Source organism: Flagellimonas sp. (assembly GCF_965233845.1).
GTDB lineage: Bacteria > Bacteroidota > Bacteroidia > Flavobacteriales > Flavobacteriaceae > Flagellimonas.
In genome coordinates, this window is the sequence record NZ_OZ247584.1 from 3,997,571 (window position 1) to 4,228,256 (window position 230,686).

Genomic DNA, 230,686 nt, shown 5'->3' on the forward strand with positions numbered 1-230,686 from the left:
TGTTGAACAAGGATTGCAGGAGCAATTTCCATTCGTTGGGAAAAGTGCATCCTTTGGGAGAGTAATTTGGAAAACAGTATCATCCATTTGCTCCCAAGGGATTTAATATAATTGGTAAGTCGTTTAATATCTTTTATAGAATCGATATCCGACAAGGTCTCCAAAGTAGCCCATTGGCACGTAATGGAATCAAAATAAGAAAGGGTGTTTTGAAATAAGAACGAGGTCTGCCAGGGAAGGGATTCCAACCCATTGGCGTCAAAATGTTCCCTTGTGATCCCAAAAAGGTAAAATCCACCATCCATTGACGGGCCCAGAACCACCTTCTTTTGTAAAAGTAGCGTTGAGGCTTTTTGTATATGACGCTTTCCAAGGTGTGGGCTGTCGTTTCCAATGGCAATGACATTAAGATAACCTTTATCAAATATGGCCTGAATGGCATTCGCAAAGCGCTGTCCGAAGGAATGTCCGACTTGCTCCTTTTCTGAAAAATGAAAATGGGGAAGATCAGTGGCCTCAATAACCTTTATAACGCGTTGATTGAGGGATTCCAACAAACCGCTGTCCACATGCATTTTTTTTGCGCGAATATCCTCTTCGGCAGAATTGGCGAAGAGCAAAATGGCGGTATGTTTTGTATGTTCTTTGATTAAAACAGCTAATATGTAAGTAAACTTACAACAATCTAGACTTCAATTTAGGTCGAAAAATGGGTTTTCAGTTTACAATTTATACCGCTTTTTCCAAATTTTAACAAACCGACTCCCCAGTCGGTCAACGAAAAAGGCACCTTCGAAAAAGTCTAGATTAAAATCGATGACATTTCGATAAAATGCACAAACCATCCCAATTTGGGTTTCAAACCGACCCGCCAGTCTGTAACTATCCCATAAATTTTCAGGCAAAAACTGGATTTTTCCCATGCGGGCACTAATTTTATAGAGCCTTAAATCGCAATGCAATGAGCAAAACAATTTCCGATGCAAAATCTGTTGGACTTGTGCTATCTGGAGGTGGAATCCGAGGCATGGCCCATATTGGTCTGCTCAAGGCGATGGAAGAAAAGGGCGTTCGGGCCCAGCTAGTTGCAGGTTCAAGCGTGGGTGCCTTAGTGGGAGCGCTCTATGCCAACGGAAATTCCATTGAGGAGATGTTGCAGTTTTTTAAGGAGACTCCTTTGTTCAAATACGATTTTTTTGCCATCAACAAGCCTGGTTTTATAGACACTGAACGTTATTTCAAGATTTTTAAGGGCTATTTTCCAGAAGATTCTTTTGAAGCATTGCGAATTCCATTGTTCGTGGTGGCTACCGACCTCCTTAAAGGAGAAGAAAGGGTTTTTTTTAATGGAGAACTGATTAGGCCCCTGCTGGCGTCGGCGGCCTTGCCGCCAGTTTTTAGTCCAATAGAAATTGAAAAGACCCTTTATGCAGATGGCGGGGTCATGAACAACTTCCCCAAGGAATATGTGGATGATAAGGCGGATTTCATCATTGGCAGTAATGTCTCCATTGCAGATGAAATTGATAAAAGGGCCATCCGAAATTCTATTTTATTGGCGGGAAGGGTCACTGGTTTAATGATTTATGCCTCCAGTCACCGGAAATTGTTGGAATGTGATATCAGTATTGAGCCCAAAGAGCTGGAAGGTATTGGGGTTCTGGACAAAAAAGGGATAGAAAAGGCGTTTAAAATAGGATATGAACATGGGAGCAGAGCCTTGGATTTGGCCCTTACCTTACCTTAAAACCAAGTCAAATTTACACGAACCTGCCTACCAGCAGGCAGGTTTCACGAATTGGACGAATAGAATCTTATTTTAATGGAACGACGCCAATACCCTTGACCCTTGGCTTTTTTGCCCCTTTTATCTACACATCATCATAATCCACCTTCAAAGTGGGCGTCAACGGATGTGCCTGGCAGGTTAGGATCAGCCCTTCGGCAACTTCCCCGTCAGTTAGGATTTGATTTTTCACCATCTCGGCCTTTCCTTCCGTGATACGGGCAATACAGCTGCTGCAAACACCGCCCTGACAGGAATAGGGGGCATCTATTTTTTCTTTTAATACAGCATCGAGTACAAGACTCTTTTTATCCATGGCGAAAGAAAAGGTCTCGTCATCAACGAGTACTTCCACTTGGGTTTTTCCGTCCAAGTTTTCGGCCAAAGTATCTTCAGATTCTGATGCAGTAAATAGCTCAAAGAGAATTTTATCTTCAGAAATACCGTTGTTTTTCAAAGTGTCCGATACCGTATTGATCATCTCCTCTGGGCCACAGAGGTAGAAGGCATCAAAAGCCGTTTTTTTGAACTTGTTTTTTACAACAAAGTTGACTGTTGAGGTTTCAATCCTTCCAAATAGAGCACCTTCTTCTTGGGAACGACTGTACACCTTTTGAATAAAAAACCTATCGGAATATTTTTCATGCAATTCTTCCAAATCCTTTAAATACATGGTTTCTTCCGGAGTCTGGTTCCCAAAGACCAACACAAATGTGCTTTCGGGATGAGACTCCAAAACCGTTTGGGCAATACTCATTATGGGAGTTATTCCACTACCCGCAGCAAAGGCCGCAACATTTCTTGGGGAAGAATTCGGTTCAAACACAAATCGACCCTCCGGCACCATTACCTCCAGTACATCCCCGGCCTTTAATTGCTCATTGGCATAAACGGAAAATGTACCGTTGGGTACTTTCTTTATCCCCACGGTGATTTGGCCAGATGCGGGGGAAGAAGAAATGGAGTAGGCTCGTCGGACCTCGGCCCCGTTCACCTCATGTTTTAGGGTGATATATTGACCAGCGGTAAAGGAAAATGTATCTTTTAGGTCAGAGGTTATTTCAAAAGTAAGTGCAACCGAATTTGGGGTCAATGCTTCAGTCGAAGCTATTTTTAAAGCATGGAATTCGCTCATTGTAATCAATTTTTGTGCAAAACTACGGATTCGGGCTATTCTGTGGGGTCAAATTTGAAAAAAGAGTACGTTTTGTAACAAATGAAAGGAATGGGCTACTAACCAATCGATAAACCTCCAACCATGTTTGAGCACTTCGTAAACCTTCAGTGGAAATCCTTTTTTAGATCCTCTTCGTTTGGAAAAAGTCTGGCGTTGAAAATTGTGATGATTTGTTTTGGGCTTTGTATGATCATCACCGTTGTGTTTATTGGGGTCTTTTTATATCGAATTCTAAGAAACATATTCCCCCAGGAAAATCCCATGTGGATGCTGAGCCAATTTATGGTGTATTGGGTACTGATAGAATTGTTCTTTCGGTACTTTATGCAGAAACTACCCGTAATGGATGTTAAACCATTGTTGTCCTTGCCCATTAAAAAAAGTGCCATTACCCATTACATTTTAGGAAGGTCAGGGATTTCGGCTTATAATTTAATGGCTTTGTTCCTGTTTGTGCCTTATGCCGTAGTGCTGTTGTATCATGACTATCCTATACTTAATGTTGGGCTATGGTTGGTATCTGTTATGGCCTTGGTATTGTGCATCAACTATGTAAATTTTATAGTGAACAAAAGCGATAAGGCCTTAGGCTTTATTGGTGGTCTTATCCTAATGTTATATGGGCTTGATTATTTTCATTTGCTTCCTGTCAGGGAATTTTTTGGCCCAGTGTTCCATGGTCTATACCAATATCCAATTATGGTTTTGGCACCCATTACGCTGGCCGCTTTGGCCTATTGGATCAATTATCGCCATTTAAGAAACAGGATATTTTTGGATGCTTCCCTCAAGACCAAATCCAAGGAAGCGAAGACGTCCAACATGGCATGGACACGCCGCTTTGGGGATATGGGGACTTTTCTGCAATTGGACCTTAAAATGATTTGGCGCAACAAACGCACCAAGGCACAGGTTTTTATATCATTGCTTTTTGTTTTCTATGGATTGATTTTTTATGCTCAGGAAATTTATGCGACCATGGTTCCCATGCACGTGTTTTTGGGCATTTTTATGACAGGCATTTTCCTGACCAATTTTGGCCAATTCATACCAGCATGGGACAGTTCTTATTACGGGATGATGATGTCACAAAATATACCACTGCGAAAGTATTTGGAATCCAAAGCAAGTTTGATATCGGTAAGTGTGGTGGTCATGTTTCTGCTTACTATTCCCTATGTTTATTTTGGATGGAACATTTTGGCTATCAATTTTGCCAGTGCCCTGTACAACTTGGGAATCAATATCCCGGTTATTCTCTACTTTGGGTCCTTCAACAAAAAAAGAATTGAGTTGGATAAAAGTCCGCTTGGCAATATGCAAGGCACCAGTGCCACGCAATTTTTGATAATTCTTCCAGTGCTCGGCTTACCTATTCTATTGTTTACGGGACTGTACTTCCTAATCTCTATGGAGGTTGCCATAGCCACATTGGGTCTGCTCGGGGTTTTGGGATTTGCCTTCAAAAACAGATTACTAGATCGGATAACGGAACAATACAGAATCAAAAAATATGGTATGTTGGCCGGCTTTAAGGAAAAAGGTGGCTAAAGATTGTTAAGTCCCTTGTGGTTTGACACGAACCTGTCTACCGGCAGACAGGTTTCACAAATGACACGAATTGAATTTGATAAAAAGTGGATTGAACTTGATTTTTGAGCTTGAATTTTAATACAGAACTTGATATTTAACACATGATAACCGCAAAAAACCTCACCAAAAAATACGGGTCGCAGCTAGTATTGAATATAGAATCCCTGGATATTCCCAAAGGGCAGAGCTTTGGCTTGGTCGGGAACAATGGAGCTGGGAAGACTACCTTTTTTAGTCTGTTATTGGATTTGATCCAACCCACAACGGGGCATGTGGAAAGCAATGGGATTCAGATCAACACCAGCGAGGATTGGAAGCCGTTCACCTCTGCCTTTATTGATGAATCTTTTTTGATAGGCTATTTGACCCCGGAGGAATACTTCTATTTTATCGGTGACCTACGCGGCAGAAACAAAGCCGATGTGGATAAGCTCTTGGCCTCATTTGAGGACTTTTTCCATGGGGAGATTCTGGGGCAAAAGAAATATCTGCGCGACCTATCCAAAGGAAACCAGAAAAAGGCGGGCATTGTGGCGTCCTTTATTGGCAACCCGGAAGTGGTGATTTTGGACGAGCCCTTTGCCAATTTGGACCCCACAACCCAAATTCGACTCAAAGCTATCATTAAAGAACTGGCGGCAAAAGATGGAGTAACCGTTTTGGTTTCCAGTCATGATCTGGCCCATGTGACAGAAGTCTGTGAGCGCATTGTAGTTTTAAACAAGGGAGAAATTGTAAAGGATATCCAGACCTCTACAGAGACCCTTAAAGAACTGGAAACTTTCTTTGGAGGATAGCTTATTCAACCAGATAGGAAGAGGTTGCCGTGTGTTTAACTTACTGACTTGAATCTAAAAACACATCCCTGATTTCGTAGCACGAAATCTTCCCTTCTCAAGAAGGGAATTCAAATCTAATAATGAAACAAACTTCCCTCTAGAGAGGGGCAGGGGTGTGTCGTTCTCAATACATCCCGAATTTTATTCGGGACACTAGAACTGAGGGTCTCGAAAAAACTGTATCAACTCCAAACCCCCATCCATCAATTCATATGGGGCATCCGTCAATTGGGAGGTGTCTGCTTGGACATCATCATTTTACTTTATGGTTTAACCATAAAAACCCAAATGATGAAAAGAATTGCGCAATGGGCCACTGCGGCCCTATCAATGATTTTAATAGTACTGGCCTGTGGCAAAGATGATGGGCCAAATGCACCAGAGGCCAAAGCTCCGAATATCACTAGCCATACGGAAAGTGGCCCTGTTGGATCTACCCTTATAATAAACGGCACCAACTTTGGCGCTTCCATTGCTGAAAATACAGTGACCTTAAACGGGGTGGCTGTTTCGCTAAGTGATGCCAAAACCACCAAATTAACGGGTGAGGTGCCTGCAAATGCCACTACAGGCAAAATCAAGGTGACCACCGCTGGAGGTTCCGATACCAGCGATAATGATTTTGAGGTGACCATCCCTGATGAAAATACCACCCTATCCCTGAACAAAACCACTTTGACCCTGTATCCGTATGAACATTATATAGAAACCTTGGAGGCCACTACCAATGTGGAAAGCCCTACAATTAGTTGGATGAGTAGTGACACCGATGTAGCTACTGTAGACGAAAATGGAGTGGTAACCCCCTTGACCTTGGGAACCACCACCATCACCGCTTCCCTTAATGGGGTAACTGCGGAATGTGTCATTACCGTGGCGGATGGGCCTGTAAACTCTTTAGAAATTACTCCAAAAGAAATTGAACTATTTAGGGAAGATACCGTAGAATTGGAACTTACCATTGAGGCTGAGGTGGAAAGTACTGGTGCTGCGGTTTGGATCTCGGATAATGAAGACGTAGCAACTGTGGATGAGGAAGGACAGGTAACTGCAATTTCACCTGGGGAAGCAGAAATAACCGTGACTGTCGACAATGCGTCAACAAATCGCTTGATTACTGTTAAACATGATGTTATTGCTTTCGGAGTGGAAAGTGATGGATCAAAAAACAGGGCCGCGGTATGGAAAAATGGTGTTGCAGATTATTTGACCAACGGTGATAACAACGCTGAAATCTTGGCTGGATTTGTGGATCCGGAAACGGGAGATACTTATGCTTGCGGTTATGAAGTTATTGGTTCCAAGACAGTAGCTAAATATTGGAAAAATGGACAAGAAACTAGTTTAACAGAAGGGAATACGGATGCCAAAGCTCATGATATAGCATTACTTAATGGTAATGTAATTACAGTAGGTTATGAAATGAATGATGAAAATGTACAGGTGGCCAAGGTTTGGCAAGATGGGAATGAGCTATATGTTCTTACAGGTGGGAATAACCATGCCGAAGCACTTAGTGTTGCTATTGACAGTGATAATAATATCTATTGCAGTGGTTACGAGAAAAATGGGAACTATAGAGAAGGTAAAGTATGGATGAATGGTAATACGGTTGATACTCAAACCAATGGCAATTATGACATACAGATTTCATCAATTGATATTGAGGATGATGTAATTGCGATGTGCGGACATGAGAATGATGTTAACAATGTTGGCACGGCAAAACTGTGGATTGTTGGACAAGGCCTCGAGCTTACAGAGGGTGATAACAATGCCAGAGCATATGATACGCTTATTCATTTAGAAAACGTTTACGTAACCGGATTTGAATTTCAGGGAACGGCTATTGCCAAGTATTGGAAAAATGTAGAAGAAGAGGTAGAGCTAACTGATGGTGAATATTATGCCATAGCTCATTCAGTGTTTGTTCATGGCAACATTGCATACTTCTCAGGATATGAAAGAAGTGGCACAAACGGAACCATAAATGTGGCAACATATTGGTGGCGAGATGGAGAAGGCGACATTGTAACAGAAGAGCTTACAGATGGCACCTTCAATGCCAGGGCTTACGATATTGTTGTATGGTAGAATCTGTTCCAGCATAGGATGTAAAATAGTTTTTCGAAATTCAGGGATGTGGCAATGGGTTTGTTTAAAATTAAAACACATCCCTAATTTCAACAAGTTGAAATTTTCCCTTCTCAAGAAGGGAGTTCAATCCTGACCACAAAAACAACTCCCCTCTAGATAGGGGCAAGGGGTGTGTAAAAAAACACCCAAATAATCAGTTCGAACCTGCTTTTGTCGGCAGGTTCGAACTGACTTTAAATTTTTATCCTCCCATAACAGAAGGGTCATAGAAAAACTGGGCTTTGGTGATTTGCCCATTTTCCACTTGGTACATACAGAATTCTTCCATGTTTATTCTACCTCCCTGTTTAAAGGTCACATCACTGGTCATAGGCACCACAAAGTGGTTGCCCACTACCACTGGATCACCTACGGTTCCGCCATGGGATTCTTCAATATTGCTGGCCCATTGGGCAAACCCTTGAAGAATATTGTCCAACCCTTCTGTTCTTTCGTTGGGTACACCCGGCATCTCCACGCTCACGGCATCTTTGGAATAAAGGCCGTAAGCTTCCTCATATTTGCCTTCCCTACAAAGGCCCACCAGTTTGTCTGCTACTTCTTGTGTTGTCATTTTGTTTCTGTTTTTATGATTAATAAATAAACTTGTTTTCAATCCAATGCTTGGCTCAGATAGGTATTCAAAGGTTTGATGGCTTCAAAATGGGATAAGACCTCCTCCTGAAGTTTGCTGCTTCCATAAAAGGGCTCCAAAGGAAACTCGGCCATGGCATAGAACTGTTTGTGATAGATCAAATCTGTTTTTTCTGCTATGGGAACTAGACTTTTATCCAAACGCTTCGCTTTTTCACCCTTGAGCTTTCCAAAGTTTTGAGTAAAGGAGCTATCAGAAACAAGCTGTGTCAAAGCTTCGGGATTATCAGCAATAAGCTTCCTAACTTTCTTCAATTCCGGTGGACGTAGCATAAAAAGCCCACCGCCTACATGGATGTTTTCCGCATCAATGCCCAAATAATACCCTGGTAATATAGACTTTTTTCCGTTCGGGGAGAAGCCAGCTTTGAGCAATAAATGATAGGGTGATTTATCCTTGGAAAACCGAACATCCCTGTTGATACGGAACATGGCCTTTTTGGGGTCGGTAAGAATTCTATGGTCCCATTCGGTCAAGGCAGGAATCAATTCTTCCAATAGATGCAAAAAAGGGTTTTTTACATCATTTTCATACCGCTTTTTATTGGCGTGGAACCATTCCTTGTTATTGTTCCTGGCCAAGTCCTTAAAAAAACGTGAATAAGCTTTCGTAATCATGGGTGTTCACTTTTTAGTTGATCAAGGGCCAAAAGGGCGAGATGTTCCCAGTTTTGGTGCTGTTCAAAATCAGCTTCGTACCAACCTTTTAATGGCCCTTTGTTCTTGAAAGGGTTAAATTCCATAAGTTCAACTTCAATTCCTTCCACAGCGGATGGCGAACCTAGCTTGAAAACCATTTTATCTTTCTTCGAGAAAAAGGCAAACACCTTCTTTTTATAATGAATGGCCTGGGAACTCATCATTTTGCCTTCAGTGACATCAGCCTCTTGCAAGCAAAACTTATCCCGTATTTCCAAGAATTTTTCGAACTCCATATCCCAAAGCTACAAAAGAGGCCTATGCAGGTATAAGGGGAAATATGACACTTGTAAGGGTTGATTGTGCCAAGTATTCCCATTACATTTATAGTGTAAAAAAGCTGATAATGAAACATGTAAGCATATTGGTGCCCAAGGGCAATGCCATTTTAAGCAGTGTGGTGGGCCCATTTAAAATATTGATGGCCGCTAATCAGTTCTTGAAAAAAGCCGGGATTCGGGAAGATGATTTTTTTGAACTGCATTTGGTGGGTTTGGATCATGACTATTCATTGTACGAAGGACTTTTTAGTATACACTGCGATAGTACCATAGATGATATTAAAAAGACGGATTTGATTCTTATTCCGGCCTTAAGGCCGGACAAACTGGATGCCGATTTGGATCAGAACAAGGATTTTATTCCATGGGTTTTAAATCAGCGACTCCAGAACAATGCCGAAGTGGCCAGTATGTGCATGGGTGCTTTTTTGTTGGCCCAAACGGGATTGGTGGATGGGAAACAATGCTCAACCCATTGGGCGGGAATGGAAATGTTCAGGAAAATGTTTCCTCAAGTAAACCTGGTCTCAAGCAAAATTGTTACCGATGAAGATGGGATTTACACCAGTGGCGGAGCCTATTCCTTTTTAAACTTGATGCTTCATTTGGTCGAAAAATACTGTGGACGACCTGCAGCTATTTATCTCTCCAAGTTTTTTGAGATTGATATGGATCGGCAGGACCAGAACCAATTTGCGATTTTTCAAGCGCAAAAAGATCACGAGGATGATGCCATAAAAGAAGCTCAGAAGTACATTGAAAATAATGTGAAGAGTAAAATATCTGTGGAACGTTTGGCAGAGAAATATGCAATCAGCAGTCGCAATTTTGTGCGAAGATTTAAAAAGGCTACCCAGAACACCCCATTGGAATACATTCAAAGAGTGAAGATTGAGGCTGCGAAAAGGAGCTTGGAATCTACCCAGCAAAACGTCAATGAGGTGATGTACCAGGTAGGTTATGCGGATCAAAAAGCCTTTCGGACTGTCTTTAAAAAATATGTGGGACTTTCCCCAGTGGCATACAAGTCAAAATACAATAGAAGCAGGACCAATTTTGAAAGCCCCTCTACTTGGTAATCGCTGCTTTTTTTTAAAAGGCAGGGTCGTATTCCAAGCTACACATCCCTGATTTCGCTACTCGAAATCTTTCCCTTCTCTAGAAGGGAGTGTTTTAAAAATATTCAATTTAAATTCCCTGTTGGAGAGGGGTTTTGGGTGCGTACAAAAGCCAAGAAGAAAAATTATTGCATTTTACCGATGAGCCTTATAATAATCTGGATGTTTTTCAGTTAAGGTTAGACACGATTATCGATAATTTTGAAGCTTCAACATATCTTTTTTGGCGCAATTGTCTGCGGAGGATTGCTTTTTAACTCCTGTTCCACAAAAAAGGACAAGTTCCTTAATCGCAATTGGCATGCCCTAAACACCAAATACAACACCCTCTACAACGGCAACATTGCCTTTGAGCAAGGAAGGGAAGAACTCAACGCCAATTACCGTGATGATTACTGGAAAATCCTACCAGTGGAACGCTTGGAGGTGACGGATGAGGTGAAGTTGGACTCTGAAGACAACAACCCCAATTTTATCATTGCCGAGGAGAAGGCCACCAAGGCCATCCAAAAGCACAGCATGGACATTAAGGATGAAGAGCGCAATCCACAAACAGATGAGGCTTTTCTTTTATTGGGCAAGGCCCGATATTTTGACCAACGCTATATTCCGGCTTTGGAATCTTTCAATTACATCCTGAGAAAATATACCGAAAGCGATAAGCTGAACGAAGCCACCATCTGGCGGGAGAAGACCAATATGCGTTTGGATAACCCTGAACTGGCCATCAAGAATCTGGAAAGACTGTTCAAGTTTGAGCGTTTGAAAGACCAAGAACATGCCGATGCCAATGCCGTGATGGCGCAGTGCTATATCAACCTAAAGGCTAAGGACACGGCCATCCAAAAGTTAAAAATAGCCCAGGCCTATACCAAAAAGAACGCGGAAAAAGGAAGGTACCTGTTCATCATAGGCCAACTGTACAACAATTTGGGGTTCAAGGATAGCGCCAACTACGCTTTTGACAAGGTGATTGCCTTGAACAGAAAATCCCCTAGGGTCTATATGATCAATGCCCACCTAAAGAAAATCCAGAACACGGAGATCACAGATACCAATCAGGAAGAATTATGGGAATATCTGACCGAGCTGGAAGAGAATAGGGAAAACCGCCCTTTTTTGGACAAGATCTATCGAGAGATTGCCCAGTTCCATTTGAACACCCAATCGGACAGCTTGGCCATTGTCTATTTCAACAAATCCTTAAGGGCCAATACAGGGGAGCGTAAATTAAATGCGCTCAACTATAAGGATTTGGGGGATTACTATTTTGATCAAGACGCTTACAAAACCTCCGGAGCATACTACGATAGCACGCTGACCAACCTTGTGGTGAACACCAAGGAGCATCGTCGGATCAAGAAGAAGTTGGACAATTTGGAAGATGTGATCAAATACGAGGACATCGTTCAGCATGCTGATAGTGTAATCACTTTGTATGAAATGCCAGAAGCAGAACGCAAGGCTTATTTTGAAGAACTTATTGCAGAACTCAAACGCAAGGATGAGGAAGCGGCCCAAGCAGAACTGGAACGGACAACCGCTGGCTTTGCCACCTTTGCGGAATCCAAGGGAGGACAAGAAAACAAGGGCAAGTTCTACTTTTACAACATTACCAGTTTGGGCTACGGAAAAAACGATTTTAGAACTCGCTGGGGCGATAGGGCCCTGGAGGACGATTGGCGCTGGAGCAATAAAAGCAGAACCTTGGTTTCGGAAGCTACCGGAGAAGTTGTTTCCGCAGATGGTCAGCCCGCTACGGCAATTTCGGAGGAACAAAAATATTCTCTGGATTTTTATTTGAGCCAGATACCCACGGATGAAAAGGTGATCGACAGTCTTTGGGGGGAACGCAATTTTGCCAACTATCAATTGGGATTGATCTATAAGGAAAAATTCAAGGAGAACTTATTGGCTGCGGGAAAACTGGAAAGAGTGCTGGCTTTGAATCCAGAGGAGCGCTTGATCCTTCCGTCCAAATACAATCTGTACAAAATATATGAGGAAACGGGCAGTCCTTTGGCACAGAACATGAAACAGGACATCATCACGAACCATCCTGATACCCGATATGCCGAAATCCTGTTGAATCCGCAAGCGGTTTTGGCCGGGAATACGGATAGTCCGGATGCCAGATACGCCTCACTTTATAAATTATACGAACAACAAGAATATCTTCAGGTAATAACGTTGACCCAGGACTACATCAATAAATTTACGGGGGATCCCATTGTTCCCAAATTTGAAATGTTGAAGGCAAATGCCATTGGTCGCTTGCAGGGATTTGAGTCGTTCAAAGAAGCACTAAATTTTGTGGCACTTACTTATCCCAATAATCCAGAAGGGAAAAAAGCTGAGGCAATGGTTGCCGAACAACTACCCAAATTGGAAACTAAGGAATTTTCTCCTGAAACGGGATCAACTGGGGCTGGGAATTGGAAAGTAGTTTTCCCATTCAAAATAAAGGACAACGAAAAAGCGTTGAAATTAAAGGAACGATTGGAGGCATCCATCAAGGACCTCAATTATAAAAATGTGGTTTCCAAGGATATTTATACGTTGGAAGACCAATTTGTGGTAGTGCACGGGTTTAAGTCAAAGGACTTTGCCTTAGGCTATGCAGAGCTTATAAAAAAGAATAGGGACTACCGCATCTACGATGAGAATTTTGTAGTTTTATCCAACAATTATAAAATCATACAAGTACACAAAAACTTAGCTGCGTACAAAGCGCAGATTTTAACCCCAAAACCCTAGAAAACAATGTTTTCAGACAACAAAAAACCTAGAACTATGAACGAGTTTGGAGGACAACCCAACAGAATTGAAAAGAACACCAAAATTAAGGGTGATATTACTTCAGAGGCCGATTTTCGAATCGATGGTAAACTCGAAGGCAACGTAAAAACTTCCGGAAAAGTGGTTATCGGAAAAGATGGCTACATCAAAGGAAAAGTAGAATGTGTAAATGCCGATATTGAAGGGAAATTCAATGGCGAACTTCAAGTAAATGACCTACTATCCCTTAAGGCATCTGCAATTATAGAAGGAACGGTTAGTGTTTCCAAGTTGGCAGTTGAACCTGGAGCCACATTTAATGCTGCTTGTACCATGGGCAAGGGAGCTTCGGCACCAGCTGCAGCCTCAACACACAAACTGCAGCCCAACAAGACCAATGAACCAGCAAAAGTCTCCTAAAAAAAAGAACAATTTTAAGAATGCCGCAATGCTTTCCGGTATTGCGTTTGAAATGGGAGCCATAATTTTTCTTGCCGTTAAGGGAGGGAAATGGCTGGACGCCCATTACGGGAACGAAAAAAATATTTTCACGGTAATTGCCACTTTATTGGGAGTGGCAATTTCTATTTGGGTAGTTTTGCAACAGTTAAAACGGATAAAATACTAATGCCCAATCTCAATTTGCCCACCAAATTTATTGCACTTCTTCTGTTATTATTGCTCCTGTCCTTCGGAGCACATTTAGGCATTCTGTCACTCAGGGACCTTCCTCTTTTTGACAACCTTATTATGCTTTCGTATGTGGTCAACGCAATTTTGGCCGCCGTAATTTTCCTCTTGCTGTATAAATTCAGGGAGAAGTTGAAGAATCAGATTGGTTTTTTGTTCATGGGCGGAAGCCTGCTCAAGTTTGTTTTTTTCTTCTTGCTTTTTTACCCCACGTATAAGAGTGACGGCGATATGTCCGGCTTGGAGTTTGCCGCATTTTTTGTTCCCTACGCCATCTCACTTTTTTTGGAGACATTTTACACTTCCAAAATGCTCAAAAACCTATAGGATAGACCTTAAAATTATCCCACTCAAGGTGCTCAAAAATAAAAGTTTGAAAGCTTTTTTCTTTTTGTGAGAATGACTTACATTTGCACCGATTTTGAGAGACCGATATTTTGAGCGAAATGCGAAAAACTTTTTTTACGAGATTTCTTCTTATTGCAGCACTATTTTTAGGTCAGTTCACTTTTGCAAGTGAAACCAAAGAAGAAGCCGATGGACACGGCAAGGACCTTAAGACAGAAATTAAGGAATACATCGCCCATCACCTTCAAGATGCCCATGATTTTTCTTTGTTTTCCTATACCAAGGAAAATGGGGAGCACAAATATGTTGGATTTCCATTGCCAGTTATTCTTTGGGATAACGGATTGAAGGTTTTTTCCTCTTCAAAATTCCATCACGGCGAAACTTTGGCCGAAGTTGATGGCAACTATTACAAGCTTTATCACAGCAAGATATATAAAACAGACGCAGAAGGGACCATCCATTATGATGAAGACCACCACGCTACCAATGTAAAACCTTTGGATTTTTCCATTACCAAAAACGTGGTGATGATTATCGTAACGGGCTTGTTGATGTTGTGGTTGTTCTCCAGTTTGGCAAGATCCTATGGCAAGAACAACGGCATTCCCACAGGTGCAGGTCGTTTCTTCGAACCCATAGTCCTATATATTAGGGATGATATTGCAAGACCAAACATTGGGGAAAAAAGATACAGGAAGTACATGCCTTTCTTGTTGACCATCTTTTTCTTTATCTGGTTTTTGAACATTTTTGGATTGACCCCCCTTGGAATTAACGTGACAGGAAACATTGCCATCACGGTTTCTTTGGCCATCATGACGTTTTTGATTACGAATTTCACGGGAACCAAGGATTACTGGATGCACCAGTTTGATCCATTGGGTAAATCCCTGCCTTGGTATGGTAAAATTCCATTGTACATTATTTTGGTTCCCATCGAATTGTTGGGATTGATCATCAAGCCATTCTCATTATTGATTCGTTTGTATGCAAACATGCAGGCAGGTCACATCGTATTGATGAGTTTGATTGGATTGATGTTCATTTTTAAGAGCTGGTTGGGAAGTCCTTTGTCATTTGGACTGGCTTTCGCCATCTCTTTGATTGAAGTATTGGTAGCCTTGCTGCAAGCATATATTTTCACCATGTTGTCCGCGCTGTATTTCGGATTTGCCTCTGAAGAACATGAGCACGACCATGAGCATGAAGCAGAGGTTGCACATTAAAGAATGAGGAAAACTGTCACTTCGAGCGCAGTCGAGAAGTGCTTAAGATTGAATATTTAATTTTTAAACTAGATAGATATGGAAATTCCAGTAATGGTAGGTGCAGGTTTGGTAGTGATCGGTGTAGGTCTTGGTATTGGTAGAATCGGTGGTTCTGCTATGGAGGCTATCGCTCGTCAGCCTGAAGCTTACGGAAAAATCCAAACAGCGATGTTGATTGCAGCAGCGTTGATTGAAGGTATTGGTTTCGCTGCCCTATTCGCAGTATAATCAAACCCACAAAGTAAAGGCTGTAACGGTTGGTTGCAGCTTTTACTTAGTTTAAGAATTCAAAGTATAAAAGCATAGAATAGATTATGGAAAAGTTATTGGAAGAGTTTTCGTTGGGATTGTTTTTCTGGCAGACTTTATTGTTCGGACTGTTGTTGTTCCTACTTTGGAAGTTTGCATGGAAGCCCATTCTTAATGCAATCAATGATCGTGAGGAAGGCATCAAAAATGCCTTGGATGCTGCTGAGGAGGCCAAAAAGGAAATGCAGAACGTTACTGCGGATAGCGAGAAGTTGTTGAAGGAAGCTAGAGCTGAGCGCGAAACCCTTTTGAAGGAGGCACGCGAGATCAAGGACAAAATTGTTGCCGATGCCAAAGAGCAGGCCCAAGTGGAAGGCGACAAAATGATTAAACAAGCCCAAGCAACCATCGAAAGTGAAAAGAAAGCTGCCGTTGCCGACATCAAAGCGCAAGTAGCCAATCTGTCCATTGACATTGCCGAGAAAGTAATCAAGGAAGAACTATCCGACAAGAAGAAGCAAGAAAAGCTTGTTCAGGATATGTTGGGTGACATCGAATTAAATTAATAGTTAAAGGTTAATGGGTTAATAGTTTGTGTTCAATAACAATTAACCGTTAAAAAATAACCAAACAGAATGAGCAATAACAGGGCAGCCGTACGTTACGCAAAAGCAACCTTGGATTTCGCTATCGAAAAGAAAGCGGCCGATGCCGTTGAAAAAGATATGCGAAGCATTGCTGCTACCATCAACGATAATGCCGAGCTTCAGAACCTGTTGGGAAGCCCGGTCATTAAAGGTGAGGCAAAAAAGGAGACGCTAAAAAAGATATTCAAAGGGTCTAACCAAATTACTTTGGGCTTGATCAATACTTTGACCGACAATAAAAGGATTGCTCTGTTGCAAGAGGTGGCCTACAAGTACATCATCCTTCATGAGCAATGGAAAGGTGAGGATGTGGCCTATGTGACCACAGCGGTTCCACTGACGGCAGCTTTGGAAAAAGAGGTGTTGGCTCAAGTGAACAAAATCACTGGAAACAAAGTCACTATAGAAAACAAGGTGGATGAAAACATCTTAGGTGGGTTTGTGTTGCGCATTGGGGATTTACAGTACGATGCCAGCGTGTCCAGTAAATTGAACAGTTTAAAAAGAGAGTTTACAAACAGTCTATAGTCCTTCGCTACGCTACGGACTATAAGCGATTAACAAAATAGAAATAAAAACAAGACGTATAGTATCTAAAGTCTATCGTCTAAAGTCTAATATCTAGTCAAAATGGCAGGAGTAAAAGCCGCTGAAGTATCAGCAATTTTGAAAGAACAATTATCAGGATTTGAGGCATCCGCTTCCTTGGACGAAGTAGGTACCGTATTACAAGTAGGTGACGGTATTGCACGCGTCTATGGACTTTCCAATGCTCAGTATGGTGAGCTTGTGGAGTTTGATGGGGGAATGCAAGGAATTGTATTGAACCTTGAAGAGGATAACGTCGGTGTGGTATTGTTGGGTCCATCCAAAGAAATTTTGGAAGGTGCTACCGTAAAAAGAACACAACGTATCGCATCCATCAATGTGGGTGAAGGAATTGTTGGCCGTGTTGTGGATACCTTGGGTACCCCGATCGATGGTAAAGGGCCTATAGCTGGTGACACTTATGAAATGCCATTGGAGCGTAAAGCCCCTGGGGTAATTTACCGTCAGCCGGTAAACGAGCCATTGCAAACCGGGGTTAAGGCTATCGATGCCATGATTCCGATTGGTAGAGGACAGCGTGAGTTGGTGATCGGTGACCGTCAAACAGGTAAAACCACCGTTTGTATCGATACCATCTTGAATCAAAAAGAATTTTACGATGCCGGTGAGCCTGTATATTGTATCTACGTTGCTGTAGGTCAAAAGGCCTCAACCGTAGCTGCCATTGCAAAGACTTTGGAAGACAAAGGAGCTTTGGCTTATACGACTATCGTAGCAGCTAACGCATCTGATCCTGCCCCAATGCAGGTATATGCACCATTTGCCGGTGCTGCGATTGGGGAATATTTTAGGGATACAGGACGTCCAGCCTTGATCATCTATGATGATTTGTCAAAACAAGCTGTTGCTTATCGTGAGGTTTCCCTTCTTTTGAGAAGACCTCCAGGACGTGAAGCATACCCTGGTGACGTATTTTACTTGCACTCAAGATTGTTGGAGCGTGCTGCAAAAGTGATTGCGGATGATGATATTGCCAAGAACATGAACGATTTGCCAGATGCGCTTAAGCCAATGGTAAAAGGAGGAGGTTCTTTGACTGCACTTCCAATTATTGAAACCCAAGCAGGTGACGTTTCCGCCTATATCCCAACCAACGTAATTTCCATTACGGATGGTCAGATATTCTTGGAGCAGGATTTGTTCAACCAAGGGGTTAGACCAGCGATCAACGTGGGTATCTCTGTATCCCGTGTAGGTGGTTCGGCACAGATCAAGTCCATGAAGAAAGTAGCGGGTACTTTGAAATTGGACCAAGCACAGTTCCGTGAATTGGAAGCTTTTGCCAAGTTCGGTTCTGATTTGGATGCCGCTACCTTGAACGTAATTGAGAAAGGTCGTAGAAACGTGGAAATCTTGAAGCAGGCCCAGAACGATCCATTTACCGTGGAAGATCAGGTGGCCATCATCTTTGCAGGTTCTAAAAACCTATTGAGAGATGTTCCTGTGGACAAGGTAAAAGAGTTTGAAAGAGACTTCATCGAGTTCATGAATGCCAAGCATAGAGATGTATTGGATACCCTTAAGGCTGGTAAATTGACAGATGGGGTTACTGATACTTTGACAGCGGTTTGTAAAGACCTGTCTGGAAAGTATAGTGCATAACAATTGTCATTCCCGCTGTCATCCTGAGCGCAGTCGAAGGAAAGCGGGAATCCATCATAATAAGATTCCGCATCAAGTGCGGAATGACAAATAAAAAGAATGGCAAATCTAAAGGAAATACGAAATAGGATAGCATCGGTAAAGTCGACCATGCAGATTACCAGTGCCATGAAAATGGTATCTGCTGCCAAGTTGAAAAAGGCCCAAGACGCCATTACCGCTATGCGCCCCTATGCAAACAAACTTACCGAATTGCTGCAAAGCCTTAGCGCAAGTTTGGACGGGGATGCCGGAAGCAAATTTGCTGATGCAAGAGCCGTGAACAAAGTATTGGTAGTAGCCATTACATCCAATCGTGGGTTGTGTGGTGCGTTCAATTCCAACATCATCAAACAGACCAATGCATTAATCAATGACACCTATGCTGGAAAACAGGTTGATGTTATTGCCATTGGTAAAAAAGGGAATGATATACTAGGAAAGAATGGGAATGTTGTTGCCAATCATAGCCAAGTTTTTGATGATTTGACCTTTGATAACATTGCCACCATTGCTGAAACTTTGATGAACCACTTCACGGAAGGGGATTATGACAAGATTGAATTGGTCTATAACAAGTTCAAGAATGCTGCGACACAGATTGTGATGACCGAGCAGTTTTTGCCTATTGTCCCTGTAGAAGGAGATAACATAGGTGCTGCCGATTACATCTTTGAGCCTTCAAAGCCTGAAATCGTGGAGCAATTGATTCCAAAGTCGTTAAAGACCCAATTGTACAAAGCGGTCCGTGATTCCTTTGCCAGTGAGCACGGTGCCCGTATGACGGCAATGCACAAGGCAACAGATAACGCCTCCGAACTTAAAGATCAGTTGACGCTTACCTATAACAAAGCAAGACAGGCTGCTATTACCAATGAAATTTTGGAAATTGTTGGTGGTGCGGAAGCATTGAACAATTAGGCGAAACAAAGTGCAGCCAAATAGCTTAAGAGCTGAGGCGTTGAATAACTAAGCTTAAGAAATACTTTCAGAAAAAATGCCGCTTCATTGAAGCGGCATTTTCTATTTCTGTCAGTTCGAGCGCAGTCGAGAACTAATCTTTATAATAACTAACGGATTAATGATTTTCGGCCATTCTGGATTCATGCAAATCAATATAGTACTGGTTAAGCTCATCCGAATCTTTATACTGAACCCGAAGTTCCTCCAATTTTATCTTTAGCTCCTTCACCACTTCCGTATAAGCTGGATCACTGTAAACATTGTTCATCTCCTGTGGATCCTTTTTACGGTCATAGAGCTCCCATTCGTCCACATCATAATAGAAATGGGCCAATTTATAATCTGTGGTGACAATCCCGTAATGACGCATCACCTGATGTTCAGCAGGATATTCATAATAATGGTAATAAACCGCATCCCGTGTCCATTTCTCCTCGTTCGATGTCAAGAGGGGCATTAAACTTTCCCCTTGCATATCATCCGGAATCTCTATTTGTGCTGCCTCCAAAAAGGTTTGTGCAAAATCCAGATTTTGTACCATTTCCTCATTGGTGATTCCCGGCTTTATTTTGTTTGGCCATCGAATCAACAATGGGGTTTTAAAGGATTCATCGTAAATAAATCGCTTGTCAAACCACCCATGTTCTCCCAGATAAAACCCTTGGTCCGAAGTGTAAACCACCAAGGTGTTTTCCGATAGCTCATTTTCATCCAAGTAATCCAGGACGCGCCCCACATTATCATCAACAGAGGAAATACAGGCCAGATAATCCTGCATATAACGTTGGTACTTCCAAATCATCTTTTCCCTATCGCTCATGGAGGGCCAGTTCTCTTCAAAATCCTTGCTTATGGCGTCCAAAAAGGGTTTTAATTGGACTTTTTGCTCTTCCGTGGCACGGTTGTATTGGTTATTAAAGGCGTTCACCAAATCTGGTACTTCTGGAGTCACCTTGCCCATGCTTGCAATGGTTTCTGGCCATACCTTGGTGTCATAGACATACTTCATGTGGGTCAATAGGTTCATTTCCGCAGTTTTTGCTGCTGAACCCCTATTGCTATAATCATCAAAAAGTGTCTCGGGAATCGGAAATTCCTTCCCATAAAATTCCTTGAATTTTTCAGGGGTGGGCCACCAAGGTCTATGGGGGGCCTTATGTAAATACATAAGCATGAACGGCTTGTTGGGGTCTCGTTTTTTATCCAACCAGTTGAGCGTGATGTCCGTTGTGATATCCGTAGCATAACCTGTTATGGTGGTATCCCCATTTTGAGTGATAAAATCAGGATTGATATATTGACCCTGACCCGGAAGAATCATAAAGTCATCCACCCCTTTGGGGTTGTTTCCAAAGTGGAGTTTGCCAAACATAGCAGTTTGATAGCCCGCCTTTTGGAACAACTGGGGAAAAGTCACTTGCGTGGTATCAAAAGGCATTAAATTGTCCACTTTGCCATTGATATGGGTGTGCTTTCCCGTTAAAATTGTGGCTCTGGAAGGAGCGCATATGGAGTTGGTGACACAGGCATTGGTAAAGACAATACCCTCCTTTCCTATTCGATCAATATTGGGGGTTTGGATCAGATGATCACTGTAGGCACTTATGGCCTGATAGGCATGATCATCCGACATGATAAACAGAATGTTGGGCCTTGTTTGATTTTCAGCTTGGGCTTTATTTTTCTTCTCTGCACAGGAGACTAAAAATAGGGTTGAAAAGATGAGGTAAAATGCTTTTGAAAAGGTTTGCATTGGGTTGATTTATTTATACAAGTCAAAAAGGTACAAATTGTTCCGCTAAAGCTATAACCAAAACGATTTGCGTAACTTGTACGCTTCAAAGGAATGATATCATAACAAGGAGTTTCTATTGAACCCACTTAAGCGGCTTTTTAAACAGACTTTTATCTATGGCCTGGCCACCGTTTTGCCCAGGGTGCTTTCCTTCTTCCTTCTTCCCTTGTACACCTCGGTTTTTGAAAACGCGGCAGGTTATGGGCAGTATATCAACATTTATGCTTGGATAGCAATATTCAACGTTTTTTTGGCCTATGGAATGGAAACCGCTTTTTTTCGGTTTTATCACAAACAGGAGGATAAAAAGTCGGTCATTTCCACTTCTTTGATTTCCCTATTATGTTCCTCACTGCTGTTTTTGATTTTGGCTTTGGTTGTCAAGGAGAACTTGGCCAATATCACCAACATCAATGTAGATTACATTAAGTTTACCACTTACATTTTGGTGTTGGATGCCTTGGTAATCATTCCTTTTGCATTGCTAAGAGCTCAGGAAAAACCGATGAAATATGCCATGCTGAAAACCATCAATGTGGCAATAAATCTTGGGTTCAATGTATTTTTCCTTTTGATTCTCCCTGGACTCGGGGAGCAAAATCCAGAAGGGTTTTTGGCGGGAATGTACCATGAGGGATGGGAAATTCAGTATATCTTCATTTCCAACATTATCGCCAGTGGAATAACACTGCTGTTGTTGTTGCCAACCTATTTTAAAACCTCCTACAGCTTCGATTTTTCCATTTGGAAAGGCATGCTCAAATATGCAGGGCCCGTAATGGTAGCGGGAGTTGCTTTTACCATCAATGAGGTATTTGACAAAATTCTATTGACCGAACTTTTGCATCCTGATGTGGCCGAGGCCGAAGTGGGCAAATATGGAGCCTGTTATAAATTGGCCCTGTTCATGACCCTTTTTGGAACTGCATTTAGAATGGGGGTTGAACCCTTCTTTTTCAGCCATGCCAATTCAGAGAAACCCCAAAAAACATATGCGCAGATCACCAATTACTTTGTTATTCTGGGAAGCCTGATATTGCTCACGGTGATTGTGTTTATCGAGCCACTGGGCAAATTGCTGATTCGAAACGCCACCTATTGGGAAGCATTGCGGGTGGTACCCATTATTCTTTTAGCTAGTTTTTGCTTGGGAATCTATCACAACTTATCTGTATGGTATAAGGTTACGGACCAGACCAAGTTTGGCGCTTACATTTCCTCAATTGGAGCTTTGATCACCTTGATCGTTAATTTGGCCTTTATTGATAAAATTGGATATATGGCTTCCGCCCTTGCAACCCTGGCAGCTTATGGAAGCATGATGCTCATGTCTTATTATTTTGGGAGAAAGTATTACCCAGTTCCCTACAACATGAGAAAAATCGTTTTCTACATGTCCGTTTCTTTGACTTTTTCGGCCCTCGCCTTCTATGTTTTTAACCGAAGTTTAATAGCTGGAGGCCTATTACTTTTATTATTTTTGATGTTAGTTTATAAAATGGAAGGAGATAAGTTAAAGACCATATTTTTACAGCGTGAAAGTTAAGATCATCAATAAATCAAACCACCCATTGCCCCATTATGAAACTATAGCTTCGGCTGGTATGGACCTAAGGGCAAACATCGACCAACCCATTATCTTAAAATCCTTGGAAAGGGCCATAATCCCAACGGGTCTTTATATAGAACTGCCTGTTGGCTATGAAGCCCAAGTGCGACCTCGTAGTGGATTGGCAGCCAAAAGAGGAATCACGGTTTTGAATGCCCCGGGTACGGTCGATGCTGACTACAGAGGGGAAGTCGGTGTTATTTTGGCCAACTTGTCTGCTGAGGATTTTACCATTGAGGACGGTGAGCGGGTGGCCCAAATGGTCATTGCCAAACACGAACAGGCCGAATGGATTGAGGTGAAGGAACTTTCTAATACCGATCGGGGTGCTGGCGGTTTTGGAAGCACGGGCTCACAATGATTTCCCGTTCAAGCAAAAATGAATTAGTGAAATTCGTGTCAGCCAACATCAAGGAGAACCCATTTTTTAAGGAGCTTAAATAGGGTTTCCCCTAGAAAAGAATATATAATTAAAAAAAGCTGCTAAAGCAGGCGTAATATGAAGATCATAGTACCAATGGCGGGACGGGGATCTCGCTTAAGACCACATACATTAACCATTCCCAAACCATTGATTCCGGTGGCGGGAAAACCTATTGTACATCGTTTGGTGACGGATATTACTAAGGTGCTTGGTGAACAAATCGAAGAAGTAGCCTTTATCCTGGGAGATCCTGCGTTCTTTGGCGATGATGTGGTTGAGAGCCTAATAGACTTGGCCGAAGAATTGGGCGCAAAAGGATCCATTTATAGGCAAGATGAACCGCTTGGCACAGGACATGCTATTATGAGTGCCAAGGAATCCCTTAGCGGCCCTGCGGTAATTGCTTATGCGGACACTTTAATTCGTGCGGATTTTGATCTGGATAAGTCGGCCGATAGCGTAATATGGGTAAAACAGGTAGAACGCCCGGAAGCATTTGGAGTGGTCAACCTGAATGAGGACAATGAGATTGTTGAGCTGGTGGAAAAGCCAAAGGAATTTGTATCTGATTTAGCGGTCATTGGCATCTACTATTTTAAAGATGTTGGAGTCCTGAAAAATGAGCTTCAATATGTACTTGATAACAACATTGTACATGGCGGAGAATATCAAATCAATGATGGAATCAAACGGATGATGGAGAAGGGCATGAAGTTTGTTCCAGGAAAGGTGGATGAATGGATGGATTGCGGAAACAAAAATGTAACCGTAGAAACGAATCAACGGATGTTGGGCTTTTTGGAAAAGGACGGCGAAAGTTTGATTGCTGATTCAGTAAAACAGGAAAACGCAAATATCATTGAACCCTGTTTCATTGGCGAAAATGTAATACTAAAAGACACAACCGTTGGCCCATACGTTTCAATAGGGGCGGACACTGTGGTAGAGAACTCTACTATTAAAAACAGTTTGATCCAAAGCAACAGTAGGATTTCCAATGCCAATCTGGATAATGCCATGATTGGCAATAATGTGGTTTTTGATGGCAACTTCGAATCCATAAGTATAGGGGACTATTCCGTGTTGATATAAATAGCTGGTATGTATAAGTGATGGACGGATGAAAAAGCACTTTAATTTTTGGACTGTATTGGTCCTGATCCTCGGAACGGGATACACAAACTATGCCCAGGAAGAAGAGAGCGCGGAAGTCTATCTGGAGGAATATACCGACGAATTTCAAGAGACTTTTTTTGAGGCGGTAAAGCAGAAGAGCATCCAAAATTATGATAAGGCCATCAACCTTTTTTTGGAATGCAAGCAGTTGGATGTTTCAAGTGATGTTATTGACTACCAATTGGCCAAAACCTATTTTTTGGACAAGCAATATATCCAAGCCCAAGAATATGCCATTGCAACCCTCCGGGCCAAATCAGGAGATTTTTGGTATTTGGAAAACCTCGTCAACATTATTGAAGCACAAGGGAATTCTTTGGAATCGTTGAAGGAGCGTTTGCCTATGGAAAATTCGAAACTAAAGGAGAACCTGGCATTGATTTATTTCAAAAAGGCTAAATATGGCGAGGCCCAAAAGGTTTTAAAGGAAATGGGCAACTCTAAATTTGCCAATGAGCTTGGATTGAAAATAAAGGATTCCTTAAACAAGAACTCCAAGACAAAACCTGCAGAGGAAAATACTCCACAAGAAGATGATCCAGTGACCCAAAATATTGCTAAAATGGAGGAGCTTTTAGGAATATCGGATTATGATGGGTTGGAAATAGTGGCAGAGGAAGCACTGGAGGCTTATCCGTTGCAGGCTTATTTTCACTATGCCTATGGAGCAGCCCTTAATGGAAAATCGGACACGGCAAAAGCCATAGAAGTGTTGGAAGGAGCTTTGGATTTCTTATTTGATGACGATGCTCTTGCCAATAAAATATATAAGGAACTTTCCAAGGCTTACACCAAAATTGGAAATTCATCCAAGGCAACAGAATATCTTAACAAAATAAAACCCGGATTGTAATGATGGGCATTCAGTTTAATCTAAAAAACCTTTATCCCGCAATTGCGTTGGCCCTGCTAATGGGTTTTACCGCTTGTAAATCCGCCAAGAGTGTAACTGGCGGTGAAGTGGATTCTAGGCTATCTACCAAACGGATTATTGAGAACCATTATGCGAACCAGCTTGAATTCAAAACTCTAAGCGGGCGGGTCAAAATTGATTATTCTGATGGTGAGGATGCCCAAGGCGTCACGGTGAGTCTCCGAATGGAAAAAGATGAGGTGATATGGATCAGCGCTCCATTGGGAATGGTTAAGGCTCATATTACTCCAGAGCGGGTATCTTTCTATAACAAGCTTCAGAACGAATATTTTGATGGGGATTTTAGCTACCTAAGCGATTTGTTGGGGACAGACTTGGACTTTACCAAGGTGCAGAACCTGCTTTTGGGCACAGCGGTTTTAGATATGAGGGATGAAAAATATACTTCCACAATAAATGGGAGCAATTATCAGTTAAAACCTAAGAAGGCCAGGGAATTGTTTAAGATTCTGTTCCAGTTGGAACCTGGAAATTTTAAAATTCATTCCCAGGAAATAGCGCAGCCCGAAAACAATAGACTGCTTACAGCTGAATATACCTATCAGGATATTTCTGGAAGTGTATTGCCCAATGAAATTCATATTGTTGCATTGGAAAATAATGAGAACACAAAAATTGACCTTAGTTTTAGAAACCTGGAATTGAACAGACCCTTGAATTTCCCATATAAAATTCCGAAAGGGTTTGATAAAATTATATTAAAGTAATATGTTCAATAAACTCCCATATTGTATTTATCTATTGCTTTTTACGTTGATATGCGTTGGTTCAATATCAGCCCAGACGAGTGAACAAAAAGCATTGGAGGCCAAAAGAGAGCGACTACAAAAAGAAATCAAGGAAATTAATAGATTACTTTTTGCGGAAAAGAAGGAAAAAGGGAACGTGCTGGATCAAATGGAGGCTTTGGACAATCGAATCAATGTTCGACAGGAGTTGATCCGTGTAACCAACCAGCAGTCCAACTTACTCAATCGACAAATCAATGTGAACATCAGAAGCATTAGCAAGCTTCGGGAAGATTTAAAGATCTTAAAGGAGGATTATGCACAATTGATCCGCAAGACCTATCAAAACAAAGCACAGAACAATCGTTTGATGTTTTTATTGTCGGCAGACAATTTTTTCCAAGCTTTTAAACGACTCCAATATATGGAGCAGTATGCAAAGCACAGAAAAAAGCAAGGAGAGGATATTCAGAAGAAGACAGACCAATTGGCGCAGCTGAACCAAGAATTGGTCGAGCAAAGAAAGTCCAAGGAGCAATTGCTAGCGGAAAACAAAAGAGTAAAAGCAAGTCTGTTTGATGAAATCCAAACGCAAAAAGATCTGTTGCAGAGCATTCGTCAAAACGAGAGCAAGTATACTGCAGCCATTCAGAAGAAGCAACGAGAGGCACGCAAAATTGACCGGGAGATTGAGCGACTTATTAAAAGCGCGATTGCTAGCACGAACCGAAAGGCAGGCTCTTCAAGCTCAAGAACCAAGTTTGTATTGACCCCAGAGGCCAAATTGGTGGCGACAAATTTCTCGGCCAACAAAGGAAAGCTGATTTGGCCGGTGGAAAAAGGGATTAAAAGTCAGGGCTATGGAGTTTACGCCGATCGCTTTTATCCGGGAATAAAACATAGGAACAATGGGGTTACCATTGCAACGGATAAAGGAAGTAAGGCCCGGGCGATTTTTGAAGGAGAGGTTATAGCTATTATTGCTGTGCCAGGAGGCAGTAAAGGGGTATCAGTAAAGCATGGTAATTATATTAGCACCTATTATAATCTCACCAATCTTTACGTGAAAAAAGGGGACAAAGTAACGGCCAAAGACGTTCTTGGAGACGTTTATACCAATCGGTTTGATGGAACCACCAAACTTAAGTTCTATCTTTATCAAGATACAAATCGATTAAATCCAGAAGACTGGATATATCAATTATAGCATGGGAAAAATTACTGATTTACAGGGATCTTTTGAATTACACAATGGGGTCCAAATGCCATATTTTGGTTTAGGCGTATATCTATCCAAGGATGGGGAAGAAGTGTCCAATGCCGTTAAGGTAGCCCTAAACCATGGGTATAGACATGTGGACACGGCCTCCATCTACAACAATGAGGTGGGTGTTGGGTTTGGCATCAAAGAAAGTGATGTGTACAGAAAGGATGTTTTTGTGGTAAGCAAGGTTTGGAACGCTGACCAAGGATACGACTCCACACTAAAGGCATTTGATGCCAGCTTGGAACGGCTTAATATGGATTATTTGGATTTGTATTTAATCCATTGGCCCAAGGGCAAAATCTCCAAGGATACCTGGAGGGCGCTGGAACGTTTGTATAAAGAAAAAAGGGTTAGAGCTATTGGAGTAAGCAATTTTTTGCAGCATCATTTGGAAGAACTTTTAGTTGAGGCGGAGATTGTTCCCATGGTGAACCAAATGGAATTTCACCCCTATTTGGTGCAACAGGATTTGATTGATTTTTGCAAGGACAAGGGCATTCAATATGAAGCATGGTCACCCATGATGCAGGGAAATATTTTTGACCTTCCTGAATTTAAGGACTTGGCAGCCAAGTATAACAAATCAGCGGCTCAGATTGTGCTGCGATGGGATCTTCAGAAAGGGGTGGTCACCATCCCAAAGTCGTCCAAACCGGAACGCATTGTTTCCAATGCAGACCTTTTTGACTTTGAACTGAGCACGGAAGATGTTCAAGTATTGGACAATCTTGACCGTGGCCAGCGCTTTGGGCCAGACCCAGATAATTTTGATTTCTAAACAGAAAAAGAATCGTGTAAGGCTCTAGCAGCACTTGTTAATTTTTGGAATTGTCACTTCGAGCGTAGTTGAGAAGTGCATGAAATTCACAACTCAAAATAGGTCTCGACTGCGCTCGACCTGACAGTATCTAAGAAGTGAATAGAGCCTTCAATTCAGAAGCATCTGAAGGTTTCATTTTGCCTGCTAGAACCAAACTCAACTGCTTTCTTCTCAAGGCGGCCGCAAACCGTTCTTTTTCCTGATCGGTTTCAGGTTCTAAAGGAGGTACTTCGGTAGGAATTCCCGTATCGTCAACCGCAACAAAGGTGTAGATGGCTTCATTGGCCTTGGCGCGTTCCCCCGTAAAACGGTCTTCCATCCATACATCAATAAAAATCTCCATAGAGGTTCTAAAGGCTCTAGAGACTGCGGCCTCCACGGTAACAACGCTTCCTAGCGGAACGGAACGGTTAAAGGCTACATGGTTCACAGAAGCCGTAACCGTAATCCTACGGCTATGTCTTCTGGCAGCTATACTGGCAGCCCGATCCATTCGGGCCAAAAGTTCGCCACCAAACAGATTGTTCAATGGGTTGGTTTCACTGGGCAAAACCATATCGGTCATAACCGTTCTAGATTCACTGGGTTTTTTTGGGCGCATACCTAATTTTTGCGCAAAGATATTGAAGAGAATTAGGGTATTAAAGAAAAGAGACGGGGATTATCGCTCAGATAACAACCAAGCATCTGGAGATTCCGTTCTTTTGATCTTTTTAAGATAGACTAAGGCTTCCTTGGGATCCTCAAAACTGTCATAGGCCACTTGATGAAGCCCAAAGCGATTAACACCCAAATAAAAGGCGTTATAACCCTGTTCTTTTAGCTGAGCCACCTTCTTTTCGGCATTTTGTTCCACACGGAACGCTCCGGCAATAACATGGTGTTTGCCCAACTGCTTTTTGGTTACCTTAATATTTAAAGCTGGAAGTTCAAAGGGCGCACTGTCAAAAAAAGTGGCCTCCTGAATATGCTGTTCCACCTGATTCCGAGCAGCCTCCTGGGTGGCCAATTGGCTTTCCTGCAATTGTTGGTAGGCTCTAAAGGATGTGGTTCCCACTGAAACAGCCAATAGCAGAATGGCTGCATATTTTAACCAAGGTCTAAAAGAGGATTGTTCTCTTTTTTCCGGGGTGATAATAAATGGAATTCGCTCTTCGAGTTCCTCCACTTCTTCTTTAAGGGATTCCCTTTGAATAGGAGTGGCCGCAAACGCGGACAACCCAAAAGAAGAGGTTAGAAAGTTGTTTTTGTTCTCAGGCTGAAACTGCACTTTTTGCTCGTTATTGAGCCATAGTTTTCCAACCCCAAAAAGTTCGATGCCATCTCCTTGGTTCAATCTTTTTTTCCAATCCTCGGCAACGGCTTCCACTTCAGAGAGTATCTCGTCATAGGCTAGACCTTTTACCTCGGCAATATGCGAAACCAAAAGTCCGTCGTTCTTGCTTAACTGCGTATTAAAGGAAACAGACTTGGTGGGAGGAATCAAGGTGTTGGTGGACAAATCCAAGGCTGCAGATTTCCCATGGGCCAAAAAGGCACCAAATTCGGGAACCACCACACAATTATAATTGTACAACAAATTTTCTATGTACGAGTCGATACGCATCGCCACAAATATTGCAAAAAAACCCTGAGGACAAAATATGCCAGATAACTTTTTATTAACATTTGAAAATCTGTACTTTGTGAACAACTTAACCTACTTAATAAATGACTGAGGATGAATTTCTTGCGGCTCTTCGGCTGCAGGCTGTACCAAATATTGGGGATTTAACCGCCAAAAAACTGATTGCCCACTGCGGTAGTCCAACAGCAGTTTTTCAAGATAAGGTGCAACACCTATTAAAGATTGAAGGCATTGGAAAAATGACCCTTAAGGGACTTCATGATTCCAGCTATGCCCATGAAGCAGAAAGTGAGTTTGAATTTGTTTCCCGGGAGAAGTTGGCTTGTTCCTATTTTATGGACACGACCTATCCTGATTATTTGAAACATTGCGCGGACGGGCCACTGCTGCTTTTTCATCGAGGCAACATCGACTTAAAGCACAAGAAAATAATCAGCGTTGTAGGTACAAGAAACATTACCAATTATGGCAGTGCGTTCTGCGAGGCCTTTGTTGAAGAAATTGCTCCTTTGAATCCCATTATTGTAAGTGGTTTTGCCTACGGAGTGGATATCACGATTCAAAAATTGGCATTGAAGCACGGTTTGCAGACCATTGGTTGTTTGGCTCACGGATTGAATCAAATATATCCTAAGGCGCACAAAAAATTTGTTTCCAAAGTTGAGGAAAATGGTGGGTTCCTCACCGAGTTTTGGAGCACGAGCAATCCTGACCGCGAGAACTTTTTAAAACGAAATCGAATTATTGCGGGTATTAGTGAAGCTACGCTCGTAGTGGAATCGGCGGAAAAGGGAGGGAGCTTGGTTACCGCGGATTTAGCCAATGGCTATAACCGGGAAGTTTTTGCAGTTCCAGGACGGTATTCAGACAAGTGCAGTATTGGCTGCAACAATCTTATTAAGCGACAGCAGGCTCATATGCTAACTTCCGCCGCGGAACTGGTTTACCATTTGGGATGGGAGTTGGAAACAGAGGATGCCAAAACTCCTATCCAAAAACAACTTTTTGTGCAACTGGATGAAACCGAAAAGTCCATTTATTCTTATTTGCAATCGAATGGGAAACAGTTGTTGGACTTGGTGGCAGTGGAATGCCAATTGCCCATTTTTAAGGTTTCGTCCACACTCCTGTCCATGGAAATGAAGGGCTTGGTTCGCGCCCTGCCGGGGAAGTTGTTTGAAGCTATCTAAAACGTAACTCTGAGCGAAGCGAGGAGTAACAAATAATCAATTACTATGAACTATCTAGGGTGGCACACATATTATGTATACATTCTGACCAATAAAAACAGAACAGTTCTCTATACTGGGGTGACCAATAATTTGTCCAGGCGTTTATCGGAACACTCGGACAATATCAAACACAATAAAAACACTTTTACAGGACGTTACAAATGCAAGCACTTGCTGTATTATGAAAAATTCACATGGATACATGATGCGATAGCCAGGGAAAAAGAGATTAAAGGTTGGCTACGAATCAAAAAATTGAATTTGATTAAAATGGTAAATCCCAATTTGGAGTTTCTGGAAAACTTATTTCTCTGAAATACATAGCCGCTCCAGAAACAAGGTTAGGGTCAAAAACTACTCCTGTTATGTCATACTGAGCGAAGCGAAGTATCTAATTGCTGCACGTGGGATTCTTCACCCTCATATTGTTCGGCTTCAGAATGACATTGTAACCATCAATACCCAATTTTCCCCCGTACCCGTTCCAAGACTCCATCTGCCACTTTTTTGGCTTTTTCAGCTCCAATGGCCAAAGCCTCATCCACCTCGTTTAAATGGTTCATGTAGTATTCAAACTTTTCCCGGGGTTCGGCAAAGCGTTCCATGATAAGCTCGAAGAGGGCTTGCTTGGCGTGTCCATAACCGTAGTTTCCCGCAAGATAGTTGGCACTCATCTCCTCAATCTGATCGGGTTGCGCCAAGATTTTATATAGGGCAAACACATTGTCGTTGGTGGGATCCTTGGGGTCTTCCATGGGCGTACTGTCCGTAACGATGCCCATAATTTGTTTCCGAAGCTTTTTATCAGGTTGAAATAGATTGATCAGGTTCCCTTTGCTCTTACTCATTTTCTCGCCGTCCGTACCTGGAATGTACATGGTCTCTTCCTGCAACCTTGCTTCTGGAAGCACGAAGGTTTCCCCAAATTGGTGGTGGAACCTAGAGGCTACATCCCGCGTCATTTCCAAATGCTGCAGTTGATCTTTACCAACGGGAACGTATTCTGCATCGTACAGTAATATATCCGCAGCCATGAGCATGGGATACATAAAAAGTCCCGAATTTACATCCTCCAAACGACCCGCTTTGTCCTTGAACGAGTGGGCCAAGGTAAGGCGTTGGTAAGGAAAGAAGCAGCTCAGGTACCAGGCCAGTTCTGTTACCTGGGGAACATCACTTTGTCTGTAGAAAACGGTCTTTTCAATATCCAGACCAAAGGCCAACCAGGTTGCCGCAGTGGCATAGGTGTTGTTTCGCAATTCCTCCCCATTTTTTATTTGGGTAAGGGAATGCATATCCGCAATAAAAAGAAACGATTCATTGTTGGGATCTTGTGCCATTTGAATGGCAGGAACAATCGCCCCTAAAATGTTTCCCAAGTGCGGGGTGCCTGTGCTTTGGATTCCGGTTAAGATTCTGGCCATGCCTTAATTTTGGCCGTAAAAGTAACAATCCGCATGCGATAAAAAAAGCAAGGATAGACCGCTTACCTAAAAAGAGGGTAAAATGTTATTTTTTAAAGAGGCCCGCTACAAAAAGAATCACCACGGCACCAATAACTCCAGTAATCAAGTCGCCCACTAGACCAGAGCCGATCTGGACACCCAGCGTGCCAAAGAGCCAGTTGCCCACAGCACCACCAACAATACCCAGGATAATGTTGATCAAGGCACCAAAACCGCCGCCTTTCATGATTTTTCCCGCCAGCCAACCGGCCGCCGCTCCAACTAAAATGGCATACAAAATTCCCATAATCAAGTTTTTAAGGTTGTTTCCTTAAAGATATTCAAAAATTCTACTTTTGAAATATGGTTCAATTTTTCAGGAACATTGGGCATGTCCTTTACCGAATTTGGTTCTATGTGTTGGTTGCCCTTCCCATCTTTCTCTTTTTCCCATTTTTACTCCTGACCGTCTTTTCCGAAAAGACCTATCCGCAGTTTTTTTGGTTGGCCCGAAACCTATGGGCCAGACCCATTTTATATGGCATGGGCTGTTTCCCAAAGATTGAAAGGGAACAACAAATGGAAAAAGGGAAGAGCTATATGCTCATATCCAACCACACCAGTATGTTGGATATTATGCTGATGTTGGTGGTAAGCAAGAACCCCTTTGTTTTTGTGGGCAAGAAGGAGCTGGTAAAGATTCCCGTTTTCGGATTTTTCTACAAACGCGTTTGCATTATGGTGGATCGAGACAGCATTAGAAGCAGAACTGGAGTATATCTCCGGGCGCAGCGAAGGTTAGATCAAGGACTCAGCATTTGTATTTTTCCCGAGGGCGGTGTGCCAGAGGAACATATTGTTTTGGACGCCTTTAAGGATGGCGCTTTTAAGATGGCCATTGCCCATAAGATTCCTGTGGTTCCCATTACGTTTTACGATAATAAAAAGCGTTTTTCCTTTACTTTCTTTAGTGGGGGGCCAGGGCGGGTCAGGGCCAAAGTACATCCCTTTTTTGAAACGGGGATTTTGGGCGAGGAAGATAAATCCACTTTACGGGAAGAAGTGAGGGAGGTGATATTAAATGAGCTGGTTTAACACACCCCAACTCCTCTCTAGAGGGGAATTTTTTTGTGGTCAGAATTGAATTCCCTTCTTGAGAAGGGAAAATTTCAACTTGTTGAAATCAGGGATGTGTCCAAAATCAGGGATGTTTTTTTTCATGATTGTGGATGTAATCCTCAATTGCACGGAGTACATTATCCATATCCTTTAAAACCTGTTCATCTGAAAAGCGCAATACGCTTATTCCGAGCTTCAACATAACAGATTCCTTGACCTTGTCCTTTTTGAACACCTCAACTAACTGATGGGAATAGCCGTCCACTTCAATACCAAGCATCAGTTCATGGCAAAAGAAATCCAGGATGTAATTGTCTATGGGTTTTTGGCGATGGAAATCATAACCATATAGTTGTTTTCGCTTTAATTTTTGCCATAGGATAATTTCGGCCTTGGTGGAATTGTTCCGTAGCTGACGGGCCAGTTCTTTGAGTTTTGGGTTGTAGGGAATTATTTTTCTTCTAGCCATTTTTACACACCCCTAGCCCCTCTCTAGAGGGGAGTTTAATCTTGATTTTTTTGGCCACCCTCCCTTCTTGAGAAGGGAAAATTTCAACAAGTTGAAATTAGGGTTGTGTTTTTATAGAAAAAGAACCCCAGAAATCAATATTTTCTAGGGCTAACCTTCAAATAATTTATGGTTGATAAATGTGACTAACATCCGTTGTCTTCACCAGCAAAAGTCCAACCTTTTTCGCTCTCCAAGTAAACTTGGGCATTGTAGGCTTCTTCGTCGCAGTGCCCCATCCCGTCCATGCCAAAAGTAATATTACTCGGCACATTTTCTTGATTGGCCCAACCTATAATTGTATTGGCATAGTTTTCTGGGGAAAATCCTGAATGGGACAGCATATGCTTCATGGATTCAACATTTGTAATATCCCAACTTCCCAGATTTTGGTCAAAAAGGACAGCATCCTCAAACATACTTTCCATGGAAGTAACATTGTGAACCTTCCATGAACTTATATCTTGATTAAAAGCACTCGCACCTTGGAATATGTATCTCATATCAGTCACATTACTAATATCCCAGTTACTAATGTCTTTGTTGAATGAGGATGCAAACCTAAACATACCATTAATGTTTTGCACCTTCGTCATATTCCAATTACCAATATCTCCATTAAAAGTAGATTCACTAAACATGTTTGATAGATTTGCAGCTTGAGAGAATTTGGGAATATCGGTTGCATTATACACCATGTCCACATAGTGGAAGGCGTTATTCAAAGATACCCACTCGTTTGTGCCCCATTGTTCAAGGCTCTTAAGTTTATGGGCATAATCCTCAAGCATCGTAAGCCCTGGGAATATCCCATTTATAACCACAGTATAGGTACCGGCGGTAGCATAGTTATGGCTTAAAGAGTAGCTAGCCGCAATATCTTCAATGATTTCAATGGTACCATCCCCCCAATCAATAGTAAAACTATAGGTTAGTTCTTCGTCTGTTCCAATAATAATTTTTTCATTTTCGGTAGTGGTTGTCCATGTAGTGATAAATGAAGATGGCTCCAATGCTAGCGGATGGTCTACAACATTTAGAACATTTATGGTTATCTGTGCTTCATCAGAATCTTCACTATCAGTGACACTAACGGTAATCGTGTGTGATGTGGCCGTTTCAAAGTCTAGGTTTTGTCCTTCGGCCAAACTCAGCTTACCATCTTCAGTAATTTCAAAAAGGCCACTGTCATTTTCAACAATGGAAAAGGTTAAGGAGTCGTTGTCATTGTCTGAGGCAGACAAAGTTGCAATGGTCTGGTCTTCAGGGGCGTCTTCGTCTACATTTATTTCACCAGGATCATTGAAAGTTGGTGGTGAATTCTGTTCTGGCTGTTCAGGGGTGTCGGTTTTGCTGTCATCTATACTACAAGCTAGAACGATTAAAGTTAGGGATAGGGCCAAAGCAGCCCATTGCGCAATTCTTTTCATCATTTTTTAGAATTATGGTTTAGGCCATAAAGTAAAATGATGATGTCCAAGCAGACACCTCCCATTTGATGGATGCCCTATATGAATTGATGAATGGGGGTTTTGGGTTAATACACACCCCAACCCCTCTCAAGAGGGGAATTTTTGGGATTGCCAGTTCAAACCTACTTATTGTCGGCAGACACGATGCTCAGGATGACAGCTCGATGTGACGTGGATATTCTTAACACACCCCTGACCCCTCTCAAGAGGGGAATTTATTCTTATCTATTTTGCAAAGTCCCCCCTTCCAGAGAAATGAAATTAATCATGGGTGTTTTGGAAAACCTTCCCTTCTTGAGAAGGGAAAATTTCAACTTGTTGAAATCAGGGATGTGTCCAAAATCAGGGATGTGCTCAGTGATTATGGGCATAAAGATTTGGTAATGTAAGCGATACAATTGCTTTTTGGCTACTCGTATCCAGATAGTCCTCCTTACTTATCTGATACCCTTTATGGGTATTTAAAAGACGGATTTGATCCAAAAGTTGTGCATTGCGTTCCTGATATTGGAGAGGTGGCTCCAACAGGGTATTTATTTCCTTGTGCTCATGCTGGATTTCCAATAATACCCGATCTTTTGAAAGCTTAAAGACAATGTTCAGATGAACTTTGGTTCGATTACTGGACATCAGGTTTTCGATGGTGTTTTCCAACAAGGTTTGGATAAGTGTTGCGGGAACCATGGCATCCCATTGCGCCACAGGATTCGCCACGGCCAAAGTGAATTCAAATTGATCGTCATATCGCAACTTTTGGAGTTTCAGGTACCAGCCCAGCATTTTTACTTCTTCTTGAAGATTTACAACCTCGTCACCCAAATGTTTGAGGTTAAAGCGGATTAGCCTACTAAAGGTGGACAAATATTCCAAAGCCGATTTTTTGTCCTCGGAAGTCACATAATATTGGATGGCATTAAGCGCGTTGAACACAAAATGGGGATTGAGTTGGGAGTTGAGGGCTTTTAGCTTCAACTCCATCATTTCTTCCTTTATTTTGAGTAGGCTTTCCTGTTTTTCCCGTAACGCCCTGTTCGCACGCACACTTTTGATTTTTATAGCGCAAATGGAAGCTACCGCCGATAACATTTTTAGGTGGTGCTCGGTAAAAAACCCTTCTTCGGGATGTTCGCAATCAATTACCCCATAAATGATATCCTCATTGGAAATGGGCACACAGATTTCGGATAACCGCTGATCGTCATCCACAATATATCGGGAGTCCTCGGAAGTGTTTGGAACAATTTCCGCCTTGCCCGAAACGGCCACTGCACCAGTAATGCCCTCCCCCAAACCTATTTCAACCGGATTGTACAGATTACGATCCTTTGGATTTTTTGGGCCGTAGGCCGCCTTTTGTACCAACAGCTTTTGGTCTTGATCTATCAAATAGACCACACAATCCACAAAACCCAGTTTGGCAATGCAGTTTTTGGCAAGATCCCACAAAATCTCATCCTCATTTTCCTTTCCCAGCCAGGACTTGGAAAAATAGATAAGAATGTCCTCAAATTGGTTAGTTTTCAAGTATAAGGGACTTAGAAGGCAGAGTAAATTAAGGATTTTTTGCCACTGCGACACATTTTACAAACAAGTTCAAGGGAAAAATCTGACGAGCCTCAAATGAAGATATAAAAAAAACACCCCACAGGAATGCAGGGTGCTTCATGATTGTCTAAAGGGACAATCGACCTAACCAACGTCTTTGTGCGGTTCAGCCCAACAGGAAATATAGGTGGCCCCTGTTTTTTTAAAATTTGAAGCTGAAACCACTATAAACTCCAACCGAGAACGGTCTGAAGGAGCCAGAAGTATCGGAAAACGTATTCAACTGATATTTGAAGACCGGTTCCAGATTCAATTGCACTTTAGGCGAAAACTTATAGTTGAACCCAAGCCCAACATTGGTACTAAAATTCATGGAGTTGGCATTGTTGGCTTCACCCACTTCGGTCACTAAACCTTCGGACTCCAACAATACGGAGTTGTCCACCAAGAAAAGGGAACTTACACCACCAATTAGGTCTACTCCAAACTTTTTATCTATAAGACTATAATTCAGCTCCAGGGGAATTTCCAAATAACCCAAATTTTGGATCATCTTTCCATCCAAAACCGCACTGGAACTAAAGTTAACTTCTTCCTTATCCAAACTAAGGGCGCCCTTGTCCCTACTTTCCACAACAATGTTCTCGGATTGTCTGGCATAATCAATATTGTCAATAAGATTAACAGAGGAGCCATCCAAAGAAGAGGAGAAAACCACATCATTGGTGTCGTATCCAAAATTGACACGGTGCACTCCTGTACGCACCTTTAATTTTTTACCCACCTCATAAGCCACAAAAACACCATAGCTTAGATCTACGTTTCCTGATTTGGAATTGGAAGCAAAGGAGGAATGCACTGGAGACCCTTCCCCCGAAGCACTAAAGTAAACAGGCGCAATGGATGGACCAACGGACCATTTGCTGCCTGAGCTTTGGGCGACCACGTCTTCTTCCTGCTCTGCAATGGCATCAAAAATGGATTGTCCTTTATCCGTGGTATCATCCACCTGATTTTGGGCAATGGCTTCTTCTTCCTGGGTTGCATTCTCCAGCAAATTGGCCTTGGATTGCTGCTGATTTGAATCGGTGGTGGCTACAGCTTCTTTTTCAAGTTGAGGTGCCAAATCCAACACATCCTTGCGCTCCTTATTTTGCACTTCTTGACCAACAGGATTACGTTTTTCCGAAGATTCGGTAGCAGCAACATTAGCGTATTCATCGGTTTTTGGTGCATCTTTCCTTAACGGATTCGCATTGGTCGGATTCTGGTTACCAGTCAATGAACTTTCTGCAACTTCCTGCCCGCTCACAAATTGACTTGGATTGGAGCTTACCGAATTGGATTTTCCCTCACTGGTTTCTACAATGGTATTTTGGTTGGAATCCAAGGAAGTGTTTTCCTGAGTGTCCACCAATCCATCTTCTTCAGAAATAGTGGAGGGTTCAACCTTGTCCGTAGCATTGTTTTGTTCATCAAGGATTTCGGTGTTTTCCGTTTCCGAAATGATAATTGGTTCATTGTTGTCACTGTCACCAAATGGATTGATCACATACAACAGGATGGCCAGTACGGCTGCAGCTCCCCCAAGCCGCCACCAAATAGGCACAACCCTTTTCTTCTGTTTCTTTTTGTCCAAAGAGGCTTCAATGGATTTCCAGACTGCATCATCCGGAACCTCCTGAAAGTCTCCCAACTTTTCTTTGAACAATTGCTCTAAATTCTTTTTCCCCATCTAAGCAATGTTTATGTTTTCCTTTTCTATCTTTTCTCTCAAGATCATCTTGGCCCTCGCCAAGTTGCTCTTGGAGGTGCCTGTGGATGTCCCCAACATCTCACTGATCTCTTTATGGCTATAGCCATCCAATACGTACAGGTTAAACGTTAACCTATATTTATTGGGCAGTTCCTGAATGTACCCCAGTAAGGTGGAAAGGCTTATGTCTGTCTGCTCCGTATCTACTTCCACCTCTTCGCCAACATTTTCCGAGACTACATCCAGGTACTGCTCTTTTCTATATTTCTGAAGCACCGTGTTCACAGTGATTCTTTTGATCCACCCTTCAAATGACCCATTGAACTTGTACTGATCGATCTTGTTAAAGATGGTCATAAAGCTGTCGTGCAAATTATCCTCGGCCTCCGTTCGGTTCCGCGAATACTTGAGACACATACCGAAAAGAATACCGGAATATTTCCGGTACAATTCGGCCTGCGCCTGCCTTTTGCCTTTTTTGCAATTATGTATCAGCTCGTTTATATCCAAATGTTGGTCAATTTTGGATTAAGGATGCCCTTAATGTAATGATTACTCCACTACGGGAATGGTAAATTCCAAAAATTCGGAATCATCGTTTTCATCCTGTCCAGTATAAAACCTAAAATGGTACTCCCCGGTATACAACACTTGAAAATCAAATGAAGCATTAACTTCCTGGACTACCTGAGTGCATGCCGTATCATCGGTCAGAACAGAACCAATAACAACCACTTCTCGGTCGGTTTGGGCCGTTCTGGCCACATCAAATCCCTCAAAAAATGTACAGCCGTTAGGTCTTACATAGGTGACCTCAATGCTGTAGGTTTCATTCAGTTCAAAGGATTCGGGGACGTTGGCATCTACAATGGACAAGGTAGTAAAACGAAAGTTTTGACCATCATCCAAATCACAGGCATTGAACAGCCCCGCTGTTCCAATAAGCATGATAAGCATTATTGCCTTTCTCATCATAAAAATTTCCTTTTTTATTCCTAGATGAACAGCAATCATAAGGGTTGCGTAAGATTTGCAACCTTAAATCCAGTTATTTGCTGGGAGTGTTATGCACTTACCAAGGAAATGGCTTCCTTGATCTTGCCCTCAAGCTCCTCGGAAAGCTCTGGATTGTCTTGAAGCAATGCCTTTACGGCATCCCTTCCCTGGCCTAGTTTGGTGTCTCCGTAACTGAACCAGGAACCGCTTTTCTTCACAATTTCATAGGCCACTCCGAGGTCTAGGATTTCCCCAATTTTCGAAATGCCTTCTCCGTACATAATATCAAATTCCGCAGTCCTAAAGGGCGGTGCAACTTTATTCTTCACCACTTTAACACGGGTCTTGTTTCCTTGAACATCCCCATCCGTATTCTTGATCTGGGTAGAGCGACGGATGTCCAAACGAACCGAAGCGTAGAATTTAAGGGCGTTACCCCCTGTAGTGGTTTCGGGATTCCCGAACATGACCCCAATTTTTTCACGTAGCTGGTTGATAAAAATGACCGTACAATTGGTCTTGCTAATGGTAGAGGTCAACTTACGCAAAGCCTGCGACATCAATCTTGCGTGCAACCCCATTTTGGAATCTCCCATTTCCCCTTCAATCTCACTTTTTGGGGTCAGGGCCGCAACAGAATCCACAATAACAATATCTATGGCACCAGAGCGAATTAGGTTGTCCGCAATTTCCAAAGCCTGCTCCCCATGGTCGGGTTGTGAAATGATCAGATTGTCAATATCCACGCCCAATTTTTGGGCATAAAAACGGTCAAAGGCATGTTCAGCATCAATAAAAGCGGCGATGCCCCCATTTTTTTGCGCCTCGGCAATAGCATGAAGTGTTAAGGTAGTTTTACCAGAAGATTCAGGCCCATAAATCTCGATGACTCTACCTCTTGGGTAGCCACCAACGCCCAAAGCAATGTCCAAACCTAGGGATCCAGATGGGATAACATCCACATCCTCGACTACACTATCTCCCAGTTTCATGACAGCTCCTTTGCCATAGGTTTTGTCCAATTTATCCAGGGTTAGTTTTAAGGCTTTTAACTTTGCTTCTTTCTCGTTGCTCATGGTATCAAATTATTTGGAAGGCTAAAAATACCATTTCTTTTGGCACGCAACAACAGCCTCACGCAACCTTTTTGAACAACTGTATCTAAACGGTACTAACTCGTATTATCATAGCGGGCCCAACTAGGGCTCGTTGCCTTTGGCAAAAGGGAAAATTTGCGCTATGAAAAAGGATTAATCGGTTGGGAGGGGTTTCTTTTTAAGAAACCCTTTTTCTTTTTTAGCCCGTTGGATTTTATAACTTTGCCCCACTTTTAGACCATCTATTCTTTAATCTTAACTATTGGTATAGCATGCAACTGTACAATACATTAAGTGCAAAGGAAAGAGAACAACTCATTGAAGAGGCCGGCAAGGATCGGCTCACCATCTCTTTCTACAAATATGCACACATTGGAAATCCACAGATTTTAAGGAACCACTTATTCATTGCTTGGAACGAAATGGATGTTCTGGGCCGAATCTATGTGGCTTATGAAGGGGTAAACGCCCAACTTTCTGTTCCCGCGGAAAATTTTGATGCCTTTAAAACCCATTTGGACAGCATTTCCTTTTTGGAAAATGTCCGGTTGAACATTGCCGTGGAGCAGGACAACAAATCTTTCCTTAAACTCAAAGTGAAGGTACGCAACAAAATTGTGGCAGATGGCTTGAACGATGACACTTTTGATGTCACCAATAAGGGTGTTCATGTTGGGGCTGAAAGATTCAACGAACTTATTGAAGACCCTGATACCGTTTTGGTGGATATGCGCAACCACTACGAAAGCGAGATAGGCCATTTTAAAAATGCCGTAACCCCAGATGTGGACACGTTTCGGGATTCTTTGGACATTATAGAAGAAGATTTAAAGGAACATAAGGAAGACAAGAAATTGGTGATGTACTGCACCGGGGGTATCCGCTGCGAGAAAGCCAGTGCCTATTATAAGCACAAAGGCTTTAAAAATGTATTTCAGTTGGAAGGTGGCATCATTGAATACACCCGCCAGGTAAAAGCCGAAGGTTTGGAAAACAAATTCTTGGGCAAAAACTTTGTGTTTGACCACCGTAGGGGAGAGCGTATTTCCGAAGATGTGATAGCTAACTGCCACCAATGTGGCAAACCCTGCGATACCCATGTAAACTGTGCCAATGAGGCCTGCCATTTGCTCTTTATCCAATGCGAGGACTGCGCTAAGGCCATGGACAATTGCTGCTCCACAGAGTGCCAGGAGGTACATGCTTTACCTTACGAAGAACAAAAACGCTTACGGAAAGGCAAACATGCCAGCAACAAGATTTTTAAAAAGGGCCGTTCGGAAGTATTGAAGTTTAAGAAATAACCTCCCGTCAGTTCGAGTGTCCCGAATTTACTTCGGGATGTATCGAGAATAGCTGTACGATGTCAGTTCGAGCGCAGTCGAGAACCAATTCATAGGTTGATTTTGTAGACATCTCGACTGCGCTCGATGTGACGGCAACTAGAACAACACACCCCAACCCCTCTCGAGAGGGGAACAGTTGCAAACTCCCTTTTTGAGAAGGGAAAGATTTCGGGCAGCGAAATCAGGGAAGTGTTTTTAAGGAAAAATAACCCCAGAATGCACAGCTTTCTGGGGTCTTTAGACAAACTTCAACATTATCTTGGACCAGTCACATTGAGAATCCCTATTTATAGCCCAATCCAGTCCGTTTGGGTCTGTTAACACATCTTGAGCTGCCATCCAGAGCCCCGCCATGACAGGGACGGGCAGGCGGTCGAAGGAGCAGTCGAGAGGTCTCTACCCGTCAGTTCGAGTGTCCTGAATTTATTTTGGGACGTATCTAGAACCACACACCCCAACCCCTCTCTAGAGGGGAACTGCTGCAAACTCCCTTCTTGAGAAGGGAAAGATTTTGCGGAGTGAAATCAGGGAAGTGTTTTTATGGAAAAATAACCTCAGAAAGCACAGCTTTCTGGGGTCTTTTTTAGCCTTAAGATGATTGTTGTGATTTACATATTACACCCATCGTCGTCGATGGTCCATTCTTTGGTGTTAACCAAAAAATTTACGGCTTCCAGGGCTTCAGCGGAACAGCGCTCAAGACCTTGGGCGCCTAAATCAATCCCAATGGGAACACCTTGAAGATTTGACCATCCTATCAGCGTCGCTTCATAATTTTCGTTAGTTAGAGCCGAATTATTAAGCAGGGCGAACATAGTGGCCCCCTGTGCAAGTGCTATTATTTTCCAATCTCCTAAGTTTTGGTTAAAAGAAGATGCTCCGTTAAACATGACAGCCATATTTTCTACTTTGGAAACATCCCAACCACTAATATCTTGATTGAATGTGGACGCTCCATCAAACATAAAAACCATATTGGTTACATTTTCAACAACCCAATTACCAATGTTTCCATTGAAGGAAGAAGCCCCGCTAAACATATTTCCCATAATAGTAATTGTGCTCACATCCCAATTGCTCAAGTCACCGTTAAAAGAAGAGCAACCACGGAACATGGCCCAGAGACTTGTTACATTCTCTAGATCAGGGGCATCTGTGGCGTTATAGACCATATTGGTGCAACCTTCAAAAGCATTTGAAAAACTACTCCATTCAATGGTGCCCCATTGTTCTATACTCTTAACTTTTGTGGCATCGGGGTTGTTGTCCCACAGTATTCTGGAAAACGCCCCATTTTCTACGCCATCTGTGTTTATGGATATGGTGTATGTGTCCGCATACTCATATTGGTGGTCCGGCGGAGAGTCGTTATCATCAATTTCTTCAATAGTGCCATCACCCCAATCCACAATATAAATATAATCGCCTCCTTCGGCCGTACCAATTTCAACATACTCATTGGCCTCGGTGGTCTCCATAGTAAAAACAAAGGAGCTTTTCTCCAATCGGTATGGCGCGTCAATAACATTCTCCACCACAATGGTAATGGTTTCCTGAGAAGTAGCTACATCATCGGTTACTTCAATGTTCACGGTATATTCGGTCTGGGTTTCATAATCCAGCGTCTTGTTGGGAATTAAACTTAGAACCCCATTTTCTGTAATTTCAAACGGGGAGATTTCATCGGTTATGGAAAACGTAATCGGGTCGCCATCCTCGTCATTGGCCTCCACTGTGCCAATTTCAAAAGCATCATCTATGTCCTCCTTAACCGAAAAGCTTTGACCTTCGGTAATGGTCGGCGCTTGGTTTACGTTGGTCACGTTTATAGTGATGGTCCCTGTGGCGGAGTCCGTGTTATCGGTAACGCCAATGGTAAGTGTGTAGGTGTTGGTGGTGTCATAGTCCAAACTTTGGCCTTCGGCCAAACCAAGTTCTCCGTTGCTCTCACCAATAATAAAAGGGCCTGCATTCCCGCTGATGGAATAGGTCAGTGGGTCACCGTCTGGGTCGGAGGCCTTTACCTTGCCCAGATTATCACCAGGTACTTTGGTTTCGGCAACATTAAAGATTTGGTCTGGGTTAATGCTTGGAGCTCCGTTTGGGTTTGGGTCTTTGCCATCGTCCTCGCTACAGGCTAGCAGGGCCAAAGCAAAGATTGTCATAAGCAGTAGGGTTTTCAATTTCATAATTTTTGGGTTTAAAAGTTAAAGACCCAAAAGTGCTTCCTAATTTTTGTTCAGCTCCAACCCAACTAACGGATGCTAGTTTTGAGTTGATGGATGCTGGTTTTGGGTTGACGGATTTTTTGCTGGAAGCACGGAAAATGACCAGCTTTAACCATGGGATTCAGACTACCAATAGTCAATTTTAATTGTAACTATTTTTTAGTTACATATTTTGTTTTACCTTTGCCATGAGCAGAATTGATAAACTAATAGAGCGATTTAAAAATGTTCCAAAAGATTTTACTTGGAGCGAACTGATTAAAATCCTTGCTCACTTTGGATATCACGAGATTAGAAAGAAAGGAAAAACAGGAGGTTCTCGGGTAAAATTTGGCAATAGTGTCAAAGAAATTATCAGCTTGCACAAACCCCATCCCGGAAACATTGTAAAACAATATGTTATAAGGCAAGTGCTGGAAAAACTGAATCTATAGGTATGGGAAGTTTTTTAGAATACAAAAATTATATAGGCTCCGTGGAATTTAGTGCGGAAGATAATGTGCTATATGGCAAGGTTTTGGGCATAAACGATTTGGTAAACTTTGAGGCAACTTCTGTTGATGAACTTAGGGAGTCCTTTAAAGAAGCTGTTAATGATTATTTGACCACCTGCAAGGAAATAGGCAAAGAACCCGATAAATTTTATAAAGGGGTGTTTAATGTGCGTACAGGATCGGACCGGCATAGGGAGCTTGCCCTTATAGCCGGTAAAAGAAACCTAAAGCTAAATGAGGTGGTGAATGTTTCCTTTGAATATTTAATAAAGCACGAGGAGAAAGTATTTGGCGAAGCTCAATAGCAGATGACACAGAAGTAGCATTTCTCCACTGCCCAATTTATGCTATCTTTACCTCAAGATTTTTTATGAACCCTTTTTAGAATGATGCTCCAGCATCGCTCTAAATCAAGATATTAAATATGGGATGTAGCAGTTGTTCAACCGGCAAGGATGGACAACCGCGGGGTTGCAAGAACAACGGTACTTGCGGCACGGATGGTTGTAACAAGCTTACAGTCTTTGACTGGCTTTCCAATATGTCGCTGCCCAATGGTCAAAAACCTTTTGATTGCGTTGAGGTACGATTCAAGAACAGTAGAAAGGAATTCTTTAGAAATGTGGACGGCATTCCACTCTCCATTGGGGATGTGGTGGCCACCCAGGCCAAGTCGGGTCACGATGTGGGGATTGTAACTTTGACCGGGGAGTTGGTCAAAGTACAGATGCGAAGAAAAAAAGTGGCGCTGGACGACAAGACCCTTCCCAAGATTTATAGAAAAGCGTCACAACGCGATGTTGACATCTGGCAAAAAAGCAGAAGCAAGGAGGCCGAAATACAAAAGCGATCCCGTGAGATTGCCATTTCACTTAAACTACAGATGAAATTGAGTGATGTGGAGTTCCAAGGCGATGGTTCCAAAGCTACCTTTTACTATACCGCTGAGGAGCGAGTGGACTTCCGCCAGCTGATTAAGGATATGGCCAAAGCCTTTGGCATTCGGATTGAAATGCGCCAGATTGGGTACCGGCAAGAGGCCCAGCGTTTGGGCGGGATCGGTTCCTGTGGTCGTGAACTTTGTTGTTCCACTTGGCTAACCGATTTTAGATCGGTAAGTACGGCTTCGGCCCGGTACCAACAATTGGCATTGAACCCCCAAAAATTGGCAGGGCAATGTGGGAAGCTCAAATGTTGCCTCAATTACGAATTGGACATGTATCTGGAGGCACTGAAGGATTTCCCATCACAGGACAGCAAGCTTCAGACCAAAAAGGGAGTTGCCTTTTGCCAAAAAGCGGATATCTTTAAGCAGACACTGTGGTTTTCCTATCGAGATGACCCGGCTACCTGGCACGCCTTGGACAAAGACCATGTGTTGGAAATCTTGGAACTGAACAAGAAGAATGAAAAGATTGCTAGCTTGGAGGAATATGCCCAAGACAATGTAAGCGACGAAAAAATGGCCTTTGAAAATGTGGTGGGGCAGGACAGTCTTACGCGTTTTGATCGCCCCAAGCGAAAGAAACGCAACAAGAAAAGAAGAAAAAACAAACCAAAATCTTCTTCCAATGCACAATAAAATTTACTATGCCTTGGTTGTATTCCTAGGCTTGGTATCGTGTAACAGCAATCTGGTATTTTCTGAATTTGAACCCATGTCCAATGGCAAATGGCAAATGGATCAGCTGGTAGATTTCCAGTTTTCAGAATTGGATTCGGAACAGGGCCATAACATGTTCATCAATATAAGAAACGACAACACCTATCCGTTCAGCAACCTCTTTTTGATCACGGAACTGGAGTTTCCCAATGGGCAGACCCAGAAGGATACCTTGGAATACAAAATGGCGGAGCCCACCGGGGAATGGTTGGGCAAAGGATTTGGCAGTATCAAGGAAAACAAGCTTTGGTACAAGGAAAACATCGTTTTTCCAGATTCTGGCGTATATAAATTGAGTGTGGCCCACGCCATGCGTAAAAATGGCGAGGTAGAAGGTCTTCACATTTTGGAGGGCATTACCGATGTAGGTTTGGAAATTGAAAAAAGCACCCAATAAAGCAATGGCAAAAGCTAAACAGAAGAAACAAAAGAGCTTTCTTCCTTTCATTAAATGGTTTTGGATTCTTTTCGGAGTCGGTATTTTCTCAGCGGCACTGATATTTTTATTGGCATCTTGGGGCGTATTTGGCACAATGCCCACCTTTGAACATTTGGAAAACCCAAGCACCAATTTGGCCACTGAAATTATCTCTTCCGATGGGGAAACCCTGGGAAAATTCTATTTGGAGGATAACCGTACAGATGTTGCCTACAATGAACTGCCCCAAAATTTAATAGATGCTTTGATAGCCAGTGAAGATATACGCTACTACAATCATGCGGGAATTGATGCGCGGGGAACATTGAGAGCGTTTGTCTTTTTGGGGAAGCGTGGAGGGGCAAGTACCATAACCCAGCAGTTGGCCAGACAACTTTTTGTGGGGGTCAGTTCACAAAACATTATAGAGCGAATTAAGCAAAAGGCTATGGAGTGGGTAATTGCCACTCGTTTGGAACGAAGTTATACCAAGGAGGAAATCATAAGCATGTATTTGAACATTTATGATTTTGGTAACAATGCGGATGGTATTCGATCCGCGGCAAGAATTTATTTTGGAAAAGAACCCAGCGACCTCAAAATGGAAGAGTCTGCAATGTTGGTCGGCATGCTTCAAAACTCATCGCTTTATAATCCTTTGCGTCGAGAGGAACTCACCAAGAACAAGAGGGACATGGTTTTGGGCCAATTGGCAAAGAATGAATACATCAGTGAAACGGAAAAAGATTCATTACAAGCTTTGGAGATAGATTTGAACTATAATCCCGAATCCCATCGTGAAGGTTTGGCCACCTACTTTAGAATGTATATGCAAAGGAATTGGCTAAAAAAGTGGGTGAATGAAAATCCGAAACCCGATGGTGAGAAATACAATATCTATTTGGATGGGCTAAAAATATATACCACAATTGACTCTCGCATGCAAAAAAATGCCGAGGAGGCTGTGGAGATGCATATGAAGAATCTTCAGGCCGAGTTCTTTCATCAAAATACGCCCAAAAGAAATCCAACGGCACCTTTTTTGGACATTACCAATGGAGCTATAGATACCATTATGCGGAGTGCCATGAGGCGTTCTGACCGTTGGCGTATCATGTCCAGTCAAGGAAAGAGCTCTGAAGAAATTGAAAAATCTTTCCATGAAAAAACGGAAATGAATGTTTTTGATTGGAACAGTGACTCCTATGAGAAAGACACTATAATGACTCCCTTGGATTCCATTCGTTACTACAAAACTTTTCTGAGGACGGCGATGATGTCCATGGAACCTCAGACAGGCCATGTAAAAGCTTGGGTTGGAGGTGTGGATTACAAACATTTTCAATACGATAATGTGATTCAAGGTGCGCGTCAGGCGGGGTCTACATTTAAGCCGTTTGTATATGCAGCTGCTATTGATCAGCTTCGGTATTCGCCTTGCGATTCGCTTCCAGACAATCAGTATTGTATAGAGCCATTGAAGCATGGCAATATGGAGGCGTGGTGTCCCAAAAACTCTGATGGAAAGTACTCAGGGAAAAACAGGACACTTAAAAATGCACTGGCAAACTCGGTGAACACGGTGACGGCACAATTGATAGACCAAGTAGGTCCAGCATCTGTTGTCAATATTGCCAAAAACATGGGCTTGGGCGATAATATTCCAGAGGTGCCATCCATTGCTTTGGGAACCCATGATTTTGGAGTTTATGACATGGTAGGTGCTTATGGAACTTTTGCCAACCAAGGAGTATATGTAAAACCGGTTATGGTTACCCGTATTGAAGACAAAAATGGAACCGTACTATACGAATATGTTCCCGAGACCAAAGATGTGTTGAGCAAGGACGTGGCCTATGCCATGGTAAATTTAATGGAGGGAGTGACCCAGGGAGGTTCTGGTACCAGATTGCGACATACTTTTGCCAAAGAACAGCGGGTTTACCAAGATATTATAACAGGATACCCGTACGAATTGACCAATCCCATTGCCGGAAAAACAGGAACCACGCAAAATCAAAGTGATGGATGGTTTATGGGTATGGTACCCAATTTGGTCACGGGAGTTTGGGTAGGAGGTGATGATCGATCCATTCACTTTAAAAGTCTTACTTACGGTCAGGGGGCTTCCATGGCCTTGCCTATTTGGGCATTGTACATGAAGAAGAACTATGAAAATGAAGAGTTGGGGGTGTCCACGGAAGCTTTTGAGGAGCCCGAAGGGTTGTCCATTAATGTGGACTGTACCAAAGTTCTTGAGGAACTCAAGGAAGAAACGGATACTGAAGACGATTTGGACGAGGATATAGGCTTTTAGGTCAAAGGAAAAAACACTAAAAAAATGAGCTCCATGTGAAGATTCTTCCTTGGGGCTTTTTTTCTGCCACTGGAATCACAACGTTAACGACGTAGATTCTGTGGCATTGTCATTCCTACGACCACGTGCCGCCTGAAGCTTTAGCGGAGGCGCAAAGCGGGAATCCAAATGGAACAAAACATTGATACTTTCTTTTGAAAACAAAACGGTTTCAGGAATTCTTTAATTATCGTAATTTCAACAGCAATAAAATTGGAATTGGATGATCAAGAAAACTGTAGCAACTGTGGAACAAGCCTTGGAAGGGGTAGCAGATGGAATGACCTTTATGTTAGGAGGGTTTGGGCTCTGTGGAATCCCGGAAAATGCCATTGGGCAATTGGTAAGGTTAGGAATTAAGGACATTACCTGTATCTCCAATAACGCAGGGGTTGACGATTTTGGATTGGGACTTTTATTGCAACAGCATCAGATTAAAAAAATGATCTCTTCCTATGTGGGAGAAAATGATGAGTTTGAACGGCAAATGCTGAGCGGGGAACTTGAAGTGGAATTGACTCCCCAAGGCACTTTGGCAGAAAAATGTAGGGCTGCCCAGGCCGGATTCCCGGCATTTTATACCCCAGCGGGTTATGGCACCGAGGTCGCTGAAGGAAAGGAAACTCGTGAATTTGATGGCAAGATGTATGTTTTGGAACCTGCATACAAAGCAGATTTTGCGTTTGTAAAAGCATGGAAAGGGGATGAAGCGGGCAATTTGATTTTCAAGGGGACGGCACGAAACTTTAATCCTTGTATGTGTGGTGCTGCCAAGATAACGGTTGCGGAGGTGGAGGAATTGGTTCCTGCAGGAAGTCTGGACCCCAACACAATTCATATCCCTGGGATTTTTGTACAGCGCATTTTTCAAGGAGCGGAATATGAAAAGCGAATTGAACAAAGAACAACAAGAGAAAGAAATTGATAGATGAGGTTAACTTATACTTGTTCCTCCTGTAAAAGGGTAAATTATTTAAAGAATAGGGCAGAAACCAGACCTGAGCTGCAGAAAAAACTTGGGCGGGACGAAGTTCAAGTGAATTGCGATGGTTGTAGTAAACTTGACAAAAAACATATTAACAGAATTACTGCAGTAATCGACCAAAGAATTACTTTGATAGGATTGATTGTTGGAGGGATTGCAAGTTTTGTTTTGATTTATTATTTCGGGTTAATAGCGGCCATTACCTTATCTTTTCCAATAGTAGTTTGGAGATATGAAAGTGAAAATGCCCACAAGTTTAACTCATACGCTATTAAAAGATAATTATGCTTGATAAAAACGGAATCGCAAAACGGATTGCAAAGGAAGTCAAGGACGGATATTATGTGAACCTAGGCATAGGAATACCCACTTTGGTGGCCAATTTTGTACGGGAAGATATCAGTGTGGAATTTCAGAGCGAAAATGGAGTGTTGGGCATGGGGCCATTCCCGTTTGAGGGCGAAGAGGATGCCGATATTATAAATGCTGGGAAACAGACCATAACCACCCTTCCAGGAGCGTCTTTTTTTGACTCTGCCTTGAGTTTTGGCATGATTAGGGGGCAACATGTGGATTTGACCATTTTGGGAGCTATGGAGGTGGCAGAAAATGGCGATATCGCCAATTGGAAGATTCCGGGCAAGATGGTAAAAGGTATGGGCGGTGCAATGGATTTGGTGGCCTCGGCTGAGAACATCATTGTGGCCATGATGCATACCAATAAGGCTGGAAAATCCAAATTGCTCAAAAGATGTTCGCTTCCACTAACAGGAGTAGGCTGTGTAAAGAAAATTGTTACCAATTTGGCCGTATTGGAGGTGACCCCGGAAGGGTTCAAATTATTGGAAACGGCTCCTGGGGTATCTGTGGAAGAAGTGGTGAACGCTACAGAAGGTAAACTACAGGTAGAAGGGGAGATTCCCGAGATGCAAATATAGTCCCAATACCTATCGGTTTGTTTACCACAATATAGCGTACCTACACAACATTTTTTTTAACTAAAATTTCTTTTGCGGTATTTTGGCAGTGTTGAATATTTTTCCCAAATTAACCACCCTTAAAATCAACACCATGGCACCCAAATTTTTCCGCTCCTCCGTAGAGGACAACGTTCAAGTTTACAGAAACGATTTTTTCACAGGATTTATGTTATTGATCAAGAAGCTTTTTATGCTTTAAGATTCATAAAATGAAAAAATGTAAGGGCCAACAAAATTGTTAGGCTCTTTTTTTATTCCATAATTTAGAGGGATGAATCAACCCTCCAATCATTTAAGTTTTCGGGAATGCACGCTGTCGGATTTGGATGCCTTAATCCAAATATCCAAAGACACTTTTATTGCAGCATTTGAAGCGGAAAATGAACCCGGAGATTTTAGGGAGTATATAGCATCAGCATTTAGCAGGGAACAACTGCAAAGGGAACTGTTGAATATCGACTCCCAATTCTATTTTGTTTTTGAAAACATGGATTTGGTGGGCTACTTCAAAGTGAACAACGGCCAAGCACAAACAGATGTCAAAGACAAAAATTCTCTGGAATTGGAACGGATATATGTCGTTGATGGCCACCAAGGCAAGGGCATAGGGGCATGGATGCTCCAACAAATTATCAATTTGGCCAAGTATAAAGGCATGGGTTATGTTTGGTTAGGGGTTTGGGAACATAACCCGGGAGCCATAAGATTCTACCAGAAACATGGGTTTACCAAGTTTGGCACTCACCCGTATTACATCGGGAACGACAAACAAACAGATTGGTTGCTTCGGTTAATGCTTTAATATGCCATCCAAAAACATAATGTCTCCTTCGGACTGCAATTTCCTTGCTACGGAGTTTTCCAAGGCTGCATGGATGAGTAGGGCCAGCGCCATGGAGTTACCCTCGGTTAAACTGTTGGTTCTATAAACCAAGTCCCTTACAGTGGAAAAACTGATACTGCAACCTGAAGCAATGTTGGCCAGATTGTCCTTGTTCAGGTTTCTTCGCAAAATGGTGGAAAGTTCCTGTCCAATGGGTTTACCAAAATCGGAGCTGGTAAACATTTCTTCATTTTTGATTCGTAGGTCGGAAGATTTGAGCGTGCCCATACATGTAAATTGTTAAGTTAAACTTGTAATAAATGAAATAATTCCCTTTTTCTATATTTGATCGTAAGGGAAGTACAAAGGTGAAGTTGAGAATTACGCATTTTCATGGGTATGCGTAAAAATATTACACAAGATAGTGATTTTATGCACATAATAAAAGAATTAAGACGAAAAAAAGGAATAAGTCAAACAGAATTTGCCCATGCCATTGGTGTTAGCCTACGAACCGTACAGCTCTATGAGAGAAGAGACGCCAATATTCCAAATAAGAATTTAAAGAAAATTGCCCAATTTTTTGAAATGACCATACCCGAACTCGTCATTCATGAGTTCCATGACCCCAACGATACCTATGGAAAAAAGAAACCATACGCCAAACACGGTAGTGTTTTCTATCCTTTGGAACACGGAAAACTATTGGTAATGTCCCCTTTAGTGCTTATGGAGCAGCAAAAGGAATATATTACCCGGGTAAAAACAGGTCTTGTTTCCCAAAATGCCTTCGAAACGGGGTTTGTGATGGACTCCATTGACGATGAACTTCATATGGCTTTTGAAATAACGGGGAATTCCATGTATGACGGAACCATAGATTCCATTCCCAACAAATCCATAGTTCTAGGGGTAGAGGTGGACGTCAAGGAGTTTGCTTTGGAAAACAATGGGCTTTTCAACAAATCGTATGTTTTGGTCTGCAAGGACCGTATTATTTGTAAGCGCATCACCAACTATAATTTTGAAAAAGATGTTTTCCAGTGTAGCAATCTAAACAAGGCTCCCGAGTTCCAGGATTTTGAGCTTTCGGGCAAGGATGTACTCCAAATCTTTCGGATTGCTAGAAGACAGCTATAACTGCTTAAATTCGTTGTAGTATTTCTGCCGCTTGGTCTAGGACATCTTCGGTTTTCCCAAAACAAAACCTCAGGAACCTCTGATCGTAATCTGGACCACAAAATACCGAAATGGGAATGCTGGCCAATTGATATTCCTTAATAAGGCGTTTGGCAAAATCCATGTCTTTCTCATCAGTGATTTTACTATAATCCAACAATTGAAAGTAGGTTCCAGCAGAAGGCACGGCATCAAACCTTGTACCTTGGATGGCATTTAAGAAATGATCTCGCTTCTTTTGATAAAAATTCCCTAGTTCAAGATAATGTTCAGGTGTTTGCAGGTATTCATTCAATGCAATTTGAAGCGCATGGTTTACGGAAAAAACATTGTACTGGTGAACTTTATGGAACTCTTGCATCAAAGCTTTGGGCGCCACACAATATCCAATTTTCCAACCCGTAACATGGAAGGTCTTTCCAAACGAGGAACAAACAATGCTTCGAGAGGCCAAATCTGGAAATTTGGATACACTATGGTGCTGTTCCCCATCAAAGGTGATATGTTCATAGACCTCGTCACTCAGCAAGATTATATTGGTATTCTTAAGGATTTCCTGCAATTGTAGCATATCCGATTGGGACCAAATGGTGCCTGTGGGATTGTGGGGCGTATTAATGATCACCATACGGGTTTTAGGAGAGATGGCCTTTTTAAGTCCATTCCAATCTACCTTAAATGATGGCCCTTCCAATGCAATGGGAACCACAATGCCACCAAATAGTTCAATGCCGGGTTCATAACAGTCATAGGCTGGACGAAGTACAATAACTTCATCCTTGGGCCGAACAAAGGCCGCAATGCTGGTGAAGATGGCCTCGGTTGCCCCTGCGGTAATCGTAATCTCTGTTTCGGGATGGTATGATTTACCGTACAGACTCTCCGTTTTTTCTGAAATGGTTTCCCGTAGCCTTAAAATACCTTGCATGGGGGCGTATTGATTAAAATCGTCTTGGTGAGCCTTGTCTACCAACCGCAGCAATTTGGAATCGGGGGAGAAATTGGGAAACCCCTGGGATAGGTTGATAGCGTTATGTTCCTTGGCCAACTGACCAATAACCGTGAAAATAGTTGTGCCTAAATTGGGCAATTTGGAGTTGATTTTAATCATTCGGTTTGCTTTTTTAGGGATACAATTACCTCATCCAAACAACGATCAAGCTCTTTTTTGATTTCACTTTCCCAAAATCGAAATACGGAGTACCCCATTTCTTCCAAGGCCTCGTTGACCTCTTGATCACGCTGCATGTTTCGCTCTATTTTGGGAATCCAGAACGCTTTGTTTGTTTTGATTTTGAGCTTGCGTTCCTCCCAATTATGACCGTGCCAAAACTCCCCATCAATAAAAATGGCTGTCTTGTACTTTTTAAGCACAATGTCCGGCTTTCCAATCAACTTTTTATAATCTATGCGATAACGGTAGCCTGCGGCCCATAATGCTTTTCTAAAAGCCAGCTCTGGTTTGGTGTTCTTGCCGCGAATCTTGCCCATGATCTTGGAACGTTCCGGGGTGGTATAAAAACCGGACTCCTCATTGAACCGAGGAACTTTAATGCGCTCTTTGGGATAGTTTTTGGGCATGTTTCAAGATAGCAAAAAGGGAAGCTTAAATTTCATTCCGATGGGATTTCTTGTGCGGATTATTTCTTGGAATCCTTCCGTATTTCCAGTTTATAACCAACCCCATGCACATTGATCAGATTGATATGATCTTCGTCCTTGAACTTCTTTCTGAGTTTGGAGATGAAGGTGTCCAAACTTCGACCTACAAACACACCCTTGTTTTCCCAAACTTCCTTGAGTAATTGATCACGACTAACCACTTGGTTGATGTTGTCGGCAAAAATTTTAAGTAAGTCCGTTTCCTTTGCGGTTAACTTAATATCCGCACCATCCTTGACCAATTTGTTCTGATCTGCATAAAAAGCGTAATTGCCAATGAGTATAGAGGTCAATGCATTTTGGGGTTCTATCATTTCCTTTCGCTTTACCAGGAAAAACAGACCTATTCCTAAAGTGCCAAACACCACTAGCGTATACCATGGCGCACTCAATTTGGATTCTTTGAAATCTGTGGGCTTGGAAAAAATGACATGGATGGAATAGCAATTCATAGGGAGGTTTCTGCCCAAACAGGGGACAATGTTCCGCTCTTCACTATTTGAGATCGCATAGCTATAGTTCACTTCATTTTGTTGGCAGTCCACTACTTCCACCAGATAGTCATTGGGCAGGTTCATGGCCTTAAAATTTCGCGCTACCGATGCCACTAAGCTATCCGGAACTATGGGTAACTCCATTTCAAAAGTTAGCTGAAAACTTCGAGACCCATTTTGTATTACCGGCAGGACCAATGAGCTGGAATCCCGGCTTTGCAACAACAAGGTGTTTCCTGTATTCCTAAGTGCAACCTTTACCCGGTTAGAAAAAGTGTCATCTTGATTTTTTGGCTCATTTTTGATCACCGCAAAAGAAAGTGCAAACACGAACAACACGCTATATATATAAAGTACAACTTTCATTTATGGCGGATTTTTGTCAAATTAAAAATTTGCAATTTTTTGCACTTCATTTATATTTTGTTCACCTCTCCTGAGACCCCCAAACCTAGATTTGTCCAAAACAAAACAATGAAAAAAATCATCTTATTAGTTGTGGGCATTGGGTTTAATGCCTTTATGTATGGACAAGGTACCATAAATATTGATACAGAAAAGAGCGTAATCAAATGGTCGGGATCCAAATTGTTCCAGTTCAATGAGCATTATGGTACGGTAGCGTTTTCAAAAGGCACCATTTTTTGGTCAGGCAATATGGTCATGGGAGGCTATTTTGAGGCGGACATGAATTCCATTGTCAATACCGATGGAAATTACAACGATATGCTGGTATCCCATTTAAAAAATGAGGATTTCTTTGATGTGAAAAATCATCCTCTGGCCCAATTAAAGATTGTTGAGGCCTTGTATGTTGAAGAAGACGAAATTGAGGTTGAAGCGCTGTTGACCATAAAGGAGGTTACCCATCCCATAAAGTTTAGAATGAGTGTTGAGGAGCGTGATCAAACCTATGTGTTTAAATCCAAGTTTGCAATTGACAGGACCCGTTGGGGCATTAGTTACGAATCCAAAGGGATTATTGGAAGTGTCAAGGAAAGCATTATTTCAGATGCAATCGCTTTTGAGGTGGTTTTGGTGACCAAACCAGGATGTTAAATGAAAAAACTTTTCTTTTTTCTGTTGTTGTACACCTTGACCCATATCTGTTGTAAGGAGCAGGTTGAGAACAAAGAAACCCTATGGACCATAGCTTGGAGTCCCGACGGGAAATACATTGCAACCGGGGGCAATCAAGAAGTGTTGAAAGTATTTGATGCCAAGACTTTTGAACTGTTGAAAACTTACCCGGTTCCAGGGGTGCAACTAAGTCGCCTAAAGTGGCATCCAAGCAAAAATCTTTTGGCCGTTATTACCCAAGGAAGAACCTTTAAAGCCAAAATACTTGATTTGGACACTGGGAAATGGAGAGAGCTGCAGGATTTGGAATCGAGCTTTAGAGCACTGGACTGGAATCATACGGGAGAACTGCTAGCTGTTTCCGAACTTGAAGATACGGTGTCCGTTTATACCATGCATGGAAGCCGTGTAAGTCGATTTTTGGCCGACTCAAAGGGAGTTGCTGGCTTGGATTGGCATCCTTCAAAAAACATTATGGTCACGGTTGGAACGCAGATAGGAATCTATACCCAACATGGAGATACCATAAATGCTTTTGAGCCAAGAAACGTGGAAACCTTTCTGCTTTGCGTGGAATGGCATAAATCTGGGGATTTCTTCGCGGTTGGTGACTATGGGGATTTGGAAAAGGCCGAGGTCAAATTACTGCAGTTTTGGAACAAGGAAGGCGTTATGCTTAATACAATTGACGGAAGTCCCGGAGAATACCGAAATATTAGATGGAACCCAAATGGAAAAAGATTGGCCAGTGCAAGTGATGCATTGCGGATTTGGTCCCAAGCAGGAGAGCTTATAGCTGAATCGGCGTCGGCAAATGATTATCTATGGGGTGTAGATTGGAGTCCTGATGGAAAGTTCATAGTAACTTCAAGCAGCGAGGGAAAGATTGCTTTATGGGATAAAAATGCCAACCTCCTAAGAGTTATTGATGAATAAAAAACCCAAACTCCTTAAGGAATTTGGGTTTTGGTTTATGAGTATTGGAATTTTATCCTTTTGTTGTAGCAGAAAGATATTCGCGGTTCATACGGGCGATGTTCTCCAAGGAAATGCCTTTGGGGCATTCTACTTCACAGGCTCCTGTATTGGTGCAATTTCCAAAACCTTCCAAGTCCATTTGGCGAACCATGTTCTGTACACGATCAGCGGCCTCCACCTGACCTTGGGGCAATAAGGCAAATTGGGAAACTTTAGCTGAGGTAAACAGCATGGCACTGGCATTTTTACAAGCTGCTACACAGGCTCCGCAACCAATACAGGTTGCGGCATCCATGGCTTTGTCCGCATCTTCCTTGGGAATGGGAATGGCATTGGCATCCACGGTATTCCCAGAGGTGTTTACCGAGATGTAACCACCCGCTTGTTGAATTCTGTCAAAAGCACTACGATCCACAATCAAATCCTTGATTACTGGAAAAGCTTTGGCCCTAAACGGTTCTATGACGATAGTATCCCCATCGTTGAACTTTCGCATGTGCAATTGGCAAGTAGTGATCAATCTATCGGGCCCGTGGGGTTCCCCATTGATTTGTAACGAACAAGTTCCGCAGATACCCTCCCTACAATCGTGATCAAACTCTACAGGTTCCTCACCTTTTGAAACCAGTTCTTCGTTTAGGATATCCAGCATTTCCAAAAAAGACATATCGCCCTCAACGCCATCTAGGGTATAATCCACAATTTGACCCTTAGTTTCGGCATCCTTTTGTCTCCAAATTTTTAGATATAACTTCATAGCTTTTATTTGTAAGAACGTGTCTTTAATTCGATATTTTCGTAAACCAAATCCTCCTTGTGCAACTCTGCATCCTTGGGTTCACCCTTAAACTCCCATGCAGCCACATACTTGAAGTTCTCATCATCACGCAAGGCCTCTCCTTCTTCGGTTTGGTATTCTTCCCTAAAATGACCTCCACAAGATTCTTTTCTATGTAAGGCATCCTTGGCAAAAAGTTCTCCCAATTCCAAAAAGTCGGCAACCCTTCCGGCTTTCTCCAACTCTTGGTTTTTGGAATCGGCTTGACCAGGAATTTTTACATTTTCCCAAAAATCCTTTCGCAATTCGGCTATTTCGCCAATGGCTTCCTCCAATTCTTTTTCGTTTCTGGACATACCACATTTGTTCCACATGATTTTGCCCAACTTTTTATGATAGTAATCCACAGAATGGATTCCAGTCCCTGACATCAATTTTTCCAGACGACCCCTAACTTCGTTTTCGGCAGCTTCAAATTCTGGAGAATCAGTTGAAATGGTTCCTGTACGGATATCATCAGATAAATAGTCACCGATGGTATACGGCAGTACAAAATAACCATCTGCCAAACCTTGCATCAAGGCTGAAGCTCCAAGTCGGTTGGCACCATGGTCACTGAAATTGGCTTCGCCTGCACAGTAACAACCAGGAATGGTGGTCTGTAAATTATAATCCACCCAAAGACCACCCATGGTATAGTGCACCGCAGGGTAGATCATCATTGGGGTCTTATAAGGATTCTCGTCCACAATTTTTTCATACATCTGGAAAAGGTTACCGTACTTGGCTTCTATAATTTCCTCTCCTAGTTGTATAATGGTTTCTTTATCTGGATTTTTAATACCGGAGGTCATGGCTTTTTCCTTACCGTAACGTTCTATGGCGGCGGCAAAATCAAGATAAACAGCTTCGCCGGTTTTGTTTACACCAAACCCAGCATCACATCTTTCCTTGGCGGCTCTGGAAGCCACGTCACGGGGAACCAGATTTCCAAAGGCGGGATATCTACGTTCCAAATAGTAATCGCGTTCTTCCTCGCCCAATTGTGTAGGCTTCAATTTCCCTTCCCTAATGGCAATGGCATCCTCCTTGCGTTTCGGCACCCAAATACGACCATCGTTCCTCAAAGATTCTGACATCAGCGTCAACTTGGATTGATGTTCTCCAGAAACCGGAATACAGGTTGGGTGGATCTGCGTATAACAAGGATTGGCAAAGAAAGCTCCTTTTTTATGGGCTCGCCAAGCTGCCATCACGTTGCTTCCCATGGCATTGGTGGACAAAAAGAAAACATTGCCATAGCCCCCAGTTGCCAAAACTACGGCATGGGCACTATGCCTTTGGATTTCTCCGCTAACCAAATCACGGGCAATAATGCCCCGAGCTTTTCCATCCACTAAAACCAAATCCATCATTTCATGGCGGTTGTACGCTTGGATTTTCCCTCGATTGATTTGTCGGTTCATGGCCGCGTAGGCACCTAAAAGCAATTGCTGTCCGGTCTGTCCCTTGGCATAAAAAGTTCGGGAGACCAAAACCCCGCCAAATGAACGGTTGTCCAAAAGACCGCCATATTCACGGGCAAAGGGCACACCTTGTGCCACACATTGATCTATGATATTGGCAGACTCCTCAGCCAAACGATATACATTGGCTTCCCTGGAACGGTAGTCCCCACCTTTGATGGTGTCGTAAAACAATCGATAAGGGCTATCCCCGTCTCCTTGGTAGTTTTTGGCTGCATTGATACCTCCCTGTGCTGCAATGGAGTGCGCTCTTCTGGGAGAATCCTGGTAGCAAAAAGTCTTCACATTATAACCCAACTCGGCCAATGTGGCTGCCGCGGCTCCACCTGCCAATCCAGTTCCAACCACGATCACGTCAATGTTTCGTTTGTTGGCCGGATTAACAAGATTGATGTCGTTTTTGTGCTTGGTCCATTTATCGGCCAAAGGACCGGATGGAATTTTGGAATCCAATATGCCCATAATTAATGTGTTATTGGGTTAAGGTGATGGTACAGTGCAATGAACACGAACGCTAATGGCACTACCACCGCAAATATTTTTGTAAAAGATTTAATGGCTGGGGTGTATTTGTTGTTCACTCCCATGGATTGGAAGGAGGAAGAAAATCCGTGCCACAGATGCAGACTTAGCAGCACAAATGAAACCACATAAATGATGGTTCTCCAAAAAGGGGCAAACTTTTCAACTGTTTCTGCATAATATCGGGTAGGGTTTTCAGGATTCATTTCGATGTATTTGTAGGTCATTTCATGAACCCAAAAATCGTAGAAGTGCAATCCCAAAAATGCCAAAATAACCAGCCCGGAATAGATCATGTTTCTGGAAACCCAGGGAGCGTTGGCGCTGCCACTATATTTTACATAGCTGATTCCCCTGGCCCTTTTGTTTTGTAATTCAAGACCAAACCCCATCACAAAATGTACAATGACCCCAATGATCAAAATGGGTTGCATGAGGTATTGCACCAGTGGGTTGTATCCCATAAAGTGGGAAGCTTCATTAAAAAAATCGGGGGAGATGACCGATGCTAAATTGATGGTTACGTGCAGTACTAGAAAAATTACCAGAAAGAGACCCGAAAGTGCCATCACTACCTTGCGGGCAATCGAAGATTTTATCAATCCACTCATTAGCGTTGGTTTTAACTACAAATTTACGTCACGATTGAGTTTTTAACAAGCTTTCAACGGCCATAAGTGTCTTATTTAGACCGATTATAACCTATGCTTGGAATGGCTTCAACTTGAAGCATTTAATTGGACCAAAATTCCAACAACTGGGAATTTTAACCGATATTACAATTGATTTATAACCGACCAAAATCCCTTATGGACATTGCCATCTTATCCGTGAGCCTTAATGTACACTCTACCAAGAGGATTGTTGAGGAAGCCCAGAATGCCGGACATTATGTGGAGGTTATTGACCATACCAAATGCTCTGTAAAGTTGGGTGAGGGGAACCCCCAGATTTATCTGGATGAGGAAAATGTGACCAATGAGTTTGATGCCATTATCCCAAGAATTGGAGCCAAGGTTACCCGGCACGGAGTAGCCATTGTAAAACAGTTTGAAATGAACAATGTGTTCAGCACGGCACGTTCCCTGGGGATTACCAGGGCAAGAAACAAGGTGCGCACTCTACAAATTATGGCACGCAAGGGCATACCAATTCCCGAGACGGTCTTTTCCATCAACCCTGATAACATTGAGGAGCAGATCAAATTATTGGGCGGGCCACCGGTAATCATTAAGCTTCAAGAGGGAACCCACGGGATGGGAGTGATTTTGGCCGAAACCAAAAAATCGGCCAAGTCCATTATAGATACACTTTACAAGATGGATACCAGCATTCTTTTGCAACGCTATATTGCCGAGGCCAATGGGGAGGACATCCGAATTATTGTGGTGGGCAACCAGGTGGTGGCCAGCATGAAACGAACCAGTGACTTGGATGATTTCCGATCCAACGTGCATCGAGGGGCCGACACCACGGCTATCAAACCTACCGCCAAGGAGCAATACATAGCTTTGAACGCCACTAAATATTTAGGACTTGGCGTTGCTGGGGTAGATTTAATGCGCTCCAAAAAAGGCCCAGTTTTAATTGAGGTCAATGCCTCTCCCGGTTTGCAAGGCATTGAAGCTGCAACTGGGGTTAATGTGGCCAAGCACATCATTCAATTTGTGGAAAAAAATGGGTATCGAAAGCGAAAATAAAACCATTGCCATCAATGGAGAGCGGGTAGCTCCGGGACAGAATAAATTGATACAGATAGATATTGCCCGATTGCCAACCGGCACCTTGATTCATATTCCCGTGCATGTTTTTAATGCAAAAAAAGCAGGCCCAACGGTTTTGGTACAGGCAGGCTTGCATGGCGATGAAATCAATGGCGTGGAAACGGTCAGAAGAATGCTTCAGAACGATATGTTTGATATCAAGAAAGGAGCTGTAATTGTGGTACCGATTCTAAATATTTTTGGTTTTATACATTTTTCACGGGATGTTCCGGATGGGAAGGACGTGAACAGGAGCTTTCCTGGAAGAAAAACGGGTTCCTTGGCCAGCAGGATTGCCTATACCTATACCTCTGAAATTTTACCCCAAATCGATTATGGAATAGACCTTCATACGGGAGGTGGACAGCGATTCAATTTTCCGCAGATCAGGTATTCCCAAGAAGACATGCAAAGCAAAAAATTGGCGGAGGCTTTCAACGCTCCCTTCTATTTTGCTTCCAGATTGATAGCAGGATCGTTCAGGAAGGCTTCGCTCCAGATGGGAATCCCCACCATAGTGTATGAGGCAGGAGAAAGCATGCGTTTTGATGAAGGGTCAATTGAGCAAGGAATCCTTGGAATTAAAAATGTGTTGAATTCCCTGGGAATGCTCTCCAAAAAAACGGCGTCACGGGAACGGCAGTCTATTGAATTAAATAAAACACGCTGGCTCAGGGCTTCCAGGGCAGGGATGTTTATTCCTCAAAAAAGCAATGGGAGTGCCGTGGTGAAAGGTGAAACCATTGGGATGATCACCGATACGGACGCCAAAAAAAACAAGAAAATAAAAGCGCCCTTTGATGGATATATCTTTTGCATTAACCATCAGGCAGTGGTGAACCAAGGAGATGCCCTATTCCATTTAGGGTGTTAAATGGTTGGCTGTTCGTTTTTAGCCTCAATTTTTGATATGCTCCAATTAATGGCAGTATCCAAATCGGAAAATTGACGAATGTTGTTCCTAAAGAACATCTTTTCCATGATAATACTGGCAAGCCCACTTTTGTTATAGGCAACCACCGAGTAGAGTTCCAGTTGGTTTCTATGTGTATAAAATTTGATCCAATCTGTGGGCACCACAGAGTAATTGTGAATTCGGTTGGAAATATAGGCGATGGGTCTGTCCCGTCCAATCACTTCATAAGCGGCATCGATGACCTTTTGGGCCATGGCCCAGTTAAAGACCACACCTTCCTTGATTTCGGAAATAACAAGCCCATCGAAAAAATAGAATACCCCAAACTCATATTCGCGGATTTCCCGAATATTTTTAAAGAATGCTATTTCTCGAACACGTTGCATACGTTCCAAAAAGGGGTAATCGGTTAAAAAGATTGAAAAAGGTTGGTTGGAAACCATAAAAATAGGAATAATTGGACGCTATCCCTTGTTTTTTGATAGATTTCATCAAAATTTATTGAAGCATAATCTTTTTTTAATGATGAAAACATGCTACGAACACCAATGAAAACCCATAATTTTTTGGCGATCATAAATAGCTCAACCACCATTTTTCCCTATGGGCTGTCTTATAGTTGTTGTACCAACTACAAATGGGATAAAGCGCAATAATGAGCACAACCCAAATAAGATAAACTACCCAGAGATCAAAGCCATATCCCTGTAATTGGGGCTGGAGGGTAATCCAAAGATCGATCACCATATCAGAAAAACTGAAGCCTGTCATCATTGCTGCAATTACAGCCAATGCATGAATTACATAAATATGGACGATGTAAAAAAACATTGGCACCCTGCCAATAACCACCATTTTTTCGGTCCATTTGTTCTGCCAATTTTCTACAAGGGCCAAGAACACCAAAGAGGGACCAAGTGTTATCAGCAAGAAATGCAGGGATGGTGGATATTTGGTAATGTTGAAAAAAGATGCAATGGTGAGTCCAACTGAATCCTGTGTGGCCCAATGATATGAATCCCCATAAATATTGATGGCCCTAAGAGCGAAAAACAGGAGGGTTAACCCCAAACCTATCTGCAGCAATCGGGAAATTCTCAGTTTGGGATCAAAAGAAGGTTTATAAAGTTCGCCCAAATAGTAGCCCAAGGGCATTACAAAGATCCAGGGAATCATGGGATATCCAACGAAGATTTTGATAAATCCCATGTCAACAAGATTAAATACGTGTAAAAAGGACCATAGCCCTGCTGCAAAAGGTGCGGCAGGGGCCACCGAATCCAATAAATTATGCCCAAAAACAGCTACTAAACAGATAACAATGCCCAATTTTTTGGGAAGATGTATGAAGCCCGCCAAAAATATCATACTTATCCCCAGCACCCAGATGACCTGCAGGAGTACTCCTGAATAGTCCAATTTGAACATCCAAGCTAGCTTAATAATGGTAAACTCGGCAATGATCAACCAAATCCCTCTTTTCAAAAGCCAAACGGAAAGTGATTTTTTAGTTCTACGCTGTCCAACAAAAAAAGCAGAAGTTCCGGCCAGAAAGACAAAAACCGGGGCGCAAAAATGGGTCACAAAACGGGTCCAGAATAAGGGCACGTTGGTCTGGGATAAATCCGAAGGATCAAAAAAGTAGGCGTCGGCATGGAAATAATCACGGACATGATCCAAAGCCATGATGACCATTACCAATCCGCGTAACATGTCAATGGACTTAATGCGTTTCCGTCTATCATTCTCCATGATGTGAAAAGTTTAGGTTGATGTATTCGCCAGTGCTAAAGGGTTCAACCAAAAGTGGGGGAAGGATGCAATTGAACCATCAAGAGTTCTAAATTTAAGAAAATCTTTAATTCTTTATAGCTGATTACCAAACCAATACACTTGGAACTATTCCTCAAGTTGATTAGGTGAAGAAAGTCCCACAAACCTGATGGAAACTACTCTATGGAGAATTCAATTTTTTGGGTTTGTCCATTTCCTGAAATTTCCACCATATAGGCCCCTTTAGGGAGGTAGGTTTTTCCATCCTTGGCTTCTTCCAATTTCATTTTGTTTCTTTTAAGGAAGTTGCTTTTCCCTTTTTTGGAGAACGCCAAATCATAGGAAAGGATGTTTAGTCCTTTTTCAGCCTCCATTTCAGTGGAGCTGACTTCTGTGCCATTCACGGTCAATACTCGGGCAACGCAAGAACCCGGAGCGGAACAATAGAAGTTAATGTCCAGGCCTGGTGTTTCCGGTTTGCCCCAAGTGTAGGTAGCGTTGCCCCAACTCTTGGAATGCTTGATGGCATCTACCTCAAAAACGACCAAATTTTTGGAAATAGCTTCCGGGGTCATTTGTTGCAACACTGAAATATCTGCCTTGTAGATACTTCGGCCATGGGTCCCAACCAAAAGATGTTTGGCCTCGGGCTGAATGACCAAATCATGTACGGCCACATTGGGCATTCCATTTTGGAAAAGTTCCCAGGTTTCCCCACGATCGAAGCTGGTGTACAAACCGTTATCCGTACCTGCAAACAGTAGATTTTCATTTTCGGGATCCTCAACCAGCGCATTTACCGGTGATGCAGGAATATTACTTGAAATATTCTTCCAAGACTTTCCATAGTTCTCACTTACATATATATAGGGAGTAAAATCATCCGAGCGATAGCCGTTCAAGGTGGCATAAACCCTTTCCTTTTTGTGTTTGGATGCTGCCACTTCACTTACCCATAAATTTTGCGGAAGGGAACCAGAGATAAGGTCCCAACTTCCACCTCCATTTTTGGAAACCTGGATCAGACCATCATCACTACCAGTGTACAATAGCCCAAATTTGAATGGCGATTCAGATAATGTGGTCAGGGTGCCATAGGCCACATTACCGGGTTTGCCTCCCTGGGTCAAATCGTTGGAAATGGTCTCCCAATCATCTCCTTGATTCAATGAACGATGCAGTTTATTGCTGCCCAGATAGAGGATGTCTTGGTTGTGCTCCGACAACAGGATGGGGGTTTGCCAGTTGAAACGGTACGGAGATTCGCCCAACTCATGTTTAGGCTGAATGTACTTTTGCTTCCCATTCTCCAGGTCCAAACGGTAGTAATTTCCAAACTGATACCCTGTATATACTGTATTGGAGTTTCTATTGTCTATCTGGACCTGCATGCCATCCCCTCCCAGAATGGATTTCCATGGATTGGCACCACTTTGGTGCCATCCCCGATCTTCCTTATTGTTGTGTGCCCCTTTCCAAACCCCATTGTCCTGTAAACCGCCATATACATTATAAGGTTCTTCATGGTCTATATTGATGGCATAGAATTGTCCCACTTTGGGCGAATTGTTTTTTACCCAATTTTCCCCATCGTCATAGCTGATGTTGAGCCCCCCATCATTACCGTTGATCAAGTGCCCTGGTCGTTTTGGGTTGATCCAAAGCGCGTGATGGTCCACATGTACATTTTCCTTGCCAATGGATGTAAAGGTATCCCCTCCATTTTCAGACTTGACCAGAGGCACCCCGGCCAAATAAATATGGTCTTTGTTGTTGGGGTCTATCCTGATTTGCGCAAAGTAGTAACCGTAACTATAGAATAGGTCATCAATATAGTTTGAATTCATTTTTTGCCAGCTGGATCCTGCATTGTCACTGCGATACACTTCCGCACCAATTACAGGGGTATCAAACAACAGCGAATTCGCATTTTCCAAATACTTGGCCAGATCAACAGGCTTCACTGAGCCACTGCGCACCAATTGTTTTACGTTCTGGGCCCGATACTTTTCCTGAAAGCCGTTGGTCTTCAGATATTCGTTCAGTTTTTTATCATCCAAAGCAAGAAAGGCTTCCACATCCATTGTCTTAAAGTCGTCCTTGGTCAACCCATCCTCTTTTTTCTTCTCTCTTTTCTCCCGTCTAAACTGGCTATCATGAACGGCATAAACAGTGTTATCATCAAAAACTGCCAGTCCAATACGGCCAACGCCCTCTCCAGTTGGGAAACCGCTGCCCTCAGTGCTGATCAACGTCCAGTGGTTACCACCATCCACACTTTTGTAAATACCCGAAGCGGAGCCATTTCCAGTAAAATTCCAGGCTTTACGGTCCTTTTCCCAGGCCGCGGCATATTGTATATTGAAGTTGTTGGGTGCAAAGGCCATATCTATAATTCCCGTTGCATTATTTACAAAAAGTGTTTGTGTCCAGGTTTGTCCACCATCTGTGGTTTTATAGATTCCTCTCTCCTTATTTGGTGAATAAAGCCGCCCCGTTACCCCTACAACAACCTCATTTGGATTGTTGGGATTGATCAAGATCCTGCCAATATGGTGCGAATCGTTCAATCCCATATTTTGCCAAGTTTTCCCTTTGTCAGTGGATTTTAAAATGCCAATGCCTGCATAGGAAGAACGGGAGGAATTGTTTTCACCCGTTCCCACCCAAATGGTTCCATTGTTCCAGTCCACAGCAATATCCCCAATATTTTGGGTATTTGAATTATCCATGACTGGGGTGAAAGAAATCCCATTGGTATGGGTGTGCCATAGTCCCCCGGAAGCATAAGCCACATAAAATTCTGTTGGATCATTGGGGTTGACATCCAAATCCACTACCCTACCACTCATCACGGAAGGGCCAATATTTTTTAGGGGAATATTTTTAACCAAGGACGTTTCTGCCATCTTCGTTTTTTGTGCCAAAGCTTCAATTATGGTACCGGCCTCGGTAGGCTTTTGTTGTGCAGGAATCGCTTGAAAAAGAAGGAGCAATAACGGGAGTAGGAATTGTTTCATGAACTAGCTGTTTTGTTTCAATGTGGAAGGTATGAATTTGTCATCGGTATAGCAATTACCTACATTTGGACAAACCTTTTTGAAACATGAAATACCACGCGATCAGCAATCAGCTTTTTTTTAAAAACCGCAAGAAATTTATGGCTCAAATGCAGTCCAAAAGTATTGCTGTGTTCAATTCCAATGACATTTATCCCATTAGTGCGGATAGCACCATGGCCTTTGAACAACACAGGGATATTTTTTATCTAAGTGGGGCTGATCAGGAGGAAACCATGTTGTTGCTTTTCCCAGACGCCATGGATAAAAAACACAGGGAAATCCTGTTTGTTAGGGAAACCAATGAGCATATTGCCGTTTGGGAAGGAGCAAAATTGACCAAGGAACAAGCGACGGAGGTTTCCGGAATTGAAACGGTTTATTGGCTTACCGATTTTGACAAGATCTTTTTTGATTTGATGACGGAAGCAGATACCATTTACTTTAATACCAATGAACACTACAGGCAGGCTGTGATAACGCAAACTAGGGAAGATCGCTTTATCGAAAAGTGTAAAAAGGACTTTCCCGCGCATAGATGGGCGAAGAGCAATCCTATTTTACAGCAAATTAGAGGGGTAAAGGAACCAGAGGAAATTGCGTTGATGCAGCAGGCCTGTGATATCACCGAAAAAGGATTTAGAAGGATATTGGGATTCACCAAACCTGGGGTTTGGGAGTATGAAATGGAAGCAGAGTTTCTCCATGAATTTGTAAAAAATCGCTCCAAAGGCTTTGCCTATACCCCGATCATTGCTTCGGGAAACAATGCCAATGTATTGCACTATATCGAAAACAATCAACAGCTTAAGGACGGGGATTTGATTCTTATGGATTTGGCAGCGGAATATGCAAACTATGCCAGTGACCTTACCCGGACCATCCCGGCAAACGGGAAATACAATGCCCGGCAACGTGCGGTCTATGATGCCGTGCTTCGAGTGAAGAACGAGGCTACAAAAATGCTGGTGCCGGGAACCATTTGGGCCGAATACCACAAAGAAGTGGGCAAGATTATGACCTCGGAGCTTTTGGGCTTAGGACTATTGGACAAGGCGGATGTACAAAATGAAAATAAAGATTGGCCTGCCTATAAAAAGTACTTTATGCATGGCACCAGTCACCATATTGGATTGGACACGCATGATTATGGGGAACTCAAGACCCCTATGAAGGCCAATATGGTGTTCACCGTAGAACCTGGAATTTATATTCCCTATGAAGGCTTTGGGGTTCGATTGGAAGATGATGTGGTCATTCAAGAGAAAGGGGAGCCATTTAATCTTATGCGGAATATCCCAATTGAAGCGGAGGAGATAGAGGAGTTGATGAACCGGTAAACAACGGCAAAAATAGTTGGACTCTTCGCTGCGCTCAGAGTGACAAATTAGATAATTGAAAAGATGCGATTTCTAAGCTTACTTCAGGTAGACATAAAGCAAAAAATGGAGGAAGCCCCGGATCAATGGTATGAGATAGGGGTGGTTATTGGGTCATACTTGCCTTTTGTGGTTTTGGTGGGGATTGCTTATGCCATTTATCATTACAATAGAAAGAAAAGGGGCTAGCTCGAAACATCCTGTTTCTTGTTTGGGTTGAGATTGGAGATTATGAACATCACTAAGGCAGGCAATACCCAGCCCATATGGGCTTCACCCAAAGGAATATATTGAGTAAGTCCAGAAATGGATTCGCCCCAACCTATGCTTCCCAAAAAGTCTGGAATGCTAAATACAATGGTAGTGATAACCACCCACTGGAAGACTTTGGCCGACGCCCACTTTTCCGGGAGCACATTCAGTATGATCAGCACAATGGTAATGGGGTAAATAAACATCAAAGCCGGTAAGGCCACAGCAATGATATATCCCACGTTGAACTGCCCCATCAATACCCCGAGGATACAACCTACAATAGCTGTGATGGTATAGGCGGTTTTGGAGTCGTTAAAGCGTCCGCTGATAAAATCTGCTGTACCCGTAACAATTCCAACGGCTGTTGTAAAACAGGCAAGGCTCACCAGGACGCTAAGCAATAGTGCAGCGGTGTTTCCCCAAGTTTTTTGGCTGATGCCACTAAGCAGTGCTGTTCGGGAAATTTCAGAATCAAAAGAATCAACGAAGAGCGATCCTGTTAAGATCAAGCCTGCATAAATAAGGAACAACCCAAGACCAGCAAACCATCCAGCTCTTGCGATAAGCCCTTTTTTGGTTTCATAGGAAGCCTGCTTGTCCTTTAGGTTAATGGATATGATAATTACCCCACCTACCACCACAGCGCCAATGGCATCAAAGGTTTGATAACCTTCCAAGATTCCGGCCGTAAAGGAATTGTTGAACTGGGAAATTCCAAAGTTGAAATCCAAGCTAAATATGGCTGCCCCCATGATCAGCACCAGCACAATCAAAATTCCTGGGGTCAAAAATTTACCTATCACATCCAAAATCTTGGAACGGTTGACCACAAAAACGTAAACCAGCACAAAATAGACGATACTGGTTAGCAGGGAAGAGGAATTCCAAATGGGTTGTATGGCCATTTCATGGGTGACAGAGGCTGTTCTGGGAGATGGCAACGCAATGGAAATGGCGTACACAATATAACAATAGACCAAACTGAATGTGGGAGAGACCTTCTTGGCAAAGTCGAACATGGTGCCCTGCAATTTTGCATGGGCAAGAATTCCCAGAATTGGAATAAGAACCGCCGATAAGCAAAACCCAAGGGCAACCAACCACCATAAATCTCCAGACTTAAAACCCAAAAGCGAGGGTAGAATAAGATTACCTGCGCCAAAAAAAAGGGAGAAAAGTGCAAACGCGGTTACGGCGACAGTTTTTTTGTTCATAAAGTGTTAATAATTTTTTGTTAAAATAAATCAAATAATTATATTTCGAACAAGTAAGTCAACGGCGGAAAGCCCCTTTTTATCGATAAGTGTGTATTTCATCGAAAAAAAACTTTTTCAGATAGGTTCACAAAATAAAAAGTTATCAACAGCCGTTGCAGTAATAAATGTCTAATCTAAAACATTAGAGTTATAAAATAGAATTACAGTTAAATGTTACCGCATTTTTCGATCCCCAAATCGTTTGAATGCTCCCAAACAAAACCAACTTATGAAGACTTCCTCCTCCCACAACCATGGCAACAAATTTTCTTCTTTCTTCTGCAACATATTTGGACACCACTATGTAGTTTCCAAAAAGGTTACAGAGCATATTAAAGAGTACAAATGCCTGCATTGTCAAAAAGAAGTGACCACGGATGCAAGTGGTAAACTTTCTGCTTTGACCCCACAGCGACAGGACATCAATAGTACTCTGGCAGATATGTATCGCAAAAGACGCAATAGACAAGTTCCCCAAGTGGCATAGTAAGTGCCACGCTTTTAAAAAATTTCAAGGGTTATCCCGGAAATTAAGTAAGCAACTCGTTCAGTGCAGTCGCGTGCCCCAAGACCGTCTTTCGAGTGTTGCCCTTGTTTTCGGGATTTTTATTTGTTGAAGGAACTCCAACCCTGGGCGGTCAATGCAATTTTTGTGTTGGCTCTTGTGATCAAATGGGTTCCCTCTGCTTTTGAGGTCATGTGACCAATTACCGTTAGGTTGGGATTGGCCTTGATCTTTGGGAAATCCGCTTGGTCGATAGTAAAAAGCAGCTCGTAGTCCTCCCCGCCATTCAAGGCTATGGTTGTGGAATCCATTTTAAACTCTTCGGAGGTGGAAATTACTGTAGGATCCAAAGGAATCTTATCCTCAAAAAGATTGCAACCCGTTCCACTTTGCTCGGAGAGGTGCAAAATTTCCGAAGAAAGTCCGTCGCTGATATCAATCATAGCGGTTGGTTTTACCTCAAGCTTCTCCAGTAGTTCCACAATGTCTTTTCGAGCTTCAGGCTTTAACTGCCTTTCTACAATATAAGAGTAGGGGTCAAGATCGGGTTGGCTGTTGGGGTTTACCTTGAACACCTCTTTTTCACGTTCCAAGATCTGAAGCCCCAAGTACGCACCCCCCAAATCTCCGGTTACAACCAACAGGTCATTGGGTTTGGCACCTGATCGATAAACCAAATCATCCTCATTGGCAACCCCAAGTGCTGTTACGCTAATCAACATCCCCTTGGTGGATGAGGTTGTATCACCTCCTACTAAATCCACCTTGTAAATTTTGCAAGCTTGGGCAACCCCGGCGTAGAATTCTTCAAGGGCTTCCAAAGGAAATCGGTTGGAAACTGCAAGCGACACCGTAATCTGCGTTGCAGCGGCATTCATGGCATAGATGTCCGAAAGGTTTGCCATTACGGCTTTATAGCCCAAATGTTTTAGGGGCATGTAGCTCAAATCAAAGTGTACGCCTTCCACCAAAAGATCAGTGGACACAATGGTTTTTTGGTTCTTAAAGTCCAGAACCGCAGCATCATCTCCCACCCCTTTCAAAGACGAGGGTTGGGTCAATTCAAAATGTTGGGTCAGATGTTTGATCAAACCAAATTCACCTAATTGCTCCAGGGCAGTTCGCTGAGCATTCTTGTTTTCTAGCATTTTGCAAAAGTAATTAGGATAATTATAAAATGGTATCTTTAAATTGAACTTAAAATTGCTTTGAAATGGTAAAACCTCACTTTACCATCCTTTTGGTTTTCATTATACTATCCTGTTCCAGTGATGATAGCTTTGTTTCGCCCATGGACAATGGAGGAAATAATGGAGGAAACAATGGGGGTAACAATGGCGGGGGCAGCACAATAGATATAGGAAGCGGAGATGTAACACGTGGGGCCACACCTTGTGAAAGTGGAATGGCGGCAATTTATCCCTGTGATGGATATGATTTGGTGTTCCATATGAATTTGGGTTCCTTAAGCGCAGGTTCCGGGAATGATATCTGGGGCTGGACAGATACCGAAAACAGTAGAGAGTATGCCTTGATCGGCCTAAACAACGGAACCGCTTTTGTCGATATCACTGACGCTTCCAATCCCATATATATTGGAAAAATGCCAACGGCAACGGATAATAGCACCTGGAGAGATGTTAAAGTCTATAATAACCATGCCTTTGTTGTTTCGGAAGCCCCCGATCATGGGATGCAGATTTTTGATTTGACCAGACTTCGGAATGTTCAAAATCCGCCGCAGGTTTTGACAGCGGATGCGCGTTACACGGGAATTGGGAATGCCCATAATATTGTCATTAATGAAGAAATGGGCTATGCCTATCCCGTAGGAACGGCACGAAACGATGCCTTTAACGGAGGGGTTCATTTCGTTAGCATTCAAAGCCCTACCAGTCCGTCTGGAGTTGGCGGTTATGGGGGCAACGGATACACCCATGATGCCCAGGTGATTACCTATCAAGGGCCGGACACAGACTATACCGGGCAAGAGATTTTTGTTGGAGCCAATGAAAGCCAAATTGCCATAGTGGATATCACGGACAAATCCAACCCAGTAGGGATATCTACTTTGTCCTATACCAATGTGGGGTATACCCATCAGGGATGGTTTACTGAGGATCACCGTTACTTTATTTTGGGAGATGAACTGGATGAACCCGATTTTGGATTCAATTCCCGAACCCTCATTTTTGATTTTTCCGATTTGGACAACCCAAGCCTGCACACTACCTATTTAGGCCCTACAGGTGCTATAGACCATAACGGCTATGTGTTGGGAGATGAGTTTTTCCTGGCCAATTATTCCGCGGGACTGAGAGTCCTTGACATTTCGGATATTGAAAATGAGAATATTTCGGAAAAGGCTTTTTTTGATACCCTTCCAGCTAACAATACTGCTGGATTTGATGGGGTTTGGAGTGTATATCCCTTTTTTGAAAGCGGTAAAATTGTTATCAGTGATACAGTTGGTGGCCTCTTTGTCATCCAAAAGGCCAATTAAAATTGCACCATGAAGAAGTTAGTAGGAATGTATATGCTGGCAATGCTAGTGGGTTGCCTCAATGACGATTCACCAACAAACCTTCCCTCACAACGAATCTTTGAGGGAGAGGTGGATTGGATGATAAGTTTTGGAGGTAGTGGCGAGGATACGGCTCAATCCGTGATCCAAACTTCAGATGGCGGCTATGCGGTTTTAGGTTATAGCAATAGTATGGATGGGGATTTGGCAGGTAAGTCCACCAGTGTTAATGACTATTGGTTGCTGAAGCTGGATCAAGAAGGTAATCTAAGTTGGAGCAAAACCTACGGAGGAACCAAAGATGACCGGGGGCAGTCCGTGATTCAAACCAGGGATGGGGGCTATGCTATAGTGGGCTATGCCATGAGTGATGATGGAGATGGGAGCAACAACGAAGGGTTCCACGACAACTGGATTTTGAAATTGGACAATTCTGGGAATATTCTTTGGGAAAAGAGCTTTGGATTTTCTGGTCACGACCATTCGTATGATGTGGTTGAGACGGCCGATGGCGGGTTCTTCTTCTCAGGTTTTTTGGATGTAACCTCCTCTGGCGGAGCAGGGAATGAGGGTAAAGGCGGTTATCTCACAAGGCATGGGGTTGGTGAATTTTGGGGAACCAAATTGGATGCACAAGGCAATCTGGAATGGCGCAGATATTTTGGAGGAACCAACAATGACCGCTCCTATGGTGTGGTTCAGGCGGACGATGGTGGATTTGTTCTGGCGGGAGCTTCGGAAAGCGATGATTTTGATATTACCGATCCTAAAGGAAGCTATGATTTTTGGGTGCTCAAAGTGAGCAATCAGGGAGAATTACTTTGGCAGCAGTCTTTTGGAGGAACAGGCATTGACAAGGCCTATGGTATAGCCAAAACTTTGGATGGTGGCTATGTGGTTACTGGAAACACGTTCAGTGCGGATACGGATATTTCAAAAAACAATGGAGAGTCTGATGTGTGGTTGATCAAGGTAAGTGATACCGGCGCATTGATTTGGGAAAAAACGTATGGAGGAACAGCCTTTGATGCCGCCCAGTCCGTGAGCATAACTGCAGAAGGAGGCTTACTGATTGCGGGAAATTCCAAAAGCTCGGATGGAGATGCCCTGGAAAACCAAGGAGAAAACGACCTTTGGATAATCAAGACGGACGCATTGGGGAACATTGAATATCAGCAAACTTTCGGGGGTTCCGGCATTGAATTTGGATTTGATGTGGTAGAGAGCCACAAGGGCAGTCTGCTCCTTGTTGGTGAAAGTGCCAGCGAAGACTTCCCAGGGCTTGTGCCAAAAGGAATGACCGATCTTGTGGTCATCAAAATAAAATAATGGCTATTGAGTTGCCTTTTTGCTTATACTGGATAGCGCATTCGAGATCATTTCTGCAATGTCATTTTTATTGGCAATATGATGTCGTTTCAATAAATAGTCAGGGTCATTGTACGTTAGAAAGACCTTTCCGTCAATGTCTTCCCAAACCAATATTTTTTGAGGTAGATCAATAGCTATGGTTCGGGACAGCTGCATTAAAGGAGTCCCAAGGTTAGGATTGCCAAATAGGATCAGTTTGGTTCTGGGAAGCTCTAAACCTACCCTTTTTGCATTGCTGCTATGGTCAATTTCAGCAAGTATTCCAATTTTCGGATTGTTTTCCAACGCATCCCGAACAATCTGATAGGTTTTCTCAAAAGATTGCGCACTTGTTAACTGAACAAGACCTTGACTTGTTTCTTTATCGCTCATTTTAAAAAAGATTGATTTTACAATAGGATTGAATATTCAATTTATGACACAACCATGAGTCGCTAAAAATAGAGAAACCTTATTGTAAGATTCGTTATTATAATGTTAGGAACTATGGTAAAACCCTACTAAACACCTATATTTGTAGGCTATTTAGAATAAATTCAAGTAGAATGATAAAAGTTTCGGAAACAGCCAAACAAAAGGTAGTTAGCTTGATGACTGAGGAAGGCTTCGATGCATCCACGGACTTTGTTCGGGTTGGAGTAAAAAGCGGAGGTTGTAGTGGATTGTCCTATGAACTGAATTTTGACAAATCCGCAGCAGAAAACGACAAGGTTTTTGAGGATAATGCTGTACGGATCATCGTAGATAAAAAGAGCTTTTTGTACTTGGTGGGCACCACGCTGGAATATTCCGGGGGACTAAACGGTAAAGGCTTTGTCTTCAACAATCCCAATGCCCAAAGAACATGCGGGTGCGGAGAAAGCTTTTCACTCTAATTGAACATTGTTAATTGCCCATTGCACATTGGCTAAATGTAAAGTATGGCTTATACAGAGGAAGAATTAAAAAAAGAACTGGAAACCAAGGAATACGAGTATGGTTTCTATACAGATATTGAATCGGACACCTTTCCCAAGGGATTGAGCGAGGACATTGTAATTGGCATTTCCCAAAAGAAACAGGAGCCGGAGTGGATGACCGAATGGCGTCTGGAGGCCTTCCGTGCTTGGAAGGCGATGGATGAACCGGAATGGGCCAACGTGCAATACGAGAAGCCAAATTTTCAGGACATCTCCTATTATTCCGCACCCAACAAAAAACCCAAGTACAATAGCTTGGACGAGGTAGATCCCGAGTTGTTGGACACTTTCAAGCGGTTGGGAATTTCCTTGGATGAACAGAAAAAGTTGGCAGGTGTTGCGGTAGATATTGTAATGGACTCTGTTTCTGTGGCCACTACCTTCAAAAAGACCCTGGCAGAAAAAGGAATTATCTTTTGTTCCATTTCTGAAGCAATACAAGAGCATCCGGAATTGGTCAAAAAATATATCGGGACCGTGGTTCCGCGTAAGGATAATTTTTATGCGGCGCTGAATTCCGCTGTGTTTTCCGATGGATCGTTCTGTTACATTCCAAAAGGGGTACGATGCCCCATGGAACTTTCCACGTATTTCAGGATCAATCAAGCAGGAACAGGTCAGTTTGAAAGAACCTTGGTGATTGCTGACGAAGGCAGTTATGTAAGTTATTTGGAGGGCTGTACCGCACCGTCTAGGGATGAGAACCAACTGCACGCAGCAGTCGTGGAGCTGATTGCCCTGGATGATGCCGAGATAAAATATTCCACGGTTCAGAACTGGTTCCCTGGCGATAAAGAAGGTAAAGGGGGCGTATTCAACTTTGTGACCAAAAGAGGGATTTGCGAGAAAAATGCAAAAATTTCTTGGACACAGGTGGAAACAGGTTCCGCAGTAACCTGGAAATATCCATCTTGTGTGCTTAAAGGTGACAACTCCATTGGGGAATTTTATTCCATTGCCGTAACCAACAATTTCCAACAGGCAGATACGGGAACCAAAATGATCCACTTGGGCAAAAACACCAAGAGTACCATTATTTCCAAGGGAATTTCTGCAGGACAATCACAAAACAGTTACCGTGGTTTGGTTCAGGTGAATAGTAGGGCAGAAAATGCCCGGAACTTTTCACAATGTGACTCGCTTTTGATGGGTAACCGCTGTGGCGCCCATACTTTCCCCTATATCGAAGCAAAAAACAAGTCGGCTCAAATAGAGCATGAGGCCACCACCAGTAAAATTGGGGAGGATCAAATTTTCTATTGTAACCAAAGGGGGATTGATACGGAAAAGGCCATAGCCTTGATCGTAAACGGTTTTAGTAAGGAGGTTTTGAACAAGCTTCCCATGGAGTTCGCCGTTGAAGCCCAAAAATTATTGGAAATAAGCCTGGAAGGCTCAGTAGGATAGCCTCGACTCCGCTCAGCTACCTATCAGGGTGATTGAGCGTAGCCGAAATCAAATAATTCAAACTAAGAAGACAATTTTTGAAAATGCTAGAGATAAAGAATTTACACGCCAGCGTAGAGGATAAAAAAATCCTTAAGGGAATCAACCTTCAGGTGAATCCGGGAGAGGTCCATGCCATTATGGGGCCCAATGGTTCCGGGAAAAGTACCTTGGCTTCGGTAATTGCAGGTAAAGAAGAATTTGAGGTTAAAAAAGGGAGCATTGCCCTGGAAGGTGAGGATTTGGAAGAGTTGGCTCCCGAAGAAAGAGCGCATAAAGGAATTTTTCTTTCCTTCCAATATCCCGTTGAAATTCCTGGGGTTTCCGTGACTAACTTTATGAAAACAGCCATCAATGAATCCAGAAAAGCAAGAGGCTTGGAGGATATGCCTGCCAACCAGATGCTAAAATTGATCCGTGAAAAATCTGAGCTGTTGGAAATAGACCGTAAGTTTTTGTCCCGATCCCTCAATGAAGGATTTTCTGGAGGAGAGAAAAAACGGAATGAGATTTTCCAAATGGCGATGATGGAGCCTAAGCTGGCTATCTTGGATGAAACCGATTCCGGATTGGATATCGACGCACTTCGCATTGTGGCCAATGGGGTCAACAAGTTGCGTGGCGGAGAGAATGCCATCATTGTGATTACCCACTATCAAAGATTGCTGGAATACATTGTACCGGACTTTGTGCACGTATTGCACGACGGAAAAATTGTAAAATCGGGCACCAAGGAATTGGCTTTGGAATTGGAGGAAAAAGGATATGACTGGATAAAGCAGGAGACGGTTGTTTAAAACAGAAATGAGATTTCAGATGTCAGATATCAGAAATTGACAAACTGATAACTGGTAATTGATAATTGATAAAGAATGGATTTAAAAGATAAATTACTTTCTTCATTTATAGCTTTTGAGAACAATGTGGATTTGGACAATCCCATACACGAAGTTCGGTCAGAGGCCATCAAGAATTTTGAGGAAAAAGGGTTTCCTTCCAAAAAAGAAGAGGCTTGGAAGTATACTTCCTTGAACAATCTTCAAAAAGTGGACTTTAGTGTGTTTCCCAAACAGGAAAATACGCTGGAGTACAAGGATATCAAAAAGTATTTCCTTCACGAGATAGATACTTACAAGATTGTCTTTGTTGACGGGGTCTATAGCTCGTACTTGTCTGAAACCACCCATGATGGGGTAGATGTCTGTTTGATGAGTGCCGCCTTCAGCAAGCCCATGTACAAGCAGATCATAGAGCTTTATTTTAATAAGGTGGCCTCCAAAGACGAGTCGCTTACTACCTTGAATACAGCCTTTAGTAGAGAGGGAGCCTATATTTATATCCCAAAGAACAAGGCGCCAAGAAAGCCCATACAGATCATTCATTTTGCCACTGGAAACGAGGCGGCTTTGATGCTTCAGCCCCGGAATTTGATCATTGCAGAAGAAAATGCTGAGGTACAGATTATTGAACGTCATCAAAGCTTAACGGAAAATGAAGTGTTCTCTAATGCCGTGACAGAGATTTTTGCAGCCAAGGATGCCATTGTGGATTACTACAAAGTTCAAAATGATGCGAAGACCGCTTCCTTGGTGGACAATACCTATATTTCCCAAAAAGATAACAGCGTTGTTCGGGTACATACCTTTTCCTTTGGGGGGAAACTAACGCGCAACAACCTTAATTTTTATCAAAACGGGGAACGAATTGATTCAACCTTAAAAGGGGTGACCATTTTGGGTGAAAAGCAACATGTGGATCATCACACCTTGGTACACCATGCGCAGCCTAATTGCGAAAGCCATCAAGATTACAAGGGAATTTTTGGGGAAAGGTCCACAGGAGTTTTCAATGGGAAGATCATCGTAGATCAGATAGCCCAAAAAACAAATGCCTTTCAGCAGAACAATAACATTCTGCTCAGCGACAAGGCAACAATTAATACCAAGCCCCAATTGGAAATTTTTGCAGACGATGTAAAATGCTCCCACGGCTGTACCATTGGTCAGTTGGATGAAGATGCTTTGTTCTATCTACAATCCAGAGGAATTCCAAAGAAGGAAGCCACCGCATTATTGATGTACGCCTTTGCCAACAATGTATTGGAAAGTGTTAGGATTCCGGAGTTGAAAAAGCGGATCAACAAGATTATCGCAAATACCCTGGGAGTACGTGTTGGATTTGATCTGTAAGCTATGTTGGAAGTAGGCTTGGATATCCAAAAAATCCGAAAGGATTTCCCCATTTTGCGAAGAGAGGTGAATGGAAAGCCGCTAGTGTACTTGGACAATGCAGCAACATCCCAAACCCCTCAGCAGGTCATTGATGTAATTGTGGATTACTACCACAGGTACAATGCCAACATCCATCGTGGGGTGCATACCCTGTCCCAAGAAGCTACAGATGCCTATGAGGCTGCCCGGGGAAAAATCCAGACCCATTTCAATATTGCCAAAGCTTACGAGGTAATCCTAACTTCGGGAACTACCCATGGTATCAACTTGGTGGCCAGTGGATTTACTTCACTGCTCAAAAAAGGAGATGAGATTCTGGTCTCTGCCATGGAGCACCACTCCAATATTGTGCCTTGGCAGATGTTGTGTGAAAGAACTGGAGGCGTATTGAAGGTCATTCCCATGAACGAAAATGGGGAATTGGTCATGGGAGAGTTTCATAAGCTGCTTTCAGACCGAACCAAACTGGTATTCTGCAACCACGTATCCAATGCCCTAGGTACCGTAAATCCCATTGAAGCAATTATTGAAGCTTCCCATAAGGTAGGAGCTGCGGTGTTGATAGATGGAGCACAAGCGGCGGCCCATATCAAGGCCGATATGCAAGCTTTGGATGTGGATTTCTATACAGTTTCGGCCCATAAAATGTGTGGCCCAACAGGGGTTGGAATGCTTTATGGCAAAGAGGAATGGTTGAAGAAATTGCCCCCCTATCAAGGTGGAGGGGAAATGATTGCCGAGGTTACTTTTGAAAAGACCACCTATGCCGATTTACCACATAAATTTGAGGCCGGAACTCCCAATATTTGTGGCGGAATTGCTTTTGGTGCGGCACTGGACTATCTGAACGGCATTGGAATGGAAGCCATTGCCCAATACGAATCAGACTTACTTGATTATGCCACGGAGCAGCTGTTAAGTATTGAGGGACTTCGGATTTATGGTACAGCAGAGGACAAGACTTCGGTGATTTCATTCAATATTGAAGGCATTCATCCCTATGATATTGGAACCATCTTGGATAAATTGGGCATTGCCGTACGTACCGGGCACCACTGCGCACAACCTATAATGGACTTTTATGGAATTCCTGGAACCGTAAGGGCAAGCTTTAGCTTCTACAACACCAAAGCGGAAGTGGATGTGCTGGTGGAAGGCGTTCAACGGGCCAGGAACATGCTGATTTAATCCCATCTACTATTGGTGATAACTGCAAACATCAAATCTTTTATTTGCGAAAACACGAGGAAACTGCAAATATAAGTTATTATATTTGCAGTTATGTACGCTAAAAACCTTAACGAATTTGTTTCTGGAAGTTGGATTCAACAATTTAAGTACAAGAGTTTTTCGCCAAATGAAATATGCTTGCAATGGATAATAGCTGATCCAGAGATAAACTATTTAAATAGTTTGGCAGATAGATATATAGGCAGGTTGGATGCTTTTTCGGATAGAATTCCAAATCTTGATTTCTTTTTAACCACACATATTGCCAAGGAAGCTACTTTGTCCAGTAAAATTGAAGGGACACAGACTTCTATTGAAGATGCTTTTGTCAAGGAAGAAGATATTGAACCGGAAAAAAGGGATGATTGGTTAGAAGTTCAAAATTATATAAAGGCAATCAATCACGCTGTAGCAGAAATGGAAGAACTCCCCATATCTTCAAGATTAATAAAGCAAACGCATAAAATTTTGTTGGATGGGGGCAAGAGGAAAAGAGAAGCTTCCGGGAGAATTTAGAAAAAGCCAAAATTGGATTGGTAAAAGTTTAAAAGAAGCGGTTTTTGTTCCCCCTGTCCATCAGGAAGTGAACAGCTTAATGTCAGATTTGGAAAAACTGATACATTCCGAAAAAATGGAACCAGCTATTTTTATACCCCACCTAATAAAAATTGCCATGGTTCATTATCAGTTTGAAACCATACATCCATTTCTGGACGGAAATGGGAGAATAGGCAGATTGTTGATTACCCTTTATTTGGTGGACAAAGAAATCTTAAAGAAACCAATACTATATCTGTCCGATTTTTTTGAGAGAAACCGAAGAGACTATTATGATAACTTGACAGAAGTCAGAACCCACAATGACATCAAAAAATGGGTGACGTTTTTTCTAAATGGGATAATAGAAACCTCAAAAAAGGGAGTCGATACTTTTGACAAACTATTAAAACTAAGAGATAAGATTGAATTGCAGGAATTGGTAAAATTGGGAAGAAAACAGGAAGACGCGAGAAAGTTGATCAATCAACTGTACAAGTCTCCATTGTTAACAATTAATGATGCCGCAAAGTTTTTGAAAGTACACAACTCCACGGCCAATCGATTGATTACAGATTTGGAAAAATTGGGTATACTAAGGGAATATACCGGAAACAAGCGCAATAGAATATTCATATTTGATGAATACATCGGTTTGTTTTATTCATAATTATGTTTGTTAGGTTTATGCCAATTTTTTGACTGACAGCAACCCTAATCGTATTTTTGAACAAAATTTATAAATGACCATAGCTGAAATACAGGAAGAGATTGTTGACGAGTTTTCCATGTTTGATGATTGGATGCAACGGTACGAATACATGATTGAACTGGGCAAATCCCTTCCCTTGATAGAGGAGCAATACAAAACCGAGGACAATATCATAAAAGGCTGTCAAAGCAAGGTGTGGGTACATGCCGAACTGGACGATGAGAAATTGGTGTTTACCGCGGATAGCGATGCCATTATTACCAAAGGAATCATTGCCATTTTAATCCGGGCTTTCAGCAACCAAAGGCCACAGGATATCATAGATGCCGATACGGAATTTATTGATGAGATTGGACTTAAAGAACATTTATCGCCCACACGGGCCAATGGTTTGGTAAGCATGATCAAACAATTGAAGTTGTATGCGGTGGCCTATCAAACGCAGTTGAATTGAGTTTAGAAGGGTAAGAGTTTAGGAGTTTATAGGCCTTCTAAACCAATAAACATCTAAACACCTAAACTAAAAAAATGAGCGAAGAAACCACTATAGACACCCAAGAACTCGGCGAGAAAATCGTTGGGGTATTGAAGACCATTTATGATCCAGAAATTCCAGTGGACATTTACGAACTGGGGTTGATTTATGATGTGTTTGTCAACGAGGATTATGATGTGAAGATTTTAATGACCTTGACCACGCCCAATTGCCCGGTGGCAGAAACTTTACCGGTTGAGGTAGAGGAAAAGGTAAAATCCTTGGATATGTTAAAGGATGTGGAAGTCGAAATCACTTTTGATCCCCCTTGGACCCAAGACTTGATGAGTGAGGAGGCGAAGTTGGAGTTGGGACTTCTTTAAGCAGCAAGATGTGTTCCGAACGGATGCTGAGCGTACGCGTGTCGCTGAAGCTTTAGCGTAAGCATAGTCGAAGCATGTGCGGAATCCAGTTAGTTTAAAAAGATTCCTGTTGGAGTTTATACTGAGCCTGACGAAGTACAGGAATGACAAATGGAAGGAGAAATAAAAAACAGAGTAGCAGAAAGCAAACTGATCACCTTTGACCTTGAGGATCTATACCAAGAAGGCCGCAGGGAAGTATTGGATATAAAGGACTGGTTGCACGAAGGGTTTATTCTCCGCGAAAAAGAATTTAGAGCACATCTTGAAAGTGTGGATTGGTCTCAATACCAAGATGTCTATGTGGCTTTGACCTGCTCCACGGACGCTATAGTACCGGGTTGGGCCTATATGTTGGTGACCTCCAAATTGGCCCCTTTTGCCAACAAAGTGGTAATAGGCAATTTAGAAACTTTGGAAACTTCATTGTACCAAGAACAACTTTCCCAATTGAACTTGGAGTCTTTTAGGGATAAGCCTGTAATTATTAAAGGTTGTTCCAACAAACCCGTACCCGAAAATGCCTATATCATGGCCATGACCCAAATACAACAGGTTGCCAAAAGCGTAATGTATGGAGAAGCCTGTTCTGCGGTGCCTCTTTATAGAGAGAAATAATTAAGTCCATACTAATCAGCTACAGGCATTAAGAATACAACTACTATTTATTTCACAAAAATCGAGAAAGCTCTAGAAGAGTCTCCATTAGTGTTCAAAGTGAAGTAAAGCTCTCCATTTTTCCAAACTTTGCCTACATCCATGTTTCCGATTTGTTCCCAGCCAGCTACATATATATTCGTGGAGTGCTTAAAAATAGAGTTTGCGTCTGCATGCCCAACACCTTCAGTTAAATTAGTACGTGTCCCATTTTCCCATAATATCGCGATCTCTCCTTCCCCAATTCTTTCAAAGCCGCATGCATAAACCTTCCTGCCATCAAGAAGAATTGAGTTGGCCATGGCTAGATTCAATCCGTTGGTTAAAGTATTTGAAGATCCATTTGTCCAAACTGTTGCGAAATTGCTTTCGAAACCGGCAGCAAAAACAATATCATCATAGACAGAAACTGAGTGGGCATTGCCATTTTTAGAAAGATCGGCAGGTATTCCATTCTTCCAAACTTTTGCGACATCAACACTTTCAACCGATTCATATCCTGCTACATAGATGTCGCCATCATCAACAAATACAGAGTGAACACGTGAAGAATAGGTTCCATCTGTAAGTGTGTACAGAAGTTCACCGTTTTTCCATACTTTGGAAACATCGGTGTTTTCCCATTCGCGCCCGGCTACATATACGTTTTCGGCTTCGACAAATACAGATCTGGCCTCTGCATAACTTAGGCCGCTGGACAGGTGCATAGGGACACCATTTTTCCAAACTGTCGCAAATTCATAGGGACCATTTTCATTTACTGACTCCCCAGCAATATAAACATCTGAATTGTGGACGAAAATAGAACCCGCTTGTGTAGCTTTTTCTATGATGAAAGGTTCGTTGTTAATCCATAGGGTTACATTATAGGTGCCTACATTGTCATTAAATTGACTGCCAAGAACGTAAATATTAGGTTCTACATTTACATAACAACTCTTTATCACATTTCCAATTCTTGCATTTATATTTGTTGCACCTGTTTGTAATGCAGTAAGGTTGCCCGTATCATCAACTGTGACAATATCTGGATTCTCAGAAAACCATTTTATTGTATCTGAATGTTGCCCTGAAATGGTCGCAGTTAAGTTATAAACTTCATTCGTATGCAAATTCAGATTATTCTCACTAAGAATTATATTTAAAGTGTCTATATTATCTGCAGTAAAATCCAATTCATTAGCAACTATTAAGGAATCCACCGTATAAGTAGTTTGCCCCGCTACAGCAATGCTTATAGCGCCTGAGATTGCTCCATCAGGTATAGTAATAAAGATTTCCGTTTCAGTGGAACCCGTAACCGTGGCAACGGTGTTTCCAATCTTTACGGTTTTGTCGGCTATTGAGCTTCCAAAATTCCTGCCGATTATCCTGATACTTTGTCCCACCTGGCCTTCAATTGGACTGAAACCTTCAATTTGAGGTGCTCCTAAATTGGATTCTATTGTACTTATATCCTTTCCGCAAGAAAAAATCATTAAGCAAAATGCTATTGGCAAAAGCACTGTTTTTTTCATAATTTAAGTTTGTGGTTAAACCCTAAAGGAATGTCCAAAACGTCTATTTTGGCTCCATCAATTGACGGATGCCCTGTTTGGATTGATGGATGGGGGATTTTGGTGAAGGGTTAAAGTTGAAAATGGGAAATTGTTCTTTAGTAATCAGTAATCAGTAATCAGTGGACAGTAGGCAGTTGACAGTTAACGGTTAACAGCATCAAGCATCAAACATCGATTATCAGATAATGTACTTGTATTTGAGCTTGAACTTAACATGAGAGAGCAAGTTAAAACTGGACTAGATGAATGGTTGGATGCTATGATTTTTGGAATTGATTCTTTAAACACCAAACACCAAACACCAAACACCAAACACCAAACACCAAACACCAAACACCAAACACCAAACACCAAACATCAGTCATCGAGCATCGAACTTAAATTTGAGCTTGAACTTTGGTCTTAATTCCAAGTTTCTATGTGACCTTTTTTATTTTTGCGGTTCTAAGCATTAAACTCCGTACTATGAACAGACTACTTTTTACAGCAGCACTGCTTACAACATTTTTAACTCAAGCCCAAACGGCCGAGGAAATCAAAGCCGAAATGGCCCCAAAAAAGGATTCCATTGCCGCTATCCAAGGTCGGGTGGATGCCCTTCAAGCCCAATTGGATGCCCTGCCAGGATGGAAGGTGGGTGCCTTTGGAACCATTGGCGGAAGCTTGTCTAACTTTAACAACTGGTTTGCCCAAGGCCTTCCTAACAACAGTTCGGGAACTATTGGGTTTACCGTAAATGCGTTTGCCAACCAACAGGAAGAAAAATTCTTTTGGCGCAATGCGGCCAACATCAATTTGGGATGGGTAAAATTGGACGACAAGGACGATCCTACCGATGATGACGGATTCCGCGAAGCAACGGATGTGTTCAATATCTCATCGCTTTATGGGAGAAAACTCAGCGATAGGTTTGCAGTTTCCGGATTGGGTGAATACCGAACCACTATCCTGAGCAACTTCAATGACCCCGGGTATCTGGATTTGGGTGTTGGGGGTACTTGGACACCCATTACGGATTTGGTGGTGGTTGTTCATCCATTGAATTACAACTTTGTGTTTAGCAATGAGGACACCATATTCAATTCTTCATTGGGAGCAAAGATTGTGGCTGACTACACCAAGAAATTGGGAGCCGTGAGCTTTAAGACCAATTTATCCATGTTCCAAAGCTATGAGAGCGGGGATTTAAGCAACTGGACCTGGACCAACTCGTTTGCCTATACCTTATGGAAAGTGATAGGGGTTGGGTTTGATTTTGGTTTGCGAAACAACAAACAGGAGACCCTCAACTATATTGTAAACAATGCTCCAACACCTGACCCAACCGCAACCTTTGATTCCATTGATAATGAGTTGCAAACGTATTGGACCTTTGGGTTGAGCTATTCATTCTAGCTTTTGGTTCATTATAAACGACTGCTGACGTCAGTTCGAGTGCCCCGAATGAAATTCGGGATATATCGAGAACCCCAAGGAGCTTCAATACTTGGCTTAATGGTCTGACACGAACCTGCCTGCATGCCAAAGGCATGTAAACCGGCAGGCAGGTTGCTCGAATTGGCTCGAAGGACTAATTAACTTAAGCTCACTTCCACAATCAAAAAAGCCCTCAATCTTGAGGGCTTTTTTGTGGGGTTATTTTAAAAATTTGGGGTGTTTTGTGCACCAAGATCTAAGTAGGTTAAGCTTATGGAAGACCGGTTGTAACACTAACACTTAAAAACAATATGAAAGTAGCTTATCTGTTGTTTGTGCCTAAACTTTTGTTGTGAACAATCCAAAAGTTGTTGTGGAAAAGTTAAGGTTTTCCGTTTGTCGAAGAAGCATGTAATTTATCTGATCAAAAATCAGTACTGATCCAAATGTTCCGGATATAAAAAGTTGTTGTACGGGAACCGGGTAACGTGAATATCGCGCACTTCATCGTACACCCGTTTTCTAAACTCGTCCAAATTTTCCTTGTTCAACGCGGAAATAAAAAGGGCGCGATCACCAATCTTACTGAACCAGGTCTTTTTCCATTCTTCTATTGTAAAGTGCGCCTTGGTTTTTTCCGTGACCAAATCGTCATCTTCGATTACTTCCGCTTCGTATTGATCAATTTTGTTGAAGACCATAATGGTCTTTTTATCCGCACTTTTAATCTCATCCAGGATTTTATGGACGGAGGCAATATGTTCTTCAAAATTGGGATGGGAAATGTCCACCACATGTAAGAGCAAATCCGCTTCCCTTACCTCGTCCAAGGTACTTTTGAAACTCTCCACCAACTGGGTGGGCAATTTTCGGATAAAACCAACGGTGTCGCTCAGCAAAAAAGGAAGATTGCCAATAACCACTTTTCTGACCGTGGTATCCAAGGTGGCAAAAAGCTTGTTCTCCGCGAAAACGTCACTTTTGCTGATGACGTTCATTAGGGTAGACTTGCCTACATTGGTATAGCCCACCAAAGCTACCCTGACGAGAGCACCGCGATTACCTCTTTGAGTTTCCATTTGGCGGTCGATCTTGGACAGTTTTTTCTTTAACAACGCAATTCGATCGCGAACAATACGTCTATCCGTTTCAATTTCCGTTTCCCCTGGACCACGCATACCAATACCCCCACGCTGACGTTCCAAGTGGGTCCAAAGCCCGGTCAAACGTGGAAGCAGATATTCATATTGGGCCAGTTCCACCTGAGTTCGGGCATAGCTTGTTTTGGCACGTTGGGCAAAAATGTCCAGGATCAAACTGGTTCGATCCAGGATTTTGCACTTGAGGATTTTCTCAATATTATTCTGTTGGGCTGGGGAGAGCTCATCGTCAAAAATGACAGAACCTATTTCATTTTCCTTGACATAGTGCTGCACTTCTTCCATTTTACCGCTACCAATGTATGTCTTTGGATTGGGTACCTCAATACGTTGGGTAAACCTTTGGGTGACCTCCCCACCGGCTGTGTAGGTCAAGAATTCCAATTCATCCAAATACTCTTTAACCTTGGCATCATTTTGATCCTTATTGATTACTCCAATAAGCACCGCCTTTTCATAATCTATGGCTTTCTTTTCTAGCATTGAATAAAATAATGAGTGTTTTTGAAGCTAAGGGTTTCTATTTTGAAACCAAAGCCAACAACTCTGTTATTTGGATTCCCGCTTTGCGCCACCGCTAAAGCTTTTGGCGGCACGCGGTTGCGGGAATGACATTTCATAGGAGCCTCGTGGTCGGCCACAAGGAATCCTTTTCTATTAAAGTGCAAATCTAATCAATGTTTTGGAAGCTGTTTTTTGTACTTTGTGTTTTTAAACACTATTCCATTTAATTCCACAGAACTGATGCATCAGGAAGACCAGTTTACCATCGCTTTTTACAATCTTGAAAATTTCTTTGATACCCATGATGATCCCCATACCCTGGATGATGATTTTACCCCAGAAGGAAGAAAGGAGTGGAGTGAATCCAGGTTTCGGAAAAAGTCCAAGAAGCTGGGAAGGACCATTGCATTGATGGGAAAAGACTATAGCTCCGTGCCACCAGTATTGGTTGGGGTGGCCGAAGTGGAAAACAAAATTGCCTTGGATGCCATTCTTGGAACAAAGTCGATCAAGGAAGAGAATTATGATTATGTCCACTTTGATTCTCCGGATGAGCGGGGAATAGACACCGCATTGATCTACCATAAAGCCCATTTCAAAGTTTTGGGTGCGGAGACCATTCCGTTGCTGATTTCCAATGGTAATGGGGATAGGGATTACACCAGGGATATTTTATATGTACATGGAAGGTTACATGAGGAGGAGATACATGTCTTTGTTAATCATTGGCCCTCCCGAAGGGATGGAGCAGATGAAACAGAGCACAAGCGCATCAAAGCTGCGGAAACCGTTTTGAATAGGATCAATGGTTTGGAAAGCGAGAATGCGAATATTATCGTCATGGGAGATTTTAACGACGACCCCAATTCCAAGAGCATCAAAACCCTTATGGACTCTGGATTGTTTGTGAATCCCATGCAACAACTATTGTCGCCTGCAACCGGAAGTGCCAATTACAAAGGGGAATGGAGTTTGTTTGATCAGATCTTGGTTTCCCATAGTTTTTTGAACTATCAAAAAAGAACCCATAGTTTTAAAAAGGCCAAAATCTTCGCGCCAAAATTTTTAAAGGAATGGAAAGGAAAATATAAAGGCAACCCATTCCGAACCTATGTGGGGAAAAAGTACCTGGGAGGGTACAGTGATCACTTCCCTGTTTATGTAGTTTTGAAGGAAAATCGATAAAAACCAAAAGAAAGAAAATTACTACACAACACCTTTTAGAGGTTTCACAACACCTCTTTCTAAAAACCCATGTATTTCATCGAATTAAAAGGGTTTTTCGTCGATGATTTAACGGCCAAAACTATTTTTGTAGTCCTAATCTTACTTATTAAATATCATGGACGGCAAAAATTCTACTAGGGCAAAAGGGCTTTTTACCTCCGCTTTTTTTCTTCTCTTTTCTTTTTTTTTGGGACATGGTCAGACCTCGGACCAGCAACAATTTATCCGTTCCACATATGATCAAAGTAAGATGGCTTCCTTTATTTCAGAATGGAAGGAAGAACAAAATACCAAGGAAACCCAATTACGGCAATTGATTGCGGGGAAAGCTTGGAAACAAGTAGAAAAGCAGAAAGATGGTGCCGTAGTATCTCTCCAGGATATCGGAACTGATGGTACACCCATATTTTATATCACCCTCAACGACCCAACGCGTCAAACCTCACGGGCGCATACCTTATATAGTAATGGACTTTTGGATTTGGGCTTGGACGGTACTGGAATGACTGTTGGAGTTTGGGATGCAGGGGTTAGCCTGACCACACACCAAGAGTTCAACGGGAGGGCCATGAATGGAGATGCCAGTGAGGAAGTGGATGCACATGCTACCATGGTAACGGGAAATTTGATTTCATCTGGAATCAAACCCAATGCCAAGGGAGTGGCCTATCGGGCACAGGCGATCTCACATAATTGGACAAGGGATAAAATTGAGGTGGCGGAAGCCGCCATGAACGGGCTTTTGATGAGCAATCACTCTTATGGGATTAAATCCGACAGGGTTCCCGATTGGTACTTTGGAGCCTATATCAGGGTTTCCCAGGATTGGGATAAAATCATGTACAATGCGCCCTACTACCTCATGGTAACTGCCGCAGGAAATGCCCAAAAATCCTTTGACAATGAAAGTCCCATTTACGGAAAGACTGCAGATGGGCATGATCTGTTGTTGGGTTTTGCTACGTCCAAAAATGGGTTAGTGGTGGCCGGTGCCAATACGGAGATTGGAAGCAAAGGCGAGCTCAAAAATGTGAAGGTAGCAGCCTACAGCAGTTTGGGACCAGTTGATGACGGAAGAATAAAACCAGATTTGGCGGGAGATGGGTCATCCATTCTTTCTGCTTCTTCAGAAAGTAATACAAGCTATAATACTTCTTTTGGAACTTCCATGGCAGCACCTGGGGTAACCGGTTCGTTGCTTTTGCTCCAGCAATATCACGAAGAATTGTTTGGGAGTTATATGAAAGCTGCAACACTGAAAGGTTTGGCCTTGCACACGGCAGATGATGTGGAGACCAAAGGCCCTGACTATAAAATGGGCTGGGGGGTTATGAATGCCAAGACTGCTGCGGAATTACTTCAAAATAGGGAATACAGCAGTATGGTGGAGGAAGAAAGTCTTTCGGAAGGTGAAACTTTTTCCATGACCATTGAAGCTAGGGAAGGACAAACCTTAATGGCTTCCATAAGCTGGACCGATCCCGAAGGGGAATACATCAACAGGGGAGAGATGAACAATGGGACCGCTACCTTGACCAATGATTTGGACATTCGAATTTCAAAAGACGGGAAAACCTATTTCCCTTGGAAATTGAACCCTTCAAGAGCCTTGGATGCTGCAACCCAAGGCGATAATCTTGTGGACCCTTACGAGCGAATTGAAATTTTAAATGCTCAAGGAACTTATACCATCACTGTTTCGCATAAAGGGAGTTTGAAAAATGGATTTCAAGATTTTTCCTTGATCCTATCGGGGGTTAAAGCTTCGCTTTGTGAGACCTCTGTTCCTGAGGGATTGGATTTACTCTTGTCCCATGCAGATGGAGTTACCGTGGGATGGGAAGAAGCGGCTGAAACACTGTTTGAGCTCCAGTACAAGACCTACAGTGAAAATGAGTGGCAGTCCCAATTATTATGGGAAAACAGTACTGATATTTCCAATTTGATTACAGGACAGGTTTATCAGGTAAGGCTACGTTCCATTTGTACCGAAAGTGCTGTTTCTGATTTTTCGGATGAAATCCAGTTTGAGTTTAAGGGCGAAGAAACGGAATTGTTCACCTACGAACGATTATCGTACGGGGAAGAACTTTCCATCACTGTATTTCCAAATCCAGCGATAAACCAAATTGCGGTGGATGCCACACTTTCGGAAGATGCCATGTATTCCATAATTACCACATCGGGAAATACAATTAAATCAGGGAAGGCCAGAGGACCTATTAATGTCTCCTGTTTAGCCTCCGGATTGTATGTATTGATGGTGGAAGACCATGCAGGGATGCGAACAACAAAATTCTATAAGAGCTGACCTATGACAACTTTCAAAAACCTTAGAACAGGAGGTGTGGTCATCTGCGAAGAAAAAACCACCAGATTCCACTTGAAGGCCTTTTTTCTTAGACTCTTTTGATTTCTTGTTCTTCCAAGAGCGTTTCATTCCGTAGACGGAGGAAAACCTGTGCCGTGGTCACCACATCCAATTCACAATAGGAGATAATTCTGTCCAAGTCGTTGTCCTGATAAAAGACTTCTCGGACCATGCTGCCGTCCATATCTTCCTTGGGTGAAGGAACCCCCAGCACATGTGCCATCAATTTTAATGAGGTATAATGTTTGTAGTCTCCAAATTTCCAAAGTTCCATAGTGTCCAAGTGTGGTACTTCCCAGGGCTTTTTTCCGAAAAGATCCAGCTTGTAGGGCAAATTAATGCCGTTAATGACCATTCTGCGGGCGATATAGGGAAAGTCAAATTCCTTGCCATTATGTGCACAGAGTAGGTGTTTGGCTTGGTTAAAATGGTCTTTTAACAGCTGTTTGAATTGTTTGAGCAACTCAATTTCCTCTCCATGAAATGAGGTGACCCTAAAATTTCTGGAATCTCCATTACATGTAAAATAGCCTACAGAAATACAAATGATTTTTCCAAATTCTGCCCAAATCCCTGCCCGTTCGTAAAATGCTTCAGGAGTGAATTCTTCTTTTCGTTGGTACTGTGTTTTTTGGGCCCACAATTGTTGGGTGATTTCATCCAATTGCCCAAATTCCGGTTTCTGGGGTACGGTTTCAATATCCAAAAAGAGGATATGTTCCAGGTTAAGTTTGTAAAGCATGGTCAAGTATTAAAAAAGAGCCATCTGTTTAGCAGGGCTCTCATGTTCCAAAAGCCATTTTTTGCGGTGCAATCCGCCAGCGTATCCGGTGAGGTCGCCATTGCTTCCAATGACCCTGTGACAGGGAACAATGATCCAGAGTGGGTTTTTGCCATTGGCGGCCGCTACTGCCCTAATGGCTTTGGGGTCGCCTAAGCGTTTGGAAAGCTCAAGATACGAAATAGTTTTTCCGTAGGGGATCTCTTGTAGCAATTCCCATACTTTTTTTTGAAATGAGGTGCCCTGAGGTTTCAGAGTTAGGTCGAATTTTTGTCGCTTTCCCTCAAAATATTCCCGAAATTGGTATACGGCATCTTCCAGCACTTCTGGAATTATTCCGACAGGTACATTTTCATCCAAAACTCGTGCAGAAATAAGCCCATTTTCATCTCCCTTGAATTCTGAAATTCCTATAGGAGTTTGTAAATAAGCTACTTCCATTATTCCACTTCATTTATATCTTCAATAAGTCCTAATCGCCTTGCGCGGGATTCCCAATTCTTTCTGGCTAGTACTTGAAGATCTTCTACATTGTCACTTTCGTCCATAATTTCCAGTCCCAAGAGGGTTTCAATCACATCTTCCTGGGTTACCAATCCGCTTACAGAACCGTACTCATCTACAACCAAGGAAACATGCTCATTTTGTTCCACGAACTTTTCAAAAAGCTCGGGAATAGGCTTGTTTCTATTGGTCACCAAAATTTCCCGTTTGATGGTTCCCAGTTTTTCCTTCCCTTTTTTATTGATAATAGCCTCGAGCAATTCGTCCTTTAGGAAAAAGCCCGTGATGTTATCCATACTGTTTTTATAAAGTGGAATCCTGGAAAAGCGCAAAGGTCTATTGGCTTCAAAAAACTCATGGATTGTGGTGTCTTCCGAGGCTATTTTCATAACAGTTCTGGGTGTCATCACATCTTTGGCCAGGATTTCATCAAATTTCAATAGGTTTTTTATCACCTTGGATTCTGATTCCTGAAAGACCCCTTCTTCATGTGCTATATCGGTCATTGCCGTAAAATCCTCCCGGCTAAGGACACTTCCATGATGCCCCTTTTTTCCGATAAGCCTGGTAAACAGTTGTAAAAGCCACATCAACCCGGTCCATTTGAGGAGAAATACCATAATTCCTAGGGCCTTGGCCGTAAAATTGGCCAGTCGCTTCCAGTATGTGGCTCCAATGGTTTTGGGAATGATTTCGGAAGCCACCAAAATTAAAATCGTCATTATGGTGGACACCACACCGACCATCAGGTCTTCGGTAAATTCAATGCCAAAAATTGTTCTCGTGGTATTCCCATATACGTTGGCGTAGGCTACTTTGGCTTGAACTCCTACCAAAATGGCACCAACGGTATGCGCAATGGTATTTAGGGTTAAAATGGCAATCAAGGGTTTGTCCACATCCTTTTTCAAGGTTTCCAATTCTACCGCATATTCTTTTCCTTCCTGTTTTTTAAGGTTGATAAAGGTCCGGGTAATGCTAAGCAGAACCGCTTCTAGAATAGAGCATAGAAATGAGAAAAAAATGGAAATAAAAGCGTAAAAAAGGAGAAGACCCATTGGATTTATCTAGTTGCACTAAGGTAATGATTCGGATTGAATTCCAGCTACGTCATTTGGCAAGAGCGGTGTAAAAAACATCTTGGAGCGCTGTTCGTATATTAAGACTATAGAGTTTACGATGCGTACGCGAAGGGTATACCCTATTGGACAAGAATATAAATACCAATTGGTTTTCTGGGTCGGCCCAAACAAATGTTCCTGTAAATCCAGCATGCCCAAAGCTTTTAGGACTAGCCTTTGGGGATGGGTAGGCATCTGCTATGGCCAAGGTGTCATTGCCCAAAAGTGGTTTGTCAAAGCCCAATCCTCTGCGGTTTTCATTTTCAGGATACTGCACTTTTATAAATTCCTCTACTGTAGTTTTGGATATGATTTGTTCCCCACTCAGGGTGACACCAAGATTTTGGTAAAACAACATGATCTTGGCCAAATCCTCCGCTGTTCCAAATAGCCCTGCATTGCCCGATATTCCACCTAGAAGGGAAGCATTTTCGTCATGGACCCAACCATAGGTCAAATCTTTTCTAAATAGTGTGTCCACTTCTGTGGGAACAATTTTATTGGGATAATTCTTTGTCTTAGGGTTAAAGCCCAAGGTTTTGCTGCCAATGGGGTCGTAAAAGGTAGTTTTTAAATAGGTCTCATAAGCTGTCCCGGTTAGATTGGAAATCAGTTCCGGGTAAATCAAAAAGGTAAGTCCTGAATAACGGTACTTTTTGTCTGCAGAAACTTCAGACCTATTGATCATCCTGTAGATTTTTCTGAGGAACCTGTTTTTAACGTAAAGTCCTTCATACACCTGTTTTTGAAATTTTTTGGATGGCTTTGTACGGATAAAACGTTTCTTGATTTTTTCTTTTTTCATCACCTTTTCCAGAAAGATGATGTACGGAACCAAACCTGCTTGATGGCTCAGAATCTGACGAAGGGTCAAATCTTTTTTGTCTTTGCGTTTCGCCCAGGGTTCCCAATAGGTGCTAAAGGGAGCATCCAAATCCAGTTTTTGCTCATCCACCAACTTCATTAGGGCGGGCAGGGGTCCGGTAATTTTAGTTACTGAGGCGAGATCATATAAATCGTTCAGACCTACTTTTTGAACGCTGTCATAAGTGTGGTAACCATAAGCTTCGTGAAAAATCACCTGGTTGCCCTTGGCAACTAGAATTTGGGCACCTGGAAACGCCTGTTCCTGGATTCCGAGCAGCATGATGGAATCTACTTGCTGATTAATATATGATTCATCCATGCCCAATTGGGATGGACTTGAATGTTCCAAGTTGGTTTGGGCAAAATTTTGCCCATAACAGGTAACTAAAAAAATCAAGAGAAGCATGGGTTGTTTCATAGGACGGTTATAAGCTTTAAAGTTAACCCATTATGCGGATAAAATCCTTGGCAAAATAACTGGCAATGATATTGGCCCCGGCCCTTTTGATGGCTGTGAGTTGCTCCAGCATCACCGCATCATGATCTAGCCAGCCTTTTTCAGCAGCGGCCTTAAGCATGGCATATTCACCGGAGACTTGATAAACGGCTACGGGTACGTCCACTTCATTCTTGATTTCCCGGACAATGTCCAAATAGGGTAACCCTGGCTTAACCATCACAATATCGGCTCCTTCATCCACATCCATTTGGGTTTCCCGTATGGCTTCAAACCTATTTGCCCAATCCATTTGATAGGTTTTTTTATCCTTGGGCACATCGGCGATATCCACCGGTGCTGAATCCAAAGCATCCCTAAAAGGGCCATAATAGGCACTGGCATATTTGGCGGAATAGCTCATAATTCCCGTGTTGTGGAAACCCTCATCTTCCAAGGCTTCACGAATCGTCAGGATTCGGCCATCCATCATATCACTGGGAGCTACAAAATCCGCTCCGGCCCGGGCATGGGACACGCTCATTTCTGCCAAGACTTCAGAGGTTTCATCGTTTAAGATTTGACCTTCGGCCACAATACCATCATGTCCGTAGGAAGAAAAGGGGTCTAGGGCAACATCGGTCATGACCAACATTTGTGGACAAGCATTTTTGACTGCTTTTATAGATCGCTGCATTAATCCATTTGGATTTAAAGCTTCTTTGCCCGTGTTGTCTTTCAATTCATCAGCGACTTTCATAAAAAGCAAAACGGCACAAAAGCCCATTTCCCAAAGTTCCTTTACTTCCCTTTCCAGATGGTCCAAACTCATGCGGTAATAGTTGGGCATGGAAGGGATTTCCTCCTTAATACCCTTTCCCTCAACTACAAAAAGGGGAACCAAAAAATCATCGGGGGTAATCAGGGTTTCACGAACCAGTCGTCTAATAGATTCGGAAGCTCTAAGTCTTCTATTTCGAATTAATGGAAACATAAATACATGTATTTTAAAGCCAAGGTTTAATAATAGATTCTATTTCATTATAAGGCTTGTGCCCAAACCAATGTTCAAGGACGTTGTATGCATTATCAAATAGCACAAAAGTGGGGGTGCCTCGAAATTGGTTCAATGTAAAAGTAACAGGGATTATGGGATTGGTGGTTAGATAATCCTTGATTTTAAGATCAAATTGCTGTCGCTCCTCCGCTGAAGCTTCGGAATAATTTGGGAAGTTGTTTCCAATGTAGGAGATATTTTCTTGGGTAATGAAAGATGCATCGCTCAACACATCCATGGCCACAGGAAAATCAATACTTGAAAGCTGAAAATCGTCGGGATGGGATTCAGCTGCCTTTTTGGTTTCTCCCACCAGTTTTTTTTCTGACAATAACAGGCTTGTATTCGCATGGGTATTCAATTCAAAATCCTCAAATGCAGTACTCAATCCCAAAAAACTTAATTGCTCACCGAATGTCTTTTGGAGATTGTTTACCGTTGGAAAGCCATAGAAAAAACAACCTGGGCAATTCACTTGAAAAACGAAGAGTAAATTCCGTTTTCCAGGAGCAAATTCACCTTGTAAAAGGGAGGCATATTCCAGTCTTAGTTTTTTCATGTTTTAAATCGTGGTCTGACACGAACCTGCCGGCAGGCAGGCAGTTTTCACTAATTTTTGCAAATGGCCTTGTTAGGAGCGCATGTTTTAGATTTCAATTTCGCCTATCAGATACGGTACCGCCGTCCCGGATATTTTTACCCTGTCACCCAGATGTTCACAGAGCAAGTCGCCGCCTCTTTTTGATAATTGTCTTGCCGTGAGTTTGGTTTTACCCAATACTTTGGACCAATAGGGAGTCAAGGTGGTGTGTGCCGAACCGGTAACCGGATCTTCCGGAATGCCACATTGAGGAAAAAAGGCTCTTGAAACAAAGTCAACTTGATCTCCAGGCGCGGACACAATTACTCCTCTGCAATCCAACTGATCCAACAAATGAAAGTTGGGCTTAATGGCCTCAATTTCCTGTTGGGAGTTGTAGATCAATAGATAGTCCGTTTTTCCTTTGATGGTTTTAATAGGGGTAAGCCCGATGGCATTGTTGATTTCTGAGATTCCCCTTAATGCTGCTGTTTGGTCCGTGGGAAAATCCAAGGTCATCAACCCATTGGAATGCTGTTCCACGGACAAAGCCCCGCTTCGCGGGGAATGAAAATCAATAGTTTTTTCATTTACTCCATGATAATTGAACAGCACATAAGCGGTGGCTAAAGTAGCATGTCCACAGAGATCCACCTCTGTTTCCGGAGTGAACCAGCGCAATTCAAAAACATTGTTTTTTTGAACTACGAAAGCAGTTTCTGCCAGATTGTTTTCCTCGGCAATCTGTTGCATCAATTGGGAGTCCAGCCATGAATCCAAAATGCAAACCGCAGCTGGGTTGCCGCCAAAAACATGGTTGGTAAAGGCGTCTATTTGGTATAGGGTCAGTTTCATTTTCTCACAAAATATGTGCTCACGGGTCAAAACCAAATTTACGATTAAATTTATCCGCGGCTGTGATCCATTTTTTTGGAGCCTTAAATCGATAGCCCACGTAAAACTCCAAAAAACTTATTTTATCATCCAATCTTGTAACCCTATCGGTATTGTGTTCAAGGAATAGGACATTGGCATTGGCACCTATGTAAAACCGTTCCGAATTGTATCCTAAAGCCCCCCTGAATATAGCTTCGTAGAGGACAGAAGTATTGGTTTTAATTTGGGAACTGGTCATGTTCATCCCAATTCCGGTTGTTGCACCGGCACCCAGTATATAGTTTTTGGCAATCACCAAATTATAGTGATATCCTGGTCCAAAGGCCACATCATAGGAATTGGCATTGCTTTCAAGTCCGGCATTTTTTAAGCCATATCTGGTGTAGTAAAATGTAAATCGTGGAACAAAACTTCCGGCGCTTTTTTTCTGCCATTCATTTTGAAATCCTACCGCCCGGAACGAAAATTTTGTATTGAAAATATAAGCCGTTGTCCCTCCAATTTTTAACGTGCGTAAGTCTGGAAACCTCACACTCCCGTCTTCGGTAATCGCGGAAAACCCTTTTTGGGCATAAAAATCCAAGGTTTGCATCCATTGGTTCCAAAACGTTCTGAAATTTAGGGTAAACAGTTTTGAGCCCTCATTGTCTTGGTTGTTTGAAATAAATTTTGGGGAATAGCCCAAATCCAGTTCTAGAGAACGAAACAAAAAAGAGACCCCTGAATACGTTTTCTCGTTGGGTTTTAATTTTAACCGTTGACCGGTTTCCGTATCTGTAATTAAAAAGCTATTGGAAGTGTTTGAGAGTCCTATGCGAACTGTAAATTTTTCTGGAAAGCTCTTGATGTAAGAATCTGTGGCGACCGTATCCCTGTTTTGGGAAAATCCCAATAAACATGGAAAGATCAAAAACCATATGAAGTAGAATTTTATGCCCATTTAATGGGGTTATGCAATACTTGGATCAATTTCTCTTCTTCGCTCCCAGGTTTGGGACGGTGGTCATATTGCCATTGCACATGGGGTGGAAGGCTCATTAAAATACTTTCAATACGGCCATTGGTTCTTAGGCCGAACAGTGTACCCTTGTCGTGAACGAGATTAAATTCAACATAACGACCCCGTCTAATTTCCTGCCAATCCCGTTGTTCTTGAGTATAGGGAAGACCCTTTCTTTTTATAACAATTGGTATATAAGCTTCTAAAAAGCTATTTCCCACCTCAGTTACAAAGCTATACCAGTCTTCCATTTGCATTGTATCCGTTTTTTTGCAGTAGTCAAAGAAAAGGCCACCAACACCTCTTGCCTCATTGCGGTGCGCATTCCAAAAGTACTCGTCACAGCGCTTTTTATAGTTCGGATAAAATTCTGGGTTATGGGCATCACAGGCTTTTTTGCAAACCGAATGAAAGTGTCTGGCATCTTCTTCAAAAAGATAGTAAGGTGTCAAATCCTGCCCACCCCCAAACCATTGATCCACTATGTTGCCCTGTTTGTCATACATTTCAAAGTAACGCCAGTTGGCATGTACGGTCGGCACCATTGGACTCTTTGGGTGTATGACTAAACTCAAACCACAGGCAAAGAAATCTGCATCCTGAACCCCAAAATACTGCTGCATGCTTTTAGGAAGTTCCCCATGAACGGCAGATATGTTTACACCTCCTTTTTCAAAGACGTTTCCATTTTCGATTACCCGGGTTCGGCCTCCGCCTCCTTCCGGACGTTTCCACAAATCTTGTTGAAATTTGGCCTTCCCATCTATCTCTTCCAATTTGGAAGTTATGGTGTCTTGTAATTGCTCTATGTAGGCATAAAATTTATCTTTCATCCTTTTCAGTTATATGGACCAGACTGTTTTCCAATGAAGTCAGGTTGGTATTAGCGGTTATTAAAATAGATCCTGTGGCCATCGTCTTTAAGAGTTCAATTGCCTTGGTTTCGGTCTTAGTTTGATTGGTTTTAAAAAATTCCTGGCCAACTTGATTGTTATGCAAGTCCATTAATCGGGCCAGGTGCCAATTAGGAAAAGCCATTTCATGCCAGTCGGTTATTTTTTGGGTCCAATTCAAAACCCGATTTTGGTTTTTACTCCACTTGTTACATTCCTTGGCAATGAGGTAATTCCATAGAGCATGCCTAAAGGCATTGGCTGGGCCATTTTTGTAGTGGGCCCTGCCATACAGCGCTGTGGATATTTTCATGCATTTTTTGGTGGCCCTAAGTGTTGGAACTATAAATAACGGATAAGAGAATCCCAAAAAAATGACATGAGCCAACATTTTGGGGCGAACCCGTCGCAACACTCTTAAGGGGTTCACTCTTTATATTCTTTTACCGCCTCAATAAATGCTTGAGCATTTTCCACAGGAATATGTGGTAGAATACCATGGCCTAAATTTACCACATATTTGTCCTTGCCAAAATCCCGGATCATTTGGGTGACCATTTCTTTGATTTTAGCTGGAGGAGAAAGCAGCCGGGCGGGATCAAAGTTTCCTTGTAAAGTAATTTTGCCTCCAGTAAGATAGCGGGCATTTTGTGCAGAACACGTCCAGTCCACACCAACTGCTGAAGCACCTGATTGAGCCATTTCCCTTAGGGCGAACCAACATCCTTTTCCAAAAACGATGACTGGAGCGTCATCTTTCAAAGCATCCACGATCTGTTGAATGTACTTCCAGGAAAATTCCTGATAATCCATCGGAGACAACATTCCGCCCCAAGAATCAAATATCTGGACAGCGTTTACCCCTGCTTTCACCTTCGCCTTTAAATACGCAATTGTAGTATCCGTAATTTTCTGAAGCAACTGGTGGGCAGCCTCTGGCTGGGTGAAACAAAATCCACGGGCCTTATCGAAACTCTTGCTGCCTTGCCCCTCCACACAATAACATAGTATGGTCCATGGTGATCCCGCAAAACCTATCAATGGGATTTCATCCTCCAACTTTTCCTTGGTCATGGTAATGGCATCCATAACATAGCCCAAAGATTCTTGGATATCTGGGATCACAACCCTAGCAACATCTTCCAAGGAGCGAATGGGGGAAGGAAGGTATGGGCCAAAATTTGGTTTCATTTGAACCTCAATATCCATGGCTTGGGGAATCACCAAGATATCACTAAAAAGAATGGCCGCATCCATTCCGTATCTTCGAATCGGTTGTACGGTGATTTCTGAAGCCAATTCTGGTGTCTGGCATCGGGTAAAGAAGTCATACTTCTTTCTTAGTTCCATGAATTCGGGTAAATAACGTCCTGCCTGACGCATCATCCATACGGGAGGTCTGTCTACCGTTTCACCTTTTAGTGCTCGAAGGAACAAATCGTTTTTAATCATATGTGTCATTTGCATTCCTGCCTTGGCAGGAGTCTTATTTTATATTATGGATTCCGCATCAAGTGCGGAATGACAGCTTTTTCACAGCCTGTACCAATACATTTTCCACTGTTGGTCTCTTCGCGACAATCAACTTATCCGAATATTTCTTGGCCTCCTGGGCAGTGGTATGTCCAATGCAAAAAAGCCAACTGTCTTTTATCCTATTTTCCAACAGAAAACTTTTTATACCACTTGGACTAAAAAAAAGCAAGCCATCAAAGGAGCGGTTAAACTTTTTTGGGACCAATTCCGTTTGATAGACCTCTATTTCATCATACCGAATGTTATTTTCTGATAAAATGCGGGGTAATTCTTCCCTTCTCCGATTTCCACAGATAAACAAAAAATGTTCTTTTTTATGGTGTTTTTCTATAAAATGAGCTAATTCCGAGGCATTTTCAGCCATTTTTACCACATTTAGACCGTTTTGCACCAAAAGCATTTTGGTTTTTTCTCCCACACAAAATATGCGGTAGGTTGAAACTAGGAGTTGAGGAGCTTGATCAAGAAATGCCCTTACCGCATTCTTACTGGTAAAAATTAAGTGCGTAATGTGACGTGGGATATCAACCTCTAAAAAGTTAAACTTTAGCGCGTTGTATTCTACCAGGCCAATACCGGAATTAAGGAATAATTCTTTTTGGGAATGGGATAGAACCTTAGTGGAGAGCACTGTTTTCATTTCGAATCTCGTCCATTAATTTATCTCCCCCCTTGTCAAGGATTTCCCTAGCACATTTTTGTCCCAATTCTTTGGCTGCGGTCAAGGAAACGGTCTTTTCTATTTGAAGCTTTTGACGTCCATCCAAGGAAAAGAGCACTCCTTTAAAATGAACATTTTCATTTTCTATTTGGGCCAATGCACCTATGGGTGCTGTACAGCCCCCTTCCAAAGTCCTTAGGAACTCCCTTTCTATACTAGTTGCCAACTCAGAATTGGAATGATTCAGTTTTTGGAGGGCTTCTCTTGAAAACTTATCACTTTCCATGGCAACCACCAACATGGCGCCTTGCGCGGGAGCGGGAACCATCCAATCCAGATGTAACACATCCTTGGGCAACAACTTGATTCGTTCCAGACCAGCTTTGGCAAAAATGGCTCCCTGCCAATCGTTTTCTATGAGCTTAATCAGCCTCGTATTCACGTTGCCCCTAAGATCTACAACTTTATGATTTGGATATTTGTTGAGCCATTGCGCCTTTCTTCGCAAACTCCCTGTGGCAATGATTGCTGGAACTTCGTTATCCAAAAAGTCCAACCCCTTATGAACCAAAATATCTTGGGTAACAGCCCTTTCCAGAACGGCCGCTTGAACGATTCCTTTTGGGAGCTGCGTTGGCACATCTTTCATGGAATGGACGGCAATATCTATTTGGCCTTTAAGCATGGCCACATCCAGCGTTTTCGTAAAAATTCCAGTTATGCCAAGTTCATAAAGCGGTTTGTCCAAAACTTGGTCACCAGTGGATTTTATAGGAATTAGGGTGCTGTCATATCCTAAATCGGCCAACTGATTTTGGACGGTTGTAGCTTGCCATAATGCCAACTCGCTATCGCGAGTACCAATTCTTATGATTTTGCTCATTTCGAATCGATTTCTAATTGGAACACCTTTTGGATAAGTTCCAAACTATCGGCAGTATCTACCTCGGCACTCTTTAAATGGTTTGCAAATTGTTTAGTGATTTTTTGGATAATGCGCTCCGATAAAATTTCGGCCTGATCTTGGTTAAAATCGGAGATTTTCTTGGAATGGAAATCGATTTCCTCCGCTTTCATGGTGTTCAGTTTTTCTTTAAGCGCATTAATGACGGGAGCAAATTTTCGGGTTTCCAACCATTTAATGAAATCCTTTTTCACCTCTTCAATAATGCCCTCGGCTTTTGGGATAAAGGCTTTTCGTTTGACCAGGGTATCATCTGTAATCCGAGAAAGTTGGTCCAAGTGTACCAAAGTAACATTATCCAACTCCTGAACATCATCCGAAACATTTTTTGGAACGGATAGATCCAGAATCAACAAGGGTTTTTTGGGATAAATGAGAGCCTTGGAAACCGTAGGTAGTTGAGCACCAGTCGCAACTACAAGGATGTCAGCTTTTCTAATTTCTGTCTGAAGATCTCCATAATCCTTGACCGTTAAATGAAATTTCCCGGCAATGTCCTCTGCTTTGGCCCGCGTTCTATTGATTAGGGTAATATGGGAATTATTGGAATGCTTGATCAGGTTTTCACAAGTGTTGCGGCCTATTTTTCCAGTTCCGAACAATAAAATATTCTTGTTTTCAATGTCCGAAACGTGATTTAGGATATACTTTACTGAGGCAAAGGCCACAGATGTGGCACCGGAAGAAAGCTCGGTTTCATTTTTAATCCGTTTACTAGCCTGAATCACCGCATTGCAAAGTCGCTCTATAAATGGATTGGCCATTTCGTGCTTTTTGGCACGGTAAAAGCCCTGTTTGATCTGACTAATGATTTCAAAGTCGCCTAAAATTTGACTGTCCAATCCAGTACCCACTTTGAACATGTGCGATATGGCATCATGGTTTTTGAACACATAGGCTACCTCTTGAAACTCTTCCACACTTCCTGGGGTTTCATCACAAAGTGCTTTTATAAGTTGAAAAGGATGTTGGGCAAACCCATACAACTCTGTGCGGTTACAGGTAGAAATGGCTAGGAGCCCGTCCACACCCTGTTCTTTGGCTTGAACCATAATGCGATCAATGGCAGGGACATCCAAACTGAACTTTCCCCTGACTTCGGCATCTGCTTTTTTATAGCTTAAGCCAATGGCATAAAAAGAATTATGTCTTGAAATGTGGTAATTCCTCATAAAGGATATTAAAACGGTAACAAAAGTAAGTGCAGTATTTTACAAAAAATAACGCTAGCGGTACTATAAGTATCAGACAAGAGGCCATTAAGGGTTCTTTTAGCGATAAATTCCCAAAAACATTGATTTTATTGGTAAATTTGATAGTGAATTACTTAATTTAGAGCCATTCTAAATAGAAGAAAATTAATAATCCAAGCTGTTGTTTATATGAAAAATGTCGCCGAAGGGTCATACCAGGAAATTTTGATTGAAGAAGGCTTTTATGTCCTTAAGATTCAGAACGATACGGATCAAACCCGATTTGTGGAACGGGAGATTGACAGCTCTTTCATACAGTTTCACTTTTGTTTAAAAGGGGGTGGAAAATTCAATTTTAACCAAGGAAATTATCAATTGGAAGTATCTGAGGAAAATTCACTTTTACTCTATAATACCCAAAAGGATTTGCCTTTGAATCTTACCGTGTTTCCTGATACTTGGCTGCTATCCGTGGTCATGACCATACGAAAATTCCATTCGCTATTCTCCAATGAAGCCAGCTATATTCCTTTCTTGAGCGAGGAGAACAAAGAGAAAAAATACTATTCCCAAGAAGTGGTTACTCCAGCCATGGCCGTGGTGCTGAGTCAGTTGATGAATTATAACCTGCATCCTTCCATAAAGACGTTGTATGTAAAGGGGAAGATTTATGAATTGATGTCCCTGTATTTCAACAAAACCCAGGATGCAGATTTGGAACAATGTCCCTTCCTGGCTGATGAAGACAACGTAAAGCGGTTAAAACTGGCCAAGGAAATCATTATTTCCAGAATGGCTGAACCTCCTACCTTGGCAGAACTTTCACAGGAAATAGGGTTGAGCTTGAAAAAGCTTAAAGAAGGTTTCAAGCAAATTTATGGCGATTCGGTGTATGGATTTCTGTTTGATTACAAGATGGAATACGCTCGAAAAATGTTGGAGGCTGGTGGGCACAATGTGAATGAGGTGGGTTTAAAAGTTGGGTATAGCACAGCCAGCCATTTTATAGCATCATTTAAAAAGAAGTATGGGACAACACCCAAAAAATATTTAACTTCAAGCACTTAAATAATCAACATGAAATCCTACAAGCTGTTGCTGTTGGCCCTTTCCATGGTCATAGGGATAAATGCCCAAGACCAAACAGAAACGAAAGGGTCCGCTAAAACCAAAATACCGGAGCTGGTTTTAATATTTAGTAAAACCGAAGGCTATCGGCATAAGTCTATAGAAAAAGGCGCACAGACCTTAAAGGAATTGGGAAGGGCCAACGGATTTATCGTATTACAGACGGAAACTTCTGCGGACTTCAATGCGGCAAACCTTAAAAACTACAAGCTTGTTGTTTTCCTGAGCACCACTATGGATGTGCTTAACGATCAAGAGCAAGATGCATTCAAAGCTTATATAAACAGTGGAGGGAATTATATGGGAATCCACGCGGCAACCGACACCGAATACGATTGGCCTTGGTATGGTAAAATGGTTGGGGCCTATTTTGAAAACCATCCACAACAGCAAAAGGCCAGAATCGAGGTAGTGGACAGAAACCATCCATCCACCCAGCACCTAAAGGAAGAGTGGTTTCATTTTGACGAGTGGTACAACTTCATGAATCTGAATCCCGATGTCCATGTGCTTATGAAGTTGGATGAATCCAGCTATGATGGTGGAACCAATGGGGATAACCATCCTATAGCGTGGTACCATGAATATGATGGTGGCAGGGCATTTTACACTGGACTGGGGCATACAGAAGCAGCCTTTGACGATGCTGATTTTAAACAACATCTTCTAGGCGGAATAGAATGGTGTTTAGGGCGAAAGTAAGCTTGGCCTCGCCACAATAATCCCAATATTGCTTTTTATTTTTTTCAGGTAGTCCACCAGGGGCTCTTGGGTAATTCTAACCGAACCTGAGCTGGAAGCATGAAGTAAATGGATTCGCCCATTGTGCTCGATGGCAAATCCAGTATGGGTAACATCCAATCCTTTAATGGATGTCGCCAGTGCAATGATATCTCCAGAGCGGATATTATCCTCCTTGTTTTCGATTTCATCTTGGGCTAAAATGCAAAGACTTTCTTTGGCTAATTCTTTTTCCACCTGCAGCATATCCTGATAGTTTTGATCATCCGCCAAAAAAGGATAAAGTTCTCTATGGGTACCCATAAAGTTGATGGCTTTTTTGTGCTCTTTACCACCCAATTCGTTGGTGATATCCTTGACCAATCCTTTCTGTTCATTGTTTCTAATCCATTCCGTAAAGTAGTGCAAACGAGAAGGATATCCATCTAATTTGCCATTTCTATACCGAATGGTTTCTAGATTTTTGGCAAAATTTTCAAACTGCTGTTCCTTGTTTTGAAGCAGAAGACCAAAGGCCAATACATTTTCAACATAGGTTGTGCAATCAAAGCCTCTAAGGTTAACCACCAAGGACTCGGTTTCTCCAATTTCAAGGGTTTTTTCAACATAGGGCATTCCCAAAAACGATTTGCCCACAGCCATGATCGGATTTTCCAGAACAGCATTATCCATTTGTTCCAGCTGATCCATCTTTATGGAAAATGCAATTGAATCGTTAGGGGCACAAACAATTTGGGCCTGGAGGGCATAAGTGGTTAAAAGAAAAAGCGCCAAAGGAATTGGGAATATCCGGTTCATCTTACATATTTAGGCTCTAAATTAATATTATCTATAGAGTTATAGGAAACAAATTCACGGAATCAAATAGTAGATCAATCCCAAATAGTATTTTTGCCATGCTATAGAATAAGTCGCTATGAAAGGAGTACTACTTGTCAACTTAGGTTCACCGGACAGCCCAACTGCTAAAGATGTAAAACCTTATTTGGATGAATTCTTAATGGATGAACGGGTGATTGACACCCCAAAGTGGTTGCGCAACATCATTGTAAGGGGAATAATATTGCAGACACGACCCAAAAAGTCAGCCGAGGCGTATTCCAAAATTTGGTGGGACGAAGGGTCTCCATTGATTGTAATTTCGGAGCGATTTGCACAAAAAGTACAACAGCAAACCAAGATGCCTGTGGCTTTGGGAATGCGATATGGTTCCATGACCATAAAAAAGGGATTGCAAGAATTAAAGGATAAGGGTGTGGACGAGGTTTTGTTGGTACCGCTATATCCGCAATATGCAATGAGCTCTTTTGAGACTGTGGTGGTCAAGGCTATGGAAGTGCAGAAGGCGCATTTCAGTGAACTGAAGATAACCACTTTACCCGCTTTTTATGGCAATCCAGATTACATCGAAGTACTTTCAAAAAGTATAGCCAAGGGACTGGAGGGGTTTGATTATGACCATATTTTGTTTTCCTATCACGGAATTCCAGAACGACATATAAGAAAGTCGGATCCCACAAAATTCCATTGCAAGATTGACCAAAGTTGTTGTTCCACCAATTCGGTGGCCCACCATACCTGTTATAGACACCAGTGCTTTGCAACTACAGAGAAAGTAGAGGCGGTTTTAGGATTGGAAGAAGATAAAACGAGTATTTCGTTTCAATCCAGATTACCAAATGATCCTTGGCTAAAGCCGTTCACAGATTTTGAGTTTGAACGCCTGGCCAAAGAAGGAAAAACCAAGTTGGCAGTGATTACTCCGGCTTTTGTTGCCGACTGTTTGGAGACATTGGAGGAGATTGCTATCGAAGGAAAACATCAGTTCATGGAGGCTGGAGGGGAATCCTATATCCATATTCCCTGTTTAAATGAAGATGAGGATTGGGTATTTCTTATGGCCAAATGGATCAACGAATGGGAGAGTGAGGGAACTCTCCCAATATAAACTAATGTCAGGTCGAGCGCCATGTCTGCCGACAGGCAGGCAGTCGAGACCTCTTAATTAAACGATCCCTATCTTGGCTGCGTTCGATAGGACAGTAATTTATGGCCAAAGTCTCCTCAGATCAATTGGGAACAGAACCCATCGGCAAACTGCTGATCAAGCAAGCTGTTCCTGCTTCCATTGGTATCTTGGTGATGTCGCTCAATGTATTGGTGGATTCCATTTTTGTGGGGAATTGGATTGGTTCCATCGCTATTGCTGCCATTAATGTGGTACTCCCGGTCTCTTTTTTTATTGCTGCCTTGGGAATGGCCATTGGGGTGGGCGGATCCAGTATTATTTCCCGTGCACTGGGCTCTGGAGATAAACAAAAGGCGCTCAAAACTTTTGGAAATCAGATAGCCCTTACCCTCTTGCTGACCATAGCCATGGTTGCTTTGGGCCTCTATTTTGTAGATGATCTTATCCCGGCCTTTGGGGGTAAAGGGAGCATTTTTCCACTGGCCAAGGTTTACTACACCATTGTACTTTATGGGGTTCCGTTTTTGGCCCTTTGCATGATGGGCAATACGGTAATCCGAGCGGAGGGCAAACCCAAGTTTGCCATGATTGCCATGATCATTCCTTCCGTGGGGAACTTGCTCATGGATTATATTTTTATCTACGTGTTCGATTGGGGAATGCATGGAGCCGCTTGGGCCACTACGGCCGGATATCTCTTTTGCTTTGGGTACATTCTCTACTTTTTTCTGTCAAAGAACTCCGAATTAAAGATTGGGCTTTCCCATTTTTGGCTTAACCTCCCCATTTTATCCGAGATGGGTTCTTTGGGATTTGTCACTTTGGCTAGACAGGCTGTAACCAGCATCACCTACCTGTTGATGAACAATATTTTGTTCAACTTGGGCGGAGAAGCCATGGTGGCCGTATATGCCATCATTGGCCGCATGTTGATGTTTGCCTTTTTTCCGGTGTTTGGGGTCACCCAAGGATTTTTACCCATTGCCGGATTCAATTATGGAGCGGTCAAGTACGATCGTGTCAAGGAATCCATCTATACGGCCATTAAGTATGCCGCATTGGTCGCTACTGTAGTTTTCATCGGACTTATGGTTTTCCCCGATTTCTTTACTGGCTTGTTTTTAAGTAATAAGGAGAATCTGCCTCCAGAAGAAATTATAACCAATGCGTTTGTGATGGATCATGCCCCCAATGCCATGCGGATGGTTTTTGCAGCCACTCCCATAATCGCTTTGCAATTGATAGGGGCGGCTTATTTCCAAGCGGTGGGCAAGGCCATTCCAGCATTACTATTGACCTTGACCCGTCAAGGCTTCTTTTTTATCCCCTTGATTCTGCTGTTGCCCCATTTTATGGGAGAACTTGGCGTTTGGCTCTCCTTTCCCATTGCGGACGTGTTGGCAACCGTAGTAACAGGCTACCACTTAAAGAAGGAAATCAAGACAAAACTTACTGTGGCCTAGCTTTATTACTCTGGCAATAAGGTAGCCGCTTTGCTAATGATCTTCCATTCCCCTGCAAGCTTTTTCAGAAGGAAGATGTCAATAAACATCATATTTCTGGATGGGATTTCAATGGAAGCTTTGGCCATGGCAATGTTATGGGATTGATCTATGGATAGAATTTTTCCCACTCGGCCATTGAATTTTCCCTGTTCTCTATTTTTGAAGAGATCTGCATACTCTTGGGGAGATAAAACCCACAATTCTTGATCTTTTTTCGATAGAAACAAATCAGCTTCAGGATAAAAGGCTGAGGTAATCTGTTCCAGATTGCTATAGGAAGACCCATCCAGGTAATTTTGAAGGGTGGCACGGATGGCGGTCTCTTCGTCTTGGGCTTTTACGGATAGGAATGTGAACAGGGCAATGGTAAATAAAAGTGGTTTGTACATGCTTAATGATTATGATTTATTGTGGTATAATTTGAATGAGTTTTCCGTTGTCTTCGTCCGTCAAGAAATAGAGTTTGCCATCGGGGCTTTGCCGTACTTTCCGAATGCGCACACGGTCATCCACGAACAGTTCTTCAGTACTTTTTATGGTTTCATTGGCTATTCGGAATCGCCAAAGACTTCCTTTGGACAATCCTGGCACCAAAAGGTCATTCTTCCATTGCGGAAATTCATCCCCAGTATAAAATGTGAGCCCCGTGGGAGCTACCGTATGTGGCCAAAACCAGATGGGAGGAGTAAACCTGGCCCCTTCCAATTTAGGAGGCGTATAATCTGAACTTCGAAGCCTACCAGAGGTTACATTGGGCCAACCATAATTAGCTCCTGCTTTTAAAAGGTTGATCTCATCCCCCTGAATGGTGCCATGCTCACTGAACCAAATGTTCCCGGTACTGGGTTGCACCGTGATGCCTTGGGCTGCCCTAATCCCAAGGGCATAAATTCCTGGAACAGCATCTGGCCCCAAATCCGGATTATCTTCCGGAATACTCCCGTCCGGGTTTATCCTATAGATTTTTCCCCGTTTGTCCGTTAAATCCTGCGCAATGGGAATTTCAGGTTCATCCTTTTCCCAAAAAAGCCGCTCTCCAAGGGTCACATAAAGTTTCCCATCCGACCCAAACACCATACCTCCGCCATAATGAAAATATTCCTTGGTATAAGGTGCTGCTTCGATCAAAGTTTCATGTCCGTAAAGCGAATCATTTTTCAATTGGGCGCGAATCACTTTAGTGGTAGTTCCCGCACCAGGTTTTTTAGCTGCATAACTCAAATATACCCAGGGAGTTTTCGCGAAGTTGGGGTCAACTAAAACTTCAAAGATTCCAGAGTTGTCGCCAAAATGAACAGCACGAATGCTATCTGTTAGGTCATCCGGAAAGCCCTTGATGATGCTCTTTTTTTTGGTTTCCAGGTCAACTTTGAGCAGATTGCCATCCTTTTCCGATATAAGCGCTTGGGTGGGCGATAGAAAAGCCATGCTCCATGGATGGTTGAGCCCATCAAGTACTATTTTCTTGGTTGGAACTGGAATAGTTTTGGACTCCCGTTGTTGAGCACAGGCCAACAGCAACGTCAACATCAATAAAACTGGAATGAATTTCCTCATGGGCAAAAACTTTGATGCAAATGAGATAAAATTCAGCCCAATAGGCTTTAAAAATCATGATTTTTAAGACGAAAAACTGCTCTAGGAGTCCTGTGCTTGTTTCCTAAAAGCAGTCGGTGTAAGTTGGGTCTTGGCCTTAAAGGCCAGATTAAAGGAAGTGACATTTCCAAATCCACAGTCGTAGGCAATGGCCACAATTTTGTCTTGTTGGTGTTTTGGGTCAGCAAGCATTTGCTTGGCTTTTTCAATCCGGAACTCGTTCACAAATTCAGAAAAATTCTTGCGCTCATTTTCATTGATGGCTTGTGATAATTTCCGCGGGGGTGTTTGCATCCGTTGCGCTATGGATTCCAACGAAACATTCGCATCCAAAAAAAGTTCTTCCTTGGTCAGTAGTGCTTTGGCTTCCTTGACCAAACTTCCAGATTCGGATTTGTTCAAGGTCGAGGCATTGTATTTTCCTAATTGAAACGCGTGTTTTTGAAGGAAGAGAAAGGAGAAAATGTAAATCAAAAAGGAAAAAAAGACAGCACCCCCAATATAAAATGGGATTAACCCCGCAAGATTTCCCATATAGAAAAGCCAAAGGAGACCGACCCCAATAATCAAATTTCTGTACCAAGAAGCGCGCTGTGGATGTACTTTTTTTCTACCCTTACTATAGACCATTGTTGAAAGTCCAAGGTAAAGTAAAAGATGTGCGAAGACCAGGAGATAAATGATATAGGAAATAGGGCGGCCATCGTTTGGAATCCAGAAACAGAAAACTGCAAACAAGGCAAAGGGCAGTAGGTGAAAATAGTTTTTCTGATTAAACTTTTTGGGATTGGCCAGAAGCTCTTTCCCATAAAACCAAAGAAAAGGCCCCGTCATTAAGATTCCTGAAATTCCCAGATTGCGTTGCCAGGGGAGCAAATCAAAATGCACGTTTAGAATGGACTTCCCAATCCGAACGGTAAGACCCAAAATAACAAAAGCCAGAAATATGTTGGTTTTATCACTTGTTTTGCGAAGTGAGACGAGATAAACAAAGAGGAAAAGTGCTTGTGTAATTCCCAAACAACTTAAAATCAACCAAATAACGTCCTCATTCATAACTCAAAAATAGAAAGTCCTACCCAAAGAAAATCCCGAATCCGTTTTAAGTTGTTATTTTTAGCAAAACACTTTGATTTAGATGCGATTATATACTTCAATTTTGGCCATGCTCCTGTTGTTTGGAATAGGATGCTCTGAAAAGAAAAAAATGGAAAAGAAACATCATTTGTTTGTAGGCACCTATACAGATGGGGAAAGCAAAGGGATTTACAAATTGACGTTCAATGCTTCCACGGGAGAGCTAAGCAACAAAACACTGGCAGCGGAATTGGACAACCCTTCTTTTTTAAAGATTTCTGATGACAGGAAAAATCTATATGCAGTGCATGAGGTGGCCAATTTTGATAGTTTGGGAGGCGGGGTCTCTGCATTTCTTGTAAGGGATAGCATTTTGGAATTCCAGAATAGTATGGGTACTGGAGGGAAACACCCCTGCCATGTCTCCCTTTCGGATAATGGTTTTTTGGCAGCTTCCAACTACTCTGGTGGGAACTTTTCAGTCTTTAAGTTGAACGCTGATGGATCGCTTCCGGAAAACTCACAGGTGATAGATCATAAAGTATTGGATACTACCAAAACCGCACATGCCCATATGGCTCAATTTGATGGGAACAGCTTGTTTGTGGCTGATTTGGGATTGGATGCGGTAAAAAGATATGAATGGAATGGGGAAATGTTTGGCCCGGCGAAACAATCATCCTTGAACATGCCCCAAGGTGCGGGCCCACGTCATTTTACCTTTGGCAAAAATGGAATTTTGTATGTGATCAACGAACTCAACTCCACTATCACGGTCTTTAAAAAGAAGGAAAATGGCGATTACGAAGAAATTCAGACTGTGGAAACCTTGGCTTCGGATTTTGAAGGAAAAAGCTATTGTGCCGACATTCATTTATCGGCGGATGGTAAGTTTTTATATGGATCCAATCGGGGTGAAAATACCATTGTGGTCTTTTCGGTGGATGAAAACTCGGGGCTTTTGAATGTGGCGGGGAGAACTTCCGTACATGGAGATTGGCCTCGTAATTTTAGCTTGGATCCCACAGGGAAATTCCTATTGGTCGCTAACCAAAGAAGCCATAACATTACCGTTTATTCCAGGGATGAGGAACAGGGAACCCTTCAATTCTTAAACGAATTTAAAATGCCGAGCCCTGTGTGCCTTGAGTTTTTAAACTAATTCTTGGTGTGTTTGGCTTTCATCTCCTGAATAAAATCTGCGGACATATAATACAGATTGAGTTGCCCACTGTTGTATGAGATGTTAATGTTTTTAATGGGATCCAATGCCTTGGCGGGAGCTGGTTCTTCCAACCTTCCACTGGCAAAAACAAACAGCTTTCCATCTGTACTGACCCACGGACACATTTCATGCTGATTGGAATTAATGGGTTCTCCAAGGTTTTCTGGTGCCGTCCATTCGCCATCCATATTAAAGGTGATATATAAATCCCCCCGTCCAATGGAATCATCGTAGCCCCTATAAATCAGGTATTCCTCGTTGGGGGCTATAAAAGGATCTCCCTTGTCCTCTCCCTGGTTAATGATATCAGGTAATGTGTCTATCGTGTATGTGGAGTCCAAAGGGGTTGCTTTATAGATGTCTCCCTTGGACCAAATATTAAAATAGATAGCGCCTGAATGGGTCAAGGAACTATAGTATTCATTATCATCTTCCCCGGTCAAAACCACTCTGACGGGATTCCCCCAATCCTTACCTTTCCGTTCCACATACCAAATTTTACTGTTTTTGTTATCCCCTTTGGGTCTGCTAGAGCTGAAATACAATCGATTTCCATCAGGGGCAAATAAGGGATCAAAATCGGAATACGTCCCTGAAAATGGTGCGATACGAGGTTCACTCCAAGTGCTGTCAGCATTCATTCGGGTAAAGGTGATATAAGCATTGTTTGGCATATCTGTGGTGTAGAAAAACTCCGTGCCGTCTGGCGTGAAGGTACCGTTATATTCTGTAGCTGGCGAAGCCAATAGTTCCGGAGCCAAAAGTTTTGGGAAAGCACTGGGCACAACACCAAAAAAGGGGCCAAGTTTTTTGGGCTTTTCCACTGTATTGGGTTGAACATGTTGTTGGTGATTTTGACACCCCAGTATGGCAATCAACACAAGAAGGGAAAGAAACTTTAAATTACTCACAGCGATACGATTTGCCATTGGACTCAAAAGTTTTATCATTGTTAGGGCGGAGAGATCCATGCCAAGAATCCCTGTACCATTTTTCAGGCTCATCATCACCTCTATAATCTGCGGTAAAAAAGGAAAGGTCCTCGTTAAAAGTGAGTATGATGTCCCCTTCGCCATCTGCATCAAGCCATCTGCCGGTCATCACCTTACCCTCGAGCTTTCCCCATATTCCGCCCAAGGCATTTATGGGCATCAAATAATAGGCCCCGGCAATTTCGTCCCCATCAAACAGAAGATCAAAGCGACCGATTTCGGTGCAATAGTTTTTAGAGATTACCGGGTTTTCCCTTTTGTCCTGTCCAAAAGAGACAGCAATATGGAACCAACAGATAAAACAGAAGAGCAGGATTTTTAATTTCATTTAATTTTCTTTTGGGAGCGGATGGATGATCAAGGTGTAGTTTTCCAATTTGGATGCATCAGAAATAATAACTTTTTCCTGATCCAAATGGTCCAATTGTGAGTCCGCAACAAAATACATACAGCCATTTTTAATGGCAAAGGTGGTAGGGATATCAGATTCGTTTCTGAGATTCCAAATTTTTTCCTCACCTGTGATTTCCGTTAGACTTTGATTGAGGTGAAATTGGTAGACCCCATTTTGTGTTGCATTCCGTTTGCTGTTGACAATGGCAACCAAACTATTTTGGTGGAATTTCAATCCGTCAATGCCCTTGAAATTATTAGGTTGGTTTACCAAGGTTTTGGACGCAATATCCAACACCCGAAGACCACTGGTATAGGAGGCAAAGTATAAATACTTATCGTCATTGGAAATGGCAATGCCGTTGCAGTGTTTAAGGTCATCGTGGGCATAAAAAACTTCCAGCTCACCCTTCTTGGAATTCACGGTGTAGATTTTATTGCTTTCCGAGTCCGTGATGTAGAGGGTTCCCGTACTGCTAACAGCCAAATCATTGAGGTAAGCAAAACCAGCTTCTTTCAGCTTAAAGGAATTGATTAGTTCCCCAGTTTTGACATTTAACAGCAACAAAATGGATTCGTTTTTAGGTTTGGGCAGGCTATTGCCCAAAGCATAGAGCACATCGCCCATGATGGTCATTCCAAAACCGGACTGGTATCCGTGCTGCCCACTTTCAATGAAGTCTTCGGGATGGCTTCCATCCAGATTGCAACGTACAATCTTGTTATGTCTTAAACTGTTTATAAAAAGTTTTTGTTGTTGCAGGTCAACTGCGATGCCCTCCGGAACGAGGTCCTTTTCAAAACCTAATGCCACTTCCGTGGAATTATTTTGGGCCATGACCACTCCGGACGCAAAAAAAAGACTCCAGAACAAGAATCTCATAAGGTCTTCTGATTGAATGAATTACTCAAGATTAAGCATTATTTTTTTAGAAGGTTTAAAATTTATGTTAAACCCCTAAGTTCATTCAATCTGTTTTATTCCAGACACATGTGATGCCACGGCCTTCCACATTCCATTGCGTTTGATCAAGATATTGCTGGACTGATAAATGGTCTCAATGGAATCATTAACGATATGACCGGTTCCACAAATAAGGGCAGTTCCGTTATCCAACACATCCAAGCGCTTTATTTCATAATGAAAGGAGTCGTGCTGCATGGCATGTTTCTTGATCCATTCCAACTCCCCTTGTTTGTCCGACCAAGTTCCATTAGCATCTATCATTTGAAAGTCATCTCCTAGAATTTTATCCAATAACACTGTGTCCTGCTCCCTGTAGGCTTTGGGCCATTGGACTTCCTTGAGATTTCGTAGGATTCCGTGGTCTGCCTGCGTAATGAGGCTTGAAGTTTGCGGCTCCACCGAGGTTTCCTTGCATGATGATAGCGCACAAAACAAAATTAAAATACCAATCGTTTTTTTCATGATTTGAAGTTTTAGAAGAATGTGTAAACATATTTGAGGGTAACCAACTGGTTGTTGAATCGAGGTAGTTGTGGCATAAACTGCATACGGTCCGTGTTGTAATCCTGATTGTAAACCACATACAAATTATGGCCATCCCGAAAGTTGTATCGCAATCGGGCACTGGTGAAGACCTGATCTTGAATAGAGTTGTACTGTGCGGTGATGCTTCCGGAAAGATGCAGGTTGTAGGCCCAATTAACCCGTAGTTGGGGCACATTGATCCATTCACTTACTTCCCTTTCCTTAAAGTTGAGGTAGTTTAAGCGCCAGGATCCCTCAAAGGTGAGATGCTCATTGACGCTCCATTCGGGAGATAGCCTGAACTCGAGATTCTCCCCATCAAAAAAGCTTCCGTATTCCACAGAAATTGGGATTTTAAATGCCCTTTGAAAACCACTGGTGTACGAAGCACCAAAAAAAGAGTAAAAATAATCACCTTGAGGTATCGTAATCTTGTTCGAAAATTGAAGCGGTTCCTGAAGAAATTCGTATTGGACTTGCCCAAAGAACATAAGCGCATCATTGTTAAATAAGGTTCCAGACCACTGGCTTCGGTTGTACCATGTTAAAACTTCCGAAAAATCCGTGGTAAAATACAGGTCAGAATTGATGGGCATCCACCTTCTGTATTGAAAGGTATTGTTTTTGCTGTCGGAATTGAATTTTCCATGATTGAGCCCAACATAAAAATTGTGGTGTTTCTCCCTAAGCAGGAACCCCATTCCCGGGTTGAATGCCTTCCCTGAAAATTCGTATGCTCCACGATAAAACCATCCATCGCGTTTACGCCGGGCGAACTGAAATGCGAAACGGGAATTGTCAATCAAATCGTAATCCGCACTGGAAAAATTTTCACCTTCCATGGTTGTAGCAAGGGAGGTGATGATGAAGTTTTCGTCGCCAACATCAATAACCCCATCTACCCCCAAAGCTGTATTGACATAATCTTTCCTTGCCCGGTTGGTGGCCATTAAGCCAATAAAAGACCTATCGTTAAAGACCTTCCTGCGTAATCGCAAGACAGAAAAATTTTCTGTGGGCAATGCTTCGGAATTTATCTGGGTACCTTCCGTTTGCAGGGATAAAAAACCCAAATCCCAATTACCCAATTCCCCAGAAAGTTTGGCTCCTCCAATAATGGGGGTCAATTGTCCATTGTTGATGCCAATGGTCCTACTGTAGAAGAGTTGGGAAAGGATACCCATATCAAAATCGAACAGCCCGGACTGTTGCAAAAAGAACTTACGGCGCTCAGGAAAAAATAGGGAAACCCGACCTAAATTAACAATCTGATCATCTATTTCCACTTGGGAAAAATCCGTGTTCAAGGTGAGGTCCAACGTAAGGCTTGGCGTGATGCCATAGCGAACATCCAAACCAACATCCAATTCATTGAATGCATTTTTTTCATAGGCTGACTGGCTGGAATTGAGGCTGTAATTGTTTTGGGTGGATGCCAGCAGGTAGGGGGTGACCTGTAGGTCTTTTTTAGGTTCTAAACCTACAAATCGCACGGGCTTTTTTAAGGAGGGTTTGCCATTGGCCCCGGTGATGTTCTGAGGGACTTCGGGATACACCAAAAGCTTGTTGTCATAATTGATGGTGCGCTGCGCAGAGATTCCACCCAAAACTTCTCCATCCCGAATTTCAAATCTCAAATTGGACAAAGGGATTCGATATTCAGCTTGCCAACCTTTGTCCGTAATTTGGGTTTTACCCTCCCAGAGCATGTCATAAGCAGGAGTGGAAGGGGCATTGCCCAAGGGCACATTGTCATTGTAAATCGCATCATCGTATCTACTGCCCGTGGGGTAAATACTAAAGATTAAGGCATTTTTTCGTGTTCGGTTGGGATCTATTTGAAAAGCAAAATAATCATCGCCGTACCAACCGTCCCTAACCAGATTTCTTCCAATAATCATCTCTGGATTCGGGTCTTTGGCATCCAAGGCCACATACAGATAGTCCTTATCAAAGGTTACAAAAAGTGTGGTAAGACTGTCCGAAGCTCCCCAATCGGGGCGCCATTCCATAAACGGGAATTGCTGGGCTTCTTCCCAAAGGGTTTCATTTAGAAAACCATCCAAATGGAGCTCATGGTTTGTTCCATGGATATTTGTGGTGTTGTTTAAATAATCCTGGGATAGCATAACCATTGGTGCAATGAAAAGGGCTAGGAAAAATAATCGTTGCATGTAGAATTACCGTTTTGGTCAAATCTACTTGTGGAAAATCTTCGGGGATGAAATAGCTATGTAAGCTGCGGAAAAAAAAGGGCGAGTTGCGGAATTTAAATTTGGGCCAATTCCTGAAGATAAGTTCTGCTAAACTTAAGGTCGTCCCCAGTTTTTAATTTAAGTTTGCCATCTCCGCTGTGGTTCTTCTGGATATGGGCAATAAACTCTGAGTTGACCAAATAGGAGCGGTGCACCCGTTTAAAGGTCTTGGGACACAGCAGCTTGGAAAGCGATTTTAGACTTTGGTATTTTACAAATTTTCCTTTTTCAGTGTGAAGAACCACACAGTTGTTGCTGGTTTCCACATAAATAATCTCATTGGGTTGCAATTGGAATTGATACCCTTGTTTGGAAACGGGAATCCGGGTTTCTTTAGGTTCTGGTGTTGGTGTGCTTTCTTTTGATTTTTCAGATGGGATAAAATAAAATAACAAGGCAAAGTAACAAAGCAGGTTTACCGCTATGTTATTGGTAAGACTCGCATTGAGCATATTGAAACTGGGAGAAGTGCAGTTGTAGATGGTGGTCATCAAGAAAACCACCAAGAGCTGTCCAATGACAATATTTAGGGCAGAAGCGGACAAGCCCAGGCCTCCTTGAATCAACATATTTTTTCCAGATGCGGTTACCCCCCACTTTCCACTCCAAGTTTTGATTTGGTGAGCGGAGAAATTCCAGAAAACGAAACTGGTAATGGCCAAAATAGAAAGTTCGGAAAAGCAACTTGCTCCCAAGCTTTCTTGGAACAGACGACCAAGGCCCATATTGAGCAGCACAAAAATGCTAATTAGAGAAATCCGTTTGGACATGTGATAAATGTACTGGAAAAACAAACGGAACGGATGGATTTTAACGCTCTTTAAACAGCTGGTGCTATTATCTTCAACTTCCTTTGCCAAGGAAAACCAATATACCTATCAGTACAAGACCAAAAATCACGGCAAAAAATATCTTCCAAAAGCTATAAGGCCTAGATCCTGAGATTTGCCCATTTTCTCCATTGATGAAAAAATGGTATTCCTTGCCTTGGTATCGATATGCACTAACATATACCGGAAGCAAAATATGTTTAAATGTCTCTTCGGATAGTTGCATGTCCATTTGGGTCACCCTTTGGGTATCTCCGCCAATATCTTGTCTGCACCAACGGCGGGCAATATCTTTAGCAATTTCCTTGGAATGGAGATGGCCTTGTTTTAAGGGGATGGTATATTTTTCCGTTACAAAACCAGATAGAAAACTGCTGTTGAAAGGTTGAAGTTTCTTCAGGTTCCAACGTGCAATTTTACTGGGGATTCTTCCCGATTTTTGTTTTGAGGCTTCTATCAAAGTATCATCCACAAAACCAGAAACTCGCCCAGAAGCAGGATACCAACGTGTTTTTCGAACCCGTTGTGAAACCATTTCCCCTTGGGCGTTTCTTACCCTCCGCGTTTCGTAGTAATATTCTCCCCGTTGTCCCGAATAAGATGCGGACAGTTGCGCATCAAAGGTCCAATAGGGTAAATAAAGCCCTTTGGTAAACTGGGGGTCCAATGCGGCTTTTTTTAGTTTGTTGGGAGCCCACCACAAGCGATTCACCCATTTTTTAAAAATAAGCAATGACTTTTCTTTTTCTATTTGAAAAGGCAGGACGGCACCGGGCAAAATCCACTCCTCCTTATAGGCGTCTTCCAGAATCAAGGGCATGCTGCAATACACGCAATGGAGGGACTTGTAGTTCTCCTCCACATGTTGATTGGCGCCACAGTTTTTGCAGTGGAGCATGGAAATCTCCTCACTGTGCTTTTGGGAACCCATCTCCAGTAGATAGGGATAAAGCTCAAGCTCCTCAAAACCATTTTCATCCACTTGAATGGACTCTTGATGCCCACAATATTCGCAACTGATATTGGTGGTTCCAGGTTTGTATTTGAGTTCTGCCCCACAGTTGACGCAGGGCTTTTTAAGCTCTGTTTTTTGAATTGATTTCTCCATGCTGTCATTCCCGCTAGGGCGGGAATCTTGTTGTTATGGATTCCTGCTTCCACAGGAATGACAAAATAGTATTATGGGTTCGGCAAAGGAGGTGGGGTATTGCCACCTAAAAACGACTTTAACTCTTCCACATCCTTCAATGCAGTCCAGTTGGCCATTCCCTGCTTCCATACCAAACTATCACGATTGATGGTTCTGCCAGCAAACAAGGCTTGCAGTTGTTCAAAGGAAACAGGCCCTTGTTGCACCCCGTTAACTGCATAAAAGTATTGCACGGCAACTGGCATAGGTGGTGGAACGGGAGTTCCTGCTTGCTGCATTTGCGGATTGCCACCCATTTGAGGACTCATCATACCACCCATTTGCTGCGCCAATACAAATCCCATGCCCATACCCATTCCGGCACCTGCGGTTCCGCCTTCATTTTTGGCGGCAGCTTCAATGGCCTTCGCAGTTTTAAACTTGGTCAACTTGTCCAGGTCCAATTTGTCGATTCGGCTATACTCGAAGATTTCTTTTTTGAGATCTTCCGGCATGGAAACATTTTCGATATAGAATTTCTCCAGGGAGATGCCCACGGTCTCAAATTCCGGAGCCATAACCTCCCGACATGTGTCTGAAAGCTCTGAGGTGTTTGCCGCATATAATTCAATGGGAAGATTGGCTTCTCCGACCGTATCGGTAAATCGCGTAGCGATCAAACTTTTAAGATGCTCATTAATTTCAAAACTGGTGAAGTTATTATCCGTTCCAACGATATCAACGATGAACTTTCCGGCATCCGAAATTTTAAAGGCATAGGTTCCGAATGCTCTAATTTCCACCAAGCCAAAACGGTCGTCACTTAAAGTAATCGGACTTTTGGTACCCCATTTCTCATCGGTGAACAAGTGGGTATTTACAAAATAGACCTCCGCTTTGAAAGGTGAATTAAAACCGTATTTCCATCCCTTTAGGGTGGCTAAGATGGGTAGGTTTTTGGTGGTAAGGTCATAAGTCCCGGGTTCAAATACATCTGCCAATTGACCTTCGTTCACAAAAACCGCGGTCTGCCCTTCCCTTACAATAAGCTTGGCCCCATTCTTAATCTCATTTTGGTAGCGTTCAAACCGATGCGCAATGGTGTCATCCGTATAATCCAGCCACTCAATAATATCGATAAACTCGTGAGTGAGCTTCTCTTTGATCTTGCTAAAAATATCCATGGTACAGTGTTTTATGTTGATGTTTCTAAAGTAAGAAATTGGAAGATTACTTCCTCCAAGGGATTAGTATAAAATTATCCACATTGTTACATACGCTATCAAAATTGATTTAAAAATGGGATTAATATTTGGGCTGATCGAATCTGTGCTTAAAATAAAAACGGTACTTACTTTTTCCCTACATTTAGTACCGACTAATTCAACATCATAGAAAATGAAACAGATGCTTTCCCAAACCGGCTTGTTCTTGCTGGTTTTTTGCCTTTTCGCAACTTCAATGCAATCCCAAAGAAGAAAATCAACCCAAACAAGCCCGGAATATCCCAAGGAATTGTATTCCAGTATGGAGTACCGCTTGGTTGGCCCGTTTAGGGGTGGCCGTTCCGCTGCGGTAACCGGTGTGCCCGGGGAACCCAATCTATTTTATTTTGGGGCCACGGGTGGTGGTGTTTGGAAAACCACTGATGGTGGACGCTCCTGGGAGAACATTTCGGATGGGTATTTTGGCGGAAGTATAGGAGCCGTGGAAGTGGCCCAGAGCGACCCCAATGTAATTTATGTTGGCGGTGGTGAAAAGACCCTGCGAGGGAATGTATCCAGTGGCTATGGCATTTGGAAAACGGAAGATGCTGGTAAGACTTGGCAAAAAGCAGGTCTGGAAAAGAGTAGGCATGTGCCACGCATCCGGATTCATCCCACAGACTTTAATACGGTATATGCAGCTGTACTAGGAAATATTTATAAACCCACAAAAGAAAGAGGGGTATATAAAAGTACGGATGGAGGCAAAAGTTGGAAACAAGTTTTGTTTGTCAATGATCAATCTGGAGCGGTAGATCTTACTTTTGACCCCAATAATCCTCGAATCTTATATGCATCCACTTGGAGAGCCAAAAGGACACCCTATAGTTTGAGTAGTGGGGGCGACGGTTCTGCACTATGGAAAAGTACGGATAGTGGCGAAACCTGGACGGAGATTTCCAAAAACGAAGGTTTTCCAAAAGACACCTTGGGCATCATTGGGGTAACGGTATCCCCTAAAAATAGCGAACGAGTCTGGGCCATTGTGGAGAACAAGGAAAAAGGCGGATTATATCGTTCCGATGATGGTGGGAAAAAATGGACACAGGTCAACAGCGAAAGAAAATTGCGTCAGCGGGCGTGGTATTACACTCGGGTTTATGCGGATACTCAGGATGAAGATGTGGTTTATGTACTCAACGTCCGGTATCATAAATCCACTGATGGAGGAAAGACCTTTAATACCTTCAATGCACCCCATGGAGATCATCATGACCTCTGGATCTCTCCGGAAAGCTCCAAGCGCATGATCATTGGAGATGATGGAGGGGCACAGGTAAGTTATGATGGCGGAGAAACCTGGAGTACCTATTACAACCAGCCTACAGCACAATTTTATCGTGTTACCACAGACAATGCATTCCCGTATCGTATTTATGTGGCCCAACAGGATAATTCCACCATCCGAATCAATCACCGAAGTGATGATGGTTCCATTGGCGAAGATGATTGGGAACCCACCGCTGGGGGCGAATCGGCACATATTGCAGTAGATCCCACAAATAACGATATAGTTTATGGGGGCAGTTATGGAGGTTTTTTAACTCGGGTGAATCACGACAAAGGAACAGTGCGCGGCATCAATGTATGGCCAGACAATCCCATGGGTTATGGGGCCGAGGGAATGAAATATCGTTTTCAATGGAACTTCCCCATCATTTTTAGCAAGCATGATCCCAAAAAGCTCTACACCTTTTCCAATCATGTGCACATGAGCACCAACGAAGGCCAAAGCTGGGAGTTGTTGAGCGATGATTTGACTCGAAACGATCCTGCTAAATTGGTTAGCAGCGGGGGGCCTATCACTCAAGATAACACGGGGGTTGAATACTATTGTACCATTTTTGCAGCCAATGAAAGTCCTTTAAAAGAAGGCTTGCTTTGGGTTGGTAGTGATGATGGCTTGATCCACGTAACCAAGGATGGGGGGTCAACATGGGAAAACGTGACCCCTTCCAACATGCCTGAGTGGAGCATGGTCAATAGTATAGAGCCTTCCAATTTTGATGAAGGCACCTGCTATGTGGCAGCCACGCGCTACAAACTTGGAGATTTCCGACCCTATCTCTACAAAACCACGGATTATGGAAAAACCTGGATAAAAATAACGACTGGTATAAATGATGAGCACTTTACTCGAGCACTTCGGGAGGACCCTAAACGAAAGGGATTACTATATGCAGGGACAGAAACTGGAATGTATATTTCCTTCAATGACGGACAAAATTGGGAAAGCTTCCAATTGAATCTTCCCATAGTTCCTATCACTGATTTGACCATAAAGGACAACAACTTGGTAGTGGCAACCCAGGGTAGGAGCGTATGGATTATAGATGATCTGACGGTCTTGCACCAATTGGATGCATCGAAGAAAGGTTCCGCTGCCATTTTGTACCAACCCAAGGATAGTTATCGTACCAAGGGAACAGCAGCAAAAAAGCCATCAAAAACTGAGGGGCAAAACCATCCCAATGGTGTTGTTTCACATTTCTACCTGAAAAACGTATCGGATAAAGATAGTATCAGTTTGACTTATACATCCATGGCGGGAGACACCTTGGCAAATTATAGCACTTTTGCTAAAGAAGAAAAGAAAAAGCTCAAAGCGAAGCAAGGGGGTAATACCCATGTTTGGAATACACGTGGAAAAGGAGCTGAAAAATTGAAGGGAATGATTCTATGGTGGGCCAATTTGGATGGGGCCAAAGCAGTTCCTGGTTCGTACAAGGTTCACTTAAATGTAAACGGGTCCAGCCAAACCCAGGAATTTAAGATTTTGCCTGACCCAAGGGCTGAGGTCTCCGTAGCAGATATGCAAAGCCAATATGATTTTATCACCGATATCAACACTACCGTGGATAGGGCGCATCAGTCCATCAAAAAAATCAGGAAAATAACGGAACGGTTGGATGCTTTTGGCAAGCAATACAAAGAGGATGAACGTACCAAGGACTTGGTGGAGAAAGCCAAAAAAATGAAGGAGGATTTTGGCACTATTGAAAAGGCATTGTACCAAACCAAAAACCGTAGCAATCAGGATCCCTTGAATTTCCCTATTCGGTTGACCAATAAACTAGGTCATTTGAACAGTCTGGTCTCCATTGATGATTTCCCACCTACGGCCCAGGACATAGCGGTAAAAAATGAACTGACCACCAAAATCAACACCCAATTGGATGCTTTTGATGCCTTGGTGGATAAGGAGATGCAACAGTTCAATCGAGAATTCAACAGTTTGAACTTGAATTATCTATTTGTGGAGGAATAAATAAAGAACTGAAGGGAATTCGTCTAAATTTGCGGCTCTTGGTTACCAAGAGCCGCAGAAGTTTTATAGACGATTTATGAGTATTGATCCCAAGACATTTTATACAAGCCAGTCTTTAAAGTTTGAAAACGAGCTGAGCATCCTTGGGAAAAAGTTGGATGTTTCAAGTGCCATTAGACTTTTGGTGGCCATTGCAACTTTATTGGGGATTTATTTGACTTGGGGAACCATGGAATTCGTCATTCCCCTCTTTCTTTTAGGAGCAGCAACCTTTGCCTATTTGGTCGTTCGTCATGATCGGATCAAATATCGGCAGAACCTGACTCGGGAGTTATTGGCCAGAAATCAAAAAGAGCTTCGTGTACTCCAAAGGCAGTTTTCCGATTTACCGGACGGAAAGGAATTTCAGGATTCAAATCATTGGTACAGCAAGGATATCGATTTGTTTGGCAGCGGATCCTTTTACCAATACCTAAATAGAACTGCTTTGGAAAGTGGCTCCAAGGAGCTGGCACGGCAGCTCTTGTCCAACAACATTCAAGGCATTGATTTAAAACAAGCCGCCATAGCTGAGTTGGCCACCAAACCCGAATGGAGGCAGGAATATGGTGCCACGGCCACCTTGGTCAGCACACAAATTCCAGCATATAGGATTGTTGATTGGCTTTCCCATTACGTCCCTTTTATTCCCACGAGGATGATAAAGGGGGCTTATGTTTTTTCAGCAGTTTCCCTGGCGGTTGTTACCGCATGCAGTATAGGATGGATTTCTTGGATTTGGACATTGGCGGTTTTTGTCGTGGGTATGGCAATAAGCGGGAAGTTTGTGAAGAAGGTAAGCACACTTTCAGTACATGTATCCGAAATACAAAACACCTTCACCCAATATGCCCGTTTACTGGGCCTCTTGGAAGATCAAAAATTTGAGAGTCAGCTTCTAGTTCAAAGGCATTGCGAAATTAAAAATGAAGCGAATTCAAGCTCAAGGGTACTGAAACGATTCTCCAATCTTTTGGATCGATTGGATCAACGAAATAACCTTTTGGTTGGGTTCATCCTTAATGGGTTTTTTCTGCGGGATTTAATGATTTGCGGCTATATAGAAGCTTGGATAGATCAAAACAAGCATGTGGTTCCCAAATGGTTTGATGTTATTGCGTTTTTTGATGCGTACAACAGTTTGGGCAATTATACCTTCAATCACCCAGGCCATGTTTATCCCACTTTGATGGATGAAGGAAAAACCTTGGAATGCAAAGCAATTGTACATCCCCTATTGGCTCCCGATAAAGCAGTGCCCAATGATATAACCATCAGTCTTGAAGATTTTTATATCGTTACCGGTGCCAACATGGCGGGTAAAAGCACCTTTCTAAGAACAATAGCCCTCCACTTGGTCATGGCAAATGTTGGACTTCCAGTTTGTGCGGAATCTTCAAGCTATAGACCAATAAAGTTAATCACCAGCATGCGCACTACCGATAGTCTAAAGGATGATGAAAGCTACTTTTTCAGCGAATTGAAAAGGCTAAAATTTATTATTGAAGAGATGGAGTCCGATAGGTACTTCATTGTTCTGGACGAGATTCTAAAGGGAACCAATAGTAAGGACAAGGCCATCGGATCTCAAAAATTCATTGATAAATTGGTCGGTATGAAAGGTACCGGAATCGTTGCTACCCACGACCTTAGTCTGTGTGAGGTTGCACAAAAACATGAAAACGTGTCCAATTATTTTTTTGATGCCCAAATAGTGAATGGCGAACTTATCTTCGATTACCAATTGAAAAAAGGGATTTGCCAAAACATGAATGCGAGTTTTTTGCTAAAAAAAATGGGCATAGTTGAATGATTTAAGGGTTGTTAAACCTTAAATTTAGCCTTGGAATTCTGAATCTAATCCATAACCCAATGTTATATCCCTATATAAAATCGTTGCACCTGATTTTTGTGGTTACTTGGTTTGCTGGCTTGTTTTACGTTCCACGCTTGTTCATTTATCATATTGAGGCTTGGCAAAAACCTTCGCCCGAAAGGGAAATTTTATCCGACCAGCTCAAATTGATGACCAAACGCTTATGGTATATCATTACCTGGCCATCTGCTATTTTGTGTACGCTTTTTGCCATTTGGCTGTTGGCATTAATGCCCGAATGGCTGAATCAATCCTGGATGCATATCAAGTTGGGATTCGTGGGACTACTAATTTTCTACCACTTAAAATGTCATCAAATTTTTAAGCAGTTGCAACGGGATGAGGTGAAATATACTTCTCGATTTATGCGAATTTGGAATGAACTGGCGACATTGGTTTTGTTCGCAGTGGTGTTCCTTGTAATCTTAAAGAATTCCTTGGATTGGATCTATGGCACCCTTGGAATTATAGTACTTGCCATTTTGCTTATGCTCGGGATTCGATTGTACAAAAGAATCCGGGATAAAAACCCGAATGCATAAACCAAATCCAATTATTCAACTCCAAATCCCAACTTTTGGATTTTGGTGCTTGGAATTTTTTGGTTCGATTATTGCTAACTTTATTCGCAAACTGGATTAGGATTGTTAACAAAACTATCGCTTCGCTCCCGTATATTTTTCAGCATGATCATGTTGGTGGTCATTGCTTCCGTGTTGGTAGGCGGGGTCACCATTTATCAATATCGGGAACAGGATAAGGATTATCACGAAAATCGACTGGAACGGAAGGAAGAGCAAATTCTCCAAAGCATTTCCTATGTTCTCAAGGAAACCACTTATCCCGTCACCACGGAAAATTTAGGCCACATCTTTAAAGATGAAATCTATAAGATTGCAGATGTCCAGAATGTCACCTTTAATATTTATGACCTGGAAGGTGGGTTGATCAAAAGTTCCCGACCTGCTTTTGAAGCCGATTCCATTTCCAATTGCTTGGATGCCGAGGTATTGAACATGCTAAAAGTCCAGGCAGAAAAGCGTTATGTGGAGAAGAAAAAGGCGGCAGGGGACAACTACCAAGCTTCCTATACCTTTATTAACGATTTACAGTTTAAACCAATCGGTATAGTTAATCTCCCTTATTTTGAGGACAATTCCTTTAGCAATATGGAGCTGAGGGAATTCATGTTCAGATTGGGAGGGGTTTACTTGCTGATGTTGCTTTCTGCAATTATTTTGGCCTATTTCATTTCCAAATACATTACGCGCTCCCTGCAGACCATTTCTGATAAAATGGCTCAAACGGATTTGACCCAGCGCAATGAAAAAATCTATATAGAAAGACCTACGGAAGAGATTGGAAAATTGGTGGATTCTTATAATGGAATGATTGATGAATTGGAGGAAAGTGCAGCCAAATTGGCCCGTAGCGAACGGGAACAGGCCTGGCGTGAAATGGCCAAGCAAGTGGCCCATGAAATCAAAAATCCCTTGACTCCCTTACGACTTACCATTCAAAGTTTTCAACGGAAGTTTGATCCCAATGATGCAAAAGCCGAACAAAAGATCCAGGAATTTTCCAAGACGGTGATCCAACAGATAGATACGTTGAGCAATATTGCCTCGGCCTTTTCAAATTTTGCCAACATGCCTGCCCAGCAAAATGAGACTTTGAATGTTGTCAAAATAGTTAAGTTGGCCTTGGAAATATTTCAAGAGGATTACATCCATTTTATTTCCGATGAAAAAGAGATCATAGCCAAATTGGACCGAACCCAGTTGATTCGAGTGGTCACCAATCTGGTGAAGAATGCAATCCAAGCAGTTCCGGAGGTAGAATCTCCCAGAATTCTGGTGACCGTGGCCTCTGAAGGGGGGGAAGTAAAAATATCTGTAGCAGACAATGGTGTAGGAATCACTGATGATTTCAAGGATAAAATATTTGAGCCTAAGTTTACTACGAAGTCCAGTGGTATGGGCCTTGGCTTGGGAATGGTAAAGAACATTGTGGAGAATTACCAAGGAACCATTGATTTTACATCCCAAGAAGGGAAAGGAACGGTATTCACCGTAAAATTTCCCAAGGAATAACCTGTCCTTATTCTGCGCTATTGGATGATTGATGGTGGATGTGTAATTTTACCAAACACCAAACACCAAACACCAAACACCAAACACCAAGCCCTTGAACTACGAAAACATTTACATCGAAGAGGAGAACAACATTGCCACCATTACCATTAATAGGCCCAAAAAGTTGAATGCACTCAATAAAAGAACCATTTCTGAATTGCATACGGCCTTTAAGGAACTGGACGAGGATGATGAAATTCGCGTGATTATTGTCACAGGAAGTGGCGAAAAGGCATTTGTGGCAGGAGCAGATATTTCTGAGTTTGCCGATTTTTCGGTTAAAGAAGGAAGAAAACTGGCAGCCGAGGGTCAAGAAATCCTGTTTGATTTTGTGGAAAACCTGTCCACCCCTGTAATTGCCGCGGTCAATGGTTTTGCCTTGGGTGGGGGACTGGAGTTGGCCATGTCCTGCCATTTTAGAATCGCTAGCGATAATGCCAAAATGGGCCTCCCTGAAGTATCATTGGGAGTAATTCCTGGGTATGGAGGAACGCAACGCTTACCGCAGTTGGTTGGAAAGGGAAGAGCCATGGAAATAATCATGACGGCGGGGATGATTAGCGCGGATCAAGCGTTGCAGTATGGTTTGGTCAATCATGCGGTGCCCCAAGAGGAATTATTGCCCCTAAGTCTTAAAATAGCGAGCAGGATATCGAATAACTCCCCTGTGGCCATAAAATATGCAATAAAAGCGGTAAATGCTGGTTTTAAGTATGATGTGAATGGTTATGCAACGGAGATAGATGCCTTTGGCACCTGCTTTGGCACCAACGATTTCAAGGAAGGTACTTCCGCCTTTTTGGAAAAACGAAAAGCCGATTTCCCCGGGTCATAGCCATGGTAACCAAACCAGACTATGATGAAACAAAAAATCCTGTTGTTTTGCTTGCTTTTTGTTGGAGCACTGGTATGTGCCCAAGAGAAAATGCCAGTAGCCTACGATTTTGGTGAAAAATTCAATGATAGATACCGTTACTCCAATTTACTGACCATTTCTGATGATGGCTCAGGTGGCTATATTTTGGTTAGAGCGTATTTTCAAGGCTTGATCTTAAAGCCAAAAGGCTATTTGATTGAACAGTACAATAGTAATTTGGAGTTGGTGTCAGAATACAACTATAAGTTAAAGGGACTCGACTTTGTGGACGGCTTCCTTAAAAACGGACAGTTGAATTTGCTGTTTCTCAATTACAATTACGATAGGGGACAGTATGAATATTGGGTGCATAGAAGCCCAATTATCAACTACAATTTCAGACCGGAAAAACTATTGTCCATTGCTTCGGAAGAGGTGCGAAATCCAGTAGACAAGAACTACTATAACAGAAACTTCTCCAAGGGATTTTCCACTTCCATCCTGTTCAATCAGGAGAAAACCGGCTTTGTGATCAGTACGCACCACAAAAGAGGAAAAAACAACAAGCACATCATCCACTTATATGATACAGGCCTAAATAAAAGGTTTGAGCACGACTTTTCCCATGAAATTGAGGAGAAAAACTATGCCTTTGAAAATCTGGCTATCTCCACCGATTTGTCCACAGCATACATCGTAGGGAAGGCCTATTTCAAAAAGAAGCGTTTTAGGGTGGACGAGCGCAAGTTTCAATATGAATTGATCAAGGTTTCGGCCAATGGAAGCCAAACCCAATCGTTTGTGGACGAAGGAAAGTATCCAGAGGCCTTATACCCCATAATTTTAAGAAACAGACTGGTCTGTACGGGATTTTATGCGGATAGAAAGGACAATCGCTACAATGGCATTGCTTATTTTGATATCAATCCGCTAAGCTTGGCGATCAACGCTAAAAAATACAACCCATTTTCCCTTCAGTTTATGGAGGATAAATTTGGTAGGGACGAAGACAAGGTAGTCAAGAACCTTGTTTTTAAGAGTGTTGAAATAACCGAAAGCAACGAGATTTTTTTTAATGCCGAGGAGTACTTCGTGACCACAGGCATGGAGGTGACCGGTGCTGGCCAACGGGTTAAGTTGGAACGGTTTCACCATAACGATATTGTAAGTGCCAAACTCGATACCGAAGGGGATTTGGTTTGGGCCAGAAACATCAATAAAGCCGAGGTAACCCAGGGTGATGGTGCCTATGCCTCCTATAGCTCCTACTGTAAAAATGGAAAGACCTATTTCTTCATTTGCACCGCCGCAGATAACCCCCAATTGATCAATAACGAACGCCTAATCTTTAAACAGGGACTCAGCCGAAACCGAAATGTGTTTATGATTTCCTTGGATGAAAATGGGGTTATGGACTATGAAAAGATCATTGACAACCAAGAAGCCCGACTCCCTTTAATGGTCTCCAAACCGTTAAAGGATGTGGATGAAAGCAAAATGCTTTTTTACGCCAAGCGCGGTAGTAAAAAACAACTGGTAAAAGTCTCCTTTTTATAAGATCGTAAGCAACGCTTTCCCCCTCCTTGACTCTTAAAAGTAAAACCATAATCATGGATGTAGGGTTGAGAAATGGTATTTTCACATTCCTTTGTATTGCTTTGATAGCGTGTACCGGTGACGATGTTGGTGTTAACAACCAAAAAATTATTGGGGAGTGGCAGGTTACCGCCATCCACAACTCAAGTCCTTCCGGACCCACTTTGGGGCCTCTCACGGGTGAGATTATTTCCATTATTTTTTTTCAAAATGGAACCTTTGAAGGGACCACTTCGGCAAATACCTTTGGTGGGGAATTTTCGGCTACTGATACCACCCTTTTTATTGAAGAAATGATAACCACCGAGGTGGCCGATACCATGTTTGGTCAGGCGTTCTATGAAGCCTTTGAAGGAAGTAGAAGTGCGGACACGGGCTTTTCCGAATTTGAACTTTCTTTTCAAGACGGGAACCAGCTAAATCTTGAATACCAGAACTTCAAATTTTTGGGTCTGCAAAAGCAATGATCTTAACAATATAAATTGGATTATATCCATATATTTGGAATAAATCCATGGAATGAACTTGAATGACCTACAAAAAGGAAGAGGTGCCCAAAAAAATCCACACAACAGATTCCTAAAAGATGTTTATGAAATAAGGGAAGATTTTCTCGAATTCTGCAGAATGGAAGGGGAAGAACCAGAGAACACCAAAACCCAGTATATTCCCATTTTTCCCAAAACCATTGTCAATAAGGTTGAAAGCCCGGATGTGGGCATGCTCTATTCCATGAATCCTTATCAAGGGTGTGAGCATGGATGTGTCTATTGCTATGCCAGAAACACCCATGAGTATTGGGGCTATAGTGCTGGACAGGATTTTGAACGCAAAATTTTGGTGAAGAAGGCAGCACCGAAGTTGTTGGAGGCCAAAATCAAACATAAAAACTGGAAAGCAAATACCATTGTATTATCCGGTAATACAGATTGCTATCAACCGGCAGAACAACAATTTAGGATTACCCGAAAGTGTCTGGAGGTCTTTCTAAAATATAGGCATCCTGTGGGCATTATCACTAAAAATGCATTTATCCTTCGGGATTTGGACATTCTAACCGAATTAGGCGCTCACCAGTTGGTTGGGGTAAATATTTCCGTTACTTCCTTGTCAGAAAAAACAAGAAGGAAGTTGGAACCTCGCACTGCATCCATTCAAAAAAGACTGAAAACAATTCGGGTGCTGAGCGAAAAAGGAATTCCGGTAAATGCGATGTTGGCACCGATGATTCCTGGAATCAATAGTCATGAAATGCTAAAACTGGCCAAAGCAGTGGCAGATGAAGGGGCCTTGTCCTTTGGTTTTACTGTAGTGCGATTAAACGGAGCCATAGGTCAGATTTTTGCGGATTGGATAAAAAAAGCAATGCCCGATAGGGCGGAAAAAGTGCTACACCTGATCCAAGACTGCCATTCGGGAACCTTAAGCGATAGTAGGTTTGGAATTAGAACACGGGGCGAGGGCAAGATTGCTACACAGATTCATGAAATGGCCAGGCTTGCGCGCCAAAAGTATTTTAGGGGCCGAGTGTTTCCCAAACTCAATCACGAATTACATGAGCAGTACAAAACAGGGCAGATGAAATTGTTCTAAGATGTTTTGCGCTTTCCAAAACCGGTGGACAAGCGAACCGTGATACCTATGGCTTTGGTATTGAAGTTTTGTTTATGGTAATCTTGCTCAGAAAAATCGAGTTGGTTTAGAGATTTTCCTGCGTTAAAGGCAGTATAGGTTAGATAGAGGCCAAGCTTTCCAATTTTGTCCGTTCCCAAGAATTCATAACCAAGAGAGAAGGTCCAAAAGTTAAATTTGCTTTTGGTCTCTTGTCTGATATCAGTTTGGTCCGTGTCAGTGTAATCTCCAATAGCTCTTTGATTTCCAAAATGATATTTGGGAATGAACACTACTCGACTATAATCATCCTGAATAAAAAACTTGGGGCCAACACCCCAAACCCAAGCATCAAAAAAACGATCTAAAAAGGAGCGGAATCCAATATCACCTGAAGAATCAATGGCCCAATCTTCATCGGAACGACCTCCAAAATAATAAGTTACATCGACTTCAGGAGCCACATGCTTTAGTGCAAAAAGCTCGGAGCCCACTGAAAAGTTGAGATAGGCTGATGGCTCAAACTCGTCCTCATAAAAAGCGGCGAAAGAAATATAGGCTTCTGGGGGTTGTAACTGGGAGTAGCTAATGGAGAGCGTAGTAAAAAGAAGAATTGCCAAGATGTGTTTCATAGGCTACAAATCATCAATAAATATGCCATAGCCCAAGCTTGTTATGAGATAATTTTGAATAAATTTATAAGGATTGTCCAATCCACACTTTGCTCTTCGTCATAACATCGAAACAAAGTATAAACCGGTTCCTAATGGGACATAAAATTTAAACCAATGAGTAATTTTTTGTATTTATTTCGAGGAGGTCATGATGCGTACCAAGAGCTATCGCAGGAAGAAAAACAAGCCCATATGCAAGTGTGGGGAGAGTGGATGGGAGGCTTAAAAGAAAAGGGCCAACTTTTGGACGGGCTACCCTTGGCAGAGGATGGAAGAGTGGTGCATCAACGCGGTGAAATGGTCACCAACGGACCCTTTGCCGAAGGAGCTGAGGTAGTAGGAGGCTATCTGATTGTTGTGGCCAAGGATATTGATGAAGCCGTTGAAATGTCCAAGGGATGCCCAATTTTTGATTATGACGGGAGCTATGTAGAGGTTCGGGAAATCCTATCAATGGACGGACATTAATTGTGGCATGAGCAATTTTCTTTGGCTGTTCCGAGGAGGGTACCACGACTACAACCAACTATCTGATGAAGAAAGGGAATCCTTGAACAAGGATTGGAAGAAGTGGTTGGAGAACTTGCAGCAAGAAGGTAAGTTGATAGAAGGTTTACCGCTTTCACAAGAAGGTCGCGTAGTCTATAACAGAGGAGAACTGGTCACCAATGGCCCTTTTGCGGAAGGTGCCGAGGTGGTTGGAGGATATACCATCATATCCGCGCAGGATTTGACCGAGGCCGTGACGCTTTCCAAGGGTAATCCCCATTTTGGATTTGAAGAAGGCACCCTGGAAGTACGGCAGATTATTGACGATGAAGTCCATTAATTTTAGCATATGAAGAAGAAAGCCTGACGTGGTTCAGGCTTTTTTTATGAACATGGAGAATAACCAACTTGACAATACCATTGAACACCTGTTTCGAAATGAGTACGGAAAGGTAGTGGCCGTTTTGATTCGGAAGTATGGGACATCCCATATTGAGAAAATTGAGGATGCCGTGCAAGACACTTTTTTAAAGGCCATGAAGATTTGGGCCTATAAGGAGATGCCCAACAATCCAACTGCCTGGCTGTATCGAGTAGCGAACAATTCGTTGATTGATGTGCTTCGAAAGGACAAGAAATCTTCAACTTTTGAGGAGCATGTGTTTAAGGAAGTTTCTGAAAGCCCCTCTGATGGAGTATTGTTGGAAGATGTAATCTCGGACAGTCAACTCCAACTCATTTTTGCCTGCTGCGACCCCTCCCTTTCCCAAGAACATCAGATTATTTTAAGTCTCAAACTTATTGGGGGTTTTAGTAATAAGGAATTGGCAGAGGCTCTGCTTAAAAAGGAAGAAGCTGTTGCCAAATCTTTCACCCGTGGGAAAAAGAAATTCAGGAATGAGGTACAAATGCTGAAAATTCCGGTGCAAATGGGGCTTCAGTCCAGATTGTTTGTTGTTCTTCGGGTTATTTATTTGCTTTTTACAGAGGGTTATGCAGCTTCGACCGGCTCACAGGTCATCAAACGGGATATTTGTTATGAGGCTTTGCGTTTGGCCCTGTTGCTTAGGGACAACAAATATTGCAACCATCCCAATTTGGAAGCATTGATTGCCCTAATGTGTTTCCATGCCTCTCGATTTGAGGCGAGATTGGATGAAGAGGGTGCACTTGTCACTCTGGAATTTCAGGATCGCTCGAGATATAATAGGGAGTTGATCGAGATTGGGATAAGGCATTTGGAGGGAGCCGGGACGTTGGACAAAACTCCATCGCATTATCATTTGGAGGCAGCTCGATCTTATTATCATTGCGCAGCAAAAAGTTTTGGACAGACCGATTGGAAGAGCATCCTTTATCTGTATGACGTACAACTCAAACAACAGTATTCACCCATGGTAGCCTTAAACAGAATTGTTCCCTTCGCAAAGATCCATGGTGCGGCAAAGGCACTGGAAGAACTGAATAGATTGGCCAAAAATTCAAATTTTGAAACCACGGGTCTGTTTTATGCAATAAAAGCCGAACTGCTCCAGGAATTAAACGATAAAGATTATCAAAGTGCTTTGACCAAAGCTATCGAGCTTACGGAAAATGATTTGGTGAAAAGACATCTACAAAAGAAATTGCCCTAAACTTTGATAAAGGTGTTGTTCTTGTACATATACCAGAGCAACAAATAGAGGATGCCAAACCCTCCTATGGAAGTCAACATGGGATAATAGGATCCAGCGGACCGTTCCAATCCGAACAAAAGAAATTTTGAAACTTCTGGGAAGTTGATCACATGAGACAAAACATAGGCTGTAATGGCGTTCATCCCGATGACTTTTAGGGGATACGTCCATTTCGTCCTGCCTTTAACATCAATAATCAAGTAGAACAAAGCCAAGAGTAGAAAACACACTCCGGAGGATGCCAGTACAAAGGAGCTTGACCAGATTTTTTTGACTATCGGATGCCAGATGCCCCAAATGAGGCCTAGAGCCAAACCAACTATTCCTGCTATAAAAAGATACAGCGCAACATTGTTTCTAGGGAGCTTGGATTTTATCAATTCACCGGCAAAGACCCCTGATAAGGTGGTGGCGGTAAAGCCAAGTCCGCTGAGTAGCCAGGTGTATTGCAGGCCATCATCAAATCTCCCCAGAATCAATCGGTCAAAATAAAGCGCAAAATTTTGGTCTGGTAACAACACGCTTTGTCCCACCCCGGGAACATTCGGTACTGTTAAAAGTAAGGCATAGACAACTAGGCAAGCGGCAAAAACCACATAACGCCATTTTTGATTCAGATGAATATAGGCAAGACAGGAAAATAAGTATCCTACCGCAATGGCCTGCAAGGTATTGCTAAAAACATGGAATTGGGAGAGGTCAAAAGCCAACAAATTGCCTTGTACGATCCATCCAAGAACAAAAAGAATCACAAACCGCTTGGCCAGCTTTCTATAGACATGACCCTTGCCATTTTTGTCCTGCATTCTTTTGGACATGGAAAAAGGAATTACGGCACCCACCACAAAAAGAAACAAAGGCATAATGATGTCGTAAAAGGTAGACCCAAACCATTCCGGGTGACTGAACTGTTTGGCCAAAGCTTCCGTGAACGGAGTCTGTCCCCCTTGATGTAGATTGTAAAAAAAGTGGTCTGCAAAAATAATGAGCAACATATCAAACCCTCTCAATGCATCAATGGAAAGGATTCTTTTGGATGGCTGGCCCATTTTAGGTTGGTTATTGGGCTGCAACTGACTCCGTTAAGAAATCACCTTGCAGCCCGTATTTTTCATTTCTTTGATGGAATTACGATAGTTCCCAACCTTTGCGATACTCTCGGGTAACCCACTCGTTTGCTTTATCGTAATTGGTGATTTTCATGTTCTCACCATCCCAAAGCAGTTTGCGTCTTCCTGGATAGTCATAAGGAGCCCAATCGCCTGGCTTTTTACCATCTTGCAATACTTTGTATTGGTAGGCTTTTACCGCAAGATTACCCATAAGCACGGTCTCCGTCAGTGGTCCGGCTTTGGCAAAATTGGAGGAAGTAGCATCACCTTTGATACAACCGTCAACAAAATTGGCAATATGGCCGCCCATACTATCTGGAACTCTAGGATATTTGGGTTCTGGAGCTTTGAACAGATCCATCATATCGGAAGGTAATAAGCGTGCGTTTCTGGAGTACGTATCACAAACTAAAATACCTTTATCACCATACATTACGGTTCCGCCATCTCCGTTACCGACTACTTCACCATCTTTTAGTTCATCCGGCAAATCGGGCATTAGACCACCGTCGTACCAATTTAGAGCTATATCACCATGGTGTTCATGATTAAATTTCAAGTGAATTTTGGAAGAAGGTGGGCAGGAAGGACTATAATCAGCCTCCACAAAATCCCCTACCCAAACAGAGGTGCAACTGGCTTCGGCTTCTGTAGGATAACCCAGATCCAAAACACTGAATGGGGTTTCCATGATATGGCATCCCATATCTCCCAAGGCTCCAGTGCCAAAATCCCACCAACCTCGCCATTTGAATGGTAGGTAAGCCTCATTATAATCACGCATTGCCGCTGGGCCTAACCAGAGATCCCAATCCAGTCCTTTAGGTACGCGTTGTTTTTCAGTGGGTACGGCAACACCTTGTGGCCAAACAGGTCTGTTCGTCCAACAATCTATGGTGTGTACTTTCCCAATAATCCCAGATTCCACCCATTCGCGCGCTATCCGACTATCATCACTGGAAGCTCCCTGGTTACCCATTTGGGTCACAATACCATTTTCAGCCGCTACTTGCGTCATCAAACGGGCTTCATGAATGTTGTGCGTCAGAGGTTTTTCCACATAGGCGTGTTTTTTTTCACGCATAAATGGGAGCGCAATGGTTGCGTGGGTATGATCGGGAGTGGCCACCATTACCGCATCAATATCGCCCAAATGACGGTCATATACCTTTCTAAAATCCTTATAGCGTTTAACATCCGGAAACTTCTCATATGTACCTTTGGCCCTTCTGTCATCCACATCGCAAAAGGATACGAACTTTACTCTTCCGGTGTTGGCCAACCCTTGAATTACGCCACTTCCACGACCTCCTACACCAAAAGCACCCACATATAGGGTGTCACTTGGAGCTACATGGGTCTTTCCCAAAACATGACTGGGAACAATGGAAAATGCAGCAGAGGCCGCTGCTGTATTTTTAAGGAACTTTCTTCTTTGCATTTTGGATTGTTTAGTTAAGCTATCAAGATACAAAAAACAACTGTAGAGACATACAGCTTGTTATGTATTCCACTCTTTGTAAAATTGTTTCAAATAATCTAACATGAATTGATGCCGTTCCGCTGCCAATTCCCGACCGGTATCTGTGTTTATTTTGTCCTTGAGCAGTAGTAATTTTTCGTAAAAATGGTTAATGGTGGGGGCATTGGATTTTTTGTACTCCTCCTTGGTCATGTTCAGATTGGGTTCTATATCTGGATCGTACATAGGCCGGTTTTTGAATCCACCGTAGTTGAATGTTCGGGCAATCCCGATTGCTCCAATGGCATCCAAGCGATCTGCATCTTGAACCACCTGCAGTTCCAATGAATTAAACTTGGGTTGGCCTTTGTCCAAACTATTTTTGAACGACATATGCCGTATAATGTTCGCAATGTGATCCGTTCGGACAGGGTCTAAATCTTGTGAAGCTAAAAATTCTTGGGCGGTCTTTGGGCCGATTTCCTCATCACCATTATGGAATTTGGGATCGGCAATATCATGGAGCAGTGCGGCAAGCTGTACCACCAACGAATCCACTTCTTCTTTTTCCGAAATTTTCTTGGCGGTTTTAAAAACCCGCTCGGTATGAAACCAATCATGGCCGCCTTCTGCGTATTTAAGTTGCTCCTTTACAAAATTCTTGGTGGCTTCTACTAATGTGTCGTTCATGATTTGACTTCGGTTATGCCATTTTTAATCTGTTCTTCGACTTGGGCAATCTGCGCGTCAGCATCACTTTGAATTGCCATTGGAGGGTGCACCTTGAATTTGATAAATGCTCCCAACCCCATCGGAAACTGTCCAAAACGCAACATCTTCCAGGAGTTGTTGATGCTTATGGGTACGATCAAAGCTGAAGGGGCGTGTTTCATCAGTACTTTTAATCCCGTGGTTCTAAACGGTTTGGGAACACCTGTTCTACTTCGCGTACCTTCCGGAAAGATGACGGCGCTACGGTTGTGCTTTTCTATGTATTGGCCTAGTTGTTGTAAAGCCTCAATGGATTGTTTGGGATCCTTTCTATTTATTAGGGCGGAACCTCCATGTCGGAGATTGTAGGACACACTGGGAATACCCTTGCCCAATTCTATTTTGCTCACAAATTTGGGATGGTGCTTTCGCATATACCAAATAATGGGAGGGATATCGTACATGCTCTGGTGGTTGGTGACGATGATCAAGGGCTTGTCTGTAGGTATGGCATGGGAATTTTCAAAATGATATCGTGTGCCCAAAAGATTGGTACATCGCATCAAGAACCAATTAAGAATGCTCACACTTCCCTTGTGTGCTTTATATCCGAACACATTTAAACATACCCATTGTATGGGATGAAAAATCACCAAGGTCAATCCAAAACAGATAAAGTATATAATGGTAATCGGATAAGAAAGTAACTTTTGCATGCTTACACTCTATTGTAGCTCTGAAGCGCTGAGAAAATAAAAGTTGGTTATCTATGGCACAAAAATAAAAAACCACCCTTAAGGGTGGTTCTTCAAATCTCATTTGTTGGAAATTAACAATGATCGTTATAGGCTTCCATTAAATTCTCAGCGATCAATTCCGCTGGTCTTCCTTCAATATGATGTCTTTCAATCATATGTACCAACTCTCCATTTTTGAACAATGCCATACTTGGTGAAGATGGAGGAAAGGGAACCATATGGTTTCTAGCGGTGTCAACAGCTTCGGTATCTACACCTGCAAAAACCGTGACCAAATGGTCTGGCTTTTTGTTGTTTTGCAAGCTCAACTTTGCTCCAGGTCTTGCATTTGCTGCGGCGCATCCGCACACAGAATTCACCACAACCAAGGTGGTTCCTTCTTGTTTCAATGCATTTTCCACGGCTTCACTTGTATATAGTTCCTCGAACCCAGCAGTGGCTAGGTCGGCTCTCATAGGTTTTACCAATTCTTCAGGATACATAATCTATTAATTTTTAAGGTACAAAGATATGGTTTTTGTCGCATTTTTTGAGGAAGCCTTAACAGCTGCAAACAGTTTTGTTCTAAGGCAAAAGCCTATATTTGGGCTCTAAATTTGTTGCAATGATCAAGTGGGCGGCCGCCTTCATTGGATTTTTTATCAGAGGTTTTGCGGGAGCAATAATTGGCTTTCTTGTAGGGAGTTTTTTGGACACCTTGGGCGGTTCGGGTTCCCGAGGGGGAGGCAGCGTATTTTCGGACTTTACCAGACAGTCTGTTTCCCCAGCTGATTTCGAACTGAACCTCCTCTCCCTATGCTCCATTGTCATCAAGGCTGATGGTCAGGTTAGTCAAAGGGAATTGGACTATGTACGCCAATATTTTTTGAGCACCTATGGCAAGGAAAAGGCCAATGCCATTTTTAGGACTTTCAATGATGTCATTAAAAAAAGGGAGGTTTCTGCCCAAAGAATTTGCACGTACTTGGCACAGCGAACACGTTACGAAGTCCGCTTGCAACTTTTGCATTTCCTCTTTGGGATTGCCCAGGCGGATGGACAGGTCAGCAAGGCCGAAGTGAACAAGCTAAGGGAATTGGCAGGCTATCTCCGCGTTGGTCTGCACGATTTTGAAAGCATCATGGCCATGTTTATTAAATCTGCGGACAATGCCTACAAGATTTTGGAGATAGAAAAATCAGCTACGGATGATGAGGTGAAAAAGGCGTATAGAAAAATGGCCAAGAAGTACCATCCCGATCGCGTGGTCATGGAAAATGAAGCTATCAAAAAAGGAGCTGAGGAAAAGTTTAAGGAAGTTCAAAAAGCCTATGAGACCATTCAGAATGAACGTGGAATCTCATAAGAGGTTAGAAGTGGAAATATTTAAAAGTTTAGCCGCTAACCACAAACGTCATTTAATATAAACACCTAAACTCATTAAACAATGCAAGAATTCTGGTTCTACATCAAATTGGGATTTAACCATGTGCTGGACTTGGGAGCTTATGACCACATCCTGTTTCTATCGGCCTTGGCCATACCCTTTACATTTAAAAATTGGAAGCGTGTGGTTATTTTGGCCACAATCTTTACCATAGCACATTGTACCTCTTTGGCCTTGTCTGCCTTTGAGGTGATGACCGTGGATGTAGGCCTCATAGAATTCCTCATTCCAGTTACTATTTTATTGACAGCACTGTACAACTTGACCTATGTGTTTGGCAATTCCCAAACATCAGGCAGGTATGTGCATGTATTGGCCACAGCATTTTTTGGTTTGGTCCATGGTTTTGGGTTCTCCAATTATTTTAAGATGCTTATGGCAGAGCAGGAAGATAAGGTACTTCCGTTATTGGGTTTTGCCACCGGAATCGAATTTTCACAAGTGGCCATTATTTTGATCATTTTGGGCGTGGCTTTCGTAGTTTTGGATCTCTTAAAAGTGAAAAGAAAGCTTTTCATCGGAATTGCATCCATTTTGGTCATTGCCATTACAATACCGCTGCTGATTGCAACGTTTCCCCAATAGGGCCTTCGTTAAAATTAATTGAATAAGGTTGTACGAGTCTTGTAAAGCGGGTATATTTAATTAATGATCAGCCTATTTACCGATCTATGAACGAGCGCAAACAAGAAAAGTATGATAAGGCCTATTTACGAATGGCCAAGGAATGGGGGAAACTCTCCTATTGCAAAAGAAAACAAGTGGGCGCCATCATTGTAAAGGATAGGATGATCATATCTGACGGTTACAACGGCACGCCCACAGGTTTTGAGAATTTTTGCGAAGATGAAGAAGGTTACACCAAATGGTACGTGCTCCATGCAGAGGCCAATGCCATTTTAAAAGTAGCCGCTTCCACCCAATCCTGTGAAGGTGCAACATTGTACATCACTTTATCTCCCTGTAGGGAGTGCAGTAAACTGATTCATCAGGCTGGCATAAAACGTGTGGTTTACCAAACGGCCTATAAGGATGATTCAGGGCTGCGATTTTTGGAACGGGCAGGCGTAGAAACCTATCATCTGCCCATTCTGGAAGAAATGGTCTAACCTCACCATTTTACGTTATGAAAAAGAAATATCAGTATATACTCCCCACCATTCTGGCCTTTGTGCTGGCTGTGGGTATTTTTATTGGAGGCAAACTTCACTTTGATGATTCTCCCGAAAAGCTCTTCAGCACCAATTCCAAGAAAGATAAGCTCAATCGGCTTATAGATTACATCGACTACGAATATGTGGATGAAATAGATACAGACAGTATTGTGGATGTTACCGTGAACAACATCTTAGGGAAGCTGGATCCGCATTCGGTATATATTCCAAGGAGTGAGATGGAGGAAGTTTCCGAAAACATGAAGGGGGATTTTGTGGGGATCGGAATCAGCTTTTATATGTATCGTGACACCATCACCGTAATTAGGACCATCAAAAATGGGCCGAGTCACAAAAGCGGTATAAAACCAGGGGACCGGATACTTATTGCAGACCAGGATACACTCTTCGGTAGACGGATTCCCAACAATGAGGTGGTTTCAACACTTAAGGGAAAAATAGGGACCAAGGTGGATTTGAAGGTATTTAGAAAGCAGGAAGACCGAACCCTGAACGTTACGGTAACCCGTGATAGGGTTCCAATCCGAAGTGTAGATTCCTATTATATGCTTTCCAGGGATATGGGGTATATCAAAATCAATCGGTTTGCAGAATCCACTTTTGATGAATTCAAGGATGCCCTTCGAAAACTTAAAATCAGAGGTGCCGAAAAATTGGTGCTTGACCTAAGGGACAATCCAGGAGGCTATTTGGGTATAGCGGAAAAACTTGCGGATGAATTTCTTACGGATGACAAGCTTATACTGTACACCAAAAACAAAAAGGGAAGAATCAAAAAAGCCTTTGCCACCAAGAAAGGAGAGTTTGAAGACAAACCGGTGTATGTGCTGATCAATGAGCGATCTGCATCCGCCAGTGAAATTATTGCCGGGGCCCTTCAGGATAATGATATTGGCACCATCGTTGGTCGCCGTTCATTTGGAAAAGGATTGGTGCAACGGGAAATGGATTTGGGTGACGGCTCCGCGGTACGTTTAACGGTTTCCAGATATTACACCCCAACAGGTAGATCCATCCAAAGATCGTACAAAAAAGGGCATAAGGATTACTATCAAACCTTTATGGAGCGTTATAGAAATGGGGAGTTAACCTCTGTGGACAGTATCAAGGTGGCCGACTCTTTGAAATTTGTTACGCCAAAGGGCAAGATAGTTTACGGAGGGGGCGGAATTATCCCTGATGTGTTTGTGCCCATTGGCAACAATGAAGAGGAAGCTGTGGAAAGTTTGGATGGGGCAGAGTTCTTTTCCCGTTTTGTGTTTGAACATTTGGAAAAGGACAGAACCCGTTATTCCTATCTTTCAAAGATTGAATTCTTGGACGATTTTAGGGTGGACGACATCCTATTTGACGAATTCATCCAGTTTGTGCTGAACCGTAAAATCAAACTGGACTTTTATGCACAGGAAGACAAGATCAAGGATTATCTAAAAGCCAACATTGCAGAGCAATTGTTCTCGCCCAACCTCTCTGCTCAAATTAAGGGAGAGTACGATGCCATGCTAAAAAAGGTAATGGAGATGGATCAGGCCGTATTCAATAACTCCGATGTGGAGACTGTGGAGTTAAGGGATTAGTCCTCTTTCAGCTTTTTGTCAATTTTTTTGCTGAGGGCAAATATCAGGATCAATACCAATGCACACAATGAGGCCACAATACCGATCAAAGCGATAGTGCTATCTCCTTGAAAAGGATCGTTAAAATCAACCAAGGTAACGTTAAAGGCTATCAATGCCAGTGCTAAAAGCACCAATACAACAACAAAAGCTCTGTTCATAACTAATAAGCTCGAAATAATTAATTAGTGAATAATTGATTGACGTTGGTGGCAAATAGTTTGACCGCAATGGCCAACAGGATGACCCCAAAAACCTTACGAATCACTTGAAGTCCATTCTTGCTCAGTAATCGTTCAATCTTTGCACTGGACTTGAGTACCGCGTACACAAAGATAATGTTTACAACGATGGCCACTATTATGTTTTCCACATGATATTCCGCGCGCAGGGTTAGTATGGAAGTGAGAGTACCTGCACCTGCAATCAAGGGAAAAGCAATGGGAACCACGGATGCAGTCTCCATCTCGTCGTCTTTGAACAGCGTAATGCCCAAAACCATTTCCAAGGCCAGAAAGAAGATAACCAAGGCACCGGCCACTGCAAATGAATTTACATCGATACCGATAAGCCCTAAGATGCGCTCTCCCACAAACAAAAAAGCCGTCATAATAACAGCAGCAACTATGGACGCTTTCTCGGATTGAATATGCCCCACCTTTTTTCGAAGTGAAAGGATGATAGGGATACTGCCCAAGATATCAATCACCGCAAAGAGCACCATACTTGCTGTAACAATTTCCTTAAAACTGAAGTTCATGGCCTGTAATTTTTTAGTACGCAAATGTACGAGGAAAAAGAGGGTTTTGGATGTTGTTTGTCCTAATGAAACGGCCAAGTTTTTGCTTTTGGTTTACCTTTACCCAAAAAGGAGGTTTCGCCATGTTCCAAATTGATAAGACCATAGTTTCCGAAGAGATTATTGACAATGATTTTGTTTGTAACCTTACGGCCTGCAAAGGTGCCTGTTGTGTGGATGGGGAATATGGTGCTCCACTTGAAGAAGGGGAAACCGAAATACTGGTGGATATTTTTGACAAGGTAAAACCTTATCTGCGCCCTGAAGGGGTGGCGGCCATAATGGACCAAGGAGCCTTTGTTAAAGGGGAAGATGGTGAATGGGAGACGCCACTGGTCAATAAAAGTGAATGTGCCTACGTCATTTTTGATGACAAGGGGATTACCAAATGTGGTATAGAAGCGGCCTACCTGGATGGGGCTGTTTCTTGGAGAAAACCTGTTTCATGTCATTTATACCCTGTAAGAACACGGGAATATTCAGAATTTACAGCTGTGAACTACCACAGATGGGAAATCTGCGACCCGGCTTGCCAGTTGGGAAAGGAACTTAAAGTCCCCATTTATAAGTTTGTGAAAGACGCCCTGATTCGGAAATTTGGGGCCGCTTGGTATCAAGAATTGGAGGAAGTGGCCAGGGAAAAGACTAAATCGTAGGTATATCCAGTATAACCTTGGTTCCCTTGGGTTTTCCCTTTTCGTCAAAGAGATCTACGATATCCACATCAAAGCTATTTTGGTAATCTTTGGAGAAGTTGGCGAAACGCTCTTTGGTAATCCTGATACCTACAGACTTTCTTTTGAGCACCCTGTTTTCCTTGTTCACCTGGGCGGCACCTCTTCCCACACCATTGTCCACAATTTCTATGGTGACATGTCCCGCAGTTTTCTTTAGAACATTCAGCGAAATGATCTTTTCGCCTTCTTTGGGAGACAGTCCGTGCCAGAGGGAATTTTCCAAAAAGGGTTGCAGGGCCAAGGAGGGTATTTTGACAGCCTCGGGATTGATCTCGTCACAAACATTGATGCTAAACTTGATTTCATTGGAAAAGCGAATGTTCTCAATGTTCATATATAGCTCAACAGTTTCCAGTTCCTCCGCCAACGTAATCTCCTTCAATGAAGACGCTTCCAAAATTTTGCGCACCAACTTGGAAAATTTGTTGAGGTAATGCACAGCATTTTTTTGCTCGTTGTTTATGATATAAAGCTTGATGGAATTCAACGAGTTGAATAAAAAGTGTGGGTTCATTTGGCTACGAAGCATGTTTTGCTCCAAGCTGAGTACCCGTTTTTCGTTCTTGCTTTGATACTGTCTGTACAAAATGTAAAGTATGGAAGAAATAAGACCAACAATCAAGGCACTTACCAATAAAGTGGTTTGGTTTTTTCGGAGTCTTAAACGAACAATTTCGTTCTCTTTTGCCAAAACCGAAATTTGGTTGTTCTTTTTATCCGCTTCGTATTTGACGATTACATCGTTCATGTACCTAAAATTGGTGGCACTGGAAATCTCCTCATCATACTCGTCTGCTTTTTTATAGTAATCGTAAGCCGCTTTATAGTTTCCCCGTTTATGTTCAAAATCTGAAAGCTTTTGGTAGGCATAGAGTACGTTACTGGGAATATTGTGGGTTTGGGCCATTTCCAAACCTTCCATGATAAAATCTTGGGCTTTGTCATAGTTGCCCAATTCGGTATATGCCCAACCGGTATTAATGAAAATAAGAGGGGTAATAAAATAATCCCCAATGGTCTTGGACTGTTCATGAAGCGGTTCCAACAGTACCAGGGCCGCATAGGGCATGTCCTGCTTTAGGTAAATCTGGGCCAAGCTATTTTTACAGATGATTCGGCCGTAGGTGGAGTTGATGTCCTCGTTAAAGGCCAGGGATTTTCTGTAATGTTCCAAGGCTCCCTCTAAATCTCCCTTCTGATCCAAACAATCTCCTATATTTTGATGGTTGATGGCAAGTCCAAGCTTGTTGCCAAGTTCCTCTTCCATCTTAAGGGCTCTTTTAAATTGAAGAATGGCCAAATCGTACTGCTCTAAAGTTTGATAAAGATTGCCAATACTGTTAAGGGATACATTGATATTTCTTTTGATATGGTGCGAAGGTTTCTCCACTTGCTCGGCCATTTCCAAGGCCTGCTGATTATAATCCAAAGCGGTTTTAATGGCGTCGGTTCTGCGGTATACCACGCCCAGCATGTTTAGGCATCTTACCTTTAACTCCACATTGTTGGCTTCCTCTGCCAACTCTAGGGCTTTTTGGTGTAGATTGACAGCTTGCTCAAATTTGGAAAAGTTCCTGTAAATAGCGCCAATCTGGTCCAAGGCATAAGACTCTCCCTCCAGATACTTGGCGTCCTTGCTTAAATTGGCAAAATACCGAAGTAGGGTAGTATCCCTACCTTCCGATTTGAGTTCCGTATTCAAAACCAAATAGGTCTTGGGCCTCATTTCCACAATACGCTCCGCTTTTTCCTTAAAGGCTTCCGGAATTTCTTGGGCATGACCAAAATGGGAAATCCCTAAAATCACGAGGGTCAAAAGAAAATTTCTTTTGAGGGCTACCGAGTATAGGGATTTTGTTGATCGGAAAATAGACACGGGAGTTATCGGGGGTTACAGCATATCCAAAAAATCGGATTTCTTTTGTCTTGAAACAGGGATTTTGTGGTTGGATTCCAGCACCACATAGCCATCTGTCTTTAGAAATTCTTTTATCTTGTTTAGATTGATGATGTACGAATTGTGAATTCGGAAAAAACTGTTGTCCGGAAGCAAAGTGTTCACTTCTTTGAGCTTTTTGGTAAGCAGGATCTTTTGGCCATCACTCAAAAAGATGGTGCTATAGTTTCCATCGGATTCTGCATATAGAATATCGTCACTGTTAAGGAACAAAAGCTTACCGTCCGTATTGATTGTGATTTTCTTGCTATGGGAATCAGCGTTGAAATTCAAAAGGATTTTTTCCAGTTTTTCGGACGTCAAATTCTTGGTGTTGTATTTTTTGATCTTGGCAATGGTCACTTCCAGATCATCCGTATCAATCGGTTTTAGCAAATAATCAATGGCCTCGTTCTTCAGGGCTTTTAGGGCATATTGGTTATAAGCCGTGGTGATGACCACAGGGAAATTTTTGTTCTTAAGGCTTTTGATGAACTGAAATCCGTCCATTGCCGGCATCTCAATATCCAGGAACAAACAATCCGGGGTATTCCGTTCCAAATAGTCCAAAGCTTCATGGGCATCGGTAAAGGATGCCACAATATCAACTTCATCGCTCAAATTGGTCAACTCCCAACTAAGACTTTGCAACGCTTTGACCTCGTCATCAACAATAACTGCTTCTAACATGCTCTATTTTAATATACTTTCAAATTTAGGATTATTCCCTATAAGGTATTAAAATTATGTGCTAATGGACGCTTTGTACGTATAACTGGTAGAAAATACCGATTAACCGAAAAAGGGTGACTTTGCCATATTAGAGGAGTTATTTTGCTGTTTTTGCATCTAAAAGCCTGAAAATCATTAACCATTTATACACAAAAAAAGACCGATTATACATACGGCATCCACTCAGGGGCAATTGTTTTATACTTTGGTCTTGTTAAAAATTGAAAGTAATCAACCCTACTCCAATGCGAAAGTGTCTTATTTTATTTGTGCTTCTGATTGTTGCCCTGATTTGCGCTGCTGTAATGGAGGAAGGAAAAGATTTAAAGATACATTCCAACTGGGACGAGGTGGCCAACAATAGGTAGCCTTTTCCAAATGTTCTTTCACATTATCAACAAACGTACGGCCAGAGCAACCAACCTCTTGATCATAGAAACTGCTTGCAAAAGATATCCCAGGGAATCCACGGATTTGTTTGGTTTTAGGTTTCGGGGGAACTACCTAGAATTGTAACGGTCCAAAGATGTAACTGGGAATGGCCGTACTTTTGATAATGAACCTAAGGAATGACAACAATAAGCGTAATTTCCATTAATATTTAGACCAAAAAGTATAAAAAACATATACTTTTTGGTCTATTTTATTTTGGAAGATTCCAATCAAAAAACCTCCTTGGGGATCATCTTCTTCAAACCCAAGTAACATCGATAGCCAGCCTAGATTTCAACATTTTGTGTTAAAAACTTTGGATCGTATTTAATAAAACTGCCTTTACTATCTGGTGACATTTTTGAATCTTTGTTAGCCCTGTTCGCAAGGAAATTTTCTCCATTTTATAATTTTTTTAACGCACACTTATGTCAGCAGCCATAGAACCTATATTACAAGAAAACAAAGACAGATTTGTAATTTTTCCAATCCAACATCACGATTTGTGGGATTGGTATAAAAAGCAGGAAGCCTGTTTTTGGACTGCTGAGGAAATCGATTTGCACCAAGATTTGACAGATTGGAACAACAAGCTCAACGATGACGAGCGCTATTTCATCAAGCACATCTTGGCATTTTTTGCAGCTTCAGATGGTATTGTGAATGAAAATTTGGCGGAAAACTTCGTGAACGAGGTTCAATATTCCGAAGCCAAGTTTTTCTACGGGTTTCAGATCATGATGGAAAACATTCACTCAGAGACCTACTCTTTGTTGATCGATACCTATGTAAAGGATGAAAAGGAAAAAAATGTGCTGTTCAAGGCCATTGAGAATTTTCCAGCTATCAAAAAGAAAGCGGATTGGGCCCTTAAATGGATTGAGTCCCCAAGTTTTGCGGAACGTTTGATTGCCTTTGCTGCCGTGGAAGGGATTTTCTTTTCCGGAGCCTTCTGTTCCATTTTCTGGTTAAAGAAAAGAGGATTGATGCCCGGATTGACCTTCTCCAATGAGTTGATTTCCAGAGATGAAGGAATGCATTGCGATTACGCGGTACACCTGCATAACAATCACTTGGTAAACAAAGTGCCAAAAGAACGGATCAAGGAGATCATTGTGGATGCCCTTAATATTGAAAGAGAATTTATTACCGAATCACTTCCGGTAAGCCTTATAGGAATGAATGCCAAATTGATGACCCAGTACTTGGAGTTCGTGACCGATAGATTGTTGGTGGAGCTGCAATGTGAGAAGGTGTACAATGCCACAAATCCGTTCGATTTCATGGATATGATTTCACTCCAAGGAAAGACCAATTTCTTCGAGAAACGCGTGTCTGAATATCAGAAAGCAGGTGTTTTGAACAAGGAAAAGGACACGGATTCCCAGAAAATTAGCTTCGACGCGGACTTTTAATTGAAAAGAATTCCCCGCAGCTTGCTGTGGGTTACCGATAAAATTGTCATTCCCATCAAAATGGGAATCTAAATAACAGAATTTCTAGAAATTCTTTATCAGACCAACAACAATATAAAATAGCCTTTTGCCCCGGAGGTGTTAAAGAACTGGCCTAAAATGTATCGTGGGCGTATCCACGGTTATTGATCATGCTTTAGTATAACCAACAGGTATCATTTAAAAAATATTCGTAGCACATGTATGTAGTAAAAAGAGATGGAAGAAAAGAGCCGATGATGTTCGACAAGATCACGGCCAGAGTAAGAAAACTTTGTTATGGCCTCAACGGTTTGGTAGATCCGGTAAAGGTGGCCATGAGGGTCATTGAGGGACTGTATGATGGGGTAACCACATCCGAACTGGATAACTTGGCTGCCGAAATTGCCGCAACCATGACCACTACCCATCCAGATTATGCGAAGTTGGCGGCTCGCATCTCGGTTTCCAATTTGCACAAGAACACCAAAAAGTCCTTCTCAGAGACCATGAAGGATTTCTACGAATATGTGAACCCAAGAACCGGAAAGAAGGCCCCATTGTTATCTGATGAAGTGTTTAAGGTGATTTCGGAGAATGCGGAGAAATTGGATTCCACCATCATCTATAACCGTGATTTTGGCTACGATTATTTCGGTTTTAAGACTTTGGAACGATCGTACTTGCTCAAGTTGAATGGGAAAATCGCAGAACGCCCCCAACACATGTTAATGCGGGTTGCGGTTGGAATCCATCTAGACGATTTGGATGCAGCCATAGAGACCTATGAGCTGATGTCCAAAAAGTATTTTACCCACGCTACACCAACGCTGTTCAATTCGGGAACGCCCAAGCCGCAAATGTCATCCTGTTTCCTATTAGCAATGAAAGATGACAGCATTGATGGTATTTATGATACCCTCAAGCAGACCGCAAAAATTTCCCAATCCGCAGGGGGGATAGGTCTATCTATCCACAATGTTAGGGCCACTGGATCGTATATTGCCGGAACCAATGGAACTTCCAATGGAATTGTGCCCATGCTTAGGGTATATAACGATACGGCACGTTATGTGGATCAAGGTGGTGGAAAACGTAAAGGAAGTTTTGCCATTTATGTGGAACCTTGGCATGCCGATATCTATGATTTCCTGGATTTGAAAAAGAACCACGGAAAAGAGGAAATGCGTGCACGGGATCTCTTCTACGCCATGTGGATTCCAGATTTGTTCATGAAAAGGGTAGAAGCTGATGGAGAATGGACGTTGATGTGTCCAAACGAATGCCCAGGCTTGTTCAATACCCATAGCGAAGAATTTGAGGCGCTGTACACCAAATACGAAGCTGAAGGAAAAGGACGCAAAACCATAAAGGCCCGTGATCTTTGGGAGAAAATCTTAGAGTCCCAAATTGAAACAGGAACGCCTTACATGCTCTATAAAGATGCGGCCAACAGAAAGAGCAACCAGAAAAATTTGGGAACCATCCGTTCTTCCAACTTGTGCACTGAGATTTTGGAATATACCTCTCCAGATGAGGTTGCAGTGTGCAACTTGGCTTCCATCGCCCTCCCCATGTTTGTAAAGAATGGCAAGTTTGATCATAAAGAGCTGTTCAAAGTGACCAAACGGGTGACCAAGAACTTGAACCGTGTCATTGATCGTAACTATTATCCGGTAAAAGAGGCCGAAAACTCCAATATGAGGCACAGACCTGTTGGTTTGGGGGTACAAGGATTGGCAGATACTTTTATCATGCTTCGTTTGCCCTTTACCAGTGACGAGGCCAAGCAATTGAACCAAGAAATTTTTGAGACCCTATACTTTGCCGCGGTTACCGCTTCCATGGAAGAAGCCAAGACCGATGGGGTATATTCCAGTTATGAAGGTTCGCCCATAGCCAAAGGCGAATTCCAGCACAACCTTTGGGGCATAAAAGACGAAGAATTGTCTGGAAGATGGGATTGGGCCAAGTTGAGAAAGGATGTGAAAAAGCACGGGGTGCGTAACTCCTTGTTGGTAGCTCCTATGCCTACCGCATCCACCTCCCAAATTTTAGGAAACAACGAATGTTTTGAACCCTACACTTCCAACATTTATACCCGAAGGGTATTGTCCGGCGAGTTCATTGTGGTGAACAAGCACCTCTTGGAAGATTTGGTAAAATTGGGATTGTGGAACGAAAACCTGAAACAGGAATTGATGCGTGCCAATGGATCGGTACAACATATTGATGTAATTCCAGAGGATATTAAGGAACTGTACAAGACCGTTTGGGAGCTCAGTATGAAGGACATCATTGACATGAGCCGACACCGTGGTTATTTCATTGACCAAAGCCAGTCTTTGAACCTGTTTATGGAAAATGCGAATTATTCCAAGTTGACCTCCATGCATTTCTATGCTTGGAAGAGCGGACTAAAAACAGGAATGTACTATCTCAGGACCAAGGCAGCTGTTGATGCGATCAAGTTCACCTTGGACAATACCAAGAAAAAAGAAGTGCCAATCAGTGTAGCCGCTGAGGCCGAAGTATTGGCCGCAACACCAAAAGCCGCTGAAGAACTTAAAGTTGAAGCTACCCCTGCAGAACAGCAAGAGGTGGATGTGCAACCTATGACCCCAGAGGAGATGAAAGAATTGATCGCACGGGCCAAAGAAGGCCAGGCAGACGATGATTGCTTAATGTGTGGATCATAACAAATACTGAACGTATCAGTATGTGATAGTGTTTATTGATTAGATACCTCGGATAGTTCACCCCACACGAACAACTTCCGAGGTGTTTTCCTTGAATTGCAAGATTCAACCTCAAAAAAAGCCGCTAATAAGCGGCTTTTTTATGTTATGGGCACGTCAGTTCGAGTGTCCCGAATCCAATTCGGGACGTATCGAGAACTGATGACGAATTGGAACCACTTGGTTCTCGATACAAATTTTGCCCATCGCCATGGACAAAATCCACTCGAACTGACGGCATTTGGACGTTATCTCACTCATCATGCCTTGGGGTGTATTCCCAGATGTCGGAAAGATATAGTAGGCCAAGCCCTAGTCCAATGATTGCTTTCTCATCAGTTGCTACAGCCATTGGAAAATACCGTTCCTCTGCAGGAAAATCACTTTTTTTGATCCAGCTTCCAGCACCACCATTTTCCATGGGGTCAAATTCCCAGATGTCTTTTAATAAATTGTCTTCCTCGTCGATGCCCATGCCTAAATAACCTTTTCCTTTCAAAGAAAACCCAAAAGAGCTATAGCGTTCCATTCCTTGGGGCAGGGAGGTTTTCTGTGTCCAGGAATCATTGATGGGATTATATTCCCAAACATCGGATAGCAATGGGGGTTGGTCTCTAAAACCGGTGGCTATATAGCCCTTGCCATTTATGGAGAAGCCTACGGCACCTGCTCTTCCTGCAATTTCAAAGCCTGCTTTTTCGCTCCAAGTATCTGTCTCAGGATCGTAAACCCATAGGTCATCATAAAAGGGCTCCACCCCATGATCGACACCGCCATAGACATAACCTTTTCCGTCTATGGCAAAGGAGGAAGAAAATTGCCTTTCCTTATCTGGATTGGCGGGGAAATCACTTAGCTGTGTCCACGTATTTGTAGCGGGGTCATACCTGTAAAAATCATTGGGCCCTGCTTCGGAGCTATTATCCGTTCCGCCGCCAACGTAAATGTGTCCGTTTAGAACAAAATGAAAGGTTCCAAATCTGGGATTTCCTGGGAAATTGGGCAATTGGGTCCATGTATCCGTTTGGGATTGATACTTCCAAAAATCTGATAAATTATTGCCGCTAGATCCCAATCCAAGACCCATAAAAACATCGTCCCCTACAGTTCCGACAGCGGCAAATCTTCTGGATTCATGCTCAAAATCCTTCATCTGTCGCCATGGCAAATAGGTAAATTCACTATCTGAAATACCCTCTTGTGGCTGTACAACAACCCGGAGTTCTCCAGAATTGGCGTCCGGCACTTTTACAATGATTTGGGTATCGGTAATACTTAGAATTTCGGCCGGAATATTAGAACCTTCAAAATAAACTTTAACTATGTAGTTGCCCTCACCAAAATGGTCACCGGTGATGGTCACTTCATCACCTTCCACCCCGGTTTTGGGTTCAAAATCACTTATAATAGGCGGTGGGAGCAAAACCGTAAAATCCTGAAAGGAGGTATAGTCGTACCCATTGGCAGAAAGGCTTATTTTTCCGGTAGTGGCATCTTCTGGGACGATCACTACTAGGGTAGTGTCTGATGCACTTTCCACTTGGGCCAGCATCCCATTGAATTGGACTTCATTGCCCTCAGGTTCCGGGTCAAAATTTTCTCCCCTTATGGTTACTTGGGTACCGCGCGCTCCAAGCCCCGGCGAAAAGTCAAGGATGTCCGTTTCCGGATTTTCAATCACATCCTCCGGAGTATCATCTACAGGAAGAGAACCATCGTCTTTTTTGCAATTAAGAAACAGCACCGTAACAGTGCAGATAAAAAGAAAGTAACATTTTTTCATGGCCAGTTATTTGGGTTCTTTTTAAAGGAAGAACAAACTGGCTTAAAAAAACCTGTTCAATTGACAAACAGCCCTTTTGGATTGACGGATGCGTGTTTTGGATGTATGGATGGTTGGATTTCTGGATTTTTGGATTTTTGGAAGGTCAATCTTGGGGATGAATACAAAAAAAGCCGCTTGATAGCGGCTTTTTTATCTTCTGGAAAGGAATTAAGTTACAACGACCAGGCTCTGCCTTGGGTCAAGGTTTCCAAATCCCCACAACCAATATACTCTCCGGGTACTGGCAAGTAAGCCAAGACCTCTTCGCCAACAAACTCACTGCTCTTATAGGCCCAAATGGCACTATTGCGCAAGTTGGTGGCAAATTGGTATCTAGCAATCTCATCATCCAGTACAGCGCTTCCATTTTCCTCTACAGCTTCAAAATAAGCCTGTAGTGCCTCTCCATGTGCTTCTTCCACCTCATCGGTCTGCTTTTTCAAATAAGTGGCAAAGACGGGCTCTAAATCCTCCGCATCCAAATCTGCCAAAGATTCTTTTTGGGTATCGGCCAAGACCTTATCGGTAAACTTGCCCAAACACATTTTTAGAAAATCCTGCTGCTCTGTGGGCAACACCTCATTGGCAAACGTATCTATAAACACATGTACATTCACATCCGTGGCCGAAGGCGTGTCGGTTTTGGGCAACAAGATGTCCAACAATGTATGAACAACGGTTCCTTCATCCTTGGAAAAGAAACTTGGAGTCCAATCCAGGACTTTTTTACCTTGACAGCTTTGTACAATTCCTAAAAGGGTAGGGGTGGCCACGGCATAACCAAAGACAAGCCCCATATTTTTTAATGCTACTCTTCTTTCCATTATAAATTTCCTTTTTTAAGTTCTTCTGCTGCGTGGTTGGCAGCTCTTGCCGTAAAGGCCATATAGGTCAATGATGGGTTAACACAACTGGCGGAGGTCATAAAGGCTCCGTCAGTAACGTAAACATTCTTACAATCATGCACTTGGTTAAAGCCATTAAGGACGGAAGTCTTTCTATCCCTTCCCATTCTGGCAGTTCCCATTTCGTGGATGCCCAACCCAAGGGCTCCGGGTCTGTCAAAAGGTTGAACGTCCCTTAAGCCAGCTTTTTCGAGCATGTCCACGGCTTGGTTTTTCATATCCTCACGCATGTTCCATTCATTTTCCTTGAACTCGGCGTCGAAGGTAACTGTAGGTAAGCCCCATTCGTCCAGTTTGTCATAATCCAAGGTCATTCGGTTGTCCTCATAGGGGAGTACTTCTCCAAAACCACCCATTCCAAAAGTCCAACCTCCTGGTTTTAGGATGGCATCCTTAAGGTCTTTTCCGTGGGAGACTTCTGCAATGGTGTCTTCCCAATTTCCTCTACCGGCCCCACCTTGGTAACCGTATCCACGAATAAATTTATCGGTATTGGATGCACCGCCCAAATTTCTAAAACGGGGAAGGTAAATACCATTGGGTTTTCGTCCTTTATAGTATTTGTCTTCAAAACCGTCCAACTTACCAGATGCTCCCACACCCAAATGATGGTCCATGATGTTGCGTCCCAATTGATCGGAATCGTTTCCAAGACCATTCTCAAACCTATCGGACTTGGATTGCATCAAAATGGATGTGGAAGCAATAGCAGAAGCGCAAAGGAATATGACCTTTGCCTTGAACTCATATTCTTCCTTGGTGACCCGGTCTATTACTTTTACCCCTGTGGCCTTTTTGGTATCTGGATCGTAAATTACCTCATGAACAATGGAATCAGGACGTAGCGTCATGTTCCCTGTTCTTTCCGCAGCAGGTAGGGTAGAGGATACACTACTAAAGTAGGCCCCAAAAGGACACCCTCTTATACAACGGTTACGGAATTGGCAACGTGTTCTTCCGTCTCCCTCAAATTTCTTGTTACTATTAATATGTGCCACACGACCGGCAGTAATTACACGGCCATCAAAATGTTCGTAGACTTTATCCCTAACATGTTGTTCCACACAGTTCAACTCCATCATGGGCTCAAACTGTCCATCAGGGAGTTGGGGAAGCCCCAGTTTTTCACCGGTCACTCCAATATAATTTTCCACCTTATCATACCAAGGCGCAATATCTTTATAGCGAACAGGCCAGTCCACGGCAATGCCGTCTTTTCTGTTGGCCTCAAAATCCAAGTCGCTCCAACGGTAACTATGACGTCCCCACATAATGGATCGTCCACCTACGTGGTACCCACGCATCCAATCAAAACGTTTGGTTTCATTGTAAGGGTGTTTTAGATCATCCACAAACCAATGTTTGGAAGGGGTCTTAACCGTATAGCCAGTCCGGTTTTGTTTTTCCTGTTTGGCAATGTCCTCCCTTGTGGGTTCCCCATTATTGGGTAAGTCCCAAGGATCCAAATTTGCCGTCGGATAGTCCTCTCTGTGCTTGACCATTCTACCGCGTTCCAGCACCAGGGTCTTCAGTCCATTTTCGCACAGTTCTTTAGCAGCCCAACCACCACTAATGCCCGTTCCTACTACAATGGCATCGTATGATTCCTGCTCTTCGTTATAATAAAATTTACTCATCAATAAGGATTGTTTATTTCCTAAAAGTATTAATTATTAAATTAATTTTCTACATTTAATCCTTATGTTTATTGAGAATTCACTACTATAACGTTGTAGTTTTTAAATTCCATTTAATTTAAGTTGATCAACCCTTATGAAAAGAAGAAATTTAAAACATTTCAGTACCAAATTTGTGATTGTTTTATTGCTTGCTAGCGCCGTGGCTTGTAAGCAAAACAAGAAACAGGAAGAAGTAGCTTCCGAAACCGTTGAAGAAGTTCAAATGAGCACCGAACCCAATTTCAAAATATCGTTGGCCCAATGGTCCATGCACAAGATGATTCGGGAAGATGGTGTAGATCCATACACCTTTGCCGAAAAAGCCAAAGCTTGGGGATTTGAAGGATTGGAATACGTAAGCGGATTGTACTATCCAGAATTGGAGAAGGATAATTTCTCTGAGGCGGCCATGAAGAGCTTTGTGGATAAAAGCCTTGCGGAAAGTAAAAAGCACGGACTGGAAAATCTGATTATCATGATTGACGGTCAAGGAGATTTGGCCACACCTGATGAAGCCGAACGGAATGCCGCTGTGGAAAACCACTATAAGTGGGTAGATGCCGCCGCTGCATTGGGGTGTCATTCTATTAGGGTAAACCTTAGTGGTACCCAAGACCCTGATGAATGGACCGCTGCTTCGGTGGACGGATTGACCAAACTGTCCACTTATGCCAAAGACAAGAATATTAACATCTTGGTGGAAAACCACGGAGGGCTGTCCTCCAATGGAGCCATGTTGGCCAATGTATTTAAAACAGTAAATATGGACAACTGTGGTACCCTACCGGATTTTGGCAATTTTTGCATCACTTGGGGAGAATGGCCGGAGTGTCTTGAGTGGTATGACAGGTACAAGGGAATGGAAGAAATAATGCCCTATGCCAAGGCGGTAAGTGCCAAATCCCATGATTTTGATGAAAACGGCAATGAGATCCATTCAGATTATGGACGTATGCTCAAGATTGTAAAGGATGCGGGATACTCTGGTTATATTGGAGTGGAATACGAAGGAAGCGAGCTAAGTGAGGAAGATGGGATTATTGCAACAAGAGATTTATTGCGTAAATTGATGAAGTAGTCCTCACCAAACCTCGGGCTTATGAAGGGATTTCTACAGCAACTCTTTGATTACAATTTTTATAGCAACAAAAAGCTCATTGAGCAATGTTCCGCTATGGGAAAGGTTCCTGAAAAAAGTATGCAGCTGTTCAGTCATATCTTGAACGCCCACCATATCTGGAACCATAGAATTGTAGGCAAGCCGTCGGAATACACGGTGTGGCAGTTGCACTCCTTGGAGGAGTGGGGAGACCTTCATTATGAGAATCAGCGTACCTCTTTTGAGATTATTAGGAATACCGAGGATTTCAATAGAAGAATTGATTATGAAAATAGTCAGGGGAGGACTTATGCCAACGACCTAAAAGATATCCTGTTTCATATCATCAACCATTCTACCCATCATAGGGGCCAGATTTTGACGGATTTCAGGAACTCGGGAATTGAGCCCGAACCTTTGGATTACATATTTTATAAAAGATAACCCCCTTATGAGTTCAAAAGTAAAGTTCCAGTTGTCCGCCATGATGTTTTTGGAGTTCTTCATTTGGGGCGGCTGGTTTGTGACCCTGGGACCATTTTTGGGCAATAATTTGAACGCATCCGGAGCCGAGACGGCCATGGCCTATTCCACGCAGTCCTGGGGAGCCATAATTGCACCTTTTATTATTGGATTGATCGCAGATCGCTTTTTTAATGCGGAGCGAATTTTGGGCGTCCTGCATCTTGTGGGAGCTGGATTGATGTACCTGATGTACTGCTCCGATAGCTTTGCGGTTTTTTACCCTTATGTATTGGGTTATATGATTTTGTATATGCCCACTTTGGCCTTGGTGAATTCCGTAGCATTCAACCAAATGAAAAACCCCTCAAAGGAATTCCCTTTGGTAAGGGTGTTTGGTACCGCAGGATGGATTTTGGCAGGCTGGATCATAAGTTTGGCATTTAAATGGGATGCTATAGAGAATATTGAGGCCGGTTTCTTAAAGAATACCTTCTTGATGGTGTCTGTCGCTTCGGCGGTATTGGGCATATTCAGTTTTAGCTTGCCCAAAACACCACCCACGGTTAGCAAGGATGACAAGAGAAGCATTGGACAATTGTTGGGCTTGGATGCCCTCCAGCTATTAAAGGACAAAAACTTTTTGGTGTTCTTTATTTCGTCCATTTTAATATGTATCCCGCTGGCATTTTACTATCAGCACATTGGCACTTTCTTGACAGAATCCAATGTGGAGAACTCTACCGCATGGGCTTCCCTGGGTCAATTTTCAGAAATCTTCTTCATGCTGCTCTTACCATTCTTTTTCAGAAAGTATGGATTTAAGAAAACCATTTTAGTGGGCATGCTGGCATGGACCCTGAGATATCTGCTGTTCAGTTTTGGGGACTCGGGTGAACTGTTCTTTATGCTGGTGCTTGGAATTGCATTGCATGGTATCTGTTATGATTTCTTCTTTGTTTCCGGTCAGATTTATACCGATTCCAAGGCGGGGGAAAGATATAAGAGTGCCGCTCAAGGACTGATTACCTTGGCCACCTACGGAGTTGGGATGCTGATTGGCTTTTGGGTAGCAGGAAAAATATACGATGAATTTGTTCAGCTTGATGGAACCGCATTGTGGGAAAAAGTGTGGATTTACCCGGCCATTTTTGCCTTGGCGGTATTTGTAGTCTTTGCCCTTTTGTTCAAAAATGAAAAAATAGAATATAAAACCTAAAAACAACCAAATAGAATTACCATGGAAAATATAAATAAGAATAGGCTTTTCCTGGCCTCATGTGTATCATTGATCGTTACGGCCATGACCTTTGCGCTTAGGGCCGGGATTATGGGTGAGCTTAATGTCGAATTCGGCTTTAATGACACCCAATTGGGGTGGATGAATTCCATGGCCTTTTATGGATTTCCAGTATCCATGATCATAGGGGGTCTTATTTATCCTAAAATAGGACCAAAACCCATCCTTTGGGTGGCCTTTATATGCCACTTGCTGGGATTAATATTAACGATAACATCCAAGAGTTTTATTCCGCTTCTTGTCTCAACCTTCTTTATTGGGTTGGCCAACGGCGCAGTGGAGGCCGCTTGTAACCCGCTTATCGCCGATATGTATACCACCAACAGGACAACCATGTTGAACAAGTTCCATGTTTGGTTCCCAGGGGGAATTGTTATCGGAGCTTTGTTGGGCGAGCTTATGGGCAATATGGGATTGTCATGGCAAATTCAAATTGCCATCATGATCGTACCTACTTTGATTTACGGATACCTCATTTTGGGTCAAAAATTCCCAAAAGCTGAAAATATTGAGGCCAATATTGGTCAGAATGTAAAGTCCATGTTTACCCCTCTATTTATTTTCATGTTGATTTGTATGGGCTTAACTGCAACGACAGAATTGGGTACCGGGCAGTTTATTGAAAGACTGCTGGGACAGGCAGGAGCACCTCCGCTTATCATTTTGGCCATTGTTACAGGATTGATGGCTGTGGGTAGATATTTTGCTGGACCCATTGTTCACAAGTTCAATCCTATTGGTGTGCTTTTCGGATCGGCCATAATTGCTTCCATCGCCCTGTTTTTACTTTCCAGTGCAACCGGTGCCATGGTGTATGTGGCTGCTATATTGTTTTCAGTGGGAGTGATGTACTTCTGGCCAACCATGATTGGATTCGTAAGCGAGTATAATCATAAAACAGGTGCCTTGGGGATGTCAATTATAGGAGGGTTTGGAATGCTGATTACGGGAATATCCCTCCCGAAAATTGGCCAGATGTTGGATCAACAAAGAACCCAAGCCTTGGAATCTGGAGTCTCAGCCGAAGCCGCAGATTTGGTGGCAGGACAGGAAACCCTTGGTAACATTATGTGGCTTCCCGTAATACTGATAGGGCTTTTCGGAATCTTATTTCTAATGCGTAAGAAGCTCGAGGAACAGCGATTGAAACAAGAACACTAAATCATAAATATAATATCAATGCCAAAAAAAATTAGACTAGGAATTATTGGAGGTGGAGGAGATTCCCTCATTGGAGTGTTGCATAGAGTAGCCTCATTTATCAATGACAATTATGAAATTGTAGGGGCGGTATTCAATCCCGACTTTGAGCAAAGTTTGGCTTTTGCAAAAGAAATTGATGTACCAACCGATCGTATTTATAAAGATTTTGACACCTTGGTGGAAGAGGAGTTGAAGCTTCCGGAAGATGAGCGCATTCAAGTCTGCTCTGTGCTAACTCCTAATTTCTTGCACTTCCCCATGGCCAAAAAACTGTTGGAAAACGGATTTCATGTCATTTGTGAAAAGCCGATGACCATGGATTACGAGGAGGCCAAGACCCTTCAAGAAGTCCATGAAAAATCTGGGAAAGTGTTTGCCTTGACGCATACGTACACAGGTTATCCTATGGTAAGGCAAATGCGTGAAATGATCAAGGCAGGTGCTTTGGGAAAAATCCATAAAGTGGATGCACGCTACTATCAAGGATGGATCAATACCGTTATTCACGATTCAGAAAAGCGGAAAACCGTATGGCGTTTGGATCCAGCCAAGGCTGGAATCAGTTCTTGTATTGGCGATATCGGGGTTCATGCATCCAATCTGATTGAATACACTACCGGACTAAAGATTAAGTCCGTTCTATGCGATTTCAATTATCTGTACGATGACAACCTAATGGATGTGGATGGTACTGTGTTGATCCGAATGGACAAACATGTAAAAGGAGTGGTGAGGGCGAGCCAAGTAGCGACAGGGGAAGAAAACGGATTGGCCATCGCAATTTATGGAGAAAAAGGTGCCTTTAGATGGGAGCAGGAAAAACCCAATTTCCTGTATAAGATGAGCGATACGGAACCGCTACAGGTGTACAAGCCTGGACATGCGTACAATTCCGAGCTTTCCTTAAATGCTTCCAAGATACCCGCAGGGCATCCAGAAGGTATTTTTGATTCCATGGCCAATATTTATCTGGGAGCTGCCAGGGCCATCCGCGGAGAGAACTACAATGATGGGGAGTTCCCTACCATGAGAGACGGGGTTCGGGGAATGAACTTTATCGAAAGCACCGTTGCTTCCCACAAACAAGGGAATGTTTGGGTGGAATTGGATTAGGGAGTAATCCCAACCTATAAAAGCATATTTAATGGCCGCTTTTTGCGGCCATTATCTTTGAAAGACCTTTTCAAAACGTTCAAAGACCACGATCATACTTTCTCGAGGTGTACGGTTGAATTCGGAGAGTTCGCGTGTATAATAGTCCCAATGGGTTTTTTTCCAATGTTCCAAGCTTTTGTCACCTTCCCCCTCCAAACGTGCATGCTCTGCATGTATGGCAAAGTAAGGAACCAATTTCACAGAGGTGGTTCTTATCACGCATTTCGCTTTTCCGGCCCAGTCCGTAACCACGGCAAAGTCACCAATTTTTGGCAGGGTTTCCTTCCTGTATTGAAGCCCCAACAAGGAATATGAGGTGGCACGTTTGATGTCTTTACAGACCAATTCGGCACAGGTATTGGAATCCTTTTCGTTGTCGCAAAAATGGATTACCCTTGGTGCATCTTCATCGGCGAATTCTAGATGGGCGTCCAGAAAATCGCCCCATAAGTTTCTAGCAGAAGCATTTTCCATAGTAGGTATTTAAGAAAATTTATTTTGTTTAAACTGTTCCGCTGCATGATTTGCAGCCCTGGCCGTAAAGGCCATATAGGTCAATGATGGATTTACACAGCTTGCAGAGGTCATAAAGGCGCCATCGGTTACATAAACGTTGGGTACGTCATGAACTTGATTGTGCCTGTTCAACACCGATGTTTTTGGATTGTGGCCCATGGGTGCTCCACCCATCTCGTGAATGCCAAGGCCTGGCCCAGTCTCATTTTCGTAGGCCTTAACATCCCGAAAACCAGCTACCTTGAGCATAGCAACCGCTTCTTCTTTGATGGTTTCCCGCATTTTAAGCTCGTTCTCCTTGAACTCCACGTCAAAATCCAGTTGGGGTAATCCCCATTGATCCTTTTTGTCCTTGCTTAAGGTCACACGGTTGTCCGGATACGGAAGCATTTCTCCAAAACCTGTCATACCTATTTGCCATCCTCCAGGCTTTAAAATAGCTTGTTTTAGGGACGCGCCATAACCCATTTCGGCTACCATTTCAGACCAATTACTTCTTCCTGCCCCACCTTGATAGCCAAAGCCGCGCAAGAAACCTTCGCGCTTGGTTTTGGCATCCAGATTAACAAATCTGGGAATATAAAAACCATTGGGCCTTCTCCCTTTATAGTACTTGTCCAAATGACCATCTACCTTTGCGGAAGCTCCCAATTGGTAATGGTGATCCATAATATTACGACCCACTTGGTCATAGTTGTTACCTATTCCATTGGGGAATGTTTTGGATTTGGATTGCAACAAAATCCCAACGGAGGCCATGGCAGAAGCACAGAGGAAGACTATTTTGCCCTTAAACTCCAATTTCTCATGGGTTTCCGCATCAATCACCCTTACTCCAGTGGCCATTTTTTTGTTCTCGTCATAAATGACTTCATGCACAATGGAGTTGGGGCGTAAGGTCATATTGCCGGCGCGTTCTGCAGCCGGTAGGGTGGATGAATTACTGCTAAAGTACCCTCCAAAAGGACAGCCCCGCCAACATCGATTTCTATATTGGCAAACTGTACGGCCTTCAAATTGGGCAGTTTTATCTGTAATATGGGCAACTCTTCCTATGGTCAAGAGCCTATCATCTTCAAAACCGGTTTTCATGGATGCCTGAAGCTCCTTTTCCACGCAATTCAGTTCCATAGGGGGTTGAAATTTGCCATCCGGTAACTGTTTTAGCCCTAAATTTTGCCCACTCACCCCTATATAGGTTTCCACCTTGTCATACCAAGGGGAAATATCCTTGTAGCGAACAGGCCAGTCCACTCCGTGTCCATCTTTCTTGTTGGCCTCAAAATCGATATCACTCCAGCGATAACTTTGTTTGCCCCAGGTTATAGACCTACCGCCCACATGGTAACCTCTGATCCAGTCAAAACGCTTGGTTTCTTGATAGGGATGCTCCAAATCGTTCACAAAAAAGTGCTTAACGTCATCCTTGGGAGCCCAACCCACACGAAGTTGTTTAGGGTATTTTTTCTTGTCTTCCAAGGAAAGTTCCCCTTTGTAGGGCATGTCCCAGGCATCCCAGTTCATGGTCTTGTAATCCTCAATATGTTTGACCATGGGGCCGCGTTCAAGCACAAGGGTCTTAAGGCCGTTTTCGCAAAGCTCCTTGGCTGCCCAACCTCCAGTGATTCCGGTTCCTACCACTATGGCATCATAAACCACATTTTCATTCACAATTGTGCTGTTTTTATTGTTGTCTTATCCCTATATTTATAACTTCTGCTACGGAAGATAAAAACATCCTTGGTTTTTTCTTAAAAATAGGAGATAAATCATAAAAAATTAACGAACAAACAATTCTTAGCAAAGCATTTTAAATGAAAACAATTAAAGGACCTGCAGTATTTTTAGCCCAATTTGTGGATGACCAAGCCCCCTTCAATTCCTTGGACGGACTATGTAAATGGGCTTCGGATTTGGGATATAAAGGGGTTCAAATTCCCACTTGGGTACCCTTCCTGATTGATTTGGACAAAGCTGCAGAAAGCCAAGACTATTGTGACGAACTCAAAGGTAAAGTCAATTCCTATGGTTTGGAAATCACGGAGCTGTCCACCCATTTGCAAGGACAGTTGGTGGCGGTGCATCCGGCCTATGACATTATGTTCGATAATTTTGCTCCGGATGCCGTAAAAAATAACCCAAAGGCCAGAACCCAATGGGCCGTGGAGACCGTAAAAAAAGCGGCAACGGCAAGTAGAAGGTTGGGAATTAAGGCCCATGCCACCTTCTCTGGAGCACTGCTATGGCATACTTGGCATCCTTGGCCACAGCGACCTCCAGGCCTGGTAGAAATGGGTTTTGAGGAACTGGCCAAAAGATGGATGCCCATTTTGAACCACTTTGATGAAGAAGGCGTTGATGTGTGCTACGAGATTCACCCAGGAGAGGATTTGCATGACGGAGACACCTTTGAACGCTTTTTGGAAGCCACTGGAAACCATAAACGGGTAAATATTCTATACGATCCAAGTCACTTTGTTTTGCAACAATTGGATTACATCACCTACATTGATCATTACCATGAATTCATCAAATCCTTCCATGTCAAGGATTCGGAGTTCAACCCAACAGGAAAGAAAGGTGCCTTTGGAGGTTACAACGACTGGGGTGATCGTGCCGGTAGATACCGTTCATTGGGGGATGGTCAAATTGACTTCAAAACCATATTTTCCAAATTGACCCAATATGGCTGCGACGTTTGGGCGGTAATGGAATGGGAATGCTGTATTAAGAGTCCGGAACAAGGGGCGCGTGAGGGAGCTATATTCATTCAGGATCATATTATAGAGGCCACGACCAAAACCTTTGATGATTTTGCAGGAGCAGCAACGGATAAAGAAAAACTTAAAAAAATACTGGGATTATGAAAAAATTGACCTTGTTGGCCCTGGTGGCCGTGCTCTTTGCATGTAAGGAGAAAGCCAAAGACGAACCCAAGGAAGAGACACAACAGGAAACTGAAACACAAATGGACAAGGAAGCTGAAGGATGGGTTACCTTATTTGATGGTTCCTCCTTTAACGGATGGCACTTGTATAATTCTGGAGAAATTGATGAGCCTTGGAAATTGGAAGATGGAAACATGGTTTTCTACCCGCCTAAAGAAAGAGAGGAAGGAGAAAGCTACAACATTGTAACGGATAAGGAGTTCACCAATTTTGTGCTGTCTTTGGAGTGGAAGATTTCCGAGGGAGGCAACAGTGGCATTTTTTGGGGGGTTTATGAGGGAAGCCAATTTGGTCAACCCTATTTGACCGGACCTGAAATCCAGGTCTTGGATGATGAAAGACATCCAGATGCCAAAAACGGGACTACCCACCAAGCGGGATCCCTTTATGATATGATCGCACCTTCCAAGAAAACAGTTAAACCTGCTGGGGAATGGAACCATGTGGAGTTGATGATCAACCATGAGACAAATAATGGGCATGTGATGCTCAATGGAGAAAAAATTGTAGAGTTCCCTGTCCATGGTGATGAATGGGATGCCATGGTTGCTGATTCCAAGTTTGCAGGTTGGGAAGGTTTTGGAGCTTACAAGACCGGAAAAATTGGATTGCAGGATCACGGGGATATCGTGTCTTACAGAAACATTAAAATCAAAGAGCTTTAGTATGCCCTTAAAATCTTATGTATTTGCCTTGTCAATTCTTTTGACGGCAAGCTCAGTATTTGGACAAGTAAATGGACCCACACAACCAGAAGCTACAGAAACCTATGAACCGGTACCCCCAAGGGTTACTCCTGGATCGGATGGAGCACCGCCTAGTGATGCCATAGTATTGTTCAATGGGAAGGATTTTGACCATTGGGTCAGCACTGCTGACAGTACAGCGGTAAAATGGCATTTGAACCAGGACGGTAGTATGACGGTCAAAGACAAAACAGGAAACATTCAGACCAAACAAAATTTTGGAAGCATACAACTGCATATTGAATGGAAATCCCCAAAGGAGGTTCAAATGTCTGGACAAAACCGTGCCAATAGTGGTGTTTTTCTCCAAGGGCTTTATGAGGTACAGGTGTTGGATAACAACGATAACGGCACCTATGTGAATGGGCAGGTAGGATCCATCTACAAGCAATCGGTTCCCTTGGCCATGGCCTCCGTACCCTCTGGGGAATGGAACACTTATGATATTATCTACCATGCCCCAAAATTCAGTAGGGGCGGAAACATAGTTGCTCCTGCCACAATTACCGTATTGCATAATGGCGTTTTGATCCAAGATCATTTTGAGATTGAAGGCCCTTCTGAATACATCGGTTGGCCTCAGTATAAATCCCATGGCAAGAGACCCTTGATGCTACAGGACCATAGGGACAATAGTAGGGTAAGCTATAGAAATATCTGGGTTCGGGAACTGGACTAGGATATCAGCGGCATTGTTTCTACGAAAGGGAGCCAAATCCTATTTTGGTTACCTTTGCCAAAATTTAATCATCCCATATGATTCAATCCATGACCGGTTTTGGAAAGCACGTGGTGCAACTTCCTTCCAAAAAAGTGACCATCGAGATCAAATCCCTCAACAGTAAAAACCTGGACATCAATGCCAGGATTCCACAATCGTATAGGGAGAAAGAACTGGAATTGAGAAAGATGATTGCAGATGTGCTGGTTCGTGGTAAAGTAGACCTGGGACTTTATGTTGAAATCACCGGAGAGGAGACCACGGCAGAGGTAAACCAAGGCGTGGTAAAGAAATACATGCAGCAATTGGCCAATATTACCGAAGGGGATGATCTTAAATTACTAGAGCTTGCTTTACGAATGCCCGATACCTTAAAAACCGAAAAGAACGATATTGACCCCTCAGAGTATGAGGCCATTGTCAAGGCGATGAAACAAGCCCTGTCCGAAATATCCAAGTTTAGAAGCGAGGAGGGCAAGGTTTTGGAAAAAGATTTTTTGTCCAGATTGGACGGCTTGAATCAATTATTGCAAAAGGTAAGGGAAATGGATCCCGAACGATTGAACACGGTTAGGGAACGTTTGGAAAAGGCAGTGGCCGATTTGACCGTTGAGGTGGATGCCAATCGCTTTGAGCAGGAATTGATTTACTACTTGGAGAAGTATGATATTACCGAAGAAAAGGTTCGGCTGGACAACCATTTAAAGTACTTTGAGACCACCTTGAAGTCCAATGACTCCAATGGCAAAAAGCTAGGATTTATTGCCCAGGAAATAGGTAGGGAAATCAATACCATTGGTTCCAAGGCCAATTATGCGCCCATGCAACAACTGGTGGTGCAAATGAAGGATGAACTGGAAAAGATCAAAGAACAAATGTTGAATGTGCTATGAAAAAAAGAGGGAAGCTCATTATCTTTTCGGCCCCTTCGGGCAGTGGAAAAACCACCATTGTTAGGCATCTTTTGGAACAACCTGAGCTCAATTTAGCCTTTTCTGTTTCCGCCACATCCAGACCCCAGAGGGGCGAGGAGCGGGATGGAATCAATTATTACTTTATGTCCATTCCGGAGTTTAAAAAGCATATAAAAAATGGCGATTTCCTGGAATGGGAAGAAGTGTACCGAGATAATTTCTATGGCACTTTGAATAGTGAGGTGGAACGATTATGGGCCGAAGGAAAAAATGTGATTTTTGATATTGATGTGGTTGGGGGACTTCGAATCAAAAAGAAGTTTCCAGAAGAAACCTTGGCGGTTTTTGTGAAACCACCGAGTGTTGATGAACTTAAGATTCGTCTTAAAAAGCGAAGCACTGAAAGTGAGGACAAGATAAACATGCGTGTGGCCAAAGCTTCAGTGGAATTGGCCACTGCCCCGCAGTTTGACAAAGTAATCAAGAACTACGACCTTGACGTGGCACTTCAAGAATCCCACAAGCTGGTAGCGGATTTTGTTGGAGCCGAAATTCCAGATTTCGAGGAAAAATAGCAGGATGAAACAGGTAGGACTTTACTTTGGTACGTTCAACCCCATTCATATAGGCCATTTGGCCATTGCCAATCATATGGTGGAGTTTTCCTCTTTGGATGAGGTTTGGTTTGTGATTACCCCGCAAAGTCCGTTTAAGGCCAAGCAAACGCTTTTGGATGACCATCACAGGTATCAGATGGTTTATGAAGCGGTCCAGGATTATCCGAAGTTGAAACCCAGCACAATTGAATTCAACCTGCCCCAACCCAACTATACGGTCAATACATTAATTCATCTGGAGGAACAGTTTGGAAAGGAGCATCAGTTTTCCCTGATTATGGGAGAGGACAACCTTAGGAGCTTCCACAAATGGATAAACTACGAGACCATATTGGAAAATTATTCCATTTATGTGTATCCCAGAATTTCGGAAGGTACTTTGGAACACCAATTTAAGGACCATCCAAAAATTCATAGGGTGAAGGCCCCTATTATGGAAATTTCCTCCACCTTTATACGTAAATCACATAAAGAAGGAAAAAACATCAAGCCCTTGCTTCCCGAAGCGGTTTGGAAGTATATGGATGAAATGAATTTTTATAGATAAACCTATTCGGCCTTGTTTGATAGGATATCAGTCCCCAGATATTTGTCATCCTTATTGTAGTACCACGCTCTGGTTTTGGGCATTTTAATGCCATTGACCTCCTCCAAACCTTGCAGTAAAATATACTCTCCATCACCCTTGGATTCATCATGGTAAAATTGATAGACCTCCATGGCGTAGGTTTTGGGATCAAAATAGAAATACCAGACATCGTTGCCCACACCCTCTTCATAACTTACCTTTAAGACCAGATATTCCTTCCCCTTGAACGTTTTGGTTTGGACCTTGTCGTCCAGTACGGCACCAGGATCTTTGATCTTCATAGGCAACCCATAGAGGTAGGTGTAATAATCCCGCATGATTTTGCCACGATCACAGGTCAAACGAAATTCTTTCCGTTGCTCTTCGGATATTTCGGAACTGCCATTTAAAGTGGTGGTGCATTGCTGTTTGTCAAACTTGAAACCAAATTGGTTTCCATTTTGATCCACCATCAACCCAAACTGTTGTCTGGGAACATTTAATGAAATTACACTGGTGCGATCCTCGGATTTAGGAGTTTCCATACGCACCACAAACTCACTGTTAAAAGTAGACCATTCCCTGTTTGGGTCATGAAAATTAATGGTTCTTTCCAGTAATTCCTCCACAGATATGGCTGTTTGGGCCTGAAGGGCATTGCAGAGGAGCAAAGCCAATAAAAAAGTAAGATAACGCATACTGGCAAGTTAATTAATTTACTCGGAACCTGAACCGGGGATACGGGCTGGCTCCACAGAACTGTCGTGTTCCACAAAGTAGAGCTCCAAAAGCTCATAGATGACTTCTATTAAATCCTTGCTCTCGGTCAATAGGGAAAAGTAAAGTGTAGTGTTCTTGGGACTCGATTCCTCTGTTCTTGTTCTTGATATCTGTCGGGCTATCTTGTCTGATACCAAATTGAAGAGTTCCTTTCGGGTTTCCAAGACTCGTTGAATGTCCTCAAAGGATCGATTCTCAAATATTTTATACCCTTGCTCAAAAAGCGCATCAATCTTGTAATCAAGTTCTTTTAGCTCCTTGATTTGATTGTATTTTAACTTTTTGTGGTTGTTGTTCACATGTTTATGGCTCACTTTACCGATGTACTCCAGGGATTGGGACATGTCCGTTAAGTGGGTCAAGGTATTGATGTAAAAATTACTTGCCCCAACATTGGCCTCATCCAGATTTTTGATAAAGAAGAAAAGATGATTTCTAAGATCTTCTATTTCAGACGAAAGCTTAGCGCCCTGTTTCTTGTTTTTCTTTAAAAGCTCCAAATCTTGTTTTGCCAACCCATTTATGGAATTGGTATAGATCTTATTGGTTCTTTTGATTACGTTGGCAATGTTGCTGGCACTTTCCTCAATGACTCCTTGAATGGAACTGCTTTCGGCCCTACGAAGACTATCTTCTGCTTTGATTACCTTGGTTTTCCTATTATGGGACAAATAGTTACGTAGAAGGATCACGGCAGCAAACAGCAGCAAAACAATCAGTGCTACAAATTTGCCCAAGTGTAGGATGTAAGCGATTATCGCTGCCGCCACAAAAGCACTGAGGGCGGTAAAGAACCAACCTCCGATCACATTCAAAACCCCCGCAACTCGATATACAGCACTTTCCGCGCCCCATGCACGATCCGCCAAAGAGGTTCCCATGGCCACCATAAAAGTCACATAGGTTGTTGACAGCGGAAGTTTCATGGATGTGGCAATGGAAATCAAAACACTGGCCACCATAAGATTCACGGACGCCCTGATCAGGTCAAATGCAGGTTGATCTTGCACTTTGGTTTTGGGTACATAAGTATTGGGAAGCACAAATTGTTTATCCACCCTTTTTTGTATGGAGGGAGGAACAACCTTGCCTAAATTGGAAAAGGCAGTAATACTGAACTTCACCAATTGCCTAGAAAGATAATTGGGCTGAAAGCGCTCCTCTCCCTCATCCTGTCTGGAAAGGTCTACACTGGTTTTGACAACGCTTTTGGCTTTGGAAGAAAACCAAAGGGTGATTACCATGATGCCTCCAGAAAGCAGTAATAGTAAAGTTGGGGTCTGAACCGCAGCCGACAGACCACTCATATTGAACTCATTGGGGGCAATCCCGGATATTTGCCAATCTTGAAATGACTGCAATGCAGCAATCGGAACACCAATAAAATTGACAAGATCATTCCCAGCAAAGGCCATGGCCAATGCAAAAGTTCCAAAAGCAATTACGATTTTATAGATATTCCATCTGAGAAAAACAGCTAAGATGTACGAGATAAAACTCCAAATAATGATATTGGCCAAGATGAACAAGAAGGGCTGTTCGGCCACAAAACCAGAAACGGAATCGTTGAACAGGGCAGCGCTTTTCAATCCCTTCACCAAAATGAAGTAAATAATGGCGGAGATAGCCAATCCACCATAAATGGACTCCACCCATTTCGGTTTGGACTTAAAGTCAAATGAAATCAAGAGCCTTGATATAAATTGAATAATTGCTCCTATGGTAAAGGCTATAAAGACCGATAATAGTATCCCGAAAATAATCTGTGCTGCCTTATCCGTGTTAATGTAAGCCCCCAAATCAGAGAAAGTCCCATCCACATTGATGATTTTCACCAAGGAAATGGCAACGGAGGCACCCAAGAGTTCAAAAACTATGGATACCGTGGTTGAGGTAGGCATACCCAAGGTGTTGAAAAAATCCAGCAGCAGAATATCCGTAATCATGACCGCCATGAAAATGAACATGATTTCCTCAAAAACAAATTCACCCGGATTGAAGATTCCCTTTCTGGCCACTTCCATCATTCCGCTTGATGACATGGCACCAAAGGCGATACCAACACTGGCAATGATCATAATGGTCTTGAAGGATATGGCCTTGGACCCGATTGCGGAGTTTAAGAAGTTAACGGCATCGTTGCTGACACCCACTACCAAATCGGTAATTGCCAAGATTCCCAAAGCAATAACCATGAAAATATAGATGTTCTCCCCCATCAAAAAAGAAATATGGCAAAAATGCCATTATAAATTCGAAATGAAGTTACCAAAGTGTTACCAAATCACGTAACAAATCATGCAAATATATGGGCTTTTCCGAGTTGGGCTATGTCTTTTGACATATCTTCGTCCAAAACTAAATCACCTATGGATTGGGAACAATTATTGTCTCTAAAAAGGCAAGGAGATACCCATAAAAGATTGCGAAAGGAGCAAAATGAAACCCGACTGGGTTTTGAGGTGGATTATGACCGAATCATTTTCTCCTCGGCGTTCCGAAGTCTCCAAGACAAGACCCAAGTTGTTCCCATGCCCATTAGTGTAGGATCAAAAAAGGCTTTTGTACACACAAGACTGACCCATAGTTTGGAGGTTTCGGTGGTGGGACGAAGTTTGGGCCGGGTTGCCGGGCAACGAATCTTGGCCAAAAACCCCTATTTGACGGAAATACATGGATATCAATTCAATGATTTTGGAGCTATAGTCGCTGCTGCGGCTTTGGCCCATGATATTGGAAACCCGCCTTTTGGACATAGCGGGGAAAAATCCATTGGCAATTTCTTTGCGCAAGGGAATGGAAAGGCGTTCAAAAGCTATTTAACGGAAAATGAATATCAAGATTTGGTTGACTTTGAAGGCAATGCCAACGGATTTAAGTTGCTTACAGAATCCAAAGAAGGTATTCCAGGTGGACTTCGTTTGAGCTATGGGACCTTAGGGGCGTTCATGAAATACCCCAAGGGATCGCTGCCCCAAAAACCCTCCAAGCATATCGCCGACAAGAAGTTTGGTTTCTTTCAATCGGAGAAGGATATTTTTTTGGAGGTGGTGGAAGAAATAGGGTTGGTTAAAAACCCCAGTCACCCTGACATTGGGTTCTACAGACATCCTTTGACCTATTTAGTAGAGGCGGCGGATGATATTTGTTATACCATCATCGACTTTGAGGATGGGATCAACCTTGGGCTTATTCCTGAGGAATATGCCTTGGAATATCTGATCAATTTGGTGAAGGACAACATCAATACCAAGAAATACAATGCCATAGCAAGTTCAAGTGACCGATTGAGTTATTTGCGGGCCTTGGCCATCAACACCTTGATTGGTGATGCGGTAGAAGTCTTTGACAAACACTCCGAGGAGATTATGAGTGGCGGCTTTGCATCTGCGTTACTGGATAAGGGAAGGTATCAAGCCCAAATAGACGACATCATTAAATTGAGTGTTGAAAAAGTCTATCAATCCCAAGAGGTTATAGATAAGGAATTGGCTGGGTATCGGATTATTTCAGATATTTTGGATATCTACACAACGGCCCTGCTTAACATCAAGAATGGCAAAGGAACCAATTACGATAAATTGTTGGTCAAAAGTCTTCCGGAAAATTATACCAACACCGATGCATCGGTCTACAAGATCCTATTGGACACCAGTTGTTATGTGGCCAGTTTATCGGACAGTGCGGCGGTACACCTGCACAACAAACTTATGGGGAAAGAGTTTTAGAAGGCATAGTTGAGCCCAACCCCTAACAATTGTTTGAACTGGATTCTGGGAATTCCAGGGTCTATAATATTTCCATCGGCGTCCGCCACCTCATCAAACTTGATGTCATCATCAAAGATCACATGTGTTCCAATATTGGCTTTGATGTATTTATTTACCGTGAGGTTAAAATTGAGCTCCCAATCCACATCAACGTTCCCAAAACTCTCAATATAGTCCGTGTATAGACTTAAGCTATGATTCATGATTACATTTTTCACCACCTCCGTTTCCCAGGAATTGGTCACTAAAAACCCAAACTCCATAAAAGTGTGCTCACCTTTGTCCACACCAAAAACCCCTTGATTGGAAAGCTCTTCGTCCAGAACAAATGTTGCCTTTTGGGTAATTGGGGAAATATAGAGATTGAATTTCTTCCCATCGGGAATATAAGAGGTTCCCGCACCAAGGAACAAGTAGCCAGGTGCCATAAAACGGGAAATGGGGTTGGTCCTATTGGGATACTTGTATCCGTTGGAAAATTGTGTGTTGAAGTTGGCTTTTACGGAGTAGTACCAATCGGTAATAGTGTCTTTTCTAAAACCAAAGGTTGAAGCGATCCTAATCTGATCATCAGTTTTCCGCAGCTGTCGCCCTTCTTGGGCATTAAGTCCATATCGGAGCCTTAATTCATTGTTCCAATTGAGGTATCTAAATTTATAGTTTCGCGTAAACCTTGCGTTGGCCAATGCCGAAACGGAATTATCTCCACCTGCATTCCAGTTTACAAAGGCTACTTCATTTAGATTGATGCCCAGTTCATTGGTCTTGGCCCAAAACGACTGCGGCACAAATTTCTTATACTTTTTTAATAAAGGCTTTATACGGTTCAAAGGTGTTCTGGGGTCGGTAAGTTTGGCCGCCCTGGTAAGATACTTCAGTTTGACATCCTTGATTTTCACCACTTGAAAACCAGGTTCAACGGAGTCTCTTTCGAATACATTTAAAGAATTTACTTGTGCACTGATGGAAAAGGACACTGCAAAGAAAAGAAACAGTAAAAGGGTTGATCGCATTTTGGTTTAGGTTGATTTTATATAAGAGAAAATTGCATCAAAATCTATACCAGCCATGGTATGTGTTTCTGAAATTGTTCCATGTTCAACAAAATTATCAGGTATTCCGAAAATCTTAACGGGTTTTTTAAAATTTTCTTGATTGGCAAATTCCAGAATGGCAGAACCAAAGCCGCCCATTTGACATCCATCTTCCAAGGTAATGATGTGATCGTATGTCTGAAATACCTGCTTTAACAATTTGTGATCCAATGGCTTGACGAAACGCATATCGTAATGGCCAATTTCATTCGCATTATCCAGCTTTTCCAGCAATTTAGGAACCCGATTTCCAATATGTCCAATGGTAAGTATGGCGATTCTGGAACCTTGTTGTAAGCAACGGGCCTTGCCCAATGCGATGGGTTCAAACTGGTTTTTCCACTCCAGATTTGCACCCCTTCCCCTAGGGTATCGAATAGCAATGGGACCTGTTGTTTCTTTCTGAACGGTGAACATCATGTTTCGGAGTTCCATCTCGTTCATGGGAGAAAAAATAGTGAGATTGGGGATACATCTTAGATAGGCCAAATCAAAAACGCCGTGATGGGTAGGACCATCCTGGCCCACCAATCCAGCGCGATCCAAACAGAACACCACTGGAAGGTTTTGTAGGGCAACATCATGAATGACCTGATCGTAGGCGCGTTGTAAAAAGGTGGAATAGATATTGCAGAATGGGATCAATCCTTGGGTGGCCATTCCAGCTGCCAAGGTTACGGCATGTTGCTCAGCAATACCTACGTCAAAAGCCCTATCCGGAATTTCGTCCATCATGAATTTCAAGGAGCTTCCTGTGGGCATGGCTGGTGTAATTCCAACAATCTTTTCATTTTTCCTTGCCAGTTCCACAAGCGTATGTCCAAAAACATCTTGGTATTTTGGGGGTTGTTGTTCCCCTGTTTGATGTATACGCTCTCCGGTATATTTGTCAAATTTTCCCGGAGCGTGGTATACCACCTGATTTTCTTCAGCCTTTTTTAGGCCTTTCCCCTTTGTGGTGATGACGTGCAATAGTTTGGGCCCAGGAACATTTTTTAGGCGCTCCAACTCTGCAATCAACGCATGCACGTCATGGCCATCCATTGGACCGGAATAATTCAAATTGAGGCATTCAAAGATATTTTCATCCTTGGCCGTCCCCTTCTTTACGTTGGTCAAATATTTTTTTAAAGCGCCAACACTTGGATCAATCCCTATGGCATTGTCATTCAATATAATGAGCGTATTGGTATTGGATACGCCCAGATGGTTCAGCCCTTCAAAAGCTATACCACTGGCAATGGAAGCATCCCCGACCACCGCAATATGCTGCTTGGATTGATTACCCTTAAGCTTAGAGGCCATGGCCATTCCTAAAATGGCAGAAATAGCGGTAGAGCTGTGGCCAGTGCCAAAATCGTCATACAAACTTTCTGCGCGCTTGGGAAAACCACTAATCCCGTCCTTCTGCCTGTTGGTATCAAAGATTTCCTTTCTACCTGTCAATATCTTATGGCCATAGGCTTGATGCCCCACATCCCAAATGAGTTTATCGTTGGGGGTGTCAAAAACATAATGTAATGCGATGGTGAGTTCCACAACCCCAAGGCTGGCACCCAGATGTCCCTCTTTTGTGGCAACGATGTCGATGATGAATTCCCGAAGTTCTTGCGCAAGCAGGGGCAACTCGGATACCGACAGCTTTTTGAGGTCTTGAGGGGAATTGATATGTGTTAAAAGTTTTTTCAAGGAAACAAAAAACAAAAATACCCATATTCCCTAAAATGATTTTATCCGTAGCTTAGCCATCTTATAAAAGATTACAAGCAAATGGTGGAGAATCCGTTCGATGATACTTATTTTATGAAGAAGGCACTGCAAGAGGCCCAAATAGCCTTTGAAAATGGGGAAGTTCCGGTTGGGGCTGTAGTTGCGGTCAACAACAGGATTATTGGACGTGCCCACAACCTAACAGAACGTTTGAAAGATGTTACTGCGCATGCCGAAATGCAAGCGATCACCGCTGCTTCCAATTTTTTGGGAGGGAAATATCTACACGGCTGCACTTTGTATGTGACACTGGAACCCTGCCAAATGTGTGCAGGGGCCTTGTATTGGAGTCAGGTGTCCCGAGTGGTATATGGCGCACCCGATCTGGAACGGGGATTTAAGGTAATGGGAGGTCATATGCATCCCAAAACCGAGGTCATTGGGGGGATTTTGGAGAATGAGTCCTCTGAATTGCTGAAACGGTTTTTTATTCAGAGGAGGAACCTAAACTAAAAAACCCTGATGTTACCATCAGGGCTTTGTCAAATCAAAATAAAATATTGTTATCCGATTACCTGCACTTGTGCAGCAACCACTCCTTTTCTTCCTTCTTCTTCTTGGTATTCTACTTTGTCGCCTTCGTTCAATTCCACTCCGTTCAATGCGGTAACATGAACGAAAATGTCTTTTCCTGTGTCGTCGTTGGTAATGAAGCCATAACCTTTGGATCCATTAAAAAATTTTACTGTGCCAGTCATTAAAATAAATAATTGTTAAAGTACTAATGTAGTTTATTTTAATTTGCTTTGGATGATTTCAACTTTAAATCTTAAGAAAATTATTGATTTTCAGTCTTTTTTTCCTCGTTTGACTGCATCTTTTTAATGTTCTCCTTGGTCAACATATAATCTTTCATCTGCTTACCCTTACTTGCTTTTAGTAAGAAAAGGGGCATGGCCACCAAAAACAGTCCAGCAGTTCCGGCACCAATAAATTTATTCGCTACTCGCGTATTTTCTTCTTTGATGGCGAAACCATAGATGATGGAACCAAAGGAGGCGATTACCGCAAAAATGATGATATATTTTAGTTTGAATTTCATCGGGTGTAATTGATCAATTTTCTTCGATAGGCGGTCAAGAGCTTGGATTTTGAAATAAATCCGACATATTTACCATCCTTGATCACAGGTAGGTTCCAAGCACCACTGTCCTGAAATTTTCGCATCACCTGTTTCATGTTGTCCGAATTGTAAAAAATATGCTCAGGGGGGGCATGCATCAGATTTTTGACATAGACCGTGTCATAAAGCTTTTTATCAAACATAAACTCACGGATGTCATCCAAAACGATAATGCCCATTAACTTTTGGTTCTCGTCCAACACAGGAAATATGTTCCGTTTGGATTTGGAAACGGATTCATGCAACATTTGCCCCAAGGACATTTCTGGATGTACCGACTTAAAGTTTGTCTCGATGACGTCATCCATTTCCATCAATCCCAAGACCATTTGGTCTTTGTTGTGGGTGAGCAGGGCTCCAATTTTGGCCAATTCTTTGGTGTAAATGGTGTAGTCCAGTGCGTTTTTAGTGATGAGATAGGAAATAGAAGCGGTAATCATCAATGGCACAAAAAGTTGATACCCGCCTGTTATTTCGGCAATCAAGAATATGGCGGTCAAAGGGGCATGGATAACCCCCGCAATCAAGCCAGCCATTCCAATCAAGGTGAAATTACTTTCTGAGACATCGAAGCCCAACCCTAAATTGTTGATGACCTTGGCCACCACGTTTCCCAAAGCACTTCCCATCACCATAGTTGGGATGAAAATTCCACCAGCACCTCCGGCGGCAAAGGTAGTTGTCATGGCAATGGCCTTGAAAATGGTAATGCCAAACAAGAGGGCTATCACCACCCAAATATTGTGGGTGTAGGCATCAAAAGGGGTTTTGCCCAATGCTTCAATATGGTCCCCATCCAATAAATTATTTATGAAACCAAACCCTTCACCATATAAAGGTGGAATGGCATATAACATAATTCCTATGGCCAAACCGCCAACCAAAAGCTTGTATTTTGGACTTTTAAAGCGTTTGAAAAACTCCAAAATGGAGAAGTACATTTTGGTAAAGTAGATGGAAGCAAAAGCGGTGCCTACCCCCAATAATATGTAAAAGAAAGTGTCTTTAAGTGCAAACCCCTCGGATAATGAGAAACTAAAAAGTACTTCGTTCCCCAAAAAGAAATAGGAGGTAAGCACTCCGGAAATAGAAGCCAAAAGCAAGGGCAACATGGATAACATGGTAAGGTCGAGGGTAAAAACCTCCACCGCAAAAATAATGGCCGCAATGGGCGATTGAAAAATGGAAGAAATGGCTCCCGCAGAAGCACAGGCCACCAAAAGGGAACGGGTCTTGGCATCAATATGGAACAACCTGCTTAGATTGGAACTTATGGCGGCCCCAGATTTTACAGCTGGCCCCAACAATCCTACGGAACCTCCAAAACCAACGGTTAGGGGTGCCGCTATCAATGGGGTGTAGATGTCTTTGACCTTTAAGAGGCCTCCTTTTTTGGAGAGGGAAAAAATAATGGAAGAAACAGCATGCTGTATAGGCTTTTTATGTACAAATTTTACATAAAGGTACACTAAGGTCAATCCAAACACGGGTAAAATAAAATAGAGCTGGTTTTCCGAAACCACTATCCCAGCTTCCAATAATTCTTCAATGAAATATGTGATGTTCTTTAAGGTGACCGCAGCCAATCCGGCCATAAACCCCACCACTACGCTCATAATGTGTACAAAGGTTTTGTTGGAGATATTTTTATATCGCCATTTGAGAAATCGGGTGAGGAGATTTTTCTTTTTGTTGGGCATTGGGTGCAACTGTACTTAAAAGTATTAAAAATCCCGCTCAGCGGCGGGATTTGTATCTACTTTAAAGGTCCAATTTCAAATGGAGCTCTTTCAATTGTTCCTCGTCAATGTTTGCCGGGGCATCGATCATTACATCCCTGCCACTGTTGTTTTTTGGGAATGCGATAAAATCACGGATGGTCTCTTGACCGCCCAAAATGGACACTAACCTATCGAGTCCAAAGGCAATGCCACCATGTGGAGGGGCACCATACTGGAAGGCATCCATTAAAAACCCAAACTGTTCCTTGGCCTCATCAGGGGTGAAACCCAAATGTTTGAACATGGTGGCCTGTACTTCCTTGTCATGAATACGGATGGAACCTCCACCGATCTCGTTTCCATTCAGCACCAAATCATAGGCATTGGCCTTTACTTCTCCAGGATTGGAGTCCAATAATTCCAATTGGCCGGGTTTAGGGGAAGTAAAGGGGTGGTGCATGGCGTGATAGGTTCCTGTTTCTTCATCCAATTCCAATAAAGGAAAGTCAACGACCCACAGCGGGGCAAATTCGTCTGGTTTCCTTAGACCTAAACGTTCTGCCAATTCCATACGAAGTGCACTGAGCTGCGCTCTTGTTTCGTTGGTGTTCCCTGAAAGTACACAAATAAGATCGCCAGCCTTGGCTCCGGTAACATCGGCCCATTGGGTCAAATCTTCCTGATCATAGAATTTGTCCACAGAAGATTTATAGGAGCCATCCTCATTACACTTTACATAGACCATGCCCTTGGCCCCTACTTGTGGACGTTTGACCCAGTCAATAAGCTTGTCTATTTCTTTTCGGGTGTAAGCTGCTCCACCGGGAACAGCAATACCTACAACCAACTCCGCTGAATTGAATACATCGAATTCTTTGTGTTGGGCCACTGAATTTAGCTCTCCGAATTCCATACCAAACCGAATATCGGGTTTGTCGTTCCCATATTTTTGCATGGCTTCATCAAAAGTGATCCTGGGAAAATCCCCGGTATCTATCCCATGGATTTCTAGCAATAGATGTTTGGTCAATCCTTCAAATGCATTCAGGATATCTTCCTGTTCCACAAAGGCCATTTCGCAATCAATCTGCGTAAACTCGGGTTGGCGGTCTGCGCGCAAATCCTCATCCCTAAAGCACTTCACGATTTGGAAGTATTTGTCCATTCCCCCTACCATCAGCAGTTGCTTAAAGGTCTGGGGGGATTGTGGCAAGGCATAAAACTGCCCTTCATTCATACGACTTGGCACCAAAAAATCCCTGGCACCCTCTGGCGTGGATTTGATGAGGTAGGGAGTCTCTACTTCAATAAATCCGTGGTCAGAAAGGTATTTCCTGACTTCCATGGTAACCTTATGTCTGAAAATCAAATTGTCTTTTACAGGATTTCTTCGGATATCCAAATAGCGGTACTTCATACGAATATCCTCGCCACCGTCCGTTTCATCTTCAATAGTAAATGGAGGGACAATGGATTCGTTAAGAATTTGAAGCTCGCTTACCAAAACTTCAATATCACCTGTGGGAATGTTAGGATTCTTGGAAGCCCGCTCGATGACCTGACCTTTAACCTGGATGACGGTTTCGCGACCCAGCTCCTTGGCCATTTCCAAAAGTTGAACAGGGGTTCGGTCTTGGTCCAAAACCAATTGGGTAATACCATATCGATCCCTTAAATCTATCCAAACCACAAAACCTTTGTCCCTTACTTTGTGCACCCAACCACTTAGTACAACTTCCGAATTGATATCTGAGGCCCTCAGGGCACCACACGTATTATTTCTATACATCTTATTTGCTATGGAGGGGCAAATTTAAGAGGAATGCCATTATTTTCTGCTAGATAAATGCATTTTCTAATTATATCGGGCTTTATCCAATACAATTGAAGATCACTTGGGTTTGGCGAAATCTGGATTGATCTAAAAAAGCGGTCTAGATTTTTAGCAAAATTTCTCGATGAAAGGATTGTAGCTAAAAATATCTTTTAGGTTAAAATACTAATAAACAGACATTTATGTATTTAATGTAAATTTAATGTTATGAAAATATATATTTAACGTAAAATATTAAGTACCTTTATGTCGTTAATGTTACTGAAATAACAATTTAAATCCCATATCATATGAAGAAAGCAATATTTTTTTTGGCAGTGATGTTTTCGGTTGGTATGTACTCACAAAATATTGAACCCACTATGGAAAAGGTAGGGGACATGGTTAAGGCTACATATTTTCACGAAAATGGCGAAATAGCCCAAACGGGTTATTTTTTAAACGAAAAATTGCATGGGCAGTGGTTCATGTACAGCTTGGAAGGCAAGAAAATTGCCTCCGGAAAGTATATCAACGGGAAAAAATCCGGGAAATGGTTTTTTTGGAAAGATGAGATTTTGAAAGAAGTTGACTTTGTGGAAAACCGCATTGTACACGTAAAGAATTGGAACCAATCCGAGATTGTTTCTGTTGATATGTAAATTGAGATAGTGTTTAAATAAAAAAAGCCTCCCGATTATTCGGGGGGCTTTTTTAGTTATTATAAATAAGCTTAGGCCGCAATGTCCAATACTTCTTTTTTATGCTCTTCTTTTCTTACCCTTCTTTTATGGATCCTTACCTTAATTCGGTAGACCAAGCTAAAGAGAATAGGCACCACAATCAAGGTTAGGAAGGTGGCCACAAACAGTCCGTAAATAACCGTCCAAGCCAAAGGCCCCCAGAAAATCACGTTGTCCCCGCCAAAGTAGATATTGGGGTTAAATTCACTGAACAAGGTGAAGAAGTTGATATTGAATCCTGTTGCCAATGGAATCAAACCGAGAATGGTGGTAATTGCTGTTAGCAATACTGGACGTAACCTTGCTTTACCTCCTTTGACCACGGCCTCCAAAAAGTCCTTTGGCTCCAGAAGGTCATCTTCTTCCAATTCCAATTCCACTTTCTTCCTATCGATCAAGAGTTGGGTGTAATCCAGAAGCACCACCCCATTGTTCACCACAATACCCGCCAAGGAAATAATTCCCATCATGGTCATCATGATCACGAAGGCACTTCCCGTGGCTACAATTCCACCAAACACCCCAATCAAACTCAAGAAGATGGCCAGCATAATAATTCCTGGTTTGGAAACGGAATTGAACTGGAATATCAGGATAAAGAAAATCAGCCCCAATCCTGTAAAGAAGGCACCCATTAAAAATGCCATTTGTTTGTTCTGCTCCTCCAACTGTCCGGTATAGTCAATTTTGATATCAGCGGGAAGCTCGGTGAACGAATCCATTTCATCCTTGATCTTGCTTACCACGGCATTCGCATCGGTGAACCCGGGGGCCAATGCTGAATACACCGTTACAACCCTTTCTGTTTCCCGGTGTTTAATGGCGCTAAATCCAGAGGTGTTAACCTGTTTAGCTACTGCGGAAATTGGAACTTCCTTGGTTTGCCCAGAATTCTGATCCTTAAAAGTGATTTTTTGGTTAAAGATGGCACTGGTATTATATCGGTTCTCTTCATTAAAACGAACATAAATATCATAATCCTCACCATCTTCTTTGTAAATCCCAGCCTTGGCACCAAAAATGGAATTTCGCAGTTGCTGCCCTACCTGTCCTGTGGAAACACCCAGTTCACCAGCCTTTTTCCGATCCACATCAACCAACATGGCAGGCTTTGATTTGTTTACATCCACCTTAAGCTCATCAATTCCTGGAATATTTTTGGAATTGATGTAATTCCGCATTTTTTCGGCGGTAGCAATAAGCTCAGAATAATCGTTTCCTTCCAGTTCAATGTTGATGGGATAACCCGCGGGCGGACCTACCGCATCTTTTTCCACGGAAATGGCAACACCTGGATAAATATCCTTCAAAGCTTCCTGAACTTTCTTTAGCAGCTCGTTACTGTCCGCACCTTCCCGGAACTTATATTCCCGCATGGTTGCGGTGATCTTGCCCCTATGCGGCATCTCGGCGGCCGACCCCCCATCGGTCTGCGGGTTACCAGCTCCTTCACCAACTTGGGAAACCGCACTTTCCGTCAAAAAGTTATAGTCCCCATGTAAATAAGCATCTTCGTTGATAATCTTATAAACACGCTGCTCAATTTCCTCGGTAATGTCATTGGTCTTCTTAATGTCGGTTCCTTCAGGATACTCTATGTAGACAATGATTTGGTTGGGCGTATTGTCCGGAAAGAACTCTACTTTGGTTCGCTGACTTCCAACGGATGCCCCAAAGCCCATGAAAGCAATGAGTAACAACACAAAAGTACCTATGGCTATATAGATAGGTTTTCTACCGGCCAATGCCCTTCTAAGCGTACGCTCATAAAATTTTTCCCATTTGGGCAAAATGGTATTTTGGAAACCATTGGCCCAACCTCTTAGGAATAGTCGATACACCCAGAGCATAATTGCTGTAAATACCATTAAGGTTCCCAAAGCCCTGTAACTCCCACCGAACAGGATAATCAGCACTCCGATTCCAGCTACAATCGATGTTATTTGTACAATGCTCTTGAAGGGCATTTTCTTATCCTCAGTGGTCATATATCTGGAAACCAAAACCGAATTAAAGAAGATGGCCACAAAGAGTGACGAGCCTAGAACGACGGACAAAGTAACAGGGAAATAGATCATAAACTGTCCCATAACCCCTGGCCATAATCCTAGAGGAACGAAAGCCGCTACAGTTGTCAAGGTGGATATGATAATAGGGAACGCGATTTCTCCGATTCCTTTTTTGGCGGCCTCCAACCTAGACATACCCTCCTGATCTATAAGTCGATATACGTTCTCCACCACCACAATACCATTGTCCACCAGCATTCCCAGTCCCATAATCAAACCAAACAGGATCATGGTGTTCATGGTATATCCCAAAGTACTTAGGATCATCAAGGACATAAACATGGACATGGGGATGGCGAACCCAACAAAAAGGGCATTCTTAAAACCTAGGAAAAACATCAATACTGTTACCACCAGAATAATACCGAAGATGATGTTGTTTACGAGGTCATCTACCTGCCCAATGGTCTTGGAAGATTGATCGTTGGCTATACTGATTTCCAAATCCTGTGGAAACACATTTTCAACGGCATTGTCCACAATAACTTGAATTTGTTCAGCGGCCGCCACCATGTTCTTACCTGCACGTTTTTTTACATCCAACATCACAACAGGATGTCCAAATTCACGCGCATAAGTGGTTTTGTCCTCTTCCTTAAAAGTCACCTCGGCAATGTCCTTAAGGTAAACTGGGTCATCGTTTTCAGACTTCACCACAAAATCATCCAAATCTTTGGGTTCATCAATTTCACCTACGATTCTGATGGTTCTTCGTTGACCACTGGTAATCAGGTTACCGGCGGAAGTGGTCATATTTTCATTGCCAATGGCGTTGATCACATCATTGAAGCTAACTTGGGCAGCCATCATTTTATAGATGTCAACCGCGACCTCCACTTCCTTTTCTTGGGCACCACGGATATCTACCTGCTTAATTTCTGCCAAGCCTTCAATTTCATCCTCCAAATATTCCCCATATTCCTTGAGTTTATCCACTGGGTAATCTCCAGAAATATTGATGTTCAAAATAGGTATCTCCTCAGACATACTTAAGTCAAACACATTGGGTTCCACTTTGGCACCGTTAAAGGTGGGCCAATCCTCTCCAGCGGTTTGTGAATCCACCTCATCCTTTACCTTTTGTTTGGCAGCTTCTACCGAGATATTTTCATCAAACTCCACTATGATCATGGAATAATCCTCCTGGGAGGTAGAGGTTATTTCTATGACATTGCTGACCGTTTTAAGCTCATCCTCCAACGGGTCCGTAATCAGTTTCTCAATATCCTCAGCAGTGTTTCCCGGATAAAGGGAGCTTATGTAGATTTTTGTTTCCTTAATCTCAGGGAAGTTTTCCCTAGGCATGCTAAAGTATGCGGATGCACCAAGAAAAAGTATCACGGCAATCAAAACATACATGGTTGTTTTGTTGTCAATGGCCCATGAGGACAGCCTAAATTCTTTGTCGACTTTCTTTTTTTGCTTGCTCATAATAATTTAAGTCTTTGGTCTATTCGCCGTTTTTGATTCTTACCTTTTGGCCCTCTTTTACGCTCCGGGCACCCTCATCTATGATACCATCCCCGTTATTGATTCCTGCCAATACCTCAACATAGTCTCCTTGCGTCTTTCCCGTTTCAATAATTACTTTTTTGGCAATGGCGTCAGACGAAACGGAATCTGCATCCACCAAGTACACATATTGTTCTCCCTCCGCATTTTCTGAAACGATACTTTGGGGAATCAAAATGGCATTTTCGTTGGTGTAATCATTGATCATGACTTTGGCCGTAAGGTTGGGCTTAATTTTTCCATTTTCGCTAGGAACTGGAATTTCAGCCGTAAACGAACGGTTACTCGGATTGATGAAGTTTCCTGTCTGTCTCACCTTGGTGGTAACGCTATCGCCAAGCACAGGAAAGTAGACTTCAACATTTTTTCCAGGGGTTACATTGGGCAAATGACTTTCTGGAACTTCAACTTCGATATACATATTGGAAAGGTTGACGATTCGAAAAACAGCCATCCCGGTACCCGGACTTACCACAGTACCTTGATCCTGGATTACATCGTCAATAATTCCGGAGAATGGTGCCCTAATGGTGGATTTGGCCACCTGGCTCTGCATCTGCTTTACAGCGCTCTCTTGAGCTTCGTAAGTGGTTTTGGCCTCTAGATACTGGATTTCAGAGCCAATATTCTGTTCCCATAATCTTTTTTGACGCTCAAAGGTGGTTTTGGCCAAGGCCGCCTGGGTTTTCATTTGTGCCAATTGACTGGATAGTCCCCCATCGTCAATGGAAGCTAACAATTGTCCTTTGGACACTTTTTGACCTTCTTTGACATAAACACGGTTCAGTGTTCCGGAAATTTCGGGGTACACCAATACGTTTTGTTTGGTCATTACATCTCCTTGAAGTTCCAAATAATGGTCAAACTTTTCCGCATTGGCCAAAATAGTGGTTACAAGCGGCAACTTTGCTTGGTCATCCAATTGAGCGATGGCAGAATCGAGGGAATGCAATTGTTTCTCCAACGCTTTTTGCTGCGCTGAAATCTCTGCTCGCTTTCCACGGATGGCCTCAAGGTTTTTATCTGCCAACACACTTTCAACTGTACTTTGTGTACCACCTCCACAGGAGGAAAGAACCACGGCTGTTAGTATGATATATGTTATTTTTTTCATGATTGATATGGATTATTTGATGAGTTTAATTATTTAGGATAGTTTCCAAAGCGGTTTTGTTATTTATAACATCCACCATAGATTGAAGGTATTCTTGTTGGGTTGTATACAACTGGGTCTGTGCTTGTCTTAGCTCAAAACTGGTTGCCAATCCTTCCGAATATTTGACTTGATTTTTATTTTCGATGCGCTCCGCAAGCTCCAAATTTTCTTTGGAGGTTCCATACTCTTCTATAGCCAGGATATAGTCGCTTTTTGCACTTTCCAGTTGTAATCGAATTTGCTCCTCGGCCTCCGTGAGCTGTGTCTTGGCTTTTTCCAAAGCAATCTTGGCCCGCTGTGTACTGGCACTTCGTTTCAGCGAACTAAAAAGAGGAATGCTAAGGTCAAACCCCAAAACAGAGGAACCGAACCATTCCTGTCCGCTGCTCAGAAAATTAAAGCTGTCACTGAACGAGTTTCCCCCGTAATTCACAAAGGCATTCAAAGTGGGCAGTGCCCTACTTTTGGCCAACTTGTGCTCAAAATAACGCTGCTCTTCTTGATTAATGGCCAATTTATAGTCCACATTGTTTTGAATATTGAAGGCAGAATCCACCAACCCAAAATCGATTTGCTTTTGCGTAAGATCATCCAAGTTTTCGGTTAAAACCGTTGGAGTCTCAATGGGGAGTCCCAAGACCAAATTCAACATTTGAAGCGTAATCTTCTCCAAACGTTTGGCGTTTTTAAGTTGATTTTCCACCGAAGAAAGGGTAATCTTTAATTGATCTACACTTTCCTCATCCCCTAAACCATTTTCAAATATTTTTTGGGTCTCGTACAGGTTTTTCTCCAAGGTTTTTTTGTTGTTCTCCGAAATCAGAACACTCTCCTGGGCCAAAGCACATTGCCATAAGCCTCAACAACGGCTTTCCGGACATCCAGTTCGTTCTTTTCCTTGTTGTTTTGACTAAAACTCAGAAAAGCTTTGGTGGCCTGAACCCCCACGATATAAGACCCATCAAAAATCTGTTGGGTAAGGGTGGCCGTGGCCCTGGCAGACTGTGCCTGACCAAAGACAACTTCCTGGAAGGTTCCTGGTTCACCACCAAAGAACTCCGCCGGAATTTGGGTTACAGGTTGCTTTAATTGATTTTGATAGCTAATGTCACCAGATATTTGTGGAAGCCCGTCCGCAATGGTTTCCCATTTTTGCTTTTGGGCGTCTACAATATCCCTACTGGCGTTGATGGCACTGTAGTTATGTTCCAGGGCATGGGCAATGGCCTCTTCCATACTAAAACTGTACGGGTTAGTTTCCTGCGCCTGACTAAACCACGATAGAATTAAAAATAGGCTGATGATGGTTGTTCGCATTTAGATTTAATTTGAATTGATGATTGAGTTTATGATTTCTCTTCCTTTGACTGTTGTAATTCCTCGTAAATGGTATTCAAGATAATCGTCCGTGAGTTCTGCCATGTTAAAAATCTGGATTGGAAATAGATTGTTGTCCTTTATGCTGGTGACGCCAGAAAAGTAGATTCTGGATACAAATTCCACACTTAAATTGTCTCGGTAAATTCCCATTTCCATTCCCCGTTTTACGTTGTCCTTGATGCAATCCTGCATCACCTCAAATTGCTTCTTCTTTAAAGCCTCATGTATTTTGGGATAGTACTTTTGCAACTGATATTGGGGGGAGGATTTTTCGTTTTTGAGGTGCACCATGACAAACTTTTTGATCTCGTACAGTTCTTCAATGGGGTTTTTGGCCAATGCAATGATTTCATCAATACCGTTGGAAATACACCAAAACATATCCAAGGTACTTTCTTCTACCAACTTGGTCTTATTTTCAAAATGGGAGTAGATCGTCTTTTTGGAAATCCCCATTTCATTGGCCAAATCATCCATAGTGACACTTTTGAAACCAAGGGTCAAAAACATCTCCGTCGCCTTATGTAAAATCTTATCTCTCATAATTGGGCGACAAAAATAAACCTGGAAACTTTAAAAACAAAAAAAGTTTCCAAGGTTTTACATTTTTTTAACGAATGTTTAATCCTTTGGTCTTATGGGTTGCTAATCAACAGTATACTGGCGATTTTGGAAATCAGAATTGGACTCAGTTGTTGATTTAGGACTTGAACGCCAGAAAAAAGCTCTGCGTCGATAGCTTTCAATTTTTTCTATGGCCTTAGTTTTCTTCCTGGGCGCCATACTGTTCTTCTTTAGTAATTCGCTCCAAATAGGCGTTATAGGCTTCTTCTCCTTCTTCTTTCCAGAACTGATCGTAATGCTGCCATTTGGAAAATTCTTTTTTTGTTCTACAGAACCTATCACCTTTATGACGTTTTTTGGATTTATGATTGGACTTTTTGGAGGAATGATTTCCAAATCCGAAGATAAATTTGGCCAATAGTATCAATCCAAGGGATTGCCAATAGCCAATGGTGGTCAATCCGAATATATCAGGCATCAACCAGTTCCATAAGTGCATGAATACATAACCTGCAAGCAGCACCAAAATGCAAAAAATGATGAAGGCAAAGAATATTTTAAAACCCTTGGTTACATACTTTTCCACCCTCTTTTCGTAATATCTTTCTTTAGGTTCCATATGCTTTTAATTATAATGTTGAATTTTTTATAGTTTCTAAGTATTTTGATAGCAAGGACAAGGCGCGATGTCTTCTGGACATTAATGTCCCTATAGAGATATCTGTGTCCTCTGCAATTTCCTTATAGGTATACCCCTCAAAGTCCACCGCGATAATGATATCTTGGTAAACTGGTTTTAGGGTTTTAATTCCAAGTTTCAGTGCTTCCTGAACATTTTCAGGGTAGTTGTTGTCCGCATCCCCATAAAAGAGCTCGGCAAACTCAGCCCATTGGGCTTCAAAATCATCTCCTTCGTTTACCTTGTCCTTTTTGGTTCGCATCAGATCAATAATTCGGTTTCTAATGGAGTTGTATACAAATCCCCCAATATTGTTTATAGGCGATAGGTCATCCGTCCTTGAAAAGATCCGCAAGGCCACATCCTGAACAATATCCTCGGCGTCACGTTCCGTGGTATCGTCAATTCTAGACTGTACATAACCTTTTAAGGAATGGTATTCCTCATTAAAAAAGCTAGTGAGTCTGTTATAGTTTTCTTTATTGGCTGCCATTAAAAAAAGCCTATTAGCGGTCTTCATCTATAGAGACGATGATTTTCAAATCTATTGCGTTTTTTAAAGAAACTTTTTTCAAATCTTGCTGAATAGTCCTTTTATTTCGGATTGGGATACTGTTTAAATTGACCGTATTTTTGATCCATGACGAATTCTGACGCCATTGAACGTTACCGAGAAATGTTCAATTCCTATTTGGAAAACAAACTGATTCCAAAAGAACCCCACAACCTTTATGAGCCCATTGCCTATATTTTGGGATTGGGTGGAAAACGGATGCGCCCTGTGTTGACATTGATGACAACGGACTTATTTGGAGGTGATCCTACAGATGCGTTGGATGCGGCCTTGGCCATAGAGGTGTTCCATAATTTTTCCTTGGTGCATGACGATATCATGGACGATGCCCCGTTGCGTAGAGGCAAAATCACGGTGCATGAGAAATGGGATATCAACACGGGAATTTTGTCAGGGGATGCCATGCTGATCAATGCCTATCAATATTTGGAAAGCTACTCTCCAGAAATCTTCAAACAGTTGATTTCACTTTTTAGCAAAACGGCCATTGAGGTTTGTGAAGGACAACAATATGATGTGGATTTTGAGACCAGGGACGATGTAACCATTCCGGAATACCTGAAAATGATCGAATACAAAACAGCTGTTTTGGTCGCTGCCGCTATGAAGATGGGAGCAGTAATTGCAGGAGCAAGCCCGGAAGATACCCAGGCCATTTATGACTTTGGTCGAAACCTCGGAATAGCTTTCCAATTACAGGACGACTACCTGGATGCCTTTGGAGATCCCAAAACTTTTGGAAAGCAAGTGGGAGGGGATATCATGGAAAACAAAAAAACCTTCCTGTATCTAAAGGCACTGGAATTTGCCCCAAAAGAAGACAAAGAGGGACTGATGCACCTCTATTCCATACAGCCCGAAGATTCAAACACCAAGGTAGATACGGTCAAGACCATTTTTGAGGAAAGTGGAGCGGTGGATGCTGCCAGAAAGGAAATCGAAAGCTATACCCAAAAAGCTTTTGGCACCTTGGAATCCCTCAATATTCCCGAAAAGAACAAGGAACTTTTAAGGGTCTTTGGCAACAAGCTCATGCAACGTACCGTTTAAAATAACCTATTCCAAAGTGCTTTTAAAAAGGGGCGTTTGGGACAGGCCCAAATGATTTGGAGGTCTTCCCAAACCGAAGTCTCTTCCTCTAGGAATTTCAAGATCAATTGGGGACTTCTTTTTTTAAAAAGCGATTCAAAGATGCTGCTACCCAAGTGGTTTTGTTTGTAGAGGATGTCCAAAAGCAATAGATCATAGAACCAAAATCTTTTCTTTTGATGTAACCCTGTAAGGCCCTTATCCAATTTAATGCGATTTACCAAACGTTTCACTTGCTTGTAGGTATTGTAAAAGGTAAAACCGGTACTGGGTTTGGTCCAACCTCCTGCAATGCCAATATTAAAAACCCTATTCGAGTTATGCTTATGAAATGGATAGCTTGTCATGGGAATGGAACCTCTTTCTGTATCGGTAATTTCAAAATCCTCACAATCGAGTTTGTTTTTCAGATAATCCTTTAGGGCTTCTTCGTACTCATACTTTTCCAATATATTTTCTGAAAACAAAGTATATTCCACTAAAGCTTCGGTCTCTGAAAATGGGAGTACGTACATAAAACGGGTATTGCCTTTTTGGGGAACGGAAAAGTCCATAAAGGTGGCCTCATTTGGATTAAAAACCGGTTTCGGGGTTTTTACAAACCATCCCAAAAAATGCTGTTGAATTATCGGATATTTTTGCTGATTTCTGGCTGCTTCGGAATCAAAAATGCTATTAAAAACTTGCTTGCCCGAGAATTGGTCAGTTTGGGTTGAAACAGCTGCCCAGTCCTCATTCACTTCTATTCGTAACACCTCATCTTGTACCCATTGGATGTTGGAATACTTATTCAATCTTGACTTATATTCTTCGTAAAAGTCTATGCCACGGAGCATCTTATAGCGGTAGGGGGTAATGGAAGAAGATAAGCTCAAATCCTTTCCCCCAAAAAAGATACTGGGCCAGTTTTTGAATAGTATACCATCAAAATCCCCGATACCTTTCTCCCAAAAACACCAAGTGCGATCATTTTTGGATTTGTTGTCCTTGTCCAAAATCAGGATGGACTTGTCGGAAAAAAAGGAATCATTTCCCAAGGCATCGGCCAATAGCAGTCCAGCCGCACCAGCTCCAATAATGATGTAATCGTACTTGGGCATGCCCAAAAATAAGGAAAGGAACACAGTCGATCATTATTCCATACTAGACTGCTTCAATGAATTCAAAATGGGTATCTTGTAAGGAGCTTAGTAACTAAAACCATCGCACAATGAAAACTGTACAATCTCGCAAATTGTTACGGACCCTTTTCGTTATGGGTCTGCTATTACCCGCTTTATTAATTGCCCAAAAAGAAACATCCTTTGTTTATGGAGATGCCTTGCCAGATGCACCTGAGTTATCGGCTCGTGGACCATATAAAGTTGGAGTCCGAACCTTGGAATTTGTAAACAAGGGGCAAGTGGATGTTCTCAACTCCAAAGAGGGCAACGATTCTCTGTACGATCGCCCATTGACAGTGGAGGTGTGGTATCCCGCAGCTGTTGAAACCGAAGGATTGATATCATACGATGAAGTCATGGGTACCAACGGAGACCCCAACCGTCCCTTAATTCCGTTCACCTTTCATGGACGGGCCACTAGGGATGCCGCCCCGGTAACTTCAGATGGAAAATTTCCTTTGGTGGTGGTTTCCCATGGCTATGTGGGTTCGCGCTACTTGATGACTTACCTCACCGAAAATTTGGCCTCCAAGGGTTATATAGTTGCGGCCATTGATCATACCGAATCGACCTTTAAGGACGCAGCTCCTTTTCAGAGCACCTTGCTCAATCGCTCCAAGGATATTCTTTTTGTGGTGAACGAAATGGCCGCAGGGAAACACTTCCTTTCGGAGCATGTTGATGGAGATAATACGGGAATTGTGGGATATTCCATGGGCGGCTATGGCGTGCTTAATGTTGCTGGAGCGGCCTACAGTGAGTTTGCTATCAATTTCTTTAAGGGGATGACGGGAGGCAGCAATGCCTTGGCAGTTCGAGGAAGTGCAAGCGAGGAATATCAAAATTCCATGGATCCACGGATCAAAGCGGTGGTTGCTTTTGCACCCTGGGGAATGGAGCGCGGCGTTTGGGATGCAGAAACCTTGAAAGGTTTAAAGACACCTACCTTGTTCGTTGCAGGGGATCAAGATGATGTTTCGGGTTATGAAAAAGGAATAAAAGCTATTTACGAGGGTGCTGTAAATGCAGACCGATATTTGTTGACCTATATGGATGCACGACACAATGTGGCACCCAATCCACCACCCGCTGAAGCTTTGCAAGCTGGTTTGCATATAGATGAGTACTACCGTTATGCGGAACCTTCTTGGGATCAGCGCAGAATCAATAACATAAACCAGCATTTTGTGACCGCCTTTTTAGGAACCCACCTAAAACAGAAAGACTACAGCAAATTTTTGGATATCAAGGAGGACTCCAATAAGGAAACCTGGCCAGGGTTTGTACCACGATCTTCTACGGGGATGGAGTTGTTACATGCGTTTCCCGAGTAATTGGATTCGAGTTTCGAGTTTAAGGTATCACAAATTGTGATACCTAGTTTTTTCATCCTAAACCAAAAAACCGTCAGTTCGAGTTTTTTCCTGCAGATTGAACGCAGTCGAAATCAAGGGAAAAAGTATCGAGAACAAGATTTTTTTGACTTCGACTTCGCTCAGCCAACAAAATCACTCGAATAGACGAATTTTTATGAAACTTCTATGGGCCTGGGATAGCATCGCGCAAAGCCGCACAATTAATCTTCCAAAATAACAACCAATACCCTGTTCTCCTGAATGACCTTAACGGTCTTGCCCTGCTCAAAACCGAGTTCCTCCAACCACTTCCCTTCCAAACGGATTTCGGGAACGGTGGTATGATCCCAAGTACGGCGACGGAATTTGGTGTGGATCTTAAGTTTTCTGGAAGATTTCAATTATAAATATTCGTTGAAACGAATATAAGTTGGAATTTTTTTAGTCGTGTTCGGCATAGTGAACAACAAGGCATTAATTATGTTAAAATTGAAAATCAAGGAAGGATTTAAGACTTAATTTTTATGAAAAGACTTTAAGCAAGTTTTTCCTTCAAACGCATGATTAAGTTACCGAGGTCATCTTCAATGATTTGCCAAACAATTTCAAGGTCAATGCCAAAATATTCGTGAACTATTCTATTTCTAAACCCTCTTAATTGATTCCATTCAATTTCGGGATTGTCAGACTTAAACTTTTCTTCAAGCCTGTTCGCGGCTTCCCCGATGATTTCAAAGTTTCTAATGACTGCGTCAACAGTTTTGTCATCAGCTTCAAATTCATCAAAAGATAGGCCCTTGGTATAGGAGATGATTTTTTCGGCAGACTCCAACATGTCTGTAACCAATAAAGAGCCATCTCTTTTAGACATAGATCAGATCAGATTGGATTGCTTTAAAATATCTGTCCTTAATGCCTTTTTTGGAAACAAGATCCACTTTTAATCCCAATGCTTTCTCCAATTCATTGGCCAAATCAATAAACTTGATTCCAATTCTTCCATCGAGCTCGACTAAAATATCAACATCACTGTTTGTTGTCTGTTCGTTTCTGGCATAGGACCCAAAGATTGCCATGGATGCAATGGGGTAGTGCTTTTTTAGTTGCAACTTGAGGCTTGATAATTTGGTTTTCAGTTCTCGGGTAGAATCCATACCCCAAAGTTAGTGAATTCAGAACCATATCCTTCCTAGGAGAGTTGGCCCTCATTTGTTGCGAGGAATAAACAAGTCTAAAAAACTGTATACCGAAACCCAAAGAACCCACGAATCCCCTGGTTGGGGCCATACACATAACTGGGGTCAAAAGTAAGGGCAAAAGGATTGTCCGCAGTGGCCACTACATTCCCTTGCGGGTCAAACTGTACGTTTCTGTCAAAAGGGTCATCTGCTCGGGCAATGATAAAGGGATTACCACGGTTGGGTGTCCAATCCAATAGGTTTTTGACTCCACCGTAGAATTCAAACTTATCCAAACCTTTATAGGTAAACTGAATGTTTTGAATGCTCCAAGTAGGAGATTCAGGTGACCTTGGATCCAAATCGCCCAATAAGGGCAATCGCATGGGGCCATATAAATTACCCGTATAATCTACGGTCAAATCCAAATTTCTAAAAGTGTAGGAGACATTCCAGGTACCTGTAAAACTCTCGGTGAGAATCTGGCGTTGGGTTACCCCGTTTTCGGTATTGCTAACATCTTGCCAGGTGGCGCCCACCAAAAATTTAAGGCCGTTAGGCAAAACCAAATCCACATTGGCACTTACCCCTTGCGAAACGGATTTTCCATCCAGGTTATCGTAGATAATCTGGTTGGGATTGGTTTCGTAATCGGGCAAAATGATGTTGGAGAAATGGGTGTAGAACGCAGAGGCATCAATGCCAATAAACGTACCATTATCGCTATAAATTTTCTTCAGATAGTTAAGGTTAACATTGACGGAACGTTCGGGTTTAAGTTCTTCTGCAATGATCACATCCCTAGATCCTGTTAGGGCCGCATGGTCTTCCGTAAACAGGTTCACCACCCTAAATCCAGTACCTGCATTGACCCTAAAAATATCATTGTCCGAGATTTTCCATTTGTAAGCCGCCCTAGGGGTAAAGATGTTGCCATGGCGTTGATCATAGTCGTACCGCAATCCACCTAAAAAGGAATGCTTCTCCGCAAACTTAAACTCATCCTGTACAAATACACTGGGAATCCAAACTTCGTCCCTGTTTTGTGTTGCGGGGGTGTTGTCATCGTAGTAATTGTAACGGATTGCACTTCCAAACAACAGGTCATGTTTTCCCGCGGTTTTATCCCAGGTCAACTGTCCAAAGCCAATGCGCTGATCGGCCAAATAGGGGGTATCACCATAAACCGAATTCTGGTTATGGTCGTTATAGGATACCGACAACATCACTTTTTCATCAATGGGCAATTGATATTTACCCAAAACCTCCCATCTTCGGGTATAGATGCTTTCCCCGTAAATTTCATCACCACCCCTGAATTCTGGAGTCCATTGGAGTTCACCACCCCATCGGTCTTCGTAAAAGAATCGGCCAGCCAAGGACAACAGTTTGGAATCCTTACGCTTAAAATTCCATTTCTGGAATATCGAGATTCGGTCTTGTAGCGTGAGGTCGGTAAAATTGTCCCCATTGTTGTCCACAACCTCGTCAAAGTTAAAATAGTTGACCCCAAGGAGGAGGTCGGTGTTTTGGCCCACTTCAATTTTGGAGCCCACATCCAAGTTGTATTCGCCCCAACCTGTTACGTAAGCATCCGCAAAAAATTCCGGGGCATTGGGCGCATGTTTGGTAATAACATTGATCAACCCACCTACTGCTTCACTACCATATAGGGTAGAAGCCGGGCCTTTTACAATTTCAATTTGTTCTATCAAGGAGTTGGGAATTCCGGATAACCCGTACACGGTTCCTAGTCCGCTGACGATGGGCATACCATCAATCAACACTAAAGTATATGGACCTTCCAGGCCGTTGATATGGATATCCCCCGTGTTGCAAACATTGCAATTGATTTGCGGACGTACCCCGTTCACATTTTGAAGGGCTTCAAAAATATTGGGAGTTGGGTTCTTTTTAAGGAATGTTGGGGTATACACCTCCACAGGTACCGCGCTTTCCAATCGGCTTACAGGTTTTAAGGTTCCGGTAACCACAGTTTCCTCCAGACTTTCGGCCGAAGCCTCTAGCTCAATATCCAAGGTTTTCACCTCTCCTTTACCTATCAAAATGGAAGTCCTATAGGTGATGTAACCTATGGAAGATGCTATCAGTGTGTATTGTCCAGGCTCAATATTGGCAAGCTCATAATGCCCGTCAGCATCTGTAGCCGTACCCATTTGGGTGCCCTTTAATAGGACGTTGGCATAGGCAATAGGCTGACCATTTTCGGATAGGGAGCCCATTAGGATTCCTTGGGCCAAACCGTTTGTAAAGACTAAGATACTTACAATAAAGAAAGCTAGATAGTTGCGTTTGTTTTTCAATTTGGGTAAAATTAAATTTAGACAAATCTAAAAATTTGTTTTTATAAATAAAAATGTATTTTTGGAAAAATTTTGAATTCATGGTCAGTCCGAGCGCAATTGAGGGCTATGCATGGTAAGAACCTCTCGACTGCTCCTTCGACAAGCTCAGGATGACAGTTCGAGGTGACATCAAAAAGAAAATGACCCGATCAGAGGAAAATTACATCAAGACCATCTTCCATTTGGGAGGAAGTGATTCCGTGCCGATTGCCACCAATGCCATTGCGGAGCAGATGGAAACCAAACCTTCTTCGGTTACCGATATGGCCAAGAAATTGGCGGAAAAAGGATTAGTGCATTACAAAAAGTACCAGGGTGTCTCCTTGACGGAGTTTGGAATCAAAACAGCACTTTCCATTATTAGAAAACACCGTTTGTGGGAAGTTTTCTTGGTTAAAAAGCTTGATTTTACCTGGGATGAGGTCCACGAAGTGGCCGAACAGTTGGAGCATATCAAAAGCGAAAAGCTGATTGACAAGATTGACGAACTGTTGGATTTTCCAAAGTACGACCCTCATGGTGATCCCATTCCCAGCAAGGACGGAAAGTTTATGATTCGTGATAAGCAATTGTTGAGCGATGTTCCAGAAGACACCGAAGGGGTTTGTGTTGGTGTTAAGGACACTTCGCCCACTTTTTTGAAATTTTTGGACAAGAACAACATCGCTTTGGGGAACACCATCCGAATCTTGGAAAAGGAGGAGTTTGATCAGTCCTTGCATATAAAAATGGATGGCAAGGAACTTCATATTTCCCATCAAATAGCATCTAATCTTTACGTAAAACTGAACGATTAATGGAAGAAGTAATCCAATATTTTGAAAGCATAGACCCCATATTGGCAGCTTTTTATGCTACCGTTTTTACCTGGGGATTGACGGCTGCCGGGGCGGCCTTGGTCTTTTTGTTCAAGGGAATGAACCGCGCCGTTTTGGACGGCATGCTGGGCTTTACAGGAGGAGTAATGGTGGCGGCCAGTTTTTGGAGCTTGTTGGCACCAGGAATTGAAATGAGCGAAGGCGAAGGATTTGTAAAAGTGATTCCGGCAGCAGTCGGGTTTTTATTGGGAGCCGCTTTTATATTTGGGCTGGACAAGGTATTGCCTCATTTGCATATCAATTTTAAGGAAAGTGAGGCTGAGGGAGTAAAAACACCATGGCATAGAACCACTTTATTGACTCTTGCCATTACCTTGCACAATATTCCTGAAGGTCTCGCGGTAGGGGTACTGTTTGGCGGTGTTGCGGCCGGCTTTGATGGAGCTACCATTGGGGGAGCGGTTGCCTTGGCCATGGGAATTGGACTTCAGAATTTTCCAGAAGGATTTGCAGTGGCCATGCCTTTGCGCAGACAGGGACTTAGCCGATGGAAAAGTTGGGTCTATGGGCAGGCATCTGCCATTGTGGAGCCCATAGCCGCAGTATTGGGAGCTTGGGCCGTTCTTACTTTTGAGCCCATTTTGCCCTATGCCCTCTCTTTTGCAGCAGGAGCCATGATCTTTGTGGTGGTGGAAGAGGTGATTCCGGAAACGCAGAGGGACAAATACACAGATATCGCCACATTGGGTTTTATCGGTGGATTTATCATAATGATGACCTTGGATGTAGGGTTGGGTTAAAAGTCAGTCATTAAAAAAATCCTCGGGGTTAAAGGGAATGTCATCATCCGGATCTTTGTCATCATAGTTGACACCAGGTGGATTAAATAGACCCCACCTGTCAATAATATGGTTCCAAGGATCAAAGGTCTTGACCCATTCTGCAAATAGGATACGAAATTGATCTACCTCATTTCGAAGCAGCTCCAAATATTCCAAGTGCTTAAAACCGTACATTTTTAGCCCGGTACTGTCTGTAAAAATTTCCCGTGCCGCTTTTCTGATAATGGCAGCGTTTTCCATCTTGAGATCATATAAGTCTGCCCCGACGGCACCGGCAATTTTTGGGTTGATCAACATTGCATTGCTTCTAAGGTACTGTGCATGGTGTTGAAGTGCGCTTCTTTCTGCTTCGGGCAATTTGTCATACTCCTCATCCGAGACTAATTCGGCAATTTTGTTGGCAAGCTGAAGAATCTCCATGCCTTTTTGATAAACAGGCATTTTTCTTATCGATTCGTATGACTCTCTATGATTTTCATCGTCATCATCAAACATAGTCCTATTGCTTTATCATTTTACTCATTGCGCATTTTGGGCAGTACAATCGCGATAGCCCAGGATAGATGGCTAAGGTAAAAACTAATTACTCTTTGACAACAGGAGTTTTGATTCCCATGATCAAAAGCCACAGACAAGTACCCAATTCCCCAATACTGGCGGGGATGGTGATATAGTCCGAAATCCAAAGGGAATTGTAATCTGGGCAAAGCACCCTACCTATGAAATCCAAAAAATAGCCAACACTTCCCACCATCAGAAACAAGCCCAAAATTTTGGGAAGAAAACCGGACTTAAAGACCAGATAACCAAAGGGGAACAGCCAAAGGCCCCAAAAAATTTGTGAGATTAGAATGCCTTTAAAATACGATTGAAAGGCCTGCATCACCTGAGTCTCAATTTGAGCTGAATTGTACACCTTTAAAAATCCAGAATCGCCCAAAAGGGACAGCACCTCAAATTTGTACACCACACTACCCATGGAAATGGGGACACTTATAAGGACCAAGACAACCATGAGTACTGCCATGTTTTTATGGACCTCCTTGAACAACTGAAAAAGCACCAAAGGCAGAAAAACAAAGATTAAATAGCACAATAGTTCGCATAAAATTTCCAATCGGAATAGAAACTCGGAGGAGGTAAGGTTTTGAACCGTTTGTGACGGGTTGTCCCAAACAATGAGTTGCGAGGGAACATACATGAGACTGAAAATGCCCGTAATGGCAATTAAAAAATACAGTAGCCCTGCAAGGCGGGCCGTTTTTTGGTTGACTCCCATTTTTGATTGATTATGGTTATTGAATAAAAGACGTGTTTAGGAGCCTTTTGGTTGCCCGATTCTATCTTAGGTCTTCCAAGATTTGTCCAAAATCGTACTGCAAATCTTCGTGAAGGGCACTTATTTTCTTTTCAATATAGCCCAATTGTCTATCATATAAATTGCGCAGGGCGATGTTGCTTTTAACGGATGGACGGAAGTGCTTTAGTTTCTGACAGAAGTACAACAGCAGCTCCACCTCGGTTTCTTTGTTCCCAGAGTACCGAACATACTTTTTGATGGTGCGAAGAATTTTCCGCACGCTTTTTTTGATGTAGTAAAAACTATTGGTATTGATCTCCTCGAACATTGCATCCACTTCGGCTTTGACGGATTCAATATACCCTTCCTCGTGATCGGCCTCAAAAAGTAGGTAAGTGAGCAGTTCTTTGTTCTCTTTTTTGAATCGGCCCAAACGAAGACATAAATTCAATAGCTCATCTGGGGAACGATGCTGCAGCTCCTTTTTGAGTTGGGCAATGGTGGATGCTTTCATATCAACTTCTCAAATAAGATGCCCCGTTCACATCAATGATGGCTCCAGAGGAATAGCCTGCCCTTTCCGAAGCCAAAAACAAAATAGCGTGGGCCACTTCTTCGGGTTGGGCCATGCGCTGAAAGGGCGATTCCCGCAACAAATTTTCCCGTTCCACGGGAGTCAGGGTTTCAGCAGCCATTTCCGTTTCGGTAAATCCTGGAGCCACTACACCCACATGGATATGGTGTTTAGCCAATTTTTTTGCCAGGGACTGACTCATGGAATTCAAAGCAGCCTTACTAGCACCATAAGCGGGTTTGGTGGGCTCACCTCGAAACGCACCTCTGGACGACACATTTACAATCTTCCCTCCACCAGATTGCATCATCGCTTTGGCGCCCCAATAACAAAGATTGGATACCGCAAAAAGATTGGTTTTAAAAATACTTTCCCAGGCATTGGCCCAATGGTCAAAACCCACCTCCTCTATATCATGAAAAATGGAAATTCCGGCATTGTTCACCAAAACATCAAGTTGACCATAATGCGCTATAAATCTATGGATTAGCTGCTCAGGGCCATTTTTTTCCGAAACATCCTGTTGAAACAATTGGTGCCCTGAACCGCTTAATTGGGAAAGGGTTCTTTCAGCTTCCTCGGTATTACTGCGGAAATTGAGACCTACCTTTGCTCCTTTTTCGGCGAAGGCAATAGCCGTAGCCTTACCGATGCCACGCGAGGCACCGGTAATCAATACTTTTTTGTTGGTGAAATCCATCAATTAGGGTTTAAGAAGATGTGTTTGAGGGTTATCGGTTTGTTCACTATTGTTTTATGAACTAGTTGCCATTCACCTCTTGGTTTTCAATACCCAACTCTTCATCAATTAATTCGTTTAAAATAGCAATTCTATCTAAAGCTCTTTGGTAAATGTCGTTTTTTTCCAGCATCAAACCCGAAAACATTGTGAATAAGTTTTGGAACTGATAGGTATAAAGATTTTCCACTTTTTCGACCGTCATATTGGACACTTTTAGGGAGCTTACAATAATTGGAATGGCAAAGGTCATTATAGCTTCTGAATGGGTCTCCTCCAGCTTGTTGGCATAAATATAGGTTTCTTCCAAATGCTGAAGTCGTTCAATAATTTGTTGGTTCTTTAGCAACTTTATTTGACCACTGTTCACCATGGACTGATAGATGTTGCTTTGCCTGTGAAAATCAGAGGATTTGGTCAGATTTAAAGTAATCTTGGATAGGGAATCAACAGCACTTCTATCATTTGCTTCAATGACTCCAACAGCGTAACCATATTGCTCCAAAAATGAATTGTTGTAACTCATGCTGGATTCTATACCCCTTCTGTCCTCACTCAATTGCCGCTTTATGTTTTTATAGTAATTCTGCTCTTCTACACTGTTCAATCGTTCCTGATTCCAGTTGTTGATTTGCAGGGCAATCAATATTCCAATAACAACCAGAACAATTTCGCCAATTGCATAAACGAAATATTTGGAGAACTTGTTTTCTGAAAGTAGTTTTTGGCGAATCCTACGGAAGAATTTAATCATGGGAAGTTGGCTATTTCCCATAAATATAGGAAGTTATAGACTTTTATTTCCACTAAATGAAGCTTTTGAAAAATGGAATCAACGAATTACGGAAAGTTCTAATTGCAATGCAATAGGTTATGGTCACTTGTAGTGAAGTTATGAAAAGATTTGAAGGAACATGGCCAGTCCAACCATTAATCCCAACCACAAAATCCCGATTAAAATGAGACCGAAGACATGTAAAAAGAGCATAAGCTCTAAATAGACCCGTTGTTTTTTGGAAACTTGCTTAGGTTGCGAATACCAAATGGTCTGGGTTCTTTGCAGCAGCACTTTACAACTAATACCTTGGTTCTCGGCAATTTTTTCAATTCGGGATTTTACAAATCGATACCCATAAGTAACAATATAAAATATGCCAACCAGGACGCTTAAGCCCAGGGCAGCGGAGTAAAAACCCTCGTAACAAGATTGAATGGAGGTAGTGATTACCAGATAAAACATAAAACGAACCAAATGATTGGCAACGGTCTCCGCGAGGTTGGTTGAGGGAGCCGCCGGATTTAAAAATTTACTATGGATAGGGGTCAGCTTGACCACTTCTTTTCGCTACCTTTAAAGCTACAAATTTTGATCATATGAAGCGATTTCTTTTGCTCCTTTTTACCTTAGGGGCTTTACAGTTATCAACCTCCCAAAAACAACATTTTTCCTATTTAGATGTCTTTGATTTGCAGTATGCATCGGATCCACAGATTTCACCTAATGGTGAATGGGTGGTTTACCGAAGAATGGGGTATGATATCATGAAGGATGGCTCCAAGGGAAATCTTTGGTTGATTCGCACGGACGGAAGTCAACACCAAAAACTGACCTCCAATGAAGTCAATGAAAGCAGTCCAAAGTGGTCGCCCTCCGGTGATCGGATTGTGTTTTCTAGCAGTACGGATGAGGGCTCAGAGATTTATATGTACTGGGTGGCATCCGGTAAAGTGGCCAAATTATCGCAGTTGCCCTTTAGCCCTAGTTCCCTTACTTGGTCCCCAGATGGGAAGCAATTGGCTTTCTCCATGAATGTACCTGAAGCTCCGCCGGTGATTGCCAAAATGCCCAAAAAACCCAAAGGTGCCAAATGGGCCGAGAAGCCAAGAATTACAGATAGGGTGTATCATGAAGCCGATGGGAGAGGTTATATCAAACCAGGGTTCAACCACATTTTCACTATACCTGCAGACGGGGGTGCGCCAAGGCAAATCACTTCGGGGAACTGGCATCACCGGGGAACACTTTCTTGGGCCAAGAATGGAAGTAAAATTTATTTTTCTGCCAACCGGGTAGAAGATTGGGAATACCGTTTTCGAAACAGTGAGATTTATGCTGTGGATGTTCAAAATGGGGACATTGAGGCCCTCACCGATAGAAATGGGCCGGATTATGACCCAAAGGTTTCTCCAGATGGAAAGCTAATAGCATATCTGGGTTTTGAAGACAAGGTACAGGCTTACCAAATCAGAAAAGTGCACATCATGAACACGGATGGAAGTGGCAAAAGGGTCATTTCCGATGGGTTGGACCGATCCATTTCAGACATTCAATGGAATTCCAAAGGAGACGGATTGTATATCGCCTATGATGACAAAGGAAATGGAAAAGTGGGGCTGGTTTCCTTGTCTGGCAATACCTCTAAAATTTTGGGCAATGTAGGCGGAACCACCTTGGGCCGACCGTACCCCAGCGGTTCTTATAGCGTTTCGAAAAATGGGACCATTGTTTATACCCAATCCACGCCTAATTATCCCGCAGAGTTGGCAGTACTCAAACCAAAGGGAAAGAATCCCGTCAAAATCACAGGTCTGAGCAAAAGTTTGCTCAACTACCGTGAATTGGGTAGGGTAGAAGAAGTGTGGTACAAATCCTCGGTGGACGGACGGGACATTCAAGGCTGGGTAGTATACCCTCCCAACTATGATGCTTCCAAAAAATATCCCTTTATGGTGGAGAACCATGGAGGCCCCATTTTAAACTATGGAGACCGCTTTTCCGCTGAGATGCAATTGTATGCCTCCGCCGGCTATATCGTGTTTTATCCCAACTCCAGGGGGAGTACCAGTTACGGGGAGGAATTTGGAAACCTACTCTACAATAACTATCCAGGAGAAGATTACAACGATGTTATGGATGGGGTTGATCATTGTATTGGAATGGGCATAGCCCATGAAGATCAGTTGTTTGTAACGGGAGGCAGTGCAGGCGGAATAATGTCGGCCTGGATGATTGGGAAAAACAATCGTTTTGAAGCAGCCGTGGTGGCCAAACCAGTAATGAACTGGATCAGCAAAACTCTGGTGGCCGATAATTACTTTTACTATGCAGAGCATAGATATCCTGGACAACCTTGGGAAAATTTTGAGGGGTATTGGAAATTTTCACCCATCTCGCTCGTTGGTAATATAGAGACCCCAACCATGGTGATGGTGGGGATGAACGATTTGAGAACTCCGCCAAGCGAGGCAAAGCAGTTGTACCATGCCCTTAAGCTTAGAAAGATTGAGACGGTGCTGGTGGAAATACCGGGAGCAAGCCATGGCATTGCCAGCAAACCGAGTAATTTAATTACCAAGATTGCCCATACCGTTGCTTGGTTTGATAAGTATAGAACCGATAAAGAAAATGAGTAAAAAGAAGAGGCATTGGCTGTGGAACGTGTTGATTGTCCTTACCCTTGTCCTATGCTTTTTGGCCTTTTTGGCTCATTACAAAAACTGGTATAAAATAGAAGAAGGCGAACTAAAGATGCTGTCCGGCATCTATTACCAAAAAATCCCCCTAAATGAGATAGACAGCCTTAAGATCGTGGAAAAGGTTCCGGAATTGGAACGTTCCAGCGGATTTTCCTGGATGGTGGCGGAGAAAGGGGTTTTTGTGGACTCCATCACCCAATCCAAGGTGTATTTTTTTGTAGATGATTTGGCACAGCACAAGATAAAAGTAGTACACCACGATAGCCTTCGGATGTTCATTAATTTTAAGGACAGTTTGCAGACCCAAGACTTTTTTGAAAATTTGCAGCGCCTAGTAGAGCAATCCAATAAACCAAATTGATCGGATCATATGCATTTGACCCAAATCTCTTCCAAGAAACTGTTGTGGCTTTTTTTAACCACGGTTCCCATGGCCATGATTGCGCAGAATACCATTTCCGTAGAGGTTTCCAACATTCCCTCAGCAGAAGGCAAGGTCAATATTGCGGTTTACAATTCGGAAACTACTTTTTTGAAATTTGAAGGAGTTGTAAAAGCCAGAAGCGTGGAAGCCAAAAAGGGAAAAGTGAATCTGAAACTGGAAAACATTCCTGAAGGGGAGTACGCCTTGGCTATTTTTCATGATGAGAACGGCAACGATAGGCTGGATAAAAATTGGTTGGGAATTCCAACGGAAAAAGTGGCATTCTCACGGGCCAAGATGAAAACCTTTGGGCCGCCATCGTATCGCGATTGCTGTTTTAAGGTTACAGGGGATAAGGCGATCAGCATTACTTTTTAGTAACTTTCCGTATGGAAACAATATTATTGGCCCAGCTCATGGGCGCACTGTATGGTTTATTGGCTGTTGTCTTCGGAGCGTTTGGTGCCCATGCCTTAAAAAAGAAATTGACCCCAGATCTACTTCACAGTTTTGAGACTGGGGTCAAATATCAAATGTATCACGCCATTGTGCTTTTGATCCTTGCCTTTAATCTTGGTTTTGACAATACACTGGACAGCTATATCGTCAATTGTTTTGTTTTTGGGACCTTGCTTTTTTCCTTTAGTATTTACGGACTGTGCCTGAGCGCTGCAAGCGGAAAGAAACTACGCTTTTTGGGCCCCGTTACTCCCTTGGGAGGTCTACTATTGGTCATTGGATGGGCTCTTTTGCTCTATTCCTTTATCTCGTTCATGCTATAGGCGGTCAATCAATCTGAACCGCTTCTATTTTACCATAAAACCAAGGAGTATGCTGATTGGTAACGGCCACCCATTTCCATTGGTCATTCTTTTTTTGCGCACTTAGGGTCATCAATCCAATTTCCATATAAGTGGTATCAGCTGGATGCTCTTTTTTGAACCAAAACATCTTCCAAGAATAGTAGGCGAGCGCACTGTTGTTATCCAAAATTCTGATTTTGGGCTCCCCAATTTCATAATAGTAATCCAAAGAGTCGTTTTTGGCAAACATCAAATGAAACTTTTCCAGTTCATTTTTTCCTTCAAAAAAGTAACCTTGGGAATTTATCCAGGTGGCATCATCTGCAAACTGAGGCATCGCCAACGTCACATCTTTCGCAATCATGGCCTCCTCCCGTAGAGCAATCATTTGAGTCAGGGCCAGGGAATCCTTTTTCCTTGTGTAAGCATCAGTATTGGACGATTTTTCATTCACACAACTCGAAAGAATGAAAAATGTCACCGCTAAAAAATAGAATGGTTTCATACCTAAAGCCGCAGATACATGTTCCCGTTAATGGTGTTCAGTTTTAACCGATAGGTGGCATTGTCAAAACTCCCTTCCACCTTTTGGCCCACATGTCTGTCGGTGACTTTTAAGTCCAATTTTTCATCGGCATAGATCAACCCATGAATAGTTTCGGCCGTAAGATGCGAATCTCGCATGACCAAATCAATTTCCCCGTTGATAGTCTTTAAATCCATATTGCCCTTATACTGGGCTATATCAATATTGCCGTTGATCAAATCCGCGGTAAAATCCCCTTCAATTAGCTCCGCGTTAAGATGTCCATTGATACTGCTTACCGTAAAATCAGCATTTTTTGGCACGTAGAGAACATAATTAAAAGTATACATATCGCTAGTATGATAGTAGCTGTGCTCCCCAGCGGGACGAGTTTTCTCCCATTCGTCATGAAAGGCCTTAAATACTGCTTCTGCATTGGATTCGATACCAATGTATCCTTCACCCTCGTCAATGTCGAGTTTGTAAAGATCCAAATACTTACCCCCTTTGGTGCGTAAGCTTGCCTTAAAATAAATGGTGGACTTGTCCCATGTTTTGACCTCAATATCCGAAGCAAATTTCACATCCAAATCAATTACCTGGTTGTTATAATTGATGTTTTTTTCTATCACTTTTTGAGCGCTCAGCGATAGGCCTATGAGGCCCATCACCAGCATTGCTGCTAAATTTTTCATGATGTATTGTTTTTTGAGATGAATAAACTTGAAGTTGTCTACTGCTTTCTTAGGTAAATGTTCCCATTGGTGGATTTTAAGGAAATCTTGACCCCGCCATTGTTGATGGCAGCCCCTACTTTTCGGTCGGAAATGGATGTTAATCCGTTCTTCTCCTCCCGTTCAAGTTCAAAGTTGGTGTAAATGTCCCCATTGACCGTTCCAAGTTGCAAATCTGCGGGGGTGTTGGCGGGAAGGGTCACATCCACATCATCGTTGGTGGTATAGATGGAAATGGGGGTGTCTTGTTTTACCGTATCAAAGTCCACTGTGATTCCACCGTTCAGGGCATTTGCAGTTACAGGCCCGTTTACGTTGGAAATTTCAATACTTCCATTCAATTGGGCATTGGCCTCCACTTCCCCGGAAAAGCCGTCAATTTCAATATCCCCGCTCCAAGTACTTTTCACAGAAACGTTTTGGGTTTTGGGAAGATAGATGATGGCTCCTTCAGATCTCCTCAAATTCTTTACGATCAGGGTATTTCCATCCTGAACCACATAAAATCCGACCTCCGTATTGTCCGAACCTCCTTCGCCAACCAGCCGAAGTCCTTTGGATTTTTCGGATACCTTGGTGCTTCCACTACCTTTGATTCTGATTTCGTTGGCAGTTTGGGTTCTAAGGGTAATGTCTGATTTGGATTCAATTTTGACCCATTCCACCCCACTTAAGGCCTTCGTGTAATCGGCCTGTGCTTGGGCCAGGGTACTTGTTACAAATGCTACTACTAAAATTGATAAATTTCTCATGATTTTTCGTTTTTTGATGCTTCGACTGTGCTCAGCACGGGTTATTATATAATTTTTGGCAATGCCAATTTGATTTCATTTTTGACAAAGGGTTGGGTGTCTTCCTGTTCCAACAACCTTTGCATGGGTGCCACTGCTTTCTTTTCCTGATTTTTGACCAGGGCCTGTATAATACCAATTTGAATACTTGGATTTTTCTCTTTTCCCAATGCTTCAATAAATACCGATTTAACCATTTCGGAGGAAGCTAGGTTGGTGAGTGCTTCAAAAGCGTTGAGTCGTACGATATCATTGTCATCGTGCAGCAAGCGCTTGGCCAAGGCCTGGACTATGGCTTCATCCGGATTTGGGAATTCCTCGATATAACTTACCCCTTGAATCCGTTTGCTGGCGGATTGGTTTTCCATTAAGGAAAGCATGGCCGTTTGTTTTATTTGGAGACTTTCTTCCAGAATGGCAGCCACATCTTGATTGGATTTTTCCATTTCCAAGATCCTGCCTGTTTGAAAAGTGGCGATGAGCAAAGCCACACTGGCCGCTATTTTGAGTAGGTTGGATGCCCAGTTGCCCTTATTGTTTTCAAGCCGAACCACCTTGGATTGGGAAAGCTTTTCTTGTTCCAAGGCCTGATCAAATTGAACCCTTAATCTATCTGAGGGTACCTGCAGCTGCTCTTCATTAAAAGCGGTGAACAACGTCCTAAGCTCCTCCAGCTCTTTTCGGCATGATTCGCTTACCGCAAGATGGTCTTCCACTTGTTGCTTTTCCTTGGGAGATAACAATCCATCCAGGTATGCCGGCAGTTGACTAGAAATAAATTTATCTTTTTCCGACTTCATATTTCTCTAATTGGACTCCAGATAAATGACCCGGAGTTTTTTCAATATTCTACTTACTTTGGTTTTTAGTGCGCCTGGGGTACTGCCTACAATTTCGGCCAGTTCCTCATAGCGTATTTCTTGGTATCGGTTCAAAACGATCAGCTCTCGATCTTGAGGACTAAGTTGTTTAAGGGCATTGTGCAATTGGCCATAATCCTCCTGCCGTTCCGTATCATTTGCAACCGTTTTGTATTCCAGTACATCCACAGGTTCATGATATTTGTGGTTTCTGGTAAAGTGGGTTTTCAAGTTGTTTCTGGCAATGCTGAACAGCCATGAAACAAAGGCCCCATCTTTATAAGAACTTCTATATTTTATCAGCTTATAAAAAACATCCTGTGTTAAATCCTCACTCAACATGGCATCTCCAGACATCTTAAAAAGATAGTTGTAGACATGCTTGTGGTGTCGATCAAAAAGTACCTTGAGCAAATCAAGATTGCCGTCGGCAACTTTTCGCATTATAATTTCATCTGAAAGCGCTTCCAATGCTTTTCTTTAGCTGGTTTGTTATCCTATATAGTCAGGAAATTAAGAAAGGTTACACTGGAAGTGAAAAAAAAGTCAAAAAAGAGTCATCTGCCAATGCAGATCGGATTATGGAAATTAAAAAGGTGGATAGGAATCAATCGCAGCCACAACCATCTTGTCCGCAGGCCTTGGAATTCTTTTTTTTGCCAGAAACCAATGACTTGGGCAAAAAGAACTTCCAGACCAAATAACCAATGGCAACGGCAAGGGTAAGATAAACCAATATGTGTTGCAATAGATCCATTAATTAAGGATTTGAAAGGCGGTAAGTGCTACAAGATACGCAAAAACGCTCATGAAACCCAGCTGAAGCAAGGGCCATTTCCAGCTGTTCGTCTCTCGTTTCACAATGGCCAAGGTGCTCATGCATTGCATGGCAAATGCATAAAAAAGCATCAAGGATATGCCCGAGGCCAAATTGAAGAGCGGTTTTTTGCCCGACTCGTCAAGTTCTGCAGCCATTCGGTTTTTAATGGTTTCTTCCTCATCACTGCCCACACTATATATAGTGGCAAGAGTGCCAACAAATACTTCACGTGCTGCAAAGGAGGTTAATACGGCGATACCGATTTTCCAATCGTAGCCTAGCGGCTTTACAATGGGTTCAATGGCCTTTCCGGCGTAGCCAATATAGGAATGTTCCAATTTATGGCTTGCTATTTCCTGGGCTTTTGCCCGCTGCTCCAAATCGGCAGTCAACAGCTGTAAGGAATCTTGGGATGCTCTGGGCATCACTTCCCCAGATTGGATTTTCTTTTCTTCAATATAGCTGTCGATGTTGTTCTGGATATAATTTTTACTGTACGGACTGAGACCTTCTATTTCTATTCTCTGGGAAACTATTTCCTCTGCATTTTTAAAGTCCTCGGAAGACCCATTGGATCCCAAAAACCATAGGATTATCGAGATGGCCAGGATAATCTTACCGGCACCAAACACAAAGCTCTTGGTTTTTTCGAGCACCGTATAGGCCACATTTTTGATAAGGGGCAAACGATAGGTGGGCATCTCTACCATGAAGAGGGAACGACTACGAATCTTTAAAATCTTGTTCAAAATGGATGCGGAGAAGATGGCCATTCCGAAACCTATCAAATACAATAGCATCAATGTCAAGGCCTGATAACTTAATCCCAAGAATCGCCCTTCGGGAATAACTAGGGCTATAAGAATAAGGTAAACGGGAAGTCTGGCTGAACAAGTGGTAAACGGAGTTACCAAAATGGTGATGAGCCGTTCTTTCCAATTTTCAATAGTACGGGTCGCCATCACAGCGGGGATAGCACAGGCAGTTCCGGAAATTAGGGGAACCACACTCTTACCACTCAGTCCAAACGGCCGCATAAGTTTGTCCATAAGAAACACCACTCGGCTCATATACCCTGATTCTTCCAAAAGGGAGATAAACAGGAACAAAAAGGCTATTTGTGGAATAAAAATGACAATACCGCCAATACCCACCAAGATTCCTTCGGCCAACAAATCTGTAAACACCCCAGAAGGCAAAGTGCTCTTTAACCACTCCGCGGTATTGGCAAATTGCTCGTCAATAAAGTCCATAGGGTAGGTACTCCAATCAAAAATAGCTTGGAAAATCAGCAATAAAATGGCAAAGAAAATCACATACCCATAAACTTTATGGGTTAGGATTTTGTCCAAAGAAGCCCGCAATCCTCTGGCTGCATTGAAATCCACTTTGTAGGTTTCTTTCAATGCCATATTGATGAACTGATATCTCAGAACAGTTTCCCTGTGTTGCAGTTTTTTGAGTTCGGTCTTGGATTTGGTGGAAAAAGAAGTGGCATCCTGAATACGCTTCTTTTCTATGGGCATGAAATTTACATCCTGGGTGATGACCATCCAAAGCTTGTAAAGATCTTCGTTGGGGAAAGCCTTTTGAAGTTGGCCAAAATATTCGGGGGCAATACGGGATGTATCTATATTGGGGGTATTGGGGAGCGACTCGTAATCTGCGATCAGTTTCTTAATATGATCTATACCCCTGCCCTTTCGTGTACTGACCAAGGCAATTTTGGTATCCAACTTTTGCTCCATGGCAGCCAAATCAAGGGAAATACCCTTTCTGGACATTCGGTCAGCCATATTAACGACCAAAATTGCCGGAATCCGAAGGTCTTTGATTTGGGTAAAGAGCAACAAGTTCCGTTTCAAGTTCTCCACATCGCTCACCACCACCGCCACATCTGGGAAATCCTTGTCATTTTTGTTAAGCAACAATTCCACCACAACGCTTTCATCCAGAGAAGTGGTATTTAGGCTATAGGTACCGGGAAGATCTAAGATTTGTGCTTTCTTTCCGTTGGTAAGTTTACAGACCCCCACTTTCTTTTCAACCGTAATGCCCGGATAGTTGCCCACCTTTTGTTTAAGGCCGGTAAGTTGATTAAAAACAGAAGTTTTTCCAGTATTGGGATTGCCGATCAGTGCAACTTTGATGCTATTGCTCATGTGGAGATGGGGTCTTCTTCAATTTCAAGTTCTATTTGTAGGGCAAGGGAGCGTCTTATGGCAATATGACTGCCGTTTACGTTGATGTAAATGGGGTCTTTTAGTGGGGCAACTTGAACTACTTCCACAGTATTTCCCGGAAGGCACCCCAGTTCCAAGAGTTTAATGGGGAGGGTTAAATCCGAAAATTCCTTGATTACCCCTGATTGTCCCTGTTTTAGATCTAGAACGGTTGCCACAAATCTTATTTAGAATAAATTTAAGTAAGGGCAAAAATAGGTAAAAATGAGCACATAATATTGCCAAACTTTTACTAATTAAAACAGGCTTTCATTGCGCATAACTGGCCTCCAAAATGGCAAGGTCGGCAAGCAGTTGGTCAATCTCCTCGCGATTGGTTCCGTCATAAAATCCCCGGATTCTTCGCTCTTTGTCCACCAGGATAAAATTTTCGGTATGTATCATGTCATAAGGCCCGCCGTCGCCGTCTGTCTTCACTGCCAGATAGGATTTTCTGGCCAGCTCATAAATCTGTTTTTTATCCCCAGTGACCAAGTTCCACTTGTGATCTAACACTCCCTTTTCCTTGGCATACTTCTTTAATTGGGCAACCGAATCAATGGCAGGGGTAACGGAATGGGATAACAGGAGCACATCATTCTTGTCCATTATGGCATTTTGGATTTCGGCCATATTTTTGGTCATTATGGGACAGATGGTGGGACAGGTGGTGAAGAAAAAATCAGCCACATATATTTTATCTTGGTAATCTTCCTCTGTAATTTTTTCTCCGTTTTGATTTATCAGTTCAAAGTCCGCAATGGTATGATACTTCTTTTTATAGTGCAGGGTGCTATCCACCAGAGCTTGATCTACCATGGAAGGTTGGTACACAGGAAGCGTTTTCTTGGGTTGTAACGCGTTGTAAAAAAGGTAAATGATCACTGCTGAAAGGGCCAAAAGAACGGCACCAAAAAACTTGAACTTGGAAAAGAAATTCCTCATGTTGCAAAATTACATTCGGCACAAGGAATCTTCAAGTGAAATGGAGTTTTTGTTCCTAAAACTTTCTTAAATACGTCCATTGCCCAAAATCATCTTTTTATAAAAGGGCTAAAAGCGTACTTTTGCGGGGTTTAATATAAGTATAGAAGCTAATGGATCTTTTTACACAGATCGTAATGTTTATAGTGATCATCTCTGTTTTGGTGATTTTGCACGAATTGGGACATTTTCTCCCTGCAAAATACTTCAAGACCAAAGTGGAGAAGTTCTACCTCTTTTTTGATGTCAAATTTTCCTTGTTCAAGAAGAAAATTGGAGAAACGGTTTATGGTGTTGGGTGGCTGCCACTGGGAGGTTATGTGAAAATAGCCGGAATGATCGATGAGAGCATGGACACCGAACAAATGAAGGAAGAGCCCAAACCATGGGAATTCCGTAGCAAACCGGCCTGGCAACGATTGATTATTATGTTGGGAGGGGTTACGGTGAACTTTCTTTTGGCCTGGGTCATTTACACAGCCATGTTTGCCAGTAATGGGGAGACTTTTATCCCCGTAAACAAGATTGAACATGGACTGCACGTAGATCCTGTAAGTGAAAAGATCGGACTCAAAACAGGAGATAAAATTCTTGAGATTGACGGGAAAAAGGTTGAAAAACTGGACAGGTACCTATCCATGGATATTCTGTTTGGGGATGAGATCAAGGTGCTCCGTGATGGACAGGAAATGACCGTACCACTTAGCGATGAAGGAAAGAAAGCCGCCCTGGAAAGTAGAGGGCGTCAATTTATTGTGCCTAGGTACCCAACCCTGGTAATAGGGCATGTGTCCGATAGTTCCCAAGCCAAAGAAGCGGGAATCCAAATTGGGGACCGCTTGGAAAGGATCAATGGTCAGACCCTTAATTTCTGGGATGAGGTTACTACCCAAATAAATGGAAACAGGGGCCAAACCTTGAATGTGGATTTGACCAGGGATGGAAGGCTGGTGAATCTACAGGTTCAAGTTCCCGATAGTTTGCCGGTTGGGATTGCCCCAGATAGAAATTTGGCAACAGAGCAGTTGTCCATAACCAAAGAATTCAGTGTGGCTTCTGCCATTCCGCGTGGATTTATGGAAACTATCAATGTATTGGTAAGACAGGTAAAACAGTTTAAACTGATTTTTAACCCTATTATTCAAGGGTATAAACAGGTAAAAGGACCCATTGGTATTGTGGAATTGATGCCCACAAGCTGGGATTGGGGCTTTTTCTGGAGCTTTATGGCCATGTTCTCAGTTTGGTTGGCGTTTATCAATGTATTGCCCATTCCGGCTTTGGATGGAGGACATGTGATGTTCTTGTTGTACGAAATGATTAGTGGAAGACCTCCGAGCCAAAAGGTTTTGGAACGGGGTCAGATTGTAGGATTTGTGATTTTGATGGGATTGATGGCGGTTATTTTTGGTAATGATATCTGGAATATTATCAAAAGATTTATTTAGCCTAATTTTGTTTGTGGTCTTATAAAGAAACTGCTATATTTGCACCCGCTTAAGGTAAAAATATTCCTCCTTACCTGCCTGCCGGCAGGCAGGGCTCAGAACTGAGCTACTAGTTTTTCCGGCAGATTTGAGGTAAAGATGTAAGATTTATAACTTGGGTGTATTTAATGATTTTCCTCCTTAGCTCAGTTGGTTAGAGCATCTGACTGTTAATCAGAGGGTCCTTGGTTCGAGCCCAAGAGGGGGAGCAGAGCGAGACAAAACCATCCACGGAAGTGGGTGGTTTTTTTGTTTGGAAAGTTGGGCGAGAAGTTTGCCCTGAGCGTAGTCGAGGGGAGCCCAAGAGGGGGAGCAAAAAGAAAAAGAGCCGCACTTTAGTGCAGCTCTTTTTCTTTTGAGGGGGTGTATAATACAATTTCTAATTTACGACCCATAAAACGGGATTGCAGTAACGTAAGTCTATACCAAGCTGGACGAACAATCTTGGAAGGTCAAATCTTCCCATCAAGAAATAGATTGTTTGGACAGTTGGAGTATTGGAATTTGACCCAAGACCATACCTTCTCATCTAAGCAGATGAATCAAACGGTAAGAAAGTCCTTCAATACCGTTATCGGTACCTAGGTTTTCTGTATAAATTCACCCTTAAGAGCCAGAAACATTTGAAGTGAGATGTCGTTGAGGTAGTTCTTGTTTTCGCCAAAGACCTTTTGAACATCGTCCGTCTCCTCATTGGCATCTTCAATATAGAGGATTTCGTCTTTGTCGCACATTTTCATGCCAATGCTAAATCTTTTTTTCACCTTGTACTTTTTTACTTTGCGTATTTCCATGAGTTAGTTGTTTGTTCAATAATGAGACACGTTTTTTTGTAGTGATGTCACCTATGGAATTACAAAATCGGAAATAAAAATAAGAGGAAAGAATATAGTATACTGATAATCAAGCTTTTTTAACTTCGTAGAGCAAGGGACCACCTTTAATGCCAGCCTTTTTTTGCCCTGTATTTTGAAGAATATCCATCTGGAACATTTTCTTTCGGAAGTTTCGCTTGTCCAATTTTACATTGAGGATATGCTCATACAGATTCTGAAGTTCAGGCAAGGTAAATTGCTTGGGTAGTAACTCCCCAACAACCAATCGGTCCCTAAGGTTGGTCTGCACAAACAAGTAGGCATCCTTGATCAATTGTCCATGGTCAAAACCCAGTTCATCGGGAAGCTTGTCCATATCAAACCAATGGATTTGTTGCACGTCACTTCGCAATGTCAGGGGGTGGTTCTCAGGTTTGACCAAGGCATAGTAGCAAACGGTGATTACCCTTTTTAAAGGGTGTCTGTCCAGGGAGCTATAGGTTTTTACCTGTTCAAAATGGATGTCCTTGAACCCCGTAAGGGCAAAAAGAACCTTGGCGGCACAGTCTTCTACCGTCTCATGCGACTCCATGACCCCACCGGGAACCATCCAGTGATTCTTAAAATCCCCCACTGTTTTCTTCAGTAGCAAGACCTTCAACTTATTGTCTACATAACCAAAAACAGTAATATCTGCAGTGATGGAACACTCAAAGGAGTCCAGCCTAACTTGGATGTTTTGGAGGTCTTTTTGTTTAGTCATACGAGGAATGCTAAAGTAGAATTTTTGTGCTTATAAAAAAATGTATATCTTTATCTGTGTAAAAAATACACAGAATAACCTAGAATTGCAAATGACCATTCCAAAATACGAGGATTTAAAAGGGAAAGTGGCAGTCGTTACCGGAGGCGGTGGCGTGCTTTGCCGTACCTTGGCAGACCACCTGGCCGCACAAGGGGCCAAAGTGGCCATATTGGACATAAACAAAGATGCGGCCGATCAAATTGCCAACAGCATTGTTGAAAAAGGGGGGCAAGCTATTGGTGTAATGGCCAACGTGCTGGAAAAGGATAGTCTCGAATTAGCCCATGCCCAAGTAAATCGGAAACTGGGACCCTGCGATATCTTGATTAATGGAGCCGGTGGAAACCATCCCAAAGGCACTACCAGTAAAACCCATTTATTTCCAGAGGACCTTCAGGCCAATGAGGATTTAATGACCTTTTTTAAGCTTGATCCCGAGGGAATCCAGTTTGTGTTCAACCTTAATTTTATTGGAACGCTCTTGCCCACCCAAATTTTTGCAAAGGACATGGTAAACAGGAAGGGATGTTCCATTTTGAATGTTTCCTCCATGAACGCCTATAGACCGTTGACCAAGATTCCGGCCTATAGTGGAGCCAAGGCAGCAGTGAGTAATTTCACCCAGTGGTTGGCGGTGCATTTTGCCCCAGTGGGTATTCGTGTAAATGCATTGGCTCCGGGTTTTTTCCTAACGGAACAGAACCGAACCTTACTGACCCAAGCTGACGGGAACCTGACTCCAAGGGGGCAAACCATTTTGGAACACACCCCCATGAATCGCTTTGGAGAACCAGAGGATTTGGTAGGCACCACCTTGTGGTTGACCAGCAATCAATCCCAATTTGTAACAGGGGTCACCGTACCTATAGATGGTGGATTTAGTGCCTTTAGCGGGGTTTAAAAAGAATTTATGCAAGCAACAAAACATATAGGCTTAGAACAAACTTGGCGTTGGTATGGCCCCAACGACCCGGTTACATTGGATGATATTGCCATGGCGGGAGCTACCGGAATTGTTTCGGCCCTGCACCATATTCCGAACGGGGAGGTATGGTCTATTGCGGAAATTACCCAAAGAAAAAACGAAATTGAGGCCAAAGGCCTCACTTGGTCAGTGGTAGAAAGCATTCCTGTTCATGAAGATATTAAAAAGCGCACAGGTGCTTATCAGGAATACATCACCAACTATCAGCAAAGCATTCGAAACTTGGGCGAATGTGGTGTTGATACCGTATGCTACAATTTTATGCCTGTGCTGGACTGGACCCGGACCGATCTTGCATATGAAATGCCAGATGGCTCCAGAGCCCTGCGATATGATGCAGCAGCATTGGCAGCTTTTGAGCTTTTTATCTTGAAAAGACCTGGGGCGAACGAATCTTATTCCGAAGAAGAAAAAAATAAAGCCCACGAGGTATTTGGTCAAATGGATGCAGACCAAAAAACCAAGCTCACCCAAAATATCATTGCGGGCTTACCAGGTGCGGAAGAGGGCTATACCGTAGATCAGTTTCAAAAAGTGTTGGATACATATAAGGGTATTGGCGATGCGGAATTGAGGGCAAACCTCTATGCCTTTGTTCAAGCTATTGCTCCCGTTGCGGAAGCCTCTGGAGTACTGTTGGCCATTCATCCAGATGACCCGCCATTTCCCATTTTTGGTCTGCCCCGTGTGGTAAGCACGGAAGCGGATGCAAAGCAGTTGTTGGAAGCCTATGAAAGTCCCAATAACGGCCTGTGTTTTTGTACAGGCTCTTACGGGGTTCGGTCGGACAATGATTTGGCTGGAATGGTAAACAGGTTAGGACATCGAATAAACTTTGTCCATTTGAGGAGTACAAAAAGGGATGCCGATGGAAACTTTTTTGAAGCGGATCACTTGGATGGGGATGTGGACATGTATGAGGTTATGAAATCTTTATTGATGGAACAAGGAAAGCGGTTGAAAAGTGAAAGGAAAGATAGTCGCATGCCCATGCGCCCAGATCATGGTCACCAGATGCTGGACGATTTGTCCAAAAAAACCAACCCAGGATATTCTGCCATAGGCAGACTTAGGGGACTGGCAGAATTGCGGGGATTAATGTTGGGTATTGAAAAATCCATGGAGCTATGAAATTCATAACGGAAAACTTTTTATTGGAAACCGAAATTGCCCAAGAGCTTTACCATGATTTTGCCAAGGAGATGCCGATCATTGATTACCACAATCATTTACCTCCAGCAGCAATTGCCTCCAATCATCAGTTTGCAAATATTACAGAAGCATGGTTGCATGGTGACCACTACAAATGGCGGGCCATGCGGGCATTGGTGATTAATGAAAAGTACATTACCGGAACCGCCTCCGATCAGGACAAATTCCTAAAATGGGCTGAGACGGTTCCTAATACGCTCCGGAATCCACTCTATCATTGGACCCATTTGGAACTCCTGCGGTATTTTGACATAGACGAATTGCTGACGCCAAAAAGCGGTTTGGAAATCTATCGGAAAACCTCAGAAAAATTGCAGGACAAAACCCATAGTGCTATAGGGCTTTTGAAGCAGCAAAATGTAGAATTGCTTTGTACCACGGATGATCCCTTGGATAGTCTGGAGCATCACCTGAGCGCTGGGCAAAACGACTTGGACATACAAATGCTACCTGCTTTTAGGCCGGACAAGGCCTATGCAGTTGAAGATGTTGAAGCTATCGTGGGATATGTGGACCGATTGGCAGACCTCACCGGGATTTCCATCACCAACTATCAGGATTATTTGGATGCCCTAAAAAATAGGATTGCCTTTTTTCATCAAGTGGGAAGCCGTTTGTCCGATCATGGCCTGGATCAGCTTTACTTCTTTGAACCCGGTGCTTTCAATATTGAAACGCTGTTTAAAAAAGTACTGAAAGGGAAGGCGTTGGAGCATCAAGAAGTCCATTATTTTAAGTTTGAAACCCTACTTCACCTTTGCAGGGAATACCATAAATATGGATGGACACAGCAATTTCATTTGGGTGCCTTACGGAACAATAACGAACGAATGTTGCGCACCTTGGGCCCCGATACGGGCTTTGATTCCATTGGGGATTTCCAACAAGCCCAGTCCATGTCCAAATTTTTAAACGAACTGGACAAAACCGATCAGTTGACAAAGACTATCCTATATAATTTAAATCCGTCCCAGAACGAGGTGTTTGTTACTATGGCGGGGAATTTTAACGATGGGACTGTAAAAGGAAAAATGCAATACGGTTCGGCCTGGTGGTATTTGGACCAGCTGGATGGGATGGAAAAGCAAATCAACACCTTGTCCAATATGGGCATGTTGAGCTCTTTTGTGGGGATGCTGACGGACTCCAGAAGCTTCCTTTCCTTTCCAAGGCATGAGTACTTCCGAAGATTGCTCTGCAACATTTTCGGAAACGATATTAAAAAGGGATTGGTTCCCAAAGACATTCCATTTGTGGGCAAAATGATTCAAGACATCAGTTACCACAATGCCAAATCCTACTTTGATTTTGATGGGACTAAAGCAAAAAGGGGAGTTGAATAAATAGCAAATCAGAAACAAAAAATAAGAACAATCAAAAACCTTAAATCTATTGAAATGGGAAAAATAAAAATCAGTTTAATTGCGGCTTTTGCGCTTCTGGGCCTTTGCTTTATGGGATGCTCGGACAAGGACAAGGACAACACCCCTTGGACCTATCTGTTTGATGGGGAAACGCTTACCGGATGGAACCAAAAAGGAGGGGTTGCCACGTACGAAGTTAGGGATGGCAGTATTGTAGGAATTACAAAACACGACACCCCCAATTCATTCTTGACCACGGATAAGCTTTATGGCGACTTTATTTTGGAGCTGGAATATTTAGTGGACTCCACAATGAACTCAGGTATTCAGATTAGGAGCAATAGTTTTCCGTACTATTTGGATGGGCGCGTGCACGGATATCAAATTGAAATAGACCCATCTGACCGTGCTTGGAGTGCCGGAATTTATGATGAAGGAAGACGCGGATGGCTCAATCCTTTGGAGAACAATCCTGAGGCCCAGGCGGCATTCAAACAAAACGATTGGAACCACTATCGAATTGAGGCTATTGGTGATACTTTAAAAACTTGGATCAATGGAGTTCCGGCGGCACACTTAATCGATGACAAAACAGCAGAAGGGTTCATTGCACTGCAAGTGCATAGTATTGGAAAGGATAAAGAAGCAGGGACAGAGGTAATTTGGAAGAACATCAAGATTTTGACCGATAGTCTTTCAAAATATGCCAAACCATCACCCATAACGCCTATCGTTACCAAAAACCAACTTACGCATCAAGAAAAGCAGAGTGGATGGCAGATGCTTTGGGATGGAAAATCCACCAAGGGATGGCGTGGGGCCCGACTGGACGAATTTCCAGAGCAGGGCTGGGTCATTGAAAATGGCGTGCTTTCAGTTTTGGCCTCTGGTGGAGCGGAATCCACAGCAGGAGGGGACATTGTTACCGTGGATACCTATGGTGACTTTGAGCTAAAGGTGGATTTTAAATTGACCGAGGGTGCCAACAGTGGCATCAAATACTATGTGGACACGGATTTAAACAAAGGCCCTGGATCATCTATTGGATTGGAATACCAAATATTGGATGACGCCAGGCACCCGGATGCCAAATTGGGGAATCACCAAGGCAGTAGAACCCTGGCCTCGCTTTATGATTTGATCCAGGCCGATCCAAATAAGCCAGTAAATCCTATTGGTGAATGGAACACGGCCCATATCATTTCCAAAAACAATAAAGTGGAGCATAGGCTCAATGGGGTGAAGGTTTTGGAATACGAAAGAAAGAGCGATGACTATCGCAAACTGGTATCCGAAAGCAAATATGAAAAGTGGCCCAATTTTGGAGAGGCAGAAAAGGGACATATTTTACTTCAGGACCACGGGGATTTGGTTAGCTTCAGGAACGTTAAAATAAAATCAATAATTCAAGATTAAGGCCATGGGAACACGACGAAATTTCATCAAAAAAACAACAGCGGGAACCGCTGCATTGACCATGGGGGGATTGGTTCTTCCCAAAATGGGATACGCCAACATATTGGGTTCCAATGATCGTATCAATTGTGCCGTCATTGGAGTAAGAAGCAGGGCAAAGGCCCATGTAAAGGCCATTAGTGCTTTTCCAAATGCCAAAGTGCTTTACAATTGTGATGTGGACGATTTGATTATTGAAGAGCACAATGCTTGGTGCCAGAAAAACATTGGATATGTACCCAAGGTGGAGAAAGATTTCAGAAAAATACTTGAGGACAAGGACGTGGACGCTGTCTTTATTGCAACCCCAGAACATTGGCACGCCCCTATGTCCATCATGGCCATGCAAGCGGGAAAACATGTGTATGTAGAAAAGCCATGTAGCCACAATGCCCATGAAAATACCTTATTGGTAGCTGCCCAAAAGAAGTACAACAAAAAAGTACAGATGGGGAATCAACAGCGCTCTGCCCGGACTTCGCAATTGGCGATAAAGGAAATTAAGGAAGGAATAATCGGCGATGTCTATAAAGGAGAGGCCTATTATTCCAACAATAGGGGGTCCATTGGTAAAGGAAATGTTATAGATGTTCCCAAAACCTTGGATTGGGACCTTTGGCAGGGGCCAGCACCCAGAACAGCCTACAAAGACAATGTGCATCCCTACAACTGGCATTGGTTCAGAACTTGGGGTACCGGGGAAATTCATAACAACGGAACCCATGAGATAGATATCTGTAGATGGGCCTTGGGTGTGGATCTCCCAGAAACAGTGACATCCTTTGGTGGGAAATATACCTATGATGACGATTGGGAATTTGTGGACAACCAACAAGTGACCTATGGTTTTAAGGGTGACAAGTTCATCACTTGGACAGGTCATAGCCGTGGAATTATGAAACCGGAACGCCCAGGGCGGGGCATTACCATTTATGGAAGCAAGGGGAGCATTGAATTAAGTAGAAACTTTTATAAATTGTATGACCTTGCAGGGAACCCTATTAAGTTAGAGTTTGAAAGAACAGCAAGTGCAACAACCAATACCCAAGGAATTGGCGGGTTGGATGTAGATCATGTGGGCAACTTCTTTGACGCTATCAGAGAGGACAAGGCAATGAACGCTCCAATAGCCGATGCAAGTATTTCAACCATGCTCTGTCATTTGGGGAATATGGCCCAAGATGTGGGTCATACCTTAAAAATTGATAACAAGACAGGGAAAGTGTTAAATAGTGAAGCCGCCATGAAACAATGGGCGCGCGAATATGAAAAAGGGTGGGAACCTAAATTATAAGAAACTGAATTACAATGAAGCGAAGGGAATTTGTCGCAAAAAGCGGTTTGGCCGCAACTGCTATTACCGCAGTTAACCCCTTGTGGGGAGGCAATTTAGTTGGGAAAAAGGAAAAGAATATTGGAATAGGTGTAATAGGCACGGGAGATAGAGGGGGAGGACTAACCCCAATTATTCAAGATATTCAAGGGTTGGAAGTGGCTGCATGTTGTGATGTGCTTCCATTCCGATTGGAAAATGGATTGGCCAAGGCCGGTGGAACCGCCAAAGGATATTCAGACTACAGAAAGCTTTTGGATGACAAGAATGTGGATGCGGTTTTGGTAGCGGTTCCTTTCAATGGGCATTCCAAAATTGCCATTGATGCGTTGGACGCTGGAAAACATGTCTATTGTGAAAAGACACTGGCCAAAGGATATGAAGGTATTCGAAATCTGATCCATAAAGCGAACAGTTCAAAAGCCATTTTTCAAACAGGCCATCAATACCATAGTTCACGGTTATACACTCATGTGGTGGATTTGATCAAACAAGGCAAGATTGGAAAAGTCATTGCTTTTGATTGTCAGTGGAACCGAAACGGAGATTGGAGACGTCCAGTTCCCGATCCCAAATGGGAACGCGCTATCAATTGGAGGATGTATCGGGAATATTCGGGCGGATTGGTAGCCGAACTTTGTTCCCACCAAATAGATTTTGTCAATTGGGTGCTGGAAGATACCCCAGAACAAGTAATGGGTGTTGGAGGTATTGATTATTGGAAAGATGGCCGAGAAACCTATGACAATATCCAATTGATCTATAGTTATCCAAGCGGTGCCAAAGCTACCTTTACCTGTTTGACAGGCAATGCGATGGGAGATTACCAGATTAAAGTCATGGGAGATAAGGGAAGTATAGTATTGGGCTATACAAAGGCTTGGTTCTATCCAGAAAAAGGATACCAGAGAGAGCTGGGTGAAGTGGACGGTGTATCCGGAGCAACAGTGAACTGGGAAGAAGGTAAGGGGATACCCATCAAGGCAGAACACCTTGATCCAAGCAAACAGGCACTGACGGATTTTAGGGACAGTATTTTAAATAACAAAAGACCTATATCGGACATTGGGACTGGGGCAAACACTGCGGTTTGTGTGCAAATGGGTCTGGATGCCATGTATGGCCAAAAGATCGTACACTGGGAATTTGACACCTAGAAGACAACAAGCCAACTAAACAAGAGGGCCTTGCATTTTTGCAAGGCTTTTTTGTTGGAACAGATTTTTGTGCAGGAAGGTCAAAACCAGACGCAAAGGGATAATATTTTTCTAACAATTATTTAATCCAAAAGAGTGGGACAATTCTTTCGAAAAGTGAGTAATTTGAAATATTAATTTATTATTTGTAAACTTTTTAGATTGAACCCTGCGCCCTCAAATAGGTCTTCCGTGAAGTTTTTGCTACATGCTTCCCTTGCTGCGTTCGGAACCTATTTTTGTATGTATGCCTTTAGAAGACCCTTTACCGTAGCCACTTTTGAGGGGTTGACCTTCGCTGGAATGGACTACAAAATTGTGTTGATTATTGCCCAGGTTGCCGGGTATGCCCTTTCCAAATTTATGGGAATTAAAATAATATCCGAGCTTAGACCCAATCAGCGGCTGACTTACCTGATGATGCTGATTGGAATGGCTGAGTTGGCACTTTTGTTTTTTGCTTGGACGCCCCGACCTTACAATATCTTTTTCATGTTCCTTAATGGGATGCCTTTGGGGATGATCTGGGGGATTGTCTTTTCCTATTTGGAAGGGAGAAGGGTTACCGACATTTTGGGAATCGCACTTTGTGCAAGCTTTATCGTTTCTAGTGGGGTAGTAAAATCTGTTGGGATGTTTGCGATGCAATATATAGGTGTTACTGAATTTTGGATGCCTGTGGTAACAGGGGCTTTCTTTTTGTTGCCGTTGCTGTTTTTTGGATGGCTGTTGGAACGGGTTCCATCACCAACACCCAATGATAAGGCATCACAGGTGGAGCGGTTGCCCATGACCAAGGAAGATAGGAAAGAGGTATTGAAAAAGTTCTTTTTTCCGTTAACCATTATCATTGTGTTCTACACGCTATTAACGGCTTTCAGGGATTTTAGGGACAATTTTGCTAGAGAGCTCTGGGATAGTATAGGATACAAAGGTGATGTTTCTGTTTTTTCAACATCGGAGCTTATTATTGCCGTTGTAGTGTTGCTGATCATAGGTTCAATCTTTTACATCAAAGACAATTTTAGAGCTTTAATGACCTACCATTCGCTTTTAATTTTGGGAACCCTGATTTTGGGATTGGCAACACTGATGTTTCAACTGGAGCTATTGAACCCATTTATGTGGATGGTTTGTACTGGCTTTGGACTTTATATATGTTATGTGCCTTTCAACTGCCTTTTCTTTGACAGATTGATCGCCACCTTTAGAATTAAGGGAAATTCAGGATTTCTTATTTATATGGCGGATGCTTTTGGATACTTGGGCAGTGTTCTGGTTCTTTTGTACAAGAACTTTGGGCAGGCCGATCTGTCTTGGCTTCAGTTCTTTGTTTATGGCGCTTATGCGGTGGCCTTAATAGGAATTGCAATTGCTGTACTGTCCTTAATTCACCTTAAATCGAAGTACAAATCTGAAATTTTAAACGAACAACTGGGATATGGGCAATAAGTATGATTTAATAGTTATAGGAGGTGGCGTTTTAGGGACTTTTCATGCCTATCATGCGTTAAAAATGGGGCTGCGTGTGTGCTTGTTGGAAAAGGATCTACGGCCTCAAGGGGCAACGGTACAAAACTTTGGACAGGTGGTTCCCTCGGGAATGAACACCAAATGGCAGAAATATGGAAGAGAAAGTCTGGAAATATACAAGGAGATTCAATCCCTATTTGACATTTCGGTGCGCCAAAACGGTACGGTCTATTTGGCTTCCAACGATGAGGAAGAACGCCTGTTGGTAGAACTAAGGGCCATCAACAATAATAATGGGTATGCCTCTTCCATGCTTACCAAAAAAGAATGTTTGGATCGCTACCCTGGGCTCCGTGATACCTATGTGACCGCCGGACTGTTCTTTCCGAAGGAAGTTACTGTTGAACCTCGTATGATGATCCATCGTCTTCAGGATTATTTATGCAGACAAATGGGTCTGAGAATTGTAAATCAGTTTGCCGTAATTGATTGTCATAAAACCGCTGACGGTGTTGAGGTAGTAAGTTCCAAGGGCGTGAAACTCCATGGGGCAAAAGTAATCATCTGTAATGGCAATGAGTTTAAAAATCTGTACCCGGAATTGTTTGGGCAAAGTGATTTGGAAGTGGCAAAACTTCAAATGATGCAGACAAAGCCTCAGGGTAATTTTTTACTTAAGGGATCCATTCTCACAGGATGGTCCATAAGAAGGTATGAAGCCTTTACCGAGTGTCCCTCGTATTCCGATATCAAAGCCAGGGAATCCCAAAATAGCCTTCAGAAAAAATGGGGTGTACATATCCTGTTCAAACAGGCGATGGACGGATCGGTGATTTTAGGGGATTCACATGAATATGCGGACGCTTCGCATATGGAGGATCTTGGCTTCGATTTAGACATGGATATTGACAACTTTATGCTCAGGGAAGCCCAGAAAATATTTGATTTGCCCACTTATCAAATACAACGAAGATGGTTTGGGATGTATTCCCAATGCAAGACCAAAGATATTTTTAAAACTACAATAGATGAGGATATCCATGTGGTAACTGGGATTGGAGGCAAAGGGATGACGGGAAGTGCCGGGTATTCCAAAAGAAACATTAATACTATTTTTAACGCACAAATTCAACTATGAAAGATATAAAGCTTGCCGTTTTTGATATGGCGGGAACCACTGTAAACGAGGACAATGTGGTATATAAGACTGTACGGCAGGCACTCGTGAATGCCGGAGTTGCTGTGGACTTGGACACTGTCTTGGAATTTGGTGCTGGGAAAGAAAAGTTACAGGCCATCAAAGATGTGTTGGTGCATGTGGGAGCAATAGAGCGTGTGGATGCCTTGGCCATTTTTGAAAATTTCAAACGAATGCTAAAACAGGCTTACTTCGATTTAAAGGTGTCACCGTATGAAGGGGTGGAAGAGCTTTTTGGTACCCTAAAAGCGAATGGGATCAAGGTGGTGTTGAACACGGGATATGATCAGCAAACCGCCCAGGCTCTTTTGGACAAGTTAAATTGGAAAGTTGGGGACAAAATAGATGCCTTGATTACCGCGGATGATGTGGTCAATGGAAGGCCATCCTCGGAAATGATAGACAAAGCCATGGAGATGTTTCAAATAACTAATTCCAAGCAGGTTTTAAAAGCGGGGGATTCCATTATCGATATTGAGGAGGGGCAAAATGCCAACTGCGGGATAACAGTTGGAGTGCTTACAGGAGCCCATACAAGATCACAATTGGAGACCATAAACCCTACCCTAATTTTGGATTCCCTTCCGGAATTGGAACAGATTTTATTTGGGGAAAATCCTAAATAAAGAAATAGACCACCAGCATTTTTGAGCTAATTTTCCCCTTGTTGATGGGGACATGGGGAATTCGACCATCAAAAAAGATGGAATCCCCCTCCTTTAGTAAGACCTCTTGTTCTCCTATTTCGTAGTAGCATTCCCCAGTTAGGACATATTTGAACTCGAAGGCATCCGTGACTACTTTTTCTCGTTTGGAGTTGGGCTCAACCTCCAATAAAACACTTTCAAACCCAACAGAATTCAGTTGTTTGCTGAAAATGTAATTGTAGGTGAAACCAATAGCCTCATCTTCTTTTTCTATAACGGTTTGGTCATCCTTTCGAGCCACCAAAAAAGTTTGGCCGGTTCCACGCGGAATCCCATCAAAAAAATCGGTCATTTCCGTTTCCAAGGCATCCACAATCTTTAAAAAAACAGGGAGGGAAGGGATGGTCCTTCCATTTTCAATTCGGGAAATCAACCCAGCTGTAACTCCAGCCCGGGTCGCAATATCATTGATAGTGTTTTTGTTGTTCTTTCGAATTTCCTTCATTCGCTTCCCAATTCCGATAAGATAGTCTTCCATGTTTTTAAAGTATTCCTACTGTTTTAGTATTTATAATTTTTTTGAAAATTCTTAAAGAAATCAACTCTGGACTTAACCTCTTGTTAAACAATGATATAGTAAGATATTCATATCGTGCAAGATAGCACAAAAATTGAATATTTGTAAATAATATTAAGCTAACATATTCTCACTTATGTTAACCTTTCCATATCTATTATTTAATCTTTTTAGCTGCATCCCTTAACCTGCGTATTAGATATTTGTTGATAAATAATTAACCAAATTTTACAAATACTCAACAAATGAAAAGAACACTCGTAGCATTTTTACTTGCTTTTTCAGTAGGTATCATCGGCTATTCCCAAACCATGTTTACGGGAACGGTTATAGACGAAAGCAACGTCCCCTTACCAGGGGCTTCCGTTGTTGTAAAAGGTAGCGCCAATGGGGTAGCTACAGATTTTGACGGTAATTTCCAGATTGAGCTTCCGCAGGATGGAGCCATTTTGGAAGTATCTTACATAGGTTATATAACCTTGGACTTTGACACTGCAGGAAAGACCAGTGCAACAATCAGCCTACAACCCGATTCGCAGAAACTTGATGAAGTAGTGGTAACCGCCCTTGGTATAAAAAAGGAAAAGAAAAGGTTGGGTTATTCGGTACAGGAAGTACAGGGCGACAATCTGGTAACCGCAAGGGAAACCAACGTGACCAACTCCTTGGCCGGTAGGGTGGCAGGAGTTCAGATTACGGGTGGGGGTTCCGGTGTGGGATCTACATCCCGAATCGTAATCCGCGGCGAAGGTTCCCTTATCCCGGGCAACAACTCTCCATTATTTGTCGTGGATGGTATCCCAATTACCAACCGCACCGTAAGTAATAGATCGGAAGGTAACTTGGAAACAGATTACGGAAATGGAGCTGCGGACATCAACCCGGATGACATAGAATCCATTTCTGTACTCAAGGGTCCCAATGCAACTGCCCTATATGGTTCCCGTGGTTTGAACGGGGTGGTCTTGGTTACCACAAAATCAGGAAAAGCTACACGAGGCTTGGGCATTAGCTTCACCCAAAATGTAACTTTCGAAGAAGCCTTACGAATTCCCAAATACCAAAACCAATACGGCCAAGGCGCTGGTGGCGAATTTGCCTTTGGTGATGGCTTTGGTGGTGGAATCAATGACAACATCGATGAAAGCTGGGGCCCTGCTTTGAACGGACAATTGATTGCCCAACATGATAGTCCAACATCCAGCGGTTTCCGTGCGGGCGATTTTGCCGTTAGGCCGAGAAATGCAGATGGCACATTTGCAGATACCGTGACTGCTACACCTTGGGTGGCCAACCCTGGAAATGTAGAGGACGGCTTCTTTGAAACTGGCCGAACCTTGACCACCAACCTTTCTTTGACCGGAGGAAACGAGCAAGGAAACTTTAGATTATCCCTGACCAATTTGGACAATGAAGGGATCTTGCCAAATACAGATTTCAATCGGGAAACCTATGCGTTTAGCGGAGCCTATAACCTTACGGATTGGTTAAAGGTATCCTCTTCCGTGAATTATGTGAACAGTGGAAGTACCAACAGACCCAACAATTCCTACGGAACGGAGAACATTATGTACCTCTGGGTATGGTTTGGCCGTCAAATCAACATGGACTCGCTAAGGGATTATTGGCAACCAGGTTTGGAAGGGAGGCAACAGTACAACTACAACTATAACTGGCATGACAACCCTTTCTTTACCATGTTTGAAAATACCAATGGTTTTGACAAGCACCGGATTTTTGGTAACGCCAGGGCCGATATCACCTTGACCGATAACCTAAACTTAATGGTGCGCACGGGGATTGATTATTTCAGTGAATTGAGAACGGGTAGAAGAGCGTACAGCACCCAGCGATTTGCAAGGGGCCAATACCGTGAGGATGATATTTTCTTCAAGGAGCAAAACACGGACTTCTTGTTGACCTATAATAAGGACTTGAACGAGGATTTCAATTTGGGCGCTTCCTTGGGTGGAAACATCAGAAAAGAGGAAAACAGATATAAGCGTATATCGGCTAATTCCTTATCTGTTCCCGGAATTTATAATT

Annotated in this window: 224 protein-coding genes, 1 tRNA gene and 1 pseudogene (2 of these 226 cut by a window edge); 115 read left to right on the forward strand and 111 right to left on the reverse strand. The window is 42.6% G+C overall.

The window, feature by feature from the left end; genetic code table 11:
• A protein-coding gene (locus ACO6S0_RS17800; protein WP_422349635.1) for a TIGR04282 family arsenosugar biosynthesis glycosyltransferase crosses the window boundary here: on the reverse strand, positions 1-620 show its 5' portion. The gene continues 40 nt to the left of window position 1, outside the view; 620 of the gene's 660 nt are visible here — the first part of the coding sequence; it begins with the start codon at positions 618-620; the stop codon falls past the left edge of the window.
• A 341-nt stretch (positions 621-961) separates the two neighbouring features.
• Between ACO6S0_RS17800 and ACO6S0_RS17805 the strand changes: the two genes are divergently transcribed.
• On the forward strand, positions 962-1,747 hold the full coding sequence (locus ACO6S0_RS17805; protein ID WP_422349636.1) for a patatin-like phospholipase family protein: 786 nt from the start codon (positions 962-964) through the stop codon (positions 1,745-1,747).
• Positions 1,748-1,871: 124 nt separating this feature from the next.
• Here the strand turns inward: ACO6S0_RS17805 and ACO6S0_RS17810 are convergent, their stop codons facing one another.
• The gene (locus tag ACO6S0_RS17810) at positions 1,872-2,921 is read right to left on the reverse strand and encodes an FAD-binding oxidoreductase (RefSeq protein WP_422349637.1); all 1,050 of its coding nucleotides are present in this window, start codon (positions 2,919-2,921) and stop codon (positions 1,872-1,874) included.
• 123 nt (positions 2,922-3,044) lie between these two features.
• On the opposite strand from ACO6S0_RS17810, the gene ACO6S0_RS17815 reads away from it, so the two are divergent.
• The 3 genes from ACO6S0_RS17815 to ACO6S0_RS17825 all read left to right on the forward strand — a co-directional run bounded on the left by ACO6S0_RS17815 (position 3,045) and on the right by ACO6S0_RS17825 (position 7,489).
• Complete coding sequence (locus ACO6S0_RS17815; protein ID WP_422349638.1) at positions 3,045-4,514, forward strand: DUF5687 family protein; 1,470 nt, start codon at positions 3,045-3,047, stop codon at positions 4,512-4,514.
• A 143-nt stretch (positions 4,515-4,657) separates the two neighbouring features.
• Complete coding sequence (locus ACO6S0_RS17820; RefSeq protein ID WP_422349639.1) at positions 4,658-5,353, forward strand: ABC transporter ATP-binding protein; 696 nt, start codon at positions 4,658-4,660, stop codon at positions 5,351-5,353.
• A gap of 330 nt (positions 5,354-5,683) precedes the next feature.
• Positions 5,684-7,489: an Ig-like domain-containing protein gene (locus ACO6S0_RS17825; protein ID WP_422349640.1), complete on the forward strand. Its 1,806-nt coding sequence runs from the start codon at positions 5,684-5,686 to the stop codon at positions 7,487-7,489.
• 244 nt (positions 7,490-7,733) lie between these two features.
• Here ACO6S0_RS17825 and ACO6S0_RS17830 read toward each other — a convergent pair whose 3' ends face one another.
• From ACO6S0_RS17830 to ACO6S0_RS17840, 3 genes are read right to left on the reverse strand one after another with little or no spacing between them, the layout of a single operon-like run.
• Positions 7,734-8,105 (reverse strand): SnoaL-like domain-containing protein, encoded by a 372-nt coding sequence (locus tag ACO6S0_RS17830; RefSeq protein ID WP_422349641.1) that lies wholly within the window; start codon positions 8,103-8,105, stop codon positions 7,734-7,736.
• Between the two features lie 38 nt (positions 8,106-8,143).
• A complete protein-coding gene (locus ACO6S0_RS17835) occupies positions 8,144-8,803 on the reverse strand; it encodes a DUF2461 domain-containing protein (RefSeq protein WP_422349642.1) in 660 nt (219 codons plus the stop codon).
• Positions 8,800-9,120 (reverse strand): hypothetical protein, encoded by a 321-nt coding sequence (locus tag ACO6S0_RS17840; RefSeq protein WP_422349643.1) that lies wholly within the window; start codon positions 9,118-9,120, stop codon positions 8,800-8,802. The genes ACO6S0_RS17835 and ACO6S0_RS17840 overlap by 4 nt, the downstream gene beginning before the upstream one ends.
• A 110-nt stretch (positions 9,121-9,230) precedes the next feature.
• Between ACO6S0_RS17840 and ACO6S0_RS17845 the strand changes: the two genes are divergently transcribed.
• The 11 genes from ACO6S0_RS17845 to atpG all read left to right on the forward strand — a co-directional run bounded on the left by ACO6S0_RS17845 (position 9,231) and on the right by atpG (position 19,437).
• On the forward strand, positions 9,231-10,244 hold the full coding sequence (locus ACO6S0_RS17845) for a GlxA family transcriptional regulator (protein WP_422349644.1): 1,014 nt from the start codon (positions 9,231-9,233) through the stop codon (positions 10,242-10,244).
• 240 nt (positions 10,245-10,484) lie between these two features.
• Positions 10,485-13,040 (forward strand): tetratricopeptide repeat protein, encoded by a 2,556-nt coding sequence (locus ACO6S0_RS17850; RefSeq protein WP_422349645.1) that lies wholly within the window; start codon positions 10,485-10,487, stop codon positions 13,038-13,040.
• 6 nt (positions 13,041-13,046) lie between these two features.
• Positions 13,047-13,481: a bactofilin family protein gene (locus ACO6S0_RS17855; protein ID WP_422349646.1), complete on the forward strand. Its 435-nt coding sequence runs from the start codon at positions 13,047-13,049 to the stop codon at positions 13,479-13,481.
• Positions 13,459-13,689: an AtpZ/AtpI family protein gene (locus ACO6S0_RS17860; protein WP_420401473.1), complete on the forward strand. Its 231-nt coding sequence runs from the start codon at positions 13,459-13,461 to the stop codon at positions 13,687-13,689. The genes ACO6S0_RS17855 and ACO6S0_RS17860 overlap by 23 nt, the downstream gene beginning before the upstream one ends.
• Entirely contained in the window at positions 13,689-14,078 is a 390-nt protein-coding gene (locus tag ACO6S0_RS17865; protein WP_422349647.1) for a DUF6168 family protein, read from the forward strand. Before ACO6S0_RS17860 ends, ACO6S0_RS17865 begins: the two co-directional genes overlap by 1 nt.
• 119 nt (positions 14,079-14,197) lie before the next feature.
• Positions 14,198-15,328, forward strand: a complete 1,131-nt coding sequence (gene atpB / locus ACO6S0_RS17870) for a F0F1 ATP synthase subunit A (protein ID WP_422349648.1) — start codon at positions 14,198-14,200, stop codon at positions 15,326-15,328.
• Positions 15,329-15,406: 78 nt separating this feature from the next.
• Entirely contained in the window at positions 15,407-15,598 is a 192-nt protein-coding gene (atpE, locus tag ACO6S0_RS17875) for an ATP synthase F0 subunit C (protein ID WP_045801726.1), read from the forward strand.
• 86 nt (positions 15,599-15,684) lie between these two features.
• A complete protein-coding gene (locus ACO6S0_RS17880) occupies positions 15,685-16,185 on the forward strand; it encodes a F0F1 ATP synthase subunit B (protein ID WP_422349649.1) in 501 nt (166 codons plus the stop codon).
• A gap of 69 nt (positions 16,186-16,254) precedes the next feature.
• Positions 16,255-16,794, forward strand: a complete 540-nt coding sequence (gene atpH, locus ACO6S0_RS17885; protein WP_422349650.1) for an ATP synthase F1 subunit delta — start codon at positions 16,255-16,257, stop codon at positions 16,792-16,794.
• Positions 16,795-16,896: 102 nt separating this feature from the next.
• Positions 16,897-18,477, forward strand: coding sequence for a F0F1 ATP synthase subunit alpha (gene atpA, locus ACO6S0_RS17890; protein ID WP_422349651.1), 1,581 nt, complete (start codon positions 16,897-16,899; stop codon positions 18,475-18,477).
• 99 nt (positions 18,478-18,576) lie between these two features.
• A complete protein-coding gene (atpG, locus tag ACO6S0_RS17895) occupies positions 18,577-19,437 on the forward strand; it encodes an ATP synthase F1 subunit gamma (protein ID WP_422349652.1) in 861 nt (286 codons plus the stop codon).
• Positions 19,438-19,594: 157 nt separating this feature from the next.
• Here the strand turns inward: atpG and ACO6S0_RS17900 are convergent, their stop codons facing one another.
• Positions 19,595-21,232 carry a sulfatase gene (locus ACO6S0_RS17900; RefSeq protein ID WP_422349653.1) on the reverse strand — a complete coding sequence of 546 codons (1,638 nt, stop codon included), beginning with the start codon at positions 21,230-21,232 and terminating at the stop codon, positions 19,595-19,597.
• A gap of 118 nt (positions 21,233-21,350) precedes the next feature.
• Here ACO6S0_RS17900 and ACO6S0_RS17905 point away from each other — a divergent pair, with 118 nt between their 5' ends.
• From ACO6S0_RS17905 to ACO6S0_RS17935, 7 genes are all read left to right on the forward strand, one after another.
• Positions 21,351-22,820, forward strand: coding sequence for a lipopolysaccharide biosynthesis protein (locus ACO6S0_RS17905; RefSeq protein ID WP_422349654.1), 1,470 nt, complete (start codon positions 21,351-21,353; stop codon positions 22,818-22,820).
• Positions 22,810-23,244 carry a dUTP diphosphatase gene (gene dut, locus ACO6S0_RS17910; protein WP_422349655.1) on the forward strand — a complete coding sequence of 145 codons (435 nt, stop codon included), beginning with the start codon at positions 22,810-22,812 and terminating at the stop codon, positions 23,242-23,244. Before ACO6S0_RS17905 ends, dut begins: the two co-directional genes overlap by 11 nt.
• A 138-nt stretch (positions 23,245-23,382) precedes the next feature.
• Positions 23,383-24,399, forward strand: coding sequence for a sugar phosphate nucleotidyltransferase (locus ACO6S0_RS17915; RefSeq protein WP_422349656.1), 1,017 nt, complete (start codon positions 23,383-23,385; stop codon positions 24,397-24,399).
• Between the two features lie 28 nt (positions 24,400-24,427).
• Complete coding sequence (locus ACO6S0_RS17920) at positions 24,428-25,336, forward strand: tetratricopeptide repeat protein (RefSeq protein WP_422349657.1); 909 nt, start codon at positions 24,428-24,430, stop codon at positions 25,334-25,336.
• On the forward strand, positions 25,336-26,124 hold the full coding sequence (locus ACO6S0_RS17925; RefSeq protein WP_422349658.1) for a DUF4292 domain-containing protein: 789 nt from the start codon (positions 25,336-25,338) through the stop codon (positions 26,122-26,124). Before ACO6S0_RS17920 ends, ACO6S0_RS17925 begins: the two co-directional genes overlap by 1 nt.
• 1 nt (position 26,125) lies before the next feature.
• Positions 26,126-27,352: a murein hydrolase activator EnvC family protein gene (locus tag ACO6S0_RS17930; RefSeq protein ID WP_422349659.1), complete on the forward strand. Its 1,227-nt coding sequence runs from the start codon at positions 26,126-26,128 to the stop codon at positions 27,350-27,352.
• Position 27,353: 1 nt separating this feature from the next.
• Positions 27,354-28,190, forward strand: a complete 837-nt coding sequence (locus ACO6S0_RS17935; RefSeq protein WP_422349660.1) for an aldo/keto reductase — start codon at positions 27,354-27,356, stop codon at positions 28,188-28,190.
• A 130-nt stretch (positions 28,191-28,320) separates the two neighbouring features.
• On the opposite strand, the gene ACO6S0_RS17940 is transcribed toward ACO6S0_RS17935, so the two are convergent.
• A complete protein-coding gene (locus ACO6S0_RS17940; RefSeq protein ID WP_422349661.1) occupies positions 28,321-28,833 on the reverse strand; it encodes an acyl-CoA thioesterase in 513 nt (170 codons plus the stop codon).
• A gap of 60 nt (positions 28,834-28,893) precedes the next feature.
• The gene (locus ACO6S0_RS17945; protein WP_422349662.1) at positions 28,894-29,838 is read right to left on the reverse strand and encodes an SPOR domain-containing protein; all 945 of its coding nucleotides are present in this window, start codon (positions 29,836-29,838) and stop codon (positions 28,894-28,896) included.
• A 104-nt stretch (positions 29,839-29,942) separates the two neighbouring features.
• Between ACO6S0_RS17945 and dprA the strand changes: the two genes are divergently transcribed.
• A complete protein-coding gene (dprA, locus tag ACO6S0_RS17950; RefSeq protein ID WP_422349663.1) occupies positions 29,943-31,049 on the forward strand; it encodes a DNA-processing protein DprA in 1,107 nt (368 codons plus the stop codon).
• Between the two features lie 45 nt (positions 31,050-31,094).
• The gene (locus ACO6S0_RS17955; RefSeq protein WP_422349664.1) at positions 31,095-31,406 is read left to right on the forward strand and encodes a GIY-YIG nuclease family protein; all 312 of its coding nucleotides are present in this window, start codon (positions 31,095-31,097) and stop codon (positions 31,404-31,406) included.
• A gap of 140 nt (positions 31,407-31,546) precedes the next feature.
• Here the strand turns inward: ACO6S0_RS17955 and trpS are convergent, their stop codons facing one another.
• Positions 31,547-32,515 (reverse strand): tryptophan--tRNA ligase, encoded by a 969-nt coding sequence (trpS, locus tag ACO6S0_RS17960; RefSeq protein ID WP_422349665.1) that lies wholly within the window; start codon positions 32,513-32,515, stop codon positions 31,547-31,549.
• 85 nt (positions 32,516-32,600) lie between these two features.
• Positions 32,601-32,843 (reverse strand): GlsB/YeaQ/YmgE family stress response membrane protein, encoded by a 243-nt coding sequence (locus ACO6S0_RS17965; RefSeq protein ID WP_420401493.1) that lies wholly within the window; start codon positions 32,841-32,843, stop codon positions 32,601-32,603.
• A 56-nt stretch (positions 32,844-32,899) separates the two neighbouring features.
• Between ACO6S0_RS17965 and ACO6S0_RS17970 the strand changes: the two genes are divergently transcribed.
• The gene (locus ACO6S0_RS17970; RefSeq protein ID WP_422349666.1) at positions 32,900-33,631 is read left to right on the forward strand and encodes a lysophospholipid acyltransferase family protein; all 732 of its coding nucleotides are present in this window, start codon (positions 32,900-32,902) and stop codon (positions 33,629-33,631) included.
• A gap of 106 nt (positions 33,632-33,737) precedes the next feature.
• Here ACO6S0_RS17970 and ACO6S0_RS17975 read toward each other — a convergent pair whose 3' ends face one another.
• The 7 genes from ACO6S0_RS17975 to recA form a co-directional block, all read right to left on the reverse strand.
• Positions 33,738-34,124 carry an endonuclease domain-containing protein gene (locus ACO6S0_RS17975; RefSeq protein ID WP_422349667.1) on the reverse strand — a complete coding sequence of 129 codons (387 nt, stop codon included), beginning with the start codon at positions 34,122-34,124 and terminating at the stop codon, positions 33,738-33,740.
• Between the two features lie 185 nt (positions 34,125-34,309).
• Positions 34,310-35,596, reverse strand: a complete 1,287-nt coding sequence (locus ACO6S0_RS17980; protein ID WP_422349668.1) for a BspA family leucine-rich repeat surface protein — start codon at positions 35,594-35,596, stop codon at positions 34,310-34,312.
• Between the two features lie 393 nt (positions 35,597-35,989).
• Positions 35,990-37,159, reverse strand: coding sequence for a histidine kinase (locus ACO6S0_RS17985; protein WP_422349669.1), 1,170 nt, complete (start codon positions 37,157-37,159; stop codon positions 35,990-35,992).
• Positions 37,160-37,382: 223 nt separating this feature from the next.
• Positions 37,383-38,915, reverse strand: coding sequence for a hypothetical protein (locus tag ACO6S0_RS17990; protein ID WP_422349670.1), 1,533 nt, complete (start codon positions 38,913-38,915; stop codon positions 37,383-37,385).
• Positions 38,916-39,446, reverse strand: coding sequence for an RNA polymerase sigma factor (locus tag ACO6S0_RS17995; RefSeq protein ID WP_422349671.1), 531 nt, complete (start codon positions 39,444-39,446; stop codon positions 38,916-38,918).
• Between the two features lie 42 nt (positions 39,447-39,488).
• On the reverse strand, positions 39,489-39,911 hold the full coding sequence (locus tag ACO6S0_RS18000) for a hypothetical protein (RefSeq protein WP_422349672.1): 423 nt from the start codon (positions 39,909-39,911) through the stop codon (positions 39,489-39,491).
• 89 nt (positions 39,912-40,000) lie between these two features.
• Positions 40,001-41,008, reverse strand: a complete 1,008-nt coding sequence (gene recA, locus ACO6S0_RS18005; protein ID WP_422349673.1) for a recombinase RecA — start codon at positions 41,006-41,008, stop codon at positions 40,001-40,003.
• Positions 41,009-41,301: 293 nt separating this feature from the next.
• On the opposite strand from recA, the gene ACO6S0_RS18010 reads away from it, so the two are divergent.
• A complete protein-coding gene (locus ACO6S0_RS18010) occupies positions 41,302-42,333 on the forward strand; it encodes a rhodanese-related sulfurtransferase (RefSeq protein ID WP_422349674.1) in 1,032 nt (343 codons plus the stop codon).
• A 650-nt stretch (positions 42,334-42,983) separates the two neighbouring features.
• Here ACO6S0_RS18010 and ACO6S0_RS18015 read toward each other — a convergent pair.
• The gene (locus ACO6S0_RS18015; RefSeq protein WP_422349675.1) at positions 42,984-44,564 is read right to left on the reverse strand and encodes a BspA family leucine-rich repeat surface protein; all 1,581 of its coding nucleotides are present in this window, start codon (positions 44,562-44,564) and stop codon (positions 42,984-42,986) included.
• A 227-nt stretch (positions 44,565-44,791) separates the two neighbouring features.
• Between ACO6S0_RS18015 and ACO6S0_RS18020 the strand changes: the two genes are divergently transcribed.
• The 8 genes from ACO6S0_RS18020 to ACO6S0_RS18055 all read left to right on the forward strand — a co-directional run bounded on the left by ACO6S0_RS18020 (position 44,792) and on the right by ACO6S0_RS18055 (position 52,301).
• Positions 44,792-45,037 (forward strand): type II toxin-antitoxin system HicA family toxin, encoded by a 246-nt coding sequence (locus ACO6S0_RS18020; RefSeq protein ID WP_422349676.1) that lies wholly within the window; start codon positions 44,792-44,794, stop codon positions 45,035-45,037.
• 2 nt (positions 45,038-45,039) lie between these two features.
• Positions 45,040-45,402: a type II toxin-antitoxin system HicB family antitoxin gene (locus ACO6S0_RS18025; RefSeq protein WP_422349677.1), complete on the forward strand. Its 363-nt coding sequence runs from the start codon at positions 45,040-45,042 to the stop codon at positions 45,400-45,402.
• Between the two features lie 119 nt (positions 45,403-45,521).
• Positions 45,522-46,679: a PSP1 domain-containing protein gene (locus ACO6S0_RS18030; protein ID WP_422349678.1), complete on the forward strand. Its 1,158-nt coding sequence runs from the start codon at positions 45,522-45,524 to the stop codon at positions 46,677-46,679.
• Positions 46,669-47,157, forward strand: coding sequence for a gliding motility lipoprotein GldH (locus ACO6S0_RS18035; protein ID WP_422349679.1), 489 nt, complete (start codon positions 46,669-46,671; stop codon positions 47,155-47,157). The genes ACO6S0_RS18030 and ACO6S0_RS18035 overlap by 11 nt, the downstream gene beginning before the upstream one ends.
• Positions 47,158-47,161: 4 nt before the next feature.
• Positions 47,162-49,495 (forward strand): penicillin-binding protein 1A, encoded by a 2,334-nt coding sequence (locus ACO6S0_RS18040; protein WP_422349680.1) that lies wholly within the window; start codon positions 47,162-47,164, stop codon positions 49,493-49,495.
• Between the two features lie 262 nt (positions 49,496-49,757).
• Entirely contained in the window at positions 49,758-50,459 is a 702-nt protein-coding gene (locus ACO6S0_RS18045; RefSeq protein WP_422349681.1) for a CoA transferase subunit A, read from the forward strand.
• 344 nt (positions 50,460-50,803) lie between these two features.
• Complete coding sequence (locus ACO6S0_RS18050) at positions 50,804-51,457, forward strand: CoA transferase subunit B (protein ID WP_422349682.1); 654 nt, start codon at positions 50,804-50,806, stop codon at positions 51,455-51,457.
• Between the two features lie 313 nt (positions 51,458-51,770).
• Positions 51,771-52,301: a GNAT family N-acetyltransferase gene (locus ACO6S0_RS18055; protein ID WP_422349683.1), complete on the forward strand. Its 531-nt coding sequence runs from the start codon at positions 51,771-51,773 to the stop codon at positions 52,299-52,301.
• Here the strand turns inward: ACO6S0_RS18055 and ACO6S0_RS18060 are convergent.
• Positions 52,290-52,610, reverse strand: a complete 321-nt coding sequence (locus tag ACO6S0_RS18060) for a hypothetical protein (RefSeq protein ID WP_422349684.1) — start codon at positions 52,608-52,610, stop codon at positions 52,290-52,292. The two genes, ACO6S0_RS18055 and ACO6S0_RS18060, sit on opposite strands and share 12 nt — an antisense overlap.
• A 144-nt stretch (positions 52,611-52,754) precedes the next feature.
• Here ACO6S0_RS18060 and ACO6S0_RS18065 point away from each other — a divergent pair, with 144 nt between their 5' ends.
• Entirely contained in the window at positions 52,755-53,462 is a 708-nt protein-coding gene (locus ACO6S0_RS18065; RefSeq protein ID WP_422349685.1) for a helix-turn-helix domain-containing protein, read from the forward strand.
• Between the two features lie 4 nt (positions 53,463-53,466).
• Here the strand turns inward: ACO6S0_RS18065 and ACO6S0_RS18070 are convergent, their stop codons facing one another.
• Genes ACO6S0_RS18070 through ACO6S0_RS18080 form a run of 3 tightly spaced genes read right to left on the reverse strand, consistent with a single transcriptional unit; the run spans position 53,467 to position 56,023 of the window.
• Positions 53,467-54,612, reverse strand: a complete 1,146-nt coding sequence (locus ACO6S0_RS18070; protein WP_422349686.1) for a methionine aminotransferase — start codon at positions 54,610-54,612, stop codon at positions 53,467-53,469.
• Complete coding sequence (locus ACO6S0_RS18075) at positions 54,609-55,082, reverse strand: very short patch repair endonuclease (RefSeq protein ID WP_422349687.1); 474 nt, start codon at positions 55,080-55,082, stop codon at positions 54,609-54,611. Before ACO6S0_RS18075 ends, ACO6S0_RS18070 begins: the two co-directional genes overlap by 4 nt.
• 59 nt (positions 55,083-55,141) lie before the next feature.
• Complete coding sequence (locus tag ACO6S0_RS18080; protein WP_422349688.1) at positions 55,142-56,023, reverse strand: winged helix-turn-helix domain-containing protein; 882 nt, start codon at positions 56,021-56,023, stop codon at positions 55,142-55,144.
• Positions 56,024-56,131: 108 nt separating this feature from the next.
• On the opposite strand from ACO6S0_RS18080, the gene ACO6S0_RS18085 reads away from it, so the two are divergent.
• On the forward strand, positions 56,132-56,716 hold the full coding sequence (locus tag ACO6S0_RS18085) for a YceI family protein (RefSeq protein WP_422349689.1): 585 nt from the start codon (positions 56,132-56,134) through the stop codon (positions 56,714-56,716).
• Entirely contained in the window at positions 56,717-57,673 is a 957-nt protein-coding gene (locus tag ACO6S0_RS18090; RefSeq protein WP_422349690.1) for a WD40 repeat domain-containing protein, read from the forward strand.
• A gap of 52 nt (positions 57,674-57,725) precedes the next feature.
• On the opposite strand, the gene ACO6S0_RS18095 is transcribed toward ACO6S0_RS18090, so the two are convergent.
• From ACO6S0_RS18095 to ACO6S0_RS18105, 3 genes are read right to left on the reverse strand one after another with little or no spacing between them, the layout of a single operon-like run.
• Complete coding sequence (locus ACO6S0_RS18095) at positions 57,726-58,472, reverse strand: succinate dehydrogenase/fumarate reductase iron-sulfur subunit (RefSeq protein WP_422349691.1); 747 nt, start codon at positions 58,470-58,472, stop codon at positions 57,726-57,728.
• Positions 58,473-58,477: 5 nt separating this feature from the next.
• Positions 58,478-60,481, reverse strand: coding sequence for a fumarate reductase/succinate dehydrogenase flavoprotein subunit (locus tag ACO6S0_RS18100; protein ID WP_422349692.1), 2,004 nt, complete (start codon positions 60,479-60,481; stop codon positions 58,478-58,480).
• Positions 60,482-60,483: 2 nt separating this feature from the next.
• The gene (locus ACO6S0_RS18105; RefSeq protein WP_422349693.1) at positions 60,484-61,152 is read right to left on the reverse strand and encodes a succinate dehydrogenase cytochrome b subunit; all 669 of its coding nucleotides are present in this window, start codon (positions 61,150-61,152) and stop codon (positions 60,484-60,486) included.
• Between the two features lie 198 nt (positions 61,153-61,350).
• On the opposite strand from ACO6S0_RS18105, the gene ACO6S0_RS18110 reads away from it, so the two are divergent.
• Entirely contained in the window at positions 61,351-62,241 is an 891-nt protein-coding gene (locus ACO6S0_RS18110) for a RimK family alpha-L-glutamate ligase (RefSeq protein WP_422349694.1), read from the forward strand.
• Positions 62,219-63,178, forward strand: a complete 960-nt coding sequence (locus ACO6S0_RS18115; RefSeq protein ID WP_422349695.1) for a succinylglutamate desuccinylase/aspartoacylase family protein — start codon at positions 62,219-62,221, stop codon at positions 63,176-63,178. Before ACO6S0_RS18110 ends, ACO6S0_RS18115 begins: the two co-directional genes overlap by 23 nt.
• On the opposite strand, the gene ACO6S0_RS18120 is transcribed toward ACO6S0_RS18115, so the two are convergent.
• The 3 genes from ACO6S0_RS18120 to ACO6S0_RS18130 all read right to left on the reverse strand — a co-directional run bounded on the left by ACO6S0_RS18120 (position 63,175) and on the right by ACO6S0_RS18130 (position 68,013).
• Positions 63,175-63,663 carry a hypothetical protein gene (locus ACO6S0_RS18120; RefSeq protein WP_422349696.1) on the reverse strand — a complete coding sequence of 163 codons (489 nt, stop codon included), beginning with the start codon at positions 63,661-63,663 and terminating at the stop codon, positions 63,175-63,177. The genes ACO6S0_RS18115 and ACO6S0_RS18120 overlap by 4 nt on opposite strands.
• A 130-nt stretch (positions 63,664-63,793) precedes the next feature.
• A complete protein-coding gene (locus ACO6S0_RS18125) occupies positions 63,794-64,972 on the reverse strand; it encodes a DUF1624 domain-containing protein (RefSeq protein WP_422349697.1) in 1,179 nt (392 codons plus the stop codon).
• 197 nt (positions 64,973-65,169) lie between these two features.
• Positions 65,170-68,013, reverse strand: coding sequence for a VPS10 domain-containing protein (locus ACO6S0_RS18130; protein ID WP_422349698.1), 2,844 nt, complete (start codon positions 68,011-68,013; stop codon positions 65,170-65,172).
• Between the two features lie 86 nt (positions 68,014-68,099).
• Between ACO6S0_RS18130 and ACO6S0_RS18135 the strand changes: the two genes are divergently transcribed.
• Positions 68,100-69,392, forward strand: coding sequence for an aminopeptidase P family protein (locus ACO6S0_RS18135; protein ID WP_422349699.1), 1,293 nt, complete (start codon positions 68,100-68,102; stop codon positions 69,390-69,392).
• 63 nt (positions 69,393-69,455) lie between these two features.
• Positions 69,456-69,620, forward strand: a complete 165-nt coding sequence (locus tag ACO6S0_RS18140; RefSeq protein WP_422349700.1) for a hypothetical protein — start codon at positions 69,456-69,458, stop codon at positions 69,618-69,620.
• Here the strand turns inward: ACO6S0_RS18140 and brnQ are convergent.
• A complete protein-coding gene (gene brnQ, locus ACO6S0_RS18145) occupies positions 69,617-70,900 on the reverse strand; it encodes a branched-chain amino acid transport system II carrier protein (RefSeq protein WP_422349701.1) in 1,284 nt (427 codons plus the stop codon). The genes ACO6S0_RS18140 and brnQ overlap by 4 nt on opposite strands.
• A gap of 271 nt (positions 70,901-71,171) precedes the next feature.
• Between brnQ and ACO6S0_RS18150 the strand changes: the two genes are divergently transcribed.
• Positions 71,172-71,429, forward strand: a complete 258-nt coding sequence (locus ACO6S0_RS18150; RefSeq protein ID WP_420401535.1) for a hypothetical protein — start codon at positions 71,172-71,174, stop codon at positions 71,427-71,429.
• 119 nt (positions 71,430-71,548) lie between these two features.
• On the opposite strand, the gene thiL is transcribed toward ACO6S0_RS18150, so the two are convergent.
• Complete coding sequence (gene thiL / locus ACO6S0_RS18155) at positions 71,549-72,595, reverse strand: thiamine-phosphate kinase (protein WP_422349702.1); 1,047 nt, start codon at positions 72,593-72,595, stop codon at positions 71,549-71,551.
• 65 nt (positions 72,596-72,660) lie between these two features.
• Between thiL and ACO6S0_RS18160 the strand changes: the two genes are divergently transcribed.
• On the forward strand, positions 72,661-73,950 hold the full coding sequence (locus ACO6S0_RS18160; RefSeq protein WP_422349703.1) for a choice-of-anchor B family protein: 1,290 nt from the start codon (positions 72,661-72,663) through the stop codon (positions 73,948-73,950).
• 9 nt (positions 73,951-73,959) lie between these two features.
• Positions 73,960-75,300 (forward strand): hypothetical protein, encoded by a 1,341-nt coding sequence (locus ACO6S0_RS18165; protein WP_422349704.1) that lies wholly within the window; start codon positions 73,960-73,962, stop codon positions 75,298-75,300.
• Positions 75,301-75,303: 3 nt separating this feature from the next.
• Here ACO6S0_RS18165 and ACO6S0_RS18170 read toward each other — a convergent pair whose 3' ends face one another.
• Positions 75,304-75,714 (reverse strand): DUF302 domain-containing protein, encoded by a 411-nt coding sequence (locus tag ACO6S0_RS18170; RefSeq protein WP_422349705.1) that lies wholly within the window; start codon positions 75,712-75,714, stop codon positions 75,304-75,306.
• Positions 75,715-75,887: 173 nt separating this feature from the next.
• Here ACO6S0_RS18170 and ACO6S0_RS18175 point away from each other — a divergent pair, with 173 nt between their 5' ends.
• The 10 genes from ACO6S0_RS18175 (at position 75,888) to ACO6S0_RS18220 (ending at position 83,972) form a co-directional block, all read left to right on the forward strand.
• A complete protein-coding gene (locus ACO6S0_RS18175; protein WP_138836632.1) occupies positions 75,888-76,217 on the forward strand; it encodes a HesB/IscA family protein in 330 nt (109 codons plus the stop codon).
• A gap of 45 nt (positions 76,218-76,262) precedes the next feature.
• Entirely contained in the window at positions 76,263-77,708 is a 1,446-nt protein-coding gene (sufB, locus tag ACO6S0_RS18180) for a Fe-S cluster assembly protein SufB (RefSeq protein WP_422349706.1), read from the forward strand.
• 83 nt (positions 77,709-77,791) lie between these two features.
• The gene (sufC, locus tag ACO6S0_RS18185; protein WP_420401540.1) at positions 77,792-78,544 is read left to right on the forward strand and encodes a Fe-S cluster assembly ATPase SufC; all 753 of its coding nucleotides are present in this window, start codon (positions 77,792-77,794) and stop codon (positions 78,542-78,544) included.
• Positions 78,545-78,619: 75 nt separating this feature from the next.
• The gene (gene sufD, locus ACO6S0_RS18190) at positions 78,620-79,936 is read left to right on the forward strand and encodes a Fe-S cluster assembly protein SufD (protein WP_422349707.1); all 1,317 of its coding nucleotides are present in this window, start codon (positions 78,620-78,622) and stop codon (positions 79,934-79,936) included.
• 3 nt (positions 79,937-79,939) lie between these two features.
• Positions 79,940-81,166, forward strand: coding sequence for an aminotransferase class V-fold PLP-dependent enzyme (locus tag ACO6S0_RS18195; RefSeq protein ID WP_422349708.1), 1,227 nt, complete (start codon positions 79,940-79,942; stop codon positions 81,164-81,166).
• A gap of 93 nt (positions 81,167-81,259) precedes the next feature.
• The gene (locus ACO6S0_RS18200) at positions 81,260-81,724 is read left to right on the forward strand and encodes a Fic/DOC family N-terminal domain-containing protein (protein WP_422349709.1); all 465 of its coding nucleotides are present in this window, start codon (positions 81,260-81,262) and stop codon (positions 81,722-81,724) included.
• On the forward strand, positions 81,684-82,415 hold the full coding sequence (locus ACO6S0_RS18205; protein ID WP_422349710.1) for a Fic family protein: 732 nt from the start codon (positions 81,684-81,686) through the stop codon (positions 82,413-82,415). The genes ACO6S0_RS18200 and ACO6S0_RS18205 overlap by 41 nt, the downstream gene beginning before the upstream one ends.
• A gap of 73 nt (positions 82,416-82,488) precedes the next feature.
• Positions 82,489-82,911, forward strand: coding sequence for a SufE family protein (locus tag ACO6S0_RS18210; protein WP_422349711.1), 423 nt, complete (start codon positions 82,489-82,491; stop codon positions 82,909-82,911).
• Between the two features lie 74 nt (positions 82,912-82,985).
• On the forward strand, positions 82,986-83,315 hold the full coding sequence (locus tag ACO6S0_RS18215; protein WP_422349712.1) for a DUF59 domain-containing protein: 330 nt from the start codon (positions 82,986-82,988) through the stop codon (positions 83,313-83,315).
• Between the two features lie 150 nt (positions 83,316-83,465).
• On the forward strand, positions 83,466-83,972 hold the full coding sequence (locus ACO6S0_RS18220) for a DUF2480 family protein (RefSeq protein ID WP_422349713.1): 507 nt from the start codon (positions 83,466-83,468) through the stop codon (positions 83,970-83,972).
• A gap of 47 nt (positions 83,973-84,019) precedes the next feature.
• Here the strand turns inward: ACO6S0_RS18220 and ACO6S0_RS18225 are convergent, their stop codons facing one another.
• Positions 84,020-85,528: an IPT/TIG domain-containing protein gene (locus tag ACO6S0_RS18225; RefSeq protein WP_422349714.1), complete on the reverse strand. Its 1,509-nt coding sequence runs from the start codon at positions 85,526-85,528 to the stop codon at positions 84,020-84,022.
• Between the two features lie 507 nt (positions 85,529-86,035).
• Between ACO6S0_RS18225 and ACO6S0_RS18230 the strand changes: the two genes are divergently transcribed.
• Entirely contained in the window at positions 86,036-86,965 is a 930-nt protein-coding gene (locus ACO6S0_RS18230; protein WP_422349715.1) for a DUF3078 domain-containing protein, read from the forward strand.
• Between the two features lie 452 nt (positions 86,966-87,417).
• Here the strand turns inward: ACO6S0_RS18230 and hflX are convergent, their stop codons facing one another.
• Positions 87,418-88,629: a GTPase HflX gene (hflX, locus tag ACO6S0_RS18235; RefSeq protein ID WP_422349716.1), complete on the reverse strand. Its 1,212-nt coding sequence runs from the start codon at positions 88,627-88,629 to the stop codon at positions 87,418-87,420.
• A gap of 261 nt (positions 88,630-88,890) precedes the next feature.
• On the opposite strand from hflX, the gene ACO6S0_RS18240 reads away from it, so the two are divergent.
• On the forward strand, positions 88,891-89,835 hold the full coding sequence (locus ACO6S0_RS18240) for an endonuclease (RefSeq protein ID WP_422349717.1): 945 nt from the start codon (positions 88,891-88,893) through the stop codon (positions 89,833-89,835).
• 157 nt (positions 89,836-89,992) lie between these two features.
• Positions 89,993-92,188 (forward strand): S8 family serine peptidase, encoded by a 2,196-nt coding sequence (locus ACO6S0_RS18245; protein WP_422349718.1) that lies wholly within the window; start codon positions 89,993-89,995, stop codon positions 92,186-92,188.
• An 88-nt stretch (positions 92,189-92,276) separates the two neighbouring features.
• On the opposite strand, the gene ACO6S0_RS18250 is transcribed toward ACO6S0_RS18245, so the two are convergent.
• The 14 genes from ACO6S0_RS18250 to hemA form a co-directional block, all read right to left on the reverse strand.
• The gene (locus tag ACO6S0_RS18250) at positions 92,277-92,990 is read right to left on the reverse strand and encodes a 3'-5' exonuclease (RefSeq protein ID WP_422349719.1); all 714 of its coding nucleotides are present in this window, start codon (positions 92,988-92,990) and stop codon (positions 92,277-92,279) included.
• Between the two features lie 9 nt (positions 92,991-92,999).
• On the reverse strand, positions 93,000-93,470 hold the full coding sequence (locus ACO6S0_RS18255) for a methylated-DNA--[protein]-cysteine S-methyltransferase (RefSeq protein WP_422349720.1): 471 nt from the start codon (positions 93,468-93,470) through the stop codon (positions 93,000-93,002).
• The gene (locus tag ACO6S0_RS18260; protein ID WP_422349721.1) at positions 93,470-94,591 is read right to left on the reverse strand and encodes a CNNM domain-containing protein; all 1,122 of its coding nucleotides are present in this window, start codon (positions 94,589-94,591) and stop codon (positions 93,470-93,472) included. Before ACO6S0_RS18260 ends, ACO6S0_RS18255 begins: the two co-directional genes overlap by 1 nt.
• A gap of 52 nt (positions 94,592-94,643) precedes the next feature.
• Positions 94,644-95,939, reverse strand: a complete 1,296-nt coding sequence (locus ACO6S0_RS18265; RefSeq protein ID WP_422349722.1) for a serine hydrolase domain-containing protein — start codon at positions 95,937-95,939, stop codon at positions 94,644-94,646.
• A gap of 22 nt (positions 95,940-95,961) precedes the next feature.
• Positions 95,962-96,951 carry a porphobilinogen synthase gene (gene hemB / locus ACO6S0_RS18270; protein ID WP_422349723.1) on the reverse strand — a complete coding sequence of 330 codons (990 nt, stop codon included), beginning with the start codon at positions 96,949-96,951 and terminating at the stop codon, positions 95,962-95,964.
• 13 nt (positions 96,952-96,964) lie between these two features.
• Positions 96,965-97,573 (reverse strand): hypothetical protein, encoded by a 609-nt coding sequence (locus ACO6S0_RS18275; RefSeq protein WP_422349724.1) that lies wholly within the window; start codon positions 97,571-97,573, stop codon positions 96,965-96,967.
• Between the two features lie 87 nt (positions 97,574-97,660).
• On the reverse strand, positions 97,661-98,449 hold the full coding sequence (locus tag ACO6S0_RS18280; protein ID WP_422349725.1) for a PhzF family phenazine biosynthesis protein: 789 nt from the start codon (positions 98,447-98,449) through the stop codon (positions 97,661-97,663).
• Between the two features lie 19 nt (positions 98,450-98,468).
• Positions 98,469-99,431: a DUF4421 family protein gene (locus ACO6S0_RS18285; protein WP_422349726.1), complete on the reverse strand. Its 963-nt coding sequence runs from the start codon at positions 99,429-99,431 to the stop codon at positions 98,469-98,471.
• Positions 99,422-100,324: an oxygen-dependent coproporphyrinogen oxidase gene (gene hemF, locus ACO6S0_RS18290; RefSeq protein ID WP_422349727.1), complete on the reverse strand. Its 903-nt coding sequence runs from the start codon at positions 100,322-100,324 to the stop codon at positions 99,422-99,424. Before hemF ends, ACO6S0_RS18285 begins: the two co-directional genes overlap by 10 nt.
• Entirely contained in the window at positions 100,314-100,775 is a 462-nt protein-coding gene (locus ACO6S0_RS18295; RefSeq protein ID WP_422351844.1) for a DUF6973 domain-containing protein, read from the reverse strand. Before ACO6S0_RS18295 ends, hemF begins: the two co-directional genes overlap by 11 nt.
• A 35-nt stretch (positions 100,776-100,810) precedes the next feature.
• Positions 100,811-101,836 carry a uroporphyrinogen decarboxylase gene (gene hemE / locus ACO6S0_RS18300; RefSeq protein WP_422349728.1) on the reverse strand — a complete coding sequence of 342 codons (1,026 nt, stop codon included), beginning with the start codon at positions 101,834-101,836 and terminating at the stop codon, positions 100,811-100,813.
• A 58-nt stretch (positions 101,837-101,894) separates the two neighbouring features.
• On the reverse strand, positions 101,895-102,560 hold the full coding sequence (locus ACO6S0_RS18305) for a uroporphyrinogen-III synthase (protein ID WP_422349729.1): 666 nt from the start codon (positions 102,558-102,560) through the stop codon (positions 101,895-101,897).
• Positions 102,538-103,464 (reverse strand): hydroxymethylbilane synthase, encoded by a 927-nt coding sequence (gene hemC, locus ACO6S0_RS18310; protein WP_422349730.1) that lies wholly within the window; start codon positions 103,462-103,464, stop codon positions 102,538-102,540. The genes ACO6S0_RS18305 and hemC overlap by 23 nt, the downstream gene beginning before the upstream one ends.
• Positions 103,461-104,717, reverse strand: a complete 1,257-nt coding sequence (gene hemA, locus ACO6S0_RS18315; protein WP_422349731.1) for a glutamyl-tRNA reductase — start codon at positions 104,715-104,717, stop codon at positions 103,461-103,463. Before hemA ends, hemC begins: the two co-directional genes overlap by 4 nt.
• A 210-nt stretch (positions 104,718-104,927) precedes the next feature.
• Between hemA and ACO6S0_RS18320 the strand changes: the two genes are divergently transcribed.
• Positions 104,928-105,806: a helix-turn-helix domain-containing protein gene (locus ACO6S0_RS18320; RefSeq protein ID WP_422349732.1), complete on the forward strand. Its 879-nt coding sequence runs from the start codon at positions 104,928-104,930 to the stop codon at positions 105,804-105,806.
• A 9-nt stretch (positions 105,807-105,815) separates the two neighbouring features.
• Complete coding sequence (locus ACO6S0_RS18325; protein ID WP_422349733.1) at positions 105,816-106,568, forward strand: ThuA domain-containing protein; 753 nt, start codon at positions 105,816-105,818, stop codon at positions 106,566-106,568.
• Here ACO6S0_RS18325 and ACO6S0_RS18330 read toward each other — a convergent pair.
• Positions 106,554-107,405, reverse strand: coding sequence for an N-acetylmuramoyl-L-alanine amidase-like domain-containing protein (locus ACO6S0_RS18330; protein WP_422349734.1), 852 nt, complete (start codon positions 107,403-107,405; stop codon positions 106,554-106,556). The genes ACO6S0_RS18325 and ACO6S0_RS18330 overlap by 15 nt on opposite strands.
• A gap of 118 nt (positions 107,406-107,523) precedes the next feature.
• Here ACO6S0_RS18330 and hemH point away from each other — a divergent pair, with 118 nt between their 5' ends.
• Together hemH and ACO6S0_RS18340 are read left to right on the forward strand one after the other, a co-directional pair.
• Entirely contained in the window at positions 107,524-108,555 is a 1,032-nt protein-coding gene (hemH, locus tag ACO6S0_RS18335; protein ID WP_422349735.1) for a ferrochelatase, read from the forward strand.
• Positions 108,556-108,656: 101 nt separating this feature from the next.
• On the forward strand, positions 108,657-110,039 hold the full coding sequence (locus ACO6S0_RS18340) for an MATE family efflux transporter (protein WP_422349736.1): 1,383 nt from the start codon (positions 108,657-108,659) through the stop codon (positions 110,037-110,039).
• 5 nt (positions 110,040-110,044) lie between these two features.
• Here ACO6S0_RS18340 and ACO6S0_RS18345 read toward each other — a convergent pair whose 3' ends face one another.
• The 3 genes from ACO6S0_RS18345 to ACO6S0_RS18355 all read right to left on the reverse strand — a co-directional run bounded on the left by ACO6S0_RS18345 (position 110,045) and on the right by ACO6S0_RS18355 (position 112,733).
• Positions 110,045-110,470, reverse strand: coding sequence for a nuclear transport factor 2 family protein (locus tag ACO6S0_RS18345; RefSeq protein WP_422349737.1), 426 nt, complete (start codon positions 110,468-110,470; stop codon positions 110,045-110,047).
• Between the two features lie 16 nt (positions 110,471-110,486).
• Entirely contained in the window at positions 110,487-111,638 is a 1,152-nt protein-coding gene (locus tag ACO6S0_RS18350; RefSeq protein WP_422349738.1) for a PQQ-dependent sugar dehydrogenase, read from the reverse strand.
• Between the two features lie 81 nt (positions 111,639-111,719).
• Positions 111,720-112,733: a helix-turn-helix domain-containing protein gene (locus tag ACO6S0_RS18355; protein ID WP_422349739.1), complete on the reverse strand. Its 1,014-nt coding sequence runs from the start codon at positions 112,731-112,733 to the stop codon at positions 111,720-111,722.
• Between the two features lie 82 nt (positions 112,734-112,815).
• On the opposite strand from ACO6S0_RS18355, the gene ACO6S0_RS18360 reads away from it, so the two are divergent.
• Positions 112,816-113,916 carry a lactonase family protein gene (locus ACO6S0_RS18360; RefSeq protein ID WP_422349740.1) on the forward strand — a complete coding sequence of 367 codons (1,101 nt, stop codon included), beginning with the start codon at positions 112,816-112,818 and terminating at the stop codon, positions 113,914-113,916.
• Here the strand turns inward: ACO6S0_RS18360 and ACO6S0_RS18365 are convergent.
• From ACO6S0_RS18365 to ACO6S0_RS18400, 8 genes are all read right to left on the reverse strand, one after another.
• Positions 113,913-114,890, reverse strand: coding sequence for a TolB family protein (locus ACO6S0_RS18365; protein ID WP_422349741.1), 978 nt, complete (start codon positions 114,888-114,890; stop codon positions 113,913-113,915). The genes ACO6S0_RS18360 and ACO6S0_RS18365 overlap by 4 nt on opposite strands.
• Positions 114,883-115,299 carry a hypothetical protein gene (locus ACO6S0_RS18370; RefSeq protein WP_422349742.1) on the reverse strand — a complete coding sequence of 139 codons (417 nt, stop codon included), beginning with the start codon at positions 115,297-115,299 and terminating at the stop codon, positions 114,883-114,885. The genes ACO6S0_RS18365 and ACO6S0_RS18370 overlap by 8 nt, the downstream gene beginning before the upstream one ends.
• Positions 115,300-116,247 (reverse strand): SMP-30/gluconolactonase/LRE family protein, encoded by a 948-nt coding sequence (locus ACO6S0_RS18375; RefSeq protein ID WP_422349743.1) that lies wholly within the window; start codon positions 116,245-116,247, stop codon positions 115,300-115,302. It abuts the gene before it with no gap.
• Between the two features lie 81 nt (positions 116,248-116,328).
• Positions 116,329-116,793 (reverse strand): nuclear transport factor 2 family protein, encoded by a 465-nt coding sequence (locus ACO6S0_RS18380; protein ID WP_422349744.1) that lies wholly within the window; start codon positions 116,791-116,793, stop codon positions 116,329-116,331.
• A gap of 11 nt (positions 116,794-116,804) precedes the next feature.
• Positions 116,805-119,030, reverse strand: coding sequence for a DUF5916 domain-containing protein (locus tag ACO6S0_RS18385; protein ID WP_422349745.1), 2,226 nt, complete (start codon positions 119,028-119,030; stop codon positions 116,805-116,807).
• A 95-nt stretch (positions 119,031-119,125) separates the two neighbouring features.
• Positions 119,126-119,971 carry a LytR/AlgR family response regulator transcription factor gene (locus ACO6S0_RS18390; protein WP_422349746.1) on the reverse strand — a complete coding sequence of 282 codons (846 nt, stop codon included), beginning with the start codon at positions 119,969-119,971 and terminating at the stop codon, positions 119,126-119,128.
• A complete protein-coding gene (locus ACO6S0_RS18395; protein WP_422349747.1) occupies positions 119,955-121,049 on the reverse strand; it encodes a DNA helicase PriA in 1,095 nt (364 codons plus the stop codon). The genes ACO6S0_RS18390 and ACO6S0_RS18395 overlap by 17 nt, the downstream gene beginning before the upstream one ends.
• A gap of 71 nt (positions 121,050-121,120) precedes the next feature.
• Positions 121,121-122,254 carry an SPFH domain-containing protein gene (locus ACO6S0_RS18400; RefSeq protein WP_138836537.1) on the reverse strand — a complete coding sequence of 378 codons (1,134 nt, stop codon included), beginning with the start codon at positions 122,252-122,254 and terminating at the stop codon, positions 121,121-121,123.
• Between the two features lie 223 nt (positions 122,255-122,477).
• Here ACO6S0_RS18400 and ACO6S0_RS18405 point away from each other — a divergent pair, with 223 nt between their 5' ends.
• The 8 genes from ACO6S0_RS18405 to ACO6S0_RS18440 all read left to right on the forward strand — a co-directional run bounded on the left by ACO6S0_RS18405 (position 122,478) and on the right by ACO6S0_RS18440 (position 133,698).
• The gene (locus ACO6S0_RS18405) at positions 122,478-125,603 is read left to right on the forward strand and encodes a WD40/YVTN/BNR-like repeat-containing protein (protein ID WP_422351845.1); all 3,126 of its coding nucleotides are present in this window, start codon (positions 122,478-122,480) and stop codon (positions 125,601-125,603) included.
• 76 nt (positions 125,604-125,679) lie between these two features.
• Positions 125,680-127,455: a MutS-related protein gene (locus ACO6S0_RS18410; protein ID WP_422349748.1), complete on the forward strand. Its 1,776-nt coding sequence runs from the start codon at positions 125,680-125,682 to the stop codon at positions 127,453-127,455.
• A 59-nt stretch (positions 127,456-127,514) separates the two neighbouring features.
• Positions 127,515-128,060, forward strand: a complete 546-nt coding sequence (locus tag ACO6S0_RS18415) for a CopD family protein (protein ID WP_422349749.1) — start codon at positions 127,515-127,517, stop codon at positions 128,058-128,060.
• A 144-nt stretch (positions 128,061-128,204) separates the two neighbouring features.
• Entirely contained in the window at positions 128,205-129,611 is a 1,407-nt protein-coding gene (locus ACO6S0_RS18420) for an ATP-binding protein (protein WP_422351846.1), read from the forward strand.
• A gap of 94 nt (positions 129,612-129,705) precedes the next feature.
• A complete protein-coding gene (locus ACO6S0_RS18425; protein WP_422349750.1) occupies positions 129,706-130,488 on the forward strand; it encodes an enoyl-CoA hydratase/isomerase family protein in 783 nt (260 codons plus the stop codon).
• A 21-nt stretch (positions 130,489-130,509) separates the two neighbouring features.
• On the forward strand, positions 130,510-132,066 hold the full coding sequence (locus tag ACO6S0_RS18430) for a hypothetical protein (RefSeq protein ID WP_422349751.1): 1,557 nt from the start codon (positions 130,510-130,512) through the stop codon (positions 132,064-132,066).
• 53 nt (positions 132,067-132,119) lie between these two features.
• Entirely contained in the window at positions 132,120-132,572 is a 453-nt protein-coding gene (locus ACO6S0_RS18435; RefSeq protein WP_422349752.1) for an META domain-containing protein, read from the forward strand.
• Positions 132,573-132,624: 52 nt separating this feature from the next.
• Positions 132,625-133,698 carry a PA0069 family radical SAM protein gene (locus tag ACO6S0_RS18440; protein ID WP_422349753.1) on the forward strand — a complete coding sequence of 358 codons (1,074 nt, stop codon included), beginning with the start codon at positions 132,625-132,627 and terminating at the stop codon, positions 133,696-133,698.
• Here ACO6S0_RS18440 and ACO6S0_RS18445 read toward each other — a convergent pair.
• Entirely contained in the window at positions 133,695-134,348 is a 654-nt protein-coding gene (locus ACO6S0_RS18445; protein WP_422349754.1) for a hypothetical protein, read from the reverse strand. The genes ACO6S0_RS18440 and ACO6S0_RS18445 overlap by 4 nt on opposite strands.
• A gap of 156 nt (positions 134,349-134,504) precedes the next feature.
• On the opposite strand from ACO6S0_RS18445, the gene ACO6S0_RS18450 reads away from it, so the two are divergent.
• From ACO6S0_RS18450 to ACO6S0_RS18460, 3 genes are read left to right on the forward strand one after another with little or no spacing between them, the layout of a single operon-like run.
• Positions 134,505-134,858, forward strand: a complete 354-nt coding sequence (locus tag ACO6S0_RS18450; RefSeq protein ID WP_420401593.1) for a YciI family protein — start codon at positions 134,505-134,507, stop codon at positions 134,856-134,858.
• 7 nt (positions 134,859-134,865) lie between these two features.
• A complete protein-coding gene (locus ACO6S0_RS18455; protein ID WP_422349755.1) occupies positions 134,866-135,219 on the forward strand; it encodes a YciI family protein in 354 nt (117 codons plus the stop codon).
• A 46-nt stretch (positions 135,220-135,265) separates the two neighbouring features.
• Entirely contained in the window at positions 135,266-136,513 is a 1,248-nt protein-coding gene (locus ACO6S0_RS18460; RefSeq protein ID WP_422349756.1) for an RNA polymerase sigma factor, read from the forward strand.
• On the opposite strand, the gene ACO6S0_RS18465 is transcribed toward ACO6S0_RS18460, so the two are convergent.
• From ACO6S0_RS18465 to ACO6S0_RS18485, 5 genes are all read right to left on the reverse strand, one after another.
• Positions 136,510-137,604, reverse strand: a complete 1,095-nt coding sequence (locus tag ACO6S0_RS18465; protein WP_422349757.1) for an acyltransferase family protein — start codon at positions 137,602-137,604, stop codon at positions 136,510-136,512. The genes ACO6S0_RS18460 and ACO6S0_RS18465 overlap by 4 nt on opposite strands.
• Positions 137,605-137,683: 79 nt before the next feature.
• Positions 137,684-139,108: a Gfo/Idh/MocA family protein gene (locus tag ACO6S0_RS18470; protein ID WP_422349758.1), complete on the reverse strand. Its 1,425-nt coding sequence runs from the start codon at positions 139,106-139,108 to the stop codon at positions 137,684-137,686.
• Between the two features lie 60 nt (positions 139,109-139,168).
• Positions 139,169-139,819: an HD domain-containing protein gene (locus tag ACO6S0_RS18475; RefSeq protein ID WP_422349759.1), complete on the reverse strand. Its 651-nt coding sequence runs from the start codon at positions 139,817-139,819 to the stop codon at positions 139,169-139,171.
• Positions 139,816-140,556 (reverse strand): lysophospholipid acyltransferase family protein, encoded by a 741-nt coding sequence (locus ACO6S0_RS18480; RefSeq protein ID WP_422349760.1) that lies wholly within the window; start codon positions 140,554-140,556, stop codon positions 139,816-139,818. The genes ACO6S0_RS18475 and ACO6S0_RS18480 overlap by 4 nt, the downstream gene beginning before the upstream one ends.
• A gap of 113 nt (positions 140,557-140,669) precedes the next feature.
• Positions 140,670-141,080: a BrxA/BrxB family bacilliredoxin gene (locus tag ACO6S0_RS18485; RefSeq protein ID WP_422349761.1), complete on the reverse strand. Its 411-nt coding sequence runs from the start codon at positions 141,078-141,080 to the stop codon at positions 140,670-140,672.
• Positions 141,081-141,202: 122 nt separating this feature from the next.
• Between ACO6S0_RS18485 and ACO6S0_RS18490 the strand changes: the two genes are divergently transcribed.
• The 4 genes from ACO6S0_RS18490 to ACO6S0_RS18505 all read left to right on the forward strand — a co-directional run bounded on the left by ACO6S0_RS18490 (position 141,203) and on the right by ACO6S0_RS18505 (position 144,776).
• Positions 141,203-141,943: a TerB family tellurite resistance protein gene (locus ACO6S0_RS18490; protein ID WP_422349762.1), complete on the forward strand. Its 741-nt coding sequence runs from the start codon at positions 141,203-141,205 to the stop codon at positions 141,941-141,943.
• 81 nt (positions 141,944-142,024) lie between these two features.
• The gene (locus ACO6S0_RS18495; RefSeq protein ID WP_422349763.1) at positions 142,025-142,609 is read left to right on the forward strand and encodes a HupE/UreJ family protein; all 585 of its coding nucleotides are present in this window, start codon (positions 142,025-142,027) and stop codon (positions 142,607-142,609) included.
• A gap of 86 nt (positions 142,610-142,695) precedes the next feature.
• A complete protein-coding gene (locus ACO6S0_RS18500; protein WP_420401604.1) occupies positions 142,696-143,133 on the forward strand; it encodes a deoxycytidylate deaminase in 438 nt (145 codons plus the stop codon).
• A 17-nt stretch (positions 143,134-143,150) separates the two neighbouring features.
• Positions 143,151-144,776 (forward strand): S41 family peptidase, encoded by a 1,626-nt coding sequence (locus ACO6S0_RS18505; protein ID WP_422349764.1) that lies wholly within the window; start codon positions 143,151-143,153, stop codon positions 144,774-144,776.
• Here the strand turns inward: ACO6S0_RS18505 and ACO6S0_RS18510 are convergent.
• Positions 144,773-144,976 (reverse strand): hypothetical protein, encoded by a 204-nt coding sequence (locus ACO6S0_RS18510; RefSeq protein WP_422349765.1) that lies wholly within the window; start codon positions 144,974-144,976, stop codon positions 144,773-144,775. The genes ACO6S0_RS18505 and ACO6S0_RS18510 overlap by 4 nt on opposite strands.
• Positions 144,977-144,996: 20 nt before the next feature.
• Positions 144,997-145,575 (reverse strand): MarC family protein, encoded by a 579-nt coding sequence (locus tag ACO6S0_RS18515; protein ID WP_422349766.1) that lies wholly within the window; start codon positions 145,573-145,575, stop codon positions 144,997-144,999.
• Between the two features lie 122 nt (positions 145,576-145,697).
• Between ACO6S0_RS18515 and ACO6S0_RS18520 the strand changes: the two genes are divergently transcribed.
• Positions 145,698-146,270 (forward strand): DUF3109 family protein, encoded by a 573-nt coding sequence (locus tag ACO6S0_RS18520; RefSeq protein WP_422349767.1) that lies wholly within the window; start codon positions 145,698-145,700, stop codon positions 146,268-146,270.
• Here ACO6S0_RS18520 and ACO6S0_RS18525 read toward each other — a convergent pair.
• Positions 146,260-148,158 carry a tetratricopeptide repeat-containing sensor histidine kinase gene (locus ACO6S0_RS18525; protein ID WP_422351847.1) on the reverse strand — a complete coding sequence of 633 codons (1,899 nt, stop codon included), beginning with the start codon at positions 148,156-148,158 and terminating at the stop codon, positions 146,260-146,262. The genes ACO6S0_RS18520 and ACO6S0_RS18525 overlap by 11 nt on opposite strands.
• 84 nt (positions 148,159-148,242) lie before the next feature.
• On the reverse strand, positions 148,243-148,977 hold the full coding sequence (locus ACO6S0_RS18530; RefSeq protein ID WP_422349768.1) for a LytR/AlgR family response regulator transcription factor: 735 nt from the start codon (positions 148,975-148,977) through the stop codon (positions 148,243-148,245).
• Positions 148,978-149,264: 287 nt separating this feature from the next.
• Here ACO6S0_RS18530 and ACO6S0_RS18535 point away from each other — a divergent pair, with 287 nt between their 5' ends.
• From ACO6S0_RS18535 to ACO6S0_RS18545, 3 genes are all read left to right on the forward strand, one after another.
• Positions 149,265-149,387, forward strand: a complete 123-nt coding sequence (locus tag ACO6S0_RS18535; protein WP_422349769.1) for a hypothetical protein — start codon at positions 149,265-149,267, stop codon at positions 149,385-149,387.
• A 492-nt stretch (positions 149,388-149,879) separates the two neighbouring features.
• Positions 149,880-150,866, forward strand: a complete 987-nt coding sequence (locus tag ACO6S0_RS18540) for a ribonucleotide-diphosphate reductase subunit beta (RefSeq protein ID WP_422349770.1) — start codon at positions 149,880-149,882, stop codon at positions 150,864-150,866.
• 239 nt (positions 150,867-151,105) lie between these two features.
• Positions 151,106-153,583, forward strand: a complete 2,478-nt coding sequence (locus tag ACO6S0_RS18545) for a ribonucleoside-diphosphate reductase subunit alpha (protein WP_422349771.1) — start codon at positions 151,106-151,108, stop codon at positions 153,581-153,583.
• 292 nt (positions 153,584-153,875) lie between these two features.
• Here the strand turns inward: ACO6S0_RS18545 and ACO6S0_RS18550 are convergent, their stop codons facing one another.
• From ACO6S0_RS18550 to ACO6S0_RS18560, 3 genes are all read right to left on the reverse strand, one after another.
• Positions 153,876-155,405 carry a Kelch repeat-containing protein gene (locus tag ACO6S0_RS18550; RefSeq protein WP_422349772.1) on the reverse strand — a complete coding sequence of 510 codons (1,530 nt, stop codon included), beginning with the start codon at positions 155,403-155,405 and terminating at the stop codon, positions 153,876-153,878.
• Positions 155,406-155,620: 215 nt separating this feature from the next.
• Positions 155,621-156,271 (reverse strand): gluconate 2-dehydrogenase subunit 3 family protein, encoded by a 651-nt coding sequence (locus tag ACO6S0_RS18555; protein WP_422349773.1) that lies wholly within the window; start codon positions 156,269-156,271, stop codon positions 155,621-155,623.
• Entirely contained in the window at positions 156,271-157,989 is a 1,719-nt protein-coding gene (locus tag ACO6S0_RS18560) for a GMC oxidoreductase (protein WP_422349774.1), read from the reverse strand. The genes ACO6S0_RS18555 and ACO6S0_RS18560 overlap by 1 nt, the downstream gene beginning before the upstream one ends.
• A gap of 136 nt (positions 157,990-158,125) precedes the next feature.
• Here ACO6S0_RS18560 and ACO6S0_RS18565 point away from each other — a divergent pair, with 136 nt between their 5' ends.
• Genes ACO6S0_RS18565 through ACO6S0_RS18585 form a run of 5 tightly spaced genes read left to right on the forward strand, consistent with a single transcriptional unit; the run spans position 158,126 to position 163,208 of the window.
• Complete coding sequence (locus ACO6S0_RS18565) at positions 158,126-159,109, forward strand: sugar phosphate isomerase/epimerase family protein (protein ID WP_422349775.1); 984 nt, start codon at positions 158,126-158,128, stop codon at positions 159,107-159,109.
• Positions 159,110-159,130: 21 nt separating this feature from the next.
• Entirely contained in the window at positions 159,131-159,574 is a 444-nt protein-coding gene (locus ACO6S0_RS18570) for a DinB family protein (protein ID WP_422349776.1), read from the forward strand.
• Positions 159,575-159,581: 7 nt separating this feature from the next.
• On the forward strand, positions 159,582-160,811 hold the full coding sequence (locus ACO6S0_RS18575) for an MFS transporter (protein ID WP_422349777.1): 1,230 nt from the start codon (positions 159,582-159,584) through the stop codon (positions 160,809-160,811).
• Between the two features lie 21 nt (positions 160,812-160,832).
• Complete coding sequence (locus ACO6S0_RS18580) at positions 160,833-162,053, forward strand: MFS transporter (protein ID WP_422349778.1); 1,221 nt, start codon at positions 160,833-160,835, stop codon at positions 162,051-162,053.
• A gap of 18 nt (positions 162,054-162,071) precedes the next feature.
• On the forward strand, positions 162,072-163,208 hold the full coding sequence (locus tag ACO6S0_RS18585) for a Gfo/Idh/MocA family protein (protein ID WP_422349779.1): 1,137 nt from the start codon (positions 162,072-162,074) through the stop codon (positions 163,206-163,208).
• 51 nt (positions 163,209-163,259) lie between these two features.
• On the opposite strand, the gene ACO6S0_RS18590 is transcribed toward ACO6S0_RS18585, so the two are convergent.
• Both ACO6S0_RS18590 and ACO6S0_RS18595 read right to left on the reverse strand, forming a co-directional pair.
• Positions 163,260-163,724: an ASCH domain-containing protein gene (locus tag ACO6S0_RS18590; protein ID WP_422349780.1), complete on the reverse strand. Its 465-nt coding sequence runs from the start codon at positions 163,722-163,724 to the stop codon at positions 163,260-163,262.
• Between the two features lie 9 nt (positions 163,725-163,733).
• On the reverse strand, positions 163,734-165,437 hold the full coding sequence (locus ACO6S0_RS18595) for a GMC oxidoreductase (protein WP_422349781.1): 1,704 nt from the start codon (positions 165,435-165,437) through the stop codon (positions 163,734-163,736).
• Positions 165,438-165,580: 143 nt separating this feature from the next.
• On the opposite strand from ACO6S0_RS18595, the gene ACO6S0_RS18600 reads away from it, so the two are divergent.
• The 6 genes from ACO6S0_RS18600 (at position 165,581) to nadD (ending at position 170,259) form a co-directional block, all read left to right on the forward strand.
• Positions 165,581-166,633, forward strand: a complete 1,053-nt coding sequence (locus ACO6S0_RS18600; RefSeq protein ID WP_422349782.1) for a sugar phosphate isomerase/epimerase family protein — start codon at positions 165,581-165,583, stop codon at positions 166,631-166,633.
• The gene (locus tag ACO6S0_RS18605; protein ID WP_422349783.1) at positions 166,630-167,379 is read left to right on the forward strand and encodes a 3-keto-disaccharide hydrolase; all 750 of its coding nucleotides are present in this window, start codon (positions 166,630-166,632) and stop codon (positions 167,377-167,379) included. The genes ACO6S0_RS18600 and ACO6S0_RS18605 overlap by 4 nt, the downstream gene beginning before the upstream one ends.
• 1 nt (position 167,380) lies before the next feature.
• Positions 167,381-168,139, forward strand: coding sequence for a 3-keto-disaccharide hydrolase (locus ACO6S0_RS18610; protein WP_422349784.1), 759 nt, complete (start codon positions 167,381-167,383; stop codon positions 168,137-168,139).
• A gap of 77 nt (positions 168,140-168,216) precedes the next feature.
• Positions 168,217-169,074 (forward strand): YicC/YloC family endoribonuclease, encoded by an 858-nt coding sequence (locus ACO6S0_RS18615; protein ID WP_422349785.1) that lies wholly within the window; start codon positions 168,217-168,219, stop codon positions 169,072-169,074.
• The gene (gene gmk / locus ACO6S0_RS18620) at positions 169,071-169,670 is read left to right on the forward strand and encodes a guanylate kinase (protein ID WP_422349786.1); all 600 of its coding nucleotides are present in this window, start codon (positions 169,071-169,073) and stop codon (positions 169,668-169,670) included. Before ACO6S0_RS18615 ends, gmk begins: the two co-directional genes overlap by 4 nt.
• A gap of 4 nt (positions 169,671-169,674) precedes the next feature.
• Complete coding sequence (nadD, locus tag ACO6S0_RS18625; RefSeq protein ID WP_422349787.1) at positions 169,675-170,259, forward strand: nicotinate (nicotinamide) nucleotide adenylyltransferase; 585 nt, start codon at positions 169,675-169,677, stop codon at positions 170,257-170,259.
• A gap of 2 nt (positions 170,260-170,261) precedes the next feature.
• Here the strand turns inward: nadD and ACO6S0_RS18630 are convergent, their stop codons facing one another.
• Together ACO6S0_RS18630 and ACO6S0_RS18635 are read right to left on the reverse strand one after the other, a co-directional pair.
• A complete protein-coding gene (locus tag ACO6S0_RS18630) occupies positions 170,262-170,978 on the reverse strand; it encodes a DUF6503 family protein (RefSeq protein WP_422349788.1) in 717 nt (238 codons plus the stop codon).
• Between the two features lie 18 nt (positions 170,979-170,996).
• Positions 170,997-173,279: an inorganic phosphate transporter gene (locus ACO6S0_RS18635; protein WP_422349789.1), complete on the reverse strand. Its 2,283-nt coding sequence runs from the start codon at positions 173,277-173,279 to the stop codon at positions 170,997-170,999.
• Between the two features lie 150 nt (positions 173,280-173,429).
• Here ACO6S0_RS18635 and dgt point away from each other — a divergent pair, with 150 nt between their 5' ends.
• Positions 173,430-174,788, forward strand: coding sequence for a dGTP triphosphohydrolase (gene dgt, locus ACO6S0_RS18640; protein ID WP_422349790.1), 1,359 nt, complete (start codon positions 173,430-173,432; stop codon positions 174,786-174,788).
• On the opposite strand, the gene ACO6S0_RS18645 is transcribed toward dgt, so the two are convergent.
• Both ACO6S0_RS18645 and dxs read right to left on the reverse strand, forming a co-directional pair.
• Complete coding sequence (locus ACO6S0_RS18645; RefSeq protein WP_422349791.1) at positions 174,785-175,843, reverse strand: DUF3078 domain-containing protein; 1,059 nt, start codon at positions 175,841-175,843, stop codon at positions 174,785-174,787. The two genes, dgt and ACO6S0_RS18645, sit on opposite strands and share 4 nt — an antisense overlap.
• Before the next feature lie 6 nt (positions 175,844-175,849).
• The gene (gene dxs / locus ACO6S0_RS18650; RefSeq protein ID WP_422349792.1) at positions 175,850-177,613 is read right to left on the reverse strand and encodes a 1-deoxy-D-xylulose-5-phosphate synthase; all 1,764 of its coding nucleotides are present in this window, start codon (positions 177,611-177,613) and stop codon (positions 175,850-175,852) included.
• An 84-nt stretch (positions 177,614-177,697) separates the two neighbouring features.
• Here dxs and ACO6S0_RS18655 point away from each other — a divergent pair, with 84 nt between their 5' ends.
• Positions 177,698-178,147 (forward strand): nucleoside deaminase, encoded by a 450-nt coding sequence (locus ACO6S0_RS18655; RefSeq protein ID WP_422351848.1) that lies wholly within the window; start codon positions 177,698-177,700, stop codon positions 178,145-178,147.
• Positions 178,148-178,197: 50 nt separating this feature from the next.
• Here the strand turns inward: ACO6S0_RS18655 and ACO6S0_RS18660 are convergent, their stop codons facing one another.
• From ACO6S0_RS18660 to aspS, 4 genes are all read right to left on the reverse strand, one after another.
• A complete protein-coding gene (locus ACO6S0_RS18660) occupies positions 178,198-178,392 on the reverse strand; it encodes a cold-shock protein (protein WP_138836430.1) in 195 nt (64 codons plus the stop codon).
• 80 nt (positions 178,393-178,472) lie between these two features.
• Positions 178,473-178,736: a hypothetical protein gene (locus tag ACO6S0_RS18665; protein ID WP_422349793.1), complete on the reverse strand. Its 264-nt coding sequence runs from the start codon at positions 178,734-178,736 to the stop codon at positions 178,473-178,475.
• Positions 178,733-180,517, reverse strand: a complete 1,785-nt coding sequence (locus tag ACO6S0_RS18670) for a chloride channel protein (RefSeq protein ID WP_422349794.1) — start codon at positions 180,515-180,517, stop codon at positions 178,733-178,735. Before ACO6S0_RS18670 ends, ACO6S0_RS18665 begins: the two co-directional genes overlap by 4 nt.
• A 61-nt stretch (positions 180,518-180,578) precedes the next feature.
• Positions 180,579-182,327 carry an aspartate--tRNA ligase gene (aspS, locus tag ACO6S0_RS18675; RefSeq protein WP_422349795.1) on the reverse strand — a complete coding sequence of 583 codons (1,749 nt, stop codon included), beginning with the start codon at positions 182,325-182,327 and terminating at the stop codon, positions 180,579-180,581.
• A 335-nt stretch (positions 182,328-182,662) separates the two neighbouring features.
• Between aspS and ACO6S0_RS18680 the strand changes: the two genes are divergently transcribed.
• Positions 182,663-183,013 (forward strand): toxin-antitoxin system YwqK family antitoxin, encoded by a 351-nt coding sequence (locus ACO6S0_RS18680; protein ID WP_422349796.1) that lies wholly within the window; start codon positions 182,663-182,665, stop codon positions 183,011-183,013.
• Positions 183,014-183,084: 71 nt separating this feature from the next.
• On the opposite strand, the gene ACO6S0_RS18685 is transcribed toward ACO6S0_RS18680, so the two are convergent.
• The 6 genes and pseudogenes from ACO6S0_RS18685 to ACO6S0_RS18710 form a co-directional block, all read right to left on the reverse strand.
• Positions 183,085-186,594: an efflux RND transporter permease subunit gene (locus ACO6S0_RS18685; RefSeq protein WP_422349797.1), complete on the reverse strand. Its 3,510-nt coding sequence runs from the start codon at positions 186,592-186,594 to the stop codon at positions 183,085-183,087.
• 19 nt (positions 186,595-186,613) lie between these two features.
• Positions 186,614-187,789, reverse strand: coding sequence for an efflux RND transporter periplasmic adaptor subunit (locus ACO6S0_RS18690; protein WP_422349798.1), 1,176 nt, complete (start codon positions 187,787-187,789; stop codon positions 186,614-186,616).
• Between the two features lie 25 nt (positions 187,790-187,814).
• Positions 187,815-189,148 (reverse strand): annotated as a pseudogene (locus tag ACO6S0_RS18695) (TolC family protein).
• Between the two features lie 6 nt (positions 189,149-189,154).
• On the reverse strand, positions 189,155-189,754 hold the full coding sequence (locus ACO6S0_RS18700; protein ID WP_422349799.1) for a TetR/AcrR family transcriptional regulator: 600 nt from the start codon (positions 189,752-189,754) through the stop codon (positions 189,155-189,157).
• Between the two features lie 217 nt (positions 189,755-189,971).
• Positions 189,972-190,394 (reverse strand): hypothetical protein, encoded by a 423-nt coding sequence (locus ACO6S0_RS18705; protein ID WP_422349800.1) that lies wholly within the window; start codon positions 190,392-190,394, stop codon positions 189,972-189,974.
• Positions 190,395-190,404: 10 nt separating this feature from the next.
• On the reverse strand, positions 190,405-190,947 hold the full coding sequence (locus ACO6S0_RS18710) for an RNA polymerase sigma factor (protein ID WP_422349801.1): 543 nt from the start codon (positions 190,945-190,947) through the stop codon (positions 190,405-190,407).
• Between the two features lie 147 nt (positions 190,948-191,094).
• Here ACO6S0_RS18710 and ACO6S0_RS18715 point away from each other — a divergent pair, with 147 nt between their 5' ends.
• Positions 191,095-192,078 carry a polyprenyl synthetase family protein gene (locus tag ACO6S0_RS18715; RefSeq protein ID WP_422349802.1) on the forward strand — a complete coding sequence of 328 codons (984 nt, stop codon included), beginning with the start codon at positions 191,095-191,097 and terminating at the stop codon, positions 192,076-192,078.
• On the opposite strand, the gene ACO6S0_RS18720 is transcribed toward ACO6S0_RS18715, so the two are convergent.
• Positions 192,075-193,217 carry a lycopene cyclase family protein gene (locus ACO6S0_RS18720; protein WP_422349803.1) on the reverse strand — a complete coding sequence of 381 codons (1,143 nt, stop codon included), beginning with the start codon at positions 193,215-193,217 and terminating at the stop codon, positions 192,075-192,077. The genes ACO6S0_RS18715 and ACO6S0_RS18720 overlap by 4 nt on opposite strands.
• A 110-nt stretch (positions 193,218-193,327) precedes the next feature.
• Here ACO6S0_RS18720 and ACO6S0_RS18725 point away from each other — a divergent pair, with 110 nt between their 5' ends.
• Positions 193,328-194,614, forward strand: coding sequence for an alpha/beta hydrolase family protein (locus tag ACO6S0_RS18725; RefSeq protein ID WP_422349804.1), 1,287 nt, complete (start codon positions 193,328-193,330; stop codon positions 194,612-194,614).
• Positions 194,615-194,856: 242 nt separating this feature from the next.
• Here ACO6S0_RS18725 and ACO6S0_RS18730 read toward each other — a convergent pair whose 3' ends face one another.
• From ACO6S0_RS18730 to ACO6S0_RS18745, 4 genes are all read right to left on the reverse strand, one after another.
• Positions 194,857-195,036, reverse strand: coding sequence for a SymE family type I addiction module toxin (locus ACO6S0_RS18730; protein WP_422349805.1), 180 nt, complete (start codon positions 195,034-195,036; stop codon positions 194,857-194,859).
• Positions 195,037-195,170: 134 nt separating this feature from the next.
• Positions 195,171-195,506: a DUF86 domain-containing protein gene (locus tag ACO6S0_RS18735; RefSeq protein ID WP_422349806.1), complete on the reverse strand. Its 336-nt coding sequence runs from the start codon at positions 195,504-195,506 to the stop codon at positions 195,171-195,173.
• Complete coding sequence (locus tag ACO6S0_RS18740) at positions 195,499-195,789, reverse strand: nucleotidyltransferase family protein (RefSeq protein WP_422349807.1); 291 nt, start codon at positions 195,787-195,789, stop codon at positions 195,499-195,501. The genes ACO6S0_RS18735 and ACO6S0_RS18740 overlap by 8 nt, the downstream gene beginning before the upstream one ends.
• 77 nt (positions 195,790-195,866) lie before the next feature.
• Positions 195,867-198,056, reverse strand: a complete 2,190-nt coding sequence (locus ACO6S0_RS18745; RefSeq protein WP_422351849.1) for a TonB-dependent receptor — start codon at positions 198,054-198,056, stop codon at positions 195,867-195,869.
• A gap of 263 nt (positions 198,057-198,319) precedes the next feature.
• On the opposite strand from ACO6S0_RS18745, the gene ACO6S0_RS18750 reads away from it, so the two are divergent.
• Together ACO6S0_RS18750 and ACO6S0_RS18755 are read left to right on the forward strand one after the other, a co-directional pair.
• Complete coding sequence (locus tag ACO6S0_RS18750; protein WP_422351850.1) at positions 198,320-198,976, forward strand: metal-dependent transcriptional regulator; 657 nt, start codon at positions 198,320-198,322, stop codon at positions 198,974-198,976.
• Entirely contained in the window at positions 198,976-199,797 is an 822-nt protein-coding gene (locus ACO6S0_RS18755) for a ZIP family metal transporter (RefSeq protein ID WP_422349808.1), read from the forward strand. The genes ACO6S0_RS18750 and ACO6S0_RS18755 overlap by 1 nt, the downstream gene beginning before the upstream one ends.
• A 3-nt stretch (positions 199,798-199,800) precedes the next feature.
• Here the strand turns inward: ACO6S0_RS18755 and ACO6S0_RS18760 are convergent, their stop codons facing one another.
• From ACO6S0_RS18760 to ACO6S0_RS18785, 6 genes are all read right to left on the reverse strand, one after another.
• Positions 199,801-200,334 (reverse strand): hypothetical protein, encoded by a 534-nt coding sequence (locus ACO6S0_RS18760; RefSeq protein WP_422349809.1) that lies wholly within the window; start codon positions 200,332-200,334, stop codon positions 199,801-199,803.
• 88 nt (positions 200,335-200,422) lie between these two features.
• Positions 200,423-201,118 carry a DUF4386 domain-containing protein gene (locus tag ACO6S0_RS18765; RefSeq protein ID WP_422349810.1) on the reverse strand — a complete coding sequence of 232 codons (696 nt, stop codon included), beginning with the start codon at positions 201,116-201,118 and terminating at the stop codon, positions 200,423-200,425.
• 61 nt (positions 201,119-201,179) lie between these two features.
• Entirely contained in the window at positions 201,180-201,653 is a 474-nt protein-coding gene (locus ACO6S0_RS18770; protein ID WP_422349811.1) for a hypothetical protein, read from the reverse strand.
• A gap of 1 nt (position 201,654) precedes the next feature.
• A complete protein-coding gene (locus tag ACO6S0_RS18775; protein WP_422349812.1) occupies positions 201,655-202,413 on the reverse strand; it encodes an SDR family NAD(P)-dependent oxidoreductase in 759 nt (252 codons plus the stop codon).
• A gap of 61 nt (positions 202,414-202,474) precedes the next feature.
• Positions 202,475-203,206 carry a DUF6090 family protein gene (locus ACO6S0_RS18780; RefSeq protein WP_422349813.1) on the reverse strand — a complete coding sequence of 244 codons (732 nt, stop codon included), beginning with the start codon at positions 203,204-203,206 and terminating at the stop codon, positions 202,475-202,477.
• A gap of 138 nt (positions 203,207-203,344) precedes the next feature.
• Positions 203,345-203,692 (reverse strand): hypothetical protein, encoded by a 348-nt coding sequence (locus ACO6S0_RS18785; RefSeq protein WP_422349814.1) that lies wholly within the window; start codon positions 203,690-203,692, stop codon positions 203,345-203,347.
• Positions 203,693-203,826: 134 nt separating this feature from the next.
• On the opposite strand from ACO6S0_RS18785, the gene ACO6S0_RS18790 reads away from it, so the two are divergent.
• The 4 genes from ACO6S0_RS18790 to ACO6S0_RS18805 are packed head-to-tail and all read left to right on the forward strand — an operon-like array spanning position 203,827 to position 207,135.
• Entirely contained in the window at positions 203,827-205,866 is a 2,040-nt protein-coding gene (locus ACO6S0_RS18790) for a S9 family peptidase (protein WP_422349815.1), read from the forward strand.
• Positions 205,859-206,290 carry a hypothetical protein gene (locus ACO6S0_RS18795; RefSeq protein ID WP_422349816.1) on the forward strand — a complete coding sequence of 144 codons (432 nt, stop codon included), beginning with the start codon at positions 205,859-205,861 and terminating at the stop codon, positions 206,288-206,290. The genes ACO6S0_RS18790 and ACO6S0_RS18795 overlap by 8 nt, the downstream gene beginning before the upstream one ends.
• A 9-nt stretch (positions 206,291-206,299) precedes the next feature.
• Positions 206,300-206,731 (forward strand): DUF2141 domain-containing protein, encoded by a 432-nt coding sequence (locus ACO6S0_RS18800; RefSeq protein WP_422349817.1) that lies wholly within the window; start codon positions 206,300-206,302, stop codon positions 206,729-206,731.
• 11 nt (positions 206,732-206,742) lie between these two features.
• On the forward strand, positions 206,743-207,135 hold the full coding sequence (locus ACO6S0_RS18805; protein WP_422349818.1) for a DUF423 domain-containing protein: 393 nt from the start codon (positions 206,743-206,745) through the stop codon (positions 207,133-207,135).
• A 4-nt stretch (positions 207,136-207,139) separates the two neighbouring features.
• Here ACO6S0_RS18805 and ACO6S0_RS18810 read toward each other — a convergent pair whose 3' ends face one another.
• The 9 genes from ACO6S0_RS18810 to ACO6S0_RS18850 all read right to left on the reverse strand — a co-directional run bounded on the left by ACO6S0_RS18810 (position 207,140) and on the right by ACO6S0_RS18850 (position 214,054).
• Positions 207,140-207,661 (reverse strand): nuclear transport factor 2 family protein, encoded by a 522-nt coding sequence (locus ACO6S0_RS18810; RefSeq protein ID WP_422349819.1) that lies wholly within the window; start codon positions 207,659-207,661, stop codon positions 207,140-207,142.
• Between the two features lie 2 nt (positions 207,662-207,663).
• Positions 207,664-208,377, reverse strand: a complete 714-nt coding sequence (locus ACO6S0_RS18815) for a hypothetical protein (protein WP_422349820.1) — start codon at positions 208,375-208,377, stop codon at positions 207,664-207,666.
• 38 nt (positions 208,378-208,415) lie between these two features.
• The gene (locus ACO6S0_RS18820; protein WP_422349821.1) at positions 208,416-209,168 is read right to left on the reverse strand and encodes a DUF4097 family beta strand repeat-containing protein; all 753 of its coding nucleotides are present in this window, start codon (positions 209,166-209,168) and stop codon (positions 208,416-208,418) included.
• A gap of 44 nt (positions 209,169-209,212) precedes the next feature.
• The gene (locus ACO6S0_RS18825; RefSeq protein WP_422349822.1) at positions 209,213-210,007 is read right to left on the reverse strand and encodes a HEAT repeat domain-containing protein; all 795 of its coding nucleotides are present in this window, start codon (positions 210,005-210,007) and stop codon (positions 209,213-209,215) included.
• Positions 210,008-210,013: 6 nt separating this feature from the next.
• The gene (locus ACO6S0_RS18830; protein ID WP_422349823.1) at positions 210,014-210,511 is read right to left on the reverse strand and encodes an RNA polymerase sigma factor; all 498 of its coding nucleotides are present in this window, start codon (positions 210,509-210,511) and stop codon (positions 210,014-210,016) included.
• Between the two features lie 163 nt (positions 210,512-210,674).
• A complete protein-coding gene (locus tag ACO6S0_RS18835; protein WP_422349824.1) occupies positions 210,675-210,824 on the reverse strand; it encodes a hypothetical protein in 150 nt (49 codons plus the stop codon).
• Entirely contained in the window at positions 210,824-213,049 is a 2,226-nt protein-coding gene (feoB, locus tag ACO6S0_RS18840; RefSeq protein WP_422349825.1) for a ferrous iron transport protein B, read from the reverse strand. Before feoB ends, ACO6S0_RS18835 begins: the two co-directional genes overlap by 1 nt.
• Positions 213,046-213,288, reverse strand: coding sequence for a FeoA family protein (locus ACO6S0_RS18845; RefSeq protein ID WP_422349826.1), 243 nt, complete (start codon positions 213,286-213,288; stop codon positions 213,046-213,048). Before ACO6S0_RS18845 ends, feoB begins: the two co-directional genes overlap by 4 nt.
• A 91-nt stretch (positions 213,289-213,379) precedes the next feature.
• A complete protein-coding gene (locus ACO6S0_RS18850) occupies positions 213,380-214,054 on the reverse strand; it encodes an SCO family protein (RefSeq protein ID WP_422349827.1) in 675 nt (224 codons plus the stop codon).
• Positions 214,055-214,206: 152 nt separating this feature from the next.
• On the opposite strand from ACO6S0_RS18850, the gene rseP reads away from it, so the two are divergent.
• A complete protein-coding gene (gene rseP, locus ACO6S0_RS18855; protein WP_422349828.1) occupies positions 214,207-215,541 on the forward strand; it encodes an RIP metalloprotease RseP in 1,335 nt (444 codons plus the stop codon).
• A gap of 174 nt (positions 215,542-215,715) precedes the next feature.
• Positions 215,716-215,789 (forward strand) — tRNA-Asn (locus tag ACO6S0_RS18860).
• A gap of 372 nt (positions 215,790-216,161) precedes the next feature.
• Here ACO6S0_RS18860 and ACO6S0_RS18865 read toward each other — a convergent pair.
• The gene (locus ACO6S0_RS18865) at positions 216,162-216,374 is read right to left on the reverse strand and encodes a hypothetical protein (protein WP_422349829.1); all 213 of its coding nucleotides are present in this window, start codon (positions 216,372-216,374) and stop codon (positions 216,162-216,164) included.
• A 109-nt stretch (positions 216,375-216,483) separates the two neighbouring features.
• Positions 216,484-217,158 (reverse strand): NUDIX hydrolase, encoded by a 675-nt coding sequence (locus ACO6S0_RS18870; protein ID WP_422349830.1) that lies wholly within the window; start codon positions 217,156-217,158, stop codon positions 216,484-216,486.
• A 91-nt stretch (positions 217,159-217,249) separates the two neighbouring features.
• On the opposite strand from ACO6S0_RS18870, the gene ACO6S0_RS18875 reads away from it, so the two are divergent.
• The 9 genes from ACO6S0_RS18875 (at position 217,250) to ACO6S0_RS18915 (ending at position 228,042) form a co-directional block, all read left to right on the forward strand.
• On the forward strand, positions 217,250-218,101 hold the full coding sequence (locus ACO6S0_RS18875; RefSeq protein WP_422349831.1) for an SDR family oxidoreductase: 852 nt from the start codon (positions 217,250-217,252) through the stop codon (positions 218,099-218,101).
• 9 nt (positions 218,102-218,110) lie between these two features.
• Positions 218,111-219,316 carry a mannonate dehydratase gene (uxuA, locus tag ACO6S0_RS18880; protein ID WP_422349832.1) on the forward strand — a complete coding sequence of 402 codons (1,206 nt, stop codon included), beginning with the start codon at positions 218,111-218,113 and terminating at the stop codon, positions 219,314-219,316.
• The gene (uxaC, locus tag ACO6S0_RS18885; protein WP_422349833.1) at positions 219,313-220,740 is read left to right on the forward strand and encodes a glucuronate isomerase; all 1,428 of its coding nucleotides are present in this window, start codon (positions 219,313-219,315) and stop codon (positions 220,738-220,740) included. The genes uxuA and uxaC overlap by 4 nt, the downstream gene beginning before the upstream one ends.
• A 54-nt stretch (positions 220,741-220,794) precedes the next feature.
• Positions 220,795-222,177 carry a 3-keto-disaccharide hydrolase gene (locus tag ACO6S0_RS18890; protein ID WP_422349834.1) on the forward strand — a complete coding sequence of 461 codons (1,383 nt, stop codon included), beginning with the start codon at positions 220,795-220,797 and terminating at the stop codon, positions 222,175-222,177.
• A 4-nt stretch (positions 222,178-222,181) separates the two neighbouring features.
• Positions 222,182-223,510 (forward strand): Gfo/Idh/MocA family oxidoreductase, encoded by a 1,329-nt coding sequence (locus tag ACO6S0_RS18895; protein ID WP_422349835.1) that lies wholly within the window; start codon positions 222,182-222,184, stop codon positions 223,508-223,510.
• Positions 223,511-223,524: 14 nt separating this feature from the next.
• Complete coding sequence (locus ACO6S0_RS18900) at positions 223,525-224,706, forward strand: Gfo/Idh/MocA family protein (RefSeq protein ID WP_422349836.1); 1,182 nt, start codon at positions 223,525-223,527, stop codon at positions 224,704-224,706.
• A 282-nt stretch (positions 224,707-224,988) separates the two neighbouring features.
• The gene (locus ACO6S0_RS18905) at positions 224,989-226,197 is read left to right on the forward strand and encodes a DUF5690 family protein (RefSeq protein ID WP_422351851.1); all 1,209 of its coding nucleotides are present in this window, start codon (positions 224,989-224,991) and stop codon (positions 226,195-226,197) included.
• A complete protein-coding gene (locus ACO6S0_RS18910) occupies positions 226,187-227,356 on the forward strand; it encodes a TIGR03364 family FAD-dependent oxidoreductase (RefSeq protein ID WP_422349837.1) in 1,170 nt (389 codons plus the stop codon). Before ACO6S0_RS18905 ends, ACO6S0_RS18910 begins: the two co-directional genes overlap by 11 nt.
• Positions 227,353-228,042: a phosphonatase-like hydrolase gene (locus tag ACO6S0_RS18915; RefSeq protein ID WP_422349838.1), complete on the forward strand. Its 690-nt coding sequence runs from the start codon at positions 227,353-227,355 to the stop codon at positions 228,040-228,042. The genes ACO6S0_RS18910 and ACO6S0_RS18915 overlap by 4 nt, the downstream gene beginning before the upstream one ends.
• Here the strand turns inward: ACO6S0_RS18915 and ACO6S0_RS18920 are convergent.
• Complete coding sequence (locus tag ACO6S0_RS18920) at positions 228,035-228,601, reverse strand: helix-turn-helix domain-containing protein (protein ID WP_422349839.1); 567 nt, start codon at positions 228,599-228,601, stop codon at positions 228,035-228,037. The two genes, ACO6S0_RS18915 and ACO6S0_RS18920, sit on opposite strands and share 8 nt — an antisense overlap.
• A gap of 284 nt (positions 228,602-228,885) precedes the next feature.
• Between ACO6S0_RS18920 and ACO6S0_RS18925 the strand changes: the two genes are divergently transcribed.
• A protein-coding gene (locus tag ACO6S0_RS18925; protein ID WP_422349840.1) for a SusC/RagA family TonB-linked outer membrane protein crosses the window boundary here: on the forward strand, positions 228,886-230,686 show its 5' portion. Its footprint extends 1,388 nt past the window's final position; the window shows 1,801 of its 3,189 coding nt (coding positions 1-1,801); its start codon is at positions 228,886-228,888; the stop codon falls past the right edge of the window.

Coding starts and splice junctions, on each gene's coding strand:
- ACO6S0_RS17805 (WP_422349636.1), top strand. CDS start 962: ATGAGCAAAACAATTTCCGATGCAAAATCTGTTGGACTTGTGCTATCT.
- ACO6S0_RS17810 (WP_422349637.1), bottom strand. CDS start 2,921: ATGAGCGAATTCCATGCTTTAAAAATAGCTTCGACTGAAGCATTGACC.
- ACO6S0_RS17815 (WP_422349638.1), top strand. CDS start 3,045: ATGTTTGAGCACTTCGTAAACCTTCAGTGGAAATCCTTTTTTAGATCC.
- ACO6S0_RS17820 (WP_422349639.1), top strand. CDS start 4,658: ATGATAACCGCAAAAAACCTCACCAAAAAATACGGGTCGCAGCTAGTA.
- ACO6S0_RS17825 (WP_422349640.1), top strand. CDS start 5,684: ATGATGAAAAGAATTGCGCAATGGGCCACTGCGGCCCTATCAATGATT.
- ACO6S0_RS17830 (WP_422349641.1), bottom strand. CDS start 8,105: ATGACAACACAAGAAGTAGCAGACAAACTGGTGGGCCTTTGTAGGGAA.
- ACO6S0_RS17835 (WP_422349642.1), bottom strand. CDS start 8,803: ATGATTACGAAAGCTTATTCACGTTTTTTTAAGGACTTGGCCAGGAAC.
- ACO6S0_RS17840 (WP_422349643.1), bottom strand. CDS start 9,120: ATGGAGTTCGAAAAATTCTTGGAAATACGGGATAAGTTTTGCTTGCAA.
- ACO6S0_RS17845 (WP_422349644.1), top strand. CDS start 9,231: ATGAAACATGTAAGCATATTGGTGCCCAAGGGCAATGCCATTTTAAGC.
- ACO6S0_RS17855 (WP_422349646.1), top strand. CDS start 13,047: ATGTTTTCAGACAACAAAAAACCTAGAACTATGAACGAGTTTGGAGGA.
- ACO6S0_RS17860 (WP_420401473.1), top strand. CDS start 13,459: ATGAACCAGCAAAAGTCTCCTAAAAAAAAGAACAATTTTAAGAATGCC.
- ACO6S0_RS17865 (WP_422349647.1), top strand. CDS start 13,689: ATGCCCAATCTCAATTTGCCCACCAAATTTATTGCACTTCTTCTGTTA.
- atpB (WP_422349648.1), top strand. CDS start 14,198: ATGCGAAAAACTTTTTTTACGAGATTTCTTCTTATTGCAGCACTATTT.
- atpE (WP_045801726.1), top strand. CDS start 15,407: ATGGAAATTCCAGTAATGGTAGGTGCAGGTTTGGTAGTGATCGGTGTA.
- ACO6S0_RS17880 (WP_422349649.1), top strand. CDS start 15,685: ATGGAAAAGTTATTGGAAGAGTTTTCGTTGGGATTGTTTTTCTGGCAG.
- atpH (WP_422349650.1), top strand. CDS start 16,255: ATGAGCAATAACAGGGCAGCCGTACGTTACGCAAAAGCAACCTTGGAT.
- atpA (WP_422349651.1), top strand. CDS start 16,897: ATGGCAGGAGTAAAAGCCGCTGAAGTATCAGCAATTTTGAAAGAACAA.
- atpG (WP_422349652.1), top strand. CDS start 18,577: ATGGCAAATCTAAAGGAAATACGAAATAGGATAGCATCGGTAAAGTCG.
- ACO6S0_RS17900 (WP_422349653.1), bottom strand. CDS start 21,232: ATGCAAACCTTTTCAAAAGCATTTTACCTCATCTTTTCAACCCTATTT.
- ACO6S0_RS17915 (WP_422349656.1), top strand. CDS start 23,383: ATGAAGATCATAGTACCAATGGCGGGACGGGGATCTCGCTTAAGACCA.
- ACO6S0_RS17920 (WP_422349657.1), top strand. CDS start 24,428: ATGAAAAAGCACTTTAATTTTTGGACTGTATTGGTCCTGATCCTCGGA.
- ACO6S0_RS17925 (WP_422349658.1), top strand. CDS start 25,336: ATGATGGGCATTCAGTTTAATCTAAAAAACCTTTATCCCGCAATTGCG.
- ACO6S0_RS17930 (WP_422349659.1), top strand. CDS start 26,126: ATGTTCAATAAACTCCCATATTGTATTTATCTATTGCTTTTTACGTTG.
- ACO6S0_RS17935 (WP_422349660.1), top strand. CDS start 27,354: ATGGGAAAAATTACTGATTTACAGGGATCTTTTGAATTACACAATGGG.
- ACO6S0_RS17940 (WP_422349661.1), bottom strand. CDS start 28,833: ATGCGCCCAAAAAAACCCAGTGAATCTAGAACGGTTATGACCGATATG.
- ACO6S0_RS17945 (WP_422349662.1), bottom strand. CDS start 29,838: ATGCGTATCGACTCGTACATAGAAAATTTGTTGTACAATTATAATTGT.
- dprA (WP_422349663.1), top strand. CDS start 29,943: ATGACTGAGGATGAATTTCTTGCGGCTCTTCGGCTGCAGGCTGTACCA.
- ACO6S0_RS17955 (WP_422349664.1), top strand. CDS start 31,095: ATGAACTATCTAGGGTGGCACACATATTATGTATACATTCTGACCAAT.
- trpS (WP_422349665.1), bottom strand. CDS start 32,515: ATGGCCAGAATCTTAACCGGAATCCAAAGCACAGGCACCCCGCACTTG.
- ACO6S0_RS17965 (WP_420401493.1), bottom strand. CDS start 32,843: ATGGGAATTTTGTATGCCATTTTAGTTGGAGCGGCGGCCGGTTGGCTG.
- ACO6S0_RS17970 (WP_422349666.1), top strand. CDS start 32,900: ATGGTTCAATTTTTCAGGAACATTGGGCATGTCCTTTACCGAATTTGG.
- ACO6S0_RS17975 (WP_422349667.1), bottom strand. CDS start 34,124: ATGGCTAGAAGAAAAATAATTCCCTACAACCCAAAACTCAAAGAACTG.
- ACO6S0_RS17980 (WP_422349668.1), bottom strand. CDS start 35,596: ATGATGAAAAGAATTGCGCAATGGGCTGCTTTGGCCCTATCCCTAACT.
- ACO6S0_RS17990 (WP_422349670.1), bottom strand. CDS start 38,915: ATGGGGAAAAAGAATTTAGAGCAATTGTTCAAAGAAAAGTTGGGAGAC.
- ACO6S0_RS18000 (WP_422349672.1), bottom strand. CDS start 39,911: ATGATGAGAAAGGCAATAATGCTTATCATGCTTATTGGAACAGCGGGG.
- recA (WP_422349673.1), bottom strand. CDS start 41,008: ATGAGCAACGAGAAAGAAGCAAAGTTAAAAGCCTTAAAACTAACCCTG.
- ACO6S0_RS18010 (WP_422349674.1), top strand. CDS start 41,302: ATGCAACTGTACAATACATTAAGTGCAAAGGAAAGAGAACAACTCATT.
- ACO6S0_RS18015 (WP_422349675.1), bottom strand. CDS start 44,564: ATGAAATTGAAAACCCTACTGCTTATGACAATCTTTGCTTTGGCCCTG.
- ACO6S0_RS18020 (WP_422349676.1), top strand. CDS start 44,792: ATGAGCAGAATTGATAAACTAATAGAGCGATTTAAAAATGTTCCAAAA.
- ACO6S0_RS18025 (WP_422349677.1), top strand. CDS start 45,040: ATGGGAAGTTTTTTAGAATACAAAAATTATATAGGCTCCGTGGAATTT.
- ACO6S0_RS18030 (WP_422349678.1), top strand. CDS start 45,522: ATGGGATGTAGCAGTTGTTCAACCGGCAAGGATGGACAACCGCGGGGT.
- ACO6S0_RS18035 (WP_422349679.1), top strand. CDS start 46,669: ATGCACAATAAAATTTACTATGCCTTGGTTGTATTCCTAGGCTTGGTA.
- ACO6S0_RS18040 (WP_422349680.1), top strand. CDS start 47,162: ATGGCAAAAGCTAAACAGAAGAAACAAAAGAGCTTTCTTCCTTTCATT.
- ACO6S0_RS18045 (WP_422349681.1), top strand. CDS start 49,758: ATGATCAAGAAAACTGTAGCAACTGTGGAACAAGCCTTGGAAGGGGTA.
- ACO6S0_RS18050 (WP_422349682.1), top strand. CDS start 50,804: ATGCTTGATAAAAACGGAATCGCAAAACGGATTGCAAAGGAAGTCAAG.
- ACO6S0_RS18055 (WP_422349683.1), top strand. CDS start 51,771: ATGAATCAACCCTCCAATCATTTAAGTTTTCGGGAATGCACGCTGTCG.
- ACO6S0_RS18060 (WP_422349684.1), bottom strand. CDS start 52,610: ATGGGCACGCTCAAATCTTCCGACCTACGAATCAAAAATGAAGAAATG.
- ACO6S0_RS18065 (WP_422349685.1), top strand. CDS start 52,755: ATGCACATAATAAAAGAATTAAGACGAAAAAAAGGAATAAGTCAAACA.
- ACO6S0_RS18070 (WP_422349686.1), bottom strand. CDS start 54,612: ATGATTAAAATCAACTCCAAATTGCCCAATTTAGGCACAACTATTTTC.
- ACO6S0_RS18075 (WP_422349687.1), bottom strand. CDS start 55,082: ATGCCCAAAAACTATCCCAAAGAGCGCATTAAAGTTCCTCGGTTCAAT.
- ACO6S0_RS18080 (WP_422349688.1), bottom strand. CDS start 56,023: ATGAAAGTTGTACTTTATATATATAGCGTGTTGTTCGTGTTTGCACTT.
- ACO6S0_RS18085 (WP_422349689.1), top strand. CDS start 56,132: ATGAAAAAAATCATCTTATTAGTTGTGGGCATTGGGTTTAATGCCTTT.
- ACO6S0_RS18090 (WP_422349690.1), top strand. CDS start 56,717: ATGAAAAAACTTTTCTTTTTTCTGTTGTTGTACACCTTGACCCATATC.
- ACO6S0_RS18095 (WP_422349691.1), bottom strand. CDS start 58,472: ATGAAGTTATATCTAAAAATTTGGAGACAAAAGGATGCCGAAACTAAG.
- ACO6S0_RS18100 (WP_422349692.1), bottom strand. CDS start 60,481: ATGGGCATATTGGATTCCAAAATTCCATCCGGTCCTTTGGCCGATAAA.
- ACO6S0_RS18105 (WP_422349693.1), bottom strand. CDS start 61,152: ATGAGTGGATTGATAAAATCTTCGATTGCCCGCAAGGTAGTGATGGCA.
- ACO6S0_RS18110 (WP_422349694.1), top strand. CDS start 61,351: ATGGACATTGCCATCTTATCCGTGAGCCTTAATGTACACTCTACCAAG.
- ACO6S0_RS18115 (WP_422349695.1), top strand. CDS start 62,219: ATGGGTATCGAAAGCGAAAATAAAACCATTGCCATCAATGGAGAGCGG.
- ACO6S0_RS18120 (WP_422349696.1), bottom strand. CDS start 63,663: ATGGTTTCCAACCAACCTTTTTCAATCTTTTTAACCGATTACCCCTTT.
- ACO6S0_RS18125 (WP_422349697.1), bottom strand. CDS start 64,972: ATGGAGAATGATAGACGGAAACGCATTAAGTCCATTGACATGTTACGC.
- ACO6S0_RS18130 (WP_422349698.1), bottom strand. CDS start 68,013: ATGAAACAATTCCTACTCCCGTTATTGCTCCTTCTTTTTCAAGCGATT.
- ACO6S0_RS18135 (WP_422349699.1), top strand. CDS start 68,100: ATGAAATACCACGCGATCAGCAATCAGCTTTTTTTTAAAAACCGCAAG.
- ACO6S0_RS18140 (WP_422349700.1), top strand. CDS start 69,456: ATGCGATTTCTAAGCTTACTTCAGGTAGACATAAAGCAAAAAATGGAG.
- brnQ (WP_422349701.1), bottom strand. CDS start 70,900: ATGAACAAAAAAACTGTCGCCGTAACCGCGTTTGCACTTTTCTCCCTT.
- ACO6S0_RS18150 (WP_420401535.1), top strand. CDS start 71,172: ATGAAGACTTCCTCCTCCCACAACCATGGCAACAAATTTTCTTCTTTC.
- thiL (WP_422349702.1), bottom strand. CDS start 72,595: ATGCTAGAAAACAAGAATGCTCAGCGAACTGCCCTGGAGCAATTAGGT.
- ACO6S0_RS18160 (WP_422349703.1), top strand. CDS start 72,661: ATGGTAAAACCTCACTTTACCATCCTTTTGGTTTTCATTATACTATCC.
- ACO6S0_RS18165 (WP_422349704.1), top strand. CDS start 73,960: ATGAAGAAGTTAGTAGGAATGTATATGCTGGCAATGCTAGTGGGTTGC.
- ACO6S0_RS18170 (WP_422349705.1), bottom strand. CDS start 75,714: ATGAGCGATAAAGAAACAAGTCAAGGTCTTGTTCAGTTAACAAGTGCG.
- ACO6S0_RS18175 (WP_138836632.1), top strand. CDS start 75,888: ATGATAAAAGTTTCGGAAACAGCCAAACAAAAGGTAGTTAGCTTGATG.
- sufB (WP_422349706.1), top strand. CDS start 76,263: ATGGCTTATACAGAGGAAGAATTAAAAAAAGAACTGGAAACCAAGGAA.
- sufC (WP_420401540.1), top strand. CDS start 77,792: ATGCTAGAGATAAAGAATTTACACGCCAGCGTAGAGGATAAAAAAATC.
- sufD (WP_422349707.1), top strand. CDS start 78,620: ATGGATTTAAAAGATAAATTACTTTCTTCATTTATAGCTTTTGAGAAC.
- ACO6S0_RS18195 (WP_422349708.1), top strand. CDS start 79,940: ATGTTGGAAGTAGGCTTGGATATCCAAAAAATCCGAAAGGATTTCCCC.
- ACO6S0_RS18200 (WP_422349709.1), top strand. CDS start 81,260: ATGTACGCTAAAAACCTTAACGAATTTGTTTCTGGAAGTTGGATTCAA.
- ACO6S0_RS18205 (WP_422349710.1), top strand. CDS start 81,684: ATGGGGGCAAGAGGAAAAGAGAAGCTTCCGGGAGAATTTAGAAAAAGC.
- ACO6S0_RS18210 (WP_422349711.1), top strand. CDS start 82,489: ATGACCATAGCTGAAATACAGGAAGAGATTGTTGACGAGTTTTCCATG.
- ACO6S0_RS18215 (WP_422349712.1), top strand. CDS start 82,986: ATGAGCGAAGAAACCACTATAGACACCCAAGAACTCGGCGAGAAAATC.
- ACO6S0_RS18220 (WP_422349713.1), top strand. CDS start 83,466: ATGGAAGGAGAAATAAAAAACAGAGTAGCAGAAAGCAAACTGATCACC.
- ACO6S0_RS18225 (WP_422349714.1), bottom strand. CDS start 85,528: ATGAAAAAAACAGTGCTTTTGCCAATAGCATTTTGCTTAATGATTTTT.
- ACO6S0_RS18230 (WP_422349715.1), top strand. CDS start 86,036: ATGAACAGACTACTTTTTACAGCAGCACTGCTTACAACATTTTTAACT.
- hflX (WP_422349716.1), bottom strand. CDS start 88,629: ATGCTAGAAAAGAAAGCCATAGATTATGAAAAGGCGGTGCTTATTGGA.
- ACO6S0_RS18240 (WP_422349717.1), top strand. CDS start 88,891: ATGCATCAGGAAGACCAGTTTACCATCGCTTTTTACAATCTTGAAAAT.
- ACO6S0_RS18245 (WP_422349718.1), top strand. CDS start 89,993: ATGGACGGCAAAAATTCTACTAGGGCAAAAGGGCTTTTTACCTCCGCT.
- ACO6S0_RS18250 (WP_422349719.1), bottom strand. CDS start 92,990: ATGCTTTACAAACTTAACCTGGAACATATCCTCTTTTTGGATATTGAA.
- ACO6S0_RS18255 (WP_422349720.1), bottom strand. CDS start 93,470: ATGGAAGTAGCTTATTTACAAACTCCTATAGGAATTTCAGAATTCAAG.
- ACO6S0_RS18260 (WP_422349721.1), bottom strand. CDS start 94,591: ATGGGTCTTCTCCTTTTTTACGCTTTTATTTCCATTTTTTTCTCATTT.
- ACO6S0_RS18265 (WP_422349722.1), bottom strand. CDS start 95,939: ATGAAACAACCCATGCTTCTCTTGATTTTTTTAGTTACCTGTTATGGG.
- hemB (WP_422349723.1), bottom strand. CDS start 96,951: ATGTTTCCATTAATTCGAAATAGAAGACTTAGAGCTTCCGAATCTATT.
- ACO6S0_RS18275 (WP_422349724.1), bottom strand. CDS start 97,573: ATGAAAAAACTAAGACTGGAATATGCCTCCCTTTTACAAGGTGAATTT.
- ACO6S0_RS18280 (WP_422349725.1), bottom strand. CDS start 98,449: ATGAAACTGACCCTATACCAAATAGACGCCTTTACCAACCATGTTTTT.
- ACO6S0_RS18285 (WP_422349726.1), bottom strand. CDS start 99,431: ATGGGCATAAAATTCTACTTCATATGGTTTTTGATCTTTCCATGTTTA.
- hemF (WP_422349727.1), bottom strand. CDS start 100,324: ATGAAAGATAAATTTTATGCCTACATAGAGCAATTACAAGACACCATA.
- ACO6S0_RS18295 (WP_422351844.1), bottom strand. CDS start 100,775: ATGTTGGCTCATGTCATTTTTTTGGGATTCTCTTATCCGTTATTTATA.
- hemE (WP_422349728.1), bottom strand. CDS start 101,836: ATGATTAAAAACGATTTGTTCCTTCGAGCACTAAAAGGTGAAACGGTA.
- ACO6S0_RS18305 (WP_422349729.1), bottom strand. CDS start 102,560: ATGAAAACAGTGCTCTCCACTAAGGTTCTATCCCATTCCCAAAAAGAA.
- hemC (WP_422349730.1), bottom strand. CDS start 103,464: ATGAGCAAAATCATAAGAATTGGTACTCGCGATAGCGAGTTGGCATTA.
- hemA (WP_422349731.1), bottom strand. CDS start 104,717: ATGAGGAATTACCACATTTCAAGACATAATTCTTTTTATGCCATTGGC.
- ACO6S0_RS18320 (WP_422349732.1), top strand. CDS start 104,928: ATGAAAAATGTCGCCGAAGGGTCATACCAGGAAATTTTGATTGAAGAA.
- ACO6S0_RS18325 (WP_422349733.1), top strand. CDS start 105,816: ATGAAATCCTACAAGCTGTTGCTGTTGGCCCTTTCCATGGTCATAGGG.
- ACO6S0_RS18330 (WP_422349734.1), bottom strand. CDS start 107,405: ATGAACCGGATATTCCCAATTCCTTTGGCGCTTTTTCTTTTAACCACT.
- hemH (WP_422349735.1), top strand. CDS start 107,524: ATGAAAGGAGTACTACTTGTCAACTTAGGTTCACCGGACAGCCCAACT.
- ACO6S0_RS18340 (WP_422349736.1), top strand. CDS start 108,657: ATGGCCAAAGTCTCCTCAGATCAATTGGGAACAGAACCCATCGGCAAA.
- ACO6S0_RS18345 (WP_422349737.1), bottom strand. CDS start 110,470: ATGTACAAACCACTTTTATTTACCATTGCCCTGTTCACATTCCTATCC.
- ACO6S0_RS18350 (WP_422349738.1), bottom strand. CDS start 111,638: ATGAGGAAATTCATTCCAGTTTTATTGATGTTGACGTTGCTGTTGGCC.
- ACO6S0_RS18355 (WP_422349739.1), bottom strand. CDS start 112,733: ATGAATGAGGACGTTATTTGGTTGATTTTAAGTTGTTTGGGAATTACA.
- ACO6S0_RS18360 (WP_422349740.1), top strand. CDS start 112,816: ATGCGATTATATACTTCAATTTTGGCCATGCTCCTGTTGTTTGGAATA.
- ACO6S0_RS18370 (WP_422349742.1), bottom strand. CDS start 115,299: ATGAAATTAAAAATCCTGCTCTTCTGTTTTATCTGTTGGTTCCATATT.
- ACO6S0_RS18375 (WP_422349743.1), bottom strand. CDS start 116,247: ATGAGATTCTTGTTCTGGAGTCTTTTTTTTGCGTCCGGAGTGGTCATG.
- ACO6S0_RS18380 (WP_422349744.1), bottom strand. CDS start 116,793: ATGAAAAAAACGATTGGTATTTTAATTTTGTTTTGTGCGCTATCATCA.
- ACO6S0_RS18385 (WP_422349745.1), bottom strand. CDS start 119,030: ATGCAACGATTATTTTTCCTAGCCCTTTTCATTGCACCAATGGTTATG.
- ACO6S0_RS18395 (WP_422349747.1), bottom strand. CDS start 121,049: ATGGAGAAATCAATTCAAAAAACAGAGCTTAAAAAGCCCTGCGTCAAC.
- ACO6S0_RS18400 (WP_138836537.1), bottom strand. CDS start 122,254: ATGGATATTTTTAGCAAGATCAAAGAGAAGCTCACTCACGAGTTTATC.
- ACO6S0_RS18405 (WP_422351845.1), top strand. CDS start 122,478: ATGCTTTCCCAAACCGGCTTGTTCTTGCTGGTTTTTTGCCTTTTCGCA.
- ACO6S0_RS18410 (WP_422349748.1), top strand. CDS start 125,680: ATGAGTATTGATCCCAAGACATTTTATACAAGCCAGTCTTTAAAGTTT.
- ACO6S0_RS18415 (WP_422349749.1), top strand. CDS start 127,515: ATGTTATATCCCTATATAAAATCGTTGCACCTGATTTTTGTGGTTACT.
- ACO6S0_RS18420 (WP_422351846.1), top strand. CDS start 128,205: ATGATCATGTTGGTGGTCATTGCTTCCGTGTTGGTAGGCGGGGTCACC.
- ACO6S0_RS18430 (WP_422349751.1), top strand. CDS start 130,510: ATGATGAAACAAAAAATCCTGTTGTTTTGCTTGCTTTTTGTTGGAGCA.
- ACO6S0_RS18435 (WP_422349752.1), top strand. CDS start 132,120: ATGGATGTAGGGTTGAGAAATGGTATTTTCACATTCCTTTGTATTGCT.
- ACO6S0_RS18440 (WP_422349753.1), top strand. CDS start 132,625: ATGAACTTGAATGACCTACAAAAAGGAAGAGGTGCCCAAAAAAATCCA.
- ACO6S0_RS18445 (WP_422349754.1), bottom strand. CDS start 134,348: ATGAAACACATCTTGGCAATTCTTCTTTTTACTACGCTCTCCATTAGC.
- ACO6S0_RS18450 (WP_420401593.1), top strand. CDS start 134,505: ATGAGTAATTTTTTGTATTTATTTCGAGGAGGTCATGATGCGTACCAA.
- ACO6S0_RS18455 (WP_422349755.1), top strand. CDS start 134,866: ATGAGCAATTTTCTTTGGCTGTTCCGAGGAGGGTACCACGACTACAAC.
- ACO6S0_RS18460 (WP_422349756.1), top strand. CDS start 135,266: ATGAACATGGAGAATAACCAACTTGACAATACCATTGAACACCTGTTT.
- ACO6S0_RS18465 (WP_422349757.1), bottom strand. CDS start 137,604: ATGGGCCAGCCATCCAAAAGAATCCTTTCCATTGATGCATTGAGAGGG.
- ACO6S0_RS18470 (WP_422349758.1), bottom strand. CDS start 139,108: ATGCAAAGAAGAAAGTTCCTTAAAAATACAGCAGCGGCCTCTGCTGCA.
- ACO6S0_RS18475 (WP_422349759.1), bottom strand. CDS start 139,819: ATGAACGACACATTAGTAGAAGCCACCAAGAATTTTGTAAAGGAGCAA.
- ACO6S0_RS18480 (WP_422349760.1), bottom strand. CDS start 140,556: ATGCAAAAGTTACTTTCTTATCCGATTACCATTATATACTTTATCTGT.
- ACO6S0_RS18485 (WP_422349761.1), bottom strand. CDS start 141,080: ATGTATCCTGAAGAATTGGTAAAACCTATGAGAGCCGACCTAGCCACT.
- ACO6S0_RS18490 (WP_422349762.1), top strand. CDS start 141,203: ATGATCAAGTGGGCGGCCGCCTTCATTGGATTTTTTATCAGAGGTTTT.
- ACO6S0_RS18495 (WP_422349763.1), top strand. CDS start 142,025: ATGCAAGAATTCTGGTTCTACATCAAATTGGGATTTAACCATGTGCTG.
- ACO6S0_RS18500 (WP_420401604.1), top strand. CDS start 142,696: ATGAACGAGCGCAAACAAGAAAAGTATGATAAGGCCTATTTACGAATG.
- ACO6S0_RS18505 (WP_422349764.1), top strand. CDS start 143,151: ATGAAAAAGAAATATCAGTATATACTCCCCACCATTCTGGCCTTTGTG.
- ACO6S0_RS18510 (WP_422349765.1), bottom strand. CDS start 144,976: ATGAACAGAGCTTTTGTTGTTGTATTGGTGCTTTTAGCACTGGCATTG.
- ACO6S0_RS18515 (WP_422349766.1), bottom strand. CDS start 145,575: ATGAACTTCAGTTTTAAGGAAATTGTTACAGCAAGTATGGTGCTCTTT.
- ACO6S0_RS18520 (WP_422349767.1), top strand. CDS start 145,698: ATGTTCCAAATTGATAAGACCATAGTTTCCGAAGAGATTATTGACAAT.
- ACO6S0_RS18530 (WP_422349768.1), bottom strand. CDS start 148,977: ATGTTAGAAGCAGTTATTGTTGATGACGAGGTCAAAGCGTTGCAAAGT.
- ACO6S0_RS18535 (WP_422349769.1), top strand. CDS start 149,265: ATGCGAAAGTGTCTTATTTTATTTGTGCTTCTGATTGTTGCCCTGATT.
- ACO6S0_RS18540 (WP_422349770.1), top strand. CDS start 149,880: ATGTCAGCAGCCATAGAACCTATATTACAAGAAAACAAAGACAGATTT.
- ACO6S0_RS18545 (WP_422349771.1), top strand. CDS start 151,106: ATGTATGTAGTAAAAAGAGATGGAAGAAAAGAGCCGATGATGTTCGAC.
- ACO6S0_RS18550 (WP_422349772.1), bottom strand. CDS start 155,405: ATGAAAAAATGTTACTTTCTTTTTATCTGCACTGTTACGGTGCTGTTT.
- ACO6S0_RS18555 (WP_422349773.1), bottom strand. CDS start 156,271: ATGGAAAGAAGAGTAGCATTAAAAAATATGGGGCTTGTCTTTGGTTAT.
- ACO6S0_RS18560 (WP_422349774.1), bottom strand. CDS start 157,989: ATGAGTAAATTTTATTATAACGAAGAGCAGGAATCATACGATGCCATT.
- ACO6S0_RS18565 (WP_422349775.1), top strand. CDS start 158,126: ATGAAAAGAAGAAATTTAAAACATTTCAGTACCAAATTTGTGATTGTT.
- ACO6S0_RS18570 (WP_422349776.1), top strand. CDS start 159,131: ATGAAGGGATTTCTACAGCAACTCTTTGATTACAATTTTTATAGCAAC.
- ACO6S0_RS18575 (WP_422349777.1), top strand. CDS start 159,582: ATGAGTTCAAAAGTAAAGTTCCAGTTGTCCGCCATGATGTTTTTGGAG.
- ACO6S0_RS18580 (WP_422349778.1), top strand. CDS start 160,833: ATGGAAAATATAAATAAGAATAGGCTTTTCCTGGCCTCATGTGTATCA.
- ACO6S0_RS18585 (WP_422349779.1), top strand. CDS start 162,072: ATGCCAAAAAAAATTAGACTAGGAATTATTGGAGGTGGAGGAGATTCC.
- ACO6S0_RS18590 (WP_422349780.1), bottom strand. CDS start 163,724: ATGGAAAATGCTTCTGCTAGAAACTTATGGGGCGATTTTCTGGACGCC.
- ACO6S0_RS18600 (WP_422349782.1), top strand. CDS start 165,581: ATGAAAACAATTAAAGGACCTGCAGTATTTTTAGCCCAATTTGTGGAT.
- ACO6S0_RS18605 (WP_422349783.1), top strand. CDS start 166,630: ATGAAAAAATTGACCTTGTTGGCCCTGGTGGCCGTGCTCTTTGCATGT.
- ACO6S0_RS18610 (WP_422349784.1), top strand. CDS start 167,381: ATGCCCTTAAAATCTTATGTATTTGCCTTGTCAATTCTTTTGACGGCA.
- ACO6S0_RS18615 (WP_422349785.1), top strand. CDS start 168,217: ATGATTCAATCCATGACCGGTTTTGGAAAGCACGTGGTGCAACTTCCT.
- gmk (WP_422349786.1), top strand. CDS start 169,071: ATGAAAAAAAGAGGGAAGCTCATTATCTTTTCGGCCCCTTCGGGCAGT.
- nadD (WP_422349787.1), top strand. CDS start 169,675: ATGAAACAGGTAGGACTTTACTTTGGTACGTTCAACCCCATTCATATA.
- ACO6S0_RS18630 (WP_422349788.1), bottom strand. CDS start 170,978: ATGCGTTATCTTACTTTTTTATTGGCTTTGCTCCTCTGCAATGCCCTT.
- ACO6S0_RS18635 (WP_422349789.1), bottom strand. CDS start 173,279: ATGGGGGAGAACATCTATATTTTCATGGTTATTGCTTTGGGAATCTTG.
- dgt (WP_422349790.1), top strand. CDS start 173,430: ATGGATTGGGAACAATTATTGTCTCTAAAAAGGCAAGGAGATACCCAT.
- ACO6S0_RS18645 (WP_422349791.1), bottom strand. CDS start 175,843: ATGCGATCAACCCTTTTACTGTTTCTTTTCTTTGCAGTGTCCTTTTCC.
- ACO6S0_RS18660 (WP_138836430.1), bottom strand. CDS start 178,392: ATGACTGGCACAGTAAAATTTTTTAATGGATCCAAAGGTTATGGCTTC.
- ACO6S0_RS18665 (WP_422349793.1), bottom strand. CDS start 178,736: ATGAAATTCAAACTAAAATATATCATCATTTTTGCGGTAATCGCCTCC.
- ACO6S0_RS18670 (WP_422349794.1), bottom strand. CDS start 180,517: ATGCCCAACAAAAAGAAAAATCTCCTCACCCGATTTCTCAAATGGCGA.
- aspS (WP_422349795.1), bottom strand. CDS start 182,327: ATGTATAGAAATAATACGTGTGGTGCCCTGAGGGCCTCAGATATCAAT.
- ACO6S0_RS18680 (WP_422349796.1), top strand. CDS start 182,663: ATGAAGAAAGCAATATTTTTTTTGGCAGTGATGTTTTCGGTTGGTATG.
- ACO6S0_RS18685 (WP_422349797.1), bottom strand. CDS start 186,594: ATGAGCAAGCAAAAAAAGAAAGTCGACAAAGAATTTAGGCTGTCCTCA.
- ACO6S0_RS18690 (WP_422349798.1), bottom strand. CDS start 187,789: ATGAAAAAAATAACATATATCATACTAACAGCCGTGGTTCTTTCCTCC.
- ACO6S0_RS18700 (WP_422349799.1), bottom strand. CDS start 189,754: ATGAGAGATAAGATTTTACATAAGGCGACGGAGATGTTTTTGACCCTT.
- ACO6S0_RS18705 (WP_422349800.1), bottom strand. CDS start 190,394: ATGGAACCTAAAGAAAGATATTACGAAAAGAGGGTGGAAAAGTATGTA.
- ACO6S0_RS18710 (WP_422349801.1), bottom strand. CDS start 190,947: ATGGCAGCCAATAAAGAAAACTATAACAGACTCACTAGCTTTTTTAAT.
- ACO6S0_RS18715 (WP_422349802.1), top strand. CDS start 191,095: ATGACGAATTCTGACGCCATTGAACGTTACCGAGAAATGTTCAATTCC.
- ACO6S0_RS18720 (WP_422349803.1), bottom strand. CDS start 193,217: ATGCCCAAGTACGATTACATCATTATTGGAGCTGGTGCGGCTGGACTG.
- ACO6S0_RS18725 (WP_422349804.1), top strand. CDS start 193,328: ATGAAAACTGTACAATCTCGCAAATTGTTACGGACCCTTTTCGTTATG.
- ACO6S0_RS18735 (WP_422349806.1), bottom strand. CDS start 195,506: ATGTCTAAAAGAGATGGCTCTTTATTGGTTACAGACATGTTGGAGTCT.
- ACO6S0_RS18740 (WP_422349807.1), bottom strand. CDS start 195,789: ATGGATTCTACCCGAGAACTGAAAACCAAATTATCAAGCCTCAAGTTG.
- ACO6S0_RS18745 (WP_422351849.1), bottom strand. CDS start 198,056: ATGGGCTCCCTATCCGAAAATGGTCAGCCTATTGCCTATGCCAACGTC.
- ACO6S0_RS18750 (WP_422351850.1), top strand. CDS start 198,320: ATGACCCGATCAGAGGAAAATTACATCAAGACCATCTTCCATTTGGGA.
- ACO6S0_RS18755 (WP_422349808.1), top strand. CDS start 198,976: ATGGAAGAAGTAATCCAATATTTTGAAAGCATAGACCCCATATTGGCA.
- ACO6S0_RS18760 (WP_422349809.1), bottom strand. CDS start 200,334: ATGTTTGATGATGACGATGAAAATCATAGAGAGTCATACGAATCGATA.
- ACO6S0_RS18765 (WP_422349810.1), bottom strand. CDS start 201,118: ATGGGAGTCAACCAAAAAACGGCCCGCCTTGCAGGGCTACTGTATTTT.
- ACO6S0_RS18770 (WP_422349811.1), bottom strand. CDS start 201,653: ATGAAAGCATCCACCATTGCCCAACTCAAAAAGGAGCTGCAGCATCGT.
- ACO6S0_RS18775 (WP_422349812.1), bottom strand. CDS start 202,413: ATGGATTTCACCAACAAAAAAGTATTGATTACCGGTGCCTCGCGTGGC.
- ACO6S0_RS18780 (WP_422349813.1), bottom strand. CDS start 203,206: ATGATTAAATTCTTCCGTAGGATTCGCCAAAAACTACTTTCAGAAAAC.
- ACO6S0_RS18785 (WP_422349814.1), bottom strand. CDS start 203,692: ATGTTTTATCTGGTAATCACTACCTCCATTCAATCTTGTTACGAGGGT.
- ACO6S0_RS18790 (WP_422349815.1), top strand. CDS start 203,827: ATGAAGCGATTTCTTTTGCTCCTTTTTACCTTAGGGGCTTTACAGTTA.
- ACO6S0_RS18795 (WP_422349816.1), top strand. CDS start 205,859: ATGAGTAAAAAGAAGAGGCATTGGCTGTGGAACGTGTTGATTGTCCTT.
- ACO6S0_RS18800 (WP_422349817.1), top strand. CDS start 206,300: ATGCATTTGACCCAAATCTCTTCCAAGAAACTGTTGTGGCTTTTTTTA.
- ACO6S0_RS18805 (WP_422349818.1), top strand. CDS start 206,743: ATGGAAACAATATTATTGGCCCAGCTCATGGGCGCACTGTATGGTTTA.
- ACO6S0_RS18810 (WP_422349819.1), bottom strand. CDS start 207,661: ATGAAACCATTCTATTTTTTAGCGGTGACATTTTTCATTCTTTCGAGT.
- ACO6S0_RS18815 (WP_422349820.1), bottom strand. CDS start 208,377: ATGAAAAATTTAGCAGCAATGCTGGTGATGGGCCTCATAGGCCTATCG.
- ACO6S0_RS18820 (WP_422349821.1), bottom strand. CDS start 209,168: ATGAGAAATTTATCAATTTTAGTAGTAGCATTTGTAACAAGTACCCTG.
- ACO6S0_RS18825 (WP_422349822.1), bottom strand. CDS start 210,007: ATGAAGTCGGAAAAAGATAAATTTATTTCTAGTCAACTGCCGGCATAC.
- ACO6S0_RS18830 (WP_422349823.1), bottom strand. CDS start 210,511: ATGCGAAAAGTTGCCGACGGCAATCTTGATTTGCTCAAGGTACTTTTT.
- ACO6S0_RS18835 (WP_422349824.1), bottom strand. CDS start 210,824: ATGGATCTATTGCAACACATATTGGTTTATCTTACCCTTGCCGTTGCC.
- feoB (WP_422349825.1), bottom strand. CDS start 213,049: ATGAGCAATAGCATCAAAGTTGCACTGATCGGCAATCCCAATACTGGA.
- ACO6S0_RS18850 (WP_422349827.1), bottom strand. CDS start 214,054: ATGAGGAATTTCTTTTCCAAGTTCAAGTTTTTTGGTGCCGTTCTTTTG.
- rseP (WP_422349828.1), top strand. CDS start 214,207: ATGGATCTTTTTACACAGATCGTAATGTTTATAGTGATCATCTCTGTT.
- ACO6S0_RS18865 (WP_422349829.1), bottom strand. CDS start 216,374: ATGGAAATACGCAAAGTAAAAAAGTACAAGGTGAAAAAAAGATTTAGC.
- ACO6S0_RS18870 (WP_422349830.1), bottom strand. CDS start 217,158: ATGACTAAACAAAAAGACCTCCAAAACATCCAAGTTAGGCTGGACTCC.
- ACO6S0_RS18875 (WP_422349831.1), top strand. CDS start 217,250: ATGACCATTCCAAAATACGAGGATTTAAAAGGGAAAGTGGCAGTCGTT.
- uxuA (WP_422349832.1), top strand. CDS start 218,111: ATGCAAGCAACAAAACATATAGGCTTAGAACAAACTTGGCGTTGGTAT.
- uxaC (WP_422349833.1), top strand. CDS start 219,313: ATGAAATTCATAACGGAAAACTTTTTATTGGAAACCGAAATTGCCCAA.
- ACO6S0_RS18890 (WP_422349834.1), top strand. CDS start 220,795: ATGGGAAAAATAAAAATCAGTTTAATTGCGGCTTTTGCGCTTCTGGGC.
- ACO6S0_RS18895 (WP_422349835.1), top strand. CDS start 222,182: ATGGGAACACGACGAAATTTCATCAAAAAAACAACAGCGGGAACCGCT.
- ACO6S0_RS18900 (WP_422349836.1), top strand. CDS start 223,525: ATGAAGCGAAGGGAATTTGTCGCAAAAAGCGGTTTGGCCGCAACTGCT.
- ACO6S0_RS18905 (WP_422351851.1), top strand. CDS start 224,989: ATGTATGCCTTTAGAAGACCCTTTACCGTAGCCACTTTTGAGGGGTTG.
- ACO6S0_RS18910 (WP_422349837.1), top strand. CDS start 226,187: ATGGGCAATAAGTATGATTTAATAGTTATAGGAGGTGGCGTTTTAGGG.
- ACO6S0_RS18915 (WP_422349838.1), top strand. CDS start 227,353: ATGAAAGATATAAAGCTTGCCGTTTTTGATATGGCGGGAACCACTGTA.
- ACO6S0_RS18920 (WP_422349839.1), bottom strand. CDS start 228,601: ATGGAAGACTATCTTATCGGAATTGGGAAGCGAATGAAGGAAATTCGA.